The organism is Flavobacterium rhizosphaerae (genome assembly GCF_046000445.1).
GTDB lineage: Bacteria > Bacteroidota > Bacteroidia > Flavobacteriales > Flavobacteriaceae > Flavobacterium > Flavobacterium rhizosphaerae.
Map to the genome: position 1 here is coordinate 1 of NZ_JBELPZ010000008.1, position 175,129 is coordinate 175,129.

At 40.7% G+C, this 175,129-nt stretch carries 151 protein-coding genes, 2 tRNA genes and 2 pseudogenes; 58 read left to right on the forward strand and 97 right to left on the reverse strand.

The genetic code is table 11. From position 1 onward, the window contains the following. Positions 1 to 154 precede the first annotated feature (154 nt). The 5 genes from ABS766_RS08970 (at position 155) to ABS766_RS08990 (ending at position 5,246) form a co-directional block, all read left to right on the forward strand. Positions 155 to 490, forward strand: a complete 336-nt coding sequence (locus ABS766_RS08970; protein ID WP_408084804.1) for a T9SS type A sorting domain-containing protein — start codon at positions 155 to 157, stop codon at positions 488 to 490. A gap of 115 nt (positions 491 to 605) precedes the next feature. Next, the gene (locus ABS766_RS08975) at positions 606 to 1,484 is read left to right on the forward strand and encodes a T9SS type A sorting domain-containing protein (RefSeq protein ID WP_408084805.1); all 879 of its coding nucleotides are present in this window, start codon (positions 606 to 608) and stop codon (positions 1,482 to 1,484) included. Positions 1,485 to 1,623: 139 nt separating this feature from the next. Then, positions 1,624 to 2,466, forward strand: coding sequence for a T9SS type A sorting domain-containing protein (locus tag ABS766_RS08980; protein WP_408084806.1), 843 nt, complete (start codon positions 1,624 to 1,626; stop codon positions 2,464 to 2,466). Between the two features lie 77 nt (positions 2,467 to 2,543). Next, positions 2,544 to 3,524, forward strand: coding sequence for a LuxE/PaaK family acyltransferase (locus ABS766_RS08985; protein ID WP_408084807.1), 981 nt, complete (start codon positions 2,544 to 2,546; stop codon positions 3,522 to 3,524). A gap of 84 nt (positions 3,525 to 3,608) precedes the next feature. Then, positions 3,609 to 5,246 (forward strand): sulfatase family protein, encoded by a 1,638-nt coding sequence (locus ABS766_RS08990; RefSeq protein ID WP_408084808.1) that lies wholly within the window; start codon positions 3,609 to 3,611, stop codon positions 5,244 to 5,246. A 50-nt stretch (positions 5,247 to 5,296) separates the two neighbouring features. On the opposite strand, the gene tyrS is transcribed toward ABS766_RS08990, so the two are convergent. Beyond that, positions 5,297 to 6,601 carry a tyrosine--tRNA ligase gene (tyrS, locus tag ABS766_RS08995; protein WP_408084809.1) on the reverse strand — a complete coding sequence of 435 codons (1,305 nt, stop codon included), beginning with the start codon at positions 6,599 to 6,601 and terminating at the stop codon, positions 5,297 to 5,299. A 118-nt stretch (positions 6,602 to 6,719) separates the two neighbouring features. Here tyrS and ABS766_RS09000 point away from each other — a divergent pair, with 118 nt between their 5' ends. Continuing rightward, complete coding sequence (locus ABS766_RS09000; protein WP_408084810.1) at positions 6,720 to 7,727, forward strand: NAD-dependent epimerase/dehydratase family protein; 1,008 nt, start codon at positions 6,720 to 6,722, stop codon at positions 7,725 to 7,727. 4 nt (positions 7,728 to 7,731) lie between these two features. Here the strand turns inward: ABS766_RS09000 and ABS766_RS09005 are convergent, their stop codons facing one another. Genes ABS766_RS09005 through ABS766_RS09015 form a run of 3 tightly spaced genes read right to left on the reverse strand, consistent with a single transcriptional unit; the run spans position 7,732 to position 10,252 of the window. Then, complete coding sequence (locus tag ABS766_RS09005; RefSeq protein WP_408084811.1) at positions 7,732 to 8,166, reverse strand: DUF4296 domain-containing protein; 435 nt, start codon at positions 8,164 to 8,166, stop codon at positions 7,732 to 7,734. 16 nt (positions 8,167 to 8,182) lie between these two features. Then, positions 8,183 to 9,523: a dihydroorotase gene (locus tag ABS766_RS09010; RefSeq protein WP_408084812.1), complete on the reverse strand. Its 1,341-nt coding sequence runs from the start codon at positions 9,521 to 9,523 to the stop codon at positions 8,183 to 8,185. A gap of 6 nt (positions 9,524 to 9,529) precedes the next feature. Further along, positions 9,530 to 10,252 carry a polyprenol monophosphomannose synthase gene (locus ABS766_RS09015; protein ID WP_408084813.1) on the reverse strand — a complete coding sequence of 241 codons (723 nt, stop codon included), beginning with the start codon at positions 10,250 to 10,252 and terminating at the stop codon, positions 9,530 to 9,532. A gap of 106 nt (positions 10,253 to 10,358) precedes the next feature. Here ABS766_RS09015 and ABS766_RS09020 point away from each other — a divergent pair, with 106 nt between their 5' ends. Both ABS766_RS09020 and ABS766_RS09025 read left to right on the forward strand, forming a co-directional pair. Beyond that, complete coding sequence (locus tag ABS766_RS09020; RefSeq protein WP_408084814.1) at positions 10,359 to 11,024, forward strand: DUF4271 domain-containing protein; 666 nt, start codon at positions 10,359 to 10,361, stop codon at positions 11,022 to 11,024. 19 nt (positions 11,025 to 11,043) lie between these two features. Beyond that, on the forward strand, positions 11,044 to 11,793 hold the full coding sequence (locus ABS766_RS09025) for a uroporphyrinogen-III synthase (protein ID WP_408084815.1): 750 nt from the start codon (positions 11,044 to 11,046) through the stop codon (positions 11,791 to 11,793). A gap of 33 nt (positions 11,794 to 11,826) precedes the next feature. Here the strand turns inward: ABS766_RS09025 and ABS766_RS09030 are convergent, their stop codons facing one another. Together ABS766_RS09030 and ABS766_RS09035 are read right to left on the reverse strand one after the other, a co-directional pair. After that, complete coding sequence (locus ABS766_RS09030; RefSeq protein WP_408084816.1) at positions 11,827 to 12,684, reverse strand: SDR family NAD(P)-dependent oxidoreductase; 858 nt, start codon at positions 12,682 to 12,684, stop codon at positions 11,827 to 11,829. 145 nt (positions 12,685 to 12,829) lie between these two features. After that, positions 12,830 to 13,216 (reverse strand): DUF423 domain-containing protein, encoded by a 387-nt coding sequence (locus ABS766_RS09035; protein WP_408084817.1) that lies wholly within the window; start codon positions 13,214 to 13,216, stop codon positions 12,830 to 12,832. Positions 13,217 to 13,326: 110 nt separating this feature from the next. Here ABS766_RS09035 and ABS766_RS09040 point away from each other — a divergent pair, with 110 nt between their 5' ends. Then, positions 13,327 to 14,697 (forward strand): saccharopine dehydrogenase family protein, encoded by a 1,371-nt coding sequence (locus tag ABS766_RS09040; protein ID WP_408084818.1) that lies wholly within the window; start codon positions 13,327 to 13,329, stop codon positions 14,695 to 14,697. A gap of 58 nt (positions 14,698 to 14,755) precedes the next feature. On the opposite strand, the gene ABS766_RS09045 is transcribed toward ABS766_RS09040, so the two are convergent. Together ABS766_RS09045 and ABS766_RS09050 are read right to left on the reverse strand one after the other, a co-directional pair. Further along, a complete protein-coding gene (locus tag ABS766_RS09045) occupies positions 14,756 to 16,258 on the reverse strand; it encodes a hypothetical protein (protein WP_408084819.1) in 1,503 nt (500 codons plus the stop codon). Between the two features lie 84 nt (positions 16,259 to 16,342). Beyond that, complete coding sequence (locus ABS766_RS09050; protein WP_408084820.1) at positions 16,343 to 18,448, reverse strand: hypothetical protein; 2,106 nt, start codon at positions 18,446 to 18,448, stop codon at positions 16,343 to 16,345. Between the two features lie 227 nt (positions 18,449 to 18,675). On the opposite strand from ABS766_RS09050, the gene ABS766_RS09055 reads away from it, so the two are divergent. Beyond that, positions 18,676 to 19,146 carry an Lrp/AsnC family transcriptional regulator gene (locus ABS766_RS09055; protein ID WP_408084821.1) on the forward strand — a complete coding sequence of 157 codons (471 nt, stop codon included), beginning with the start codon at positions 18,676 to 18,678 and terminating at the stop codon, positions 19,144 to 19,146. Positions 19,147 to 19,203: 57 nt separating this feature from the next. Here ABS766_RS09055 and ABS766_RS09060 read toward each other — a convergent pair whose 3' ends face one another. The 3 genes from ABS766_RS09060 to ABS766_RS09070 all read right to left on the reverse strand — a co-directional run bounded on the left by ABS766_RS09060 (position 19,204) and on the right by ABS766_RS09070 (position 23,885). Continuing rightward, positions 19,204 to 19,908 carry a zinc metallopeptidase gene (locus ABS766_RS09060; RefSeq protein ID WP_408084822.1) on the reverse strand — a complete coding sequence of 235 codons (705 nt, stop codon included), beginning with the start codon at positions 19,906 to 19,908 and terminating at the stop codon, positions 19,204 to 19,206. Between the two features lie 124 nt (positions 19,909 to 20,032). Further along, the gene (locus ABS766_RS09065) at positions 20,033 to 20,743 is read right to left on the reverse strand and encodes a hypothetical protein (RefSeq protein WP_408084823.1); all 711 of its coding nucleotides are present in this window, start codon (positions 20,741 to 20,743) and stop codon (positions 20,033 to 20,035) included. Between the two features lie 154 nt (positions 20,744 to 20,897). After that, positions 20,898 to 23,885, reverse strand: coding sequence for a leucine--tRNA ligase (locus tag ABS766_RS09070; RefSeq protein WP_408084824.1), 2,988 nt, complete (start codon positions 23,883 to 23,885; stop codon positions 20,898 to 20,900). Positions 23,886 to 24,027: 142 nt separating this feature from the next. Here ABS766_RS09070 and ABS766_RS09075 point away from each other — a divergent pair, with 142 nt between their 5' ends. The 6 genes from ABS766_RS09075 (at position 24,028) to ABS766_RS09100 (ending at position 28,072) form a co-directional block, all read left to right on the forward strand. Next, the gene (locus ABS766_RS09075) at positions 24,028 to 24,900 is read left to right on the forward strand and encodes a cell division protein FtsX (RefSeq protein WP_408084825.1); all 873 of its coding nucleotides are present in this window, start codon (positions 24,028 to 24,030) and stop codon (positions 24,898 to 24,900) included. Positions 24,901 to 24,946: 46 nt separating this feature from the next. Then, positions 24,947 to 25,243, forward strand: a complete 297-nt coding sequence (locus ABS766_RS09080) for a DUF3098 domain-containing protein (RefSeq protein ID WP_408084826.1) — start codon at positions 24,947 to 24,949, stop codon at positions 25,241 to 25,243. Positions 25,244 to 25,249: 6 nt separating this feature from the next. Further along, positions 25,250 to 26,065 (forward strand): undecaprenyl-diphosphate phosphatase, encoded by an 816-nt coding sequence (locus tag ABS766_RS09085; protein WP_408084827.1) that lies wholly within the window; start codon positions 25,250 to 25,252, stop codon positions 26,063 to 26,065. 7 nt (positions 26,066 to 26,072) lie between these two features. After that, entirely contained in the window at positions 26,073 to 26,768 is a 696-nt protein-coding gene (truB, locus tag ABS766_RS09090) for a tRNA pseudouridine(55) synthase TruB (protein ID WP_408084828.1), read from the forward strand. Then, positions 26,746 to 27,360 carry a hypothetical protein gene (locus ABS766_RS09095; RefSeq protein ID WP_408084829.1) on the forward strand — a complete coding sequence of 205 codons (615 nt, stop codon included), beginning with the start codon at positions 26,746 to 26,748 and terminating at the stop codon, positions 27,358 to 27,360. Before truB ends, ABS766_RS09095 begins: the two co-directional genes overlap by 23 nt. Before the next feature lie 94 nt (positions 27,361 to 27,454). Then, the gene (locus ABS766_RS09100) at positions 27,455 to 28,072 is read left to right on the forward strand and encodes a YiiX/YebB-like N1pC/P60 family cysteine hydrolase (RefSeq protein ID WP_408084830.1); all 618 of its coding nucleotides are present in this window, start codon (positions 27,455 to 27,457) and stop codon (positions 28,070 to 28,072) included. Here the strand turns inward: ABS766_RS09100 and ABS766_RS09105 are convergent, their stop codons facing one another. After that, positions 28,073 to 28,675, reverse strand: coding sequence for a thioredoxin family protein (locus ABS766_RS09105; RefSeq protein WP_408084831.1), 603 nt, complete (start codon positions 28,673 to 28,675; stop codon positions 28,073 to 28,075). 94 nt (positions 28,676 to 28,769) lie between these two features. Here ABS766_RS09105 and ABS766_RS09110 point away from each other — a divergent pair, with 94 nt between their 5' ends. From ABS766_RS09110 to ABS766_RS09140, 7 genes are all read left to right on the forward strand, one after another. Then, the gene (locus ABS766_RS09110) at positions 28,770 to 29,549 is read left to right on the forward strand and encodes a patatin-like phospholipase family protein (protein ID WP_408084833.1); all 780 of its coding nucleotides are present in this window, start codon (positions 28,770 to 28,772) and stop codon (positions 29,547 to 29,549) included. Positions 29,550 to 29,624: 75 nt separating this feature from the next. Continuing rightward, a complete protein-coding gene (gene pyrH, locus ABS766_RS09115; RefSeq protein WP_408084834.1) occupies positions 29,625 to 30,332 on the forward strand; it encodes a UMP kinase in 708 nt (235 codons plus the stop codon). Positions 30,333 to 30,357: 25 nt separating this feature from the next. After that, a complete protein-coding gene (gene frr / locus ABS766_RS09120; protein ID WP_408084835.1) occupies positions 30,358 to 30,918 on the forward strand; it encodes a ribosome recycling factor in 561 nt (186 codons plus the stop codon). A 96-nt stretch (positions 30,919 to 31,014) separates the two neighbouring features. Next, complete coding sequence (locus tag ABS766_RS09125) at positions 31,015 to 33,498, forward strand: DUF5686 family protein (protein WP_408084836.1); 2,484 nt, start codon at positions 31,015 to 31,017, stop codon at positions 33,496 to 33,498. Positions 33,499 to 33,621: 123 nt separating this feature from the next. Continuing rightward, entirely contained in the window at positions 33,622 to 35,058 is a 1,437-nt protein-coding gene (gene asnS / locus ABS766_RS09130; RefSeq protein ID WP_408084837.1) for an asparagine--tRNA ligase, read from the forward strand. 165 nt (positions 35,059 to 35,223) lie between these two features. Next, entirely contained in the window at positions 35,224 to 36,690 is a 1,467-nt protein-coding gene (gene rpoN, locus ABS766_RS09135; RefSeq protein ID WP_408084838.1) for an RNA polymerase factor sigma-54, read from the forward strand. Positions 36,691 to 36,693: 3 nt separating this feature from the next. Further along, entirely contained in the window at positions 36,694 to 37,302 is a 609-nt protein-coding gene (locus tag ABS766_RS09140) for a hypothetical protein (RefSeq protein ID WP_408084839.1), read from the forward strand. A 3-nt stretch (positions 37,303 to 37,305) separates the two neighbouring features. Here ABS766_RS09140 and ABS766_RS09145 read toward each other — a convergent pair whose 3' ends face one another. Together ABS766_RS09145 and ABS766_RS09150 are read right to left on the reverse strand one after the other, a co-directional pair. Continuing rightward, the gene (locus ABS766_RS09145; RefSeq protein ID WP_408084840.1) at positions 37,306 to 38,025 is read right to left on the reverse strand and encodes a porin family protein; all 720 of its coding nucleotides are present in this window, start codon (positions 38,023 to 38,025) and stop codon (positions 37,306 to 37,308) included. Positions 38,026 to 38,077: 52 nt separating this feature from the next. Continuing rightward, a complete protein-coding gene (locus ABS766_RS09150; RefSeq protein ID WP_408084841.1) occupies positions 38,078 to 39,124 on the reverse strand; it encodes an AI-2E family transporter in 1,047 nt (348 codons plus the stop codon). Between the two features lie 226 nt (positions 39,125 to 39,350). On the opposite strand from ABS766_RS09150, the gene ABS766_RS09155 reads away from it, so the two are divergent. Next, positions 39,351 to 39,740: a heavy-metal-associated domain-containing protein gene (locus tag ABS766_RS09155; RefSeq protein WP_408084842.1), complete on the forward strand. Its 390-nt coding sequence runs from the start codon at positions 39,351 to 39,353 to the stop codon at positions 39,738 to 39,740. A gap of 53 nt (positions 39,741 to 39,793) precedes the next feature. Here ABS766_RS09155 and gldD read toward each other — a convergent pair whose 3' ends face one another. From gldD to mutY, 4 genes are read right to left on the reverse strand one after another with little or no spacing between them, the layout of a single operon-like run. Beyond that, a complete protein-coding gene (gldD, locus tag ABS766_RS09160; RefSeq protein ID WP_408084843.1) occupies positions 39,794 to 40,363 on the reverse strand; it encodes a gliding motility lipoprotein GldD in 570 nt (189 codons plus the stop codon). Then, the gene (gldE, locus tag ABS766_RS09165) at positions 40,360 to 41,643 is read right to left on the reverse strand and encodes a gliding motility-associated protein GldE (RefSeq protein ID WP_408084844.1); all 1,284 of its coding nucleotides are present in this window, start codon (positions 41,641 to 41,643) and stop codon (positions 40,360 to 40,362) included. The genes gldD and gldE overlap by 4 nt, the downstream gene beginning before the upstream one ends. A 27-nt stretch (positions 41,644 to 41,670) precedes the next feature. After that, entirely contained in the window at positions 41,671 to 42,126 is a 456-nt protein-coding gene (locus ABS766_RS09170) for a single-stranded DNA-binding protein (RefSeq protein ID WP_408084845.1), read from the reverse strand. A 39-nt stretch (positions 42,127 to 42,165) separates the two neighbouring features. Continuing rightward, positions 42,166 to 43,203: an A/G-specific adenine glycosylase gene (gene mutY / locus ABS766_RS09175; protein ID WP_408084846.1), complete on the reverse strand. Its 1,038-nt coding sequence runs from the start codon at positions 43,201 to 43,203 to the stop codon at positions 42,166 to 42,168. Between the two features lie 133 nt (positions 43,204 to 43,336). On the opposite strand from mutY, the gene ABS766_RS09180 reads away from it, so the two are divergent. The 8 genes and pseudogenes from ABS766_RS09180 (at position 43,337) to ABS766_RS09215 (ending at position 51,131) form a co-directional block, all read left to right on the forward strand. Then, a complete protein-coding gene (locus ABS766_RS09180; protein WP_408084847.1) occupies positions 43,337 to 43,633 on the forward strand; it encodes an HU family DNA-binding protein in 297 nt (98 codons plus the stop codon). Between the two features lie 389 nt (positions 43,634 to 44,022). Beyond that, positions 44,023 to 45,585 carry an Rne/Rng family ribonuclease gene (locus ABS766_RS09185; protein ID WP_408084848.1) on the forward strand — a complete coding sequence of 521 codons (1,563 nt, stop codon included), beginning with the start codon at positions 44,023 to 44,025 and terminating at the stop codon, positions 45,583 to 45,585. A gap of 120 nt (positions 45,586 to 45,705) precedes the next feature. Next, positions 45,706 to 46,527: an SDR family oxidoreductase gene (locus ABS766_RS09190; RefSeq protein WP_408084849.1), complete on the forward strand. Its 822-nt coding sequence runs from the start codon at positions 45,706 to 45,708 to the stop codon at positions 46,525 to 46,527. Between the two features lie 59 nt (positions 46,528 to 46,586). Beyond that, complete coding sequence (locus tag ABS766_RS09195) at positions 46,587 to 47,483, forward strand: helix-turn-helix domain-containing protein (RefSeq protein WP_408084850.1); 897 nt, start codon at positions 46,587 to 46,589, stop codon at positions 47,481 to 47,483. A 162-nt stretch (positions 47,484 to 47,645) separates the two neighbouring features. After that, entirely contained in the window at positions 47,646 to 48,803 is a 1,158-nt protein-coding gene (locus ABS766_RS09200; RefSeq protein WP_408084851.1) for an AAA family ATPase, read from the forward strand. Further along, the gene (locus ABS766_RS09205) at positions 48,793 to 49,410 is read left to right on the forward strand and encodes an HNH endonuclease (RefSeq protein ID WP_408084852.1); all 618 of its coding nucleotides are present in this window, start codon (positions 48,793 to 48,795) and stop codon (positions 49,408 to 49,410) included. Before ABS766_RS09200 ends, ABS766_RS09205 begins: the two co-directional genes overlap by 11 nt. A gap of 283 nt (positions 49,411 to 49,693) precedes the next feature. Further along, positions 49,694 to 49,897: pseudogene (locus tag ABS766_RS09210) on the forward strand (YkvA family protein); the annotation flags it as partial. 52 nt (positions 49,898 to 49,949) lie between these two features. Beyond that, the gene (locus tag ABS766_RS09215; protein WP_408084853.1) at positions 49,950 to 51,131 is read left to right on the forward strand and encodes an MFS transporter; all 1,182 of its coding nucleotides are present in this window, start codon (positions 49,950 to 49,952) and stop codon (positions 51,129 to 51,131) included. On the opposite strand, the gene ABS766_RS09220 is transcribed toward ABS766_RS09215, so the two are convergent. The 6 genes and pseudogenes from ABS766_RS09220 to ABS766_RS09245 form a co-directional block, all read right to left on the reverse strand. After that, positions 51,121 to 51,945: an SDR family oxidoreductase gene (locus tag ABS766_RS09220; RefSeq protein ID WP_408084854.1), complete on the reverse strand. Its 825-nt coding sequence runs from the start codon at positions 51,943 to 51,945 to the stop codon at positions 51,121 to 51,123. The two genes, ABS766_RS09215 and ABS766_RS09220, sit on opposite strands and share 11 nt — an antisense overlap. 69 nt (positions 51,946 to 52,014) lie before the next feature. Further along, a complete protein-coding gene (locus ABS766_RS09225; protein WP_408084855.1) occupies positions 52,015 to 52,986 on the reverse strand; it encodes a 3-oxoacyl-ACP synthase III family protein in 972 nt (323 codons plus the stop codon). Positions 52,987 to 53,140: 154 nt separating this feature from the next. After that, on the reverse strand, positions 53,141 to 55,501 hold the full coding sequence (pbpC, locus tag ABS766_RS09230; RefSeq protein WP_408084856.1) for a penicillin-binding protein 1C: 2,361 nt from the start codon (positions 55,499 to 55,501) through the stop codon (positions 53,141 to 53,143). Further along, positions 55,485 to 56,210, reverse strand: a pseudogene (locus ABS766_RS09235) (SLATT domain-containing protein). The gene pbpC and the pseudogene ABS766_RS09235 overlap by 17 nt, the downstream one beginning before the upstream one ends. A gap of 9 nt (positions 56,211 to 56,219) precedes the next feature. Beyond that, positions 56,220 to 61,727 carry an alpha-2-macroglobulin family protein gene (locus ABS766_RS09240; RefSeq protein ID WP_408084857.1) on the reverse strand — a complete coding sequence of 1,836 codons (5,508 nt, stop codon included), beginning with the start codon at positions 61,725 to 61,727 and terminating at the stop codon, positions 56,220 to 56,222. A 137-nt stretch (positions 61,728 to 61,864) separates the two neighbouring features. Next, positions 61,865 to 62,305: a nucleoside deaminase gene (locus ABS766_RS09245; RefSeq protein WP_408084858.1), complete on the reverse strand. Its 441-nt coding sequence runs from the start codon at positions 62,303 to 62,305 to the stop codon at positions 61,865 to 61,867. A 63-nt stretch (positions 62,306 to 62,368) separates the two neighbouring features. On the opposite strand from ABS766_RS09245, the gene ABS766_RS09250 reads away from it, so the two are divergent. Genes ABS766_RS09250 through ABS766_RS09260 form a run of 3 tightly spaced genes read left to right on the forward strand, consistent with a single transcriptional unit; the run spans position 62,369 to position 65,671 of the window. Next, complete coding sequence (locus ABS766_RS09250; protein WP_408084859.1) at positions 62,369 to 62,872, forward strand: hypothetical protein; 504 nt, start codon at positions 62,369 to 62,371, stop codon at positions 62,870 to 62,872. Positions 62,873 to 62,900: 28 nt separating this feature from the next. Further along, a complete protein-coding gene (locus ABS766_RS09255; RefSeq protein ID WP_408084860.1) occupies positions 62,901 to 64,673 on the forward strand; it encodes a 1-deoxy-D-xylulose-5-phosphate synthase in 1,773 nt (590 codons plus the stop codon). Between the two features lie 41 nt (positions 64,674 to 64,714). Further along, entirely contained in the window at positions 64,715 to 65,671 is a 957-nt protein-coding gene (locus ABS766_RS09260; RefSeq protein ID WP_408084861.1) for a DUF3078 domain-containing protein, read from the forward strand. Here the strand turns inward: ABS766_RS09260 and ABS766_RS09265 are convergent, their stop codons facing one another. From ABS766_RS09265 to ABS766_RS09300, 8 genes are all read right to left on the reverse strand, one after another. Further along, positions 65,672 to 67,021, reverse strand: coding sequence for a deoxyguanosinetriphosphate triphosphohydrolase (locus ABS766_RS09265; RefSeq protein ID WP_408084954.1), 1,350 nt, complete (start codon positions 67,019 to 67,021; stop codon positions 65,672 to 65,674). Between the two features lie 29 nt (positions 67,022 to 67,050). Beyond that, positions 67,051 to 67,284, reverse strand: coding sequence for a hypothetical protein (locus ABS766_RS09270; RefSeq protein WP_408084862.1), 234 nt, complete (start codon positions 67,282 to 67,284; stop codon positions 67,051 to 67,053). Between the two features lie 10 nt (positions 67,285 to 67,294). Continuing rightward, positions 67,295 to 67,816: an RDD family protein gene (locus ABS766_RS09275; RefSeq protein WP_408084863.1), complete on the reverse strand. Its 522-nt coding sequence runs from the start codon at positions 67,814 to 67,816 to the stop codon at positions 67,295 to 67,297. A 97-nt stretch (positions 67,817 to 67,913) separates the two neighbouring features. Further along, positions 67,914 to 68,408, reverse strand: coding sequence for an RDD family protein (locus ABS766_RS09280; RefSeq protein ID WP_408084864.1), 495 nt, complete (start codon positions 68,406 to 68,408; stop codon positions 67,914 to 67,916). Between the two features lie 7 nt (positions 68,409 to 68,415). Beyond that, on the reverse strand, positions 68,416 to 68,925 hold the full coding sequence (locus tag ABS766_RS09285; protein ID WP_408084865.1) for an RDD family protein: 510 nt from the start codon (positions 68,923 to 68,925) through the stop codon (positions 68,416 to 68,418). Positions 68,926 to 69,009: 84 nt separating this feature from the next. Further along, the gene (locus ABS766_RS09290) at positions 69,010 to 71,406 is read right to left on the reverse strand and encodes a ribonucleoside-diphosphate reductase subunit alpha (protein WP_408084866.1); all 2,397 of its coding nucleotides are present in this window, start codon (positions 71,404 to 71,406) and stop codon (positions 69,010 to 69,012) included. Between the two features lie 85 nt (positions 71,407 to 71,491). Continuing rightward, complete coding sequence (locus ABS766_RS09295; RefSeq protein ID WP_408084867.1) at positions 71,492 to 72,469, reverse strand: ribonucleotide-diphosphate reductase subunit beta; 978 nt, start codon at positions 72,467 to 72,469, stop codon at positions 71,492 to 71,494. 293 nt (positions 72,470 to 72,762) lie between these two features. Continuing rightward, complete coding sequence (locus tag ABS766_RS09300; protein WP_408084868.1) at positions 72,763 to 73,326, reverse strand: DUF3109 family protein; 564 nt, start codon at positions 73,324 to 73,326, stop codon at positions 72,763 to 72,765. Positions 73,327 to 73,451: 125 nt separating this feature from the next. Here ABS766_RS09300 and ABS766_RS09305 point away from each other — a divergent pair, with 125 nt between their 5' ends. Genes ABS766_RS09305 through ABS766_RS09315 form a run of 3 tightly spaced genes read left to right on the forward strand, consistent with a single transcriptional unit; the run spans position 73,452 to position 74,893 of the window. Continuing rightward, the gene (locus tag ABS766_RS09305; protein WP_408084869.1) at positions 73,452 to 74,027 is read left to right on the forward strand and encodes a MarC family protein; all 576 of its coding nucleotides are present in this window, start codon (positions 73,452 to 73,454) and stop codon (positions 74,025 to 74,027) included. A gap of 59 nt (positions 74,028 to 74,086) precedes the next feature. Then, complete coding sequence (locus ABS766_RS09310) at positions 74,087 to 74,284, forward strand: hypothetical protein (RefSeq protein WP_408084870.1); 198 nt, start codon at positions 74,087 to 74,089, stop codon at positions 74,282 to 74,284. A gap of 3 nt (positions 74,285 to 74,287) precedes the next feature. Further along, positions 74,288 to 74,893 carry an FAD-dependent oxidoreductase gene (locus ABS766_RS09315; protein ID WP_408084871.1) on the forward strand — a complete coding sequence of 202 codons (606 nt, stop codon included), beginning with the start codon at positions 74,288 to 74,290 and terminating at the stop codon, positions 74,891 to 74,893. A 102-nt stretch (positions 74,894 to 74,995) separates the two neighbouring features. Here the strand turns inward: ABS766_RS09315 and ABS766_RS09320 are convergent, their stop codons facing one another. The 3 genes from ABS766_RS09320 to ABS766_RS09330 all read right to left on the reverse strand — a co-directional run bounded on the left by ABS766_RS09320 (position 74,996) and on the right by ABS766_RS09330 (position 77,674). Continuing rightward, positions 74,996 to 76,576 carry a S41 family peptidase gene (locus ABS766_RS09320; protein ID WP_408084872.1) on the reverse strand — a complete coding sequence of 527 codons (1,581 nt, stop codon included), beginning with the start codon at positions 76,574 to 76,576 and terminating at the stop codon, positions 74,996 to 74,998. Beyond that, on the reverse strand, positions 76,577 to 77,020 hold the full coding sequence (locus ABS766_RS09325; protein ID WP_408084873.1) for a deoxycytidylate deaminase: 444 nt from the start codon (positions 77,018 to 77,020) through the stop codon (positions 76,577 to 76,579). A 63-nt stretch (positions 77,021 to 77,083) separates the two neighbouring features. Beyond that, complete coding sequence (locus tag ABS766_RS09330; RefSeq protein ID WP_408084874.1) at positions 77,084 to 77,674, reverse strand: HupE/UreJ family protein; 591 nt, start codon at positions 77,672 to 77,674, stop codon at positions 77,084 to 77,086. Between the two features lie 162 nt (positions 77,675 to 77,836). Between ABS766_RS09330 and ABS766_RS09335 the strand changes: the two genes are divergently transcribed. Beyond that, positions 77,837 to 78,268: a tellurite resistance TerB family protein gene (locus ABS766_RS09335; protein WP_408084875.1), complete on the forward strand. Its 432-nt coding sequence runs from the start codon at positions 77,837 to 77,839 to the stop codon at positions 78,266 to 78,268. Between the two features lie 233 nt (positions 78,269 to 78,501). Here the strand turns inward: ABS766_RS09335 and ABS766_RS09340 are convergent, their stop codons facing one another. The 4 genes from ABS766_RS09340 to ABS766_RS09355 form a co-directional block, all read right to left on the reverse strand. Beyond that, the gene (locus ABS766_RS09340) at positions 78,502 to 80,937 is read right to left on the reverse strand and encodes a DUF4114 domain-containing protein (RefSeq protein ID WP_408084876.1); all 2,436 of its coding nucleotides are present in this window, start codon (positions 80,935 to 80,937) and stop codon (positions 78,502 to 78,504) included. Positions 80,938 to 81,006: 69 nt separating this feature from the next. Next, positions 81,007 to 82,128, reverse strand: coding sequence for a sensor histidine kinase (locus ABS766_RS09345; RefSeq protein ID WP_408084877.1), 1,122 nt, complete (start codon positions 82,126 to 82,128; stop codon positions 81,007 to 81,009). After that, positions 82,128 to 83,258, reverse strand: a complete 1,131-nt coding sequence (locus tag ABS766_RS09350; RefSeq protein ID WP_408084878.1) for an FIST signal transduction protein — start codon at positions 83,256 to 83,258, stop codon at positions 82,128 to 82,130. Before ABS766_RS09350 ends, ABS766_RS09345 begins: the two co-directional genes overlap by 1 nt. A gap of 163 nt (positions 83,259 to 83,421) precedes the next feature. Continuing rightward, entirely contained in the window at positions 83,422 to 85,494 is a 2,073-nt protein-coding gene (locus ABS766_RS09355; protein ID WP_408084879.1) for a tetratricopeptide repeat protein, read from the reverse strand. A 186-nt stretch (positions 85,495 to 85,680) separates the two neighbouring features. Here ABS766_RS09355 and ABS766_RS09360 point away from each other — a divergent pair, with 186 nt between their 5' ends. Both ABS766_RS09360 and ABS766_RS09365 read left to right on the forward strand, forming a co-directional pair. Then, a complete protein-coding gene (locus ABS766_RS09360; RefSeq protein ID WP_408084880.1) occupies positions 85,681 to 86,949 on the forward strand; it encodes an oligosaccharide flippase family protein in 1,269 nt (422 codons plus the stop codon). Between the two features lie 77 nt (positions 86,950 to 87,026). Beyond that, complete coding sequence (locus tag ABS766_RS09365; protein ID WP_408084881.1) at positions 87,027 to 88,229, forward strand: glycosyltransferase; 1,203 nt, start codon at positions 87,027 to 87,029, stop codon at positions 88,227 to 88,229. Here ABS766_RS09365 and ABS766_RS09370 read toward each other — a convergent pair. From ABS766_RS09370 to ABS766_RS09380, 3 genes are read right to left on the reverse strand one after another with little or no spacing between them, the layout of a single operon-like run. After that, positions 88,212 to 89,765, reverse strand: a complete 1,554-nt coding sequence (locus ABS766_RS09370) for a cellulase family glycosylhydrolase (protein WP_408084882.1) — start codon at positions 89,763 to 89,765, stop codon at positions 88,212 to 88,214. The two genes, ABS766_RS09365 and ABS766_RS09370, sit on opposite strands and share 18 nt — an antisense overlap. Then, the gene (locus tag ABS766_RS09375; RefSeq protein ID WP_408084883.1) at positions 89,758 to 90,993 is read right to left on the reverse strand and encodes a hypothetical protein; all 1,236 of its coding nucleotides are present in this window, start codon (positions 90,991 to 90,993) and stop codon (positions 89,758 to 89,760) included. Before ABS766_RS09375 ends, ABS766_RS09370 begins: the two co-directional genes overlap by 8 nt. Continuing rightward, positions 90,993 to 94,079, reverse strand: a complete 3,087-nt coding sequence (locus tag ABS766_RS09380) for a hypothetical protein (protein WP_408084884.1) — start codon at positions 94,077 to 94,079, stop codon at positions 90,993 to 90,995. The genes ABS766_RS09375 and ABS766_RS09380 overlap by 1 nt, the downstream gene beginning before the upstream one ends. Before the next feature lie 161 nt (positions 94,080 to 94,240). Between ABS766_RS09380 and ABS766_RS09385 the strand changes: the two genes are divergently transcribed. Further along, positions 94,241 to 95,434 (forward strand): glycosyltransferase, encoded by a 1,194-nt coding sequence (locus ABS766_RS09385; protein ID WP_408084885.1) that lies wholly within the window; start codon positions 94,241 to 94,243, stop codon positions 95,432 to 95,434. Between the two features lie 319 nt (positions 95,435 to 95,753). Here the strand turns inward: ABS766_RS09385 and ABS766_RS09390 are convergent, their stop codons facing one another. From ABS766_RS09390 to ABS766_RS09400, 3 genes are all read right to left on the reverse strand, one after another. Next, entirely contained in the window at positions 95,754 to 96,797 is a 1,044-nt protein-coding gene (locus tag ABS766_RS09390; RefSeq protein ID WP_408084886.1) for an Omp28-related outer membrane protein, read from the reverse strand. Between the two features lie 59 nt (positions 96,798 to 96,856). Beyond that, a complete protein-coding gene (locus tag ABS766_RS09395; protein WP_408084887.1) occupies positions 96,857 to 97,609 on the reverse strand; it encodes a T9SS type A sorting domain-containing protein in 753 nt (250 codons plus the stop codon). A gap of 97 nt (positions 97,610 to 97,706) precedes the next feature. Continuing rightward, complete coding sequence (locus ABS766_RS09400; protein ID WP_408084888.1) at positions 97,707 to 99,242, reverse strand: peroxiredoxin family protein; 1,536 nt, start codon at positions 99,240 to 99,242, stop codon at positions 97,707 to 97,709. Positions 99,243 to 99,538: 296 nt separating this feature from the next. Here ABS766_RS09400 and ABS766_RS09405 point away from each other — a divergent pair, with 296 nt between their 5' ends. Both ABS766_RS09405 and ABS766_RS09410 read left to right on the forward strand, forming a co-directional pair. After that, positions 99,539 to 100,015: a TlpA family protein disulfide reductase gene (locus tag ABS766_RS09405; protein ID WP_408084889.1), complete on the forward strand. Its 477-nt coding sequence runs from the start codon at positions 99,539 to 99,541 to the stop codon at positions 100,013 to 100,015. 4 nt (positions 100,016 to 100,019) lie between these two features. After that, complete coding sequence (locus tag ABS766_RS09410; protein ID WP_408084890.1) at positions 100,020 to 101,738, forward strand: DUF6029 family protein; 1,719 nt, start codon at positions 100,020 to 100,022, stop codon at positions 101,736 to 101,738. A gap of 60 nt (positions 101,739 to 101,798) precedes the next feature. Here the strand turns inward: ABS766_RS09410 and ABS766_RS09415 are convergent, their stop codons facing one another. Further along, positions 101,799 to 101,999, reverse strand: a complete 201-nt coding sequence (locus ABS766_RS09415; RefSeq protein ID WP_408084891.1) for a YqaE/Pmp3 family membrane protein — start codon at positions 101,997 to 101,999, stop codon at positions 101,799 to 101,801. 108 nt (positions 102,000 to 102,107) lie between these two features. Between ABS766_RS09415 and ABS766_RS09420 the strand changes: the two genes are divergently transcribed. Beyond that, entirely contained in the window at positions 102,108 to 103,088 is a 981-nt protein-coding gene (locus tag ABS766_RS09420; RefSeq protein WP_408084892.1) for a Gfo/Idh/MocA family protein, read from the forward strand. 79 nt (positions 103,089 to 103,167) lie between these two features. On the opposite strand, the gene ABS766_RS09425 is transcribed toward ABS766_RS09420, so the two are convergent. After that, on the reverse strand, positions 103,168 to 103,767 hold the full coding sequence (locus ABS766_RS09425) for a hypothetical protein (RefSeq protein WP_408084893.1): 600 nt from the start codon (positions 103,765 to 103,767) through the stop codon (positions 103,168 to 103,170). A gap of 182 nt (positions 103,768 to 103,949) precedes the next feature. On the opposite strand from ABS766_RS09425, the gene ABS766_RS09430 reads away from it, so the two are divergent. The 3 genes from ABS766_RS09430 (at position 103,950) to ABS766_RS09440 (ending at position 107,784) form a co-directional block, all read left to right on the forward strand. After that, complete coding sequence (locus tag ABS766_RS09430; RefSeq protein WP_408084894.1) at positions 103,950 to 104,825, forward strand: AraC family transcriptional regulator; 876 nt, start codon at positions 103,950 to 103,952, stop codon at positions 104,823 to 104,825. Positions 104,826 to 105,233: 408 nt separating this feature from the next. Then, on the forward strand, positions 105,234 to 107,369 hold the full coding sequence (locus ABS766_RS09435) for a S46 family peptidase (RefSeq protein WP_408084895.1): 2,136 nt from the start codon (positions 105,234 to 105,236) through the stop codon (positions 107,367 to 107,369). Between the two features lie 211 nt (positions 107,370 to 107,580). Beyond that, positions 107,581 to 107,784 (forward strand): hypothetical protein, encoded by a 204-nt coding sequence (locus ABS766_RS09440; RefSeq protein ID WP_408084896.1) that lies wholly within the window; start codon positions 107,581 to 107,583, stop codon positions 107,782 to 107,784. Positions 107,785 to 107,864: 80 nt separating this feature from the next. Here ABS766_RS09440 and ABS766_RS09445 read toward each other — a convergent pair whose 3' ends face one another. The 33 genes from ABS766_RS09445 to ABS766_RS09605 all read right to left on the reverse strand — a co-directional run bounded on the left by ABS766_RS09445 (position 107,865) and on the right by ABS766_RS09605 (position 139,627). Beyond that, positions 107,865 to 109,157: a phenylacetate--CoA ligase family protein gene (locus tag ABS766_RS09445; RefSeq protein WP_408084897.1), complete on the reverse strand. Its 1,293-nt coding sequence runs from the start codon at positions 109,155 to 109,157 to the stop codon at positions 107,865 to 107,867. Beyond that, positions 109,154 to 110,830, reverse strand: coding sequence for a C45 family autoproteolytic acyltransferase/hydolase (locus tag ABS766_RS09450; protein ID WP_408084898.1), 1,677 nt, complete (start codon positions 110,828 to 110,830; stop codon positions 109,154 to 109,156). Before ABS766_RS09450 ends, ABS766_RS09445 begins: the two co-directional genes overlap by 4 nt. Next, entirely contained in the window at positions 110,830 to 112,356 is a 1,527-nt protein-coding gene (locus ABS766_RS09455; RefSeq protein WP_408084899.1) for a phytoene desaturase family protein, read from the reverse strand. The genes ABS766_RS09450 and ABS766_RS09455 overlap by 1 nt, the downstream gene beginning before the upstream one ends. Next, the gene (locus ABS766_RS09460) at positions 112,349 to 116,035 is read right to left on the reverse strand and encodes a 1-acyl-sn-glycerol-3-phosphate acyltransferase (protein WP_408084900.1); all 3,687 of its coding nucleotides are present in this window, start codon (positions 116,033 to 116,035) and stop codon (positions 112,349 to 112,351) included. The genes ABS766_RS09455 and ABS766_RS09460 overlap by 8 nt, the downstream gene beginning before the upstream one ends. Next, positions 116,028 to 117,209, reverse strand: coding sequence for a DUF2062 domain-containing protein (locus ABS766_RS09465; protein WP_408084901.1), 1,182 nt, complete (start codon positions 117,207 to 117,209; stop codon positions 116,028 to 116,030). Before ABS766_RS09465 ends, ABS766_RS09460 begins: the two co-directional genes overlap by 8 nt. Positions 117,210 to 117,297: 88 nt before the next feature. Continuing rightward, positions 117,298 to 117,777: a hypothetical protein gene (locus tag ABS766_RS09470; protein WP_408084902.1), complete on the reverse strand. Its 480-nt coding sequence runs from the start codon at positions 117,775 to 117,777 to the stop codon at positions 117,298 to 117,300. Between the two features lie 48 nt (positions 117,778 to 117,825). Beyond that, a complete protein-coding gene (locus tag ABS766_RS09475; RefSeq protein WP_408084903.1) occupies positions 117,826 to 118,197 on the reverse strand; it encodes a 3-hydroxyacyl-ACP dehydratase in 372 nt (123 codons plus the stop codon). 18 nt (positions 118,198 to 118,215) lie between these two features. After that, the gene (locus ABS766_RS09480) at positions 118,216 to 118,842 is read right to left on the reverse strand and encodes a porin family protein (protein WP_408084904.1); all 627 of its coding nucleotides are present in this window, start codon (positions 118,840 to 118,842) and stop codon (positions 118,216 to 118,218) included. 25 nt (positions 118,843 to 118,867) lie between these two features. Continuing rightward, positions 118,868 to 119,470 (reverse strand): outer membrane beta-barrel protein, encoded by a 603-nt coding sequence (locus tag ABS766_RS09485; RefSeq protein ID WP_408084905.1) that lies wholly within the window; start codon positions 119,468 to 119,470, stop codon positions 118,868 to 118,870. A 25-nt stretch (positions 119,471 to 119,495) separates the two neighbouring features. After that, positions 119,496 to 120,110, reverse strand: coding sequence for an outer membrane beta-barrel protein (locus tag ABS766_RS09490; protein WP_408084906.1), 615 nt, complete (start codon positions 120,108 to 120,110; stop codon positions 119,496 to 119,498). Positions 120,111 to 120,122: 12 nt separating this feature from the next. Further along, positions 120,123 to 120,758, reverse strand: a complete 636-nt coding sequence (locus ABS766_RS09495) for a hypothetical protein (protein ID WP_408084907.1) — start codon at positions 120,756 to 120,758, stop codon at positions 120,123 to 120,125. After that, a complete protein-coding gene (locus ABS766_RS09500; protein ID WP_408084908.1) occupies positions 120,724 to 121,356 on the reverse strand; it encodes an outer membrane lipoprotein carrier protein LolA in 633 nt (210 codons plus the stop codon). Before ABS766_RS09500 ends, ABS766_RS09495 begins: the two co-directional genes overlap by 35 nt. Continuing rightward, the gene (locus tag ABS766_RS09505) at positions 121,346 to 122,122 is read right to left on the reverse strand and encodes a polysaccharide deacetylase family protein (protein ID WP_408084909.1); all 777 of its coding nucleotides are present in this window, start codon (positions 122,120 to 122,122) and stop codon (positions 121,346 to 121,348) included. The genes ABS766_RS09500 and ABS766_RS09505 overlap by 11 nt, the downstream gene beginning before the upstream one ends. Then, positions 122,116 to 123,177: a beta-ketoacyl synthase N-terminal-like domain-containing protein gene (locus ABS766_RS09510; RefSeq protein ID WP_408084910.1), complete on the reverse strand. Its 1,062-nt coding sequence runs from the start codon at positions 123,175 to 123,177 to the stop codon at positions 122,116 to 122,118. The genes ABS766_RS09505 and ABS766_RS09510 overlap by 7 nt, the downstream gene beginning before the upstream one ends. Next, the gene (locus tag ABS766_RS09515) at positions 123,177 to 124,376 is read right to left on the reverse strand and encodes a beta-ketoacyl-[acyl-carrier-protein] synthase family protein (protein ID WP_408084911.1); all 1,200 of its coding nucleotides are present in this window, start codon (positions 124,374 to 124,376) and stop codon (positions 123,177 to 123,179) included. The genes ABS766_RS09510 and ABS766_RS09515 overlap by 1 nt, the downstream gene beginning before the upstream one ends. A 6-nt stretch (positions 124,377 to 124,382) precedes the next feature. Then, positions 124,383 to 124,640, reverse strand: a complete 258-nt coding sequence (locus ABS766_RS09520) for a phosphopantetheine-binding protein (RefSeq protein WP_408084912.1) — start codon at positions 124,638 to 124,640, stop codon at positions 124,383 to 124,385. Between the two features lies 1 nt (position 124,641). Beyond that, entirely contained in the window at positions 124,642 to 125,265 is a 624-nt protein-coding gene (locus tag ABS766_RS09525) for a 3-oxoacyl-ACP synthase (protein WP_408084913.1), read from the reverse strand. Further along, positions 125,252 to 126,388 (reverse strand): beta-ketoacyl synthase N-terminal-like domain-containing protein, encoded by a 1,137-nt coding sequence (locus ABS766_RS09530; protein ID WP_408084914.1) that lies wholly within the window; start codon positions 126,386 to 126,388, stop codon positions 125,252 to 125,254. Before ABS766_RS09530 ends, ABS766_RS09525 begins: the two co-directional genes overlap by 14 nt. A gap of 7 nt (positions 126,389 to 126,395) precedes the next feature. Beyond that, positions 126,396 to 126,845 carry an acyl-CoA thioesterase gene (locus tag ABS766_RS09535; RefSeq protein WP_408084915.1) on the reverse strand — a complete coding sequence of 150 codons (450 nt, stop codon included), beginning with the start codon at positions 126,843 to 126,845 and terminating at the stop codon, positions 126,396 to 126,398. After that, complete coding sequence (locus tag ABS766_RS09540) at positions 126,820 to 128,103, reverse strand: ABC transporter permease (RefSeq protein WP_408084916.1); 1,284 nt, start codon at positions 128,101 to 128,103, stop codon at positions 126,820 to 126,822. The genes ABS766_RS09535 and ABS766_RS09540 overlap by 26 nt, the downstream gene beginning before the upstream one ends. Continuing rightward, positions 128,096 to 128,851 (reverse strand): ABC transporter ATP-binding protein, encoded by a 756-nt coding sequence (locus ABS766_RS09545; protein ID WP_408084917.1) that lies wholly within the window; start codon positions 128,849 to 128,851, stop codon positions 128,096 to 128,098. The genes ABS766_RS09540 and ABS766_RS09545 overlap by 8 nt, the downstream gene beginning before the upstream one ends. Positions 128,852 to 128,858: 7 nt before the next feature. Next, a complete protein-coding gene (locus ABS766_RS09550) occupies positions 128,859 to 129,854 on the reverse strand; it encodes a BtrH N-terminal domain-containing protein (protein WP_408084918.1) in 996 nt (331 codons plus the stop codon). Between the two features lie 6 nt (positions 129,855 to 129,860). After that, positions 129,861 to 130,262, reverse strand: coding sequence for a hypothetical protein (locus ABS766_RS09555; protein ID WP_408084919.1), 402 nt, complete (start codon positions 130,260 to 130,262; stop codon positions 129,861 to 129,863). Next, positions 130,234 to 130,713: an ABC transporter permease gene (locus ABS766_RS09560; RefSeq protein ID WP_408084920.1), complete on the reverse strand. Its 480-nt coding sequence runs from the start codon at positions 130,711 to 130,713 to the stop codon at positions 130,234 to 130,236. Before ABS766_RS09560 ends, ABS766_RS09555 begins: the two co-directional genes overlap by 29 nt. Before the next feature lie 6 nt (positions 130,714 to 130,719). Then, the gene (locus ABS766_RS09565; protein ID WP_408084921.1) at positions 130,720 to 131,145 is read right to left on the reverse strand and encodes a hypothetical protein; all 426 of its coding nucleotides are present in this window, start codon (positions 131,143 to 131,145) and stop codon (positions 130,720 to 130,722) included. 11 nt (positions 131,146 to 131,156) lie between these two features. Beyond that, complete coding sequence (locus ABS766_RS09570; protein WP_408084922.1) at positions 131,157 to 132,290, reverse strand: beta-ketoacyl-ACP synthase III; 1,134 nt, start codon at positions 132,288 to 132,290, stop codon at positions 131,157 to 131,159. A 29-nt stretch (positions 132,291 to 132,319) separates the two neighbouring features. Continuing rightward, complete coding sequence (locus tag ABS766_RS09575; protein ID WP_408084923.1) at positions 132,320 to 133,222, reverse strand: dialkylrecorsinol condensing enzyme DarA; 903 nt, start codon at positions 133,220 to 133,222, stop codon at positions 132,320 to 132,322. Between the two features lie 16 nt (positions 133,223 to 133,238). Beyond that, positions 133,239 to 134,891, reverse strand: a complete 1,653-nt coding sequence (locus ABS766_RS09580) for a phytoene desaturase family protein (protein ID WP_408084924.1) — start codon at positions 134,889 to 134,891, stop codon at positions 133,239 to 133,241. Positions 134,892 to 134,951: 60 nt separating this feature from the next. After that, positions 134,952 to 135,839, reverse strand: coding sequence for an LpxL/LpxP family acyltransferase (locus ABS766_RS09585; protein ID WP_408084925.1), 888 nt, complete (start codon positions 135,837 to 135,839; stop codon positions 134,952 to 134,954). A gap of 3 nt (positions 135,840 to 135,842) precedes the next feature. Beyond that, positions 135,843 to 136,094, reverse strand: a complete 252-nt coding sequence (locus ABS766_RS09590) for a phosphopantetheine-binding protein (protein WP_408084926.1) — start codon at positions 136,092 to 136,094, stop codon at positions 135,843 to 135,845. After that, positions 136,091 to 137,323 carry a beta-ketoacyl-[acyl-carrier-protein] synthase family protein gene (locus ABS766_RS09595; RefSeq protein ID WP_408084927.1) on the reverse strand — a complete coding sequence of 411 codons (1,233 nt, stop codon included), beginning with the start codon at positions 137,321 to 137,323 and terminating at the stop codon, positions 136,091 to 136,093. Before ABS766_RS09595 ends, ABS766_RS09590 begins: the two co-directional genes overlap by 4 nt. Positions 137,324 to 137,341: 18 nt before the next feature. Next, complete coding sequence (fabG, locus tag ABS766_RS09600; RefSeq protein WP_408084928.1) at positions 137,342 to 138,073, reverse strand: 3-oxoacyl-ACP reductase FabG; 732 nt, start codon at positions 138,071 to 138,073, stop codon at positions 137,342 to 137,344. 33 nt (positions 138,074 to 138,106) lie between these two features. Next, positions 138,107 to 139,627, reverse strand: coding sequence for an HAL/PAL/TAL family ammonia-lyase (locus ABS766_RS09605; protein WP_408084929.1), 1,521 nt, complete (start codon positions 139,625 to 139,627; stop codon positions 138,107 to 138,109). A 123-nt stretch (positions 139,628 to 139,750) separates the two neighbouring features. Here ABS766_RS09605 and ABS766_RS09610 point away from each other — a divergent pair, with 123 nt between their 5' ends. Next, complete coding sequence (locus ABS766_RS09610) at positions 139,751 to 140,986, forward strand: NAD(P)/FAD-dependent oxidoreductase (protein WP_408084930.1); 1,236 nt, start codon at positions 139,751 to 139,753, stop codon at positions 140,984 to 140,986. Between the two features lie 70 nt (positions 140,987 to 141,056). Here ABS766_RS09610 and ABS766_RS09615 read toward each other — a convergent pair whose 3' ends face one another. The 8 genes from ABS766_RS09615 to mutS all read right to left on the reverse strand — a co-directional run bounded on the left by ABS766_RS09615 (position 141,057) and on the right by mutS (position 149,647). Then, positions 141,057 to 141,743, reverse strand: coding sequence for a VIT1/CCC1 transporter family protein (locus ABS766_RS09615; RefSeq protein WP_408084931.1), 687 nt, complete (start codon positions 141,741 to 141,743; stop codon positions 141,057 to 141,059). Positions 141,744 to 141,830: 87 nt separating this feature from the next. Then, a complete protein-coding gene (locus tag ABS766_RS09620) occupies positions 141,831 to 142,577 on the reverse strand; it encodes a COG4705 family protein (RefSeq protein WP_408084932.1) in 747 nt (248 codons plus the stop codon). Positions 142,578 to 142,604: 27 nt separating this feature from the next. Further along, the gene (locus ABS766_RS09625) at positions 142,605 to 143,480 is read right to left on the reverse strand and encodes a diacylglycerol/lipid kinase family protein (protein WP_408084933.1); all 876 of its coding nucleotides are present in this window, start codon (positions 143,478 to 143,480) and stop codon (positions 142,605 to 142,607) included. Continuing rightward, positions 143,480 to 145,441, reverse strand: a complete 1,962-nt coding sequence (locus tag ABS766_RS09630; RefSeq protein WP_408084934.1) for an LTA synthase family protein — start codon at positions 145,439 to 145,441, stop codon at positions 143,480 to 143,482. Before ABS766_RS09630 ends, ABS766_RS09625 begins: the two co-directional genes overlap by 1 nt. Before the next feature lie 158 nt (positions 145,442 to 145,599). Continuing rightward, positions 145,600 to 145,685: transfer RNA gene (locus tag ABS766_RS09635), tRNA-Leu, on the reverse strand. An 18-nt stretch (positions 145,686 to 145,703) separates the two neighbouring features. Beyond that, positions 145,704 to 145,776 (reverse strand) — tRNA-Gly (locus ABS766_RS09640). Positions 145,777 to 145,951: 175 nt separating this feature from the next. After that, on the reverse strand, positions 145,952 to 146,980 hold the full coding sequence (locus tag ABS766_RS09645; protein WP_408084935.1) for a hypothetical protein: 1,029 nt from the start codon (positions 146,978 to 146,980) through the stop codon (positions 145,952 to 145,954). Between the two features lie 60 nt (positions 146,981 to 147,040). After that, positions 147,041 to 149,647: a DNA mismatch repair protein MutS gene (gene mutS, locus ABS766_RS09650; RefSeq protein ID WP_408084936.1), complete on the reverse strand. Its 2,607-nt coding sequence runs from the start codon at positions 149,645 to 149,647 to the stop codon at positions 147,041 to 147,043. Between the two features lie 111 nt (positions 149,648 to 149,758). On the opposite strand from mutS, the gene ABS766_RS09655 reads away from it, so the two are divergent. Continuing rightward, positions 149,759 to 150,292 carry an RNA methyltransferase gene (locus ABS766_RS09655; protein ID WP_408084937.1) on the forward strand — a complete coding sequence of 178 codons (534 nt, stop codon included), beginning with the start codon at positions 149,759 to 149,761 and terminating at the stop codon, positions 150,290 to 150,292. Positions 150,293 to 150,332: 40 nt separating this feature from the next. Then, a complete protein-coding gene (locus tag ABS766_RS09660; protein ID WP_408084938.1) occupies positions 150,333 to 153,164 on the forward strand; it encodes an Ig-like domain-containing protein in 2,832 nt (943 codons plus the stop codon). Positions 153,165 to 153,167: 3 nt separating this feature from the next. Here ABS766_RS09660 and folK read toward each other — a convergent pair whose 3' ends face one another. Beyond that, the gene (gene folK, locus ABS766_RS09665) at positions 153,168 to 154,298 is read right to left on the reverse strand and encodes a 2-amino-4-hydroxy-6-hydroxymethyldihydropteridine diphosphokinase (protein WP_408084939.1); all 1,131 of its coding nucleotides are present in this window, start codon (positions 154,296 to 154,298) and stop codon (positions 153,168 to 153,170) included. A gap of 123 nt (positions 154,299 to 154,421) precedes the next feature. On the opposite strand from folK, the gene sppA reads away from it, so the two are divergent. Continuing rightward, positions 154,422 to 156,197: a signal peptide peptidase SppA gene (gene sppA / locus ABS766_RS09670; protein ID WP_408084940.1), complete on the forward strand. Its 1,776-nt coding sequence runs from the start codon at positions 154,422 to 154,424 to the stop codon at positions 156,195 to 156,197. A 45-nt stretch (positions 156,198 to 156,242) separates the two neighbouring features. Next, positions 156,243 to 158,906, forward strand: a complete 2,664-nt coding sequence (locus ABS766_RS09675) for an AsmA-like C-terminal region-containing protein (protein ID WP_408084941.1) — start codon at positions 156,243 to 156,245, stop codon at positions 158,904 to 158,906. 47 nt (positions 158,907 to 158,953) lie between these two features. On the opposite strand, the gene ABS766_RS09680 is transcribed toward ABS766_RS09675, so the two are convergent. Then, positions 158,954 to 159,748 carry a DUF2797 domain-containing protein gene (locus ABS766_RS09680; RefSeq protein ID WP_408084955.1) on the reverse strand — a complete coding sequence of 265 codons (795 nt, stop codon included), beginning with the start codon at positions 159,746 to 159,748 and terminating at the stop codon, positions 158,954 to 158,956. A 45-nt stretch (positions 159,749 to 159,793) separates the two neighbouring features. On the opposite strand from ABS766_RS09680, the gene ABS766_RS09685 reads away from it, so the two are divergent. From ABS766_RS09685 to ABS766_RS09695, 3 genes are all read left to right on the forward strand, one after another. After that, complete coding sequence (locus ABS766_RS09685) at positions 159,794 to 161,323, forward strand: GH3 auxin-responsive promoter family protein (RefSeq protein ID WP_408084942.1); 1,530 nt, start codon at positions 159,794 to 159,796, stop codon at positions 161,321 to 161,323. A gap of 67 nt (positions 161,324 to 161,390) precedes the next feature. Continuing rightward, a complete protein-coding gene (locus ABS766_RS09690) occupies positions 161,391 to 162,638 on the forward strand; it encodes a hypothetical protein (RefSeq protein WP_408084943.1) in 1,248 nt (415 codons plus the stop codon). A gap of 78 nt (positions 162,639 to 162,716) precedes the next feature. Next, complete coding sequence (locus tag ABS766_RS09695; protein WP_408084944.1) at positions 162,717 to 162,881, forward strand: hypothetical protein; 165 nt, start codon at positions 162,717 to 162,719, stop codon at positions 162,879 to 162,881. A gap of 53 nt (positions 162,882 to 162,934) precedes the next feature. On the opposite strand, the gene ABS766_RS09700 is transcribed toward ABS766_RS09695, so the two are convergent. The 7 genes from ABS766_RS09700 to ABS766_RS09730 all read right to left on the reverse strand — a co-directional run bounded on the left by ABS766_RS09700 (position 162,935) and on the right by ABS766_RS09730 (position 172,116). Beyond that, positions 162,935 to 165,031 (reverse strand): glycoside hydrolase family 97 protein, encoded by a 2,097-nt coding sequence (locus ABS766_RS09700; protein WP_408084945.1) that lies wholly within the window; start codon positions 165,029 to 165,031, stop codon positions 162,935 to 162,937. 344 nt (positions 165,032 to 165,375) lie between these two features. Then, positions 165,376 to 166,605, reverse strand: coding sequence for an ATP-dependent Clp protease ATP-binding subunit ClpX (gene clpX, locus ABS766_RS09705; RefSeq protein ID WP_408084946.1), 1,230 nt, complete (start codon positions 166,603 to 166,605; stop codon positions 165,376 to 165,378). Between the two features lie 74 nt (positions 166,606 to 166,679). Further along, a complete protein-coding gene (clpP, locus tag ABS766_RS09710) occupies positions 166,680 to 167,354 on the reverse strand; it encodes an ATP-dependent Clp endopeptidase proteolytic subunit ClpP (protein WP_408084947.1) in 675 nt (224 codons plus the stop codon). A gap of 86 nt (positions 167,355 to 167,440) precedes the next feature. Beyond that, positions 167,441 to 168,766, reverse strand: a complete 1,326-nt coding sequence (gene tig, locus ABS766_RS09715) for a trigger factor (RefSeq protein ID WP_408084948.1) — start codon at positions 168,764 to 168,766, stop codon at positions 167,441 to 167,443. 119 nt (positions 168,767 to 168,885) lie between these two features. Next, complete coding sequence (locus tag ABS766_RS09720; protein ID WP_408084949.1) at positions 168,886 to 169,239, reverse strand: phage holin family protein; 354 nt, start codon at positions 169,237 to 169,239, stop codon at positions 168,886 to 168,888. Positions 169,240 to 169,315: 76 nt separating this feature from the next. After that, on the reverse strand, positions 169,316 to 170,860 hold the full coding sequence (locus tag ABS766_RS09725) for an SGNH/GDSL hydrolase family protein (protein ID WP_408084950.1): 1,545 nt from the start codon (positions 170,858 to 170,860) through the stop codon (positions 169,316 to 169,318). 11 nt (positions 170,861 to 170,871) lie between these two features. Next, the gene (locus ABS766_RS09730) at positions 170,872 to 172,116 is read right to left on the reverse strand and encodes an OmpP1/FadL family transporter (RefSeq protein WP_408084951.1); all 1,245 of its coding nucleotides are present in this window, start codon (positions 172,114 to 172,116) and stop codon (positions 170,872 to 170,874) included. A gap of 371 nt (positions 172,117 to 172,487) precedes the next feature. Here ABS766_RS09730 and ABS766_RS09735 point away from each other — a divergent pair, with 371 nt between their 5' ends. Further along, on the forward strand, positions 172,488 to 173,993 hold the full coding sequence (locus ABS766_RS09735) for an AsmA family protein (RefSeq protein WP_408084952.1): 1,506 nt from the start codon (positions 172,488 to 172,490) through the stop codon (positions 173,991 to 173,993). Between the two features lie 48 nt (positions 173,994 to 174,041). Then, on the forward strand, positions 174,042 to 175,129 hold a 1,088-nt coding region (locus ABS766_RS09740), incomplete at its 3' end, for a hypothetical protein (RefSeq protein ID WP_408084953.1).

Here is a 175,129-nt window from a genome sequence, read left to right on the forward strand (position 1 = left end):
ATACATATAAATCAGTAAATAAAGAGAAATCAGAATTGATTATAAAAAAAAGGAGCTGTCCCTTTTGAGACAGCCCCTTTATTTTTATTTTTTATTTTAACATTTGGTACAGTATTTGAAATAATTTTTTATATTTACACTCATAAACACCAGAATGAATAAAAATTACTTTTATATTATCTTAATGTTCTTTTTGTTTTCTGCCGGTATTTCGGCACAGGAAACAAAATACACAGCCTCACCTGTAGCTACTGAAGCTATAGAGGGCCTGAACATTTACCCGAATCCTGTAAATTCGGGCAGGGTGTTTATAACTTCAAAACTTGCCCAAACCAAAGAAGTAGAAATATTTGATGTACTTGGTAAAAGGGTGCTTATGGCAACCCTTAGCGGAAAAGAACTCAATATTTCAGACCTTACGGCAGGTGTTTACATCATAAAAATTAAAGAAGGTGATGCCAGTGCTACACGCAAACTCATTGTAAGATAGCCTTGTTATTGTTAACCTTTCAATAAAATTACCTTAATTTTACTCAAATACAGTTTTATAAAAATTCTATAAGTAGTATATTTGTTGAGAATAAAAACGTATAAAATCAACAAATATGAAAAAACTTTACATTTTAAGTTTAGCCTTAACTTCTGGCTTTACATTTGCTCAAACCCCAATCATTACAGGTATGCTTGATGGTGATTGTACCGGCGGTAATCCTAAAGCAATAGAAATATATGCTGATGGAACTGTAGATTTTTCTCAATACTCAATAGAAAATCAAACAAACGCCAACACTACATGGGGTAACACTTTAAGCCTTGAGTCTTTCGGAACGGTTACAGATGACTATATTTATGTAGTAAATGCTGATGATAACACCGTTTTTTACACTGAGTTTGCTGATATACCTCAATCTCACGTATTATATACCACAAGCGGTTCTGGTGAGCCACAACCTTTAAACATTAACGGTGATGACAGGGTTAGAATAATTGTTACTGCTGACATGACTGTTGTTGACCAATATGGTGAAGAAGGAGTTGACGGTACAGATACAGCTTGGGAGCACCTGGATTCTTGGGCTTATAGAGTTAATGGTACAGAGGCAGCCGGTGCTAACTTTGATGCTACTGACTGGACATTTGGAGGTGTTAGTGCACTTGACGGAGAAGGCCTTTGCCAGGATGGAGCTGCTTTTTCAACACTTGTACCATTTGGCACATACAGCCCTGAAGAAACCACTGCTACACAAAATTTCAACATTAAAGGTCTTAAATTATTCCCTAACCCACTTAATGGCAATATATTAAATGTTACCTCTGCAGCTAACGCAGAAAAAACAGTAGCTATTTATGATATTGTAGGCAAACAGGTTATAAACACTGTTACAACAGGTACAGTTAATGCTTCAAGCCTTAATGCTGGTGTATACATTGTAAAAATTACCGAAAATGGTAAAACTGCAACACGCAAACTTGTTGTAAAATAAAACTTACATCAACACTATATTTTAAAAGCACCGCTATGCCGGTGCTTTTTTTGTACTATTACCTAACAATTTAGAAACATAAAATACACAACTGTCATTATAACTTTTTATACTTTTACACCCTAATAAAAATTTCAATATGAAAAAAATTTACTCTCTATTAGCTGTAGCAGCATTAAGTGCAACGGCTATGAACGCTCAGACAAATTTGGTTGAAAATGGTGACTTTGAAACATGGACAGAAGGCCAGCCTGAAAATTTTTCTCCTTACACCGGTACATCAGGTTCTCCAAGCATAAATAATTTTGTTACTCAGGAAAACACAATAGTACACACAGCTGGTGGCAGCTCACTTAGGCATGAGTCACAAACTTCTACTCAATATATTGAATATGATTATTTAATAGAAGTAACTCCGGGGCACTCATACACTATAAGCTATTGGTACCTTGACAATTCAGACACGGCAAAAACCAGAATTTGGTCGTCATGGATGCAACACGTAGGTGAAGATTATAATTCATTAAGCGATGATGCACAAATATTACGTTATGATGATCAAACCCTTTCATACTCTACAAACAGTGCTGAGTGGGTAAACAAAGTAATTACAATCACCGCTCCTGCCTCAGCTACACACTTCAGGTATCAGGTGCGTACGTACCGCGAAGCTCCGGGTGCCGAAGGCGGATACATTTACTATGATGATTTATCATTTGTAGATAATAGCGTTGCAGGTACTAAAAACAATGAAATTTCAGGCCTTACAATGTACCCTAACCCATTAAACGGTAACGTGCTTAACATTGCCTCTGCTAACAATGCAGAAAAAACAGTTGCTATATATGATATTGTAGGCAAACAGGTACTAAACACGGTAACTACAGGCACTGTTAACGCATCTGCCCTTAATGCCGGTGTATACATTGTAAAAATTACCGAAGGTGGCAAAACAGCTACACGCAAGCTTATTGTAAAATAAGTTACAACAAAAAATATACTTTAAAGCACCGCCGGCGCGGTGCTTTTTTATTTGTAATTTTGCCAAAACATCCGGGATTGATTGCAACGTCAGACATATTTACTATATCCTCTAAAAAAGAGTTTCATAAAGCGGCTTTAAAAGTGTTCCGCTTTCAGTATGAAAACAACAGCATTTACAGGGAGTTTTGTGATTTGCTGCACAAAAATGCACAAAATGTAAAAGCCCTTGAGGATATACCCTTTTTGCCCATACAATTTTTTAAAAGTCACCAAGTACTAAGCAGTGCCGGTCCGGTGGCAGAAACATTTACCAGTAGCGGCACAACAGGAACCATAACCAGCAGACACCTTGTAACCGACCTTAGTTTTTATGAACAGAGTTTCCGCCAGGCATTTTCGCAATTTTATGGAAATATAGAAGATTATGCCGTACTGGCGCTACTCCCCTCCTATCTGGAGCGTGAAGGCTCGTCATTAATCTACATGGTAGACGACCTTATTAAAAGTTCCAATAACCCTGATAGCGGCTTTTACCTGCACAATTATAATGAACTTGCGCAAAAGCTCGTAACGTTAGATAAATCAGGCCAGAATGTATTACTTATAGGCGTAACTTATGCGCTGCTCGACCTGGTTGAAAAACAAAAATTCGCCCTGAAAAATACTATCATTATGGAAACCGGGGGTATGAAAGGCAAACGCAGGGAAATGATTCGCGAAGAATTACATGATGTATTGTGCAATGGCTTTGGGGTTAGCAAAATACATTCAGAATACGGTATGACAGAGCTGCTTAGTCAGGCCTATTCGCTTGGCGATGGTATTTTTGAATGTCCGCCCTGGATGGATATTCTGGTACGCGATCCTGAAGACGCACTTACTTATATAGGGTACGGCAAAACCGGGGGAGTAAATGTAATTGATCTTGCCAATGTAAATTCATGCAGTTTTATTGCCACACAAGATCTTGGCAAAAAATACCCCAATCACACTTTTGAAGTATTAGGCCGTTTTGACAACAGCGATATAAGGGGTTGCAACCTTATGGTGATGTAATTTGATGTAGCCGTGATGTAGCTACAACGTTTTCTTTTTTGTTGTATAGTAGTACATTTACGCAAAACCGAACTACATTTTATCATGCAAAAACTACTTATGCTTGCCACGGCACTCGCTTTGGTGTCATGCGGTAAAAAAGAAGAAAAACAAATAGCACAAACTACACCGCCAAGCCAACCGAACATTATTTACATCATGGCCGATGACCATGCCTTGCAGGCCATAAGCGCTTATGGGCACCCCATAAGTAAACTGGCGCCTACACCAAATATTGACCGTATTGCCAAAAATGGCGCGCTCTTTATTAATAACTTCTGTACCAACTCGCTTTGCGGGCCAAGCCGTGCTACAGTGCTTACGGGGAAATTCAGCCACGTAAACGGTTTCCGGATGAATGGTGAAAAATTTGACGGCAACCAGCCTACCCTGCCCAAATACCTGCAACAGGCCGGCTACCAAACTGCAATAATTGGTAAATGGCACATTTCCGGCTCGCCAACCGGTTTTGATTATGCCGATATTTTAGATGACCAGGGCAAATACTATAACCCGGACTTTATAAAAGATGGCGATACCACCCGTGTAGAAGGTTATGCTACCGATATAATTACTGATAAAAGCCTGGCGTGGCTAAAGGAAAACAGCAAAAAAGGTAAGCCGTTCTTTATGATGGTGCACCACAAGGCACCGCACCGCAACTGGATGCCTCACCTTAAAAATCTGCATTTGTACGATAGCATTACTTTTCCGTTGCCTGATACCTATTTCAGTAAGCATGAAGGGCAATTGGCAGCCCAGCAGCAGTTAATGACTATTTATGAGGACATGTACGAGGGGCACGACCTGAAACTAAGTAAGGCCGAAGGCACAGATGAGCTTGCTGCAAACCCGTGGACAGATGATTTTGACAGGATGACACCGGAGCAGCGCAAAATATGGAACGAGGCCTACCGCCCAAAAAACGATGCTTTTCACCGTATGAACCTGCATGGTAAAGCACTTGCAGAATACAAATACCAACGCTATATGCAGGAATATATGGCAACCATTGCCTCTGTAGACGAGAGTGTGGGCCGTATTTTAGATTATCTTGACGCCAACGGCCTAACTGATAACACCATTGTGGTTTACACATCAGACCAAGGCTTTTATACCGGTGAAAATGGCTGGTTTGACAAGCGTTTTATGTATGACATTAGTATGAAAATGCCGTTAATGATTCAGTATCCCGGTAAAATTGAAAAAGGAATGAAAGTTAACGCACTAACACAAAACCTTGATTTTGCCGCAACATTCCTTGATTATGTGGGTGTGCCGGTACCGGCAGATATGCAGGGTAAATCGTTTAAGCCATTGCTGGATAAAACCATGAAAGACGATGATTTTCGTAATGCGGTATATTACCATTATTATGATTTCCCAGCCTTCCACATGGTAAAAAGGCATTATGGCGTGCGCACCAAACGCTACAAACTTATGCATTTTTATGACGACATAGACAGCTGGGAAATGTATGACCTGAAAGAAGACCCCGAAGAGCAACATAACATTTACAGTGACCCGAAATATGCCGCGCTGCAAAAGCAGCTGCACAAAACACTGGATTCTTTACAAACCGTATATAAAGTTACCGCAAAAGAGTTTGAAACCACCCCTAAAGAAAAGGTAGACAATGCCTATAAAAATTTTGAACGGATGCGTGGTACCCCCATGAAGTAATAAACAAAAAACGGCTGCCAATTGGCAGCCGTTTCGCTTTTTGTACATTTTTACTGCACATTAAGTATATAATAATTCTTTTTGCCTTTTTGTAGCAGTACAAACTGCCCGTTAATAAGGTCTGTTGCTGTAATATTATAATCTTCCTTAACCTTTTCGCGGTTTACAGATATGGCATTTTCTTTGAGTGCCCTTCTCGCTTCGCTGTTAGAAGCTAAAAAGCCGCCTTTGCCACTAAGGGCATCTACAATTCCCAATCCATCTTCAATATCGGCTTTGGTAACCTCAGCCTGTGGCACACCGTCAAACACCTCTAAAAAAGTAGCGCTGTCCAACTGTTTCAGGTCCTCTGCATTAGAGTTGCCAAATAGTATGTTAGAAGCCTTTACGGCATTTTCATAGTCTTCGCGGCTGTGTACAAAAATGGTAACCTCTTCAGCAAGTTTTTTCTGTAAAGCACGCTGGTGGGGAGCCTCTTTATGTTCAGCAATCAGGGCTGTAACCGTAGGTTCATCTAAAAAGGTAAATATTTTAATATACTTCTCCGCATCTTCATCGGTAGTATTCAGCCAAAACTGGTAAAATTTGTATACCGAGGTTTTATCGGCCGTTAGCCACACATTACCTCCTTCAGATTTACCGAATTTAGAGCCGTCTGCCTTAGTAATCAACGGGCAGGTCATGGCAAAAGCTTCTTTTTTCTCTTCTGCATCATTCATCCGGCGGATAAGTTCGGTACCGGTGGTAATATTACCCCACTGGTCACTACCGCCCAGTTGTAACTTAGCGCCATTGTTTTTGTGCAGGTGGTAAAAATCATACCCCTGTATCAACTGGTAGGTAAATTCGGTAAAAGACATACCACTTCCGGCTTCACCGCTAAGGCGTTTTTTAACCGAATCTTTCGCCATCATATAGTTTACCGTAATACGTTTACCTACATCACGGGCAAAGGTTATAAAAGAAAATTCCTTCATCCAGTCGTAGTTATTTACCAAAACCGGAGCATTCTTTTCTGTCGAATCAAAATCAAGAAATTTAGAAAGCACTGCTTTAATACCTTCCACATTTTTGTTCAGCGCTTCTTCATCCAGCAGGTTACGTTCATCGCTTTTACCTGATGGATCGCCAATCATACCGGTAGCACCGCCAATAAGAGCAATGGGTTTATGACCGCTGCGATATAAATGAACCAATATGATAATAGGCACAAGGCTGCCTATGTGCAGGCTGTCAGATGTCGGGTCAAACCCGATATAGGCCGTAGTCATCTCTTTAAGGAGTTGTTCTTCTGTTCCGGGCATCATGTCGTGCACCATGCCCCTCCATTGTAATTCGGCTACAAAATTTTTCATATCAGTTATTTAAATCCGGAGGCAAAAATACTAATTCTTAACTAAAATCATCTTGTAAATACAGGTATTAAATACATAAGGGTACGGTTTAGGCCCTGCTTTTGCTTATATTTGTTTTATGATATTAGTTACAGGCGGAACCGGTATGGTGGGTGGCCACTTGCTACTGAAACTTGCCCAGGGGCCGGTGCCCGTAAGGGCACTTTACCGTACCCGTCAAAATATTGAAAAAACACGAAAGCTTTTTGCCTATTTTGGCAAACAGGAAGCCTTTACTACCATACAATGGGTTGAAGGCGATATAAACAACATACCCTCTCTGGAAGACGCCTTTACACGCATTACCCATGTGTATCACTGCGCTGCCAATGTATCTTTTGACCCTGCCGATGAAGAGTCACTAAGAAAGGTAAATATTGAGGGCACAGCCAATATGGTTAATTGCGCCCTTAACGCAGGGATAGAAAAATTTTGCCATGTAAGCTCTGTAGCCGCTTTGGGTGACCCTATTATTGCCAACGGCATTGTAACCGAAGAAACCGAATGGAACCCCGAAATATACCACAGCGATTACCAGATTACCAAATATGGGGCAGAGATGGAAGTGTGGCGGGGCTGGCAGGAAGGGCTTAAAGTGGTGATAGTAAACCCCGGGCTTATTTTTGGCTATGGCTACTGGAAACAGGGCAGCAGTGCGGTTTTAAAATCGGTTAGCAGGGGGCAGTATTTTTATACCACAGGTACCTGTGGCATTGTAGCAGTAGAAGATGTAACAAATATTATGGTGCAGCTTATGGATAGCGACATAAATGGCGAACGTTACATTGTAGTAGCCGATAACATAAACCTGCACACTATGCTCAGCGTTATTGCCGCAGGTATGGGTAAACACGGGCCGGTTATTTATGCAACAAAACCTATGATGGCCACGGGGTGGCGTATAGACTGGCTGTTGAGTAAATTACTGATGCGCAAAAGGATGCTTACCCGCCACATGGCTAAAACAGCCTACAAAACCGAACACCTGGATAATACAAAAATTAAAAAAGCGCTTAACTACTCTTTTATAGATATGCAGCCTTACCTTAAAGAGGTGGCAGGCGAATACATAAAACAAAAGGGATAAGGTTTTATTTTTTTGATTCCCGTGCCTTTTTTATGGCTGCCATACGGATGCTGTCTATTTTTGCCTTACCGGTACTGGTTACTACAGTATCGGGTTTAGTGGCAATAGCCTTTACAGAATCGTTTACTGACCGTAAAGAATCACGCTTTTGAGAAATACGCTCTAAAACCCGGTCCTCAATTTTTTCATACAACTCCAGGTCTGCTGCATAGTAGTTATTATTCTGGGTAAAGGTGGCGCTGTCTATATCATACTTATGGTAAATATAATATTTAGGGTCTACCTTATTGGTATCCAAAACCCTGGGTGAAAAAGACTGTATGGCCTGCAATATAGAAATATCATACAAAATATCTTCCATTTGCTGCTCGCTTAGTAAATGCTCCGGCTCTTCGCGCTTTTCACTGCACGCTATTGCCAAAACACTTATTGCAAGCAACAAAAGGTTTTTTATACTACCGGTCAAACAATAATCTTTCGCCACAACGAATGTCTTTTACTTTAAAGTTATTATATACCAGCTGCCCGTTTACAAAGGTATGGGTAATTCTCGATTTAAAGTTAACCTGCTCAAAAGGAGACCACCCGCATTTATACAAAATGTTCTCTTTTTTCACATTCCATGGCAGGCCTGGGTTAATAATCACCAAATCGGCATAATAGCCCTCGCGGATAAAGCCCCGGTTTCTCACTTTAAAAAGTTTGGCGGGGTTATGGGCCATTTTTTCCACAATTTTCTCTACCGATATTTTTCCCTGGTGGTGTGCCTCAAACATAGCCACAACAGCATGCTGTACCATAGGGCCGCCCGAGGGTGAACTGGTATAGGGGTTTTTCTTTTCCTCCAGAGTGTGTGGGGCATGGTCTGTAGCAACAACATCTATACGGTCATCAAGCAATGCCTTCCATAAAGCATCACGGTCGGCAGCGGTTTTTACGGCAGGGTTCCACTTTATAAGCGAACCCTTTTTATCATAATCAGCATCTGTAAACCACAGGTGGTGTATACAAACCTCTGCTGTTATCTTTTTTTGCTCCAGCGGAATTTTATTGGTAAACAAATCCAGCTCTTTGGCGGTGCTTATATGAAAAACATGCAGGCGCGCGCCTGTTTTTTTAGCCAGCGCCACAGCACGCGATGAAGAAATATAGCAGGCCTCGGCACTCCGTATTTCGGGGTGAAACTTAACGGGGATATCATCGCCGTATTCTGCCTTATATTTTTCCAGGTTTTGCCTTATGGTAGCTTCATCTTCGCAGTGGGTTGCAATAAGCATTGGGGTGCTGCTAAATATCTTTTCAAGCACAGCCTCATCATCCACCAGCATATTACCGGTAGAAGAGCCTAAAAACAATTTTATGCCAGCAACGTTTTCAGGGTTGGTTTTCATAACCTCTTCCAGGTTATCATTAGTACCGCCCATCATAAAGCTGTAATTGGCATAGGCAGATTGTGCTGCAATCTGGTATTTTTGCTCAAGCAACTCCTGTGTTACGGCATTGGGCACAGTGTTAGGCTGCTCTATAAAAGAGGTTATACCACCGGCAATTGCCGCACGAGATTCGCTTTCTATAGTGCCTTTGTGGGTAAGGCCGGGCTCCCTGAAGTGTACCTGGTCATCTATGGCGCCGGGTATAAGGTAGCTGCCCTCGGCATCAATTATTTTTACATCCGGAAATTTAGGACTTATGCTTTCGGCAATCTCCTTAATAAATTCGTCTTCTATAAAAACATCACCTTCAAAAATAGTCCCCTCATTTACAATCCGGGCATTCTTAATTAATATCCTGTTCATCTATATTTATAGTCGGTTTAGCATTTTTTTTATCCTCAGCGAAATCACGCCAAAAATAGCTTCTTTTATTATAGCATTACTCATTTTAGACTGCCCTTTTGTCCTGTCAGTAAAAATTATAGGCACCTCAACAACATTAAATCCGTTGGCATAAGCACGGTACTTCATTTCTATCTGAAAAGCATACCCTACAAACTTAATACGGTCAAGGTTCAGGCTTTCCAGCACTTTTGTGCGGTAGCACATAAAGCCTGCAGTAGCATCATTTATCTTCATCCCGGTAATCAGCTGCACATATACCGATGCATAATAAGACATCAACACCCTGCTTAGCGGCCAGTTTACCACATTTACCCCTGTTACATAACGGGATCCTATAGCTAAATCTGCGCCTTTATTACAGGCCTCGTACAAAAACTCCAAATCTTTGGGATTGTGCGAAAAATCGGCATCCATCTCAAAGACAAATTCATACTTATGGCGTATAGCCCACTTAAAACCATAAACATAAGCCGTGCCAAGCCCTGCTTTTTTTGTTCTTACTTCTAAAAAAAGCCGGCCCGCATATTCCTCCTGCAGTTCACGCACCCGTTGGGCAGTGCCATCGGGAGAATTATCATCTACTATTAGTATATCAAATGGTGTCTGCAACAAAAAAACAGCCCTTACAATAGCCTCAATATTTTCTATCTCGTTGTATGTAGGGATTATTACTATACCGGCGGCCATGCAATTTAAATTTTCAGGATGCAAAAATAATGTATTTCTAACGTGGTTATATACAATTAAAGTATAATTAATTAAGCCGGGACAAAAAAATGCTAATTTTGCAGTTATGGGAGAAATGGTATTTAACGAACGCCTTACCGGCGGAAAAGACTGGGCAACAATAGTTTTTATACTTTGTTTTGCTGTTATCGCCATAAACAAAGCATTCTCCGAAAACCGTTTTTCTGAGTTTTTGAAACTGGCTTACTCAGATAAATATAACAAAATTTATAAAGAAAGCGGCAATTTAGGCGACAGCTTTACCATATCATTTTTTATAGTACAGGTTATTTCGTTTGGTTTTTTTTGCCAGCTACTGCTTAGTTACTTTAACCTGGCCAGCAAAACCAACTGGGTTACTTTTGCGCGGCTTTCAACCTTTATTGCGGTTTTTATACTGTGTAAATACCTTTTAGAGAAAATAATTGCTACATCTTTTAAAATAGAGGAGTTTAATGAGCAGTTTAACCTGATAAAAGTAAATTACCGCACCTATGCCGCTTTGCTGTTATTACCGGTAAACGTGTTTTTATTTTATAATGATGTTAGCAACATACTAATAATACGTATCATTACAGGGGTTATCATCGGTGGCATCATCGGCTCATACCTTATTTCATTGAGGATTTTCCAAAAATTAATAATTGGCAAAGTTTTCTATTTTATTTTGTATCTTTGCGCACTTGAAATAGCGCCCTATTATTTCCTGTATTATTGGTTTACAAAACGTTAGTTATAAGAAAACACCACCTATGAAAGTGAAAACAATTTTGGTCTCCCAACCAGAGCCTAAAGTAGAAAATTCACCGTACTTTGAAATCCAGAACAAGCTGAAGATTAAGGTTGATTTCAGGCCGTTCATCCATGTTGAGGGTGTGAGCGCAAAAGATGTGAGAGCGCAAAAAATCGATCTTACCAACTACACGGCCATCATCCTTACCAGTAAAAACTCTGTAGATCATTTTTTCAGAGTAGCTGAAGAAATGCGCTTTAAAGTACCTGAAACCCTTAAATATTTTTGCCAGAGCGAGGCTGTTGCCTTTTACCTGCAAAAGTATGTTGTATACCGCAAACGTAAAATATATGTAGGCCAGAAGGAATTTGCAGACCTTTCGCCACTTATTAAAAAATATAAAGACGAAAAGTTTTTATTACCGGCTTCGGACCAGCTGAATGACGATGTACCACAAACACTAAACAGCCTGAAGGTAAACTGGACGCCCGGTATTTTTTACCGCACTGTAATGAGCGACCTTAGCGACCTTAAGGATGTGTATTATGATGTACTGGTGTTTTTTAGCCCTACCGGGATAAAATCATTATTTAAAAACTTTCCTGACTTTAAACAGAACGATACCCGCATAGCGGTATTTGGGAGCACTACCCAAAAAGAAGCGCTGGAAAGCAACCTGCGTATAGATATTATGGCACCCGCCCCGGGGACCCCAAGTATGACTATGGCGCTTGAAAAATATATTAATGAGGTTAACAAAGTAAAATAAAAAAAAGCTGCCCTAACAGGCAGCTTTTTTTGTTTAGTGTATTGAGGTGTGGCCCTCAAACTCATGCTGTAGTTTTATATCGCCTTCTGGCTCGCTTTTAAATGATTTATCGGCCTGATCGCCTGCGGGGCCTTTGGCAATGGTAATACCACCATCAACCATATACAGGGCACCGGTAACATAAGAGGCTTCATCCGATGCTAAAAACAAGTATACATTAGCTACCTCTTCGGGTGTGCCACGTCTGCCCATTAACGTAGCCTGCATGTTTAGTTTTTCCATTTTACCATTCATAGGTCCGGTTTCTTTATGTGTCCAGGCCGTATCAATAGGGCCCGGACCCACTATATTGCAACGCACGCCATAAGCAGCCTGCTCTGCGGCAAGCCCTTTTATAAAGGCAATAATAAACGCTTTGGTACCGCCATAAGCAACATTTTGAGGTATACCCAATACTCCCGCTTCAGACCCTGCTGCAACTATATTACCTTTTGTTTTTTGCAGTTCGGGCAAAGCGGCTTTACTCATCATAAACGTGGTAGTAATATTATTTTCAATCATATAAAAATATGATTCTTCCGAATAGTCCGTTAGTTCATTAGTTTCAACAAAAACCCCGGCGTTATTAATTAAAATATCCAATTTACCATATTCTTTTACGGCCTGTGCCACACAATCTTTTGCTGTTTTAAACTCCCCAACATTGCCCTTAAAGGCTACGGCAGCACCTCCTAATTTTGATATTTCATTAACCACTTCATCTACAGGGTCATCCGGCAGGCCTGCCACCACAATTTTAGCGCCTTCAGCTGCAAATTTCTTGCAAATAGCTTCGCCAATGCCTGTAGCGCCTCCTGTAACTATTGCTACTTTTCCTTCCAGTCGTTTCATAAGTAATAATTTTATAATTAGTAAATGTATCTAACAAGGCTATTAAAATTATAATACATAACTGAAAATCCGTATGTTAATTAGTATTACTTTATGAAACAAAAAAAGCCGCCTTACGGCAGCTGATAGTTGTAAAAAAAAATTACTACTTCTTTTTTAGCACATTAATAAATAATATCAGCCAGGCAATAATAAGCACAAGCCCGCCTATTGGGGTAACCCAGCCTATTTTCTTAAAATCAAAAAAGTTGAGCTGCTCATTTAATGCCAACAGGTAAATTGAGGCCGAAAATAAAATTACCCCCGCTACAACCAATGCCAGTATAACCTTTTTTGTTTTATCGGCCAGTAAGGCGGTAGACCCTATAAATAGCAAAAACAGGGCGTGGTATACCTGGTAGCGCACCCCGGTTTCAAAAGTGGCAACCAGCTCCGGCGTTACAATTTTTTTAAGTCCGTGCGCGCCAAAAGCCCCCAGTATAATACCTGTAAAACCAAAAAAAGCAGCGGTAGCTATTACTTTTCTATTCATTGCTATAATATTAATTTCTGGTAAAATTACAAAAAGCCGGCAGTATTATTTCGCCGGAAGCTTTTAAAAAATATAACATTTCACTAACTTCGTGTTATATTTCAAACCTTATGAGAAACATATTGATCATCGGGGCAGGCCGCTCTTCATCATCACTTATAGAATATTTATTACAAAAATCAGAACAGGAAAACATAACACTTACCATTGGCGACCTCTCTGCCGAGTTAGCAGAGCGCAAATGCCGGGGCCACAAACGTGCCCGGCCCGTAGCATTTGATATTTTTAATGAAACCCAGCGTATAGAAGAAATTAGCAAGGCAGATATTGTAATATCAATGCTGCCGGCACACCTTCATTTTGAGGTGGCTAAAAACTGTGTTGCTTTAAACAAACACATGGTAACGGCAAGCTATATAAGCCCGGCCATGCAGGAGCTGGATAAAGCCGCCCGCGAAAAAGGCTTGGTGTTAATGAATGAAATTGGGCTTGATCCTGGTATAGACCATATGAGCGCCATGAAAGTGATTAATGACATTAGGGATAAAGGCGGAAAGGTTATTTTATTTGAATCGTTTTGTGGGGGGCTGGTAGCGCCGGAAAGTGACACCAACCTTTGGAACTATAAATTTACCTGGAACCCTCGTAATGTAGTACTTGCCGGACAGGGTGGCGCAGCAAAATTTATGCAGGAAGGCAATTATAAATACATACCTTATAACAAACTGTTTCGCCGTACAGAATTTATGGAAGTAGAAGGTTATGGCCGTTTTGAGGGCTATGCTAACCGCGATTCGTTAAAATACCGCAGCGTTTACGGGTTGGATAATGCCCTTACGCTATATCGCGGCACACTGCGCCGCGTGGGCTTTAGCCGGTCCTGGAATATGTTTGTGCAACTGGGCATGACTGATGACAGCTATATAATGGAAGACAGCGAAAACATGAGTTATCGCCAGTTCATCAATGCATTTTTGCCGTACCACCCAACCGATTCCGTAGAACTGAAATTACGCCATATATTAAAAATTGACCAGGATGATATACAATGGGAAAAACTCGTTGAGTTGGACCTTTTTAACCCTGATAAAATTGTAGGCCTGCGCAACGCCACACCGGCACAGATACTTGAAAAAATACTTTCGGATAAATGGTCTTTAAGCCCAGACGATAAGGATATGATTGTAATGTACCATAAAATTGGCTATGAGCTTGATGGTATTAAAAAACAGGTAGATGCCACCATGGTATGCACGGGAGAAGACCAGGTACATACCGCTATGGCAAAAACCGTAGGGCTGCCTGTAGCCATGGCAACACTACATATATTAAACGGTGAAATAACAACCCCCGGTGTGCACCTACCCATAAGCCGTGAGGTATATACCCCCATTTTAAAAGAGCTTAAACAAAACGGCATTATATTTACTGAGCATGAGGTGCCTTATATGGGCTATAATCCCCAAAACGTAAATGGTTGATATAAATTAGCAGGCTACCCTAATGGTAGCCTGCTAATAGTTTAGGGTTAGTTAAATATTATTTTAAATTAGGTGCAGCCCCGCTATACTTAGCAAATGTAATAGCAAAGCTAAAATCGCTGAATATGGTATCATTAACCGAATTTGGCGGGTAAGGTGCTATGGTGCTATACATATGGCAGTTGTAACAGGTAGTGTTTTGCACATAGGTTTCCATAGTAGCATTAGCCACTACATGTGCCCCGCTAACCATTGATGCCGTATTAAGCGGCCTCGGCACAAAAACAGGCTGTGTAAGGTTTTTTTGAGGCTGCTGCGACCATATTACATCTACCAGCTGGTAATACTGCCAAACCGATTCCGGGTAATACTGCTTTATTGAGTTTTGCATCAGGGTATTTATAGGTACCGCATCTACAGGATCTATAGCATTAACCCTTTTTGCCTGTATAGGCACCGGGGCAGCCTGCCCCAGATAAAACGGCGGGGGCGTATTTGGCGTGGCGCTAACAGTTACTACAGAGTCTTTACCAGTAGCCGTTTGTATGGTTACCTGCCGGGGCTGGCAATCATCACTATAAAAGTTATAGCCCGAAGGCGGCGTTGATGATCCGGGCACGTTATCTACCTGTTCAAAAGTGGCCCATACCCATGTGGGCTGGTTTTGGGTTTTATGCAAAATATGCAGCCCCACAAGCGCTACGGTTGTGTTGCGCAACGTATGGGTTGCAGGGTCCAGCACCACTGCCGAAGAAAGTTTATAGCGTTTCCATTTAGGAGACGAAGCATCGGTAACTTCCATCCATGAGGCTTTTAACTCAATGGCGCCCACCGCGCCGTTATATTGCCCCATAGGGAAGTTTATGGGATTACCGTTGCTAACGCTTTCATGCTGTGTGGCGGCATTATAAAACCCATTAGCTACTATATAATCATAATAATCTTTATTGAGCAAAATTTCATACCACACATTGGTGCTGTTTTGCGCACCAAGCCAGCTTGGCTTATTAGAAGGGGCGGCCTGGTTTGGGGTAAAATTAACCTGCTGGTCGCCATTATCTGCTTTTTTACTTATAAAAGTGAGCAGTTTTGTGTGCTTTCTATCCATCAATAAATTCTGAGATTTAAAAAGGCTTTTATACTCATCAGAAACTAAAGTACCCCACGCGGGCGGCGCAGTACCTCCATCAGGAAAAAGCACTTCCCTCGGCATATAGGTTTCCCATTGTACTGGGTTTGTATCGCCGGGGCTGCCAAAACCGGCAGATTCATTTACCGGCCAGTTTAAGGTTATAAACTCCTGCCAGGCAAAACAATCGGCCATAGCCTGGTTATTAAAGCTCAAAAGATCTCCCGGCACTGCATTATTAAAATTGATTTTAACAATATAAGGCGAAGTAGGAGATTTACAATCGCATGATTGGGCACTACTGGTACTAACTGCTGCATAAACATTATTACTGCCTGAAAATTTAGTAACCAAAACAGCAATAACAACTATAATTGCAATTAATACAACTAACAGCCATACAGGCTTTCTATATGAATGTGAAGATTTCATAAGCTGGTGTTTTAATAAATAAAAAAGGGGGCTAATTATAGGTACAGAACCATTATTACTATACCCCCTTTTATTTATTACAGGTTACCCTATGTGAATTGCTACAGTTATACTGCCTATATTATCAGTAAAGCCGGCACCGTAAATTCCGTTAAGGTCATCGTTAATACACAATTCCAGCGCTCCTGAAAGCCCACCGGGTACTCTGGCCCCCATCCCCACTAAAAACACCTCTCCACCTACCCTGCCAACAAGTGCGCCTTCATTGGCACCGGGCAGCGTGTAGCCAGGTTTGGCTTTAATATTAAGAGGGTTCCCGGCAGCATCGTATAAGTTTTTAAACTCCGGGTTGGCAGTCCATAAACCACTTTGGTAAGTAATGGCTACCGGTGTACCGGCAGTAACATTTACCCCGGTGTTTTGCCATTTAATGTTAGCACGCACGATGGTTGGGGCTACATTAAACAAAGCCGGCATGGGAGTGCCTTTATCCTGGCCTTTGTTAGTAACAAAAACAGCACGTGGCCCTATTGCTGTGGCAAGCCCCACATTTACGGTTAAATATAAAGCCTTGTAGGTAGAAGGCTGGCTATTGCCCGGTACGGCATAGCTCACCTCTTTTACATCATTTACAACAGCTGTTATATTAGTGTCATCAAAAGATACTGTGGGGTAAGTAGAAGCATCCCCCGGAGTTACGTTACGGGTATCGCACGTAAGCACCATCTGCAGGTTATTAGCCGACCTGAACAATACCGAAGGCACGTAGGTACTGTTACTAAGCAGCGGTATAGGGTGGTTTACCGGGTTGGGCACAGCAGTGTTATACATGGCCTCAAAATAATCTTTATAAAAAAACTGAAGCGGCTGCGCATACGATGGGCTAAGGTCGCCCACCGCATCATAGCCCTGTGGCTGGCTGGTAGCATCATAGGCGCTTGCTACAATCTGCATTTTAAAGGTAGCCGCCACCTGAGAGCCCCATGCTATATTTTGCCCGCTTATTTTTATATCCTCCACAGTATAAGGATAATTATCTGGCACTTCAAACACGGCATGTAAAATAAAATTACCAGGCAATTTAGCACCACTCTGGTCATTAAGGGTTTCAGAACCCCGTACTATTCTCCAGAACTTAGAAGCAGGAGTTCCATCCGGTGTTTGATAGTTGCTAAAATCCGGCATTTGTATATACAGTCCCGGTGGGTCCGCCAGGGTTACTACCTTAGGGCCTCCGACTGAAGCGCCATTTACAACTTGGTTTACATTGCCACCAATATTAGGGTCACTGTTGCGGTCGCGTTGGCCATACTGGGCATAACACAGTAAATCGTTAAACTGTGACGAAGGCCAGAACGTGTTGCCTGTTTCCCGGTTATTGCGTTGTACAGTAGCCGCTGTGGCAAGGCCTATCTCAGTTTGTAATGTATTTGGCGTACTGGTAAGGTGAATGGCGCCCCCCTGTGTACTGTTAGAAACCGTACCGCTATTCCATTTATTTAGCGGGTTATATACAGGCCCGCCCGTAACCGGATTTGCCGCATTGGGCAAACTTAAATCCTGTATTGTAATTTGTGGTTTGTTAAGTATCTGCTGGTATAGTTGTACCACTCTATCGGGGTTAACCATCCACAGGCTGTTCCAATATTCCGGGTTTTCACAGGTAAAATCTATCCGGGTAATTTTTCCGGCACTGTTACGGGTTACAGCCCATTCACAATATTCATCCTGCCAGCCCCTTGGGCCGTAAGGAAAATAAGGCACCTCCTCCGTTGCAGTACCACATGGGTTGTTTGATATATCCGCCGGATTTTTCATTACCGCAGACATCGCGCCGGTATCGGCCATTTCATTTAGCTGGCTTTGGGTAGCAGTGGGGTAGTTATACGCCAGCCTGCCCGGAAAAGCAGACCAATTTACTGGTATCACAGTACTTGCGGGGTTGTTTTGCACCGGGTTGTAATAATTGGTGGTTGGCGGGGTGTTAGAGGTATTCCAGCGGTTGCTTAGCATGCCCTGTTGGGTAAAGCCATCTAAATTGGCGCTCCACAGGCTGTCCATCTCTGCCTGCTCACTGGTTCCCGCCCCAAAGTCCTTAATGTCGGCCGGAGTCCTGAAATGAAAACCACTGTTTGTGTTTTCAACTGCTGCTGAGCCCATTACCGGCTCACTTTTACTTTTTGTTTCCATAATATTAATAATTTTTAAGTTGGATGTCATAAAACTACTCACATTGTTGCGTTGCCCCATGAGTATTATTACCTGTTTATTAAAAACAGGTAATAATCAACCATTTAGTTATTAAATGAATATTATTACAGCTATTTTTTTGTTTAACAGGTAGCTATTAAAATTTAATGCACGTATTAGTATTAAATTACAATCAAAAATGTATTTTTATAATAAATATGTAACACATGAAAATAAATCAGTTGCAAATTGAAATTGACGGCATTGATAAGGAGATATTACGTTACCTTATGGAAGATGCCCGAAAGCCCATATTGCAGATAGCGGCAAAAATAGGCATATCGGGCGCAGCCATACACCAGCGGCTGCGCAAGCTGGAGCAGGCGGGAGTAATTGCGGGTTCTAAATTTGTGGTAAATCCAAAAGTATTAGGGTACAGCACTATGGCTTTTGTAGGCATTTACCTGGACAAAGCCATAAGCAACCCCGAAGCGGTAAAGGAATTACGAAAAGTGCCAGAGGTTTTAGAGTGCCATTATACCACCGGAAACTGGTCTATACTCATAAAAATACTTTGCCGCGATAATGAACACCTTATGCAGCTGCTCAACAGTAAAATACAGCCTATTAACGGGGTATCGCGTACAGAAACGTTTATATCATTGGATCAACAGATAGAACGACAGATACAGCTTTAACGGTTTAAATAAAAAAAGCCACGCAAATGCATGGCTTAGATATTTTATAATAGTGTCTTAATCTCTGGAACGCCCTCCTAAAATAAGCATGGCATAATATAGTAAGGTGGCAACTGCGCCTATAGCAGCTACTACATAAGTGCGGGCCGCCCATTTAAGCGAATCTTTAGCGCCATCATACTCCTGCGGGGCCAGCATGTTTTTATTTTTTAGCCAGGCCAGCGCACGGTTACTGGCATCATATTCTACGGGAAGGGTAATAACACTGAATAAGGTTGCAGCAGCCATCATTACCAACCCGGCAATGGCAATATACCAACCCACACCGACCTGTGCCATACCCCCCATTATCAGGCCTAAAAATATAAGCATGGGTGCAAACCTTGAAGATACACTTACAACTGGCACCATACTGCTCCTGAATTTCAGCATACTGTAAGCCTGGGCATGCTGCACGGCATGTCCTACCTCATGCGCTGCTACGGCAGCAGCAGCGGCATTGCGCTGGTTGTATACTGCTTCGCTAAGATTAACGGTTTTCTTTGTAGGGTCGTAATGGTCGGTTAAATGGCCGGGGGTAGAAATAACTTTTACATCATAAATACCGTTATCCTGAAGCATTTTAGTAGCTATTTCCGCACCGCTCATCCCATTGCGCAAATGCACTTTAGAGTAATGCTCAAACTTGCTTTTCAGCTTTGCCCCAACAGCATAGCTGGCAATACCAATTATTATGATTAATATATAATATCCTGCAAACATTTTTTTACGTTTTTGATTAACTATTAAACGTATAGCAAAAAGAAAGCCAATCTTATACGACTGGCTTTGGTAATGAAATTATGTCAGTATTGTTACAGGTAACAAACAAGTCAATACATGGTGTTTATGAGCCAAAATGCAAACTGCCCAGGTTTATAATTATTTTAGCATAAAACTGCCCGGTGCCGTTTTCTTTCACTGTATTGTTTATGGCTGCAAATTCTGATTTCCATTTGCCGCCAAAACCCCAGCGGTACCCCGTTACAATGCGCATACCGCTACCTTTGCCCTGCCACACCCCAAACGATGCAGAAGGCCCCACATAAAACATATTATTATACAGGCTCAGGTGCCCGGTATAGGCAGAAGGGTTAAGGTTATTAAAGTCTATAACCCTGCCACGGCTGTAAATATCGGCCTGGTTATACATGTACCCCAGGTCTAAACCACCCGAAACCAGTTTATCTTTCCATCGTAAGGGAATATAATGAATGCGTAAAACAGCCCCGGTTGATATGGTGCGCACACGGTCAGTTTCCGTTTTTTTCTCATTCATGTATGCCGTTTCCCACTCAAAATCCATCAGTACCTTTTCTGATGTGACATTATACCCAATGCCCAGTAAAAATGAGGTGGTATTAAGCTGCGGCAAACCGGAAAACTTAAGGTTTTGGTTAATCTCGGGGCTGGTGTTAGAAGCAACCCCTGCCGAAATTATAAGGCTTGTGCTTTCATAAGCATCTTCCGCGGTTGTTTCTTCAACTGTATTTTCCTGCGCATATCCCGAAACACCGCAGGCAAACAGTAGTGCAGTTACAAAAATTATTTTTTTCATGGTATAAGATATGTTTTAAAACTATACCAAATATAGTACTGCACCCTACCCAAAAATTGTACGATTGGGACAGTATTTTAAATTTTATTAGTAACATAATAAGCAAAAAGAGGGGTGCCGTCAGGCAGCCCTCTTCACAATTATAATTTATAGTTTATCCTACTATGTTAATAATCTTGCCCGGTACTACAATAACCTTTTTAGGCTCCCTGCCGCCAAGTTGCTGTTGGGTACGCTCGTCGGCTAAAATAGTGGCTTCTATATCTTTTACAGCCATATCCATAGGCAGCTCTATTTTAAAACGCATTTTACCGTTAAAGGAAACCGGGTACTCTTTGCTGCTTTCCACCAAATACTCCGGGTTAAACACCGGGAATGGCACCTTGCTGATGCTCGTCTGGTGCCCCAGCCTGTGCCAAAGCTCCTCGGCAATATGTGGCGCATACGGCGCAATGATAACCGCAAGCGGCTCTAATATTACACGCTCATGGCAATTGATGGCGGTAAGCTCATTCACTGCAATCATAAACGATGACACCGAAGTATTAAAAGAGAAATTCTCTATATCATCCTGTACTTTTTTAATGGTACGGTGAAGTATTTTGTACGCCTCTTTACTGGCCGGGTTTGCGGTTACAATAAGCCCGTTATCATCAAAATACAGTTTCCATAATTTTTTAAGGAAGCCGGACACGCCCGTAATACCCGCAGTATTCCATGGTTTGGCCTGCTCTAATGGCCCGAGGAACATTTCATACAGCCTTAGTGTATCGGCACCATAGTCTTCGCAAATAGCATCGGGGTTTACTACGTTATACCAGCTTTTAGACATTTTACCTATGTCAGTTGTTGCATAAAGTTTTCCTTCTGAAACATTAAATGACCATGCGAATGTTGAATCTTGTCGAAGCTTGTCAAAATCTATTTCATATGTTATTGGATCGATTACAATATAAGGAATTCTCTTAGGCGTCTTATCAAATGACCTTCCTACTATTTCTACAGTTACTTGATCAACAGGCTTCTTTTCTAAATGATCTAATACAACCTGTTTTAATCTTTCTTCATCTATTGTATCTTTAAAAAACTCTTCTATATTTGTTGGGCTTACTTCAGACCATTTATGAAAAACATTAACTGGAATTTGAATGTTTTGAGTAAAATCAGACCCAATCACATATATAGCTACAGTATAAACCACATATGGATAGTATGCAACCGTTCCCAATATCATTCCCTGGTTAATCAGCTTTTTAAAAGGTTCCTCACTGTGTACAAAGCCACGGTCTTTTAAAAATTTGTTCCAAAAACGGCTGTACAGCAAATGCCCGGTGGCGTGCTCGCTACCGCCAATGTATAAGTCCACATTCTGCCAGTAGGCCTCATGCGCAGGAGATACAAATGCCTCGCTGTTGTGCGGGTCCATATAGCGCAGCCAGTACCAGCTGCTGCCCGCCCAGCCCGGCATGGTGTTCAATTCTAATGGAAATACCGAAACATTATCAATATTATCATTGCTTACTACTTTGTTTTGGGTAGTATCCCACGCCCACTCACGTGAGTTGCCCAACGGTGGCTGCCCGTCTTCGGTTGGCAGGTATTTTTCCACTTCCGGCAGGCGTATAGGCAAATGCTCTTTGGCAATCATCTGCGGCAGGCCATTTACATAATACACCGGGAACGGCTCGCCCCAGTAACGCTGGCGGCTAAACACGGCATCGCGCAGGCGGTAGTTGGTTTTACCCTTGCCCTGCCCGGCTTCCTCAAGCTTTTCAATAGCTTTTTTGGTAGCCGTTTTATAATCCATCCCATCAAGAAAATCAGAGTTTTTAAGCTTTACGCCGTCTTTACTTCCAAAAGCCTCTTCAGAAATATCAACGCCGTCAAATATATCTTTTATCTCAATGTTAAAATGCTTTGCAAAATCATAGTCGCGCTGGTCGCCCGCAGGTACCGCCATAACAGCGCCTGTACCGTAACCGGCAAGCACATAGTCGCCAATCCAAACCGGCACTGGCTCTTTAGTAAAAGGGTGTTCGACATAGGCACCGGTAAACGCACCTGATATGGTTTTCACATCTGCCATACGGTCGCGCTCACTGCGTTTTGCAGTAGCTTCTATATAGGCTTCTACTTCGGCCTTTTGTTCCGGTGTAGTAATTTTAGCCACCAAATCATGCTCCGGTGCCAGCGTCATAAACGTTACCCCAAAAATAGTATCAGGGCGCGTGGTGAATACTTCTATTACCTCGTCATCATGCCCTTTAACCTTAAAACGTACACTCGCCCCAACCGATTTACCTATCCAGTTGCGCTGGCTTTCTTTAAGCGATTCAGTCCAGTCCAACGTTTCAAGCCCCTGTAACAAGCGCTCAGCATAGGCGCTGATGCGCATGCTCCACTGAGTCATTTTTTTACGGATAACCGGGTGGCCTCCCCTTTCGGAAACACCGTTTACAATTTCATCATTCGCCAATACTGTTCCCAATGCAGGGCACCAGTTCACTTCAGTTTCTGCCAGAAATGTAAGGCGGTATTTAAGCAGCATCTGTTGCTGCGCCTCAGTGCTCCAGCTGTTCCAGTCTCCGGCAGTAAAGGTTTGTATATTGTCATCGCACGCGGCATTAACCCCTGCATTTCCGTTAACTTCAAATTTTTGTACCAGGGTTGCAATATCTTCCGCAGCATTGGTGTCATTATTGTACCAACTGTTAAAGAGCTGAATAAAAATCCACTGTGTCCATTTATAATATTCGGGGTTGCTGGTGCGCACCTCCCTGTCCCAGTCAAAAGAAAAACCAATTTTATCCAACTGCTCACGGTACCGTTTAATATTGGTTTCGGTAGTAATCGCGGGGTGTTGCCCGGTTTGTATAGCATACTGCTCGGCAGGCAGCCCAAAGCTGTCATACCCCTGCGGATGCAGTACATTGTAGCCCTGGTGGCGTTTGTAGCGCGCATAAATATCAGAGGCTATATACCCCAGCGGGTGGCCCACATGCAAGCCCGCCCCGCTTGGGTACGGAAACATGTCGAGCACATAATATTTAGGTTTATCAGATATATCTTCGGCACGAAACGTACCTTCTTCTGCCCAGTATTTTTGCCAGCGGGCCTCAATTTCTTTATGATTATACCTCATAGTAAGCTAAGGGTCTTAGGGTTTGAAAGTTATTAAGAAGCGCAAATTTAAGCTTATTGTACGAATGTAGAAACTTTGGGCGTTATAAACTATGCCGAACAAAATACTTTATTTATTTTTACACCTTAATTCACCATAATATATGGCATCATCTTTTGAAAAATTCCAGCATAGGCGGGTTTTATCATCATATTTCTCGGTAATACTGTGTATTTTTATTGTGCTCACCCTGCTTGGGGCATTGGGCCTTTTTGTAGTTAATACCGGTAAAATATCGGGGTATGTTAAAGAAAATATACCCATGACCGTTTATTTTAAACGCACCACCGATGAAGATGTTATGAAGGCTTTTGGCGAGCGTTTGGGCAAATCTGATTATATAAAGGATTACAAATTTGTTTCTAAAGAAGATGCCGCGCAAAATAACCGCGATATTATGGGCGATTATGAAGAACTGCTGGATGAAAATCCGTTGCAGGATTCATATGACATCCATTTAAAAAGCGATTATGTGCAGGGCGACAGCATTAAGAAAATTGAAATAGACCTGAGGTCTGAAACCGCCATAGGCGATATTACCTATGACAACGTACTGGTTGAGCTTGCTAATGAAAATATCAAGAAAATTTCATATTGGGTATTAATAATAAGCGGCATACTGGCATTAATAGCCATGCTGCTCATTAACAGTGCGCTGCGCCTTTCTATCTATTCACACCGTTTTACCATAAAAACCATGCAGATGGTAGGTGCAACAAAAGCATTTATCCGCAAGCCCTACATCTGGAAAGGTATAAAACTGGGAATTGTTGGGGCATTGCTTTCTATTATTGTGCTGGCTTACCTTATATACCGTTTAGATGAGGTTTTCCCGGCTCTAAACATTTTAAAAGACTGGCAGCCAACAGCCATTGTAATGGCAGGAGTGCTTTTATTTGGTATTGTTATAGCAGCAATAAGCACATTTTTTGCCACACAAAGGTTTTTAAACCTGAGGACGGACGATTTGTATTAAGCCCCAACTTTAAAAACGTTAAACTTTAAACCTGAAACCGGCTATTATGGAAAATAACGAATTAAAAACACATTTTCTTTTTGAAAAGCTCAATTATAAAATACTGCTTATAGGCCTTGCTGTTATTGCACTTGGTTTTATATTAATGAGTGGTGGGGGCAGCGATGACCCTAATGTTTTCAGCGATGCTATTTTTGATTTCAGGAGGATACGCCTTGCGCCAACCGTGGTGCTTATTGGCTTTGGTATTACCATTTATGCCATACTTAAAAACCCACACAACCAAAAAGGAGAAAATTTTCCTGAAGATAAAGAAATCAAAAATTTTAAAAACACCAAATAACCGCTAATGGATCTTATACAGGCTATCATCCTGGCTATTATAGAAGGCCTCACCGAATATCTTCCTGTTTCGTCAACCGCCCACATGATATTTGCCAGTTCTTATTACGGCATACAGGATGACGACTTTGTAAAACTTTTCCAGATCTCCATTCAGCTGGGGGCCATTTTAGCAGTAGTAGTACTGTACTGGCGCAAATTTTTTGACTTTTCCCGTTTTAATTTTTACATTAAACTGGCCTGTGCCGTAGTGCCCGCGCTTATATTAGGTAAACTTTTTGACGATATGATAGACCAGGCGCTTGGGGACCCTATACCTATTGCCATTGTACTTATAGTGGGCGGTGTAATATTGTTATTTATAGAAAACTTTTTTAAAAACCCGGTTGTTTTTAAGGAAGAGGATATTACCATAAAAAAGGCCGTAACCATTGGTTTTTGGCAATGCCTTGCCATGATGCCCGGCACCAGCCGCAGTGCAGCCTCTATAATTGGGGGTATGCAGCAAAAACTAACCCGTGAGGTTGCTGCAGAGTTTTCTTTCTTTTTGGCAGTGCCCACCATGCTGGCAGCAACAGCCTACAGCATTATTTTAAAAGATTACGGCCCTGACGATGCCCCTGTAAAAGGCTATGAATTGCTCATGGAAAATACCGATAAGCTAAAACTGCTTTTAATAGGTAATGTTATAGCCTTTGTTGTGGCCATAATTGCCATTAAAGGTTTTATAGGCCTAATAAAAAAATACGGTTTTAAGCCCTGGGGCTGGTATCGTATTATAGCAGGAACACTATTACTTGCTTATTTTTTAACCTATAACTAATAACGCTTTGCCTGCCCAACCCGAAGAATTTACCGAAGGTAAAATACTACTGATAGATAAGCCGCTTACCTGGAGCTCTTTCCAGGCGGTTAACAAAATAAAATGGAGCCTTAAAAAACACCTGGGGCTAAAAAAAATAAAGGTAGGCCACGCCGGCACGCTGGATCCGTTGGCTACCGGGCTGCTTATTATATGCACCGGCAAGTTTACCAAGCGCATACAGGAGTTACAGGGCATGGTAAAAGAATATACAGGCACTTTTACACTGGGCGCCACAACCCCTTCTTATGACCTGGAAACAGCGGTTGATGCTACTTTTCCAACAGCACATATTACCGAAGAACAACTGCAGGAAACCCTAAAAACTTTTATTGGGGAAATTGACCAGAAACCACCTGTATTTTCTGCTATAAAAAAAGACGGCAAGCGGTTATATGAACATGCCCGCAAAGGCGAAGAAGTAGAAATAGCATATAGAAAAGTTACTGTATATGAGTTTGAACTAACCCGCATTGCCCTGCCCGAAGTAGATTTCAGGGTAGTTTGCAGTAAGGGTACTTACATACGCTCTTTAGCGCATGATTTTGGGCAGGCACTACACAGCGGCGCCCACTTAACTGCGCTCAGGCGTACTAAAATAGGTGATTTTTCCGTTAATGATGCTATAACCCCAACCGCTTTTGAAGAAGAAACCATCCCTTAACCTACTGTGCTGCCTGCTTATTTTTGCAGGCATAAATATCACATACGGCCAGGACAATAAAAAACCGGAAACAATTTTTGTTACAGAATATTCAGCGCAAGATAAGGCCTCACCACAAATATTTTTTACGCAAATCAGCCTTAGTATCCCCTTCAGGAGTAATCCTGCTAAAGACGAAGTTGAAAATTATGACGATACTGAGCCTACCGTGCTGGATTATTTCCTCCCAGATGGCATAGGGCTTAATTATGGCATTGGTATTCACTTCAAATCATGGATAGGCCTTTCTGCCAACACCGGTATAGAGTGGATAGGGAGCGAAAAGCTGGTTTCGGCGCCGGTATATGGGTCTGTAATTTTTATACCACGCTTTTTTGAAGACACCAACCTTTATATGCAGGCAGGCTACGGCTATGCATTTGCACTGGGCCGCGGAAACCTTTCCGGCACATATGCTAAAGCCCGGCTGGGCCTGGCGGGAGAAATGCAGGCACTGTATGTAGAGGTTACCGGCAATAATTTTAATATGCACGGCAAAAGTACTATAGGCAGCTTTAGTATAGGGGTAACCTTGTATGACTTCGGGCTATAAAAACAAGTGTATTACCCTTTTTCTAAACGCCCCTTTATACACTTTAAACTTTTTACATATTAATTGTAGTTTTGCAAAAAAAATTCGGTTATTTATGAAAACCCTTATCGTGCTTTTTTTAAGCCTTAGCAGTTTTGCGCAAAGCAGCATTTTGCAGGATGGCGACCTGCTGTTTATAGATATGGATTGCGGCCCCCTTTGCGATGCTATTGAAGCCGTAACCGATGGGTATAACGGAAAAGATTTTAGCCACATGGGCATGGTATACCACCGTAATGATACATTGTATATAATAGAAGCTGCCGGCACTGCTGTTCGACTCAATACCTTTGATAAGTTTAAGGCTTCTACCACTAAACCAATACTAGTGGGCCGGCTAAAAAAGGAATATAGTCAACTAATACCAAAAGCCATACAATTTGCTCTTTTGCAAATCGGCACTCCGTACGATGATGAATACGTTTATGACAATGGTGCCTATTACTGTTCAGAATTGTTACATGATGCTTTTTTATATGCTAATTTAGGCAGGCCGTTTTTTAATCTTACCCCCATGACGTATAAAGAACCCGGAACAGGCAAGTACTTTCCGGCATGGGTAAACTATTATAAAAAACTTGGCAAACCCATACCAGAAGGTTTACCCGGCTGCAATCCGGGCGGTATATCTAAAAGCGATAAAATTGATATTGTAGCAACCCTAAAAAACTGATTATTGCAATAAAGCTGCAATTTCATGCATGGTACTAAGTCCTTTATCTTTCAGGTACCACTTTTGCAGGTCGGTTTTAGCCTCATCGGTAACTTTGCCAAATTTTTCTTTTGCCTCATTAATCAGGTTTGTGCCCCCGGCAGGCCTTGGGCCCCATTGGGCAACTGGCTGCAGTGTTTCTTTATTTACAAACACTACAATAGGTATAGAGCGGGCACCGTTGGTAAGGTACTCATCCATCAGTTCCGGGTTTTCGTCACGCAATACCAGTTTAAGATCCAGCTTATGGGTAGCTTCAGACATTAAATGTATAACCGGCACAATTTGAGCGGCATCGCCACACCAGCCTTCGGTAATAACTAATGCTATATACTCCTGCTCCAGGTTTTGGAGTTTTTGCACTATGGTATCGGGCATTCCAAGGGTTTTATCCAGGCGGCTCATACGCACATCATTTAATGTGCTGTAATGCGTAAGCAATTCGCTTTGCGCTGGCCCTGTAGAAAGCCCCTGCTCAAGCAGTTCTTTTATATGTGCCCTGTAGCTATTGTAGGTATAGCCGTTTTTAAGGCTCTTTTCTATTATAGATGCTATATCAGTCATAACTTTAAATATCTATTTTTGTGTATATTTTTAATTATTCAAAAATAACGCCATCGCGCAAAAAACTGTAATTTAGTCAGGAAAATAGTAACAAATGAAGTTTTTAGGAAATAGTATAGGTATCACATTTTCAGGTGGGGGTACAAAAGGCATAGCCCATGCCGGGGCGCTTAAATTTTTCAATGAATTGGGTATACAGCCAAAACACCTTGCAGGCACCAGCTCCGGCGCAATTGTAGCTTCATTATATGCCGCAGGCCAATCGCCAGAACAAATACTGGAATTTTTTAAATCTATCTATTTTTTCCACTGGAAACATTTTACCTTCCGCAAGGCCGGCTTTATAGATTCCGGTTCATTTAAAGCCTATTTCAATTCAATATTCAAAGGTGCCACTATTGGCGAAATGCCTTACAGGATGCACATTACCGCAACCGACCTTGTGTCAGGCAAACTGCACATATTTGGTTCTGAAACCAGCATAGTAGATGCCATACTGGCATCATCATCCTTCCCCGGGGTTATATCTCCGCACGAAATAAACGGTAAACTATATGGCGATGGCGGCATTGTTAACCTGTTTCCCAGCGATATATTGCAGGGGAGGTGCGAAACACTTATTGGCATATATGTAAACACCGCCCAAAAAGTAGAAATAAAAGACCTGCGCTCCATAAAATCGGTACTTACACGCGCCTATGAGCTTATCTCAGTTAACAGCAATATGCAGAAATTTGTACTGTGCGACTGGATGATTAACCCGGAAGAGCTGGCTTTATACGGCACTTTTGAAACCAGTAAAATTAAAATGGACGAAATATTTGAGATTGGGTATCAGGCTGCTAAAAAATCGTATGAATCACTAATTATTTAGCCTGCATACACTTAAAAATTCTATGCATTCCCAAAAGTTTTATTATTATATTTGCACCAGTCAAAACCATCCCCTATGAAATATAAAAGGATACTGTTAAAACTGAGCGGTGAAGCGCTAATGGGTGAAAGACAGTACGGAATAGACCCGAAAAGGTTGGAAGAATATGCGGCCGAAATAAAGGAAATTCACAACAAAGGTGTACAAATAGCCATTGTTATTGGCGGAGGGAACATCTTTAGGGGTGTATCCGGTGCCAGTAATGGTATGGACAGGGTACAGGGCGATTATATGGGCATGCTTGCTACCGTTATAAACGGTATGGCTTTACAAGGTGCGCTGGAAGATGCCGGTATGCAAACCCGCCTACAAACCGCACTGGAAATTAAAGCCATAGCAGAACCTTATATTAAACGCAGGGCGGTACGGCATCTGGAAAAAGGCCGTATAGTAATATTTGGCGCCGGAACCGGCAATCCTTATTTTACTACTGACACCGCTGCAGTTTTAAGGGGTGTAGAGGTAGATGCTGATGTGATTTTAAAAGGTACACGTGTAGATGGTATTTATACTGCCGACCCTGAAAAAGACCCATCTGCAGTTAAATATGATACACTTACATTTGAGGATGTACTTAATAAAGGGCTTAATGTTATGGACACCACTGCCTTTACCCTGAGCCAGGAAAATGCATTGCCAATTATTGTTTTTGACATGAACAAGCCCGGTAACCTTGTAAAAGTTTGTGAGGGTGAACTAGTAGGTACAACAGTAAACAATTAATTTTAACTGTAAGATTAAAAACACTATGGAAGAGATTGATTTTATTTTAGACAGCACTAAAGAATCTATGGAGGGGTCACTATCCCACCTGGAAAAGGAATTTCTTAATATACGTGCGGGCAAAGCCAGCCCCGCCATGCTTGGGGGTGTAAAAGTAGATTACTACGGCGCACAAACCCCGCTTTCGCAAGTGGCTAACATCAGTACGCCAGATGCGCGCACACTAACGGTAACCCCTTGGGAAAAAAGTATGCTGCACCCTATAGAAAAAGCTATTATGATAGCCAATATAGGTTTTAACCCCATGAATAACGGCGATAATATTATTATTAACGTACCCGCACTTACCGAAGAAAGAAGGCGTGATTTGGCAAAACAGGCTAAAGCCGAAGCCGAAGATGCCAAAATAGGCGTTAGAAATGCCCGGAAAGATGCCAATACCGAAATTAAAAAACTTGAGAAAGACGGTATGAGCGAAGATGTTTGCAAAAGCGCCGAAGATGAGGTACAGGAACTTACCAACAGCTTTATTAAAAAAATTGATGATTTACTCTCTGTAAAAGAGGCAGAAATCATGAAAGTATAAAAACACTAATCCGCCGCCTGGCGGATTTTTTTGTTTTACTGCTATATTTGCTGAAACAAAACGGAGTAATTTCCGTTGTATGCAAAAAGTTTTTTAATGAGGGTATTAACACTGCTGCTTTTACTTTGTTATGGGGCCATGTGGTCGCAATCGGCTATTACCGTTACCGTAAAAGATGAGCAAACCGGCATGGCATTACCTTTTACAACCATAACGGCAGAAGGCAAAACTTTTATTAGTGATGTAGACGGCAGTGTAACCATTACCGAAAAACTGCATTCTTTTAACGCCAGCTATACCGGGTATAAGCCTAAAACGGTAAAAGTAAAACCCCATGAAAAATATTATACCGTGTTGCTGGAGCCTTATACCGAGCAACTGGAAGAACTGGTTATTACTGCCAACAAAACAGCATCGGCTATTATAAAACAGGCTATAGCCAATAAACCGTTAACCGATCCTACCCAAAAACTCAACAGTTTTAAATACCACACCTATAACAGGCTGGTAGTTACTGCAAACCCCGATTCTATAAGTGGCAAGCTGGACTCTGTTTATGTATATGAAAAAGCAGGCAGGAGGTTCGAAAAAATAGATTCGACCGATTTTAAGTTTAAAAAACTGATAGACCGGCAGCACCTGTACCAAACCGAAAAAATTTCTGAATACAAATTCCTTAAAGGGGTTGAAGTAAAAGAAAATGTGCTGGCCACACGCATGGCAGGCTTTAAACAGCCGCTGTATGAGCTTATAGGGCTTAAACTCCAGTCCTACTCAGTGTATGGTGAGCATATAGACCTGATGGAAAACAAATATGCCGGGCCATTGGCAGGCACAGCCCTTAGTGAGTACAATTATAAAATATTAGACACGGTTACTATAGAAAACCGAAGTGCCTATATGATATATTTCAGCCCTAAAAAATATATAAAAAGGCGCCTTAAAGGCATACTGTACATTGATACCGAAACCTACGGAGTGGCAAAAGCGGTTTTCAGGGCAAAAAATGTACTCGATGTAAATTCTACGCATTATTACAAATATGAGCCCGAACTGCAGTTATGGTTTCCAGACCATAAAATTCTTAAAATAGTAAAAGGCAATAGCAACCGGGATATAACAATACTGGGGGAAACCATAAAATTTGACCCTACGGATGATCAGGAAACCAAAAGGGAAAAAGAACCTTCAGACTACCTGTACCTCCTCTCAGAATCATTTAATTTTGATAAACAATATAACATCCCCGTAACCATAACCAACCCGTCTATAGCTATTGAAATAGATAATGAGGCCATAAACAGGCCCGAAAGCTTCTGGAACCGTTACCGCACTGATACCCTTGACGAACGCAGCATAAAAACCTATGTAGCCCTTGACAGCCTGCTGGCAAAAGAAAAATGGGAAGAGCGGCTTATACTGGGGCGGCATATTATAAACGGCTACCTGCCCGTTGGCCCTGTAGATTTAGACCTGAGACAGATAATAAAATATAACAATTACGAGGGCTTCAGGCTGGGGATTGGGTTTATAACCAACGATAAGCTTGCCCAAACATTCCGCATTAACACATACGGCGTGTATGGCACTAAAGATGGCCAGTTTAAATACAGCCTTGGGGGGGGCATACGTGCACAAAAAGCATCTGAAACATGGATGGGGGGCAGTTATACTGATGATATAAGGGAAATTGGCAGCACCTCTTTTTTAACCGATAAAAAGGTGTTTAAAATTTATGACCCCCGCCCTATAAATGTTTCTACCTTTTACAACCACCAAAGCTGGGAAGTATATGCCGAAACCAAATTTATCCCTAAAACCGAAAGTAAGCTAACCATTACCCGTAGCCGCATCAACCCTAAATTTGATTACACTTTTACGCCCGATGATGTGCACCACAATATATTTAATCTCACAACCGTGGCTATGGCCGTGCAATGGAATCCGTTTAGTGAGTTTATGCTAACCCCGCAGGGCAGGCTGGAATCAGAAAAACATTATCCTAAATTTACTTTTCAGTACACGCGGTCTTTTTCCGGCATATTTGACAGCGATTTTCATTTTGCCAAATTCGATTTTCGTGTAGAAGCCGAAAAAAAATACCTCAACGGGCAAATAAGCACCGGGCTAATACAAACCGGCCTTGCTGCCGGGCAGGTGCCCTTAACACATCTGTACAGCACATCGCCCAACAACCTTGATAAAAACGGTGTATTTGAGCGTATAACTTTTGCCGGTAAAAACAGCTTTGAAACCATGTATTTTAATGAGTTTTTCTCCAGCCGGTACGTTATGGCACAACTAAAACACGGTTTTACACGCTTTACGATATCCAACAGCATAAAACTATCGCCCATGCTGGTAACCCGCTTTGCCTGGGGCGCCATGGATAATAAAGACGATCACCAGGGCCTGGCCTATAATACCCTAGAAAAAGGCTATTATGAAAGCGGCATGGAGTTTAACGAAATATTTAAAGGTCTTGGTTTTTCAGCCTTTTACCGTTATGGCCCTTACCACCTGCCCCAACTCGACAGAAACATATCAGTAAAAATATCGTTTATGATTAAGCTGCTATAAACTTTATAAAATCACTCCGTTATCCTCTTTATTTTTTAGCTTTTTACTACATTTGCAGGCGTTTGGCCCGGCATATCGCAATGCTGCCACAATCATGAAACAAAGCAATAATTTTTTATAGAAATGAAGCATACAAAGGTTAAAGATTTGTTGAACAGTACAAAACCGGTTGATGATGTAACTGTAAAAGGCTGGGTAAGAACATTTAGAAATAACCAGTTCTTAGCCATTAATGACGGATCTGTAATTCATAATATACAGGCAGTGGTAGATTTTGAAAATACCCCTGCCGAAACACTTAAACGCCTTACCCCAAGTGCTGCTGTGTCTATAAAGGGAAACCTTGTAGAAAGCCAGGGTGCGGGACAAAAATTTGAAATACAGGTAAAAGAGCTGGAAGTACTTGGTGACAGCGATGCAGAAGAATACCCTATACAGCTTAAAAACAGGCCCAGCCTTGAGTTTTTAAGGGAAAAAGCCCACCTGCGAGTGCGTACCAATGCTTTTGGCGCCATTATGCGTGTGCGTTCGGTATTGTCTTTTGCCGTACACCAGTATTTTCAGGAAAATGGTTTTGTTTATGTAAACACGCCTATTATTACAGGCAGTGATGCCGAAGGTGCAGGAGAAATGTTCCGCGTTACTTCGTTACCTGCGCAAAACCCACCTGTAACACAAGAGGGTACCGTAAATTATGAAGAAGATTTTTTTGGCAAAGAAACCAACCTTACTGTTTCGGGTCAGCTTGAGGCAGAAACGTATGCCATGGCCTTAGGCCAGGTATATACATTTGGGCCTACCTTTCGTGCAGAAAACAGCAATACCAGCCGCCACCTGGCTGAGTTTTGGATGATTGAGCCTGAAGTGGCGTTTAACGACCTTGATGCGAACATGGACCTTGCAGAGGATTTCATTAAATATGTTATAAAGTATGTAATGGAGCGTTGCGCAGATGACTTGGAGTTTTTAGACAAACGCCTTGCCGATGAAGAAAAGCAAAAACCACAGGCAGAGCGCAGCGGTATGGGGCTTTTGGAAAAACTACAGTTTGTGCTGGAAAATAACTTTAAGCGCGTAAGCTATACCGAGGCTATTGATATTTTAAAAAGCAGCAAACCAAACAAGAATAAGAAATTTCAGTATCTTATAGAGGAGTGGGGTGCCGACCTGCAAAGCGAACACGAGCGTTTTCTTGTAGAAAAGCACTTTAAGAGTCCGGTAATTTTATTTGATTACCCTGCCAAAATCAAAGCCTTTTACATGAGGCTTAATGACGACGGCAAAACCGTACGCGCTATGGACATCCTTTTCCCTGGCATTGGAGAAATTGTAGGCGGTTCACAACGGGAAGAACGCCTGGATGTACTACAGCAAAAAATTGCCGAACTGGGTATTGATGAAAAAGAACTTTGGTGGTACCTTGATACCCGCCGTTTTGGTACGGCAGTACACAGCGGCTTCGGGCTTGGCTTTGAGCGCCTGGTATTGTTTGTAACCGGTATGACCAACATCCGTGATGTAATACCTTTCCCCCGCACACCACAAAACGCAGAGTTTTAAAATATATAAAGCCTCCCGATTGGGAGGCTTTATAATTATGATTGACTAATTTGCTGAGTAATCAAAAATTATACCTCTTTTTAAATTAGTATTAATTTTTTGTAAAACGACATAGTATTTAAAAAGGGTTTTTCGTACATTTATAGTATAAAAGTACGGTATCAAATGCTCAGACAGAATTTACAATTAAAACTATCTCAAAAACTTTCACCGCAGCAAATTCAGCTCATGAAGCTGATTCAATTGCCTACACAGGCTTTTGAACAGCGCCTTAAAGAAGAAATGGTAGAAAACCCTGCACTGGAAAGTGGTAAAGAGGATGAATATGAGCAGGATGAGTATGATACGGCTGACGATTATGACTATGATGATGATTATGATAACGAGCATATTGATGCCGACGAAATTAACATAGACGAATACCTGAGCGACGACGAGATACCCAATTATAAAACGCAGGCCAACAATTATAGCGACGATGATGAAGACCGCACAATGCCTTTTGCGGCTACCATAAGTTTTCACCAAAGCCTTATTGAGCAGTTAAACACTTTTATACTGAACGACAGCGAAAGGGAAATTGCCGAATTTTTGGTAGGCAGTATAGATGATATGGGGTATATACGCCGCAGTATACCAGATATAGTAGATGATATGGCCTTTACACAGGGTATATATACTGATGAACAAACGGTAGAACATGTACTGCACATTATCCACCAGTTAGAGCCGGCAGGTGTAGGCGCACGCGATTTGCAGGAATGCCTTTTACTGCAACTCAAACAAAAAACGCCAACTCCGGCAATAGAAATGGCTACCGATATTATAGAGAACCAGTTTGATGCTTTTACAAAAAAGCACTATGATAAATTGCTTTCTAAATACAATATTAATCAGGATGAGCTGCGTAGCGCTATTGATGAAATAGAAAGGCTTAACCCAAAACCGGGCGGAAGTTATGAAAGTAACAGCAAGCCTATTGAGCATGTAGTACCCGATTTTGCTATTAAAATTGTAGACGGAGAACTGGAGCTTAACCTGAATGGGCGTAATGCGCCTGAACTTCATGTAAGCAAAGACTATCAGGAAATGCTGCAAAGTTATAAAGACACACGCCAAAAATCGGCTCAGCAAAAAGATGCGGTACAGTTCATTAAACAAAAGCTTGACTCTGCCAAATGGTTTATAGATGCCATACGCCAGCGCCAGGAAACGCTTTATGTAACCATGAATGCCATAATGCATTACCAGGAAGAATATTTTCTGGATGGTGACGAAACCAAGCTTAAACCTATGATATTAAAAGATATTGCCGACCTTGTAGGTTTGGATATATCTACCGTATCGCGTGTGGCTAACAGCAAGTATGTAGAAACGCCTTATGGCACCAAACTTATAAAGGAATTTTTTAGCGAGGCCATGAAAAACGATCAGGGCGAGGATGTTTCTACGCTTGAAATAAAAAAAATACTGCAAAACGTTATAGAAGCCGAAGACAAGCAGAAACCTTTACCGGATGATAAACTGGCCGATATATTGAAAGAAAAAGGCTACCCGATTGCGCGGCGTACTATAGCAAAATACCGCGAACAGCTGGATATACCGGTAGCCCGCATGAGAAAGAAAATTTAAGCCATGCAAAAGTTCATACGCCTGTTTTCTTTTATATTTCACCCATTGTTTATACCGGTATATGCTACCCTTTTTTATTTTTTTATAGCAGGCAATTATTATCACCAGTATGAGGTATACCTTCTTTTTGTACAGGTGCTTATACTCACGGTGTTGCTGCCCGTATCTCTTTTTTACCTGTTGCGCTCACTGGGGCTTATTAAAAGCAAGCTTATCCTTAGCCGTAAAGAACGGCGCATACCACTTGTTTTTTATGCCCTCTTGCTTTTTATATTATTAAAACAAAGCTTTACAGATTTGGTAATTCCGGAATTATATTATTTTTTTCTGGGATTACTAATTAGTGTGCTTATTATACTTACGCTGGTTATACTGGGCTTTAAACCCAGTATACACATGATGTATATTGCTGCACTTACCATTTTAATAATAGGCATTTCGGTATATTACCATACCCGTTTTATAAACCTTATTGCCTTTATGGTTTTATGCTGCGGCTTTACGGCCTCATCAAGGCTACAGGCACGCGCACACTCCCTGCCAGAGTTACTACTGGGCACATTGCTGGGCATACTGCCCCAGGTTGTTTTATGGTTTATATGGATGTTTTAATATTTACAATATATAAAACACAAGCCCAAGGTTTAGCGAACTGGCTTTTAGCTGACGGTTTTTATCTGTGTAAGCCTCTTTATAAATAGGTGTAAGAGCATAGTAAGCATAAAAGTTCCAGGTATTCCATCCGGCAGAAATATATGTGCCATATACCCACTTATTCATATTCGGGTCTTTCCTTACTTTAAAGGTACCGCCTGTATCAGGTTCATATTGTGCTTTGTCATACAAAAGATAACTTACCTTAAAGCCCAGGTATACCCTCCAGAATTTATGGCTTATAGAGTCTGAATTACGCCAGCGTAATTCCAGTGGCACCTCAAGGTGGTGCATAACCAATTTATTTTTATCAAAATTGCCTCCAATAGTATAGGTATTGGTACCGTTTATATTTTGCACTATCAAATTGTGCTTTATATTGGTATATGAGTAGCCGGCGCCAAGGGCAATGGCATGGTTTCTTTTCTTGTTTACCGGCATATCACGTAAGAACCCTGTGGTAATACCTGTAGAAAAAGAATACTGCTTATAGTCTTTAGGAGAATTTGCCAGCACATTATAGGTTATTGTGGCATAAAACTGGTCTTCACGGTACAGTGGGTCGGGCACCGGGGCAAGGCTATCAAGCTCTGCCTCCTGCAGTACTACATCAGTTTCCTGTGCCTGCAATGGTACTGAAACCAGCAATAAAAATGTAATGCAAACAACGTAAAAACGCATATACTTTTTTTGATTTTATGCAAAGATGCAAAAGTTTTGGCAATGCCTGCAGTTATCCATCCTTATTTTCATCGGCATTATTACTTAGCAGGTAATGGTAAGGCTTTAGGGCCTGCACATGTTTAAAAACAACATTTACCATACCCAGTATTGGCACTGCTATAATCATCCCTATAATACCCCAAAGCAAACTACCCACTATAACGGCCAGTATGGTTATTAGCGGGTCAAGGTTTACATTATCTCCCACTACATAAGGCTCTAATAAATATGACTCAATAAATTGTGCAACACCAAAGGTTACAATAATACCTATTAATGCGGTAGTATCGCCCCCGCTTAAATAGCCCAAACCAATAGCTATAAAAAAAGCTATAATATTACCTATATACGGTATGATACTCAGCAGGGCAGCCAAAAGGCTTATTACTATAAAATTATTTACACCGGTTACCCCCATACCAATGGCATAGAGTACGGCAAGAAAAATCATGAGTAAAAACTTACCCACAAGGTATTTTTGTGTAACGCCAGATGTTTGTTGTAGTGTTTTCTCCACTTCATCTTTATCCTCGTCTTTAAAAAGCCTGATGAAGAAATTTTTAAACTTTTGCCGGTAATTCAGTAAAAAGAAGGTGTAAATAAGCGTTATCAGATAATTGCCGGTAAAATTATAAATACCGTTAGCAAAATCTATAGCATGCTCACCTACTTTAGTATCGCCTGGCTTTAATGATAACTGCTCTTTTTTAAGCGGGGTTTTTTCAAAAATATAGTCTTTCAGTTGCTCTATCTTGGGCATTATTTTTTCTTCGGCCTTATCCCAGTCGGCTACAAAATTCTGTATTTGCATACCTATAAGGGCGGCAAACCCCAAACTTATTAAAAACAAGAAGAAAACATTGAGCAATGATGTAACTACCCGGTTTATTTTCCACGATTCCATTTTTCTTGCAACGGGAATCATCAGCATAGCCAAAAGAATAGCGGTGGCCAACGGGGCCAAAAGAGGCTTGGCTTTTACTATACCAAGCACCAGGAAATACATCCCTAAAATTACTGCCGCTCCCCGAAAGACAATTTGCTTACCTTTTACCATTTTTATGCGTTTTTATTAAAGATACGCAACAAGCATTATAATCAGGCCGGCTTTATTAAAACTTTAATACCCAGCCTACAGCTTAATTGCCATAGCAGTTACAATAAATTTCAACAAAAAAGAAAAAAAACTCCCGTTATAAACACTTGTTTTTTAATGTTAACTTTGTAGGTTTATAAGGTGTTTTATATAACTTTGTAGTTATTAATAAAATACATTTTTTGAGATGAATATTATAAAAACACTTTCGGTTATAGCTTTTTCAGCATTGGTTTTTACAGGCTGCAAGAATACAGATAAAGACGGCACTATTGCATCGCCCGACAGCGAAATAGTAACCGACAACGCCCAGAATAAAGAAACTGCTGCCAACCTTGAAACCGCTACGTTTAAAATAGACGGCATGATGTGCCCTATGGGTTGTGCTGCCACTATAGAAAACAAGCTTTCGGGACTTGATGGTGTGGCACAGGCTAAAGTAGATTTTGACAATAAACTGGCTACCGTATCTTTTGATGCTAAAAAGCAATCTACAGAAAACCTTGTAAAAACTGTGGAAGATATAGCCGACCACGCCTACACCGTATCAGATGTTAAAACTGTTGAGAAAATATAAGTAACAACCCTTGTTGATACATAAAAAAATGCAGCCCACAAGGCTGCATTTTTTTATTTCCATTTCAGGGTCTCAATAATATTGCGCATATCTTCTTTAATATAACTGGCTGCCGGCATAATAGAATCAAAATTAGGCTTGGCATAAAAATACAATGAACCGGTTACAAAATGGTGTACGCTGTCGGTTAAATAAAACTGTGCATTTGTTGCGGCATTGCCCCCCACCTGAGAAAACATGCCATACACTTTTTTATCCCTGTTAATATATGGTTGTGTGTGTATCTCGTCGGCTTTTATTACGTGCTCATAAGTAAGTTTTTCGGCATCCCTTAATAATTTTTCAAGGTTATTATTTACAGGCTTATACGTCATATAAATAGTAGCCTTCATTTTAGGGTATACAATATCAAGATTGCAGCCTTCTTTTTCTTCCACTTTAGAGAGAGAGTTATAGGCAAAACTATACGGGCAGTCGTTTTTAAAAAGCTGGTAGGTACCCATAGGGTAATCCAATCTTAAATACGCTTCGGGCTTAGGGGTGCTTTCATTACCACATGCGACAAGGGTAAGCACAGTAATTGTAATAAGCAGGTACTTTATGGTTACTTTTTTTACGGTCATTTAAGTGTAAACTTAATTTGTTTTATCCTTCTTTTATCAACTGATTCTACGGTAAAGATATTGCCGTTAAAATTAATTTTTTGTCCTTTTTTAGGAAAATTCCCAGAAAGCTCTAAAATGAACCCTGCCAGGGTTTCGGCCTCTCCCCGCATTTCTTCAAAAACACCTTCTTCAACATCTGTAATACGGTAAAAATCCTTAAGGCTTATCTTACCTTCAAACAAAAAGTTTTTCTCATCTATGCGGCTGTAAATAATATCCTCATCATCAAACTCATCACTTATATCGCCCACAATCTCTTCCAGTATATCCTCCAGAGATATAATTCCGGATGTGCCCCCATATTCATCAACTACCACTGCCAGGTGGTTTTTCATGGTTTGGAATTCCTTAAGCAAATCATCCAGTTTTTTGTTTTCGGGTACAAAAAACGGGTCGCGCATCAGTTTTTGCCATTCAAATTCTTTTTCTTCTATATAGGGTATCAGGTCTTTAATAAACAAAACCCCCACAATACTGTCTATATTCTCTCGGTATATAGGCACGCGGGAAAATCCTTTTTCTACTATTTTAGGAAAAATATCGCTAAAGGTTTCTTCTATATCAAGCGAAAAAATATCAATACGCGGACTCATAACCTGTTTGGCTTCAGTATTGCCAAATGAAACAATACCTTCAAACATTTTTTGCTCTTCAGCCGTGGCATCAGAGTATTGGGCAAGTTCAAGCGCCTGAGAAAGCCTGTCTACTGAAAAATCAGACCTGCGTTTGCCAAATTTTTTATGCAGCCACAGCGTAATCTCCCGCATGGGTATGCTTATAGGGGCAAGCAGCCGGCTTAGTACAAACAACGGCCAGGCCATAGTTATGGCAAAAATACGGTTGTTGCGCCCGGCATATACTTTGGGTACAACCTCACCAAACAACAATATAAGCAAAGTAACAAGGGCTACTTCTGCGGTAAAACGCAAAGCAGGCACACTTATGGCAGAAAAAGAGTTTAAACGGAAAAACAGTAGTATTATAGAGATGTTGATTACTGTATTGGCAATAACTACCGTAGCAAGCAGTTTTTTAGGCTTATTTAAAAGAGAGGCTATAATGCTGCCTTTTCTTGGTGTTGAAGATTTTATTTTTTCAAGGTCATCATCCGTAAGTGAAAAAACAGCTACCTCGGTACCAGACATGAGTGCAGAGAGTGCAAGCAGAAAAATTATTCCTGCAAATCCCAATATAAGGTCGTAATCAATTATAAAATAACTTTCGGGGCCGGGGTCCAAAACTAAGGGTATTACTTAAACAAATAATTAAAAAGGCAGGTCATCATCTTCAGCCGCAGGAATATTCTGCATATCATAACCACTGTTTCTGGCTTGTGGCTCACTGGCTGCTGGTGCATATCCGCCCTGTTTGTTTTCTGTATCTTTTTTAGTGGTTAAAAAGGTAAACTCTGTTACCTGTATTTCGGTAGTATAACGGATAGCGCCGTCTTCGCCCTGCCACTGGCGCGATTTTATACGGCCTTCGGCATAAATTTTATCGCCTTTGCTCAGGTATTTTTCGCAAATCTCGGCGGCTTTATTACGCACTACAAGGTTGTGCCATTCGGTTGAAGTTACTTTTTCGTTGGTTTGTTTATTAATATAAACCTCGTTGGTTGCCAACGGAAAACGGCCAATGCAATTACCCCCTTCAAAATAATGGAGCTTTACATCATCACCCAAATGCCCTACCAATATCACCTTATTTATCGTTCCGTTCATGTACTAACCGTTGTATTTAACCAAATGTAATAAATATAATTATGCCTTCCAATGTTTCTCCATAAAAATGTGGAGTACAATGGGCACCGGAAGCAGCATAGCCTGTTGTAAATCAATACCATTTGGCAAGGTTTGGCCAGTGGTAACCTCCCAAAAATGAATATGCAGTTTTTGGTGAGATAACTTGTGTATCACCGGTTCATCAGTAATACGCTTTATAGTTTGCGGAGCAAAATCAAGCGTGCTTTTTATAAGGGCAATTGTTTGGGCATCATCGGTCTGCACAGGGGTTTCAACCAACGGAAAATCAAAAAGGCCGTGCCATATACCTTTACCGTCTCGGCGGTACATAAGTGTATTACCCAACACATCCTTCACCACCAAATAATTAAAAAACCTGTTGGTTACTTTTTGCTTTTTTAGCTTAACCGGCAGTTGCTGCACCCGCCCTGTAGTAAATGCTACACAGTCAGTATTAAATATGCAGGCTTTACAATCGGGCTTTTTGGGCACGCACTGCAATGCCCCAAACTCCATCATGGCCTGGTTAAAATCTGCTGCTTGCCTTGGTGGTAAAAGAGAGGCTGCCAGCGCCGTAAACTGCTTTTTTGCCCCGGGCGAGGCAATATCTGTATCAACACCATATATACGGGCAAGCACGCGGTAAACATTGCCGTCTACTACCGGCACTGCTTCACCATAACTTATAGAGGCGATAGCAGCGGCAGTATACTCTCCTACCCCTTTGAGTTTTAGGAGGCCTTTATAATCCGGCGGAAAATTCCCGTTAAGGGTATAGGCTATTTCTTTTGCCGTAGCGTGCAGGTTGCGGGCTCGTGAATAATAACCCAGGCCCTGCCATAGCTTAAGCACTTTTTCTTCGGGCGCATCGGCAAGGTCCTGCACGGTTGGAAATGCTTCTATAAAACGTAAAAAATAAGGCATCCCCTGTGCTACACGCGTTTGCTGCAGCATGATTTCTGAAAGCCACACCGGGTACGGATACGTATTTTTTCGCCAGGGCAAATCACGCTTATTGTGTAAAAACCATTGTATTAAAGACTTAGAAAAATTCATAATGCAGTAGAGGTTTGCAAATGTAAAAGTTTATGTTATTAAATTTTAATGCGTTAACATTGAATTATTGTTTTTTTAATTGTTATATTTGCACACTCAAAAAAAATACACAATAATATAAATTTTTAAAAAAATGACGAAAGCAGACATTGTAGCGAAAATTTCTGAAAAGCTTGGACTTGAGAAAGGTGATGTGCAGGCAACAGTTGAGTCTTTTATGGAGGAAGTAAAAAGCTCACTGGAAACCGGAGATAACGTTTACTTAAGGGGTTTTGGAAGTTTCATCATCAAAACACGTGCTGAAAAAACTGGTAGGAATATATCCAAAAATACCACCATTAAAATACCTGCTCACAACATTCCGGCATTTAAGCCAGCCAAAATATTTGTTGACGGCGTTAAAACGAATACCGAAGTTAAAACAAACTAATTATTAACCACAAAATTTTCTACAATTATGCCAAGTGGTAAAAAAAGGAAAAGACATAAGGTAGCTACTCACAAACGTAAAAAGAGAGCAAGAGCAAACCGTCACAAAAAGAAAAAGTAGTGTACAACTACTTTTTCTTTTTTTAAAGTTAAGTTCTTTGAAATTAAAGGGTTCCTGTTTTACATTGCTTAAACACCAAAGCCTGTTTTATAACAGCCTGTGGTTTTAAAATATAAAAAAAGCCGGAAACCTTCAGGTAAATGTATGCCTGTAAATTATTGTTTAATCCATCTGCTTTTAAGCTTTCAGCTAACAGCCAACAGCTAACAGCTAATACCTGTAAACTGTAACTGTAAACTGCAAACTGTAGGCGGATAAAAATGTACAGTGTGAACAAAGAATTGATTATTCGATCTGGTTCTGAAACCGTAGATTTTGCCTTATTAAAAGATGGAAAACTAATAGAATTACATAAGGATAAAGATGAGCAGGATAAGAAAAACCTGTTTAACGTAGGCGATATTTTTATTGCCAAAATACGTAAACCGGTTGCCGGGTTAAATGCGGCTTTTGTAAATGTAGGCTTTGAAAAAGATGCCTTTTTACATTACCATGACCTTGGCCCAAACCTTGCCAGCCTTATGAAATTTATAAAACTTGTAAGCGCAGGTAAATTAAAAGATTACTCCCTTAAAAATTTCCCTTTCGAGAAAGAAATAGACAAAAACGGGGCTATTGGCGATGTACTCAGCTCTAACCAGTCTATACTGGTACAGGTGGTAAAAGAACCAATAAGCACCAAAGGCCCACGCATAAGCAGCGAACTTTCGCTGGCCGGGCGTTATGTGGTGCTGGTGCCTTTTAGCGACCGTATTTCTATATCGCAAAAAATTGAATCGAAAGACGAAAAAGACCGCCTAAAAAGACTGGTACAGTCTATAAGGCCAAAAGGCTTCGGCGTAATTGTGCGCACCGTAGCCGAAGGGAAAAAAGTGGCAGAACTGGATAAAGACCTCCAGAATCTGTTAGACAAATGGGCAGGGATGTGCAAGCGTATCCCCGGTGCCCATCATCCCAGCAAAGTGCTGGGAGAGGTAAACAAAGTGTCTTCTATACTACGTGATGTGTTTAACGACAGCTTTACCGGTATTTATGTAGATGATGAAGACCTGTTTTACCAAACAAAGGACTATCTGCAGGAGATAGCCCCGCAAAAAGCGAATATCGTGAAACTATACCAAAACAGGGATTTGCCTTTATTTGAAAAATATAATATTGAACGGCAAATTAAAACCTCGTTTGGCAAAACAGTATCTATGAGTAAGGGTGCTTACCTTATTATTGAGCACACCGAAGCCATGCATGTTATAGATGTTAACAGCGGCAACCGCTCTAACAAAGCACTTAGCCAGGAAGATACTGCCCTTGAGGTAAACCTTATTGCTGCAGCCGAAGTGGCACGGCAATTACGCCTTAGGGATATGGGCGGTATTATTGTGATTGACTTTATAGATATGGGCAATCCAGAAAACCGCAAAAAGCTCTATGATTTTCTTAAACAGGAAATGAGCGACGATAAAGCAAAACATAAGATCCTGCCTCCGAGTAAATTTGGCCTTGTGCAAATTACACGGCAACGGGTTAGGCCTGAGGTAAACATTAAAACCAGGGAAGAAGACCCCAATAACGGGAATGGCGAAATTGAAGCGCCTATACTGGTAGTAGACCGCATAACGGCCGACCTTGAAAGAATTATCCGCAACCACAAAAAAGTTATGCTTAATGCACATCCTTTTGTAGCTGCATACCTTACAAAGGGTTTTCCATCCCTTCGCGCTAAATGGTATTTAGAGCATAAAAAATGGGTAAAAATTATACCTCGTGACGCTTACACGTATTTAGAATACCATTTTTACGATAGCGCAGGCAAAGCTATCAACGTTTCAGAATAACAAAACCGCCTCAATATTTATTGGGGCGGTTTTTTTGTATCAGTAATGTGCATTTTTGTATAAGGCAGAAATACTATACCCGACATAACTTTGCTTTATAATTTTAAACAATATAAAGTAATGTCAAAAACAATATTTATTACAGGTGCTTCACGCGGTTTTGGTAAACTTTGGGCAGAAGCCTTTTTAAAACGCGGAGACAATGTAGTGGCAACTGCACGTAACCTTAAAGACCTTAATGATTTAGTATCTCAATATGGTAATAACATTTTACCGCTGCAACTGGATGTAAATAACCGTGCTGATAGTTTTGCTGCCATCGCTAAGGCAAAAGCACATTTTGGCACCCTTGATGTAGTGATAAACAATGCCGGATATGGCCTTTTTGGTACCATAGAAGAAACCACCGAAGCCGAAGCCCGTAACCAGTTTGAAACAAATGTATTTGGTTTGCTTTGGATTACCCAGGCGGCTTTACCTATAATGCGCGAACAAGGGCATGGCCACATAATACAGGTAAGCAGCGTATTAGGTATAGTAACATTGCCGTTACTGGGAATATACAACGCCTCTAAATGGGCTGTTGAAGGTATTAGCGAATCGTTGGCGCAGGAAGTAAAGCAGTTCGGCATTAATGTGTCTTTAATTGAACCTAATGGATACAGTACCGACTGGGGCGGTGCAAGCGCTGCACAAAGTGCTCCCATGGAAATTTATGATGGTGTGCGACAGGCATTTTCTGAAACCGGAAGCCAGGAAGGACTTTTTGGTGATCCTGCAGCTACAACAGATGCTGTATTAAAACTTGTTGATGCCGAAAACCCACCATTACGCTTATTTCTTGGTAAACATACGCTTCCCTGGGCAAAACAGGTTTATGAAAGCCGTATTGCAGAATGGGAGGCGTGGAATGATGTAGCTATAGCTGCACATGGAAATTAATTATTAAATTTATAACTTTAGGGCAGTGCCAGCATGTGCAGGCACTGCATACTTTTTTTATGAAACACTACAGCAGCATTATACAACTGAGCCGTGATACCGGCTGCCCGCCACCTGAAAACCCCCTGTTAGGCCTTATACTATGCGAAAGGCTAAAGGGTTGTAAAATAGGCGAAGGGGCTTTTACATCTGACTTTTATACTATTATGTTTAAAAAATGGAAAGCAGGAGTTATTAATTACGGACGTACAAAATATGACCATGAAAACGGATCGCTTTCCTTTATTAAACCTAACCAGATTGTAGAGATAAGGGACTTGGAGCTTGAAGAAAAAGGTTTCATCATTTACATCCATAAGGATTACCTTAACGGGCACAGCCTGCACAATGACATTAAAAAATACGGATTTTTTGACTATGAAGTTAACGAAGCGTTGCACCTGACGCCTCGTGAAGAAGATATTATCTGGGAATTGTATTTTAAAATTGAGAATGAAAACAATGGCACACAGGATGAATACAGCCGCGATATAATCCTTACCCATATAGATTCCATACTAAATTATTCTCAACGGTTTTACAAACGGCAATTTATAAACCGTAGTGAACTTTCAGGCGTTACAGTATCTAAGTTTAACAGCCTGCTTACATCGTATCTGGACACAGGCCTTTTGCAAACTAATGGGCTACCTACTGTAAAAGCAATGGCTGATGCACTTGCTACTTCTACGCGCTACCTTAGTGACCTGCTTCGGCAGGAGACCGGGAAAACCGCCTTAGAGCTTATCCATATATTTTTGATTGGCGAAGCTAAAAACCTGTTACAGGAACCTCAAAAAACAGTTGCAGAAACCGCTTACCGCCTGGGGTTTGAAAATCCGCCCTATTTTTCGAGGCTGTTTAAAAAAGAAACCGGTTTTAGCCCGGTGGAATATCGTAAACAGTTTTTGAATTAGCCTAAAAAGTACAGCTTTATACAATTAATAGGGTAATTTTTAGAAAGACCGCTGTCAAAGTATCAGAATAACAAAACCGCCTCAATAAATTATTGGGGCGGTTTTTTTGTGTAATCATCTTATAAATTATTATTTTTACTTAAACCAACCTATTTGATTATAATGCTGAATTTTAATTTACCCGATGAACTATCTAATATAGAATTTAACAATACTGACGATATTAATATTCTAATTGGTGAAAATGGAAGCGGTAAAAGCACACTTCTATCTGATATTCTAAAACATTATTCATATAACAATATCCCTGTTATTGCAATAGCCAATACAATCCACGACAAATTTAACTTTAAGAGCAATAAAGCTTATATTTTAAAATCAAATCGAGGAAGATCTTTAGTTAAGAATATATTTCATCAATCACTTGTCAATTTTAATGAAAAAGACACCCGACACTCTAGGACTATTGCCAATATACTTGATTATGTAGGCTACTCGCCACGTGTAGGATTTAAAATTACTTTTGTTTTGAAAAATATGCGAAATGAAAATATTTTGAATCAGTTATCCAATGAAGAACTTGATATTTACCGTTTTATTATAAATAGATATTTTACAAGACAGTTAGAGAGCGAAGTTATTTGGATAGATTTTTCTCAAAAGAATTTTTATGATATAGTAGATTTATATTTCCTCAACATTTTTAAATTCTATAAAAAATTCAAAGAAATTAACCTTGTTAGAGAAATTAATTTTTATTTTGAAAAAAATCAAAAATCTATACCATTATACGGTGCTAGTTCAGGTGAGTTAACTGTTATAAGTATATTAATTTACATTTCTTCAGTAATACAAAGTAATTATATAATAATTGTTGATGAACCTGAAAATAGTCTCCATCCTAAATGGCAGTCAGATTATACTAAAAAGCTTTTAGAATTATTTTATTTATATAATCCTAAAATTGTCCTTGCTACACATTCTCCAATAATTATTAGTGGCTCTGAAAGTAATTTCCCTCAAACTAAAACATTTAAGTCAAATGGTGAAATGTTTGAACTTCAAAAAAAAGAACCTTTAAATATTGAAGAAATTTTATTTAGATATTTCAATGTCGCAACACCAGAAAATAGGTTTTTATCTGAGCATTTAATAAGATATTTAAATCTTCTCTCTAATGAAAAAATGGATATTGAAAACTTCGAAATTATAATCAATAGAATTATAAGAGATTGTTTTGATGAAAATCAAAAAAGAGTTTTAGAAGAAATTAAAGCTGTTGGTCGTCAAATTATTAATGCGGAAAGTAATGAGTTTTAAATTAACCGAAAAGGACTTACAAGACATACAACTGGTTAAATGTAAAGATAATTATAACTTATGGAAAGATGACGACTTAGAAGATTTACGTAAACGCATCAAAGATTATTTTTTAGATCTACCTGAGCTAGCATGCTGCTATTGCAATAGAAATTTTAAAGGTGAATTTCGTATGGTCATTGATATTGAGCATATTTTACCTAAAGGAAAATTTAAAGATTTGACGTATGAACCTTTAAATTTGAATATATCTTGCAAAAGATGTAACATGCAATACAAAAATGAAAATACCGACTTTATTATTGATGAAACCGCTATGGGTACTGATTATTTTAAAAGTAATCATTATAAAATTATCCATCCAAATTTAGATACATACTTAAAACATTTAAATTTAAATGTGTATCAATATGGTAAAAATAAGTACACCAAGTATCGAGTTATTGAAAATAGTTCAAAGGGACATTTTACTTACAATTATTTTAACTTAAAGGATTTTGAAATAGAAAATATTAATCGCGCGCAGGGAGGAAATATCATTAATCTATCAGACAAAATTAAGACTCAAATAAGACAAATACTATTTGTATTGCTTACAAAAATTTAATGCGGAATCTATTATTTTTAATTTAAAAATAAATTCTATAATTTTCCATACCTTAGAGTAAATTTCACAGTAGATGAAAAACTTTTCAGAAAGACAGGCAAAGAAGGAACTGGATAAAAAGCAGGGGAAATTTTCTGTAAAAGACCTTACCAAACTTATAAGCAAAGAAGCACTGCTCAAAGCTAAATTTACAGGTAATGAAAAATTATCTGCTTTTTTGGCCGACTTTAAATTGATGTTCGGCATGATTAAAGATTATGCCAAAGGAAATTATAAAAACGTACCCTGGCATATTATATCGGCTATTGGCGCAGCATTGCTCTATGTACTTATACCTATAGATGCCATACCCGATTTTATTCCCGTTGCGGGTTTTTTAGATGATGCCTCGGTATTTGCCTTTTGCCTTAAACTGGCCGGTACTGAAGTAGATAAATACAAAAAGTGGAAACAAGAAAACCCCGACATCACACTTTCTGCCGAATAACACGCTGCCGGGTTGCCCTTCAAAAACGTTTTGAGTAGCTTTGCACGCTTATATGCGTAGCAAACACCCAATATACAACCTTCAGTTTGGCCTGTTGTGCCTTAGCTCACTGCTGTTTTCAGCCAGTTTTAACATGCTGATACCGGAGTTGCCCAATTACCTGAGCAGCCTGGGCGGGGCAGAATATAAAGGGCTTATTATTGCACTGTTTACCCTTACTGCCGGATTGTCAAGGCCGTTTAGCGGCCGCCTTACCGATACTGTAGGGCGTGTGCCTGTTATGGCTTTTGGCAGCACCGTTTGCTTTATATGCGGCTTTTTATACCCTATACTGGGCAGTGTGGCCGGATTTTTATTTTTACGCCTGCTACACGGCTTTTCTACCGGGTTTAAACCCACAGCAACCTCGGCCTATGTAGCCGATGTTGCTCCTAAAGAACGGTGGGGCGAAGCAATGGGCATACACGGGCTGGCGTTTAGCACCGGCATGGCGGTAGGCCCGGCAATAGGCAGCTACATTACCCTGCGCTTTTCTATAGATGTGCTTTTTTATACCTCATCGGCTTTTGCGCTGCTTTCTATCATCATCCTGATGAATATGAAGGAAACACTGGTAAAAAAGCAAAAATTTCATCCAAGATTGCTTAAAATTTCACGGAAGGATATTATAGCGGTAGAGGTTTTACCCGTTGCGTTAATGGTATTTCTGTCTTACGTAGGGTATGGCGCCATACTCACGCTCATACCTGATAAAACCGAACATCTCGGCATTGCCAATAAAGGGCTTTATTTTATGGCCTTTACGATAGCCTCGCTGCTTATACGTTTTGTTGCCGGAAAGGCTTCTGACCGATATGGACGCATCAGGGTAATAAAAACAGGGGTGTTTTTGCTGTTACTTGCACTATTATTTACCGGGTATACCACAACTTTTTACGGGCTTATGGCCAGCGCGGCACTGTATGGTATTGCACAGGGTGTACTCTCTCCGGCGCTTAATGCATGGACGGTAGACATGAGCCATCCGGATCATCGTGGCAAAGCCGTAGCTACTATGTATATGGCATTAGAAGCCGGTATAGGCCTGGGTGCCTTATTTTCGGGCTGGTATTATGCTGATACCATAACACGCATACCCGAAATTATGTATGCTGCCGCTGTAATTGCCCTTGCCGGGCTTGTATTTATGCTTTTTTACAGTAACCGGAGAAAAACGGAAACTGTTACCCCATAATATTATAACCACCATCTACATGGCGTATCTCCCCTGTAATTTTAGAGCCGGGGCGAAACAGGTGTACCACTTCGGCGGCAAGGTCTTGCGGACCTGCATTGCCTAATGGGCTTATTTTGTTTGAAGTATCATAATCCTGTTGGGTAAGGGTGGCATTACCTGCTTTACTACCCATATAGGGCGAAAAGCGTATGGCATTAACGCGGGTACCGTTTTTGCGGCCCAGTTCGTCTGCCAGCTCTATAGTAATGCGTTCTAAAGCCGCTTTGGCAATACTGATGTTGCGGTACGGGTGGAAGGTTACCTTTTGCGCGGCAATATAGCTTAATGAGCAGATGGATGAGCCGGGTTGCAATACCTCATATTTTAACAGGTAGTAGCTTAGGCGTATCAGCGAATAGGCCGATACCTCCATAGTATCGCAAAACTCATTTTTGGTAACTTCTAAAAGTGGTTTTACCTCTTTGCCGCGTATGGTTTTATCCATGGCAATAGCATGAAGGAATCCGTTTAGCTTTATGCCTTTTTCTTTTAACGAACGGGCAAAATCTTCAATATTTTCATCAAGGGTAACATCAAGCACTTCAGTTACGGTATCACTGCCAAGCCCATTGTTTACAGCCTCAATAAAATCATCATGGTTTTTATCTAAAAATGCTTTAGCTTTTTCTGATAAACCCTTATGAAATTGGGTTACCCCCAGGCCGGTACATATAACATTACCGCCATTGGCTTTAACCTGTTTTGCCACATACATGGCCAGTGAATTTTCGTCGGCTATACCGGTTATTAAAAAAGTCTGTCCGTTAAACATATATTGAAAATTGCTTGTTTGTTTTGTTTCACACCACGTGTATAATTTTTGTACAAATTGTGAACGATTTTACCATTTATATAGTGCAGTACCCCAGGTCCACCCGGCACCTACCGCTGCAAAAAGCAACAGGTCACCCGGCTTAAAATCGCCATTTTTATGGGTTTCATCCAGCACTATGGGTATGGTACCGCCTGATGTATTAGCATAGCGGTCCATATTGGTTTTTACCTTTTCAAAAGGCATCCCCACCCTGCGGGCTATCTCCTCAAGTATCCTGATACTGGGCTGGTGCGGAATCATAAAATCTACTGCATCTATCTCAATATTATTGCGTTGCAATATCTCATTTATACATGTTGGCACTACCTCAACAGCAGTGTTATATACTTCTTTACCGTTCATTACAAAGTAATGTTCCCGGTTTTTTATGGTTTCTTCTGAAGTAGGTTTTTCAGAACCTCCGGCCGGGATGGTAAAATGCTCTTTACCGGTACCGTCAGAATGCAGTAATACATCAATAAAACCTTTATCTTCTTCGGTTGCCGATAATACCAGTGCTCCGGCACCATCACCAAAGAAAACCGAATCACGGCGTTCCCAGTCGGTTATGGTACTAAAAGTGTCCGCACCTATAACCAGTACATTTTTATACATGCCCGATTTTATAAACTGTATGCCCACTGTTATGGTATACAGTGCGCCGGAACATACCGCAGAAATATCAAATGCCACGGCTTTTGAAGCCCCTATATTATCCTGAACAAAGCAGGCGCATGATGGCGCAAGCCTGTCTGGAGTAGCCGTTGCTACTATTAAAAGGTCTATATCATTAGCGGTAAGGCCTGCATCTTCAAGAGCCCTGAGCGCTGCCTGAGAGGCAAGGTCACTTGTGGTTTCCCCTGTAGATATTCTCCGCTCACGTATTCCCAACTTGTCATATATCCACTCGTCTGATGAGCCTACTTTTTCAAAAAAACTATTTTTAACAGTATTCTCCGGTGCATAAGAGCCGGTTCCTTTTATAAACACGTTTGGCATACTTCTATTTCTTTTGCTACCGCTGTTTTCAGGCGGTTGTCCGTCAAAAAGTGAAAAGTAAAAGTAACTAAATTTTAATTTAAACCCGATGTATTATTAAAAAAATACACCCCATAATACATATTCTTAAAAATACGGATTACAAAAGCAAATTTTACTCATTCACTATTTCTATTTTCCTGCGTATTTCGTTTCCTGCTTCATCTACCACAGTTATGATATAAGTGCCTGTCTGTGCCTTAACAGGCATTTCGTGGTAGGTTTGCGTAGTGCCCAGATATTCTTTATCCAGGTACCAAAACAGCCGTGCATTGTTTTTAGTATGGGCCGCTTTCATAATAACCGGCTGCACCTGTCCGTTAAAATCTTTGGTGAGGTATATTTTGGCGTTATTATTAGGATAGATAAAATCCATATACACACCGGATGTTTCACTGCAACCTTCTTTAAACGGCGGCAATGTACGGTAGTTTATGTGCAGGCTCTTGTAATACCACTCCATAACCGGGGGCAGCACAAACAAGGTTTGGGTCACCATATTGCCTACTTCTTCGCAACTGCTGTTAACACGGTACATACCTGTAGCATCAAGGTGTATGGCTTTGTGATAAGGGCAACTCAGGGTTTTATTTCCGGTTAAGGGAATCCATTGCCTGCTCACCGGGCAGTTAGGCCCCGCCAAATGGCCGCTTATGGCGCAAACATCTGCTTCCTGCAAATCATTAAGCGGTTTGCTAAACCATTTTTGCCGTGGCAGCAGGTTAAATACATCAAACAATATGGGGGCTGCATTGCCTACCCCGGTTAATGACGGCCTGCCCTCTCCTGAAGCATTGCCTACCCATACCCCAACCACATAATGGGGATTGGTGCCTATGGCCCAGGCATCACGGCCACCAAAACTGGTGCCGGTTTTCCATGCTATTTCACGCGCAGAGTCATAATATTTCCAGGCTTCATCTTCAAGCGGGCGGTTTACTTCTTTTATCGCGTTATAAGTAAGCCAAATGCTTCCGGCACCTATTTGCGGCGCATCAAATACCTCTTTGCCAAAATTGGGTATGGTGGCAGTATCCCAATTGAGTTCTGCAAACTCATTAGTGCGGTATTTTGCCTGGTGGGCGGTAAAATAATTTACCGTGCCGCTATAGCCCGCATAAGTGCGGCAAAGGTCCCAAAGGTTACTCTCGGCGCCGCCCAAAATTAAAGAAAGCCCGTAATGGTCAGGCCTTTGGTTAATATCCCTGAGGCGGTATTTTTGTAACTGATCATAAAAGCGCTGCACCCCAAAATCCCTCAGCATAAGCACTGCGGGTATATTAAGCGAACGCGCCAGGGCTTCACTTGCCGGAACTGCCCCATCATAAGTAGGCTCATAATTTTTTGGGCTAAACCCCGAAATTTGTGTTGGTACATCGGCCAGCAGGGTATTGGGCAACATCTCCCCGGCATCAAGCATTGCAGCATATAAAAATGGCTTTAGTATGCTACCGGTACTGCGGGGTGCGGGTATAATATCCACATCTTTCTGGTGTGCCCTGTCGGTAGGCGAATTGCCCACATAGGCCAGTATATTGTGTGTATGCACATCTACCACCAAAATGGCCAGGTTATAAATCTGTGTTTGGCGATACTCGTTATAATAGCGCGTGGCCACTTGGTTAGCCTGGTATTGCAGGGTAGCCTGTATGGTTGTTTTTATACGCTGCCCTTCTTTGGTTTTAGCTATGTGCTGTAACAGGTGCGGGGCCGTGCGGGGTAACTCAAAAGGTTTTTCGGGCAGGTTTTCTTCAATGCTTAATTCGTATGTAGTTTTATCTATAACTTTATTCTCAAACAGTTTTTTGAGGAGCCTGTTACGCTTGGTGCGCAGTATCTGCTGGTTTTTACCGGGATAGATTAGGCTTGGCGCATTGGGCAGCACCGCAAGGGTAGCGCTCTCTGCCCACGATAGCTGGTGCGGCTGCACCCCGAAATACCGCCACGAAGCCATATCAATCCCTACTACATTGCCGCCAAACGGGGCATGGGCAGCATAGAGTTTTAATATAGCCGTTTTGCTTTCGCGAAGTTCCAGCCGGGTGGCTAAAATCAGCTCAACCAGTTTTTCAAAATAGCTGCGCTTTTGGCCTTTACGGCTCAGGCGGATAACCTGCTGGGTTAGCGTGCTGCCCCCACGCACCACATGCCCGGCCTTACTATTTTGCCGGACAGCCTTTACTATGGCAACCGGATTAAAGCCCGGATGGCTGTAAAAATGTTGATCCTCATAATATACAATGCATTGCCTGAATTTATCCGGAATACTATCAGGCGCCGGGAAACGCCACTGCCCGTCACGGGCAATGCGGGCACCCAGTAAATCACCCTCGGTACTTTCTATCACCGTGCTGTAGGGTGCTTTAAATAAGTACGCGGGCAGGCAGAAATAATACCAAACCAGCAACACGGCAATTATAGCCGATTTGATTTTGTTGCGTTTTATCCATCCTAATATCTTATTTAGTAACTTCATTAATACTTGTAGGATATAGAATATTATAAAGTAATATTCCGGCTATTACGATAGGAGGACCATATATAAATAGATCGTATTTGAATCTCACTATAATATAATTTCTTATTTTGATAGTTAAAATATCACACTTAGATAATTTAAAATAATCCGGCTTAGTTGTTGTAAACATATCATAATCAATCGGATAATGATTATCATACTTAATTAAAATTTTATCATATCTATCCGAAATCTTAGCTATTTCTTTCTCTTTCTCTAAAATAGAATCAAATGTTTTCACCATTCTTAATTTATTATAAAGTTGTCCTATTTCTAATGAGCATTAGTGAAATTTTTCTGACTTAATTGAATATTCTTTAGAAGTTTCAAAATGAGTATAGCTTAGAATTATAATTGATATTGATGTTGTTAAAAAGGCAACATGAGGCTCATACTCTAAGCCGGGGACCTTTATCTTATATGCGCTTAATAAGCCTATAATTATAAGATAAACTGCCAAATATTCTAGAGTTTGACTTGATAATGAGTGCTGAATTTTATTTCTCCTACTCGCCCGAAACCTTGAACCTTTTGTAACCCATAGTTTAAAATTTAATTCAACACCAAAATCCTTTTTTAAATATGGTGCTATAGAATTAAGCCTTTTGATTCTTCGAGCCCTAGCTTTGACCCTAAAATGTTTCTTTATTTTATGTATTACACTCATAGGCAAATGTTACAATTGCTTTTCCACTTTTACCCAACGGCCTTTTGTCCTTGAAAGGAAGCTGTTATCATACATGGCCTCGCATTGTACGCCCGGCAGGTAATAACTGCCCGGATAACTGGCATTAAGCAATATCCTGAAGGTTTTACTCTCACGCCCTTTCAATGAAAAATAAAAGTTGGTACGGTCGTCCCGTATATCAATATAATCGGCTTTATTTTCAGCAAAACTGCCAAAATCAGTAAAGCGCGTATTTACAATTTCCCATCCGGAAGGTACAATCTGCGTAAGCGCCACATTATCTACAAACTCGCCTTTGGTATTGGTAACAGTAACTTCGGCAACAAACTCGGTACCCTGGGCAAGGCTACCGGGGTCAATAGTTTTACCTGCCCTGTCTTTAAACACTATGTTGGTTTTTAGCCCCCGTTCAGCGGTTTGTTCCTGCCCTACAGGCAATACGCCACTGTAAACCACTTTTACATACAGGGCGGCATCGTTTTTATTTTGCAATGCTATACTGTTTTTTTCGCCTATTTGCAGTTCCCTGTCGGCAAAAGCCTTTTGGGTCTGTATATTCTGGTTTTTACCCTTATTGGTAAACGATACATTTATACCCTTTTGCCCGTTTATTTTAGCAAATTTGCTAATGCTATACAGGCAGTAAGCCGTTGTCTGGGTACTCATCCACATATCAGACGACATATCTTTAGCCAGTTTTATAGCTTCTTTAAATGCTTTTTCTTTTTGGTTTAATAACAAAAGTGTTTCCAATGCCATGGCACGGTTACGGTCAGCCGAGCCGTAGTAATAGTAACGGTACTGCTGGTTATAATCATCTATAACCGTATTGGCCAGTAACTTTTCGCCAGCCGATTTTTGCCCCGCAAGTGCATAAGCCGCCGCAAGGCGAAGTTTAGACTCATTGCTGATACCGCCCGTTTCGCGCAACCTGTTCATTAACGAAAGGTCTGGTGAGCCCGCCAGCGCCAGTGTATAAAGCCTGTAGGCCTGGGCAAAATCGTTATGGTAATCTGGACTGAAACGCCATTGCCTTGCCTGCCTTTTTTGGTATTGTATCCACTGCTTTTTAGCATTTGGCGGCAACACATACCCTTTTTTCTCTGCTTCTGTATAAAAATGCCCGGCATAACTGGTACCCCAGTCGTCTGCATCTGTTTCGCCCGGCCAGTAAGAAAAGCCCCCATCTGGCAACTGGAAACGCGACAGCCTTTCTATAGCTGCCGTAACATTACGCTGTATGCTTTTTTTGCGGCTTTCATCCACATCAGCTATATCTGCCAGGTACAATTGTGGGAATGCACCGCTTGTAGTTTGTTCTACGCAACCATGCGGATAGCGTATTAAATAATCAAGCCTGCGGTTAAAATCTATTGATGGGAATGAAGATACTTCAACCTTAGCCTTGTTGGTACCCGGCACGCCAAACGATTCCCATGCAATAGTACCGTTGCTGTTGGCCTGCAATACCATTTCTTTGTAGTTTACCGTAACCGGGTTGGGGTTCATAACATCAAGCTCTACCTCATAAGTAGCTTTTTCTGCGCCGGATATGGCTGTAACCGTTACTTTGCCAATACCGGTTGCGCTTCCCGCTTCAAGGTCAAAATAAGCTACTTTTTCATCAGGCCTGCTAAATTTTACATTCGTTTTATCTTCTCCTGCAATGCGAAAACCATTATTAGTTTTTACTGATACCGTTACGTTTTTAACATGGTCTTCCATAGCAAACACCGTTACCGGAAGGGTTACTTTTTCGCCCGGCGATACTTTTCTGGGTAACGAAGCCAGTACCATAAGCGGGCTGCGTACCGGGGTTGTTTTTTCGGCGCTGCCATAGGCATTATCGTTGGTATTGGCGGCCACTACCATAGTGCGTACGGAACCTACATATTTTGGCAGTTTTATTTGGTGTGTTTTGGTTTGCCCTTTGCCCAGCGTATAAGGCCCCATATAAATAACTACCGGCTTAAAACGGTTGGCTTTTTTGGCTTTGCCCCCACCAAGGTCGGCATCGCCACCAATGCTAAAGGCCTGGTTTACCTTGCCGCCATAGGCGCCAATTACCTCATCATATACATCAAATGTTTTTACTCCCAAAGCCTCTTTGGCAAAAAAGCTATCCCAGGCATTAGGGGTTTTAAAACGGGTAAGGTCTAACAGGCCATCATCAACTATAGCCAGCGTATATGTCATAGCCCTGCCCGATTTTTCGCTTACTTTAATACTGGTTTTCTGTTCCGGTTTAAGCACATCGGCCATAGCAATTTGCGGTTGCAACAGGGTTGACTTATCTATTACCTCAATAGGCAATATACCGTAAAGGCGTATGGGCGAATCGTTTTTGGTATTGGCATGGGGCTGCAAAAGGGTTATGTAAATATATACATTGGGCGCCATCTCTGCCGTAACCGGAATTTGCACCTTTGTTTCGCCTTTCTGGGTTTGCGCCCAGTAGGTTTTTACCACGCCACTGCCATTTTCCAGCGAAATTAATGCCCTGCCCCCTGCACTGGACGGGAAGGATATTTCTGCTTTTTCGCCTACGGCATATTTTTGCTTATCCGAAGTAAACATAAGCATCGAGGCTTCTTCCCCTTCACCTTTCCTGTTGTTTGCCGACCAGTATGGATAATCTATCAAAACGGTTTCTCCTGCAGAGTGCCCGCTTTCCTGATCGGTAACCCGAATCAGGTAACGGCCCCAGTCGTTTTCGTCTGCCTTAAAAGTAAATGACCCCTTGCTGCTGCCATTGGTTACCACCGTAGTGGCATAATACGGCGTGGTAGAAGTACCGTAGCTGTACTCTGAAAGATCATCCGGCCCGGAAGACCACCACCAGCGCCAGTCAACCTTATACACCCGTACATCAAGCTTGCGTGATGCTTTGGGCTTGCCCTTATCATCTACCGAAACCACATCAAAGCGGTTGCTTTTTCCGGTTTCCAGCATGCCGTATTTATTACCCTCGGGCACTTTTAACCCCGCATACGCTTTATAAGGAGAGTATGAGGCCGTAACAACATCGGTGCTTACATCACCGCCTTTTTCATAGGCTTTGGTAATAATGGCTACATTAAGCATACCCGGTGCCTGAACTTCCAATTTGGGTTCCAGGGTTACCTGCGCTTTACCGTTATCATCAACCTGGCCAGAGAAGATATTTATTTCCTGCGTGCCAAAATGTTGCGCTACATCATCAAAAACATAATTAGTATATCCCTTAAATGCTGTTTTCTGCTTAAAGAATTTAGCCTGCATTTCTACCTTCAGGTTTTTGGCTATAGCGCCGTGCAGCCAGGTAACCTCAACAGTACCGGTATTTTTTTCTGAAGCATAAAGTGTTTGTCCTGCAAAGCTGTTTTTTATTTTAAGCCTGTTGGGCTTAATAGTTTCTATTTTTATGGATTTATAAAAATGCGCCCCGCCAACGCTTACCATAGCTTCCCAGTTTCCTGTTGGGGCTTCCTGTGCGGTAGGCACTACAAATTTATAATGGTTATTGTCGTTCCTTTTCTGTACTGCATGGTAGGCCATTTTACCTTTGGGGTCGCTAAGAAGCAATTTAACCGGGTGCGATGCCGGCAGCTGAGATAGCTTATCGTTAAGGATAAAACCTATAAACAACGTATCGCCCGGGCGCCATACACCTCTTTCTCCATAAATATAACCCTTAAGGCCTTTTTGCAGTTTGGTGCCGTCAACATCAAAATTACTTACCGATTGCGAATACCCATCGGCTATTTTAATGTATGTTTTGCTCTTACCTTTGCTTACCACGGCAAAATAAGGTTTCTTGTCAGATGAAAGCGTGAGTGTACCCTCGTTATCAGTTTGCCCTTCAATCAATTTCTGTTGTTGATAGTTGTATAAAGCTACATTGGCGCCCGCAACAGGGTTTGTACTTGTAATACTGCTTACGGCAAAGAAAAAGCTGTTGTTCTCCCCTTTTTTCGCTATAACCCCTAAATCACTGGCCAAAACATTGGTTTCTATACTACGGTTGTAGAAAAAGGAGCTACTGCATGGATTATCACGCTCACGCCAGTCATAATCATAAGGGTAGTATCCGTAATCATGATATTCGGTAAAATCATCGTCCTGTTCATAGTCTTCGCCTTCATTTTCATCAGATGTTTTATCTGCATCATCGGCGCCACATTTGTATAGTGAATATGACTTCCGCATAGACATTTGTATGTGATAAATTGCACCGGGTTCCGGCTCAATAATTTTAGATAAGTCTAATGCAAAAGAGTTCCATTTACCGTAATTGGTAAGCTTATTTTTATTGAGAACAATTTTGGTACGCGCCACCGGTAGTGAAACATCACGCATGCTGTAACTGTCGCCAATATTATTATCCTGAAGAAATTGCAACACATTATTTTCAAAAATACGATATACGGTAACATCAACCGCAGCGAGGTTTACCGCCTGGAAGTTGATTTTTAAGTTATTGGAAGACGGCAATATGGTACCGCTCTTTAAAAAGCGTATTTCGGGCTTTAGCTGCTCAAAAGTTACATTTTGAGAATAAGTTTCCTTTGTTTTAAAGCCCTCGGTACTTTCTATACCCTGAAAAACCTCTATCTGGAAACTACCGCTTGGCGCATCAGTAAAAAACACCTTTAGCAGGTTACCTTCTACGGCATATTTTAAATTATCTATACTTTCAACTGCTATAAGCCCGCTAAAATCCTGCCCTTTTTTAACAGGATCAGAAAAATTAATGAGCAGTGTGCTGTTATCGTCATACGCGGTTTCTATACTAACCACCTTAAAATTGTCTTTGCCCGGTATTTCAAATTTCTGGCTGCCTTTGCTTTTTATGTCATAAGGGTTACCATCCCAAGAGATTATAACCTCACTGTTTTGCGGCAGGCGCTGTATGCTGTCTATAATAAAATTAAACATTGTGGCATCTCCAGCCACATTATCAAAACGTATTGGCAGCTGTTTGCCCTGCTGCTCTGCTTTTATCAGCTTTTTGGCAATAGCGGGCTGCAGGTAATCGCTGGCCATAAGGGTGGCGTTAAGGTATTGTACATCGCGGCTGTAAGATTGCAAATCCTGCGTTTGCACCAAAAAATCCTGTTTCAGGGTTTTTACCCTGAAGTTAAAGTCTGCCAGTAGGTTGGGCACACCCGTAAATTTAGAAAGGTGCAGCGTTACCCGATACTCTGTATCCTGCTTAAGTTTTCCTTTTGGTTTAAATGCAATGGTGTTGTTTTCCATATATACCACCTTACCCTCAGCATCAGGAGAAATGCTGTAATAAGCACGGTCCAGTTCCTGCCCCTGCTGCCATCCGGAGACAGGATTGGTAAGTGAAACTTTTATAGGGTCTTTTGTGGAAATGATACCCGAAGAAAAAGCCGTGATATAATCGCGGTAAAGGGTATAATCAGAATCAAATTCTTCGCCCGATTTTGAGCATGAAAACAATAGCAATGCAGACAGGGAGCAGCACAGCAACAGCCGGAAGACTTTCATAATTACGGTTTGGTTTATGGTTAACAGAGAGAAAGGCAGATTGGCCTGTAAATACAACTTACAATATCTTATAAATATTGCACATTGTGAAATAAAATTTGAAGATTTTTTTTAATTTGGTAAAAGGTACTTTGTTTTTATCTGCGCTGTTTAAAAAACTGTTTTACCAAAGCACCGCATTCCCGCTCTAAAACACCCGAAACCACCTGGGTTTTAGGGTGTAGCCTACCGCCCATAACCCGGTAACCCCGGTGGGTATCTGCCGCGCCATACACCACTTTGGGTATCTGGCTCCAGTATAGTGCTCCGGCACACATCTGGCAGGGTTCTAATGTTACGTAAAGTGTACAATCAGTAAGGTATTTACCTCCCAAAAAGTTAGCGGCTGCCGTAATAGCCTGCATTTCGGCATGTGCTGTAACATCAGTAAGCAACTCGGTAAGGTTATGGCTTTTGGCAATAATGCGGTTATTTACTACCACTATGGCGCCCACAGGTATTTCGCCTTTATCAAAAGCATCCTGTGCTTCGGCCAATGCGCGGCGCATAAAATATTCGTCGGTAAAAACAGCTTCCATACGGCAAATATACTATTTCACTGGTTAACTGCGTTATATCTGTACTGCCTAAACCTCCAACGTATGAAAACATATAAAATTTCCATCCCCACGCCCTGTCATGAAGGCTGGGATAACATGGCTCCTGTTGAAAGTGGCCGTTTTTGCCAAAGTTGTGCCAAAAATGTAATAGACTTTTCCGGAATGACAGATGCCGAAGTTAAAAGCTACCTTGAATCGCATAAAGGTGAAAGTATTTGCGGGCGTTTGCATAAAAGTCAGGTTGAAAATATAACCATCCGGATACCACAAGAGGTATTGTTTTCTCAAACAAGGTTTCGAAATATATTCCTGATTGCCCTTCTATTCACCATGGGCACCACGCTTTTAAGCTGTAGTGACGATTTAGGCAATAAACAAAAAATTGAAAATGTAACCCTAGCGGATATTGATACAACCGTTGTGGAAGAAGTTATGGGCGATACTATAATGGAGGAGTTGCCACCGCCGCCGCCTTTAGACAACGAAGGCCATTTTATGGGAGCGGTAGATATTTACCCTTTAGACAGCATACCGGAAACGGAATAATCTCGGCTGTATATTGTAACTTTGCGCTATGCAAAGGTTACTTGATACCCTACACACCCCGGCCGACCTAAAAAAACTAACACCGGAACAGTTGCCCCAACTGGCGGCAGAACTGCGTGCGTTTATTATTGATGTGGTTTCGGTTAAAGAGGGGCACCTGGGCGCCAGCCTAGGCGTAGTAGAGCTTACCATTGCGCTGCATTATGTTTTTGACACCCCAAATGACCTAATGGTTTGGGATGTAGGCCACCAGGCTTACGGGCATAAAATACTTACCGGGCGTAAGGATAAGTTTGACACCAACCGCCAGTGGGGCGGCCTGAGTGGTTTCCCAAAAATTAAAGAAAGCATATATGATGCCTTTGGCACCGGGCACAGCAGCACCTCTATTTCCGCTGCGTTAGGTATGGCGCTGGCCTCTAAAATTAAGGGCGATATAAGCCGCAACCATATTGCTGTTGTTGGCGATGCCAGTATTGCATCGGGTATGGCTTTTGAAGGGCTTAACCATGCCGGGGTTACCGATGCCAACCTGCTGGTAGTGCTTAATGACAACGCTATTGGTATAGACCCGAGCGTAGGCGCATTAAAAAATTACCTTACCCAGGTAAAAGAGGGCAAAAACCCAAGGCAGAACAACATGATTAAAAGCCTGAATTTTGATTATACCGGCCCTGTAAACGGCCACGACCTGCCTGTACTGATAAAAGAATTGCAACGACTTAAAAACAAACCGGGGCCAAAGTTTCTGCATATTGTTACCACAAAAGGCAAAGGCATGAAACAGGCTGAAGAAAACCAAGTAAAATACCACGCACCCGGAAAATTTGATAAAACTACAGGAGAATTATTACCTGCCGACAACAGTAACCTGCCGCCTAAATATCAGGACGTTTTTGGGCTTACTTTAGTTGAATTAGCACAAAATAACCACAAAATAATTGGTATAACCCCCGCTATGCCTTCGGGCAGCTCAATGAAGTTTATGATGGAGGCATTCCCTGAAAGGGCTTTTGATGTGGGTATAGCCGAACAGCATGCGGTAACCCTTGCCGCCGGAATGGCCACACAGGGTATGGTGGTATTTTGTAATATCTATTCCACGTTTTTGCAACGGGCGTATGACCAGGTAATACATGATGTTGCCCTGCAAAACCTGCCCGTTATTTTCTGCCTGGACCGTGCCGGGCTGGTGGGTGAAGACGGTGCAACACATCATGGTGTTTTTGATATTGCCTACCTTAACTGCATACCCAACCTTATTATTTTTGCCCCCTTAAACGAAAAAGAATTACGCAACATACTCTACACGGCACAACTGGGGCTGCCACATCCTATAGCCATACGCTACCCACGCGGCAGGGCACAGCATACGGGCTGGCAAAATGACTTTGACAAAATATCTATAGGAAAAGCCTATCAATTACGGACAGGGGCCAAAGTTGCCATACTTTCTACCGGTACCATAGGAAACAATGTGATAGAAGCACTTAATGGAACCGAAAATGCAGACTTATTTTCTCATTACCATTTTGGTTTTATAAAACCCCTGGATGAAGAATTGTTACATACTATATTAAACTCATATACTGAAATCATTACCCTTGAAGACGGGGCTGTTACGGGCGGATTTAGCTCTGCTATAGCTGCATTTGCTACAAAATATGCTTATAAGCCTGAAATCAGGATTTTAGGCATACCCGATGAATTTATAGAGCAGGGTACCATAGCTGATTTACAACATTATTGCGGTATAGACGTTAAAAGCTTAAAAGATATTTTTTCTGCTTATATAAATTAACGATTTTTGCACAAATTTTATTTAACAATACCCCAATATTGATGAAATTCAGAATTGTCCTTTTAGCTTTAATAACTATATCATTTTCATTAAAAACAAAAGCACAGGTACTTATTACCACTACCCTGCCCGATTCTGTAACCTACTGGGAAAGGACTAATGCCGTTGGGCTTGATATAAGCGAAATTGCTTTTGTAAACTGGAATGTGGGTGGTAATAACTCGGTAACCTTACTTGGTAAAGGTAATTTTGTGCGCAAATACAACAAAAAATCAGTTAACTGGGTAAATGAGTTAATCCTTAAATATGGCTTTACGAGCCAGGAAGGTCAGCAAAGCCGTAAAACTGATGACCAGATACAATTTAATTCCACTTTTGGTTATAAACGTAAAAAAGATACCATTTCGAGCTGGTATTACAGTGCCAAATTTACATTTAATACCCAATTTGCCAACGGGTACAACTACCCAAATAAAGAGGATGAAATTTCTGGCCCTTTTGCACCTGCGTACCTGTTTTTAGGTATTGGTAGCGAATACATCCGTAAAGACCTTGGCCTTACCGCCTATTTTTCTCCTTTAACCGATAAGACCACGTTGGTACTTAACCAGTACCTTGCCGACAAAGGATCGTTTGGTGTAGAGCCGGCCGTGTTAGACGAAGAAGGTAATGTTATTATACCCGGTAAACGCACACGTACCGAATTGGGTATACTGTTAACCAACCAGTTTAAAAAGCAGGTATTTAAAAATATTGTACTGGACCAAAGAATGACACTTTATACTGATTACCTTAATAATTTCGGGAATATAGATGTTGATTTCCAGTTTTCACTTGATATGACAGTAAACCAGTACGTAAAAGCCAATATTGGCGCGCACATGATTTATGATGACGATATTAAAGCCTCTGAAGAAAGAGGTGATGAGGTGGTTACCGTTGGCCCTAAAGTACAGCTAAAGCAAATGCTTGGCGTTGGCCTTAGCTATACGTTTTAATTAGTTAACCTCTTTGCCTTTTATGGTATTATAAAGCAATACTGCATTGCCATCCGTCAGGGTAGAAACAAAGTGGCAAATGTGCAGCAGGCGTTCATACAAATCCATTTTTTTATCAGTAATAAATTTTTCAGGAAGCAGCTGTAAAACCAAGCTGTCATAATTGCCTGCCCTGTTTTCAAATTTGTTATTATAGGCCGTACAAAAAGTATCTAACAAGGTATTTATTATGCGGTACCCCATAACCTCCTTTTCTATTACTTCCCTGCTCCGGTAAATGTTATTGCGGCTTATTTCAAGGATATCATCAATCTGGGCGGTATATTTACTCTGCGATAGTAAGGCGTGGGTATACTTACCTTCAAGTATGCGCTCCTCATTTTCTAAAAATATACGCACGGCGTCGTTAATAAGCGTACTTATGGCCAATGCCCTTAAATACCCAAGGCGATCTTCTTTAGTGGTTAAGCCTTTATACTTTTCTACCTGAACTTTATCTTTTACTAATTTTATAAGATATTCCAAGGCATACTCTTCAGGTATAAGGCCAAGGTTAATACCGTCTTCAAAATCAATAATAGTATAACAAATATCATCTGCAGCTTCTACCAGGTAGGCCAGCGGATGTCGCTCAAAACCTGTATCATCCCCGCTTTTATTATGTATAAGGCCCAGCTCTTTGGCCACAGACACAAAAAATGCTTTATCAGACTGAAAGAAACCGTATTTTTTATCGGCTATATTTGCGGTAGGTTTTTTAGGTAACGACTCCTTAGGATATTTCATAAACGCCCCAAGCGTAGCATAAGAAAGGCGCACACCCCCCTCTATACCTGGCCTTGAGGCTGTAAGCAGGCTAAAGCCGTTGGCATTGCCTTCAAAATCTATAAGGTCCTGCCATTGCTTGGCGGTAAGCTGTTCGCGGTATTGCTGCCCCCTGCCAGTTTTAAAATACTCCCCTATGGCTTTTTCACCACTGTGCCCAAAAGGCGGGTTACCAATATCGTGCGCCAGTGCGGCTGCGGCCACAATAGCACCAAAATCATTGCTTTGATAGCCGTGAATGGTTTGCAGGTGCGGATGCTTTTCTATAATTTGTTTGCCCACAAGCCTGCCGAGCGAACGCCCCACAACCGAAACCTCTAAACTGTGCGTAAGGCGGGTATGTACAAAGTCGGTTTTACTTAGCGGAATAACCTGGGTTTTATCCTGTAGGCTGCGGAATGCCGATGAAAATATGATACGGTCATAATCTACCTCAAAACCAAGGCGGGTATCATCCTGTTCTTTACGTAATCGTTTCCCTATATCTCCCTGTTTTCTTAAACTGAGGAGTTGTTCCCATTGCATCATTATAATTGTAGCTGTTTAGTAATTTTCTACTTAATAAAGCCTTTCTTATCAGCCAGTACAAAATCACGGGATTTCACGGGATATTGTTCATTGCTTTTATCACTGGGATTATTTACTGCCGACTTTATTGTTATTTTATCGCCTTCTTTAAAACTTGTGCTTACTTTTTTATAGTCCAGCATATAGCGTCCGCAAAAGTAATTGCCGTTTTCATCTTTTCCTATTATACCGGTATAAATACCTTTATCGTCTTTAGCCATAAATTTATTATTAATCGTTATTACTGTTTATATCTTGCTCCACTGCATTTTCACGTTGCTTTTTCTCAAAAGCATTTACATCTACCACAAGCGTTTTAGAAAACCTGTCGTGCCAGCCTACAGGCAAAATACCTAAAAAACTAAAAGCCTCAAAAGGTATCTGGCGGCAAAGTGTGCGTATAAATATACTGCCTTCTGCCGGATGGGTTCCATCCTGGTATATCACTTTTGTACCGGTTATGTATTTACCGGGGGTGCGCGCCGTAAGAGACTCAAACAGACCGTAATAAATAATTTGTATTACCAGGGCAAACACATTAAATTTAAGGTTATTATAATCAGACAATTCAAAATTTAAGAAATCTGTACCCATTGCAAGGCCGTCATAGCCATATGCTTTATAAATATAATTACCTGCACCGGCAAGGCCAATTGTAAGGGCAGCACATACAAACCTATCTATAACATAATTTAATAAACGCCTGTTAGCAGGTGCCAAAACATCAGGGGTAATTACTATTATCTTCTCCATTAATACAATATTATGGCGCAAAAGTACCCATTTACACCAACATTTTTAGGGGTTGGTATGTAATTAATGAAATCTTATATGAATTTCAGGAACAGACTTACTGCTCCGTATTAACGCCTATCTGGTCAAATTCATCTTTAAGCATTGCAGCTTCAGCATATTTCTTTCTATCAATTACTACAGTGCCGGAAAGCCTGTCATGCAAAGTTTTCCCAATTTTAAACTCATTAAAATATAAAAAGCCAAAAGGTGTGGGGCGTAGCAAGGTTCGCAACAGCATTGGGGCAAAACCTGGTTCTTTATCATTAACCGTTATAACCTTTGTACCGGTAAAAAACTTGCCAATCGTCTGCTGCCAGAAAAATTCCATTATAAAATAATATAACAGCCAAAAAAACATAAGCCATAACATGCCCTGCCAGGAAGCCACATTATAATAGTGGAAAGGTGATACAGATATATGAAACACACTGTAAATAAAACCTGCAATGATGCCAAAAACAAAATTGACAAAAATAAAGGCAAGGGTATCAATAAGATAATTTAAAACCCTTTTATTGCCCGAAGCTGAAATATCTAAAGTAATATCCAAAAAAACATTAATTATGAGGATAGGCTGACTGATCTGTATTAACTCCTATCTGGTCAAACTCATCTTTAAGCATTGCGGCTTCAGCATATTCTTTTTCCACAACAACATATGTACTGCTTAATGAATCATGCCAACCCCTTGCATTTGAACCTAAAAAAGAAAAGGCGTCAAAAGGAATCATACGGCAAAGGGAGCGTATTATTATCACCCTCCAACCCGGTTTGCTTCCATCTTCCATAACTACCTTCGTGCCGGTTATAAACTTACCCACAGTACGCTGTGTGGTAGCCTCAAAAATGGTATAATATACTACTGAGAACAAGCAACTGTGCGCTAGGTTAGCAATTATGCTGTCTGATATAAAGTATAAAATCCAATCAGCTGCGTAAAATTCATCGTAGATATATCCTAAAACGGAAATAAAACAAAAATCAATGACAAACATTACGATACGATCGATAATATAATTTGCAAGACGTTTTGAGCCGTTTGCATAAAGTTCAGATGTTATTATCATATAATATTGAAATAAGAATACGCCAAAAATAAAAAAAGGAACCAAAAAATGGTTCCTTTTTACAATTATAATATTCAATACGATTTATGATCCGCACATTTCGCAGTCATCGGGTTCGGCATTACGGCTGCGCTCCAGCATGGCCTGAAATTCAGACACTGCTATTTCAGGGGCATGTACTGCTTCTTTTTGTGTTACCGGTTCTGCTTTTTTGTCGTTATTAAGTGTAAATTTAATAGCATCAACAGCGCTTTTGGTCCTTAGGTAATACATACCGGTTTTCAGGCCGCTCTTCCAGGCATAAAAGTGCATAGAAGTAAGCTTGGCAAACGTGGCGCCCTCCATAAACAGGTTAAGCGACTGGCTCTGGTCTATAAAATAACCCCGTTGGCGGCTCATGTCTATAATATCTTTCATGCTCAGTTCCCAAACGGTTTTGTAAAGGTCTTTTATCTCTTGTGGTATACCGTCTATATCCTGTATAGAGCCGTTAGCCCTCATAATTTCCTGTTTCAGTCCATCATTCCATAAACCAAGCTCTACAAGGTCATGCAACAGGTGTTTATTTACTACAATAAATTCACCTGAAAGCACACGGCGTGTATAAATATTAGAGGTATACGGTTCAAATGCTTCGTTATTTCCTAATATTTGAGAGGTACTTGCAGTTGGCATAGGCGCTAACAGTAATGAGTTGCGCACGCCGTGCTCCATAACTTCCTTACGCAGCGAAGCCCAGTCCCAACGGCCACTCAGGTCGCTGTCTTTTAAGCCCCACATGTTGTATTGAAATTCTCCCTGAGATATAGGCGAACCTTCAAAAGTTGAATAAGCGCCTTCTTCCTGCGCAAGTTCCATACTGGCTGTAACGGCTGCAAAATATATGGTTTCAAATATTTCCTGGTTAAGCTGTTTTGCCTCATCACTGGTAAATGGCAGGCGCATTAGTATAAAGGCATCGGCAAGCCCCTGCACACCCAAACCTACCGGACGGTGGCGCATATTGCTGTTTTCTGCCTCTACAACAGGGTAATAGTTCCTGTCTATAACTTTATTAAGGTTACGGGTTATGCGCTTAGTAACAGTATATAGGTATTCATGGTTAAACTTTCCGTCTTCCACAAACATTGGCAGCGATATAGAAGCCAGGTTACATACCGCAACTTCATCTTCGCTGGTGTACTCCATAATTTCGGTACACAGGTTAGAAGAGCGTATGGTACCCAGGTTTTTCTGGTTAGACTTACGGTTGGCCGCATCTTTATAAAGCATATAAGGCGTACCGGTTTCTATCTGGCTTTCCAGTATCTTCTCCCAAAGCTCACGGGCTTTTATGGTTTTACGGCCTTTTCCTGCCGCCTCGTATGATTCATACAATGTTTCAAATTCTTCACCATATACGTCATACAGGCCGGGGCATTCGTTAGGGCACATCAATGTCCACTTACCATCTTCTTCTACACGCTTCATAAACAGGTCGCACATCCACATGGCAAAAAACAAGTCGCGTGCCCGCATTTCTTCTTTTCCATGATTTTTTTTCAGGTCAAGAAAATCAAAAATATCGGCATGCCATGGCTCAAGGTAAATAGCAAAGCTGCCTTTGCGCTTGCCCCCGCCCTGGTCTACATAACGGGCGGTATCATTAAATACCCTTAGCATGGGCACAATACCATTACTGGTGCCGTTTGTACCGCGAATGTAAGAGCCGGTTGCCCTTACATTGTGTATAGAAAGGCCTATACCACCGGCTGACTGTGATATTTTGGCTGTATTTTTAAGGGTGTCATAAATACCGTCTATACTGTCATCTTTCATGGTTAACAGGAAACATGATGACATTTGCGGCTTTGGTGTACCTGCATTAAACAATGTGGGCGTAGCGTGGGTAAAATATTTTTTACTCATCAGCTCATAGGTTTCTATGGCCGACTCAATATCATTAAGGTGAATACCTACTGCCACACGCATAAGCATGTGTTGCGGGCGCTCTACAATTTTTCCGTTTATTTTAAGCAGGTAACTGCGTTCAAGGGTTTTAAAGCCAAAGTAATCGTAGTTAAAATCGCGTGGATATATAATGCTCGAATCCAGTATTTCGGCATTAGCCATTATTGCCTCATACACTTCATCAGATAACAGCGGAGACGCTTTACCGGTACGTGGGTTAACGTAATGGTACATCTCTGCCATGGTTTCGCTAAACGACTTCTTTGTATTTTTATGCAGGTTGCTTACGGCAATACGCGCGGCAAGCAATGCATAATCAGGGTGATTCACCGTCATAGATGCAGCGGTTTCTGCCGCCAGGTTATCCAGCTCAGAAGTAGTAACACCTTCATATAAACCTTCAATAACGCGCATGGCTACTTTTACCGGGTCTACTAAGTCGTTAAGCCCATAGCACAACATCCTTACCCTGTCGGTAATCTTATCAAACATTACCGGCTCTTTTCTTCCGTCTCTTTTTACTACATACATAGGCAATAATTTAAGGTTAAGTTATCCGGGGGAGGGTGTATAATACCCGCCCGGAAGCAATAAATATGTTTATATTTTTTAGCTCTTAAAAATCAGCATCAAAACTGATTTTCTGCGAATCGTTATCTTTGTTGATGACACCTGCTTTTTGGTATTCTGATACCCTTTTTTCAAAAAAGTTTGTCTTGCCCTGCAGCGATATCATATCCATAAAGTCAAAAGGATTTCCTACATTATACTGCCTTTCGCAGCCCAGCTCTACCAAAAGCCTGTCGGTAACAAACTCCAGGTATTGCGTCATCAGCGTGGCATTCATACCTATAAGGCTTACCGGAAGTGACTCGGTAATAAATTCACGCTCAATTTCAAGCGCATCTATCAGAATTTCCTTAATACGGTCTTTAGATACTTTGTTTACCAAATGGTGGTTATGCAGGTGTACGGCAAAATCGCAATGCACACCTTCATCCCTTGATATCAGCTCATTAGAGAAAGTAAGCCCCGGCATCAGGCCGCGCTTCTTTAGCCAGAAAATAGAGCAAAATGCCCCTGAAAAGAAAATACCCTCAACTGCTGCAAAGGCAATCAGCCTCTCGGCAAAAGAGTCGCTCTCTATCCATTTAAGCGCCCATTCGGCTTTCTTTTTTATCGCCGGAAAAACCTCCAGTGCATTAAACAGCTTGTCTTTTTCGGCATCATCTTTTACGTAGGTATCAATAAGCAGCGAATAGGTTTCGCTGTGTATATTCTCCATCATGATCTGGAATCCGTAAAAGAATTTTGCTTCGGGATACTGCACCTCGTTTACAAAGTTTTCAGCAAGGTTTTCGTTCACAATACCGTCTGAAGCGGCAAAAAAAGCAAGTATATGTTTTATAAAGTATTTCTCTTCATCATTAAGCTTATTATTCCAGTCAGTAAGATCCTGGTGTAGGTCAATTTCTTCCGCCGTCCAGAAACTAGCCTCCATTTTTTTGTACCAATCCCATATATCGTGGTGTTTTATAGGGAAAATTACAAAACGGTTTTTATTTTCTTGTAAAATGGGTTCTGTTGCAGACATAGTAAATTGACTTTTATCCTATTAAGATTTTATATTTTGATGAAAAGGTGGACTACAAAGATTGTCATTTACATCAATAAAAGAAAGCCCTATTTATTCACAATCTGCATTAGTTTTTAACAACGCAGTAAGTTTCGTTAAAATTTCGTTGAATTATTAAGTGACTGATTATCAATAAATAATACTGATTTAAATAACAGATAAATCACCTGTAGCACCTATAAACAAAGGACATTACATTGATTTTTATACAATTGTTGAATACGGTATTTTAAAAAGGATGGAGGTGCCTGTTATTTTAGTTCGCTGGCTACTTTTTCAAGCTCGTCATACCAGTCCTGCCCAAAGCGGCGTATGAGTGCTTCGCGCACAAATTTATACACCGGCACTTCCAGTTCTTTACCCAAAGTGCAGGCATCGCTACAAATATCCCACCGGTCATAGTTAACAGCAGCAAATTCAGAAAAATCTTTTATCCGTATAGGGTATAAGTGGCAGGAAACAGGTTTTTTCCAGTCAATCAACCCCTGGTTATACGCCTGCTCTATACCGCAAAGTGCGGTTTTGCCATCAAAAATAACATAAGCACAGTCTTTACCCTCAATAAGCGGGGTTTCAAGACCGCCATCCCAACCGGTTACCCAGGCACCCTGCTCCTCAATAGCTTTTATACCCTGCGGGCGTAAAAACGGTTTTACTTTAGGATATATCTCCTCCAGTATCTTTGTTTCTGCCTCATCAAGCGGTGCGCCGGCGTCTCCGTCTATACAACAGGCGCCATGGCAGGCCGAAAGATTACAAACAAAATCCTTTTCCAGTATATCTTCTGATACTATTGTTTTTCCCAGTTGAAACATGTGGCAAATATAAGTAAACTTCGCATAACTTTATGGTAGGTTAAATCCTGTAAAAAACAAGGCTATTTTTCTTGTAATGAGGAATTTTATGGATAATTTTGCTCCCTCCTTAAAAAACCGGGGTTATGGCATTTAACTGGAAAGAGATTTTTACGGTAAGCATGGTGCTTTTTGCTGTTATAGATATTATTGGCAGCGTGCCTATTATTGTGGACTTACGCAATAAGGTGGGCCACATACAAAGCGAAAAAGCATCGGTAGTTGCCATGATAATTATGATTGCCTTTTTGTTTGTGGGTGACGAAATACTAAAACTTATTGGTGTTGATACCAGTTCTTTTGCCGTAGCCGGATCTTTTGTGCTGTTTTTTCTGGCACTGGAAATGATTTTGGGCATACGCCTGTATAAGGATGATAACCCCAGCACGGCAAGCATTGTACCCATTGCATTTCCGCTTATTGCCGGGGCCGGAACTATGACTACACTTCTTTCGCTACGTGCAGCTTATGCAACGGTAAATATTATTATAGCCATTATTATTAATATTGCGGTAGTATACCTGGTGCTTAAATCTTCTTCTAAAATAGAAAAGCTACTGGGCGCCAACGGCCTCGGGGTTATCCGAAAAGTATTTGGGGTAATATTGCTTGCTATTGCCGTAAAATTATTTGCAGCAAATGTAAAACTATTGTTTGCCTGATTTAATTTTGTAAATTTACAACGTCTTAACTAATTACCTTTTAAAGACATATACACATAATGAAGATTTTTATTTATATCCTTATGGGGCTTGCCCTAACCCTTATTGTATTTAATGCCATACAAATGGACTTCAGCAATATTTCCAGCAGCAACAATGTGATTTCGCTTATATGCATTGCTGCCTCGCTTTGCGCCCTTTGCATATTGCTTATATTAAATACTGCCAAAAAGATTAACGAAAAAACCGGAAAATAACCCATGTTTGATGTATTAATAATAGGCGGGGGCGTTGCCGGCGTTTCCTGTGCACTGGTATTAGGCTCTGCGCTAAACAAGCCTTATACTGAAGGCAAAAAAGTAGGCATATTAACCCACCAAAAGGCATCTGACCTGCAAAACGGCCTCTATAACAATGCTTATGGCATTGCACCTGGAACTACAGGACAGGAACTTATGCATAATACCCTGCAACACCTTGCTTCTCTATATCCTGAAGTAACACAGATAGAAAAAGAGAAGGTAATGAAAGTGGAAGGCAATGCCGGAAATTTTACCGTAACAACCAATAAGAGCGCTTATCAGGCCAAAATAGTGGTAGTAGCTATAGGCTATGCCCCGGCTTTTGGTATAGAAGGGCTTGAGCAATACCTTGAGCCACATAAAAAAGCTATACCGTCAAAAAACAGGGTGCAGCTTAAAAATAACGACCATTTAGTAACCGAAGGCCTGTATGTGGCCGGCACACTTGCCGGGCAACGCAGCCAGCTTTCTATAGCGGCAGGCAGTGGGGCATCGGTAGCTACTGATATACTGACATTATGGAATGAAGGCACACCGAGCCAGCACCATGATAAAGTAGTGTAACTACACCGGGCATTATAGTGTATTAAATATATACCGTAAGCCCTGGTTATAAAACAAAAAGAGCCTGAAAAATTCAGGCTCTTTTTGTTTTTATGTAAATTATCAGCTTCCTGCTTTTTCCAGCACTGCCTTCATCATATTATCCTGTAAGAGCAGCAGCCTGTAATATTCTTTTTCGCCTATAAGCTGCCTTACAAATTCTGCAGCAAGGTATTGCTTTACCATCTCTTTGTGGTCTTTAAGTTTAAAGTCCATTCCCTGTTGCAATAAATAGGTATCAAACAGGTTAAAATAGTCATCTGTCGCGGTTATTTTTTTTACTATCTGCTGTTCGGTAAGTTTATTAAAAGCATTGCGTTCGCTATCCAGCTGGCCAAAAACAAAATGGCTTACCACACCACTTTTCATAATGAGTATAATGCCCTCATCACCATGCTTGCCTGCAAGCGGCACAAACACATCAGGAATAATACCGCCACCGCCATAAACCACGCGCTTGTTTCGGGTATAATACTTTAAGGTATCGGCTATTTTAATGCTGTCAGCCGCATATAATTCGCCGTTTTCAAACCTGCGTTGAAAATCGTTAAAATAGGCATCGCCCCCTTTGGCATAGCTGCGCTGTATAGAGCGGCCGGAAGGGGTATAGTAACGGGCTACGGTGAGCCGCACCGCGCTGCCATCGCCCAACTTCATTTCGCGCTGCACCAGCCCTTTGCCAAAAGAGCGGCGTCCCACAATAGTGGCGCGGTCATTATCCTGCAGCGCGCCCGCCAGTATCTCGCTTGCCGAAGCACTATTTTCATTAATCAGCACATATAGCTTACCTTGTTCAAAAATACCCTTATCGGTAGCATCGGTTTCGTCTACACGGCCTTTTTTATTTTTTGTCTTTACAATCACCATCCCGTCTTCCAGAAATTCATCTGCCATTTCCACGGCTTTTTCAAGATAGCCGCCACCATTATCGCGAAGGTCTACTACTATGCTTTTGGCGCCACTATTTATCAAACTTTGTAACGCCTCATGAAATTCGTCATAAGTAGTTTCGGCAAAACGGTTTACTTTTATGTAGCCTGTATTTTTATTAGCCATTACATAAGCATCTACACTTTTTTTAGGCACCATGCCCCGTTCTACGTTTACTGTAAATTTTTTATTTTCGCTCTTACGGAAAACAGTCAGTGTTACTTTAGAGCCTTCCTCACCTTTTAGCTTACTGAATAAGGTATCTAAAGGCAGATCGCGACCGTAAAGTTTATAATTATCGGCAAATAATATACGGTCTCCTGCTTTAATACCTACTTTATCACTTGGTCCGCCGGGTACGGGTTTTATTACTGCCACCGTATCTTTAAACATATAAAAGTTGACCCCTATGCCGCCAAATTCGCCACGCATGTCTTCGGCTACTTCCTGCATCTGGCTTTTATCAATATAAACCGAATGCGGATCGAGTTTTTCCAGTATGCTGGTTACGGTAAGGTCAACAATAGAATCGGTATCTACATCATCTACATACTCGCTGTCAATAAAATCGATAAGCTTATTGAGCTTGTTTTTACCCGAGCCGGATACAAGCCCCCCCTGATAAGTTGGGTAATTTAGGAAACTCCCCATTAAAAGGCCTATGGCAAGTGCGGTAGCCAGGAGTATAGGCAGGTATATTTTTTTTATTTTCATTTATAAATATTCCAGGTCCGGAACGCAAACTACCTCTACACCGGCTTTTTTTAAAAACGCCACACCAGAATCGTCTTTATAAGCATTTTGGTATACCACCCTTTTAATGCCCGACTGATGTATAAGCTTACTACAGTCTTTACACGGCGACATGGTAATGTACAGGGTAGCGCCTTCGCAGGATTGTGTTGAACGGGCAACTTTTAATATAGCATTGGCCTCGGCATGCAATACATACCATTTGGTGAGACCCTCGTTATCTTCACAACAATTTTCAAAACCAGATGGTGTGCCGTTATAACCATCAGATATTATCATCCTGTCTTTAACAATAATTGCGCCAACCTGTTTACGCTTGCAGTAAGAAAGCTGTCCCCACTCGCGCGCTATGCGCAGGTAAGCCTTGTCGTATTTATTCAGTTTTAATGTATTGTCTTTATCCATTTCAAAATAACCCCCGGCCTGTGCGTCAATTTATTACAAAAACCGGGATATAAAGTTAATATCTTACCAAAATTTATGGCTAATAAGTAAGGGCAGCACTACACCCGCCACAAAAGCACTGGTAACCAGCACCCAGTCACGGCGGCTTAACCTGGTAAAACGTTCTACCCCAAAAGACAGGAGCAACACTATTATTATAATAATAATCTGCGCTGCCTCTACTCCCCCGGCAAAACCCAAAAGCGGCATCAGTTTATCTTCGTGTTGGGGTGTAAGGTCTATCTTTATAAAGTTATAAAAGCCCATACCATGTATTAGGCCAAACAAAAGCGTGGTAATAGCTATAAACGAATTTCCGTTATTTTTTGTTGCCTTGGTGGCCTGCTTAAATATATTATATAATGCCGTTACCATTATGGTAAGCGGTATTAAAAACTCTACAGCCTCAAAATTCAGGTTTAAAATACCATATACACCCAATACCAGCATCATAGTGTGCCCAAGGGTAAAAAGTGTAACCAGCAGTACCAGTGTTTTCCAGTCTTTAAACGTATAGGGAACTGCCAGCATGGCAAGAAAAAGCAAATGGTCATACCCCGACAAATCCAGTACATGACGCAGGCCAATATCAAAATAAAACCAAAATTCAGACATAGCTGGTATAACGTTAATATAAAAGGTAAAATTAAGGTAATTTATCAAACAAAAGAAAATTAGCAGCAATTGAAACTATTCTTAATAAAAAATATTCAATAAATTATTTTAGTCATAAAATTATAGAATATATTTGCCCCAAAATAGAATTATCATTTTATCATGTCGATTTCAGATTTGTTTGACAGTGGTTTTAAGGAAAGAAACCAAGGGCATTTTGCATCAATAGTGCGTGTAGCCATAGAAGATGGCGATATTAGCCACGAAGAAAAAGCATTTTTAGATAAGCTTGCCAAAAGGCTTGAAATTTCTGACCAGGACTATAAAGAAATTTTAGCCAATCCGTTTAAATACCCTATAAACCCCCCACACCTTTATGTGCAAAGGCTGGAACGTTTATATGACCTTAGCTACATGGTATATGCAGACCATATACTGGGGCCGAAACAAAAAGAAATACTGGGCCGTTTTGCCCTTGCCCTGGGCTTTACCCCAGGCAACGTAAAATATATTGTAGACAAAGCACTCTCATTATTAGTGCTTAATGTAGACAGCGAAACATTTGTGTACGAAATGCAACACATGAACAAGTAATCAGGTAACCTGTAAAAGAGCCTGCCCAAAAAACTTAGAAAAATTTACAATCAAAGTTTTATATAATTAGCCCGGTATTAACCGGGCTAATTCGTTTTAAAATATCACGTTCTAAAATTTCAGCTGATAGCTACACGCAACTTTTAACCATAAAAACTGCCCCCAAATAGTGTGTTCAACTTTTTGGAGGCAGTAACAAAAATACCCTCTTTTATCCCATTAACTATAACCTGTTATTTTACCATACATTTTGATGTATAACTTTTTCCTGAATCGGTATATGCATTTATAATATACAGCCCTTTTGGCAAGCCCGCTGCCTCAACATTAATACTGTTAGAAGCATCAGGCGTATATGTATTGTTTAATAACACGCGCCCGGCCATGTCTATTAATTGTACCGTTACCTGGGCAGACATACCTGGCAGTACCACGGTTGTAGTATTTGTAAAAGGATTGGGGTAGTTATACATTTTAGTTACTATATCCCGCTCTACGGTATTGTTACTTAAAGTAGATACACCAAAACTTACAGCAGAAGCATTAACAAAAAACGGTTCAAAAGTGCTGTAACTACCCATTACTGAAAATACAATCCCTTTTACGTTTTGCCCTTCAAAACTTCCACCGGCAGGGTTAGTAAAGCTGCTAAGAGGAATGCTAAAAGCTGTATTGGTGACATTTGCCTGAATCTGGAATCTTAAGCGCTCTTCCCAGTTTGTAAGCCCTTCGGTTATAAGCACCACTTCTACATTATGCGAATTGGCTATTGTAAAATTTAATGCCTCGTAGCCTGATACATCTTTAACCAGTTCTCCTGCCAGAATATTCCTGAAAAGGTTCATTGTGCCAAACAACTGCCCGGTAACACTGGCATCGCGCTCTATAATATATTCACCTTCATTTGAGGTTTGCGGTATATACTCCCCTATGGTAAAAGAGCTAACAGTTGTTTGCTGTTCATTATAATCTATACCCCAAGGCCCATCAGCAAGGTAAAGTCCATCTTCTCTTAATGAAGTATCGGCATGTACAGATAGCCCTATGTCAAATATACCCTGCGTATCAATGGTGATGGTTTGATCGTAATCTGTAGTAAGAGCAATTTGTTGTGTAAAACTTTGCGGCTGGCTAAATTCTGTAGCTTTTTTATTGCCTTCAAATTCCAGTATAGATGCCGCTGATTTATTTACTACCTCCAGGTTAAGCAATCCGTTTTTATAAGTACCACTTTTAACAAAAACTGTAGGTATCCTGTTTTCAACCGTTGTACTTACCAATGGGTTTTCATTATCTAATTGGTTTAATATATAATTTACAATAGTACATACCTGCCCCATATTTGCGCCCCATGCCTGAAAATTAAGGTAGTTGGTTTGTGGGAATTGCTCAATATTCCAATAACTATGCAGTATATTTTGTGTAGCTTGCTGCGATACTGAAAAACTCAGGGCATATTCTATTAGCCCATTAGCACGTTTAAGCTTTGCCAGTATTATTTCGTGCCCCTGTAGTGTAACTGTGCGTACATCCTCCAGAGATGAACCGTTAAGCCTGTCGCAAATTACTTTTGAGTGGTTATATACCGCGCCTGATGTTTGCGTAACCAGAGCTGCCGCTACGCGGCTCTCGCCGGAATAATAATCTACCGAGAAAACATCTTCTGCATTGGTAATGCCTAACAAATCTGTTGGGGTAGATAAATAAGTAGTTTCGGTACCAAACATGCCGGTAGTGGGAAAATAACCCTGTAGCGAAGTTCCCTCATTATTCATTTTATAACCCGCTCCTGAAGTTAAGAAAGGGGACTGTAGCTGTTTTTTGTTTAAAAATGAATTGCTTTGTGTACGCTTAAAATTTCTTTTAGCGATAAGGGATGCCAGGTCTCCATTACTTTCAAGCCCGCCGTCATTACCCGAAGATACATCTGTAGCGGTCTCTACATCTGGCATATTGCGAAGTGACATAGCCGAATAAGGGTTGGATGTAATGTAAAATATAGCATCATTAAAATCATTGTCGCAAGATGAGTAATCCCTCCTTATATCTTCAAAGCCCAATAGCACCCTCTCATTGTCTGGGTCAGCTAATAATACATTATGGTGCCTTAAATCAGGGTTAGCTTCCGGGTTAAAATTGGGGTTAGAAAATAATTGCCATAATCCCTGGGTAACCTGGGTGTTGTTCCAGCCGTTGGCAAGCAAAACCCAACCTATGCCTGTGCCGGCTGGAAATGTACCTATTTTAACTTTGTTACCGGCAGATAAGCCACCACCAGAACCACCTTCTGAAACATTGGGAAAAATAATAGTTATATCTTCAGGGGCGGGTGCTGTTGTTAAAGGTTCATTTATATTATAGGTATAATACCCTAAAACATTTTTATAACCTGCGCCTTCTTTTACAAAGGTTACATATACATCGGCAGCGCTTAAAAGTTCAATATCTGTATCGTAACCCGACGTAATATAGTGCGGATTATATTGTGGAACAGGATAACCCTCCGGAAGAGCATTAGCTATCATGGCCATAGTGGCTGGAGATACCTCATCATTTTCAAGTAAGTAATCAGGTACGCCTAATTGATTATAGCTGCCTAAAAACTGATAATTTTGTGAAAAAATAAGAGTGCTAAAAAGCAAGGCTGTTAAAAGTATTACTCGTTTCATATCTCATCTGTCTTTTTAAATTATACTTCAAAGATAGTGTGAGTAACAGACTGTTTTAGTTCTTTTCGTTTAGGCTGTTTCTTTGTGGGGTGAGTTACCGTTATCTGTCGGCGAACACATTAAACCCTTTACTACCTGCATTTCAGGTTTCTGCCAAAGAGGGTTTTGTGCTTTTTTGGGCAGGGTAAAATAAAAGGTGGTACCCTCGCCCAGAACGCTTTCGAGCCATATTTTACCGCCATAAAAGTTAAGTATCTTTTTCACAATAGACAGCCCAATGCCAGATGACTGGTCAGTATTGTCTAAGCGGGTAAATATTTTAAATATCTTATGGAAGTAGGCATCAGGTATACCTACGCCATTATCTTTTACATAAAACTTATAATCATCAGTTAACTCCTGGCAACCAACTTCTATATAGCCACATTCTTTATCGTTAAACTTTATAGCATTATCAATAAGATTTTGTAGCAATTGCCTGTAACGGTAAAAATTGCCGTAAAGTTTCGGCATAGATGTTTTTACCGTAAGGGTTATGTTTTCGGGCAATGCTATAGTCTGCTTAATCTCATCAACTACATAATTAAAATCAATTACCCTATTTTCAGATTCAAGCCTGTCAATGCTGGAGTATTCTAATATGCCCTTTACCAGCAGGTCCATCCTTTCCATATTAAAAAGTGTTTTATCAAGCAGGTCTTTACTATCAGGGCTGAGTTTTGTTTCTTTATCTTCAAATATCCAATTTATAAGGGTATTGATGTTTCTAAGCGGCGATTTAAGGTCATGAGATACCACATGGGCATATTCATTAAGTTCCTCGTTTTGTTTTTCAAGGCTTGCCAGCAGCGTTTCGCGTTGATGGTTAATTTCTACAATTTTTGCCGATTGCTCTTTTATATAAGCCGTTGCATTAAATTTATCATCGCGGGCAGCATCTTTTTCATGTCTCATAGAGTTTAATATAAACTCAAGGTTATGGTTCACTTCTTTAAGGCTCTCTGCTTCTTTAATTAGTTTTTGGTTGGCGGCAAAAAGTTCATCAGAGCTCAGTTTCATAGCCCGCTGCAATAAAGCAATTTGGTCATTGTAATCAGCGTATGACTGATTTACTGCCTCTAAAAATAATTCCATACCACCATCTTCGGTATTTAAGAATTTTTTTACCTGCCTTTTTAACAACGAGTTCATTATTCACTAATTAAAGTTAGTGCCATGGTTTCATTATGCAGTTCGCAAAGTTGCTCTTTTGAAGATGGACTTATTTCTCCGTAAGAGTAAAATCCGGCCAATGCCACGCCTTTACCCACTATTTCTGCAACCTGTTCTACTTCTTCCTCAACCCGTTGTGCCATTATAAGCTTTCGCCCTATACAACTTACTACAAAAACAAGTTGCGGCTTATCTTTACGGTTGTCCATGGCAATTTTTGCCGCTCTGTCTGCGCCTTCTATTATTGCATCCTGAGATACCATCATAAGCTGCACTTTTGACCCCTGAATCATTTCATCGGCAAAAATCATAGCATTTTTGTCATTATCTACAGAGAGTATGGTTCTTACAACACCCTCACTTTTGCCGGGCACAATTGTATGGAGCGGGTATAAAAGTGTAAACTGGGGCTCATCGGCCTTTTCGCCTAAATACTTTTTATAAAGATCGAGTGCAGGCTGCCCGTCAATTTCATATACTGTATTGCCTTCAGATTTTGTAATAATCCTGTTAGGGCCAAAAGGTATAAAACTGCAATAGGTAGAAAAACTTACTTCAAGGCTCTCTCCATACAGGCCTATAAGTGCAATCTCTCCCTCTTTTGGGTTTTCTTTGTATGACACTATTGTTTTTTCAAATTTACTGCCATCGCCACAAAGGCCACCGGTTATAGGTATGGCAGTATTAACGTTTTTCTGGAGCCCCCTTATTAAATTGCTCCCGCTGATAAAGCTGCCTTCTGATATTATAAGTAAATGCTTAAGCCCTTCTTGTGGCATCTGGCTGCTTAAAAAAGCAGCGGCCTCTTCTGTGTTTTTATTATAATCAAGTATGTTTGCTGTTTTTACTACAAACGACGTTTTTTCAAACTCTACTGCTACTACGGTTATAGAATTTTCTATTATTGTAGTGCCAAAAATCTCGCCTGCGCTGGATCCGAAAACAATATGTTCATACGGAAACTCTGCTCTTATATTGTCAATAGTATCACTTTCTTCCAATAATTCCCGTTCACCAAAAACAAGTACCAGTGGATTGTTAAGGAGTACTTTTTCAGTGGCATAAAACCACTTTTTGTTTTTATTTATAAATGCTTGTACAATTTTCATTTTCGCTTTTTTTTATTGATTTAACCTTCTTTCATGTACAAAAAATAACCTCAAAAGTAAACAGTATGCCAAACATAAGCTTATTACCTTCGGCAGGATAAACGTTTGTATCGTTCAACGGTAATTTTCAATAGTTAAACACATTACTCCTATTTATTTATTTTTAAATGTTTTGCTTGTAAAAAACAGGTTTAGAAGTAATTACCCACTTTAACCGTATACCCAGTTCGGTATAGGTAAACCCAGCTGCAGTAGTAGAAGCAATATTACTATGCAACGCATAAGCGCTGGCCACAAAGCGGCCGGAAAACTTGTAGCCTATTTTACCCTGAAACCTGTAGGTACCCTGTTTTTTATTATCTTCTATAAACTGATACCCCCCGGCAGCATTTACGTTATAAAACACCCCTTTGCCGTCTATGCCGTTTTCATCCCGTAAAAAATCTGTAAATACTTCAACCAGATTGAATCGTAACGGACTAAAATATACTTCGGCTCTGCGCTCATTAAATGCAATATACTGGTAATTTATACCGCCTTTAAGTACCGGCCTTGACAGGAAATTGTAATATAATGATGTAAACAGCAGGTTACGCTTATTACCGTCTGACTGACTTGTATAATAATACTGTGTAAACCAGCCCAGATTAACGTTAGAGCCTACATTATAATTAAGGTATATATTATCTGCGGTAATTTCGCGGTTTACCAGGTCGGCATTAAAGTTTTGTATATCCCTTTTATACCCCAATTCTGCATCTTGCAGTTTAAAAGGCTTGGTCTTAATAAAAGCCTGTGCCAGCACCTGTGTGTAGTTGGTTATAGAAGAGGTTACATGCGTGGTGCCCAGTACTACATTAAAACTTGCCAACGGATGAAGTTTATAACTGGTACCCATGGCATAATCGTTAGAATTTGCTGCCCTGCCGGTGGTTTCATTTTTTGTTTCCCTATGCTTGTACATAGCAGAGAAAGACCACCGCAAGCTTGCAGGTAAGTTTACTGTAATGCCTGTAAACCATGCTTTATTTTTTCCATTATCATATGAATATCCGGCATGCTCCTCAATGCTTGGCGAATAGGTATTATGCAGCTTATTTAAAAAGGTAACTGCATCTTTTTGGTTTTCAAATATTTTTAATGTCCTGTCTACGGCTACATATGCACTATCATGCTTTCCCTGTGCAAAATAAGCATTGGCAATGCCCAGGTTACCATCAAAAGAGGTAGTATCTTTTTGCAGTATACGGGTATAATTGGTAACACTCTGGTTAAAATCACTACGGTACATGCCCAGGGTTGCCCATATGGCCATAACGCTGCTATCATCCGGATATTGGGTTGCAAGTGCATTAATGGCTCTCTCTGCATTTTTATATTGCTTATTCCATATTAACGCCTGTATGTAACGCTCTGTGGCAGATTTTAAAAGCAGGCTGTCATTTAAAACTGATGCTTTGCTTACAGCCAACTCAGACCATTGCAATGCTTTTTTCTCTTTATGGTCTATATGTTCTGCCAGTGCAGCACCGTTAATAGCCGTAATACTGTCGGCAAGAGTTTTGGCCATTTCAAAATAAGCCTGTTTGGCTTTTTGCCCCTGCTTAATTATAAGGTATATATTGGCTTTGTTTAGCAGGGTATCTTTATCTGCAGGAAAATCAATAAGGTTTTGGTCAAGCATTTCTAATGCCGCGGTGTATTGCTGTTGCTGCGTTAATGTATAGGCATAGCCAAGGCGTATATATTTTCTGGAAGTCATGGCATTTGCATTGCCGGGAGAAACTTCTAAAGCCTTATTTACATACTCCAATGCTTCGGGATATTCTTTTAAATTAGAAAATGTATTGGCATAGCCCAACAGTGCCGGAAAACTCTCCGGCTGTTTTGCCACCAAGGTGCCATAATAGGTTTTGGCCGCTTCGTAATTTTTATTCCATAATAATGATTCGGCATAATTAAGCTCAATTTCAAAATCTCCAGGATAATCATTCAGCATTTGCATAAACAGGTTTTTAGCCTGTCCGGGATTTCCGTTAAGGCCCAATGCCCTGGCATAACAAAGTTTTGCCGTTTTATTTGTGGGGTATTCTTTTAAAATGTTTTCAAAAAAGGTTTCGGCTCTGTCAAATTTGCCTTGTTCAAGGTAAGTAAAACCTTCCTGCATGTTTTGTGCGCTGGCTTTACAAACAAATAAAATAAGAACAAAAAACAGTGTTTTTTTTAATGTAGTCATTAGCAATTGATCTTGGATTTCTATGTACTGCAAGTTAAACATTAACCTCACATAATTCACCTACAGTAAATTGCACTTCAACGAAAAGAAAAGCCATTTGGCTGGTAATGAGACAATCTTTGCATCAGATCTTTTTCTGTAAAGGAAAAAAAGTAAGCATTTAAATCCACTAAAAAATTACTGATTATGATTGCAAAAGCTACACAAAACGCATGGTTAACCATTAAAAAGTTATCGGCAGAGCAAACTTTTTTTGCAGCAATATTACTTGTAAATGCAGGTAATTACCTGTATAACCTGGTACTGGGACGCCTGCTTGGGCCCGCTGCTTTTGCAGAAGCAGCATTGCTAATTACCCTGTTGCTTATACTATCCTTTATAGGCATGACGTTTCAGATTGTTACCGCTAAATTCTCGGTGCTCTACTCCGGTCGCACCTATTTTGCTTTTTTAAAATTCATATCTAAAATAGCCCTGTGGGCAGGTACCATATCAGGCCTGGCTATTGTAGCCTTTAGCCAATCGCTGGAAAACATTTTCCATACAGAATCGGCACTTATGTTTGTAATTTTTGGCGCCGGGCTGCCCCTTTATTTTATAATGAGTGTTAACCGCGGGGTGTACCAGGGGCGTGAAGATTTTAAAAAACTATCGGTTACTTACCAACTGGAAATGTTTAGCAGGCTTGCCATAACCTTTGCCCTGCTCTATACCCTGCATTTTATAAACCCGTCTTTGATTGTAGCAGGCGGTATTACCATTTCCCTTGTTTTTGGCCTGATGCCTTTACAGAAAAAAGTAGTCATAAACGCACAAATCTTTAAAGTAAGCGGATTTAAAACTACACCCATACTCTCATTTTTTGCAGTAACTGCCTTTTATGAGCTTACGCAGATTATAATTAACAACAGTGATATATTATTAGTAAAGCATTATTTTGAAAGTGAGCAGGCCGGTTTATATGCTTCCCTGGCTTTAATAGGCAGGGTGGTATATTTTGTTGCCTGGATGTTTGTAATGCTCATGCTGCCAAAAGTTATCCGGCTGAAAAAAGAAGGGCTGGATACCCGCAGCATACTAATGAAATATGTTGCCTTTATTGCCGGGCTATCAGCCTGCATTGTACTGGGGGCTTTTCTTTTTCCTGTAACAGTGGTTAAACTTATGTTTGGCGCGCAGTATGTAGGTATTGCACCGCTGTTATGGCAGTATGCGCTGGCAACATCGGTTTTTGCCATAGCTAACATTTTTGCCTACTACTTTCTCTCCCTGGGGCAATATATACCGGTTATAATCTCTGCCGTACTAGGGCTTACCCAAATTGCCCTCATTATTTTTTACCACAATTCATTACAACAGGTGGTTGTAATGCAAATTCTGGCTATGGTTTGCCTGTTGTTTTTTCAACTGGGTTATTTCTTTTACCAAAACAGGAGAAACATCCACCGAAACTAAGCTGCATTTAGCCGAAATAAACTAAAGCACAGCTCCTTATACCCATAATTTTACATCATAACAAAAAAATTTATACCATGAAAATAGCAGTTGTAACAGCATTTCCGCCAAGCAAAGTAACATTAAATGAATATGGTTACCACCTTGTAAAACATTTTGTAAATCAAGACGAGATAACAGAACTTGTATTACTTGCCGATAAAACTAAAGAACCTAAACAGCTGGATTTTGAAAACAGTGATAAGGTAAAAGTAAATGAGTGCTGGGAGTTTAACAGCTACAAATCTATGTTTAAAATTATATCGGCTGTATCTAAAGAAAAACCCGAGGTATTGTTTTTTAACCTGCAGTTTGTAAAATTTGGCGATAAAAAAATACCCGCAGCCATGGGGCTTTTGCTACCCTTACTGCTACGCATATCAGGCGTTAAAACAGTTGTTTTGCTACACAATATTATGGAAACTGTAGACCTTGAACAGGCGGGTTTCTCTAAAAGCAGAATACTGAAAAATATTTATAGCTTTATAGGCACTACTCTAACAAGGTGTTTGTTAAAAGGTAATGTAGTTGCCGTAACCATAAATAAATATGTTGAGATTTTAAACCAGAAATATAATGCTAAAAATGTAGTTTTGGTACCTCACGGAACGTTTGAAACCGTAAAACAAATAGATTTTAGCATACCGCAAGGATCAAAAAAAATTATGGCTTTTGGAAAATTCGGCACCTATAAAAAAGTAGAAACCATGATAGAGGCAGCTGAATTGCTACGTAAAAAAGGCTGTGATGATATTGAAGTTGTTATTGCCGGTACCGATAGCCCTAACACGCCCGGATACCTTGATGCCGTTAAGGAAAAATATGCCCATGTAAAAGGCATTACCTTTACCGGATATGTTGAAGAGCATGAAGTTGAACGTATATTTACAGACAGCTCTGTAGTAGTATTTCCCTACACCTCTACAACAGGCAGCTCTGGTGTGCTGCACCAGGCAGGCAGCTATGGCAGGGCTGTGGTAATGCCGGATATTGGCGATTTGGCCTGCCTTGTAAAAGATGAAGGGTATAAAGGGGAATTTTTTATACCCGGCTCTGTAGAATCTATGGCTGATGCTATAGAAAAAATACTGCAAAACGATGCTTACAGGAGAGAAATTGCCATGACAAATTACAGGGCAGCCGGCGCACTTTCTATGAATAATATAGCCCTGAAATATGTAGAATACTTCCGTGCACTACAGCCGCAATTTGCAGGAGAGTCTTTAGTAGGAAATATATAAGTAAGATGGTTTTTTATTACCATTTACATCTATAAAACCAAATTCTTCCTGTTTTTTACGTACCCAGGGTTTTTTACCTACTACACGAACGGGTACCTCAGGAAAATCATACAACGTCCATGATATAAATGCAAGCTGCTTTCTTTTAAAAACAGCTTGCATTTTTTTATGGTAATCGGCCTGGCCCTTTTCATTAGTACCAAACCAGTTCCAAAAGCCCCGGTAAGATGACACGCCAAACTCCTCTAATACTACCGGCTTACTTGTTTTAGCCTCCAGTTTTGCTATCTTTTCTTCAAACTCATTAATATCCCGGTAATAATGGTATGATATATAATCTACCTTATCCTGCAGGGTTGTTGCCTCATCTATATCAGACCACCCTATGGTAACCAAATGGTTAGGGTCCCACTCTTTTATAAGCGGCACCATAGTTTTAAGCCAGTCGGTAACATTGTCTCTATCGCGGGACTTAAAATCAAGGTCGGGTTCGTTTTTTACATCCCAGGCCAGCAAAGCTTTACTGTCTTTAAAACGGCTTACAATCTTTTCCGCATGGCGGTGTGTCAATGTCCAGGATTCCGGTGTGTAATCTCCATAAAAATCAAAAAGGGTAACCACTACGGCAAGGCCCTTTTCTTCTGCAAGCTTTAAAACTTTGCCTAATTGGGCCAGCTTGGTTTTATCTACATCAGCTTTGCCGAAACCTTCATAAGGTACAAATATGCGTACTGTATTAAGCCCTGCCCCTTTTATAATATCAAAGTCGGCAGAAATGGTATCGACAGAAAATTTTTCTCCAAACATATCCCATGCTGCATTTTTTGGATAGTAATTAATACCCTTTACGGTAAATTTTTTACCATTCTTCAAAATTTCTTTACCCTGTACTGTATATACTTTATTAACGTGAACAACAGAATCAGCAAGATTCACCTTATCCATATATTTTATATGCCTAACCCTCCAAAAGCCATCTTCAAGCATCATCATTACTTTATAGGTAGCAGTATCCTGTACCTTAGCAACTAAGGTATTATTAGTATATATTTTCTGATATTCTACCACATTCCTGTCAGTAAAAACAACTAATTGCCCATCTTCACTGTAAAATTCAAGTGCGGGGTTATGTTTCAGGGTAGTTCCATCTATATGCACTTTGTTTTTGGCATTAAAATCAATAAGCCTGTAAAGGTTTACACGGGCGCTATCAGTATAAAAATCTGCTATCCCTTCTTTAAGGCTACTTTGCAGCGCTTTATTTTTTACATACCATGACAGCAGATAATCATTTTCCAAGGACACAAGGGTTTGTGCTTCCATTTCACGTCCCGGATTTTCGAGGCTGCTCCAGTTTACTTTTGGCAGGTAAGTATTTACACTTTCTTTTTCTAAATGCAGCATGCTGCTGCGGTCTGCCCCTGTGTTGAGGTATCCCAACACTTTACCCAGCCCAAAAAGCAGCAGTACGTTTATAAGTATAAAAGTTACTATAAGCGTTGCCCGGTATATATTTTTATTGTTGATTTTACTCATTAAGGTGTATTTCAGTTTTTACAGATTTGCCTAATACGCTTATTATAACGGTGTATTGTTTTAGGGCATATTCCTTTTTCGGAAGGTTAAATGCAGCTACTCCATTAGTAGTATATCCCGTAAAGGTACCACACTGCTTTTGCTTATCATATAATTTTACCGTAACTACAGTGCCCTCTGGTACTACTTGTCCCATAAAACTGCTTACCCTGCCTATCTTCAGGCTTCTTTCACGTACATTAAAAATATACGGTATATCTACCGGTACTGGTTTATAACTAATATTAATTGAATTACTTTCTGCCATACCGGTAACATACGCAGTAACATTGTAAATATCTTCATGATCGGGGGCAAGAAATTTTCCTGCTGCTATACCATTTACCGTAGCGCCAAATGTTTCGAGTTTTATATTTTCTTTTGTGGTCATTTTAAAATAAACCATAGTTCCATCGGTAACTATGTTGCCAAATTTATCCTGTAATACAGATGTGGTAAGTGTGGTAAGCTGGTTCCCATCGGCAAAGGCATGGTTGCGGCTAAAAGTAATGGTAAAAGCTTCGGGCGGTGCGGGGTATACATCAGTTTCGGTTTCGTTAGTTTCCATTGCGCCACATTTTACCGAAGTGAGCATCTTGCCTGATTTTTCGGGGGCATATAACCGCTTCCACGATATAAAATCCTGCGTGGGCAAATCATAATACGCTATTTTGTCTAAAAACTGGTTGCTTATAGTTGTAGCTGTGCTATCGGGCATTGGGTTACCATACATATCCTCAGGTATGGCTACCATCATAGTATGATGTCCATCTCCCACCGGCATGCTGCGCGGGCCCAGGTAATTTTCTATCTGTGCCGTTTGTTTTTGGGGAATAATTTCAAATGCTCCGGTTACAATAGCAGTATTTTCGGCAATAAGTTTCCAAATTACTTTTCCTGTTTTTCTGTAAAAAAACGCAGGGGCCGTAAAGGTAAGGGTATCGCCTTTTTTTACGGCAGATAAAAGCAGCGTAGCATACGATGACTTAAGCAACAGCGAAGTTTCGGTCTGTGTATTAGCCTTAAAATTAAAAACAATAGGTTCCCCCGCTATATATGTTTTTTTAAGGCCACCTAATATAGCTGTTTGCGGTGTAGTACCATTTTTTAGTTTAGGCAAAACAGCAGTAGCGCCAAAAATAACGCCAACTATTACCAATGCCACTATTATTGTTACCCGTTTAACCATTAAGGGTTGCCTATATAGTTGTTAATTTCAATTTTAATATACGAAAAACCTTTTCCGTTTACCGGCTGTAGTTCGCTATTTTGATGCCCCATTATACGTTTGGGTATTTCATCCCGGGCTATCTCAGTATTTTTAAGACCGTTAACAAAACAATTTTCTAGGGAGTTATCCAATATTTGTACTCTGGAAATATCTTTTAAATGATACTCAAACCCCTGGCTACGCTGGATACTCACCCCCTCGCGTATAAAAGTATGATCTATATACAGCAGTTCCTTATTATTATCGTAATATGAAATTACAACTTCGGGAACAGTAACTTCTTTAAGGCCGAAATTAAATAAGCTTCCATAAAGGGTATCTCCTGAAATTTTAAGCCCGGAGAGCGATACCCCATTGTATAAATCTTTTGTAGCCACATTGCCTGCACTTTGTATGGTAAACGTTGCTGGGATGTCTTGTATCTCCAACGGGGTATATTCATGAGGGTTAAAGGTTTCCGGCTTGGCCGAAGCCGTATCAAGCCAGGCTATATTTTCAAAATTAACGCGGAAGGCGGTAACTTCTTTTGGCAACAACTTATGCTTTATTACATATTTTGCATTAAATGATGCCAGCTTCTCATTAGTATTATTAAATAGTGTTGCGTTTAACACTACATCGGCCGGCACATTATCTATATTTTGTATTTCGCCAATAACCATATATTCCCCTTTGTAAGAAACAAGCTTGGCGGTTAATATTTCTAATACCGGTTGCTTTAGCACATCTTCATGATACGTTTGCTGTGTAGTTACCCTCCTGCGCCCGTGGTTATAATATTGTGTTACATTTTCAGAAAAAAACTGGTCAGGCGGAATATCAGGGTCTTTTTCTTCGGGTATTATGTACCATTTACCTTTTATTTTTTTTACCTGATGCACATATTCTTTAGAAATAATTTCCAACGGTGTAATCCATTTGGTTTTGGCTTTTACAGTAGCTGTATTTTTATCTTTAAAAGGTATGTCTATTGTAATGGCATCCAGCTTACCGTAAGAGTTTATAATACCATCTGACACCGAAATTTCTAACAGGTATTGCGAAAGCGGATAATTCTTATCAGGCACTATCAATGCATGTGCTTCCTCAAATTTTTTAAAATCCAAATCGTTATAATAGGCCCTAACTACATTTTCGGGGCTTATCTGGTCTGCAGTATACATATAAATGCGGTATAATCCCCAGCAGGTTACCAGTATAAGAAAAAACACCCACAGCCGTGTAATAGTCATCAATTTGCGTGGATAGTTACCATAGGTAACGCCAAATTTAAAAAAATCAGGAAGTGGCAGCACTTTAAGTTTTAATGCCTGTACCCAAATCATCTGTATATTAAGCATAAAAGCAATTACTACTGTAAGCAGGGGTATAATGCCCCACATAAGCTTTAAGGGTAATGCGGCTTCTTCTCTGGGCAGCACATTAGGCATAGGTTGTACATTAAGCTTTTCCCATACCATTATACCATTTTCCAGTTGCGTAAGCCGGTGCCAGCCACAAAAATACAGTATAGGGTCATAAAACTTATCGTTAGAAAAAACGTATTTCAGGTTATATTTTTCGGGCACCGTTAAAAACTGCTGCAGCGAACCTATGCCTTCCATACCCCTAAATTTTGAATTTTCCAGTCGTTCAACCGCCCGGGATGTAAGCTCAGGCAGCCTGCGGGCCGAGTGGTAGTTGCCGTCTACCGTCATGGCATTTGTCATGGTAGAAAGGTAGGCCATCTGGTCGCCAAACCCCAAGGGTAAAAACCGCCATTTATCGTGCTGGTCCTGGTTAAGAAAGTTAACTATAGGCAGCATGTTTATTTTTTGCGGCTGAAATGGCCTGAAGTATCCCAGGCTAATGGTAAAAAGTGCAAAAAACAAAAAGGCAGTTACAAATACTGCTGACACCAGGCGCGTATATACCGACCCGAATCGTTTTTGCAATGCAGCTTTAAGGTCGCCCTCGGCAAGCCTGTATACAAACTCACCTGCAATAGGCAGGCTGATTATTGATGCCCAAAGGGTAAACCGGTCTAAGGTTAATATATTAAAAGCATTATCACCTAATATTTTTCTAGGTATAGATGTAGTACCTCCCGTACCTAATATAGTTAGCAAAGTAAGTGAGAGTCCAAAAAAAATGTATCGCTTACTGTAGTACCGATAAAAAATATAAGGCAATAAAAACAGCAGTATGCCCCACGGAATTAAAAAAAACACCAGCCCCGATGAGCTTACTTCTAAAAAATTATCGCGGCTGCCATGAGGTATAGGTACCTGCGTAATAGGATTCTGTTTTGAGTTGATCCAGTATGGAAATATGCATACAATTATAAGTAAAAGCGAGCCACCCCCAAAAAACACTATACGCCAAATACGTGAAAATAATGTTTGTATAAATAGCTTAAGTGTAACTTGTTTATAACTGTTTACACTATCCCGTGCCGTATCCATAACGGCCATACCCAATAGAGGAAAAATAAAAAACACCATACCAAAAATGGGTGTTACATGGTGTGAGGTAACGGTAACTGCTATTAAAGAGAGGCTGGTAAACAGGTAGTGCTTTCTGCCAGTACGTATCCATAAATAAATTTCGGGTAAGGCATGCATTAATACAGATATACCTATAATGCTGGGCAATTGCCCAAAAATGTGCAGGGTTTCTACAAAAGATGATGAAAAAACCGCCAACAAAGCCGCATAACCCGCTACTGTACGGTTGCCCGTAATGATAAGTGTAAAGCGGAAAACACCTGTTATAAATAAAATAATGGCAATAATGGCCACGGTAAACAAGCCAAACTTTAGACCACCTATATAAGAAAGTGCACCAATGGCCTGATGCACCAAAGGAGGATACCCCATTACCGTAAAGCCAGTATACCAACTGTAATTCCAGTTTTCAAACCAGTTATGGGCATAGTGATTCCCAAAAAAAAGATGGATAAGCGCATCGTACGTGTTTTCTAACGTAAAGAAAATCAATGCGGAATGAAACACTACTCCTATCAGGAGTGCGGCAATAAGGTATTTATTGGTGGTTTCTCTCACAATATTTACAAACAATATAAGTAAAGGTAATAAATTGTTAAATAATGCAACTATACAAACTGTCCATTCACCGAAAGTAAAACGACATTAATCTAAAAACGAGGCAAACCACTGTAAATCAGTAATACATTTGTCTCATGTCCAACTAAAAAATTTAAATTATGAAAATTCAGGTAATTGACGATCAACAGCTGGTATTACTGTCGTTACAAAAATCACTATCCGATTTAGGATATGAAGTTAAATGTTCTGAAAATGTTTTAGATGCCTTAGACCTGTATGACGAATTTCAACCCGACCTTGTTATATCTGACATTAACTTACCCATAGTACCGGAAAGGCATGGCGACCGCAATGCCACCATTATACTAAATGAAACAGCTGCCGGTTTAAGGGTATTGCAGTACATCCGTAATGAGAGAAGGCATAAAACACCGGTTATGATATTATCCGGTAACGTAGATGAGCATATTATTGAGGAAGGCTTTGAACTTGGCGCCAATGATTATATGAAAAAACCGCTCAGCCTTACAGAAATTACCCTAAGGGTAAAACGACTTATAGGATCTGAAGAAAATACAGTAATTAAAAAACATACAACTATAAAACAACAATACATTCAGGATACCTGTGTAGGGGTGGTAATACCCTGCTATAATGAAGAGAAAAGACTATTAAGTGACGAATTCAGAAAATTTGTAAACACAAACCTGGGGTATCACCTGTGTTTTGTAAATGACGGCAGTACAGACAATACCTTAAAAGCGCTAAAAGAACTTAAAAAAGGTTATGAAGGAAGGATAAGTGTATATAACTGCAAAAAAAATGGTGGTAAAGCAGAGGCAGTAAGACAGGGAATGCTACACCTGGCGAAGCAAAAACAATTTGACTATATTGGTTTTTTAGATGCCGACCTTTCTACCAATTTTGATGATTTTAGCGACCTGGTGTCTACTATACGAAAATCAGAATATACTATTGTAAGTGGTTCTCGCATACAACGTATGGGCGCAAACATTGCAAAAGAATCAGCCCGGCAGATAATAAGCAAAGCTATTAATCTTATTATACGCAAAACCCTGGGTATGCAGTTTAGGGATACACAGTGCGGCGCAAAAGTTGTAACCAGAGAAATGGTAGAACCGCTTTTCAGCAGGAAGTTTTTAACTAAATGGTTGTTTGATGTAGAGGTTTATATGAGAATGAAAAAAATATATGGTAGTGAAGAAGCTAAAAAGAAACTATGTGAATTGCCACTCAAAAGATGGGTACATGCTGATGGATCTAAACTTTCTTTTAAAGATTCTTTTAAAATACTGGGACAAATTGGGCAAATCGCATTTCATTACAGGTAATTATGTAACCCGGCTTAATTAATTACTCTAAGCTATTGGTTATGAACTAAATCGTATAATTTAATTTTTTTAATTGGTTGGTTGGTTTTAAGTAGAGGGGCTTTTTTAAAGCCTCTCTTTTTTTAGCCTTACTACTAAAAATTATTCGGAGGAATGGCTATATAATATTGGGTTTTAAAGAGTTTCATAAGATTGATTTGCCTCAACAAATTAAACCAAACCTACTTGTGTAACCATTAATATATATTAAAGTACTTACAGGCATAAAAAAAAGAGGTTGCCATTTGGCAACCTCTTACTATATTGAATAAACATACTATTATAGTTCTTCAAAATCCTGATTTTCACCAGCTACTGCTTTCCTTACATTAAGGGCATTGCCAGCTGCATCAATTACAAAAGCAACAAACTCAATATTTGCACTATTTTCCACAGATGCCGGCATGCTTACACTAAATGATTTAGTAAAAGTATTCCCTATAGTTGTATTAGAGATAGCTTCTCCTAACAATGGCGTAAGGCATGAGCGTAATACATGGTTATGTTCATAATCTTCAATAACATCTACATCATTATAATACTCGGTATAATTATGCTGCTCATAAATAAGGCCATTTTCCAATATATATACTACCAATTTAAGGCCTGTAAAATTTTTACTGAACTTTACATCAACTTCCAAATCAATAGTGCTTCCGTTAACAACAGGCTTTAAGGCAAGGCCCAGCTTAGGATTTTCACCCTGTGTAAGTGCTATGGCCTGTGCCAGGTTAGCCGGTTCAGGAAAAGTCCATTGTGTCATACGGTTAAGCATGCCTTTCGGATAACTCGGTACGTTTATAATATCTTCAACTACTGAGGTATCATAATTATACGGGTCGTAATTAATACTGGAAACATTACTGCTTGGCCTGTGTATAGCTACTATCACTGCTTTGTCAGTTTGTTCGTTAAGCTGCTCAACGGCATACGCTACCCTGGGGCAAAAGCCACACCATGTGCCGGTATAATCTTCTACCAACAGCCGCTTAACAAAGTTTACTTCTGCCGGATCGCCAAATGTAATAGTTAAGGGCAAGCTTTCAACACCCGAAAAATTTGCTATTACTTCATGAGATCCAAGCTCGTTTGAAGAAAAAGTATTGCCATCTATAGGCGAACCATCAACATACAATACAGCATCTTCCGTAATATCTTGGCCTCCATCATCTTTAACAGTGAATGTAATAGTTTCACCAACTACTTTGTTAGAGTTGTCTGCTGTAAGGTTTATACTACCAATAGAGTCTAAAATAGTATAGTCAGACGAACAGCCGGGAATAAAAAGTGAAGCTAATAAAAGCAGTATAAAGTACTTTTTCATTTAATATAGTGTATTAGAGTTAAGATATAACCTAATTTACTGTAAAATAGTATAATGTTTTAGTTTTTAACAATCCTTACCTGCGACATCTTGTTTTCTGCAGTAGTAAAGCGTGCTACATATACAGAAGCTGCAAGGCCTGAAAGGTCTATAGCTTGTGCGCCATTGTCAATAGCTACAGTTTTTACAAGCTCTCCGTTAATAGTAAACAATTGTAGTGTAGCAGCAACATTAGCTGTTACATCTAACTGGTTTTTAACCACAGTATTTTTTAGTGTTATACCAATATTTTGCAGCGCTGCAAAATCATTTACAGAAGCTGTGGGCATATACTGAAAAGTAAAGCTTACTATCTCATCAATAAGTACCCCCTCAGAATTAACCTGAATTAAAGACATATGAAACTTTACCGGTTGGCCTTCAACATCACCCTCATAAATACTCTGAAAATGGTCGGCAGTATTATTTGTTTCACCTGCCAATATAGGGCTAGCGCCAATTTGAGAATTAGACGGGGCTACTTCACCCACTGTAACATTGTAATAACAAAAGCCCTGAAAACAAAACTGTATTTTATCCTGATGGTTGGTAGCGTTCTCCAGTCCATCCATCCTTAGCTGTACATAAATAGTTTCATCGCCCTGGTTTGTAACTAAAATAGGGAGTTTAGACCCCTGCTCTAATAAACTCAGGCTAGTGCTGGTATATACATACCCATCTGTAATTTCCTCACCATTTTTTCCCTGTACTAAAATTTGAGCCTGTGCTGCAAAGCCTAAAGCAAAGGCTGCAAGTAAAATAATTTTTTTCATGATAGTAAAATTAATTCATGCAGTTTATTAAGTAAAAATGCTATCGGGGAACTGCATGACCCCGATAGCTCTTTATGATATATTTTATTAAGGTTATCTATTCTATAACCAATTTTTCATTTGTTTGTGTAGTAGCACCTTTAACATGTGCTATGTATATACCTTTTTGAAGGTTACCAAGGTTAATGCTTGCACCATCATTAAGGCCTTGTGCAGTATACACCACTTTACCTGTAAGATCTATAACCGTTACATCTACAGCTTCTGAAGTTGTAAAGTTAAAGATACCTGTTGATGGGTTAGGATATATAGCAAATTTCTTAGTGGCTACATCCGGAGTACTAAGTACACCTGTTGTTTTAAACGCAGACTTTACAGTAAGAGAAGTTCCAAAGTTGCCCGGAGCATACTCATAAACAACACCCTGTGTTGAAGTTATTTTTAAACCTATAAATTCCTGTGTACCTAATGACCATCCGTCGCCATAAGAATCTTTAAATACTACAGTATAGCAATCCATATCACCTTCAAGTTCATATCCATAAGATTTAACAGTATTAGCATCAGCGCCTCCTGAGTTGCCACCATTACCCTGGTAGTTACCGCCATAAGCTACAACTGTACCAGCGCTGTTTTTAATTTCCCAAGATATTTCAGCCGGGTAGCTATCTGTATAGCACTCAACTAAAATATTGTTATTGCTTTCGTCAGCCTCCACAACTTCAAACTCAGCAACAGTAAGATCTGTATTAAAAGGCACTTCGCCATTAATATCAGCAACCTCTATGGTATAAGTAAGCCCTTCATGAAGTGCTACACCTTCAACAGTAACTGTAGGTGCATTGGCAAACTGGGCAAGGTTACCTGTATATTCTTTAGTACCCACAACAGTACCATTTTCTTTAACCACAACAGTAGCCGAAGTAATATTGTTATTACCAAAGTTTTTTAGCTTAGTGGCTATATTTTTCATCTCTCCATCTGCACAAATTCTTATTGCATTATCTACAAAAGTAGTAGTTGCAGTAGAAACTATAGAAAGTTGCCCGTGGTTAGGCACCCCTACAAGTGTCTGGCATTCATTAATTGCTGTCCTTAACTGAGCAGCCGTTTTCTGGTCTGCCTTCATTGTAGTTTTTGTATTGGCACAAATGGTATACATAGTAGGAAAATAATCTACATCATAGTTAGATGCCGCACCAAGATTTAGCTCTTCAGTATCTTCAATTATAGGGTACGGGCTTCCTATAGTCCAGTTACCCTGGCTTGGGGCTATCGGCCCTTGTTCACCATAAATATTTTCAAGGTTAGTATTTACAATATCCCCTTCAATAAAAAACACCATAGCTTCATCAGATCCGTCTGGCCCGTAAGCCTCATAAAAATCAGCCATAGCATGTGTTTGGTGGTAATTCCAGCATGGTCCGCACCATGTAGCAGAAAAGTCTATCACTACACTTTTACCCTGGTCAAGATAATCAGCATATAAAGAATGCGTGTTGCCGTTAATATCTACGGCTGTAAAATCAGGAGCATTAGATCCGTCCGCAAGAGAATTATTATCACCTTGTACCTGAGCACTTGCCGTAATAAAAGCAAAGGCAAATAATGCCGTAAGTAGATTTTTTTTCATTTATACAAGTTTTAAGTTTAATAGAATTTTTTTTAAATCTGTGGGCGAAAATTATGTAAAAAAAACGTTATGAGAAAAAAATTCAGTAAAAATGTTTTAAAAAAATACACTCCACAAGATTTTGTTGTTTTTTTTGTTTAAAAAACACGTTAATAAGCGTAACATTGTGATTATTATAATCCTACAAGCCCTATAGAGTTATATTTTTACCTAAAAAAAAAGCAAATAATCTTAAAATTTTTTTAATATTGCCATTCATTATTTTACGGCCTGATTTTTGAAATTTAAATGCTATTATGAAAAAACTATTTTTATTATTATTACTTGTAACCTTTGGCGCCAACGCACAAAAGGAAATGCCTAATGTAAACGTTAAATCACAAAACAATAAAACCTATAATGTTAAAAGTGATTTCAGCGAAAAAGATAAATTATACGTATTCTCTTTTTGGGCAACATGGTGTGTTCCGTGCGTAAATGAACTTGATGCTATAAGTGAGCATTATGCCAAATGGTCTAAAGAGCTTAATATGGAGGTTGTAGCGGTTTCTATTGATGATGCGCGTACTCAAAAACGCGTTAAGCCACTACTTAATGGTAAAAAATGGCCTTATACTGTATTATTGGATACCAACCAGGACCTTAAAAGGCAGTTAAGCATAGCTAATGTGCCTTATACTGTTGTGGTAAAAAACAAAAAAATAGTATATATACACAATGGTTACAGCCAGGGTGCTGAAAAAGAGCTATATAATAAACTGAAGACACTTTAGTTTAATGAAGAAGATATATTTTTGTTTGTCTTTCCTGGTTTGCACTCCTCTTTTTGCCCAGGAAAATGATACTATAGAAAAGAAAAATTACGGGCGAGTTTATGGAGGCTTAGAGTCTAACTCCCAATGGTACATGAATGATAAAGGCACAGGGGTTAGCCAGGATGAAGAGCCGATAAACGGCAAGCCATTACGCTCTAACAATTACCTTTTAGTAAATTACCAGCTTAACAATTTTTCGGCAGGCGTACAGGTAGAAGCCTATGAGCCCCATGCGTTGCTTAATTACAACCCTGGTTTTGAAGGCACTGACCTTGCCACATGGTATGCAAGCTACAAAACCCGTAAAATTGAATTTACAGCCGGTTATTTTTATGAGCAGTTTGGCAGCGGAATGTTATTGCGCGCTTGGGAAGACAGGGCGCTTGGCATTAACACTGCGTTGCGTGGGGGCAGAATAATATTCAGGCCCAGCGACAATATACGGCTAACAGCATTATATGGCCGCCAGCGTACCGGGTTTGATGTAGCAAAAGGCGACATTTATGGTTTTGACTCTGAGTTTAACCTTTCCAAACTATTTAGTTTTGAGGAGAGTGACCTTGCTTTTGGCGCAAGTTATGTGGGCCGTTATGAAAAGATAGACCGAAACAGAATACCAGATCCTGCTTTTGATGACCTTACCAATGCTTTTAGCGGCAGGCTTAATTTTATCCACAGTTCTTTTTATGCATCTGCCGAATACAGTTATAAAACCAAAGATGGTGTATTAAATGCACAAAACAAGCTTAACAACAATTTTGTTAAACCTGGTAATGCTCTATTGGTAAATTTGGGGTACAGTACCTCGGGGCTTGGTATTGATGCCACGTTAAGGCGTACCGAAAATTTTAAATTTCTTTCTGAAAGGGAGCCTGTCACCGTTGATTTAACTTCATCGAGCCTTAATTATAATGACAGGGTACTTAACTTTACCCCTGCCCTTACCAAACAGCACCACAGCAACCTGGCAAACATATACGTGTACCAGGCGCAGACCAAAGTAGATTTTATTAGCAACACCATAATGAAAGCCGGTGAAACCGGGGGGCAGATAGATATTTTTTACGATATACCAGAGGGCAAAGCACTGGGCGGAAAATATGGCACCAACATAGCTGTAAATCTTTCCAACTGGTATAACCTTCCCGGAGACTATCGCCTTACACCCGCTGAATATGATACCAAATTTTTTGGCGTAGGCGAAAAATATTTCAGCGATTATAATATAGAAATACGCAAGCAGCTTGCCGAAAGCTGGCATAGTGCTTTTTATTATATCAGGCAGTATTATAACAAAACATGGCAGGAAGGTGGCGACAAGGTTAATACAAATATAGTAACTGCCGAGGCTACATATAATTTTACCCCAAGCCGCTCTATAAGGCTGGAAGGCGAACACATGTGGGCAGATGCTGATAAGAAAAACTGGGCCGGAGGTACTTTAGAACTTAACCTTGATGATAAATATTCTCTTTACGTTTGGGATATTTACAATTATGGCAATGATGACCCTGATAAACAAACACATTATTATAATGTTGGGGGCGCTTACCGCATAGGTGCTACACGTATTGCTCTAAATTATGGGCGCCAGCGTGGCGGACTGGTATGTGTGGGCGGTGTTTGCCGCTATGTACCGGAAAGTACCGGGCTTACCCTTAACATAAGTACTGCTTTTTAAACTTATACACTTCGTTTAATACCATACCATACTAATCCCTGTAAGTTTACAGGGATTTTTTTATGCGCTTTTCATGGCGCGCACTACTTTGCGGGTACGCCTATCGGCATACATACGGTTTAATGAGGTATATGCCCATATAAAAGCAGGCAGCCAGCCTATAAGAGTAATTTGCAGAATGAGGCATATAATGCCCGAAATAATTTTACCCTGGAGAAAAAGGGAAAGCCACGGAAAAAAGAATGCAATTACGTATCTCATGGGTGTAAAACTACTATTTTATTGCATTTAAACAAAACCATATAGTGCTATAGCCATGCTTTTTAAATGATTTTTTTATCTTTAACCAAACATTCAACCAATAAAAAAATGAATTTAAAAGTACCTGTACGTTGGGGCATTATAGGTTGTGGCGATGTAACCGAGAAAAAAAGTGGGCCGGCCTACCAAAAAACTGATGGTTTTGCGCTTAAAGCAGTAATGCGCCGCGATGCAGCCAAAGCCGCCGATTATGCCCACAGGCATAAAGTAGATAAATGGTATAATGATGCAGATGCCCTTATTAACGATGACCAAATTGATGCTGTTTATATAGCCACCCCACCCGATACTCACAAATATTATGCACTTAAGGTTGCCAAAGCCGGTAAACCCTGCTGTATAGAAAAACCTATGGCACCAACCTATGAAGAGTGCCTGGCAATTTGTGAGGCATTTGACGAGAAAAACATTCCGCTGTTTGTAGCCTATTACCGCCGGTCTTTACCCCGGTTTTTAAAAGTAAAGGAATGGCTGGATAGCAAAAAAATTGGTGAGGTACGGCACATCCACTGGCATTTAACCAAATCGCCTTCCGCTGTTGATATTTCCGGCGAATATAACTGGCGCACCGATGCTAAAATAGCCACCGGGGGGTATTTTGATGACCTGGCAAGCCACGGTTTAGACCTGTTCATTCACTTTTTTGGTGATATTGAAAAAGTAAATGGCGTAAGCCTGAACCAACAGGGGTTATATAGCGCTAATGATGCCGTATCGGCCGCATGGGCACATAAAAATGGTATAACAGGCACAGGAACGTGGAATTTTGGCACTTGGAAACGGGAAGATAGCGTTACCATTTACGGCAGTAGTGGCACCATACACTTTGCCGTGTTTGACGACGAGCCTTTGGTACTGGAAAATACAGAGGGCAAAGAAATATTAAATATTGCACACCCGGAAAATATTCAGCTTTACCATGTACAAAACATGCGGGACCACCTTATGGGTAAATCAATGCACCCATCAACAGGCCATACAGGGGCGCATACCAACTGGGTTATGGATGTAATTAGTGGAATATACTAAGAAATAATAAAAATATATAAAACCGAAAAAGGCGACCCGAAGACCGCCCATTTCATAACCAAACCTTAATTTTAACATTTTATCTCGCAGCAACAGCTTCAGTAAACAATTTGTTATTGTACTTTGTTACCAGCGTGAAGTTCTTAGCGTTGATTTTACTTACATCAAACCTTTTTGTAAGTTTTGTTTCTCCGGCAGCTACTTTTTCGTTGTAAAGCTCTGTATTATTCTCATCATAAATAATGATCTGTACAGGTGTTTTTTCAGCATTAAATATGTTTAAGGTAATAATACCTTTATCATCTTTAGTAACTACAGGCTTATAAATTTGTGACGTTTTTTCAGATACTACTGCATTTTCTGAATTTATTACCACTTCATGCCTTAGTACTTTAGAACCGGTTTCAGTTTCAATAAAATAAGTTCCTTCAGGAAAAGCAGTAAGGTCATATGTTCTGTTAATTGCTTTACCCTCTTTACTTTGCAGGTTTTCAGCGAAAAGCTCATTTCCTTCTGCATTATAAATTGCAACGTGTACGTTAGCAACTTCATCCATTGTAAAGCTAATTACTTTACCCATACCTTCTTTCACCCTTATTGAGGAGTTCTCACCTGCATTGGCAGCGGCTACAGTAAAAAATACGGCAAGTGCTAAGCAAAATTTCATTAGATTTTTCATATTATTTCTTTTTTGAAATTGTTTCTATTTTTATACTGCTAAATTACAATGATACACCATAGATACATACAACAATATTTACCAATATATATGCTATATTAACTTTTCGAAAACGTTTTTTTGTTAAAAAAAGGGAATTTACATGTGTTTTAAGTATATTTGAAGTGAAAATTTCAGAAAAAATGAAAGCAATTAAAACAGCGGCATATGAGGTTGTTGAACCCTCTTTCGGCAGCTCGTTCAGCTACAGCCAGTTTAGGCCGGGGATGAACCTCAAAGCACACCTTTGGCATTATCATCCTGAAATTGAACTGGCTTTTATAAACGGGGGCAGTGGCAAACGCCAGATAGGCAGCCATGTATCTTATTATACCGATGGTGACCTGATACTTATAGGCAGTAACCTGCCGCATTGTGGTTTTACCGATGTTTCTACAGGCAACAGCAATGAGGTTATTATACAAATTAAACCCGGCTTTATGGGTGATGCCTTTATGAACCTGCCCGAAATTAAAAGCCTGAACGGCCTTTTTGACCGCGCGCTGGGAGGCATTGCCTTTGGTAAGGAAACCAAAGCAGCAGTAGGCCAGCTGGTAGAAGAAATGGCAGACCTGGAGCCGTTTGAACGTTTATTGAAACTGTTAGAGGTATGCCACAAACTGGATGAGGCCGATGATTATAAAATACTTAACGCACAGGGCTTCTCGCTGGAAACACAGGTACAGGATAATGACCGTATTAATATGGTATTTAATTATATAAAAGATCATTTTCTTGAGCCTATAGCTTTAGAAGATATGGCCCATAAAGCCAGTATGACAGTACCCTCGTTTTGCCGCTATTTTAAAAAAGTTACCAATAAAACATTTGTAAATTTTGTAAACGAATACCGTGTGGTGCATGCCTGTAAGTTATTGGCAGAAAAACAGGTACCCATAGCCGAAGTATGCTATGAAAGCGGCTTTAATAATTTTAGCCATTTTAATAAATCGTTTAAAGAGTTTACCGGTAAAAGCGCCTCGCAGTACCGCAAAGAGCTAAAGGCACATTTGCAGTAGTATAGTAAACTTTGGGTATGGCGGCTGGTTTAGCTTTTATCAGTAAACAATAAAAAAATTAACACATTTAATATAACAAAAATATTTTTTGTAGTTTTAACTCCGTTTTGGTTACTTAACCAATAACTAAAAATATACTGCCTCCCGGCACAGGTTATTTGTATTTTACTGCTAAATGCATGGGGTTAAGTTTGGGTTTTAATACCGTGAAAATTATGGCAATTACAATTACCGCCGGGATGGCAGTTTTTTCTTCCTCTATAAATCCACATATTTACATACATAATTTGTTTGAAATCATCTGATATAGTGGTGTGGTTTTAAGTCGCATTTTTCGATATTCGGAAGAAAATTCAAACAATAAGTTTTCTTATAAATTGTATCTTGCAGCCCAAATACACTTTTATTATGAAATTACTACGGATATTATTTCTTTTTATAGCCCTGCCGGCTGTGGCGCAACAGGGTGGCATGTGGATTCCTTCGCTGCTTGACGGCATGAATGAGAAAGAAATGAAAAGCCTGGGCATGAAAATGTCGGCCAAAGATATATACGATGTAAATCACTCCAGCCTTAAAGATGCCGTACCCCAATTTAACGGTGGCTGTACCTCAGAGGTTATTTCGCCGGAAGGCCTGCTGCTTACTAACCACCATTGCGGTTATGGCGAAATACAGGCACACAGCACTGTAGAGCACGATTACCTGACAGACGGTTTCTGGGCAATGACCCGCGAAGAAGAACTGCCCAACCCCGGTGTGGTTGCCACTTTTATAGTAAGTATTGAAGATGTTACCAATAAAGTGCTGGAGGGCACTACCAGCCTTACAGACGAGAAGCAACGTCAGGAAAAAATACAGCAAAACATAGCTACCCTTACCAAAACCCTGCCTAAAGAAAGCTGGCAGGAAAACAGCATACGTACTTTTTATGAAGGCAACCAGTACATGCGTTTTGTTACGGAAACGTTTAAAGACATCCGCCTGGTGGGTGCACCGCCTTCATCTATAGGGAAATTCGGATCTGATACGGATAACTGGGTGTGGCCGCGCCATACAGGAGATTTTTCTATGTTTCGCATTTATGCCGATAAAAACAACCGCCCTGCGGAATATAGCGCCGATAATGTGCCGTATAAACCAAAACATTATTTTCCTATTTCACTAAAAGGCGTTAAAGAAGACGATTTTACACTGGTATTTGGTTTTCCGGGCCGTACTACAGAGTATCTGCCTTCGGTAGCGGTAGCACAACTTATAAATGCTACAAACCCTGCCAAAATAGAGGTGCGGGATGAAGCCCTTAAAATTGTAGACGGCTTTATGCGTAAGGATAAAGAAATAAAAATTCAGTATGCTTCTAAATACGCCGGCATAGCCAATTACTGGAAGAAATGGATTGGCGAAACACAAGGGCTTATAAAAACCGATGCTGTTGCAAAAAAACAAGCCTATGAAAAAGGCTTTTTAATCCAGGCCAAAAAAGCAGGCCAGCTTGATAAATACAATAATCTGTTTACTGATTTTGAAAAATACTATAACGAAATTGAGCCTTACCAACTGGCGCGTGACTATTTTATTGAGGTAGGCCTTAGAAATACAGAGCTGCTTACCGTTGGATTCAGGCTATACCAACTGGAACAGATTTATAAGTCAAGGGGAGCACAATCGTTTACTGACCGTAAGGCCAACACCATTGCATCACTTGAAGAAACCTATAAAGATTACAACAAAAATGTAGATGAAAAGGTTTTTGAAAAGCTAATTGCCCTGTATGGTGAAAAATCTCCGCAGGAGTTTGTACCCCAACAATTAAAGGGTATAGATTATGCCGCACTTACTAAAGAGGTATATGGCACCTCTAAGCTAACCTCTTATAATGGGGTAAAATCTCTTTTAGAGGGCGATGCCGCACAGGTATTTGAAAAACTTAATGCAGATAAGAGCTACCAGGTTATTAAAGCTATGGCTGATAGTTACTATGAAAATATAGCCTCTGAATATGAAGCACTCACATTAAAAATAGACGGACTACAGCGCGACTACATGAAAGGTATTTTGGAATTAAGCCCGAAAGATGCGCGCATATTTCCGGATGCCAACAGTACTATGAGAGTAACGTATGGCAAAGTAAAAGGCTATGAGCCACGAGATGCTGTATATTATGAACCGGTTACTTACCTTGATGGCGTTATTGAGAAATACGTTCCTGGCGATTATGAGTTTGACGTTCCACAAAAACTAATAACACTATATAATAATAAAGATTATGGACAATATGGCGAAAAAGGTAAAATGCCTGTATGCTTTATAGGCACTAACCATACTACGGGTGGTAACTCCGGCAGCCCGGCTATAGATGCAAAAGGTAACCTGATAGGTTTAAATTTTGACCGGGTATGGGAAGGCACTATGAGTGATGTATATTACGATCCTTCTATTTGCCGCAACATAATGGTAGACATTCGCTATGTGCTGTTTATTATTGATAAATATGCAGGAGCGGGGCATTTAGTTAAAGAAATGGAAATAATCAGGAAATAAGTTTTTACTGCATTATTTTTATCGCATTTTTAATAAAACAACCTCATTAAATTAATTTAATATAAAAATGTTAAAAATTACAAGGGTTTTTATAATATTTTGATTTTCAATACTAATTGCACCAATAATTTTTTTTTAATAAATATATTGCAGTATTGAAAAATTTATATCTTTGCTCCGAATTAATAATTAACCTTTATAATTTAGTAAGATGAAAAAAGTTGTTTTAAGCCTTGCACTTGTAGCTATGCTAAGTGTTTCTTTCACTTCATGCAAGAAAACAGAAACTGAAGAAGTAGAGACTGAAAATGTTGACACTGTTGTAGCTCCTGAAGTAGAAGAGCCGATGACTCAAGATGTTGACACAGTTGCTGTTGACACTGTTACTACTACTGAGACTACAGTTGTTGAGTAATTAGCTTCAGACTCAAAAGACATAAAGCTCCGCCACGCGGGGCTTTTTTGTTTTATATATATTATTTATTTACTTCTCACCTACACCCGCCTGTCAATAAAATTAACCGGTTTACGGCTCATAGGAGTAAACATTATACGGTTTAATTCCTGCGGGGCAACAAACTCTATTTTAGGTGTAACCCTTAGTTTAGCCCTGAAATGATCTTTAATCTGGTTTAGCAAATTATCTGTGGGGTCTGCCACACCCACTTTTATCAATATTTCATCGGTACCAAGGTTATTGGTAGTAATTTCTATAATATGGTTTTGTATTTCTGTAAAAGAATTGAGCAAATCATTCATAGCAGGCGGATACAGCGTTGTGCCTTTATACTTAATCATTTGCTGTTTACGCCCAATTACTGGGCCAACCCGCAAAGTAGTGCGCCCGCATGGGCAGGGTTCTGCATGTAGCTGAACTATATCGCCGGTTTTAAAGCGCACTAAAGGCATACCTTCTACCCCAAGGGTGGTTATGGTAAGTTCACCACTGCTACTATTTACAACAGGGCGGTCATTTTCATCAAGTATTTCCGTTATAATAAGCTCCGGGTGGTGATGCCCGCCCCTACCATAACCGCATTCGGCAAAGGCAGTACTCATTTCTGTAGAGGCATAAGTAGAAAAGAGCTTAATATCCCACTTTTCTGTTATTTTTTTTGACAATGTATTAGGCGTAAAATCCTGATTACGCAGGGGTTCGCCGATACATACCGCACCTTTTATTCCACATGCGTTATAATCTATACCATTTGCCTCGGCATATTCTATCAGTTTCAGCAAAAAAGAAGGTACTGTAATTAAGTATGCCGGCTTAAATTTTACTATGGAATCCCATTGCAGTTCCGGCACCCCGGCACCTACGCGTATTACCCCGGCACCCAGTTTGCGTAAGCCTAAAAAATAGGCCAGCCCGGCCATAAAGCGACGGTCTATGGTTGTCATTAACTGCACCACATCGCCCTCTTTAACACCAGAGCATAAAAAAGAAATGGCCTCGTTATATGCCAGGCGGTCAAGGTCTTTATCGGTAAGCCCAAAGGTTACCGGTTTACCCGATGTACCTGAAGTGGTGGTGTAGTCTATTATCTTTGTTTTGGGTACACATAAAAAGTCATCATTAAACTCCTGTAAATCCTCTTTAGTAGTAACCGGTATACGCTCAAGGTCTTCAAGAGTTTTTATATGTGCTGGTTCAATACCGTTATGTTTAAAAAGCTTTTTGTAAAACGGCGAATTTTCTGCTACGTAATGCAGGGTATCCTGCAGGAGTGTTTCCTGGTATATTTTTATTTGCTCTTGCGTTTTGGTTTCTATAGAAGGGATAGTCATTCTCCGCCGGATTTTCGGGTTGCTTTATTCAGGTATTCTTGTGTGGCTTCCCTGTCCGGGAGCGTGGTAATTACTTTTGTAAGCGCTTTTTTAAACTGCTCACGCGCAGCGGTGTAGTAGCCTTTATCATAATAGTAGCGGCCCACTTTGTAGTACACCACCCAATAATCAGGGTTAAGTGCTTGGTATTCTTTTATAAAATCAACAGAAAGGCCTTTTTTGTCTTCAAGCCCCCTATCTATAATACGGTCCTGCTTACGAAAGGTTTCATAATCCCAGTAGGCTTGAGAGTGCACAAACGGGTCTTCCGGTATCAGTAATGAATCTATACCCATAGGTTTACCGGTAGTTCCGGTATCCTGGCCTTTAAAAATCTCATTAAGGTCATACGCTACATAAGCACCAAGCATATATGGTGAAGAAGCCACCCATACCAGCCTTTGTTCCGGCTTAAAAATAACCGAATGGTGCGCTAGTAACTGATTAATGGCTTTTTCATTACCATAACCCAGGGCTATACCGTTAAGCCCTGTAGTACTCCGCATTATGGTGGCAGCCTTTACCGGGTTAATTTTATCATTTTGATCTAATAACTGCGTCATCCGTTCAAAACGGTACTCTGAATGGCTGTCGCGTATGGCGGCCCTGTTATTATCGTCATCTTTATAAGCGGCGCCCTGAAAATGGTTGGTACATATTAGCTGTGATGTATTGGGCACATCATATACATCCAGTTTATTAGGCGACACTTCTATCAGCACCGCTTTATGGTCATTAGCGCTGCCTACCATAATACTTTCAGATACAAATACTTTGCGCTTTTTTGCAATGGCAACGGCTTCGTCTATATTTTTGGCATATTGCAATATTTCCCTTGTCAAAAGCGAAATAGGTGTTTTTGCCACAAGGGGAATGTCTGATTTGCCTGCATTAATGGTTACCGTAAGCCCCTGCAGGTTCATACCAGACAGTGTGCCTATCATACCTGCCCAGGATACTGACATGAACGGATACCCTTTTTCGGGCTTTACAAAAGATACCAGTTTGTTTTCGGCAAACTCATCGCCGGCATAAAAATCAAGATTACGGGCCAGCAGCAGCAATCCGTCTTCAGATTTATCATCCCAAACAGCAAAAGAAGTACAGCCAACCAATGCCAGATCGCTCAGGGCATGGCCTATATCATGCGCGCCGTGCAGGTACAGGCTGCGCAAATATGGCGGGGCTATATTATCAAACTCATGGGAGGAATAGCGGGATATACCGTAAATTTCTGTTTTATATTCTTCGGGGACGTTTAAGTACAGCTTTCTGTTATACCATTTTAAAAACTGCCTTAGTAGAGCCTGTTTAAATTTAGAGGGTACCAGTTCATCTACCTTTTTCACAAAAGAGCCTTCCTGCTTTTTTATGAGATCCTGCGTTAGCGCGCCGTTAATAAGGCCACGCTGCAACGCATCGCCCTCTACATACAACTCCCAGAGCTGTTGGCGGTTTTTTACCAGAAAATTATTTTTATATGAAAATGAGGTATCAGAATATTGTACCACTACAGGAGGTGTGGCATTATAGCCCTCTAAAATGGGTTTATTGTGCACCGATTTATACGTACCGCAGGCTACCAGCTGCAAAGCTGCGCCAAGCCATAACAGTATGTATAACCGTTTGTGCATTACAAATTGAGCTCGTTATTTATTTTGTTGATAAGGTACTCTTTGCCCAAAATTTCTGAACAGGTTACCACAGCACCAATAGTTACCCCCAACACCCCGTGCATATTTATACTTTGCCCGGTAAGGTAAAGGTTTTTAAGTTTGGTTTTTGGCGATATAAACGTTTTCATGGGGTTGTTAGAGTCTTTTACATAGCCGTATAAATTGCCATACTGCCCGCCAATATAATCACGGTAAGAAAGTGGTGTTGATGTATGTACCGATTGTATACAATCCCTGATACCCGGAAACTTTTTTTCTACTTCTTTAAGAAACTGTTCTGTCCTTTGTTTCTTAAACTCTTCGTAGGCGGCGCCCCGGTCTTCTTTTTCTGCTGTTGTGTTATGGGTATCTGCCCATTGTTTTACATCATTAAAATCCATAAAGGTAATGAGCGTCATGCTTTCTGCCCATTCGCCCTGGTTGGGCGATACGTTCATGGAAGCCATATAGCCTTCGGGCCAGGTTTGGGGTGTGCACTCCATAGCATTCCATACCCGTGTGCTATCTTTAAAATGATAGTAATTGTGGTTAAGGTATTTAAAGGTTTCGGGTTTAAAAACAAGGTACAGGCTAAATGCCGAACCCACCACTTCCAGATTTTGTATACGGTTAAAGAACGATTTGCGGAACTTATCTTCCCCTATCATCTTTAACGTGGTTTTTGGCTCAATATTGGAAATAAAAATATCGGCAAAATATTCGTCACCGTCTTTCGTTTTTGCAGAAATAAGTTCGTTATCGCCATTAAATCCAAAACCAACCACTTCTTTATACTTATAGGTTTCCCCACCGTATTTTTTTAATTGCTTTATAAGCTGTTTGGTAATCTGGCTACCTCCGTTTATGCACCTCCATGAACTCTGCATGTATGAGTTTACTGATAGGGCATGCACATAAAAAGGCGATTTATCTTCTATACCTGCATATAAAAAGTTAGAGCCTGCCAGCACAGCCCTTAATTTTTTATTATTGGTAAGCTTATCAAAATACTCTTTGGCGTTCTCTGAAAGTATTTTGGTATCATAACCTTCAACATTATTCTCTAAATTGTATAGTGGAAATGAACTGCAGGTTTCCTGCAGCTTACGGCAATATTCTTTAAGGTTTTCTTCCTCGTCCGGAAAATAAGTGGTGAGTTGTTTTACAAAATTATCATAGCCCTGTGCATGTGGGTACTCGCGGTCATCATCATCAAATGAAATAACATCATACGCGTCTTCATCCATTTTTTTAAGGCGCAGCTCATCCATTATACCTATATATTTAAAGTAATTATACAGGTTCTGCCCTTTTTCTAAACCGCCAATATAATGTATGCCGGTATCAAAAATGGTTTTATCTCTTACAAATGTTTGCAGGTTGCCCCCAAACTGGTTGTTTTTTTCTAATACGCATACTTTGTATCCTTCCTTTGCAAGGATTATAGAAGAAACAAGGCCCCCAAGGCCACTGCCAATAATTACAACATCATACTTTTTATCCACGTTCTTTTCTTCTTAATACCATAAAACCTTCTTCACGGTGCTCTGTTGTAAAACCTTCATAAGGCATAGCTGCATTGTTAGTAGTAACCAAAATAAGTTTTTCTGCTTTTTCAGGCAACTCTTTTAACAGCTCAATACCTTTTTCATATGCCACCACAATAGTGGTACAATGCACAGCTTGCATATCCTGCGGGTGACTCAGGTAATAAATATCCCGCTTTTTGTTAATATAGCTGGTTTTAGCCACATCATATTTGTCAGGGTCTGCAATATACGTGTAAATTTTTCTTTGTGGCTCCTGAAGCGCTAATAATACAGCTGTTTCGCCGTAATCATCTGCTATATGTAACACACTCCCCTTAGGCTCTATAAAAGGGTTGAGCCTGTAATACACATCTAAATTTTTGTGCAGCCCCTGCTTAACAGCCTGCACAATTTCAGGGTCTTTATACGCAAAGCTATACAGTATCATGCGCTTAAAATATTCCGGGCCTTCAATTTCCCGGCGCATCAGCCTAAACTGCTCTTTAAAATATGTTCCGGTTTTTTTTGTCCGTTCAGTATATCCTTTGCCAAACGTTTCATCCTGCGGAGTAATGCGCGGTAAAATTTTCAGCGTAATACTACCGTCATTCAATATAAAATCGCCTTTTGGCAATACTTCTGAATTACCGTGGATGACTACCGGTATAATATCCAGCCCAAACTCTTGTGCCAGGTAAAATGCGCCTTTATGAAAACGGTTAATATGGTTGCTTACCGATCGGGTTCCTTCGGGGAAGATGACAAGTGAATAGCCCTGTGCTACTTTTTCCCTCAAATGCTCTACACCGCCTTCCAGGCCTTTTGATACCGGATAAAAGCCTGCCAGCTTAACCCCTATACCAAATACGGGCGAATTATATACCCAGTCACTTACCAAGTAAATAATTTTAGGGCTGAGCATACCTATGGCAAGTATGTCCAGAAAAGAAGAATGGTTGGCTATAATTACCGCCGGTTTTTCAAATTTTTCGTTATGTGGATTTATTACCCTCTTTTTTACAAAAGGGTTAGTATACAATACCGATTTCATAAACTTTGACATGGCATACCTGAAAGCCTGCATTTTTCGTTTTCTTTTTACCGGAAGTATGTTGATAAACACAAGGCTGAATACAGACAGCAGGAAACCGCCCAGGCCATAGTAAATAAATGAAAGTATGGAGTGCAGCATGGTGCGCAGCTCCAGTGGAGCCTTACCTTTTTTGGTGCGTTTTGTAAGGAAAAAACGAAATATAAGGGGATAAAAGATAAATGTTATGGCTACTGCTGAGAAAATACCGATAAGCGATACTGATGAAATGGATTTAAGCGCCGGGTGCCCGGCAAAAATTAGTGCGCCTATACCCAGCACCGTTGTAAGTACTGCAAGAATTATTGAGGTACGGTAAGAAGCCATTTCTTTACGGCCAAAAGTGTATTCTTTTTGCAGGGCGCTGGTCATAAAAATACTGAAATCTACCCCATAACCCAAAATAAGGGTGCATACTATAGAGCTGAAAATATTAAGCCGTATGCCAAAAATGCTCATAATACCTGTAGTAACAATACCAGTTATTATTATAGGGATGCAGCTTACCAGTACAAGCTCTATACGGCGGAAGAAAACAAACAGTATAAGCAACACCGCTATAAAAGAATAATTTACAAGGGTATTAAAATCGGTTTTAAGCCCTCCTAAAAAAGTTTCGTTTAACTGCTGGCGGTCTATAACCATAGTTTTTGGGCTTGCCGAAAGTTCTTTTACTATGCCATCCCTCTGGGTACCGGAAACCCTTACAATAGATGCTATAGTATAAAAGCCATCTTTTTTACTAATAAACTCATCAAGGTACAGGGTTTTTACCGCCATATAGTCATCAATGCTTATGGTATGAAACTCTTTATCAAATGTATCATAAAACAGCTGGTAGGCATTTTGTTTAAAACCCAGCTTAGCCCCTTCGTTAATAAGGGCAGATTTTACCTTTTGTTTTCGTTGCGGGGTCCAGAAAGTGTTCCAGCGGTTAATTTTGCTTTGCTGGTCTTGCTGTGAAAGCACTATGCCGCCAATTGAACTATACTGCAGCAGCTTGCCGGCAGCTTTATCTTTGGCCAGCTCATGCGCCAAACGGGTATTGTTTGACATTACCTCTTCGGCGGAGTTTCCATAAGAGGCAATATAGAGTGACTTTGATGCCAGGCTGGTAGACTCTTCCAGGTGCTTTTCTGCATGTTTAACATCATCCGGCACATAATTGAGCTGAGAAAGGTCATTATCAAAAACCACATTCCTGAAGGTAAACAGGCTTACTACAATGAGTATAATACTAAACCCTATAAGCGGTTTGCTTTTATGAAAAGAGAAAGCGGCAACCCTGTCCAGCACGGTATGTCCTTTTTTAGATTTCTTCTTTTTCTCTGTTGGCTTATAGAGGTGCGGCATAAGCAGTAAGGCAAACACCGAGGTAACAATAACGCTGCCAGCAGCAAAAATACCCAGGTCTTTTAACGCATCAGAATTAACAAACAGCAGACATAAAAAGGCTATGGCTGTAGTACTACTGCTCATTATAAGTGGCTTGGCAATATCTTTATACAGTGCCCTTACATCGCTATTATGTTTAAAATGTGTAAGTATGTGCAATGAATAATCTATAGTTACGCCAACTAATATAGAACCTATGCCCAATGAAATTGCCGATATGGTACCCCGTAAGAAATAAAGAAACGCTATTGAAAACAGCACTCCAAAAGCTGTGGGTAAAAACACAATAATTGGTACATATATTTTTTTATAATAAAACATAAAAATAAGTACCAGCAACGTCATGGTAATAGTAATAGTAACATGTACATCGCTCTTAATTTGTGTGGCATTGGCTACGGCTATTACTGCAGAGCCAAAATATTCTACATTTGCTGTACCGCTGTACTGACTGTTTAAGTGGTCTTTAATCTGGTTGAGCTTATTGACAAAAACCGTGTTTTTTTCGGTTTCGCTACCGGGGTATACGGTATTAATAAACAGTAGTAGTCGTTTACCATCTTTAGTAACCACAAAACCATCCTGCAATTCAAAATCGCCCCCTACACCCAATTGCTGTAATTTTTTTAACCCCGTAAAAGAAATACCAAACGGATCGCGCAATATAAAATCTTTGGTAACCAGGCCTGAAGGTGAGATAATTGACCTGAAATTGGCCTGTACTGTATTGGCAATGCTATCCTTGTTTAATTGCTGTTGCAGCTTTGTATAATCGGCATCATCAAGAAACAGGGGCAGGTTATTATTTACAAAACTTATGGCCTCCTGTATGTTTTCATCGTCAACTTTGCCCTGTATACTGCTTACATATTTTTTACACTGCTGCAGGCTATCCAAAAAAACAGTAGCCGCACCGGCAAGCCCTGCAGGTGCGGTATCGCCTTCGGCATTAATAATAACCGTAATTTTATCAGAAAAATTAAGCTGGTTTAAAACGCGGGTTGCTTCTTCAGATTTTTTATTTTTAGGAATGAGTTTGGTAATATCTTCTTCAAACCTGATTTTAGAAGCAAAAAAACCACATAACCCTAAAAAAACCAGTGCCAGCAGCAACGATAGTATTTTATTTCTTGTTACAAAAAAATGTATGGTTATAAATAGTTTATGCATTTTTGCGTATTTTATTTTTATGCAGGGCCGTAAGCAGCAAAAAACTAGTTACCCCAAAAACAAATGCTGCTAAAACTGCCAGCAAAATACTACCCGCAATGTACTGAAAAAGATGCTGGCCCACGGCCTCGGCAAAAGATAAATCTTTATCTACAGTAGCATCGGTTACAAAAAGAGACCCCATTAGTAATGATAAGTATACAATTACTGGAATCATGGGCGGAATGCTGATATGAGAGAATGTAAATGCTATGAGTTTATTGAGTTTTAGCAAATAGGCCAGCAAGAGTACCATAGCGGTTTGCAGCCCCCAGATAGGCGCTATACCTATAAAAACACCAAGGGAAACCGAGAGCGATTTTTTCATTACACTGTCGCCGCTTTCTACTACATTTTCAAGAAAAAACTGCTTAAGGCTTTTTTTTTTATAACTCAATATAAAGTTTCTTGGCTTTATATATAAAAGGCTAATAATTACCAGCACTGTGTTTAAAATGCTTATCCGGGTAAAATCCATGAACGGGCGAAAGTGCGATACACGTTCATCCATATCATACAGTACTTTTACAGGTACATTTTTTACCGGAACACCTTTCCATGCGGTGCGTACTATAACCTCTATTTCAAATTCAAATTTTGGGGTATAATACTTTTTTGGTATTTTTTTTAAGGGATATAGCCTGAAGCCTGACTGGGTATCGGTAAGTTTTATGCCGGTTTCAAACCAAAACCAGAAATTGGAGAATTTATTACCAAAACTGCTTTTTTTAGGCACGCCTTCCTGTTCCATATTGCGGCTGCCGATAAGCAATACTTCGCCCTGTTCTTGCAGTGCATTAATAAATACAGGTATGTCATCAGGGAAATGCTGCCCGTCAGAATCTATGGTTATAGCATAATCATACCCAGCCTGTATTGCTGCTTTAAACCCATAGCGCAAGGCCTTACCCTTGCCCTTATTTTGCGGCTGGGTAAGTACCGTAAGGTTGGTGTATTGTGCAAGTATGTGTGGGGTATTATCTGTAGCGCCGTCATTTACAATAATAATATTGCCGGTATACTGCAACACGCCATCAATAACCCTTTTTAAGGTTTTGCTGTTATTATAAGTAGGTATAATAACACAGCAGTTGAGCTGGTTTATTATATTATAAAATTGTGGCAGCGTGTCCATTATAATGGGATACTTTTTTGAGCACCCAAAGATACTTTTAATTTTTTCTCAGGCAAAAAAGAAGTTGCCTGAGAAAAAACTATGAAATTTAATTGAACGCTGCTTTTTCTTCCTCAGTAAAAGAAGATGATATTTTTACAAAATTGCGGGTAAACTCTTTTAAGTCCTGTGACTGGCTATCAAAATGTTTTACTAAAAATGCTTTATCTTCATCAACATCACGAAAGTATCCGGTAATCTTTGGGGCATTTTCCTGAATATTAAGGCGTATCAGCCTCGCTTCGTAATTATCCGGGTCTTTTTCAATAGTACTTTCCAGCAGTTTTGCCCCTTCGGTAAAATATTTCTTTTTATCAAACAAAGGCTTTGTATACTTTGCTTTTAAAGTAAGCGCTGCCGCCTTATAGGCGGTTATAGTAGCATTGCCCCCGTCTGCATCTTTTACCATATCATACAGCTTGGCGGCAGCATCTTCAGATGTAGAAGCGCTAATATAAACCTGCCTTACTGTAGCAAGGTCTGCCTTTACAATACAAAAGGCTGAAAGAAATAAAAACACTAATTTCATAGGTTGTAGTTTAGTGAAATTAAAATTGGAAAATAGCCGATAGAAATCCTAATTTCTGCTGTAATTACAACTTAATTTTAACGCAACCGTGTCATTAAAGCAGGTTGTGTTTTTAACCTTAATTTCTTCGCCATCCAACCCGGCTATTTCCAGCTCCAGTTTAAGCTCTGGGGTAACCTCGGGATTTATAAGTGCCATAAACTTAACGTTAGAAGCGCTTTTCATGGTAAGCGGCGTGTTGGCTACCTGTTGTGTAAGTTCTTTTATTATCTGCATCATACACACGCCGGGAGTAACCGGGTTGCCAGGAAAATGGCCTTTAAACACATCGTGCGCGGCATTAATAGTTATGCAGGCGGTATATTTGCCTTCAGCAGTTTTATCCAGCGATTTTAGTTTGTAAAAATCTTTTAGCAGCATTTAAAAATTTATTTATTATTAAAATGAGTAGGTTAAACCTATCTGTACTACACTGTTTAGTCTCACGTCGTCAATATCATCATTATAATAATCATCGTCATCATCCCATCCATTAAAATTATTACCAAAAATATCAACAAGGCCAATTTTGTAACGGGCCTCTATACCCATACCAAAACCAAATTCATACCCTAAACCGCCCTGAAGGGTAAGATCAAAGCCCTCTAATTCATCGGATAACTCTTCAAAATTATCGCCTACTTTAAAATCTATTGAAGGCCCTACCATTACCGCAAAACCCTTAAATGTAAATTTATTTATCAAAGCGAATGAAAGATATTGTATCTGCAGGTCTTCCTGCGTTTCATGATATTCATACCCGGGTTCCGGTAAATATAGGGAAGAGTCATAATTATATTTTGTTCCCTGTCTTGAATAGGTAATTTCAGGCTGGAGTGTATAAAACTTAACAAATTTAATACCTACAAACCCACCGGCATAAAAATCAGTTCGGGTTTGGGAATCAGGAAAATTGGTAAAAGTACTAAGGTTCAACCCCGCCCTTACGCCGGGTGTTACTGTTATCTGTGCCCCGGCCTTAAAAAAGGCAAAACTAAGAAAAGCGATTACAATTAATTTTTTCATGGTGTGTAATTATTTGGTTATTGTTTTATTTTGATCTCCCTTTTGCAGAAAAACTATAGGAAAGCCCTAACTGAAATACTAAGTTGGCATTATAATGGTCTATATCAGAATAGGAATGGTTATAAGTACTTGATTCTAAAACATCAATTAAACCGGTTTTTACCCTGCCTTCAACCGTAATACCCATTGGGAATGTATAGCCTAACCCTGCTGTAAAATCAAAATCGACATCAGAGTTAGTGTCTGCATTGGTAGAGGTTACAAAATCGATAGTAGGGCCCAGATGCACATCAAACCCCTTAAATGTAAAGCGGTTAATTATCCCAAACGAAAGATAATTTATATCAAGGTCTACATCTTTTATCCTGTATACCAGCTGAGAATTATCAAAAACAGCTGTTTGCCCTATGGCTCCCTGCCTGCTGTAGTTTATCTCGGGCTGCATGGTATAAAAACGGCTTAGTTTTACAGCCATAAACCCACCGGCATAAAAATCGGTTTTAGTGTTAAAATCAGACCCGGAAAGGTTAGAAAAGTTTACCCCCGCCCTTATGCCCGGTTTTAAGGTAACCTGTGCCTGTGCTGCAAAGGAAAAACAAATTAATAAAAGTGTAAGAAGGTTTTTCATAGCATTACTATATTTAATTGGTTAATTAATTTTTCCTGCCACTTACCGTAAAATTATACGAAACCCCTACCTGAAACGAAAAATTAGTATTATAGTCATCATAATAATTTCCCTGCCCATCATAATAATCTGTAAGTATATCAACAAAACCTTTTTTTACCCTTGCCTCTATAGTAAGGCCAAAAGGCAGCGTATACCCTATACCCGCTGTAATGCCTGTATCGGCATCGGTATCTATACTCTGGTAGGTGTTATTAAGTAAAAAATCAAGTGTTGGCCCTACATGTACATCTATCCTGTCACTTAATGTAAACCTGTTTATAATGCTGAATGAAAGGTACTGTAACGACATATCGTCTATATGGCCATCGCCTGAGTAATTCCCATCATAATAATAGTAATTGTAATATTGCCTGCCCGAAGCGCCCTGCCTGGAATAGTTTACCTCCGGCTGCAATACGTAAAACCGGCTAAGCTTTATGGCGGCAAACGTACCTACATAAAAATCGGTTTTATAATCAAGGTCTGTCTGGGTTAAGGTAGAAATACTGGCCCCGGCCCTGATACCCGGCATAACCCTTACCTGCGCAACAGCTGTAAAGCCCGCAAGCAGCAAAAAGATAAAAAGCGCTTTTTTCATAGTGTGTGATGGTTAATTGTTTATATATTCAAGTGCTATCCTGAGTTTTATGTTTTTATGGTCTATTATAATACTATCAGCAAGCTTTTCACTTTCGGGTGTATATGTAATCACCGTTTTTTCTTTTGACTTAGTGGCATTTACCAGTTTTTTTAAACTACCGGTTGCCTTATCTGTAAAAAGGTAGTTATAGCGTTTTTCGTCTTTTGATTTGTAAACGGTGGTTTTAGAATTTTCATATTGCGCCATGACTTCATGATTCATTTTCAGCAATAGCATAAAATCTTTTTTGAGGGTGTTTACCACAATTTTACGGTCGAATTCTTCTAAAATAAAGTTTACCTTAAAGCTGTCATCAGTAATTTCAAAGTCAAACAGTTTGTTGCCAAACTCAGTAGTAAAGGCTATGCGGTGTGTAGTATCATTTATTTTTTTTACGATGAAAATACCCCCAAAATCTTTTCCGTAAACCGAAATATGTGCCTTATACACATAATCTGTTTCCGGATCTGAAAAATAAGTAGCATGATATTGCTGTATAGCAGTGGGTACCGCATCATACCCTTTAACGGTTTGTACGGCGCATGATGTAAACAATAACGCTGTGCAGGCGCTAATTATTAAAAACAGAATCGGGAACCGGTACATTGGCAGCTTTATTTTTAAAAACAATCCTGGTATAATCGCCCGAAGGCTCTGTCATTTTTACTTCTTCCACCATATTACCTTTTTTATCAAAATACAGTTCCATCTGCTTTATGTATTTTTTTAAGGCTGCATCTTTGGGTACCAGCCTGGTAATATTGTGTGTGCTGTTTTTAAAAAAAGAAATGTCAAATTCATTTTCATCAAACATATTGCCGCTTACACTGCCTACAATAAGTTTGTTGAGCTTATCAAACATTTTGCTGCTACTCAAATCCATAGCACTTTTTTTACCGGCATCATTTATAACAATTTTATTGTCTTTAAACACCACACTATACTGATAGGGCTTTACATATTGCCACAGTAGCCTGTTTGGCGCCTTAAACTTCATTTTGCCGGAAGTTTCTATATCATTAGAAAGAAAATCCATGTGTTTGTACTGCACAAAATCTGTAGTAAGGGTTTTGGTGGTTTTGGCGGTTGTATTAACAGCACTTTTAAAGGCGGTTATTTCTGCAGCAGTCATTTTTTGTTCCTGTGCGTGCGCTGTAAATGCAATAAGGGTCAGTAAAAACACATAAAGCGTATTATTCTTCATAGGCAGGTATATTAAGTAGCTGGTCTACTGTAACCGATTTATAATTATTTTGCTGTAAAAATACCAATAATCGTTCCAAAACATTTACTGTTTTTTGTGAGGTATCATGTAATAATATGATGCACCCGGGAGCCAAACGTTGCGTTACCCTGTTAAAAATTGTGTCTTCATCCGGAATTACAGCATCCAGCGAACGGTTATTCCAGCCAATTACGGTGTGCCCTGTGGCTTTAAGTGCTTTTGCAATGTTAGGATTGGTAACCCCAAACGGCGGGCGAAATAGCAGGGCTTGTTTACTTATGGCATTATATATAGCCTTATTAGCATGTTGTAGTTCTTGTTTTACTTTTTCTGCACTAAAAAAACCCATTTTTGCAGCGTGGCTGTAGGTGTGGTTACCTACCGTATGGCCTTCTTCAATTATTTTTTTTAAAATTTCAGGGTGTTTTTCTACTTGGGTGCCAATACAAAAAAAAGTAGCGGCTGCATTATATTTTTTAAGGAGCTGTAACACTTTAAGCGTTTCGGGCGTGGGGCCGTCATCAAAAGTAAGGGATATGGTATTGGCGGTAACATCAGGATTACCGCAATAGGCTTTTATGTGATAGTTTAGTGTTATTACAGATGAACCGGCTACGGCAATTATTAGCCATAGCAATACCGGAAGTACAAAAACCCAGAATGGCACAACTACCCAAAAAGAAAGGCCGGCCAGCAACAGCAGTGCAAAAAATAAAAAAAAGGTATTTATTCTGTGCTTCAGCATTTGGAAAGTAAAATAAAACTATGGTCACGCCCTTCATACTGATTATAAAGCAATATGTGGCTGTAACTGTTTTTTGATACCGTATTGGCCTTTACTACCTGTGGCACCTGTTGTGTTTTTAGTATTTTGGCAGCAGCCCATAACCCGAATGAAGAAGCGGTGTTAAACTCACCGCTAAGGTGTTTATAATAAAGCTGTGCCGCATCCGGCAATAACTCTGCTATAGGGGCGTAATAACCATCATAAGCTGCATCTCCATTATAGCCCAATACCACAGCATCAACATCAGTAATTGTCAGGTTATTTTGCTGTAAAAAAAACAAAAGCTTTTCAGCTACTTCATTTTTAGTGAGCACATTGTATATTGAAACATCCTTTAATTCGGCATAGGTACTTTGAGACTGAGTGTCTGACAGCACAAAAAATGCCGCTCCTTCTGACATTACAATTCCTTTAGATTCAGAATTAAGTACAGTATACGGCGCTTCACCATCAGGTTTTATTACACCGTTTAACTTTAAAAAATTAACTGTGCTTTGTGCTGTTTCTTCCACACAACCTGTAAGAATGTTAGCCGCTTCGCCTTCCTGTATCTGTAAAAGTCCGTCAATTAATGATGATTCAAAAGATACCGCACCATTTACATAGGTAAAATTATATGACCTGCATTGCAGGCCAAGAGCAATTTGTGCCGCCACGGTATTGTGTGTAGATTGTATAAAAGAGGTTGGTGTAAGAAACTGTTCTTTATTATCTAATACTGCCGTCAGAAACTTTTCTGAATCGATGCTACACCCCATTCCTGTGCCGGTTATTATACCTTCGGGGGTTTCAATACCGGCCTCTGCAAGCGCCCTTGATGAAGCAGCTATGCCGTTTTTTACCCCTTTAGCCATACGCCTACCGGCTGAAGGGGAAATAAATTCTTTATAATCAGGCTCCTGCACAGTAAGCACATTCTCGTTATCATTTACAACAGCATGTTCCAGAAAATCGGCATCAAAGGTTTTTTGTGCCGAAATGCAGGAAGCCCCATTTATATAACATTTTTTCATTAGCTTTTAGAAAACAGCAGTGCCGAACAATTACCCCCAAACCCGAAGGAATTGGACAACACATGATTTATTTGTTTCTGTTTTAAAACAGTTTGCGGAATAAGGTTAAACTCCTCCATAGGAGTAGTAAAGTTAAGGTTGGGGAATATAACATTGTGCTGCAATGCCAATATGCTATATACCGCCTCTATAGCCGCTGCTGCAGCAAGAGTATGGCCTGTAAAAGGTTTTGTAGAACTAAAATCGGGCGTATTTTGCCCAAAAACACGTAGTAACGCCCTGCCTTCAGAAAGGTCATTATTAGGCGTGGCGGTACCGTGGGCATTAATATAACTTACCTCTGAGGGATTTACCCCGGCTACTTTAAGCGCCTTTTCGGTGGCCAGAAAGGCGCCGTCTCCATTTTCTGAAGAAGCCGTCTGGTGGTATGCATCATTGGCATTGCCATAGCCTGAAAGGTATGCCAGTACCGTTTTATTATACTTTTTTACCATGGCATCACTCTCCAAAACCAGAAAGGCAGCGGCTTCACCCAAATTGAGCCCCTTACGGTTGTTATCAAAAGGGGTATTGTAGGTATCGCTAAGTATCATCAGTGTTTTAAAACCGTTAATGGTAAATTTAGACAGTGCATCTGCCCCGCCTACTATTACCCTGTCCAGCTTTCCGGCTTTTATAAGCCGTGCCCCCATCATTATTGAATTGGCAGCCGAAGAGCATGCGGTGCTTATAGTAGTTACCAGCCCACCTTTTAAACCCAGCTGCTCTGCTATTTTGTGGGTAGAATCTCCCGCATCATGTGAACCGATATAACGGCGGCTCTCTTGGTTTTCAGCATACTCATAAAAATAACGCTCGGTCATATCCATACCGCCCACACTGGTAGAGGATATTAACCCGGTACTATGGGCGTTAATATCGGTTATACCGGCATTGGCAACCGCCTGTTTTGCGGCATATACCCCAAGCATGCCCGTACGAGTAAAATTGTTATCTGGCGCAAGGCCCAGAATTTCTTCCAGTTGTTTATTTGTTTTTTTTATTTCGCCTACCTTAATGGCATGCCTGTGTACAGTGGCTATATATTCAATATCAGCTATGCCGGTTTTTCCCTGTACCAGTGCATTATAATTTTCTTCAACAGTATCGCCTATAGAAGAAATAATTCCCATACCGGTAATAGCTACCCCTGTACCCATGTTTTGTTATTTTGTGCGGTGTTCAGATATATAAGCTGCCATAGTATCTATAGACTGGAATATGGCCTTGCCCTCTTTAGGGTCTGATAATTTTATCCCATAATCTTTATCAAGCATTACAATAAGTTCCAGCGCATCAATAGAATCAAGGCCAAGGCCATCGCCAAAAAGCGCATCGCTGCTCTCAATGTCTTCCGGCTTTACGTCCTCAAAATTTAATACTGAAACAATCTTTTCCTTAAGTTCCTGCTTTAATGCTTCCATTTTATCTGTTATATAATTTTTTAATAGTATCTGTAGTGTGTTTTATGTTGCCCGTATCAGAAACAAGATACACAAAGGCACGGTATTTATCTTTAAAAAACTCTGTCCACCCACACAAGACATGCCCTGCCTTATTAGTATTCAGTAGGATATCTGCATAATTAGCAAAAAAATCCGGATTAAAGGCTGCAAATATAAAGAAACTGTTTTCAGTATATAAATGATGCCTTATGCTTATTTCGCCCAGGCATATATTGGGCAGTGTATATACAAATACTGCCGGGCTGGGGTAATAATGCTGTTTATCGTTTATTGATTCCTGGTATTTTACATCGGTATCCAGGCTGGATGAGCTGTTGGCAAATACAAGTGCTGTATCTGCCGGGGCTTCATTTTCTCCATTATGGCCTTTTAAGGTAAACTCTGATGCTAAAAATGCGAGTTTACTCAGGTTATCCATCTTAAAAAATTTTGGGTATAAAATACCCGCATCCCGGTATACCTGCTTTGCGAAATCGGCAAAAGAAAGTCCCGGTGCATGCATTATCTCTGTCCCATTAAGCACAATCCTGTTATCTTCAATAAGGCAATAACCTGAGATATATTTTGTATTACCAGCTTCCATTTCCTGTTTTTTCAAATACTACTGCGGTATTGCACCCACCAAACCCGGATGCTGTTTTAAGTATGCGCTGCAGTGGTTTTTTACTATATTCTGTAATTATATTTACAGGTTGTGTTACCCCGTTTTCAGTATAACCCAGTGAGGGATAAAGTTCACCGTTAGCAAGTGCCTCTACGGCAATAACTGCCTCAAGCAGGCCCGAAGCGCCCAGCGTATGCCCATAATACCCTTTTAAGCTGTTTAACGGCACATGCCCAAGGCCGGCGCGGTTAAAAGCTATGGCTTCCATTTCATCATTATACAGGGTTGCCGTGCCGTGGGCGGAAATATAGTCTATACTATTTGCCGCAAGGCCTGCCTCTGCCAGTGCGCTTTGTATACTGCGCACCAGGCCTTCGCCAGTGCGTGAGGGGCCTGATATATGGTTGGCATCATTAATAGCGCCATCACCTGATATTGTTGCTTTTGCATTTTGCGGATTAACTGTAATAAAAGCTGCGGCTGCGGCTTCGCCTATGGTTATGCCGTCCCTTTGTGACGAGTAAGGCCTGCACGGGGTGCTGCTCATGGCCTGAAAGGAATTAAAGCCCGAAATAACAAATTCTGAAACCTCATCGCCAGCTACTACAAAAATATCATCATATACACCGGCCTGTAAAAGGCGTTTGGCCACCGATACCGCCAAGATGCCAGATACACATGCGTTTGACACAATAACCGACTCTGTTACAAAACCAAAAAAACGGGCAAGTGTTTGGGCAAGTGCCGGCAGTGCTGCCTTTTGTTCATCATTATGCTGCAAGGCAGTAATGTTGCCCTTGGTAGTGCTTATTATAAGCCCGGTGCGCCCGCCCGGCTTTATACCCGATTGTTGTATTACCGGTGCCAATGCCAACAGCAACATTTTTTCGAGTCGGCTGTATTGCCCGCCATCATCAAGCGGGGTAAAAGCGTTATGCAGCTGGGCATCATCAATTATACCTGCATAAAAAGGGGCTTCTGCAAAAGAGGTATTATGCAGGTTTATACCTGTAACACCCTGTGCTAGTGCCTGTGTATTTTGAGTAACGCTAAACCCCAGCGGAGTAACACAATTGGTATATGTTATGTATGTTTTTTTCAATGCCCGGTTATTTTATAAGCCCTGCCTTACGCCGCCACTCTTCAAAAAAAGGCGGATAGTTTAAACACATTACACCTTCACTGTTTACAAAAACCTGAATGGTTTCCCCAATACAAGCCAGGTTTTTATCGGCATCAAATATTTTATACCTGAAAATTATTTTGGCCGCAGGGGTATCTACAATAGTGGTTTCCACACGCGCAACATCGCCATACCTTAACGGGAGCTTATGCTCGCAGGACGATTTTACAATGGGGGTAGTAAAGCCATGCTTATGCACATCTAGGTAGCTTATGCCGTGTTTGCGCCCAAAAGCCTCTCGCCCATCTTCAAAATACGTAATATAATAGCCGTGCCACACAATGCCTAACGGATCGGTTTCATTAAAACGCACCCTTATTTGCTGCGATACGGTTAAAAATTCTGCTTCGCTATACTGCTCTTTTCTTTTCATCATAAAATAGTGCTATCAGTATCATTACCATGTAAAACAGAAAAAGCATTCCTAATTGCGGCAGTATATCCAGCAATGTGCCGTTACGCAATAATACATCATAAAACGCTTCTAACGCCCAGTTCATAGGTGAGGCTTTTGCAATATACTGCATTATACCCGGCATTGCAAACACAGGTACCCATACACCGCCTATTGCCGCTAGTATTACTACTGATGTTGAACCAAAGGGGGCAGCCTGCTCCTGCGTTTTAGACATGGTACCCAGTAAAATGCCAAAACCTACTGCCGCAAAGCCTGCAAAAACAGCTACAAGGCTCATAAGCCAGAAACTGCCGTGCATATCTAAACGGGGAAGCCCTACCTGCGGAAACAGGTAATAGCCCACAACAACCATAAGGAAAAACTGTATTACACAAATAAAAAGATAGGTAATGGTTTTGCCGGCAATTACGGTGGCATACGGTACGGGGTTTGTACGGAAACGCACCCGTGTGCCCTGTTTTTTCTCTTTTACTATATTTATAGAAAGCGGCACCACTATAAAAAAGATGGCAAATAAAGACCATGCCGGTACGTTGTGCTGCGTAGAGTTGGGTATCATCTCCCGGTTTTCAAACATAGGGATGATTTCCTTAAACGTAATATAATCTTCCTGCTGAAATGCGCCTGTGCTTTCTTCACCCAATTGCTTACCAAAAGCATCGTATATACTTTTGGTTTCAATCTGGGAAATCATTTTATCAATAGTGCTTTTAACAGCGTTTTTAAAAGCAGTTTGCGATACAGGGTCAAAATACACCCGCACCTCTTTTAGTTGCAGGCTGTCTTCAACAGGTTGTGGTTCCGGTTGCTCTATGGCGCCTAAATTGCCCAGTATTTTATACACATTACTGTCTACCCTGTTTTTCAGGCCCTTGCTTAATCCTGAAGGTATAATTATGGCTAACTGATAATTGCCATTAAACACATTATCGCGCGCAAAGGCTTCATCTATAGGTTTGCCTTCGCTTTTGGTAATTACCTCAAAAGCACTGTTGTTTTTAAGGCTGCCATTAATAACATCAGACAGTTCCCCTTTATCATTATCTACAACGAGTATTGGTATTTTTGTTTCGGTAGCTGTTTTAAAACTGCTGTCCTGTATAGGTGTAACTGTAATAATAAGCACCAGTGGCATTACAAAAAGAATGATAAGCCCACCGGGATCCCTTTTAAGGAGCAAGAACTCTTTATATACAGACATAAGTAGTTTATACATGGTCCCGCAGTTCTTTTCCTGTTAATGATAAAAACACGTTTTCCAGGTTTTGCGCCCCGGATGTGCTGCTTATAAGCTGTTGCGGCGTGCCCTTGGCAAGTACAATACCACTGTCTATAATAGCTATACGGGTGCAAAACTCCTGCGCTTCAACCATGTGGTGCGATGTATATATAATGGTAGTGCCTTCGGCATTAACCTGTTTAAGGTATTCTATAATTACATTTTTAGAGTGAACGTCTACACCAACGGTAGGTTCATCCAGAAAAAGTACCGTGGGGTGGTGCAGCATGCCCGCAATAAGGTTTACCCGCCTTTTCATACCGCCCGAAAACGTTTCTGTTTTTTTGTTGGCAAATTTGGTAAGCCCAAGGTACTCTAAGGCATCGGCAATTTTGGTTTTAAGGTCTTTACCTTTAAGGCCGTACATACTGCCAAAATACAGTAAGTTTTCTCTTGCTGTAAGGGTGGGATAAAGCGCATACTCCTGCGGCACTATGCCTATGGTTTTTTTTATGGCCAGGGCATTGTCATGGTAATTATATCCCTCTATAGTAAATGATCCGGATGTAGGTTTAATAAGCCCGCAAAGCATGGATATAAGCGTTGATTTACCGGCACCGTTAGGGCCCAGCAATCCAAAAATCTCTTTTCTGTTAACCTGTAACGAAAAATCATTAACAGAAAAAAAATCGGCATCTTTATATCTCTTAGAGAGTGATTTTATTTCAATTACCGGTTCATCCATCCGCAGCTTAAATTGCTTTTCTCAGTTTTTTAAAAAATTGTTGCTCTTTATCGGCTATTTCCAGCAAATGTTGCGATAGCAACTGGTATACATCCTGCTTTGCACTCCTGTTTTTATACACACGGGCGGCTTCTACAGCAAAATCACGCCATAAATCGCCTATTGTAGTCATTTCTGCCGAAAGCGCCTTTAGCTGGTCATTTTTTAGTATCTGGGCAGCTTCCTGCAAAAAAGCTGCATATATAAACCGAAAGCCACCACCACCGGTACCAATTTCTTCCTGCATGCGCACAATTTGTGCCAGATAGTGGTTTGCTTTTTTTATACCGTGTTTTTCCGGCCATTTTTTTATCTGCCTTGCCACATGGCGAATACCGTTAATACCAATTAGCGGCATAGGTACAAGCATAAGGCGGCAGGTATCTTTAATAGCTTTTTTTATAGGCTCCTCAAAGTTAACATTTTTGGGGATATGGATGGGGTAATATATTTGCCCGCGCGGCGCAAAAGCCCCCTTGGCAAACCGTACTTTTTCAAGTTCTTTGGTGGTAAGGGTGGTAACGTTTTCCATTACAGGGTCGCTTACCAGATAGTTATCCCCCTCACGCCCATACACCACTATGTTGTGGGCATTGAAGTGAAAACGGTAATCTTCTGGGAAATAAGTAAGGTTATATACACCCACCTGCAAGCCCGAAGGTATGTTGTTACGTAAATTATTATTTAATGCCTCTTCTGCTGTTTTTGGGTCAGAAAATTTTTGACGTTTTATTTTAAGGCCAAGCCTTTTGGCGGCCTTATTAAAAATGAGCCCCGGCATGGGCCTGTAGCTAAAAGCCGGCGCATGGTTTACTTTTAAAAAGGGCAGGTATACAAAAAAAAGCCCCGAGCCTAAGCCAAACACCATGGGTTCGCTTATTTCGAGTCCGTAATACTTTAGTAAATTTGATGCCACCCCATTTTCGCAGTGTGCGGCCTGGTGGTGGGTAAATCCGGTATCCATTATAAATCAGCCCTTAAAATTTTTTAATTCATTAACCGTTATAGAAAAAACATCGGCATATTTTTGGAGCGTTTTTTGGCTAAGCCCGGCAAAAACCCCGGGTTTAAAATGCCGCTTTACCCTCCATTTCCAGATACCTGCATAACTGGAGAGTATGCCTACATCCATTTTATTCAGTTCCATAAAATACAAAACAGGGCTTGCCTGGCCTGCAATAACCTGCTGCCGGGCGGCTTCGGTACGTTCTTTTATATCTTCCAGTGCATTGTTAAGCGCTATGGTTTTGGGTTCCCAGCCAGAACTAAGGGCCGTGGTATAGTTGCCCCCATCATCTGTTGCATAGCACAGCTCTTTCATGTTTACCGAAGAAATTTTGCTTTTATCCTGCGGTACTTCGCTCTTTTTCATCTTGCTTTACCTGAATAAATAAATTTATCTCTCCCTCCAGATACATTTCATCTCCGCAAAACGACCTGCAATGTATCATGCAGGTTGTATAATTATCTGCATCAAACCTTGATATAAGGCTGGCACTTGTATTTATGGTAGTGCCTACCGGTGGCAGTGCATGTATACTTATTTTTCTTATAGAACTTATAAAGCCTATAAGCTCTATATCATACTTTTCATTTCCATTTTCATCTAAAACATACGACTGTGCCACAATAGCCGAACAGGTTTGGGCGGCATTTTCTACCAGCCCGGATTCGACTAAAAAGCCATCCTGTAAAAAAATATTATCTTCTTTTATCTCAAAAACCGTTTCTACACTCTGCGTATCAATCTTCTTTATGGTATTTACCATAAGCATGGGCGCGCGGTGTGGAAGATAATTTTGTATATCAATACTTATTCCCATACACTTTTACTTGGCCAAAACTGTTTTCATCTGGCTTGTGGCAATGGTGTTTCCGTTAACAAGAGTGACAATATCTACAAGTGTTATACCCATAAACTCCTGCAGTACGCTAATTTTTGTAACCAGCTCATCGCCCACGGCAGGCAGGGTTAACACCTTTACATCTTTTATTGACCCGATATAGCCTGTTGGCGCGGGCTCATTTTTAAGGTAATACTGGTATCCTGTATATAAGGCTACAGATTGTGCCATGTGCTCTATAATACCCGGCTCTGTAAAACAACCTTCTGTTACAAAAATATTACCATAGGGCACCGTAAAGCCTGCCACCAGTTTATTTTCTTCAAAAGAAAAAAGAGCGTCTACCATTACAAAAGGTGCCTTTTGCGGTATCAGGCGTTCTACCTCATTATGTTTCAGCATTGCCTCCATATCTCAAACTATCAACATACTGTAAGGTAAGCAAAAGCGTAACTAAACCTGCCGCTTTCGGGTACTACCAAAAGTAATTTTTCACCTTTTTTTAATTTGCCGCTATACAATAATTCTTCTACCATAAGGTATATAGAGGCAGCCCCTACATTACCCACCCTACTCAGGTTCATAAACCATTTTTCTTCGGGTATATCTATACCCCTTGTAAGCAATGCGTTATATAGCTTGGTTGCAAAAAAGTGCGAAGAAACATGGGGCAGCATATAATCAATATCAGCAGGGTTTACATTATGCTTATCCAGGGCATCTTTCATTGCATCAGACCCTTTTTCCATAATATATTTATCCAGCAGTTTTACATCCTGTTTTATAGCAAAAACCGATTGCTCCAGCCATTCTTCCGGTGTATAATCTAACCAGGGCTTTATGCTGCCGTCTTCCATCTTATCGCCACCGGCATACATACAGGCTTCAAGTTCATGGGCAAAAGAATAAGCCTCCATCCACTCAATTTTAAGCGACATTTCGCCCCTTGGTTTATTTTCAAGCAATAAAGCTCCGGCGCCATCTGAAAGCATCCAGCGTAAAAAGTCTTTTTTAAAGGCAAGTATAGGCTGTTCTTCGAGTTTTTTAAGGTTTACCACCTCATTTTGAAATTTATTGGCCTGCATCCATGCCGAAGGCCTTTCTGAACCTGTGCAAACTGCATTGGCTGAATTACCCGACTTTACCGAAAGATAGCCAAACTTAAGGGCATTCATACCTGCACAACATACTCCCGAAGAGGAATTAAGCTCTATGGATTGGTTTTTCATAAGGCCATGCACCATTGAGGCATGTGAGGGTAAAATATTATCTGCCGAAGACGTTCCGCAGGATAGCACCTCAACATTGTTTTTGGTAAAACTGCCATCATACAGCTGCTCTATGGCTAAATGTGTAAGTTCGGCATTATTGTGGGTTATATTGCCTTTTTTATCAATAGCATAATAGCGGGAGGTTATCCCGTTATTTCTTAATACTATTCTTCTGGCCTTGGAGGCTTTGCCATCAACAAGCCCCAGGATGCTTTCCATTTCGTCATTTGATACCGCCTCATTAGGCAAAAACTTTCCGGCTTTGGTTATGTAAACGTCAAACATTATTATACTTTAAACTCTACGAGTAATCTTTACACGCCTTTATAATAGGCTACTTGTTTTTTTATTTTGCCTTGTATAAAAGGATATTTTATAAGGTACAAAATAAATACTATTGGCGAAATTAACCAGATAGCAAGTGCCAAATAAACAACAAATACTTTTAATAGTTTCTTTCTTATGCCACTTTTTTTTAAAATAATGACAGACCATTTGGTAAATATTTTGCTCCCGGTTTTATCTACCGTTAACAGAAAAGGCCTTATCCTCACAGCGTCAAGCCGCAGTAGTTCATCCTGTAACCCATCATAACTTGCTGCGTGTAACGCCTTAGCTATTGCAAAACCGAATTTACCGGCGCTATTAATTTCTGCTTCAGATACACCCGGCTTAGGGAATATGCCCAGGTATTTTTCTTTTTTACCGCTATACATCCACTTTACAATGGTAATAACACTTATTAAATTACCAGCCCTGTCTACCATGGCAATGTTGCCTTTTAGCAACGCACCGTTTGCCCTTAACAGCGCTTTTACTTTTTCCTGCGCCTGAAACCACATATTCCTGCTGCCGTTAATGGTTACCACAGGGGTATTATCCAACAGTATTGCGGCATCTGCGCTTTTAAGAAAAGAAGTGGTGGGTATTGAGGGCGAAAGGTACCATACCTGGTAATGTAGCAGGACAATATCAAACTTTATATTTAATATTTCCTGCGGTACGGGATGTATGGGAGCGGGTATTTGCTGAAAAGATTCCGGAAAAACATCAAAAAAGCTTTCACTATCCCAAGGAAACGGAAATGGATGCACCATTTTAATTTCATGAAATATAACATTTATACCGGGATCATCAACCAGGGGCTTTGCTATATTTTGGGCAATTTGTGCCAGCTGGCCAGATTGCGTAAAATAAACCACCAAAACATTTTTCATAAAACAGTATATGCCGTTATAATTTTATTTCTTTGAAATTCCGCACTTTATCATCCCTTTTTTTAAGCAGCCATTGCGGCCAGCCCTGTTTATCTTCGGCATCAATTATCCTTAATTGCTGGCTTTCATCAGGCAGTAGCAAATCTTCTTTACGGCAGCCTAAAAGTTTAGCAGCTGTTTCTATACCGGAGTATGTTGCCCCGGCAACCCCATGCGAAAGCGTACTGGCGCCACAAAGATAAAGATTATTGATTTCAGTTTTATTTTTAAATGAAAAAGGCCCCATGTTAAACAGCGTTTTTTCAGCACCATACACATTTCCTTTGGTGCTGTTTATATAAAACTGATTTGTTTTTGGCGTGCCCAGCTCTACCTGTACGGTTGCTTTTTTGGCTCCGGGTATCATACGCTCGGCCGTATTCATAAATTTTGAAATGACTTTTTGCTTAAACTGTTTATAGGCATCACAATGATAATCTTCTTCTCCTTTAAATTCAGGAAGTTTATCATAATCTATATACGTTACCAGCTCCAGGTTATGGTATTTACCGTTATAGCTTACCGGGTCCTTAAGGGTGGTACAGCTCATAAATATGGCAGGAAATTCTTCCCCTGCAGTTACATCTTCATGGGTTAGCTCTTTAAAAAGATTATCAACATCTTCATCGCGGTATATCCAGAAATTGCCGGAATCTATACCGGCAGCCGTTACATCCATCTCTAAGGTAAGGAATAATATAAGCGATGTAACCGAGTACCGGGTGCTGTCCAGCTTTTTTAAAAGTTTTTTACCCAAGTGCTCGCGCCCTATTAAGTTGAAATAGGTTATGGAAGGGTCTGCATTTGAGATAATAGTTTTAGCATATAGCTTTTGACCATCTTCAATTTCTACCCCTACAGCGGTATTGTTTTGTACTATTATTTTATGTACCCTGGTGCTTACCCTTACTTCACCCCCATGTTTTTTGAGCACATTAGTCATGGCTTTTACCAGCCCGCCACCACCGCCCATGGGATAAAAACCCCCTTCGGCATAATGCGCCATAACGGCACAATGCACTACAAAATGTGCTTTTTCGGGCGGAAGGCCGTGGTCTCCACATTGTATATTGAGTACTGCTTTAAGCAGTGGGTCTTTAATATAACGGCCTATAATTTTTTTTAAGCGGTATGGTGCGTGGTGCACAAAGGCAGCTGTTTTAAACGGCGCGGTAAGTGTTTGCCGTAACCCCCGTATGGTTGGCATATACTGCAACTGCGTATTTACCTTATCAACGAGTTGGAGGTATTTTTTTATTTTGCCTTTTTCCTGCGGGAAGTGTTTTGCCAGGGCATCGCCCATAGCGTTAAACCCGGCAGGGAGGTCTATTTTTTTATCGCCGATGCAGCAATGCTCAAAAGCATGCTTATTCATCCTGAAAAAAACAAGTTCATTGGCAATACCCAGGCCCTTATATAGCTGGCTTGTAGCCTGGCCATCATCTGCCAGGCCAATATAATGCACGCCGGGGCTAAACCGCTGCCCGTTGAGCATAAAGCTATGGCACCAGCCGCCAGGCACATAATGCTGCTCCAGCACCAGTACTTTTTGGCCTGCACGGGCAAGGCAAATGGCTGTAGCAAGCCCGCCTGCGCCAGAGCCAATAATAATTGCATCTACTGCTTCCATTCACGTTACTTATTACAAGGTTAGATAAGAAGCACAGATGAATTAATTACTGCTTATATCTTATTCTGTTTTTTTAAAAGCACCCCAAAAGTCAAAATAATTAAACCACTGTAACGGATACCGCTGCACCATAGTTTCTACATTTTGCACATAAGCCTGTAACAGCCCCTTTTCATCGCGGTGTTTTACTTCGGCTTCGCGGGCATACAGGTGGTAATGAAGGTTTTTCTCCTTCATTACATACACAAAAACTACAGGAACCCGAAGGCGCGAGGCTATTAAAAAAGGACCAGCCGGAAAAGTGGTTTCTTTACCCAAAAAGACCTCTTTAAGGTTTTTAACCCCATCCATATAACGGTCTCCTGTAAAACAGATAAGTTCATTATTTGCCAGGGCACCGTTAATCTCATAAATATGAGAAAGGTCTTCTTTTATTATTATAAATTTCACTTTAGAGGCTGTTGCCAGGCTGCTTAAGTATTCTTTAATTACCTGGTGCTCCATGTCTGAAGTAACCAGGTTTACCTGAGATTCGGGCGCTATTTCTGAAAAGAAATATTCGGCAATTTCAAAATTACCAATATGCGCGCTTATAAGCACCCCTCCTTTTTTTTCTTCCAACAGGCGCAGCAAGGTTTGTACCCCGTCAAACTCATAGGTAAACCTATCCCTCATTCCTGCCGAAATAGCAGTTTTATCAATCAGTGTCTGCCCAAAAGTATAATAACTCATAAAGACCATTTTTCTGGCCTTTATTGCAGAATACCCTAACCGTTTATTAAAATAATAAAAAGTAACCCTGTTGGATTTTTTCAGGAAAAGAAAATAATATGTTGCTACAAAATAAAGTACAAAATAAGCTGTCCTTACGCCGAGTTTTTTAATACAAAACACAAATATTTTGTACCCCAGCAAAGTGCCCCTGGATTTACCATCCCATTCGCTCATTTATTAACCGTTCTCTTTTACTTTCCGTTCAATAAGGTCATAGAAATCCTGAAATGCAGATATACCGACAAAATCGGCTTCTCCCAGCTTCACCCCAAAGTTAGATTCTACAGTTACAACCAGATCTACATAATCAAGGCTGTCCAGCCCCAGTGTATCTTTTAAATTAGCATCCGGCTGTATATCCGCTTCATCTACTTCAAACTCATCGATTAAAAATTCATTAATCTTCTCAATTATTTCTGCTTTGTTCATGTTGGATCGTTAAACTTTTTTACTATTAGCGCTGAATTGGTTCCTCCAAAACCAAAAGAATTTGACAAAAATATATTAATTTCTTTATTTATTGTATTTGAGGCAATATTTAATTTGGCCGAATCTTCGTCCGGATTACTAAAATTAATATTCGGGGCAATAAAGGAGTGCTGCATCATTAATACAGAATATATTACCTCGCTCGCACCGGCCATCCAGCATTCATGCCCGGTCATAGATTTTGTAGAGCTTACATAAGGCCTGCTGTCTCCAAAAATTTCGTGTATGGCTTTGGCCTCATTGGCATCACCTACAGGTGTAGATGTGGCATGAGCATTAATATAATCAATATCTGCTGCCGAAAGCCCTGCCTGTTCCAGCGCCATTTTCATGGCGCGTGAGGGGCCGTCTACATTTGGGGTTGAAATATGCCCGCCGTTAGACGAAAAGCCATAGCCCACTACCTCACCTAATATTGGTGCGCCGCGTTTTACGGCAGACTCATACTCCTCTAATATAAGTGTTGCGCCGCCGCCGCTGGGCACCAGCCCATTTCTTGAAGCATCAAAAGGCCTGGAGGCTTGTGTTGGCACGGCTTCGTCGGGGGAGAAAACACCAAGGCCGTCAAAACTGCCCATGGCATATTTATTTATCTCTTGTGCACCGCCGCAAATAACAATATCCTGCAAGCCGTTTTTAATAAAATGGTACCCCATGCCCAGTGAATGAGAGCCGCTGGCACAGGCGGCACTTATAGTAAAGTTAACCCCCCTTAACCTGAAAATAGTAGAAAGATTCATGGTTACTGTAGAGTTCATTGACTTGAATATGGCACCTGAACCTATAAGGGCTGTATCGCGTTTTTCCCTTATAATATCAGTGGCATCTATAATGGCTTTAGAAACACTATCATTACCATATAAAATGCCAACCTCATTAGCATCTAAAAAGGCATCATCTATACCGGCATCTTTAAGCGCCTGTATGGTTGCCATATAAGCATATTCGGTTTCCTCACCTATGCTCATGCGTTGCCTGCGGCTTAGCAATGGCTTTAGGTCTGGTTTTGGTACTACGCCTGTAAGGCATGACCTGAAGCCGAAATCCCTTCGGTCTTCGTCAACTTCAATACCCGATTTTCCATAATATAAAGATTCCCTAACCTCATCAAGCGTTGTACCTATACACGAATAAATACCCATGCCTGTAATTACTACCCTTCTGTTCATTTTCTGCTATTATTACTGTTAAGAATATATGCCCCCGTTAATATTAATAACTTCGCCGGTTATATAACCTGCTTTTTTAGAGGCGAGAAAGCTCACCAGGTCAGCCACTTCTTCTGCTTCGCCAAAACGGTTTACCGGAATCATTTTTACCAGTTCGTTTTCATCAAGCGCACCCGTCATATCTGTTTTTATAAAACCGGGCGCTACAGCATTTACGGTAATTTTGCGTTTGGCTACCTCCTGCGCCAGCGCTTTGGTGGCTGCCACAACAGCCCCTTTTGCCGCCGAATAGTTGGTTTGCCCGGGCGTGCCTTTTACCCCCGATACCGATACTATATTAATTATACGCCCGTAGCGGTTGCGCAGCATTTTTTGTATTAAAAAGCTGGTTACATTATAAAACCCGTTAAGGCTGGTATTAATAACCTGAGACCAGTCATCAGCAGACATCCACATAAAAAGCCCGTCGCGCGTTATGCCGGCATTGTTTACCACAACTTCTATTACCGCATCCGGATTGTTTTCCTGCCATGCAGAGAGGGCATTTTTAACCTCATCGGCATCTGCCACATTAAATTTTATAATATCGCCACTACCACCGTTTGCCTGTATTTTCTGCAACGTTTCAAGGGCGGCACTTTCGTTAGACTGATAATTGATTAATATATGATATGCGGAATCTGTTGCTAATTTTTGGCATATTGCACTGCCAATACCTCTTGAGCCTCCGGTAACTAAAGCACACTTCATAAACTATATTTTTATAATTAGTTGGTTATTATATTACTCCTGCATAAGGTAATTTTTAATTTCTGCAATATAAGGATACAATGGCTTATCTTCAGAAAAAGCAGGTAATATACCGCGTACATCATCATAAATTTTACGGGTAGCCGATGATACTTTATCCTTTTGCTCCAATATATCAATACCCTGTACCACAGCCATTAATTCTATAGCAAGCACTTCAAAAGTATTTTCTATAACCTTTGCCGTCATAAGGGCTGCATTGGTACCCATGCTTACAATATCCTGGTTATCATTATTATTTGGTATGCTGTGCACATACATAGAGTTAGAAAGCATCTGGTTTTCGGCCGTGGTAGATACCGCCGTAAACTGCACCCCCTGCAGCCCAAAGTTAAAACCGAGTTTGCCCATATTGGCAAAAGGTGGGAGCAACTCGTTTATACGCGCATTCATAAGGTAATTTAGCTGGCGTTCGGCAAGCATAGATACTTTTGTTACCACAAGCCTTAGCTTATCCATTTCGAGCGAAATATAATCGCCATGAAAATTACCCCCGTGGTATACATGCCTGTTTTTAACATCAACAATTGGGTTATCATTAGCCGAATTAATTTCGCCCTCCAGTATTGCCGCAGTAGTATCAAGCGTTTCGAGTACCGGGCCCAGTATTTGCGGAATGCAGCGCAGGGAGTAATATTCCTGCACTTTTTCTTTAAACACTTTTTCGTTATTAGTGCCGGAGTACAGGTGTTCTTCGCGTTTGCGTATCAGTTTGCTGTCTGCAATGTGGTTTCTCATACGGGCTGCTACTTCATGCTGTCCTTTGTGCAGTTTTGTAGCATTAAGTTCTTCCGAAAGATGGTCGTCATACGCTTGTACCAGCTCATTAATGGCACACGAAAATTTAAGCGACCAGTCCATTATTTTGCGGGCATTATTAAGGTTTACTATACCTATACCCGTCATTACCGAAGTCCCGTTCATAAGGGCAAGCCCTTCACGTATTTCAACATTTATAGGTTTTAGCCCTTCGGCTTCAAAAACTTCTGCAGTAGCTTTTCTTTCATCCTTATAAAACACTTCACCTTCGCCAATAAGTACCAACGCCAAGTGCGCCAACTGTACCAGGTCTCCGCTGGCACCAACGCCACCATGCTCATAAATAAGCGGGGTTATATCCCGGTTAATCAGCTCTGCCATAAGGTGTATTACTGAGGGGTGTACGCCGGAATTGCCTTGAGACAGCGTGTTTAAACGTGCCAATATAGCCGATTTTACAAATACAGGGTGCAGCGGTTTTCCCGTGCCGGATGAGTGACTGCGTATAAGATTATATTGTAATTGCAGCCTGTCATTATCTTCAATACGGTATTGTGCCATGGGGCCAAAACCGGTATTAACGCCATATATAATTTTATTAGACGAAAATTCTTTTAAAAAGTCAAAGCTTTCTGTTACCCGTTGCAACACCTCATCACTAACTTCAACTTTGTTGTTGCCAAACACTATGGCATTAAACTCTTCTAAACTCAAATAATTGGTTATCCTGCTCATCTATACTGACTTTAATTTCGCCCGCAACGAAATTTTTTAAAAATTTTAAATAAATGTCATTACTTTTACATACTACAAATGTAATATCTTTTAAGATAATTTTAAGACAAACAAAAATTATATATGTTAAAAGAAACGGTTGATGTGCTTGTAATTGGGGCCGGACCTTCTGGCTGCGTTGCCGCCTCTTACTTACATACTCATGGAATAAAGGTGAAAGTAGTGGAGAAATCAAAGTTTCCGCGTTTTGTAATCGGGGAAAGCCTTATACCCCGCGTGATGGATCATTTTGAGGAAGCAGGATTGCTTGATACCCTGAATACGAAAGGGTTTGAAAAAAAATTTGGCGCCCGGTTTATTCGAAATGAAGAGGTTTGTGTATTTGATTTTAGTGAAAAATTTGGTACAGGGTGGGACTGGACATGGCAGGTGCCCCGGGCCGATTTTGATAACACGCTGGCAGAGGAAGTAAAACGAAAAGGGGTAGACCTTGAGTTTGAGACTGAAGTAACCAATGTGGTATTTTCTGGTTCTGATTCTGTTACTACTGTAAAAGATAAAGAAGGCAATGTAAAAGAAATACAGGCAAAATTTATTATAGACTCCAGCGGGTACGGGCGTGTACTGCCCAGGCTGCTTAACCTGGAAGCGCCCTCATCGGTTACCGAAAATTCATCACTATTTTCGCATGTAGACGATGTAAACCGCCCCGTAGGGGAGGAAGGTGTACAGATTTCTTTTGATATACTGGAAACAAAGGTATGGCTGTGGGTTATTCCGTTTTCTAATGGCAAAACAAGTATTGGCGTAGTAGGCCCAACTACTTATATAAACGCTATACCTGGCGAAACCAATGCTGAAAAACTACATTATGTAATTAACCAGAGTGATTTTTATCGCGACCGCTTTAAAGATGTTCCGTTTATATTTGAACCCCATAAAATAGAAAACTATTCCTGTTCGGTAAAACAGCTTTGCGGACCGGGCTTTACACTTACGGGCAACAGTTCTGAATTTCTTGACCCAGTTTTTTCATCAGGGGTATGTTTTGCTACAGAATCGGGAATTTTATCGGCTAAGCTTTTCCTTAAAGAGCATAAGGGCGAAAAAGTAGATTGGGAAAAAGAATATACCGAATATATGCGCAGCGGGGTAAATGTTTTTGCCACTTATGTAAAAGAATGGTATACCGGCAACCTGCAAACGTTGTTTTTTCACAGGCCGGAAAACCCCGACGTAAAAGAAAAAATATGTGCCGTACTGGCCGGTTATGTGTGGAATGAAGAGAACCCGTTTGTTAAAAAGCATGACAGGGTTATAAAATCTATGGCCCACATGCTGAAAAACGAAAAGGCATAAAAAAAATACTTTATATAAAATAAAGCCCTTAGTTATCACTGAGGGCTTTGTGTATTTTAGGGATTATTTTTTATACATTAACCCCAAACAAATACCCCACAAGGGCAGAAAGCCCCATGGCCAGCGTGCCCCATATACAAATACGCGCAATGGCCTTATAAAAGCCTGAACCGCCAGTTTTTGCTGCAAAAGCCCCGGAAAACGCCAAAAACAAAATGGCAAATGCATACTGGTAATAGGGCATGCCTTTTAGCGGGGCAAAAATAGAAACCAAAAGCGGCAGCAGCCCGCCTACTACAAAAGCAACAAGTGAGGCTAATGCGGCAGCCAATGGCCTTGCCTGAGTGATTTCGTTAATACCCAACTCATCGCGGGCGTGGGCTTCCAGCGCATCATGTGCTGTTAACTGCACAGCCACCTGTTTTGCCAGCTCGTACGAAAGGCCACGTTTAACATATATATGGGTTAGTTCTTCCAGCTCCGCCTCCGGCATGGTTTCCAGTTCAATTTTTTCACGTTCAAGGTCTGAATGCTCTACATCTGCCTGTGAACTTACCGATACATACTCTCCCGCAGCCATAGACAAGGCACCCGCCACCACTCCGGCAACAGCGGCAAGCACAATGGCACTCCGGGTGTTATTTGCAGTAGCTATACCTATTACAAGGCTGGAAGTTGAAAGTATACCGTCATTAGCGCCAAGCACAGCGGCCCTTAACCAGCCACTGCGGTTTACATAATGGTCTTCTGTTTGCATAAAAAAGTAGTTTCTTAAACAAATATAGGTATTACACTTACAGCAAAATAAGGGGTTACTTTATTTATACAGATTTTAAGAAAAATGCTACCCTATGCTTTTGCTACGGCCCTTAAAATGCGATATAATGATAAAAATAACCATGAGCAGAACCGAAACCAAAGAGGCATTTAGAGTGCCGAGATCCAAACCGCCGGAGGCTGCGGGTTTGGTAAGAAAGTCGCCAAAGGTGGCCCCAAACGGGCGCGTAAATATAAAAGCCAGCCAAAACAACACTGCCTGGTTAACTTTGCTAAAGTAATGCAACAGCGCCATAACAATAATAACCATGGCAGTAACCATGGCGCCCTGCAAATAACTTAACCCCACCACATCGCTTAAAAAATCGCCCAGGGCAGTACCCAAACTGTTTGAAAATAATATGGCTACCCAGTAATACGCCTCTTTATTACGGTTAGCTATAGGATAAACCTGCAAATCATCAAACTTTTTATACCATAAAAACAGCGTAATAAGCAGGCAAAATAACAGCAGCGCACTACCACCTATGTAGCCTAAATGCAGGCTGCGGTCTATAAAATCAGAAATTTCGGTTCCCAGTGTAGTGGTGGCAACAATCACCAGCCAATACACCGCCGGGATATACTTTTTAACATTTAACTGTAGCGCTAATGTTACTAAGAAAATAATTGCGGTAACAATTAGTGTGAGGGTATAGCCATAATTTAATGTCATAGAAAAAAAATCGCCCAGGGTCTCGCCCAATGTAGTGGCTATAATTTTCATTACCCAAAACAGCAGGGTTATCTGTGCTACTTTGTTAAGCTCTTTCATTACGTACCTTTTAAATGCTTATTGCAGTTATACAATCACTTTAAGTTTACCGGGCTGTATGGTTATGGCAAAACTGTTGGTATTAAACAAATGGTACTCCCCATCTATCTGAACATCGGTTGTGTTTTTGTCCGGAAACTCAATTTTAAGCCCACCTACCAACATATGCTTAGCCGGTGAAAACTTTTGAAATTTTTGCAGCAATACTAACAACCCCATATATGATTTATATAATACATTTAGCCTGGGTACTATTACAAAATCCAAAAGCCCATCCTGCAGGCTGGCTTTAGGAGTAAGGCTCATATTATATCCCATCTCGTTAGAATTGGAAACAAAAAGCATCAGCGGTTTAACTTCAAACTTTATTTGGCGGTATGTTATTATTGCTTTTGGGTAGTTATAGCTAAAGGCTGCTGCCAGTGATGCTTTAATATATGAAATGAGTGTACGTCTGCCATTTTGCTCATAATTTTTAATTATGGCGGCATCAAGCCCTACCCCACAGTTACTAAAAAAATATTTATCATTAATTTGCCCTATATCAATGCACATAGTGTTGCCGGCAGCAATTGTTTCCAGGGCTTCTGCTATACTTTTTTTTATAGCAAGGTTACCCGCCAGCCCGTTACCGGAACCAACCGGTACTATACCTAAAGCTACCTTGGTACCCACAAGCTCTGAAGCTACTTCGTTTATGGTACCGTCTCCGCCGCAGGCTACAATATAATCGGCCCCTTGTGCTACAGCTGATTTTGCAAGCTGAGAAGCATGCCCCTTACTGTTGGTATATTGTGTTACAATTTTATAATCCTTTGGAAAAAAAGCCTCAAGGCAGGCTTGTGTAATAGTATGCTTAGCCTTGCCGGAAACAGGATTAATAATAAAATGTACATATACCATTATTTGAGCATTTTATGATTAAAAAGGTAGTCTGCCGTTTGGTACCACGCAATAGTTTCATCCAGAAAAGAACGGGTTGCCGGGCATGGCTTGAGGCTGTTATCGTTAGCATTCCACAAATAGGAAGCCTGTTTTTGCTGGTCTGACAAAATCATAACCTTATTACCCCTCATTAACGATAGTTTGCGGTAGGTACCCATTAAAGAACGCTCTTCAAAACCAGGCTCCAGCACGTTTCTGCCAAAAAAATCTGTATCATAACTCCAGTGCATTAAACCGAACAATGTTGGAAAAATATCTATCTGAGAGCATTGCTTTTTAATTTTTAAAGGCTCCTGCCCCTCTAAATTTACAATAAAGGCGGGGATATGGTAATTGGCTATATCTATCTCGTCTTTACCGGCACTGCTGGCGCAATGGTCTGCAATAATTACAAATACGGTGTTTTTATACCAGGGTTTCGCTTTTGCCTTTGCAAAAAGTTCTCTCAGTGCAAAGTCTGTATATTTTACCGTACCCTGCCGCCCCGTACCCGAGGGGATGTCTATTTTACCATCAGGATAAGTATACGGCCTGTGGTTTGAGGTTGTCATTATAAAGTTAAAAAAAGGCATTCCTGATGCATATTGTTTATCGGCAACCGAGAGCATTTTATTAAAAATATCCTCATCGCATATGCCCCAGGCATTTTCAAAAGTTACCTCATCATCTTCTATGTTATTACGGGTAGTTTTTATTTTGTCGCTTAAAATACTGCCCCGCCCCCTATCGTATATAGTAAAACCATTGCCACCAAAATAGGCGTTCATATTATCAAAGTAGCCATCGCCTCCATAAAAAAAGTTACAATCGTACCCTTTACTTTTAAACACATTATTTACGGTATATAAATTAGCGTTGTCCGGCCTTTTTACAATGCTTTGCCCCGGTGTGGGCGGTATAGAAAGTGTTACGGCCTCCATACCCCTTACGGTGCGGGTGCCGGTGGCATAAAGGTTATCTAAAAACACACTTTTTTGAGCCAGGCTGTCTAAAAATGGGGTAATGGCATCATCATTACCAAATTCTTTCATAAAGCTGGCGCTTAAACTTTCTACCAGGATAAAAACCACATTACTTTTTTTGCCGGGCGAAAGGCTGTCTGATATTACCCTGTGGATGCTGTGGGTATCTTTGGCAGTAAAGTGTACGTTTTCTCCCTCAAGCCGTGCATCAATTATATCAAATGCTTTGTCATTGCTGATAGTGGTGTAGAGCCTCTCGTATTGTAGCTGGTTATTGCGGAATGCTGCAAAAAAAGAATAAATGCCGTCTTTTGAAATTTCGGAGTTATAACGGTTGGCAGACCATTCGGCTGAGCTGTTGGTTATAAAGCCTGTGTAAAATAGTACTACTAATATTACTACTGCAAGGGAGGCTATCCTTTCTAAAAATTTTGGCTTGCCGGTAAAGGTTCTTGCAAAGGCTTTTTCTTTGTAAAACAAAAACAGCAGGCCTGCAGTTAACAGCAACACCCCGCTTATTAGCAATGGCAATGGGTATGACTGGTTGATGTTGGCAATTACCTCATAGGTATATATTAAGTAATCTACCGCTATGAAATTAAAGCGCGATTTAAATTCGTCCCAAAAGGTGAATTCTGCAAAAAAGGTAAATATGAGTATAAAAACCGTAAGGCTTGTAAAAAACCATACCACTATTTTATCTAAAAGCGAACCCACTAAAGGGTTGGGCAGTATGGCATAATACAGTGCGGCGGGCAGGCTTACAAACGCTACAGCCCCAACATCAAAAAAAAGGCCTGTTGCCAGTGTTCTTGCTACATCTGTAAAGCTCCAAGACACCTGGTCATACTCCCAGATAAAAAAGCTTATACGTATTAAAAATGATACAATTAAAAACCAAACTATAAAGTATATAAGAATGGAAAACCTTGCCGGAAATTTTACTTTTTGAGCCATAAACCAGGATGATTTTAACGGCTCAAAGTTTTAAATTTAATCTTTATCTAACAGGAAATTTACCTTAAGATTGCCTTAAATGATTAAAGGGATAATATACCGGGGCGAAGGGGACAGAAACAAAAAACCCTTAAGATGACTTAAGGGTTTTTGTATCGTACTCAAGGCGGGACTTGAACCCGCACGGGCATTACTGCCCACTGGATTTTAAGTCCAGCGTGTCTACCAATTCCACCACTCGAGCTTAATTAGGTAGGATTAGAGCGAAAAACGGGATTCGAACCCGCGACCTCCACCTTGGCAAGGTGGCGCTCTACCAACTGAGCTATTTTCGCATTATATCAATTACCGCTGTTTGTTTCAGTATTGCGGATGCAAATGTAGCACATTATTTCAATTTCACAAGCGTTTTTTACAAAAAATTTACTCGAAAAACCTAACATTCTGATAACGTTTAGCTTAAAAACAAAAGTGCTTTTAAGCTTTTTTCAGGTTGCAGCAAATACGCTATTACTGTGCGCATCCCTCTATTTTAGCGATAAAATTATACGATTCTTTAAGGAAGGCTTCATCAATATAACTACCCCCTATAATTCTGGGTGTAAAAGCAAACTCACCGGGTTCACTATATACAAAAGCCAGCTTCTTTCCGTAGTCATCAATATTATCCAGTAAATACTTTTCCCTGTTTGCCGAAATGTTTTGCGGCTCAGGCAGGCCTTTCATTTTATACAGGCCACATTGGTATATCTTGTAGGCATAATCGCCTGTGTCTCCAAAAACATTATTGGCCAATTGTATTATTTGCTCTGTATGCCCCGGAGGTATTTCACAATCATATAATTTATTTAAATACAGGTCTTTTATTTGATTTATAAGGTCTTTATCGTGACCCATTTCAAGATAATGCAAAAAAACAATGTCGGCTGAATAACTTCTCCCTAGTATAGTATCATGCACATAGGCGCCAACTTTGTTTTCAGTATAAAAGCCATTATTTTTTATAAAGCGTAACAGGTTTTGTGTATTGTGCCAGAAAAGTACTTCCAGGGTATCGGGTAAGTCAAACGAATCAGCATACCGGGTTAGCCGTATCCTGTTATATGCCTGGTCTAACCCAACAAACTCATTGAGCGTATCATTATAAAGCAGGTTGTTGTTTTTAAAGCGTTCATGCACTTTCGCGGCCATGTTCACTATTTTTTTAAAATCTTTACGGTTATAGTAATTTTTAAAAACATTGCGGCTGAAAAACATTGCACCTACCCCCTTTTCTGCAAGTTGTGCCGAAAATTTTTTTACCCTTTTATAGTCCCCGAGTTTTGCTGAGCACACCAGAGCATTATATATGTCGCGTGTAAAAGCTATGCCAGTGTCATTAAACACCTGTTCATACTCTTTAAGCGCTTCCTGATAGCGGTGATCAATAATCAGTAATTCCGAACGGTTTATTATTTGATTATACAATTTTCCGTTATTCTGGCTGTAAGCATTATTAGCTATGCTTACGATTAACAGGATTATAAAAATATAACGCATTGTTAATTGTTTAAATACTAAACGGCATTTTCAGGAAAATATGCGTGCTTTTTTACACCATTATTTACTAAGCATACGCTTAATCTCGTTCAGCTTCATTAAGGCCTCAACGGGAGTAAGGGTGTTAATATCAAGATTTACTATTTCTTCTTTTATTTCCTGCAATAGCGGGTCATCAAGGTTAAAAAAACTTAGCTGCATGTCGTCTTTTGCTTCTGCCTTTATGGTAGAAAGCGCTTCGCCGCTGTGGTCTTTTTCGAGCTTTTTGAGCAGTTTCTGCGCTTTTTGTATTACCGTTTGCGGCATACCCGCCATTTTAGCCACATGAATACCAAAGCTGTGTGCGCTGCCCCCTTTTACGAGTTTGCGAATAAAAAGTACATTATCTTTCAACTCTTTTACTGATACGTTATAATTATGGATGCGGCTAAAAATATCCTGCATTTCATTAAGCTCATGGTAATGCGTGGCAAAAAGTGTTTTTGGCTGAGAGGGGTGCTGGTGCAAAAACTCCGCAATGGCCCAGGCTATACTTATACCATCATAGGTACTGGTACCCCGGCCTATTTCGTCCAAAAGTATCAGGCTGCGGTCTGATATGTTGTTAAGGATGCTTGCCGTTTCATTCATTTCTACCATAAAAGTAGATTCTCCCATACTAATATTATCACTGGCCCCTACCCTTGTAAATATTTTATCTACCACGCCCAGTACCGCGCTTTCAGCAGGTACAAAACAACCCATCTGCGCCAGCAGCACAATAAGGGCTGTTTGGCGTAATATGGCCGACTTACCACTCATGTTGGGGCCGGTAATCATTATTACCTGCTGGGTTTCCCTGTCCAGGTATACATTGTTGGTAATATAAGGCACCCCTACCGGTAGTTGCTTTTCTATAACCGGATGGCGGCCTTCCTGTATGGTAAGTTCAAAACCATCGTTTATTTCGGGCTGTACATAGTTGTTTTCTATAGCCAGTTGTGCAAAAGAGGCCAGGCAGTCTAACTGGGCTACCAGCCCGGCATTAAGCTGTACAGGTTTAATATAAGTAGCTATCCAGGCTACCAGCTGCTCAAAAAGCCGGGTTTCTAGTGCCTGTATTTTTTCTTCGGCCCCTAATATCTTGCTCTCGTATTCTTTTAACTCCTCTGTAATATACCGCTCGGCATTTACCAGGGTTTGCTTTCGTACCCAGCTATCGGGCACTTTATCTTTATGTGTATTGCGCACCTCTATATAATAGCCAAACACATTATTAAAGGCTATTTTAAGCGAGGTAATACCCGTTTGTTCCGATTCGCGTTTTTCAATATTTTCCAAAAACTCTTTACCGCTATAGGCTATTGCCCGCAACTCATCCAGTTCGGCATGCACGCCTTTGGCTAGGGCATTGCCTTTGTTTATAGCAACCGGCGCTTCGGGGTTTAGGGTAGCCTTTACCTTTTCACGCAACAAATCACAGGAGTGCAGGCTGTCTCCAATGGCTTTGAGCGCCTCATTATCACTCTCCAGTGCGAGTTGCTTTATGGGTATAACCGCATCCAGCGAATCTTTAAGGTAATTTACCTCACGCGGGGTAACCTTGCCGGTGGCTATTTTAGAGATAAGCCGTTCTAAATCGCTAATCTGCTTTATTTGCTTTTGTATTTTTTGCAGTATCGGCGTATTATTTTTAAGGTAGGCCACAACCTCATGGCGCGCGGTTATTTTGTTTACATCTTTAAGCGGCAGCGCCAGCCAGCGTTTTAACAGGCGTGCCCCCATGGGCGAAAGCGTCCTGTCTATCACATCAAGCAACGTAACGGCATTGGGGTTATTGCTGTTGTACAGCTCCAGGTTGCGAATGGTAAAACGATCCATCCAAACATAGGCATCCTCTGCAATGCGCTGTATTGCCGTAATGTGCTGTACCTTTTTATGCTGCGTTTCTGAAAGGTAATACAATACCGCCCCACTGGCTATAATACCCTCCTGCAACTCCTCTACCCCAAAACCTTTAAGGGAATTGGTGCCAAAGTGCGCCGTAAGGCTTTCAAAGGCATAATCTTCTTTATACACCCAGTCTTCCAGGTAAAACGTATGGTAATCTTCACCAAAGACCTCTCGAAAGGCTGCTTTTTCATTTTTAGCCACCAGCACTTCGCTCGGGCTGAAATTTTGCAGCAGCTTGTCTATATATTCCTCATTGCCCTGCGCGGTTAAAAACTCGCCTGTACTTACATCAAGAAATGATACCCCTACCGTTTTACGCCCAAAAAACACCGAGGCCAGAAAGTTGTTGGATTTGCTTTGCAGTACCTCGTCATTCATAGATACACCGGGGGTAACCAGTTCGGTAACGCCGCGCTTTACTATGGTTTTGGTCATTTTAGGGTCTTCCAGCTGATCGCAAATAGCCACGCGAAGCCCGGCCTTTACCAGTTTGGGGAGATAGGTATTTAATGAATGATGCGGAAAACCAGCCAAAGCGGTTTCGCTCTCGCTGCCATTACCCCTTTTGGTAAGCACAATACCCAGTATACCGGCTGCCCGTATGGCATCTTCGCCAAAAGTTTCATAGAAATCGCCCACCCTGAAAAGCAGGCACGCATCAGGATATTTTACCTTAATGCTGTTGTACTGCTTCATTAACGGGGTTTCTTTTGCCTGTTTTGTTTTAGCTGCCAAACGGATTTTATTTAAAATTATAAAGAAGCGAATTTATCAAAAAAATAGCAGCTAATGAAAAGGCTACAGCCTGATTAGTTAGCATTGTGTACTTTTGTAAAAAATTTTGGGATGAGGAAACTTGAAAACAGCGAACTGGACCGTAAAGATGCGGAATCATTTAAAGAAGCACAGAAAACACCTATAATTATTGTTCTGGACGATATCAGGAGCCTGCACAACGTAGGTTCGGTTTTCCGTACGGCCGACTCTTTTCTTATTGAAAAAATATATTTATGCGGTATAACGGCCACCCCTCCGCATAAAGAAATACATAAAACCGCACTTGGCGCAACCGAAACCGTAGACTGGGAGTATAGCAAAGATGTTTTGGATACCATTACATTACTACAACAACAAAATGTTGTTACCATTGCCGTAGAACAGGTAGAAAACGCCGTAATGCTACAGGATTTTACCCCCAAAAGCGGCGAAAAATATGCATTGGTGTTTGGAAATGAGGTAAAGGGTGTATCTCAGGCAGCCGTAAATTTATGCCACCATGCTATAGAGATACCACAACTTGGCACTAAACATTCCCTCAACATTTCGGTAAGTACCGGCATTGTTATCTGGGACATTTTCAGCAAAATACATTATAAGTAAAATTATAAATCCCGTAAAAATAATTTCATATTTTTACCGGATGAAGAATACTATATCGTTTTATTTCACACTATTGCTATTTACGGTTTGTAGCCTCCCTGCTTTTTCCCAAAATGCAGCGCCGGTGCTTAATGCCACAGACAACCAGATATATTGCCCGGGTACTCCTATTTTTATTGCCCCTTCGTTTACCATAACCCCGCCAAATAACGGGCCTGACCATGCCGAAGCCCTCTATATACAGATATCATCAGGTTACGTGTACGGGCAGGATTTGCTGAGCCTCAGCGGCCCTATACCCAATGTTGCCACCAGCTGGAATTCCACTGCAGGCAAGCTAACCATATCGGGCGTTGGCGGGCAGGAGCTGTCCTACGCCATACTGGTAAATGCGGTGCACAATGTACTATTTAACAACAGCGGCGCAAACCCTTCGGGCAGCCGTACGTTTTCAATAACCATAGGCGAGGCCAATTACCTGCCCTCTACACAACATTATTATATGTTTGTACCCTCTTTGGGTATAACCTGGACCAATGCTAAAGCTGCTGCCGAAAACAGCACCTATTATGGCCTGCAGGGGTACCTTGCCACCCTGCTTTCTGCCGAGGAAGCACAGCTTTGTGGCGAACAGTCGTCCGGCAATGGCTGGATAGGCGGCAGCGACTCCCAGACAGAAGGCGTATGGAGGTGGATGACCGGGCCCGAAGCCGGTACTATATTCTGGAACGGTGGGCCTAATGGCACTACCCCAAATTTTGCCTTTTGGAATACAGGTGAGCCAAACAACCAGGGCGAAGAAGATTATGCACACGTAACAGCGCCAGGGCTGGGTATTTCCGGTTCATGGAACGATTTACCTAATGCAGGCGGCGGCGCAGGCACTGGATATGATGCCCAGGGCTATATTGTTGAATTTGGCGGTATGCCGGGTGAATCTCCCCTGGATATATCTACCAGCACGACCCTTACCATACCTTATGTAACCGGTACAACGCCCGCATCCCGCTGCGGACAGGGCACCCTGAGCCTTGCAGCAACCACCGATACCGGCACAGTTTACTGGTATGACGCTACAACAGGCGGCGCACCTATAGCGCAGGGCACTACGTTTACTACCCCATCGCTTAACGCAACTACTACCTATTACGTTTCTGCTTATGATGCCTCGTGCACTACGGCAAACCGTACTGCTGTTATAGCTACTATAAACCCTTACCCTACCATTACGGCAAACAGCACCGTTAACACCTGCTATGGCACTACAGCGCAACTGGAGGCTACACCCTCAGCAGGTACCATAACATGGTATGATGCCGTTACAGGAGGCACAGCGCTTGCTACAGGAAGTAGTTTTACTACCCCGGCGCTTACTGCTAATACCACTTACTATGCCGAAGCTACCAGCCCCCAAGGCTGTACGCTGGGTGCCAGGACAGCCATTAGCGTAACCGTTGCTACACAGCCTACGGTGGTTTCTGTCCTTACACCTCCCGACCTTTGCGGCGAGGGCACTGCAACACTACAGGGTGCGCCTTCGGCCGGTATATTAAAATGGTATGATGCCCAAACAGGGGGAAACCTTATAGACACCGGTAATACCATTACCAGCCCGCTTATTACGGCTACCACAACCTTTTATGCCGAGGCCGATAACAACGGCTGTGTATCTGCTGCCCGCACGCCTGTAACCGTTACGGTAAACCCACTGCCTACCCTTAGCAATATTATAGAGAATAATGTATGTGTAGAGGGTATTGTCACCCTTGAAATTACCCCTTCTGACGGGGTTGTTAACTGGTATGATGCCCAAACGGGCGGTAACCTGCTTGATACCGGCACTGTTTTTACAACACCTTACCTGTATACCACTACTACCTATTATGCCGAAGCGCTTAGCCCCGAAGGCTGTGCATCGGCAGTAAGGCAAGCAGTTACGGCAACGGTTACACCGCTGCCTTCGGTTACGGTAACTACCCCGGTTACGGCTTGTGGCGAGAGTATTGTAACCCTCGAAGCGGTTTCTACTGCAGGTACTATAAACTGGTATGATGCCCCTACAGGCGGCACCCTTATAGGCACCGGAACCAGTATAGACAGCCCTCTTATTACTGTAACCACTACATTTTATGCCGAAGCGGTAGACAGCGGCTGTGCTTCGCCAATACGGGAGGAAGTTACAGTAAATTTTGTTGCCCTGCCGGATATATTACCGGATGAAGATATTGCGTTTTGCGAAGGCACCGAACAACCATTAGAGGCCGGCACGCCGGGTATGCAATACCTGTGGTCTACCGGGGAGACTACAGAAACCATAGCGGTAACCGATGGCGGTGAATATAGCGTAACCATAACCAATGCCGAAGGCTGCAGCGGGGTACGCACCTTTACCACATCAACCATACCGGAGCCGGTAATAGAAAAAATTATACTTACTAATGACAGCGCTACCATTGTAATGGACGGGCAGAATACTGAGGACTATATTTATTCGGTTGACGGGGTAAACTTTCAGCCATCGCCAGTATTTTATAACCTGCCTGCGGGCGGCTACACCGCTTTTGCGCGGTCGCTTGCCGGATGTGGTGAAGATTTTAAAAACTTTATAATTTACCTGATCCCTAAAGCCATTACCCCTAACGGCGATAGTGTAAACGATATGTTTACCCTGGCGGGCATGAGTGCCCTGCCGGATGCCGAAATAGCTATTTTTGACCGTTACGGAAAATTACTGACAGTACTTAATTATACCAACCGCTACTGGGACGGCACTTTTAACGGCAGTCCGTTACCGGCAGACGATTACTGGTATTCCATAAAAATAGACCGGAAAACACCAGAAATATTAGGGCATTTTGCGCTGCTACGCTAACGGTTAGCGGTGCTGCCCTATTTGGTTGAGCAGCCAGATGTAGTCTTCCTGGCGGTTTACAAAATCGCGGGAGGTAACATCTATAATCAGCACATTTAAGCCCGGCGCGGCGCGAATATACTCTGTATAGCCGCTGTTTATCTTATCAAGGTAGGCAGCGTTTATATTTTGCTCATAACTGCGCCCGCGCATTTTTATATGCTCCAGCAGCCTTTCGGTATTCTGGTGCAGGTAAATATACAGCCCGGGCTTGGGCAATTCTTTATACATAATATCAAACAGCCTGCGGTACAGCCTGTATTCCTCTTCTGCCAAGGTAACACGGCTAAAAATAAGCGATTTAAAAATATGGTAGTCGGCTACTATAAAATCGGTAAAAAGGTCAAACTGGGCTAAGTCATCCGTTATCTGCTGGTAACGGTCTGCCAGAAAAGACATTTCAAGCGGAAAAGCATAGCGTTGCCCATCCTCATAAAACTTAGGCAAAAAGGGGTTATCGGCAAAACGTTCCAGTATGAGCCGCGCATTAAAATCTTCAGATATTTTAGTAGCAAGGGTAGTTTTTCCGGCGCCTATATTGCCTTCAATGGCAATATAATTAAAGCGTGAAGGGTTTAACCCCACACCGGGAAGTTCAAGTTTTTCTACAGGCTTACAGCTGCTCATATCGGTTGTGTTCTGCAACAACTCTTTTACCCCAGCCTTTAAAACCGGATGCTGCCAGTGCGGCGCTACATCTTTCATGGGGTATAGCACAAAATTGCGCTCCTGCATGCGTGGGTGTGGTATTTGCAGCTGCGGTGTATGTATTACCTCGTCATTATAGGCTATAATATCAACATCAATAGTGCGGGAAGCGTACCCGCCCGAAGCACTGCGTACCCTGCCGCCTTCTTGTTCTGCCTCAAGTATGCCAAGCAATACATCCTGAGGAGTTTTAATAGTATGCAAAACAATGGCGCAATTATAAAACGGGGCACCCTCAAAACCAAGGGCAGGCGTTTCATACACGGCAGAAACCTTAACAACAGTGGCTATATGGTTATGTATATAATTTACAGCATCTTGCAGGTGGCTAAGCCTGTTCCCTATGTTGCTGCCCAATGATAAAATAGCGGTATTCTGAAATTTCATAGCCTGCAAAGTAACTAAACATTTTTGTGTGAGCCGCAGTATGTTGATAATTTTAAAAAGCATACCGCAGTATTGTAACATATCTTTTACTTTTGCTACTTATAAGCATAAAACAATTATATCATGCAATTTTTTAAAAATGTACTGGCCACTATTGTAGGCTTATTCCTGTTTTGCTTTTTATTTTTTATAATAATAGTATTTGTGGGCGTTATTGCCGGCGGGAGTGGAAAAGAAGATGTTGTAACGGTTGAAGACAACTCTGTAATAGAGCTGGACCTTTCGGAAGTAACGGAAGATTATAGCGGAAAATTTATTTTTACAGATTTTGAAATGCTGAATTCTGAACCCCACAAAGGCCTCAGCGATGTGCTTAAAGCCATTGAAACAGCTAAAAAAGACGATAAGATTAAAGGCATTACCATAACAAACAGCACCTCTTTATTGGGGATAGCACAAAGCAAAGCCCTGCGTGATAAACTGGAGGAGTTTAAAAAATCGGGCAAATTTGTTATGGCCTATTCAGATTCTTATTCCCAAAGGGATTATTATATAAACTCTGTGGCCGATACCCTTTACCTTAACCCGGTAGGCGACCTTGATTTTAAAGGCCTTTCGTTAGAGGTAATGTTTTATAAAGAACTACAGGAGAAAACCGGCATTACCATGGAGGTAATTCGCCACGGTAAATATAAAAGCGCTGTTGAGCCATTTCTTGCCAATGAAATGAGCCCGGCAAACCGCGAGCAGCTTACGGTACTTTTAAATGCTGAATGGGATACTTTTGTAACGGATATTTCTAAAAGCCGAAAAATAAGTACTGACAGCCTTAATAGTATTGCCAACAGGCTTGGGGCACGCAATGCCGAACTGGCCAAGCAAACCGGCCTGATAGATAAAATTGGGTATAAAGACCAGTATATAAGCGGCATTAAAAAAGCGCTTAAGGTTAAAAAAGATGAAGAATACAACACAGTTGAGATACTTGATTATGTAAAAGCCCATGCGCTGGACGACCTGCTGGCCGATGCCAAAGACGAGGTAGCCGTTATTTATGCACAGGGTGAAATAGCCGGTGGCGATGGTGATGTTGATGTAATTGGCGAAAAGGCTATTACTGATGCTTTTCATGCCGCGCTTGATAATGAAAGTGTAAAAGCCATTGTGCTGCGTGTAAACTCTCCTGGGGGCAGCGCGCTTACTTCTGAACTGATATGGAGGCAGGTAGAACTGGCTAAAAAGCAAAAACCGGTAATTGTATCTATGGGTAACTATGCCGCATCCGGCGGTTATTATATTAGCTGTGGTGCAAACAGAATATTTACTGAACCCGGCACCATAACAGGATCTATAGGTGTGTTTGGCGTACTGCCCAACTTTACAAAACTTTCTAACAACATTGGTGTACATACCGAAACCGTAAGTACGCACGACAATGCTGCAGGATATAGTGTTTTTACCCCACTTGATGATAAAACCCGCGAGGTGCTTACCAAAGGGGTTGAGGATATATATACCACGTTTGTAAACCGTGTAGCTACAGGAAGGAAGATGACTCCGGAGGCTGTAGATGCTATTGCACAGGGCCGTGTATGGGTAGGTACAGATGCTGTGAAGCTTGGGCTGGCCGATGAAATAGGCAGCCTTGACGATGCAGTGAAATATGCCGCTAAAATGGGTAAGACGGATGATTACTCTGTAAAAAACTATCCTGAATATGAGCGTTCTATAGAAGACCTTATAAACAGACTGGCCGGTTTCCCTGTGGTATCTGCAAAAGAAGACATGATTCGTGAAGAGGTGGGTGAAGAGAACTACCAGGTGATACAACGCATAAGGCGTGTAACAAAATTAAGGGGTACACAGGCGGTAATGCCTTTTGAAATAACTATTCAGTAACCGTAAACCTAATTATATTTTGTAATTTAGGCAAAAAAACTAATCATGGTTAAGAAGATATTAAAGTGGACAGGTATTGTACTGCTGGTACTGGTACTGCTTTTGGCCGCTGCACCGTTTCTGTTTAAAAATAAAATTAAGTCGATGGTACTTAAAGCCATCAACGAACAGGTTGACGCCAATGTGGCTTTTGAGGATGTAAGCCTGAGCCTTTTCAGCCATTTTCCAAAGGCAAGCGTTACCGTTGATAAGCTGAGCATTATAAATAAGGCTCCGTTTGAAGGCGATACGCTGGTATATATGGGAGAGATTAACCTCAACATGTCTGTAATAGAATTGTTTAATGATGCGGGCGAACCTATTAACCTGGAATCATTTAGCACCAAAGACGGTATTGTAAATATACTTTTTAACAAAGATGGTGTGGGCAACTTTGATATAGCTGTAAAAAATGCCGAAGAAACACCGGCAGATACAACAGCAAGCAAACCTTTTGCCCTTAACGTTCATGATTATAATGTAGAAAACCTGCGTTTCCGTTACTATGACGAAGGCTCTAAAATGAATCTTGTAATAGACAGCCTGTACCATAAGGGCTTTGGTAACTTTGAGCAGAGCAAGCTGGACCTGGATACCGAAACCACGGCAAAGCTTACTTTTGACATGGATAAAACCAACTACATGCGCGATGTACGGTTAAAGCTTGATGCCGTATTGGGCATAGACCTTGAAAACAGCGTGTATACCTTTAAAGAAAATAAAGCGCTTATAAACCAGCTTCCGCTGGAGTTTGACGGCAGCGTGGCATTAGTAGAGCAGGGACAGCAAATTGACCTTACCTTTAAAACCCCTACTTCATCGTTTAAAAACTTTTTGGGGCTGGTACCTGAAGCCTATTCCGGCAGCCTGGCCTCGGTGCAAACCACGGGCGATTTTACCATTAATGGTAAAGTTAACGGCCTGAATGGCGATAACAGTGTACCTAAGTTTAACGTTGCCATGGCATCTGATAATGCCTCGTTTAAATACCCAGACTTACCAAAATCGGTTCAGGATATTACTATAGATTGTATAATAATAAACGAAACGGGCATACTTAACGATACCTATGTAGACCTTAATAAACTGGCTTTCCGTATAGACCAGGATGTGTTTACTGCCAGCGCCCATATACGCAATGTAATGGATAACCCGCTGGTAGATGCTGCCCTTAAAGGCACTATTAACCTGGCTAACTTCAGCAAGGCATACCCTGTAAAACTTGATATTCCGCTAAGCGGAATGCTGAAAGCTGATGTTGACACACAATTTGATATGGCATCGGTAGAAGCCGGAACCTACGAAAAAATAAAAAACAGCGGCAGTTTAAACCTTACCGGTTTTACTTATAATGTAGAAGGTTTTAAAAGTCCGTTTGTTATAAACGAGGCCGATATGCAGTTTAACCCCAGCAGGGTAACGCTTAACCGATTTAATGCGAAAACAGGAAAATCGGACTTATCTGTTAATGGTACGCTGGATAATTTTTACGGGTTTTTATTTAAAGATCAAACCCTTAAAGGTAATTTTGCGCTTAGCTCTGATAAGCTTGTAGTTTCTGATTTTATGGCCGAAGAAACAAAAACTACCACTACTGTAGTTAAGGAAGAGGAAAAGGATGAGAAAACAACCACTACCAAAACCACTACTACCAGTGGCGATGCGGTTAAAATTCCGGCTTTTCTTGACTGTACCATTACCGCAAAAGCCAACTCAGTTGTATATGACAACCTGAACCTGAGTAACGTATCGGGTAAAATGGTAATACGGGATGAGACTGTTAGCCTGAAAGACCTGGTAACCACCATTTTTGGCGGACAGATAGGCTTAAACGGAGATGTATCTACCAAAGGCGCCAAACCTACCTTTGATATGGCGCTTGCGTTAAAAAGCCTGGATATTACACAATCATTCACGCAACTGGATATGCTTAAAAAAATAGCCCCAATTGCCCAGGTAATTACCGGTAAATTAAACACTAATATAGCTGTTAAAGGCTTTTTGGAGAGTAAGGAAATGACTCCGGACCTAAATACACTTACAGGGTCATTGGGTGGTGAGCTGGCTTCGGCGGCGCTTAACCCTGAAAAATCTAAATTATTGAGTGCCCTAAACAATAATGTTAAGTTTATTAACCTGGATAACCTAAACCTGAACAACCAGAAAATTAACCTGACTTTTGATGACGGTAAAGTAAACATTAAACCGTTTGACCTTAAATACCAGGATATAAAAATACAAATAGCCGGGCAACACGGTTTTGACCAGAGCATGAATTATAATGTAACATTTGATGTACCTGCCAAATACCTTGGCAGTGATGTTACAAAACTGCTGGCAAAATACGGCAATGTAGACGCCTCTAAAATGATGGTTCCGGTTACGGCACTGCTTACCGGTACTTTTGACAACCCTAAAGTAAGCACAGACCTTTCAAAATCGGTTACTAACCTTACTAACCAGTTAAAAGACAAACTGGTTGAAGAAGCCAAAACCAAAGGTACCGAAGCCCTTACCAATTTTATTAAAGGGCAAACAAATTCTACTGATACTACTAAAACCAAAGTGCCTGTTACTAAAGAAGAAGCGCAGGAACAGGTAAAAGAAAAAGCAGAAGAAGCGGTTAAAAAAGGGTTGCAGAACCTTTTAAATAAGAATAAGAAGCAATAATACAGATAATATTAATCAAAAGAGGGCCGGTTAGCGGCCCTCTTTTATTATATGCTTATCCGTACCGTAAACCCTTCGTAAGAACGTACGTTGAGTACGGTTCCATCTTCAAAAATAAGGTATTGCCCTTTTATGCCCACCAGTTTACCACTGTAAAACGGTGTGGTTGCAAGGTTAAGGCTCCTGATTTTTTCAGGGTATTGCAGCACCGGATATTCTATAGTGTGCAATGTTTCGGCAGTAGTTTCAAAATAAGGTTGTACCTCTTCGGGCAATAACGGGAGTATCTCCCGGCGGCGTGCAGCAAGGTCTATATCAGCCACCTTGTTCTGTAACATTTTTTTCCAGTTAATCTTGTCGCTAAAATGTGCTTTCAGCGCCACTTCGGTAATGCCGGCCAGGTACCGGTTGGGTACCTCTACAATGGGCATGGCAAAACTGGCACCCTGGTCTATCCAGCGCGTGGGTACCTGCGTTTTTCGGGTAACGCCCACCTTCATATCGTTAGATGAAGCCAAATACACAACATGCGGCTGCAACTGCACCCGTTTTTCATACTCAATATCGCGGTCTGCCACACCCAGGTGTGCGGTGCTCAGTTCGGGGCGCATTATCCAGTCGCCCGCGCTGGGTATGCTGTAAAAACAGTCATAGCAAAAGCCCATGCGCCATATTTTCTTCTTCTTACTGCAGTTAAGGCACTGAAAACCCATAAAGGTAATTTCCATTTCGCGGCCCAGTGCCTGGTTCACATTAAGAAAACCATCGTTAAACACCATAAAATACTGAACAGGCACTCCTTGCTCAGTTTGCATTTTTGTAAGTACGCCCTCGTATTGCATCAAAAAAATTACTATTTTTATGTGGCATAAATATAAAACATATATATGGCCCTGCCAATCATAAATTCTATTGCATCCTGGATACTTAAAAAAAGGATACACCAGATTGAGTTGTTCATGAAATACCCAAACGAGGTACAGGAAGAATTACTGCACAACTTGGTAACTACCGCTGAAAATACTGATATAGGTAAACAATACGGCTTTACCTCGGTTAAAAACTACCGCGACTTTGCCAGCCGCGTACCTATATCTACCTACGAAGACCTGGAACCGCTGATAGAAAAAACACGCCGTGGCGAACAAAATGTGTTTTGGCCTGCTACAATAAAATGGTTTGCCAAAAGCAGCGGCACTACCAATGCCAAAAGCAAATTTATACCCGTAAGCTACGAAGCGCTGGAAGACTGCCATTATAAAGCCAGTAAAGATTTACTGTGCCTGTACCTGAACAACAATGAAGACTCGCAGCTTTTTACCGGGAAAAGCCTGAGGCTTGGCGGCAGTAAACAATTGTATGAAGATAATAATACTTTTTTTGGCGACCTATCGGCCATATTGATAGACAATATGCCTTTTTGGGCAGAATTTAGCAGTACGCCCAGCAACAAGGTAAGCCTGATGGGGGAATGGGAGCATAAACTGCACGCTATAGTGCAGGAAACCATTCATGAAAACGTAACCAGTTTTGCAGGGGTACCCTCGTGGATGCTTGTTTTACTAAACCGTGTACTGGAAGAAACAGGCAAAACAGACCTGACTGAAATATGGCCCGACCTGGAGGTGTACTTTCATGGGGGGGTTAGCTTTGAGCCGTACCGCGAACAGTACAAAAAAATAATACCCAAACCGGGTTTCCGCTATTATGAAATTTATAATGCCTCTGAAGGCTTTTTTGCCATACAGGACAGTAACGACAGCAATGAATTACTGCTGATGCTGGACTATGGTATATTTTATGAATTCATCCCAATGGATACTTTTGGTACCCCGAACCAAAAGGTAATTCCGCTTGCCGAAGTAGAAAAAAATAAAAATTATGCTGTGGTAATAACCACCAATGCCGGGCTTTGGCGGTACCTGATTGGCGATACGGTGCGTTTTACATCGGTAAACCCATACCGTATAAAAATTACCGGGCGTACCAAGCACCACATTAATGTTTTTGGCGAAGAGTTAATGATTGAAAATACCGATACCGCCATTGCAAAAGCGTGTAAACAAACCGGGCTTGAAGTGCTTGATTATACCGTAGCCCCTGTGTTTATGGAGGGTAAACAAAAAGGTGCGCATGAATGGATTGTAGAGTTTAAAAGCCCGCCACAAAACCCTGATGAATTTCAGCAGTTTCTTGACAAAGCATTGCAGGAAGTAAACAGCGATTATGAGGCCAAGCGTTATAATAACATGACACTTAACCCGCTGGTTTTAAATGTAGCACGCCCAAAACTGTTTTATGACTGGTTAAAAGACCGCGACAAACTGGGTGGGCAGCATAAAATACCCCGCCTGAGTAATGAAAGGCATTATGTTGAAGAGCTAAAGGCCATGCAGAAAAAAAGTTTAGTGGGATAAGGCCTTGCAGTAGCGTTAATTAAAAAAAAATCTATATTTGGATTTTAATTAACCAATTAACACTACCATGATTACCACTCCTTTACAAAAGGCCTGCTTTGCCCTTTTATGCCTGTTTGTTTTTACGGGTATAAATGCCCAGTCTAACTTTAAACCCGGCTATGTTGTAACGCTAATGGGCGATACGCTTAAGGGCGATATTGACAACCGTAGCGAAAAATACAATACTTTGGTTTGTGATTTCCGAAATGCAAACAGCGATGCTACTACCTCATACCACCCGGATGAATTAAAATCCTACCATATAGAAAACGGTAAATACTACGTATCATACAACAGGTATGATGAAGTAAAGGACAAGGTATTTTTAGAATATGTATACGAAGGCGACCTGAGTATATTTTATTACACAAAAGATGCTGAGGAGCATTATTTTGTAGCAAAAGATACAACATTTGTGGAACTCATCCATAAAAATGTTATAAACGGGCTGGCTAAAAAATCTGAGCGGTATAAAATACAGCTGCGCTACCTTTTAAAAGACCATCCTGCCATACTCGACAAAATAGACCGCACCAAATGTTATAAAAGTGACCTTACAGACCTTGCAAAAGCCTACCAGAAACTAAGCTCGCCATCAGAAGCCGGTAAACAGTTTAACAGCCCAAGAAACAAAACGATAACGGTTAATTATGGCGCTTATATAGCTGCAGGCCCCTCAACCATAAAAACAGCCGAAAGGCAAATTGGCTCCAGCGACTATAATGTGGATGCTAACCTGGATTTTGATAAGACGGTTACTTATGAAGTTGGCGCTATTGTAAATTTTAACCTTAATTTTATTGGTGAAAATAAATATGCCGTGCTGTTTACCCCTTCGCTTAATATAGCTGAGTATGAGTCTGACAAAGAAAGGACATTGTCTCCGCTACGGTATATTTATAAGGCCAATGTAAAATTTGTAACCCTGAAACTTCCGCTATCGTTTAAATATTCTTTTTACAGCAGTGAATGGCCTGTTATCCCTTACTTTAAATTGGGAGGTGGTGCTGCACTTTACCTGAGCCAAAAGGGCGAATATAACTACCGTTCTACACCGCTTAATAATTCTTCGCCATCTAATGACAATGTGTATAATGAATCGCTGGATTCTAAAGGCACTACCCTTAAAGCCATACTTTCAGCAGGTGCGGGTATTGACTTTAAGACAGGTAAAAACCTGTTTACCCTGGGGGTTAATATAGAACATGGCGATACACAGTTTACAGGTACACGCACCGACTTTATGCTGCAAGCCGGGTTTATATTTAAATAAATCACGAATCCTGATTGGATATTTTGGCATTGTATTTGCATTATATAATACGCAAACAATTAAATGTAAGATGATTATATGAAGAAGAAGTATTTTTTAGCCATTGGAGCTTCAGTTATGTTATTAACCTCTTGTGCCACAAAACACCATTATGGTTGCAGTGGGCGCGGTGGCCGGTGTATAACGGATAACAGCAATGACGTTAAAACTGCTGATACACCTGATTTTAAAAAGAATGCATAAAAAAATCCCCCGCTGTTGCGGGGGATTTTTGTTTTACAGAATTATTATAATCTCTACTTAACACTTATAGCACAACCACCGCTGGTAGCCAGTTTTTGCTTCAGTTTGGTTTTGCTGTTTACCTTTACTTTTTTAACGGTATAGCTTTGCGGGTTATTATCGTAACTGGCATCTTTACCATCGGCATAAATAGTAGCTGTATAGGTTTTGCCTTTCGGTAAAAATTCAAACGTAAAGGTAGCCTCACGGGTATTTTCGTCTGTAATGGCACCAAGGTACCACTCCTCTTTACCTTTGGCTTTACGCGCCATGGTAATATAATCGCCCGGCTCGGCTTCCAGTACCCAGGTCTGGTCCCAGTCTACCGCCACATCTTCTATAAACTGAAAAGCATCCAAGTGCTTTTTGTAGGTTTCCGGCAGGTCGGCAGCCATTTGTAGCGGGCTGTACATAGTTACATACAGCGCCAGCTGTTTTGCCAAAGTGGTATGCACAAACGAATTATTATCCGGGTTGTAGGCGCTGATTTTTGTCTGGAAGATACCGGGTGTATAATCCATAGGCCCACCCATTAAACGGGTAAACGGCAATATGGTGGTATGGTCGGGGTTATTACCGCCAAACGACTCATATTCGGTTCCCCTTGCCGACTCATTACCAATTAAGTTAGGGTAAGTACGTGCAAGGCCTGTAGGGCGTACCGCCTCATGCGCATTTACCATAATTTTATATTCAGCCGCCTTTTTAACGGCATACAGGTAATGGTTTACCATCCATTGCCCATAATGGTATTCGCCACGCGGAATGATATCGCCCACATAGCCGCTTTTTACCGCGTTATAGCCGTTATCAACCATATACTGGTACGCTTTATCTATCCAACGCTCGTAATTACGCACAGCACCCGATGTTTCATGGTGCATAATCATCTTAATGCCTTTGCTTGCTGCATAGCGGTGCAGTTCTTTCACATCAAAATCAGGGTATGGCGTTACAAAATCAAACACATAATCTTTAGATTTTCCAAACCAGTCTTCCCAGCCTACATTCCACCCCTCTACCAAAACAGCATCAAGGCCATGGGCGGCAGCAAAGTCTATATACTCTTTTACGTGGGCGGTATTGGCAGCGTGCTTACCGTTTGGCGTAAGCGCATTAAAGTCGGTTTCACCGAGTTTCACGCTTGGCACATCGGCATAAGCCCAAGTGCTTTTACCGGTAATCATTTCCCACCAAACGCCGCAGTATTTTACGGGTTTTATCCATGAAGTATCTTCGTAGGCAGTAGGTTCATTCAGGTTATAAATCATGCGCGAAAGCAGTATATCACCGGCTTTGTCGCTTACTACAATAGTACGCCACGGCGATTGCCACGGTGCCTGCATATACCCTTTGTTGCCAATGGCATCAGGCGTTAGCCAGGACTCCAGCACCATATTTTTATCATCAAGATTAAGCGACATACAGCTGTATTCTACCAACGCCGCCTCATGTATGTTAATGTACAGGCCATCATCACTTTTCATCATTAGCGGGGTTTGCAGCCCGGTTGGCGAAAACGGCGTTTGCGAAGCATTGGGAGTAATGGCGGTGTCCATAAGGCCACGCACTTCGCTCAGCTTACTGGTAACGGTGCTGTACTCCTGCGTATCATAATCGCCCGGCAGCCAAAAGGCTTTGTGGTCTCCCGCCAGGGCAAACTGCGTGCGTTCTTCCTTAATTACAAAATAGGTAAGGTTTTCCTGCAACGGAAACTCATACCTGAAGCCTAAACCATCATTAAACAAACGAAACCGTATGCGGATGTAACGGCCGTTCTCTGCCTTTTGGCTCAGGGTAACGGCTAACTCATTATAATGGTTGCGGATGGTTTTCTCCTCGCCCCATACCGGCTGCCAGGTTTCATCAAAGGTTGCTGTTTCGGTTTTATCAATAGTAAAGCCGTCCAGCATGGGCGCTACATCTTTTGTATCTATACCCAGTTTGCTGGTTTTAATAACCGGCTTGTTTTTGTAGGTAAGCGCATAGGTAGGTTCGCCTTTGGTCGAGAGCGCAAACGTCATTTCAAAGTTTTTATCGGGCGATGAAATTTTCTGGGCCTGTATAGTAGTGGCGGCAAATACCATTACTGCCAATATAATTTGTTTCATTATAGCTTATTTTATGATGAATGCCTAAAATTATCAATTTAAGCCCAATTAAATTAAATATAATGCATTTACAACTTACGAAAACCTTTGCGTGTTGAAAAGTTTATTTTTTTTAGCCTTAAAGCCGAATGTCATAAGGTCAAAAAATTATAAGGTCTAAGTCAGGCTTTTAAACTCTTTAACAGGGCAGGCGGTAAAAGTGAAAAACCCCATGCTTTCGCACAGGGTTTTGGTTATTTTGTTTCACACCACAAGTGTAATTTTTGTACAAAGTGTGAACGATTTTGATTTTTCAGGCTCTTTTCTGTAAGTTATTACTGATTTTTAATTTAAAAAGCAAGCAACTATGAAGCCGTTTTTAAACGCTTTAAAAGTGTTTTATTCAGGTGATGTTCAACATATTCCTGATCTATGCTCAACTCGGTTTCCTCGCTGCCCGGTAATTCGTACATTGACTCTGTAAGTATCGCCTCACAAAGAGAACGTAAACCCCTGGCTCCCAGCTTATATTCCATTGCTTTATCTACAATATAGTCTAGAGCATCTTCGGTAACCGTAAGGGAAACATCGTCCATAGCGAACAGCTTGGTATACTGCTTGATAAGCGCATTTTTGGGCTCAGTAAGTATGGCGCGCAGAGTCTCCTTATCCAGTGGATCCATGTGAGTTAACACCGGCAAACGCCCTATAATCTCTGGTATCAACCCGAAATCCTTAACGTCTTTGGGGATGATATACTGTAGCAGATTCTCCTTATCAATGTTATCCCTGCGTGAGTTACTGTAGCCAACTGCCTGATGATTAAGCCTTTTTGATATAACACGCTCAATACCATCAAATGCACCACCGGCAATAAACAATATATCCTGGGTATTAACTTCTATAAATTTCTGGTCCGGGTGCTTGCGCCCGCCTTTTGGAGGCACGTTAACTATCGTCCCCTCAAGCAGTTTCAATAAGGCCTGCTGTACGCCTTCGCCGCTTACATCGCGGGTTATAGATGGGTTATCACCTTTACGGGCAATTTTATCTATCTCATCTATAAACACAATGCCGCGTTCTGCTTTCTTTACATCATAATCAGCAGCTTGCAACAAACGGGTAAGTATGCTTTCTACATCCTCACCCACATAGCCTGCCTCGGTTAATACCGTAGCATCTACAATGGTTAAAGGCACATTAAGCATGCGCGCTATGGTTTTAGCCACCAGGGTTTTACCGGTACCGGTTTGCCCTACCATTAAAATATTACTTTTTTCTATCTCAACCTCATCGTCTCCCTGTTGCTGCAACAGCCTTTTGTAATGGTTATATACCGCAACCGAAAGCACTTTTTTGGTTTGGTCCTGCCCTATTACATACTGGTCTAAAAACGCCCGTATTTCTTTAGGTTTTTTAAGTTCCAGTTCTCCAGCTAGCGAACCACCGCCACTTTGTTTCAGTTCTTCCAGCACTATGCCGTGGGCCTGCTCAATACAGCGGTCGCATATATGTGCGCTTATACCTGCAATAAGCAAATTGGTTTCCGGCTTTTTCCTGCCACAGAAAGAACATTCTAATACTTCTTTCGCCATTATTTTACTTTTTTATACCATAACAGGGACGCTTATTTGGCACCCCTGTTAAGTATAACTAATTGTTAAACAATTTATTCTCTTACCAGTACCTCATCAATCATGCCGTACTCTTTAGCCTCCTGGGCTTTCATCCAGTAATCACGCTCACTGTCTTTATGTACTTTATCAAATGATTGTCCTGAATGCTTGGCAATAATCTGGTACAACTCTTCTTTAAGCTTCAGCATTTCGCGAAGGTTGATTTCCATATCAGTAGCTACACCTTGTGCGCCGCCCGATGGCTGGTGAATCATTACACGGCTATGGGGCAATGCGCTACGCTTGCCTGCCGCACCTGCACAAAGTAACACAGCACCCATAGAGGCTGCCATACCGGTACATATTGTAGCAACATCTGGCTTTACATACTGCATAGTATCATACATGCCCAAACCGGCATATACGCTACCCCCTGGTGAGTTAATGTAAATCTGGATGTCTTTGCTGGCATCTGTACTTTCTAAAAACAATAACTGTGCCTGTACAATGTTTGCAATCTGATCGTCTATACCTGTGCCCAAAAAGATGATCCTGTCCATCATAAGGCGCGAAAACACGTCCATAGCAACAGCATTCATCTGGCGTTCTTCAATAATGTTCGGGGTAAGGTTTGTGGGCGTTACTCTATTAACTAACTTATCGTAATATAAACTGTTTACGCCGTGATGCTTAGTGGCATATTTTTTAAATTCTTTTCCGAAATCCATAGGTAAAAATTTATGGTTTAATGAATAAATATAAAAACGCCGGCTTGTATAAGCCGACGTTCAAAGATACTCATTTTTTACGAGATTTACTCGCCGTACATTTCCTTAACAAAATCTTCGTACGATACTTCTTTCTCTTTATATTTTACCTGTTCTTTAAACAGGTTCAGCATTTTTTCGCTCATCAACTGGTCGCTAAGCCTCTTCACCTCATCTTTGTTCTGAAGCACGCGGGCTACAATGCCATCAACTTCTTCATCCGTTGGGTTTGTCTGGCCAAACTGTGCCATCTGCTTTTTAATAAGTACAGATGTAAATGCTTTAAGGTCTTCAAAAGTTACCTGCAGGTTATTACCTGTTATAACTTTACCTTCAATAAGCTGGTAACGCAGCCCTTTTTCAGACTTGTTGTATTCTTCCTGAGCTTCTTCAGCAGTCATTGGCTTTTCGCCGGCACTCTGAAGCCACTTTACAAGAAATTCTTCAGGAAGGTCAAATTTAGTGTTTTCTATAAGTGCTTCTGTAACATCGTTAAGAAACTTCTGGTCGGCCTGCTGTGCAAACTGCTGCTCGGCATCTTCCTTAATTTTAGCCTTTACTTCTTCTACAGAGCTTACAGTGCCTTCACCAAACAGCTTATCAAAAAGTTCCTGGTTAAGTTCTGCTTTTTCGCGGGTGTTTATTTCTTCAATAGTAAAGTTCACCTCAATATCAAGGCCGTGCACATCATCATGGCTTACTTTAAGGTAATCCATTAGTTTATGGTCGTCATCAAAAAGGCCTTTGGTAGAAAGTGTTACCACATCGCCCACTTTTTTGCCTATAAATTTTTTACCGTCCTTTTTGGTTTTAAAAACATCGGTAGTTATAGTAGCCGTATTGTTAATACCTTTTTCCTCGTTGGTAAAGGTACCGGTAATATCATCACCTTCTTCTACGGTTTCTTTAGGTATAATTTTACCATACTGTTTTTGTATGCGCTCTACCTGCTCATCAAGCATTTTATCGTTAGCAACCACGGTATATTTTACCACTTTGTTTGTGGCGCCAAGGTCTACGGTAAATTCCGGGGCCAGGCCAAGCTCAAATTCAAATTGGTAATCATCTGTATCCCAGTTAAAATCTTCTGTAACTTTAGGAAGCGGGTTACCCAGTATATCCAGCTTTTCCTCAACAAGGTAATCGTTAAGCGAAGACTGAAGTAATTTGTTTACCTCATCAAGCAATACGGCTTTGCCGTACTGTTTCTGGATATGGCTCATAGGTACAGCGCCTTTCCTGAATCCGGGTATCGAAGCGTTTTTTCTGTAATCGTTCAGTACCTTATCCACCTTTGGCTTATAGTCTTCTTTGGTAATAGCCACTGTTACAACAGCATTAAGGGCATCTACCTGCTCTCTTGTTATATTCATTCTTTCAGTTTTTTTGTACTCAAATTGGGTGGCAAAATTAAGGTATTTTTATGTAGTGTACAACTTTTTAAAACTTTGTAATTCAATAACACGCCATAAAAACACGTGCCGCCGCCCAATTACTTTTTTTTAGGGTTATCTTCTGATAGTTTTGATACTAACGACTGGCAGAATGAAAGCACCAGGCTAAAAAGCAGCGCACGCCAAAAGTCAACCACATCAAAACCATCAACCAGCCAGTCGCACATTAGCACTATTACCGCATTAATTACCAGTAAAAACAATCCGAAGGTTATAAGGGTAGCCGGCAGGGTTAAAAAAACAAGCAGTGGTTTTATAAATATATTAAGTAACCCTAACACCAGTGCCACTATAACAGCCGTATAAAAACTGTCTACCCTAACACCGGGCATAAACTGCGCCAATAGCACTACAAACACTGTGGTAAAAAAAATATTAATAAGTACTTTCATAAAAATTTTCGTTTGCTATAAAATTAAAAAAAGCACCGGAAGTTTCCGGTGCTTTTAGTAGTATATTCTATATTTTTTAATTTGTCGGCAAAATTGTTGCGCCCGGATAATACCCCGGGTTTATCTGAGGTAAATGGGCATTATAATAACCATTTATTACCTTGATAATCTCATTGGCTACTAATGCATACCCCCTCGCATTGGGGTGTACACCGTCAAGCGAAAAAACTACTGTGCTAAGTGAAGCCGTACTAAAGTAATCTGCAGTATATATCTGCCCGTCATCTACACGCAGACCTGAAACAAGCTGCCCCAGTATTTGATTCATATCAGCCACAGCAAGGTTGTGCGATGCGGCAACATCCCTTATGGCTGTATTAAAATGCGTTGTAGCCGTGTTTATAGCCGCTTTTTCTGAAGGGATAAGCACATGTTGATCCTGTAACGGATAAGTTACGCCATACACATTAAACGGTGCAGGCACGCCTGTGGCGTTGGCGCCAATTACCGTGCGTGTGGTAAGCAGTATAAGGTCTGCCGAAGTGGACTGCCTGGCCTGGCCGTATGTAGCCCCCAGAAATCCTGCCGTGGCAGCATCATACCCTGCAAGTGTAAACGCTGCGGTAAGCTGCGCACTCAGGTCGGTCAATGTTTCATCCTTTATAATAACCGGGTTGGCAGCCGTATCGCTAAGCAGGTTAACCCTGTCCCCGGCACCAAGCAGGGTAAGCACCTGCTTCATAGGCCCGTAAAGCGATGTATTCAACTGTGTTATGGTTGCTGTGCCACCTAATGCATCAGGAGAAAGCGGCGCATAAGGTACGGTGGTAAAAAACGGTATAGAGGTTACATTAGGCAGGGTAGCCACTACACCTTTGGCGCCGTTAGCGGTTAGTTTGTCAATAATTGCACTATACGTGCCGGCAAACACATTAGGATCGGTAATATCATTGCCCCCGTAGGTAGCCGGATTGATATTACCCTCCTGGTTTACGCCTATACCGCCCGTTGTGGCATAAGAAAGCACATCATTAGCGCCTATCCAGCAGGTAAAAAAGGTAGGGTTTAATGATGTGGCATCGTCAATTACCGTTGCGTTGGGCGATGTGGCCGTACGAACAAAATACGGATTGGCCATGCCGAGCGAAAGGTTGGCTGCATTGCCATAGCCTGGGTTGAGCAGGTGAAACGATTTTGCACCCGGAACCCCCATATTATTATAGGCTTTTGCCTGCGGGGTAAGTGTTATGGTAGAGGTACCTGCTATAGGCTCTGGTGACGAAGTAGAGGCATTAATAATTAAACGGGTAGAAAAACCGGGAATGCCGGAAATACCCCCGAGGTTATCTACATCCTCTTCATACGAAGGCTGTGTAAAAGCCCCTCCACCTACCAAGGCAAACTGCTGCGCCAACAGGTTTGGGAAAGAATATTGCTGCCCCGTCCTGAAAACGGTGCCATCCATATATCCGGCCGTAAGCGAATTACCCACAGCTACATAGGTAGTAAAATCGGCATCGCCAGAGCTATAGTCGCTATTGGTTACTTCATGTTCAAATTCCGGCTCGCACGCGGTAAAACCCGCTGCCAGTAGTGCTATATATATAATTTTATTTTTCATAAATCTGGGTTTTAAAAACTGTAGGTTAAACCAAGCCCGGGAGAAAATACCACATTTTTATATGTTCCCCCAAAAGACACATTCTGCCCCTCTTCATTATAGTAGTCATAAGAATTGTCTGTTTCATCAAAATGCAGGTAAAGAAACGATGCATCTATGCCAAGTTTAGGGCTTATCTGGTACGTTAGGCCTCCGGTAAAGCCCATAGAATCATTACGTGGGGTTTCAGGCGCAAAATAACCATCCTGCACGGGGCTTTCATCAAAATACCATCCGGCCCGGAAAGCAAATTTATCGTTCGGTTTAAATTGCGTACCCACCCTGTAGGTGCTGGCATCTTTATAATTGCGCGGGTTTACAGATGATGGTGTATTATTAGCAAAATCTACTGTAAGGGTTTTATACACATTCCAGTACGCACGGTTATAATCAAAGGCTACAAGCCATTTATCAGATAGCTCTACCGATAGCCCTGCGGTAAGTTCGGCAGGCAATGGCAGGTCGGCACTAAAGGTAGTATTGGTATAGGTTCCCTGTGCAAAGGCAGGCAGGTCATGAAAAGTAGCATCGCCGTCGCGTGCCTCCATAGTAATTTCAGAACGGTAGTTTACCCCAAGCCTTACATTATCGGCAGGGTTAAACATAAATCCGGCTGTCCATCCCCAGGCAGTTACATTTTTGGCTTCTATAGTAATATCAGACCGGTTACCCTCTTCGTCTGTAAGGCTGCGGTTTAGGTTACGGTTTAACGATACCCCGCCGGTTACATAAATAGGGCCGCCGCCAACACTAAAGTAATCGGTTACTTTAAAGGTAACGCTGGGCTGTATATATATAGCCTCTAAGTCAATATCGTTAACAAGGTGAGACCCCTGCCAGTCTTTATCCCATGACACCGAGCTTCCGTAAGGGCTGTACACTGCTACCCCAAACGTAAGCCAGTCTGTAGCGCGGTATGAGGCATATACCTCAAACGGGGTACCAAAATTTTCGGTAGAGGCACTCCAGTTATACGTTTCGTTCTGAAACTTGGTGCGTGCAAACAATGCATTGCCCCCCGCCGAAAAGTTAAAACGGTCTTTTAAAAAAGCGGCTCCCGCCGGGTTAAAAAACAAAGTCTCTGCACTGTTTACCACCGCAACCCCTGTATGGCCCATAGCCAGCTGTTTCTGGCCCTGTAAGCTAACCCTGTAGCCCCCGGCAAAAGCAGATACCGCTGTTAATGCCGTTAACGCAATTGGTAATATTTTTTTCATACATTCATTATTAATAATTGTCTCATTTTTAAAATCACACTATCAAATTTAGCATGAAATTATGGTTTAAACAATATTTACGGCAAAAATATTATGCATTCATAATAAATTATTTCTCAAAATTATATATTAAATTTTAGCATATTATCAAATTAAGCGCACCTATATTAATTATATTTTTAAAAATCAAACAATTATGCGTAGCCCCGCCCATTAGTTAACATTAATTCAGCAATAAATTTATAATCATAATAAAAAGATAAATAATTAGCACACAGGGCATATTGTTGTAAATTACATCAACAATTACCTTACTTATGTCTCGTTTTAAAAAAATACTGCTTATTCTCGGCATTTTAGCCCTATTCATTGTGCTCCTTAATAAGGGGGCTGAGTATTATATCGCTAAAAAGCTCCCTTCAATATTAAATTCTGAAAAAGACTTTCCCTATTATGTGAGTTATAGCGATATGGACGTAAACCTTATTTCGGGAAATTTTACAATATACAACGCCAAACTAACACCTAAAGACAGCACCGATGGCGCTAACAGGCAGGGTATGTTTGGCAACATTGAAAAACTCGAAGTAAAACACCTGGACTTATGGAAGCTTTGGCGGGAAAAAAATGTTGACGTAAAAAAAGTAATACTAAACAGGCCGGATGTAAATCTGTACCCAAAAAATAAAGACGAAGAACAGGACACCGTAAAAAAACCGTTTAAAAACAGTATTACTGCAGGCACCTTACAAATAAAAGATGGGCGGTTTGCCCTGCTGGACTCTGCACAACAGCCCGCGCTTTTGGCCTCGCACATAAGTTTTGAGTTAAGCAACATTACAGCAGACAGCGTAACGGTAGCCCAAAAAATTCCGGTTACGTATAAAGACTATGCTTTTTCGTGCGATAGCCTGTATTATGATGCCGGGGTAAATTACAAAATATATTTGGGCAGTCTTAACGTGGCAGACAGCGCTATAGCTGCAAAAGACTTTCGCATGATGCCCAAGCAAACCCGCCGCGAATATACCCGAATGATTCCCGTAGAACATGACCAGTACACTGTAAATGCCGACAGTATAGGCGTAAAGAAAATTGACTGGGGATATAATAATGATACCCTGTATATACACACCCCCGAAGTGGTGCTTCAAAATGTATTTGCCAATGTATACCGCAGCAAAGAGCCAAAAGATGACCCCAGTATAAAGAAACTGTATAGCAACATGCTGCGAAGCATAAAATTTGACCTCAAAGCCGATAAGATTATGCTTAAAAACAGTACCATAGAATATGAGGAACAAAACACCTTTAGCAGGCCACCAGCCAAGGTAGAGTTTTCAAAATTTTATGCCTCAGTATATAATATATACAGCCCCGTAGGTAAAGACACCCTGCCCGATACTAAAATAGATGTGCAGTGCCTTTTTATGAAGGCGGCACCGCTTAATGTAGCCTGGACGTTTAATACATTAGACAAAAGCGATTCGTTTACCATAATAGGAAATATACAAAACCTGCCCAGCCAATACATGAACAAAATATCAAAGCCACTGATGAATGTTACCACGCAGGGCACATTAAATAATATAAAATTTACTTTTAACGGCAACCGGGAACGCGGCTCAGGGCATTTTGCTATAAATTATGAAGACCTTAAAGTAGAACTTTACAAAAGTGACGGCTCTAAAAAACACAAGCTAAAAACCTTTTTAGGTAACCTCTTAGTAAAAAACGACAGTAATGGCGGCAAAAAAGAAGCTGATGTTTCGGTAGAACGTAAAAAAGATAAATCGGTCTTTAACTTTTTATGGCTTTTTTTACAGGAGGGACTCAAAGAAACCATGTTACCCGGTCTGGTTACCACGGTTATTTGAAAAAGTGGTATTTTTACACCAAAGTATTACTTTTTTAAACCACCACCAATGAAAAAAACACTTCTTGTAATTACATTGCTTTTTTTTAAAATATGCTTTTCGCAAACTTTTTTAAATCCGGTACAGGCAAATTCATTTGGGTCTAATCACCATACCAATAGAGACCAGACGTTTTTCTCTAATGATGACAACAATGGTAATAAAATTATAACATGTATTACAGAAAGAGATTCTACTTTCAATGATGTGTATATTGTAAAACTTGATGAAAATTTGGAAGAAGTCTGGAATAAGCGCCTATCCGGAAACACAAAATTGTCTTATGATGTACCTGTATCCACTTTAATTGACAACAATAATAATATTTATTGCACCTACAAAAGTTTTGATAACAATTACGATTACAAAATAATAGTTACAAAATTAGACAGTCAGGGAAATTTATTATGGGAAAATAATTATGGCTTTGCAAAATTTGACGGTGCCGGTCTTGACTCTGATGGAAATCTCCACTTAGCCTACAACACATACCCGCAATGGCATTTTATGACTATTTCTGCTACCGGAGAAATTATTACCGATTATTTGGTTAATACGCTTATCAACTATACAAACCCCGATATTATGGGTCTTTGGTATAAAACGTATTTTATTAATAACAAATTTTATATTGTACATCAAAGAAAAAACTATCAAAATGTATCAACAGGAACATACGAACAATTTATTTTTATAATTGACAATGAAAATCTGGTAACATATAGCCTGAGCAGTTATATAAACAATAATGAAGGGTTATATTTTTACCTTGGAAATTTCCATGTAGATACACAAAATAATATTTATCTGGCATACACCCTTAGTGTTTCAAAAAAAATTCAGGTTATAAAATTAGAAGGAGAGGGGACATTACATTACAGCCTTCAAACGCCGGCAAATTTAGATTCATCATTAGTAAGCAGTAATATTGATGCTAACGGTAATTTTTACATCGCAAGCAACAGCAGAACATCCGGCTCTGCCGAAACCGAAATGCTAACACTGATGAAATTTAGCAATGATGGAGATTTAATAAACAATGTTAATTATCCTTCATACACTATAGATGGTGCCAAGATTTATGAAGACGGCATACG

Excerpts from the sequence above, each read along its gene's own strand:
- ABS766_RS09680 (WP_408084955.1), bottom strand. The coding sequence starts at position 159,748 with ATGCAATACGAGGGCGTACTTACAAAAATGCAAACTGAGCAAGGAGTG.
- ABS766_RS09605 (WP_408084929.1), bottom strand. The coding sequence starts at position 139,627 with ATGAGCAGGATAACCAATTATTTGAGTTTAGAAGAGTTTAATGCCATA.
- ABS766_RS09565 (WP_408084921.1), bottom strand. The coding sequence starts at position 131,145 with ATGGAGGCAATGCTGAAACATAATGAGGTAGAACGCCTGATACCGCAA.
- ABS766_RS09550 (WP_408084918.1), bottom strand. The coding sequence starts at position 129,854 with ATGGATACCGGATTTACCCACCACCAGGCCGCACACTGCGAAAATGGG.
- ABS766_RS09410 (WP_408084890.1), top strand. The coding sequence starts at position 100,020 with ATGAAGAAGATATATTTTTGTTTGTCTTTCCTGGTTTGCACTCCTCTT.
- ABS766_RS09270 (WP_408084862.1), bottom strand. The coding sequence starts at position 67,284 with ATGGCTAAAGACGATAAAGGTATTTATACCGGTATAATAGGAAAAGAT.
- ABS766_RS09525 (WP_408084913.1), bottom strand. The coding sequence starts at position 125,265 with ATGGAAGCTGGTAATACAAAATATATCTCAGGTTATTGCCTTATTGAA.
- ABS766_RS09075 (WP_408084825.1), top strand. The coding sequence starts at position 24,028 with ATGGCATCATCTTTTGAAAAATTCCAGCATAGGCGGGTTTTATCATCA.
- gldD (WP_408084843.1), bottom strand. The coding sequence starts at position 40,363 with ATGACCGTAAAAAAAGTAACCATAAAGTACCTGCTTATTACAATTACT.
- ABS766_RS09470 (WP_408084902.1), bottom strand. The coding sequence starts at position 117,777 with ATGAAATTAGTGTTTTTATTTCTTTCAGCCTTTTGTATTGTAAAGGCA.
- ABS766_RS09110 (WP_408084833.1), top strand. The coding sequence starts at position 28,770 with ATGAAGTTTTTAGGAAATAGTATAGGTATCACATTTTCAGGTGGGGGT.
- ABS766_RS09610 (WP_408084930.1), top strand. The coding sequence starts at position 139,751 with ATGTTAAAAGAAACGGTTGATGTGCTTGTAATTGGGGCCGGACCTTCT.
- ABS766_RS09040 (WP_408084818.1), top strand. The coding sequence starts at position 13,327 with ATGAGAAACATATTGATCATCGGGGCAGGCCGCTCTTCATCATCACTT.
- ABS766_RS09545 (WP_408084917.1), bottom strand. The coding sequence starts at position 128,851 with ATGGATGAACCGGTAATTGAAATAAAATCACTCTCTAAGAGATATAAA.
- ABS766_RS09425 (WP_408084893.1), bottom strand. The coding sequence starts at position 103,767 with ATGAAAAATCTAATGAAATTTTGCTTAGCACTTGCCGTATTTTTTACT.
- ABS766_RS09480 (WP_408084904.1), bottom strand. The coding sequence starts at position 118,842 with ATGAAAAAATTAATTGTAATCGCTTTTCTTAGTTTTGCCTTTTTTAAG.
- pbpC (WP_408084856.1), bottom strand. The coding sequence starts at position 55,501 with ATGAAGTTACTAAATAAGATATTAGGATGGATAAAACGCAACAAAATC.
- ABS766_RS09620 (WP_408084932.1), bottom strand. The coding sequence starts at position 142,577 with ATGAAAGAGCTTAACAAAGTAGCACAGATAACCCTGCTGTTTTGGGTA.
- ABS766_RS09045 (WP_408084819.1), bottom strand. The coding sequence starts at position 16,258 with ATGAAATCTTCACATTCATATAGAAAGCCTGTATGGCTGTTAGTTGTA.
- asnS (WP_408084837.1), top strand. The coding sequence starts at position 33,622 with ATGAAGCATACAAAGGTTAAAGATTTGTTGAACAGTACAAAACCGGTT.
- ABS766_RS09150 (WP_408084841.1), bottom strand. The coding sequence starts at position 39,124 with ATGGTAAAAGGTAAGCAAATTGTCTTTCGGGGAGCGGCAGTAATTTTA.
- ABS766_RS09625 (WP_408084933.1), bottom strand. The coding sequence starts at position 143,480 with ATGGTATATGTACATTTTATTATTAATCCTGTTTCCGGCAAGGCTAAG.
- ABS766_RS08980 (WP_408084806.1), top strand. The coding sequence starts at position 1,624 with ATGAAAAAAATTTACTCTCTATTAGCTGTAGCAGCATTAAGTGCAACG.
- pyrH (WP_408084834.1), top strand. The coding sequence starts at position 29,625 with ATGAAATATAAAAGGATACTGTTAAAACTGAGCGGTGAAGCGCTAATG.
- ABS766_RS09025 (WP_408084815.1), top strand. The coding sequence starts at position 11,044 with ATGAAAGTGAAAACAATTTTGGTCTCCCAACCAGAGCCTAAAGTAGAA.
- ABS766_RS09000 (WP_408084810.1), top strand. The coding sequence starts at position 6,720 with ATGATATTAGTTACAGGCGGAACCGGTATGGTGGGTGGCCACTTGCTA.
- ABS766_RS09675 (WP_408084941.1), top strand. The coding sequence starts at position 156,243 with ATGGTTAAGAAGATATTAAAGTGGACAGGTATTGTACTGCTGGTACTG.
- fabG (WP_408084928.1), bottom strand. The coding sequence starts at position 138,073 with ATGAAGTGTGCTTTAGTTACCGGAGGCTCAAGAGGTATTGGCAGTGCA.
- ABS766_RS09085 (WP_408084827.1), top strand. The coding sequence starts at position 25,250 with ATGGATCTTATACAGGCTATCATCCTGGCTATTATAGAAGGCCTCACC.
- ABS766_RS09305 (WP_408084869.1), top strand. The coding sequence starts at position 73,452 with ATGGCATTTAACTGGAAAGAGATTTTTACGGTAAGCATGGTGCTTTTT.
- ABS766_RS09060 (WP_408084822.1), bottom strand. The coding sequence starts at position 19,908 with ATGTTTGCAGGATATTATATATTAATCATAATAATTGGTATTGCCAGC.
- ABS766_RS09430 (WP_408084894.1), top strand. The coding sequence starts at position 103,950 with ATGAAAGCAATTAAAACAGCGGCATATGAGGTTGTTGAACCCTCTTTC.
- ABS766_RS09320 (WP_408084872.1), bottom strand. The coding sequence starts at position 76,576 with ATGAAAATAAAAAAAATATACCTGCCTATACTCCTGGCTACCGCACTT.
- ABS766_RS09415 (WP_408084891.1), bottom strand. The coding sequence starts at position 101,999 with ATGAGATACGTAATTGCATTCTTTTTTCCGTGGCTTTCCCTTTTTCTC.
- ABS766_RS09250 (WP_408084859.1), top strand. The coding sequence starts at position 62,369 with ATGAAAACATATAAAATTTCCATCCCCACGCCCTGTCATGAAGGCTGG.
- ABS766_RS09540 (WP_408084916.1), bottom strand. The coding sequence starts at position 128,103 with ATGTATAAACTACTTATGTCTGTATATAAAGAGTTCTTGCTCCTTAAA.
- ABS766_RS08970 (WP_408084804.1), top strand. The coding sequence starts at position 155 with ATGAATAAAAATTACTTTTATATTATCTTAATGTTCTTTTTGTTTTCT.
- ABS766_RS09580 (WP_408084924.1), bottom strand. The coding sequence starts at position 134,891 with ATGGAAGCAGTAGATGCAATTATTATTGGCTCTGGCGCAGGCGGGCTT.
- ABS766_RS09310 (WP_408084870.1), top strand. The coding sequence starts at position 74,087 with ATGAAGATTTTTATTTATATCCTTATGGGGCTTGCCCTAACCCTTATT.
- ABS766_RS09190 (WP_408084849.1), top strand. The coding sequence starts at position 45,706 with ATGTCAAAAACAATATTTATTACAGGTGCTTCACGCGGTTTTGGTAAA.
- ABS766_RS09315 (WP_408084871.1), top strand. The coding sequence starts at position 74,288 with ATGTTTGATGTATTAATAATAGGCGGGGGCGTTGCCGGCGTTTCCTGT.
- ABS766_RS09405 (WP_408084889.1), top strand. The coding sequence starts at position 99,539 with ATGAAAAAACTATTTTTATTATTATTACTTGTAACCTTTGGCGCCAAC.
- ABS766_RS09030 (WP_408084816.1), bottom strand. The coding sequence starts at position 12,684 with ATGAAACGACTGGAAGGAAAAGTAGCAATAGTTACAGGAGGCGCTACA.
- tig (WP_408084948.1), bottom strand. The coding sequence starts at position 168,766 with ATGAATATAACAAGAGAGCAGGTAGATGCCCTTAATGCTGTTGTAACA.
- ABS766_RS09695 (WP_408084944.1), top strand. The coding sequence starts at position 162,717 with ATGAAGAAGAAGTATTTTTTAGCCATTGGAGCTTCAGTTATGTTATTA.
- ABS766_RS09485 (WP_408084905.1), bottom strand. The coding sequence starts at position 119,470 with ATGAAAAACCTTCTTACACTTTTATTAATTTGTTTTTCCTTTGCAGCA.
- ABS766_RS09575 (WP_408084923.1), bottom strand. The coding sequence starts at position 133,222 with ATGAAAAATGTTTTGGTGGTTTATTTTACGCAATCTGGCCAGCTGGCA.
- ABS766_RS09335 (WP_408084875.1), top strand. The coding sequence starts at position 77,837 with ATGTCGATTTCAGATTTGTTTGACAGTGGTTTTAAGGAAAGAAACCAA.
- mutY (WP_408084846.1), bottom strand. The coding sequence starts at position 43,203 with ATGAATTTTTCTAAGTCTTTAATACAATGGTTTTTACACAATAAGCGT.
- ABS766_RS09615 (WP_408084931.1), bottom strand. The coding sequence starts at position 141,743 with ATGCAAACAGAAGACCATTATGTAAACCGCAGTGGCTGGTTAAGGGCC.
- ABS766_RS09445 (WP_408084897.1), bottom strand. The coding sequence starts at position 109,157 with ATGACTATCCCTTCTATAGAAACCAAAACGCAAGAGCAAATAAAAATA.
- ABS766_RS09515 (WP_408084911.1), bottom strand. The coding sequence starts at position 124,376 with ATGGGTACAGGGGTAGCTATTACCGGTATGGGAATTATTTCTTCTATA.
- ABS766_RS09440 (WP_408084896.1), top strand. The coding sequence starts at position 107,581 with ATGAAAAAAGTTGTTTTAAGCCTTGCACTTGTAGCTATGCTAAGTGTT.
- ABS766_RS09500 (WP_408084908.1), bottom strand. The coding sequence starts at position 121,356 with ATGAAGAATAATACGCTTTATGTGTTTTTACTGACCCTTATTGCATTT.
- ABS766_RS09275 (WP_408084863.1), bottom strand. The coding sequence starts at position 67,816 with ATGGAGAAGATAATAGTAATTACCCCTGATGTTTTGGCACCTGCTAAC.
- ABS766_RS09125 (WP_408084836.1), top strand. The coding sequence starts at position 31,015 with ATGAGGGTATTAACACTGCTGCTTTTACTTTGTTATGGGGCCATGTGG.
- ABS766_RS09510 (WP_408084910.1), bottom strand. The coding sequence starts at position 123,177 with ATGAAAAAATGTTATATAAATGGGGCTTCCTGCATTTCGGCACAAAAA.
- ABS766_RS09340 (WP_408084876.1), bottom strand. The coding sequence starts at position 80,937 with ATGAAACGAGTAATACTTTTAACAGCCTTGCTTTTTAGCACTCTTATT.
- ABS766_RS09010 (WP_408084812.1), bottom strand. The coding sequence starts at position 9,523 with ATGAACAGGATATTAATTAAGAATGCCCGGATTGTAAATGAGGGGACT.
- ABS766_RS08975 (WP_408084805.1), top strand. The coding sequence starts at position 606 with ATGAAAAAACTTTACATTTTAAGTTTAGCCTTAACTTCTGGCTTTACA.
- ABS766_RS09055 (WP_408084821.1), top strand. The coding sequence starts at position 18,676 with ATGAAAATAAATCAGTTGCAAATTGAAATTGACGGCATTGATAAGGAG.
- ABS766_RS09080 (WP_408084826.1), top strand. The coding sequence starts at position 24,947 with ATGGAAAATAACGAATTAAAAACACATTTTCTTTTTGAAAAGCTCAAT.
- rpoN (WP_408084838.1), top strand. The coding sequence starts at position 35,224 with ATGCTCAGACAGAATTTACAATTAAAACTATCTCAAAAACTTTCACCG.
- ABS766_RS09215 (WP_408084853.1), top strand. The coding sequence starts at position 49,950 with ATGCGTAGCAAACACCCAATATACAACCTTCAGTTTGGCCTGTTGTGC.
- ABS766_RS09350 (WP_408084878.1), bottom strand. The coding sequence starts at position 83,258 with ATGAAAATTGTACAAGCATTTATAAATAAAAACAAAAAGTGGTTTTAT.
- ABS766_RS09330 (WP_408084874.1), bottom strand. The coding sequence starts at position 77,674 with ATGTCTGAATTTTGGTTTTATTTTGATATTGGCCTGCGTCATGTACTG.
- ABS766_RS09180 (WP_408084847.1), top strand. The coding sequence starts at position 43,337 with ATGACGAAAGCAGACATTGTAGCGAAAATTTCTGAAAAGCTTGGACTT.
- ABS766_RS09395 (WP_408084887.1), bottom strand. The coding sequence starts at position 97,609 with ATGAAAAAAATTATTTTACTTGCAGCCTTTGCTTTAGGCTTTGCAGCA.
- ABS766_RS09720 (WP_408084949.1), bottom strand. The coding sequence starts at position 169,239 with ATGAAAGTACTTATTAATATTTTTTTTACCACAGTGTTTGTAGTGCTA.
- ABS766_RS09355 (WP_408084879.1), bottom strand. The coding sequence starts at position 85,494 with ATGACTACATTAAAAAAAACACTGTTTTTTGTTCTTATTTTATTTGTT.
- ABS766_RS09655 (WP_408084937.1), top strand. The coding sequence starts at position 149,759 with ATGAGGAAACTTGAAAACAGCGAACTGGACCGTAAAGATGCGGAATCA.
- ABS766_RS09570 (WP_408084922.1), bottom strand. The coding sequence starts at position 132,290 with ATGTTTGACGTTTACATAACCAAAGCCGGAAAGTTTTTGCCTAATGAG.
- ABS766_RS09585 (WP_408084925.1), bottom strand. The coding sequence starts at position 135,839 with ATGAGCGAATGGGATGGTAAATCCAGGGGCACTTTGCTGGGGTACAAA.
- ABS766_RS09035 (WP_408084817.1), bottom strand. The coding sequence starts at position 13,216 with ATGAATAGAAAAGTAATAGCTACCGCTGCTTTTTTTGGTTTTACAGGT.
- ABS766_RS09595 (WP_408084927.1), bottom strand. The coding sequence starts at position 137,323 with ATGAACAGAAGGGTAGTAATTACAGGCATGGGTATTTATTCGTGTATA.
- ABS766_RS09490 (WP_408084906.1), bottom strand. The coding sequence starts at position 120,110 with ATGAAAAAAGCGCTTTTTATCTTTTTGCTGCTTGCGGGCTTTACAGCT.
- ABS766_RS09345 (WP_408084877.1), bottom strand. The coding sequence starts at position 82,128 with ATGAACTCGTTGTTAAAAAGGCAGGTAAAAAAATTCTTAAATACCGAA.
- ABS766_RS09195 (WP_408084850.1), top strand. The coding sequence starts at position 46,587 with ATGAAACACTACAGCAGCATTATACAACTGAGCCGTGATACCGGCTGC.
- ABS766_RS09370 (WP_408084882.1), bottom strand. The coding sequence starts at position 89,765 with ATGAGTAAAATCAACAATAAAAATATATACCGGGCAACGCTTATAGTA.
- ABS766_RS09255 (WP_408084860.1), top strand. The coding sequence starts at position 62,901 with ATGCAAAGGTTACTTGATACCCTACACACCCCGGCCGACCTAAAAAAA.
- ABS766_RS09365 (WP_408084881.1), top strand. The coding sequence starts at position 87,027 with ATGAAAATAGCAGTTGTAACAGCATTTCCGCCAAGCAAAGTAACATTA.
- ABS766_RS09645 (WP_408084935.1), bottom strand. The coding sequence starts at position 146,980 with ATGCGTTATATTTTTATAATCCTGTTAATCGTAAGCATAGCTAATAAT.
- ABS766_RS09205 (WP_408084852.1), top strand. The coding sequence starts at position 48,793 with ATGAGTTTTAAATTAACCGAAAAGGACTTACAAGACATACAACTGGTT.
- ABS766_RS09385 (WP_408084885.1), top strand. The coding sequence starts at position 94,241 with ATGAAAATTCAGGTAATTGACGATCAACAGCTGGTATTACTGTCGTTA.
- ABS766_RS09535 (WP_408084915.1), bottom strand. The coding sequence starts at position 126,845 with ATGATGAAAAGAAAAGAGCAGTATAGCGAAGCAGAATTTTTAACCGTA.
- ABS766_RS09590 (WP_408084926.1), bottom strand. The coding sequence starts at position 136,094 with ATGAACAAAGCAGAAATAATTGAGAAGATTAATGAATTTTTAATCGAT.
- ABS766_RS09065 (WP_408084823.1), bottom strand. The coding sequence starts at position 20,743 with ATGAAAAAAATAATTTTTGTAACTGCACTACTGTTTGCCTGCGGTGTT.
- ABS766_RS09505 (WP_408084909.1), bottom strand. The coding sequence starts at position 122,122 with ATGCTGAAGCACAGAATAAATACCTTTTTTTTATTTTTTGCACTGCTG.
- ABS766_RS09475 (WP_408084903.1), bottom strand. The coding sequence starts at position 118,197 with ATGCTGCTAAAAGATTTTTACAAACTAAAATCGCTGGATAAAACTGCT.
- ABS766_RS09100 (WP_408084830.1), top strand. The coding sequence starts at position 27,455 with ATGAAAACCCTTATCGTGCTTTTTTTAAGCCTTAGCAGTTTTGCGCAA.
- clpX (WP_408084946.1), bottom strand. The coding sequence starts at position 166,605 with ATGGCGAAAGAAGTATTAGAATGTTCTTTCTGTGGCAGGAAAAAGCCG.
- ABS766_RS09170 (WP_408084845.1), bottom strand. The coding sequence starts at position 42,126 with ATGAACGGAACGATAAATAAGGTGATATTGGTAGGGCATTTGGGTGAT.
- ABS766_RS09050 (WP_408084820.1), bottom strand. The coding sequence starts at position 18,448 with ATGGAAACAAAAAGTAAAAGTGAGCCGGTAATGGGCTCAGCAGCAGTT.
- ABS766_RS09295 (WP_408084867.1), bottom strand. The coding sequence starts at position 72,469 with ATGTCTGCAACAGAACCCATTTTACAAGAAAATAAAAACCGTTTTGTA.
- ABS766_RS09140 (WP_408084839.1), top strand. The coding sequence starts at position 36,694 with ATGCAAAAGTTCATACGCCTGTTTTCTTTTATATTTCACCCATTGTTT.
- ABS766_RS09260 (WP_408084861.1), top strand. The coding sequence starts at position 64,715 with ATGAAATTCAGAATTGTCCTTTTAGCTTTAATAACTATATCATTTTCA.
- ABS766_RS09460 (WP_408084900.1), bottom strand. The coding sequence starts at position 116,035 with ATGCATAAACTATTTATAACCATACATTTTTTTGTAACAAGAAATAAA.
- ABS766_RS09495 (WP_408084907.1), bottom strand. The coding sequence starts at position 120,758 with ATGTACCGGTTCCCGATTCTGTTTTTAATAATTAGCGCCTGCACAGCG.
- ABS766_RS09360 (WP_408084880.1), top strand. The coding sequence starts at position 85,681 with ATGATTGCAAAAGCTACACAAAACGCATGGTTAACCATTAAAAAGTTA.
- ABS766_RS09700 (WP_408084945.1), bottom strand. The coding sequence starts at position 165,031 with ATGAAACAAATTATATTGGCAGTAATGGTATTTGCCGCCACTACTATA.
- clpP (WP_408084947.1), bottom strand. The coding sequence starts at position 167,354 with ATGGATTTCGGAAAAGAATTTAAAAAATATGCCACTAAGCATCACGGC.
- ABS766_RS09020 (WP_408084814.1), top strand. The coding sequence starts at position 10,359 with ATGGGAGAAATGGTATTTAACGAACGCCTTACCGGCGGAAAAGACTGG.
- ABS766_RS08990 (WP_408084808.1), top strand. The coding sequence starts at position 3,609 with ATGCAAAAACTACTTATGCTTGCCACGGCACTCGCTTTGGTGTCATGC.
- ABS766_RS09690 (WP_408084943.1), top strand. The coding sequence starts at position 161,391 with ATGATTACCACTCCTTTACAAAAGGCCTGCTTTGCCCTTTTATGCCTG.
- ABS766_RS09450 (WP_408084898.1), bottom strand. The coding sequence starts at position 110,830 with ATGCACAAACGGTTATACATACTGTTATGGCTTGGCGCAGCTTTGCAG.
- ABS766_RS09155 (WP_408084842.1), top strand. The coding sequence starts at position 39,351 with ATGAATATTATAAAAACACTTTCGGTTATAGCTTTTTCAGCATTGGTT.
- ABS766_RS09375 (WP_408084883.1), bottom strand. The coding sequence starts at position 90,993 with ATGGTTAAACGGGTAACAATAATAGTGGCATTGGTAATAGTTGGCGTT.
- ABS766_RS09685 (WP_408084942.1), top strand. The coding sequence starts at position 159,794 with ATGGCCCTGCCAATCATAAATTCTATTGCATCCTGGATACTTAAAAAA.
- ABS766_RS09015 (WP_408084813.1), bottom strand. The coding sequence starts at position 10,252 with ATGGCCGCCGGTATAGTAATAATCCCTACATACAACGAGATAGAAAAT.
- ABS766_RS09220 (WP_408084854.1), bottom strand. The coding sequence starts at position 51,945 with ATGTTTAACGGACAGACTTTTTTAATAACCGGTATAGCCGACGAAAAT.
- ABS766_RS09290 (WP_408084866.1), bottom strand. The coding sequence starts at position 71,406 with ATGTATGTAGTAAAAAGAGACGGAAGAAAAGAGCCGGTAATGTTTGAT.
- tyrS (WP_408084809.1), bottom strand. The coding sequence starts at position 6,601 with ATGAAAAATTTTGTAGCCGAATTACAATGGAGGGGCATGGTGCACGAC.
- ABS766_RS09105 (WP_408084831.1), bottom strand. The coding sequence starts at position 28,675 with ATGACTGATATAGCATCTATAATAGAAAAGAGCCTTAAAAACGGCTAT.
- sppA (WP_408084940.1), top strand. The coding sequence starts at position 154,422 with ATGCAATTTTTTAAAAATGTACTGGCCACTATTGTAGGCTTATTCCTG.
- ABS766_RS09325 (WP_408084873.1), bottom strand. The coding sequence starts at position 77,020 with ATGGATAAAGACAATACATTAAAACTGAATAAATACGACAAGGCTTAC.
- ABS766_RS09285 (WP_408084865.1), bottom strand. The coding sequence starts at position 68,925 with ATGATAATAACATCTGAACTTTATGCAAACGGCTCAAAACGTCTTGCA.
- ABS766_RS09245 (WP_408084858.1), bottom strand. The coding sequence starts at position 62,305 with ATGGAAGCTGTTTTTACCGACGAATATTTTATGCGCCGCGCATTGGCC.
- folK (WP_408084939.1), bottom strand. The coding sequence starts at position 154,298 with ATGAAATTTCAGAATACCGCTATTTTATCATTGGGCAGCAACATAGGG.
- ABS766_RS09560 (WP_408084920.1), bottom strand. The coding sequence starts at position 130,713 with ATGGGAATAAGTATTGATATACAAAATTATCTTCCACACCGCGCGCCC.
- ABS766_RS09240 (WP_408084857.1), bottom strand. The coding sequence starts at position 61,727 with ATGAAAGTCTTCCGGCTGTTGCTGTGCTGCTCCCTGTCTGCATTGCTA.
- ABS766_RS09420 (WP_408084892.1), top strand. The coding sequence starts at position 102,108 with ATGAATTTAAAAGTACCTGTACGTTGGGGCATTATAGGTTGTGGCGAT.
- ABS766_RS09725 (WP_408084950.1), bottom strand. The coding sequence starts at position 170,860 with ATGAAAAATAAAATTATATATATAGCACTACTGGCAGCGGGTTTTACC.
- ABS766_RS09520 (WP_408084912.1), bottom strand. The coding sequence starts at position 124,640 with ATGGAAGCATTAAAGCAGGAACTTAAGGAAAAGATTGTTTCAGTATTA.
- ABS766_RS09390 (WP_408084886.1), bottom strand. The coding sequence starts at position 96,797 with ATGAAAAAGTACTTTATACTGCTTTTATTAGCTTCACTTTTTATTCCC.
- ABS766_RS09200 (WP_408084851.1), top strand. The coding sequence starts at position 47,646 with ATGCTGAATTTTAATTTACCCGATGAACTATCTAATATAGAATTTAAC.
- frr (WP_408084835.1), top strand. The coding sequence starts at position 30,358 with ATGGAAGAGATTGATTTTATTTTAGACAGCACTAAAGAATCTATGGAG.
- ABS766_RS09300 (WP_408084868.1), bottom strand. The coding sequence starts at position 73,326 with ATGTTTCAACTGGGAAAAACAATAGTATCAGAAGATATACTGGAAAAG.
- ABS766_RS09265 (WP_408084954.1), bottom strand. The coding sequence starts at position 67,021 with ATGCAATGGGAACAACTCCTCAGTTTAAGAAAACAGGGAGATATAGGG.
- ABS766_RS09630 (WP_408084934.1), bottom strand. The coding sequence starts at position 145,441 with ATGGCTCAAAAAGTAAAATTTCCGGCAAGGTTTTCCATTCTTATATAC.
- ABS766_RS09435 (WP_408084895.1), top strand. The coding sequence starts at position 105,234 with ATGAAATTACTACGGATATTATTTCTTTTTATAGCCCTGCCGGCTGTG.
- ABS766_RS09555 (WP_408084919.1), bottom strand. The coding sequence starts at position 130,262 with ATGAAAAAGAGCGAAGTACCGCAGGATAAAAGCAAAATTTCTTCGGTA.
- ABS766_RS09145 (WP_408084840.1), bottom strand. The coding sequence starts at position 38,025 with ATGCGTTTTTACGTTGTTTGCATTACATTTTTATTGCTGGTTTCAGTA.
- ABS766_RS09465 (WP_408084901.1), bottom strand. The coding sequence starts at position 117,209 with ATGGACACGCTGCCACAATTTTATAATATAATAAACCAGCTCAACTGC.
- ABS766_RS09400 (WP_408084888.1), bottom strand. The coding sequence starts at position 99,242 with ATGAAAAAAAATCTACTTACGGCATTATTTGCCTTTGCTTTTATTACG.
- ABS766_RS09730 (WP_408084951.1), bottom strand. The coding sequence starts at position 172,116 with ATGAAAAAAATATTACCAATTGCGTTAACGGCATTAACAGCGGTATCT.
- ABS766_RS09660 (WP_408084938.1), top strand. The coding sequence starts at position 150,333 with ATGAAGAATACTATATCGTTTTATTTCACACTATTGCTATTTACGGTT.
- ABS766_RS09225 (WP_408084855.1), bottom strand. The coding sequence starts at position 52,986 with ATGCCAAACGTGTTTATAAAAGGAACCGGCTCTTATGCACCGGAGAAT.
- ABS766_RS09070 (WP_408084824.1), bottom strand. The coding sequence starts at position 23,885 with ATGAGGTATAATCATAAAGAAATTGAGGCCCGCTGGCAAAAATACTGG.